Genomic DNA, 225,334 nt, shown 5'->3' on the forward strand with positions numbered 1-225,334 from the left:
CGTGCGACACCCCGCCGAGCGCCAGCACGCCGATCACGAGCCACCCGGAGGCGCCCGCCGCGAGGGCGAAGAGCACGCACGCGCCGGTCAGGTAGATCCCCGCCCACCGTTGCGCCCGCGCCGCCCCGGCGATGGTGTTCGAGCCCCGGCTGAAGCGCACCTGGAGCAGGATGCACGCGGCGGTGTTGATGAAGTTGATCACCGCGACCATGACCACGGGCGCGCCGATGTGGTCGATCCAGAGCGGCACGGCCACCTGGAGCATGCCGTGCTGCACGAACAGCACCGCGTTCAGGAGGGTGAGCACCGCGTAGGGCCGGTCGCGCAGCACCGCCCATTTCGGTCCGGTGCGCTCGGCGGTCCGGAGGGCGGGCGCGGCCTTGGGCACGCGGAGGATGAGCACCGCGCCGAGCAGGTAGCCGGCCGCTGCGCCGTACACCATGATCAGGTAGGCCGGGCGGGTGTCGACGGCGAGCGCGGCGGTGGCGGCCAGGCCGCCGACCGCCCAGCCGACGTTGGTGACCACCCGCAGGTACGCGCGGGCCGAGACCCGCTCCTCAGCCGGTACGGCGGAGCCCACCAGGGTGCTGCGCGAGGTGATCTCGGCCGCCTCGGCGAACCCGACGAGCGAGGCGACCACGACGAACCCGGTGAAGCCGGTCACGAAGGCGTAGCCGAGCAGGAGCACCCCGGTGAGCACGGAGGTCGCGAAGGCCATCGTCCGCGCCCCGACCACGTCGCAGAGCCGCCCGGCCGGGAGCCCGGCGCTCAGTCCCACGACGGCGGCGATCGACAGCCCGAGCCCCACCTCGGCGGCGGACAGGCCCACGGAGCGGCTGAAGTAGATGACGCTGACCGTCATGAACAGGCCGCGGCCGAGCGAGCGGGGGAGCAGCGCGAAGGTGAGTGCCCGGATCGGGCCGGGTTGGGGGAGCACGGCCACCGATGCTATCGGTCGTGCCTTTTCTCACTTTTGGGTGGTGCAGAGCTGGGGAGTCCGGGCCGGGGTGGTGACGGTGGTCGCGAAGACCACCCCGGCGGCGGCGACGCTGCTGCCGATCAGGATGAGGACGCCAAGGAGAAACATCGTGACCCTTGGTGAAAAGTTCCTCACATTTCGATATGACAGCACATATCCGGCCGGCGTGCCGGGCTTTCCGGAAAACCGGGCGGTCCAACACACGTCGGGCGTCGTGGAGGAGCCGGTCAGACGAGGGCGGTCCAGGCGTCGCGGACGATCTCCTCGATGCTGGAGTGCACCGGCTTCCACCCCAGCTCCCGCTGGATCTTGTCCGACGACGCGACCAGAATCGCCGGGTCGCCCTCCCGCCGCGGCCCGACCACCGCGGGGATCGGGTGGCCGGTCACCTCGCGGCAGACCTCGACGACCTGCTTGACCGAGAAGCCCGTCCCGTTGCCCAGGTTGTAGACCCGGTGCTCGCCGGGCGTGCAGGCCTGCAGCGCCAGCAGGTGCGCCTGGGCCAGGTCGGCGACGTGGATGTAGTCGCGCACGCAGGTGCCGTCCGGCGTCGGGTAGTCGGTGCCGAAGATCGACACGTCCTGCTTCTCGCCCGCGGCCACCTTCAGCACGTTGGGGATGAGGTGCGTCTCGATCGCGTGCCGCTCGCGGAAGGTCTGGTAGGCCCCGCCGACGTTGAAGTAGCGCAGGCTCACCGCGCCCAGCCCGTACAGCGCCGCGAAGGTGGTCAGCGCGGTGTCCACGGCCAGCTTGGAGGCGCCGTAGGGGTTGACCGGCCGGGTGGGCGCGCTCTCCAGGATCGGGCTCGACTCGGGGTTGCCGTAGACGGCGGCGGTGGAGGAGAAGACGATCCGGTCGACGCCCGCGCCGCGCATGGCGTCGAGCAGCTTGAGGGTGCCGCCGAGGTTGTTCGCCCAATACCGCTCAGGAAACTCCACCGACTCGCCGACCAGCGACTTGGCGGCGAAATGCAGGACCGCTTCGACACCGTCCAGCGGAGGCTCGCCGATGTCGCCCTCGACGAAGCGCGCGCCCGCCGGAACCGCGTCCGCGTGGCCGGTGGACAGGTCGTCGAGCACGGTCACGTCGTGGCCGGCTTCGAGGAGCTGAGCGGCCACGACGCTGCCGATGTACCCGGCGCCACCGGTGACCAGGAGTCGCATGTTCACCTCTGTTGGAATTAGTTGGAAATTGTAGGGCTGCCTTCAGCATACGCCGCCCGAGTACGCTGGCACCGCCGTGAACGTGCTGATCGCCAACATCGCTCTCGTCCTGCTCTTCATTCTGGTGGGCGGGTACTTCGCCGCGGCCGAGATGGCCATGGTCTCGCTCCGCGAGTCCCAGGTCCGCAAGCTCAGCGAACGCGGTCGCCGTGGCGCCCGCGTGGCTAGGCTCGCCCGCGACCCCAACCGCTTCCTGTCGGCCGTGCAGATCGGGGTGACCTTCGCGACCATGCTCTCGGCCGCCTTCGGCGCCGACCGCTTCGCGACCCAGCTCCAGCCGCTGCTCGTGCAGTGGAACGTCCCGGTCGCCCTGGCTCCGGCGCTCGCGCTGGTCCTGGTCACGCTGGCCATCTCCTACGTCTCGCTCGTGCTCGGCGAGCTGGCGCCCAAGCGGCTGGCCCGGCAGCGGGCCGAGGGCTTCGCGTTGTTCTCCGCGCCGCTGCTCGACCGGATCGCCACCCTGTCGCGCCCGGTGATCTGGGCGCTGTCGAAGTCCACCGACGGGGTGGTGCGGCTGCTGGGCGGCAACCCGGAGGCCGACCGGGAGAAGATGACCACCGAGGAACTGCGCGACATGGTCGTCGGGCACGCCGAGCTCACCGCCGACGAGCGGCACCTCATCGCCGAGGTCTTCGCCGCCGGCAAGCGGCAGTTGCGCGAGGTGATGCTGCCCCGCACCGAGGTCGAGTTCATGGAGGCCGACACTCCTCTGGCCGAGGCGGCGGTGCTGGCCGCCGCGATGCCGCACTCCCGCTTCCCCGTCTACCGCGAGTCATACGACGAGATCCTCGGCTTCGTGCACGTGCGCGACCTGCTCGACCCGGTGCTGACCGGGCGGATCGAGCCGATCCACGAGCTGGTGCCGATCCGGCCGGTCAAGCTGGTGCCCTCCTCCAAGCGGGTGCTGTCCACGCTGTCCGAGATGCGCGGCGAGGGGCATCACCTGGCCATCGTGGTCGACGAGTACGGCGGGACCGCCGGCATCGTCACGCTGGAGGATCTCGTCGAGGAACTGGTCGGCGACATCCGCGACGAGTACGACTCCGAGGACGACACGGTCCGGCTGCCCGGCGAGATCGAGATCGACGGGCTGACCAACCTCAACGACTTCGCCAGCGAGACCGGGATCCGGCTCCCGGACGGGCCGTACGAGACCCTCGGAGGCTTCGTCATGGCCGTCCTGGGACACGTGCCGGCCCTCGGCGAACAGGTGGAGATCCCGGGCTTCCGGATGACCGTCACCGACCTCGACGGGCGGCGCGTGGCCCGCGTCCACGTCAAGCGCCACACCGTGATCGAGTCGCCGCCGCCCCCGGAAAGCTGACACAATTGCGGGCTATGGCCAGACCTCGTGTTCTCTCCGGCATCCAGCCCACGGCAGACTCCTTCCACCTGGGCAACTACCTGGGTGCGGTGCGTCAGTGGGTCACGCTGCAGGAGACGCACGACGCGTTCTACTGCGTGGTCGACCTGCACGCCATCACCGTGCCCACCGACCCGGCCGACCTGCGCCGCCGTACCCGGGTGGCGGCCGCGCAGCTCTTCGCCGCCGGGCTCGACCCCGAGCGCTCCACCGTCTTCATCCAGTCGCACGTGCGCGAGCACGCCGAATTGGCCTGGGTGATGAACTGCCTCACCGGGATGGGCGAGGCCGGGCGCATGACGCAGTTCAAGGACAAGTCCGCCCGTTTCGGCGAGAGCGCGGCCAGCGTCGGGTTGTTCACCTACCCGATCCTGCAGGCCGCCGACATCCTGCTGTACCAGGCCGACAGCGTGCCCGTCGGCGCCGATCAGAAGCAGCACCTGGAGCTCACCCGCGACCTCGGGCAGCGCTTCAACCACCGCTTCGGCGACACCTTCACGCTGCCCGAGCCGTACATCCTGAAGGAGGTCGAGAAGATCACCGACCTCCAGGACCCGACCGCCAAGATGTCGAAGTCGTCCTCCTCCCCGGCGGGCATCCTCGACGTGCTGGAGCAGCCCGGCCCGCTGCGCAAGAAGGTCATGCGCGCGGTCACCGACACCGGCTCCGAGGTGCTCTTCGACGAGACCAACAAGCCGGGCATCTCCAACCTGCTGCGCATCCAGTCGGCGCTGACCGGCACGGCCATCCCCGACCTGGTCGCGCGGTACGAGGGCCAGGGCTACGGCACCTTCAAGAAGGACGTCGCCGAGGCCGTGGTCGAGGCCTTCTCGCCGATCCGCGAGCGCACCGAGAAGCTGCTGGCCGACGAGGCCGAGCTCGACCGGCTGCTCGCCGTCGGCGCCGGCCGGGCCCGTACGGTCGCCCGGCAGACGATGGAGCAGGTGCGCGACCGGGTCGGCTTCCTGCCCGCGCTTTGACGCGCGGGCCCCAATCATGACCCCCGGCTCCCGGCCCACCGGCGACCTGACGTCGGCCGCCCGCTCCGGCCTCCCGCCCACCGGTGGGGCGGGCGGGACGACGTCCGGGGGGAGCCTGCGCTTTCCCGCCGGCTCCCTGGTCATCCTCACCGGACTGCCGGGCGCCGGGAAGAGCACGCTGCTCCGGCGGCTGTACGGGCTGACCGGCCAGGAGGCCGGGCCGGTGGCGGCCGGCCCGACGCGCGTGATCGACTCCGGCCAGGCCCGGCTGCGCTGGGCCCGCACGCTGGCCTGGGCGCCCAAGCCGGTGCGCACCTTCGTGGTGCACTGCACCCATCTCAGCCGCATCGCGCGCAACCTCGCGGCCGGTCACTCGGTCGTCGCGCACAACCGCGGCACCTGGAGTCACATCCTGTACGGCTTCGCCTGGCTGGCCCGCCGGCACGGGCGCGAGTTCCACCTGATCATGCTGGACGTCGACGCGGCCACCGCCATGGAAGGCCAGCAGGTCCGGGGCCGGGTGGTGCCTCGCGCCACCTTCGACCGGCACGCCCAGCGCTGGCGGGTCCTGGTGCGGCGGGCGCGGGCCACCGGGGCGCTGGCCCCGGCGACCGGCGTCACCGTGCTCGACCGGGCGGGCGCCGACCGGGTGACCGAGTTGAGCTTCACCGGGCCGGGCGCCCCCGCTCAGCCGCCGACCGCGGCGTAGATCTTCTGGACCACCGCCGGGCTGCCGCCCTTGGGCGACCACTCGGTGGAGTTGACCAGGTAGACCAGCCGCAGCGCCAGGTCCTTGGTGGCGAACACCCCGCTGGCGTAGCCGGGCCGCTCGCCGACGTGTCCCCAGACGGTGATGCCGCCGGAGGTGGCCGACTGCAGCCCCATCCCCATGCAGGCTTTGGGTCCGGGGCAGCCCGGCCCGAAGGCGGGCACGTCGGGGATGGTGAACATGGCCGCCAGCTCCGCGCCCTTGACCACCTGGCCGCGGAACAGCGCCCGGATGAACCGGTCGAGGTCGGGCGCGTTGGAGATCATCTCGCCCGATCCCCAGGCCACCGACGGGTTCTGCCGGGTGACGTCGACCAGGCGCTCGCCGATCCGGACGTAGCCGCGGGTGTACGGCTCCGGCAGCCGGCTCGCCGTACCCGGCACCGACGTGGCCGCCAGCCGCAGCGGCTTGATGACGCGCTCGGTGATCACCTGCCCGTACGGCCGGCCGGTCGCCCGCTCGATGGCCTGCGCGGCCAGCATGTAGTCGGCGTTGTTGTACTGCTGCCGCGTCCCCGGCTCGAAGTCGAGCGGCGCGGCGAGCGCCGGCTTGAGCAGCTCGGCCGGGGTGTAGGTGTCGAAACGGTGTTTCAGGTACCAGCGCGGGTCGTCCACCCGCACACTGGCCCGCGACAGCCCGCTGGTGTGGGTCAGCAGGTGCCGCAGGGTGATCTGCTTGCCGTCCTTGGTCAGCACCGGGTCGTCGAGCCGGAGCGCGCCCTCGTGGACGAGCTGCAGGGCGGCAGCGGCGATGAAGGTCTTGGTGATGCTCCCGATCCGGAAGCGCGTGGACTTGGCGACCTTGGTGCGGGCGGTCACGTCCGCGTAGCCGGAGGTATGGGTCTGCCCGTTGACCCGGACGAGCGCGGCGGTCGCCGTCTCGTCGGGCAGGCCCTGGATGGCCTCCCTGATGGCGCCGGGGTCGGCGGGGGCGACGGCGAGTAAGAGCGCGAGCTTGATTTCGAGCAGCATGACCTGCTCTCCTTTTCCTTGGGAATCGTGTGCAGCGTTTCCGTTGGGGGCCGCCGGAGTTGCCGCTCGGGCGGCCCCGTCTCACATGCTCGGGAAGGCGATGAAGCGGGTGAGCACCTCCCGTCGCTCGTCGGCGTCTTCGGAGTCCTCGTGACGCGAGTAGCGCTCGATCAGCCGCAGGTACTCCTCGAAGAACTCCGCGAGTTCCGGCAGCGTCACCCGGATCCGCCCCCGCGAGTACGGCAGCGCGTCCCCCCACTCGCCCAGCTCGTCGCGGGCGGCCAGGAAGCGGCCGAGCGCCTCCTGGTCGCCGCTGCGCCAGAGCTCGTCGAGCTCGGTGAGCGCCGAGCGCATCGCGGGGTCCTGCTCGCTGTGCACCGGGAAGCGGAGGTTGCGGCGGGCCGTACGCCACCAGCGTTCCCGGCCGGGACGGCCGGTGAGCTCCTCGACGAAGCCGTGCTCGGCCAGGACGCGGAGGTTGTAGCTGGTGCCGCCGGTGGTCACGCCGAGTTTCCTGGCCAGCGTGGTCGCGGTGGCCTCGCCGTCGAGGGCGAGTTGCCGCAGGATGCGCTGGCGCAGCGGGTTGGCCAGCGCCTTGGCTGAGCCCAGGTCGGCGTACTCGGTCACCTTTGCACGATAAGTCATGCATCATTTATCGTGCAAGCCTCCGGTGAGCACTTGGAGGACGGGGCGGACCGCCGCCGCCGGGTCGTCGCCGAGCTCGGCCGGGAGCGCCCCGCTGAGCCACAGTTCGGCGAAGCCGTGCGCCATCGACCAGGCGGCCAGCGAGGTGGTCCGGCCCTGGACGCCGCCGGTGGGCAGCGTGCGGGCGCCCCGGGCCAGGATCTGCCCGGCCCGGTCGCGGGCCGCGGCGACCTCGGGCGCGGCGCGGTCGTACAGTTCGGGACGGAACATCACCTCGAAGTGCGCCCGGTGCGCCACCGCGAAACGCACGTAGGCGACCCCCACGTCCAGGAAATCCGCCCCGGCCTCGGCCAGCGTGTCGGCGAAGAGCTCGAAGCCCTCGGCGGCGATGGCGGTGAGCAGGCCGGCCTTGTCGCCGAAGTGATGGGCCGGAGCCGCGTGCGAGACCCCGGCGCGGCGGGCCAGTTCGCGCAGGCTCCAGGTGGCGGTGCCGCTCTCGCCGATCGCCTCGACGGCGGCCTCCAGGATCGCCCGGCGGAGGTTGCCGTGGTGATAGCTGCGGGTGCTGATCGTTCTCACTCCTCGCGCTCGAATCTTGTCGTTGACAAGTTTAGCCATGGCGTGGCATCTTGTCAGTGACAAGATAAGACTGGAGAGGATGGAACCGATGCCCACGATTCCCTGGATCAAGGTGAACGACGCCGAGGCCGGCGGCGAGATGACGGTCATGGCCTCCCGGTTCGAGGTGCGCTCGATCTGGCAGGTGCCGGGCTTCTTCGTGACCTCCATGCGGTTGTGGCGGCAGGCGCTGCGCTCGCCGGGGGCGATCGGCGTGTCATTGAAGGCGCAGCCCGGACGCCGGATCTTCTGGACGTTGTCGAGCTGGACCGACAAGCAGGCGATCCACCGCTACGCGGCCACCGAGCCGCACCGCTCGGGGATGCGGAGCAAGCGCGGGGTGATGAAGGAGTCGACCTTCGTCTTCTGGACCGCACCGGCCGACTCGGCCGAGGTGGCGTGGGCGGAGGCCGAGGCGCGCATCGCCGCGGAACGGGCCTCGGGACCGTCGGCCTGAGCCCCAGAACGGAGGGTTCGCGGGCGCAATCATGGTCATTTCCCGGTGATCACACGGGAACCCAGTGGTCGTGGGGGTCTACACGACGAATCTGGCCATCGCGCTGATCATGGCGCCGTTCTTCATCGTGCTCGGCGCCCTGCCCTTCGTGGCCGGGCAGTACCGCCGGTTCGGCCGGGTGGGCGGCTGGTCGGGCCTGGTGGCGGCGGCCATGGTGCTCTACGTCTGCGCGGTGGTGGCCTTCACGCTGTTCCCCCTGCCCGAAATCAGTGACCCGGTGGAGTTCTGCCGGGCCCGGCAGCAGCTCGCCCACCCGCAACTGCGGCCGCTCGCCTCGCTCGACGACATCGTGCGGGCCGCCACACCCGCGCTCCGCAAGCAGGCCTTCCAGCAGGTCTTCTTCAACTTCGTGCTGTTCGTGCCGCTGGGCTTCTTCCTGCGCTACCGCTACCGGCGCGGGTTCTGGCTCACCGTGCTCGCCGGGTTCGTGCTCTCGCTGACCGTCGAGCTCACCCAGCTCACCGGGGACTGGGGGCTCTACCCCTGCGCCTACCGGCTGTTCGACGTGGACGACCTGATCACCAACACCGGGGGCGCGGCGATCGGCTGGCTGCTGGCCGTACCGCTGGCGAAGGTGTTGCCGTCGGCGTGGCCGCGGCCGAGCGCGGACCTCGGCCCGCCCGGGGTGACCCGCCGGGTGCTGGGCGACCTGCTGGACTTCGCGGTGTGGTGGTTCACCGCGACGACGGCGTGGATCGTGCTGGCGATCTGGCAGCAGCTCACCGCGCACGCCTGGGCCGAGTTCTGGAGCGACGTGGTGCTGTACGCCATCGGCCTGCTGCTCCTGCTGGTGCTGCCGCTGGTCCGGCGCGACCGGTCGGGGCCGGGCCGGGCGGCGCTGCACCTGGCCGTGGTGGACGCGCGCACCGGACGGCCGGCGAGCCGCGGCGCGGTGCTCGGCCGCTTCCTGATCTTCCCGTTGCCCTTGGTGGTGCTGTCGGCCCTGGAGAGTCCGCTGTCGGTCCTGGGGCTGGCGGTGGCACACTTGGTCGTCGTCCTGGCCCGGCGCGACCGCAGGAGCATCGCCGGCCTCGCGACCGGTACGACCACGGCCACGAGGGCAGCAGTGCGAAGAGAAGAAGCCGGGAGAGAGCCATGCCACGCCTGATGGAGCGCCTGGACGCGGCCCGAGCGCGCGGGCGCGGGCTGGTCGATCACTGGCGGGTGCGGCTGAGCTGGGTGGACCACCTGATCAGGACCGTGCAGCGCTACCAGTTCCAGAGCGGCGACCGGCTGGCCGGCGCGGTGACCTACTTCGCGTTCCTGTCGTTCTTCCCGCTGATCGTGCTGGCCTACTCGATCTTCGGCTACGTGCTGGCCGACGACCAGGCGCTCGTCGACCAGCTCACCGACGAGATCAAGAAGCAGCTCCCCGGGGTGGCCGACCAGCTCGACCTGCAGACCATCGCCGCCTCCAAGGCCAGCGCCGGGATCATCGGCCTGCTCGGTCTGCTCTACGCCGGGCTCGGCGCGGTCGACGCCCTGCGGGGCGCGCTGCGCGAGATGTACATGACGACCACGCCGCCGCTCAACTTCTTCCTCGGCAAGCTGCGTGACCTGGCTTCGCTGATCATGGTCGGCGTCACGATCCTGGTCTCGGCCGCGGTCGCCGGGGCCGCCAGCCAGGCCACCGAGTTCGTGGCCGACCTGCTGGGACTGGCCGACCACTCGCCGGGCGAGGAGCGGGCGATCTGGTTCACCGGCGTGCTGGCCTCGGGGGCGGCCGACTGGCTGATGTTCATGATCGTGCTGGGCTGGATCGCGCGGCCCGTGCAGCCGCTGCGCGTCATCGCGCGGGGCGCGCTGCTCGGGGCGATCGGGTTCGGGCTGCTCAAGCAGCTCGCGTCGCTGCTGCTCGGGCACACCCTGACCAACCCGCTCTACGGGGCGTTCACGGTGATGGTCGGGTTGCTGCTGTGGATCAACTTCTCGGCGCGGCTGACCCTGTACGTCGCCGCGTGGACGGCCACGGCGGGCCTGCCGCCGCCGCCCTCGCCGGCGCCCATGCCCGAGTCAGGACCGCGTCCGTGAGCCCGTCGCCCATGCTCGGGTCAGGACCGCGCCCGTGACCGCTTGCGGCGCAGGCCGTACACCAGCCAGACCGTGCCGAACAGCAGCCCGCCGCCGATGACGGCCAGGCCGGCGGTCCGGCTGCCGCCGTCCTGCATGCCCGCCGCCGCGTCCAGCAGCGGCGCCGCGACGGCGCTGGCCGACGGCGAAGGAGCCGCCGCCGCAGGCGGTACGGCAGGCGTGTCCGGCAACGGCTCGACCAGCCGCCCCACCGGGACCACCTTGCCGCTGGCGGCGAACCCCCAGTCGAGCAGGTCGGCCACCTCGTTCCAGAAGTAGCCCTCGTGCCGCATGATGGCCACGATGATCGTCTTGCCGTTGCGGGTGGCGGCGCCGACGAAGGTGCCCTGGGCCTTGGACGTCCAGCCGTTCTTGACGCCGACCATGCCCTTGTAGTTCCACAGCAGCTTGTTGTGGTTGGAGATCTCGTACCACTTCTTCGGCGCCGGGAAGCGGGAGACCTTGGTGCTGATGTAGCGGGCGAAGGCCGGGTTGCGCAGCCCGGCGCGGGCGATGAGCGCCAGGTCGTAGGCCGAGCTGCTCTGGCCGGGCTTGTCCAGCCCGCTGGGCGTCTTGGCGACGGTGTCGTTGGCCTGCAGGCGGTGTGCCACGGCGTTCATGTCCTGGAGCGTCTTGGCCAGCCCGCCGTTGACCTCGGCCAGCGCCATCGCGGCGTCGTTGCCGGAGGACATCATCAGCGCGCGGAACAGGTCGTCGACCTTGTAGAGCGGCTTGCTGACCAGGCCGACCGCGGATCCCTCCTGGTTGACCGCGGTGGCGCTGGGCTTGACCCGCAGGGCGGGGTCCAGCTTCGGGATCAGCGTGAGGGCGGTGAGCGCCTTCAACGTGCTGGCCGGCAGATAGCGGCCGTGCGCGTCCTTGGCGGCGAGCACGTCGCCGGAGCCGGCCTCGGCGATGACGTAGGAGGTGGCCTTCGTCTTCGGCGGCGCCTTGACGCCCTCCGGCCGGACCAGGCCCCTGCTCCCCAGCAGGTCGCCGCCGACCGGCGGGTTCTGCGCGTACGCCGGTACGGCGCACACGACACTTGTGGCCGCGGCGAGGAAGGCCGCGGTCGCCCCGATTCTCGTCCTCATAGCAGGCTCAGCGTAGCCTTCGCGAGTTTGACCATGTGCCGACACTTCCCCGTACGTCCACCGCCGATACTTGACGGATGTGGATGTCACGAAAGATCGCCGGATTCCTGATCGCCCTGGCGGCATTCATGATCTTCGAGTGGATCAGCCTTGGGTTTAACCTGGCCGACGGCCACGCGACCGGCTTCTACGTCGTGCACGGGATCCTGATCGGGGTGAACCTGGTGCTGGCGGTGGTGCTCGCGGTCATCGGCCTTCGGGGCGTCCGGTCCCGCAAAGGACCCGCCGGGTGAGGGCGTGCAGCTCGTCGGCCTCCTCCCTGGAGTCGCCGATGGAGGTGAAGCCCAGCTTGCCGTACTCGGGGATGGCGCCCATCAGGTGCAGCACGTTGCCGGTGCGCCGGACCGGGTCGAAGCCGAGCCCGGCGGCGTGCACGGCCTTGATGACCTCGGCGGGGGTCTGGCCGCCGCGGCAGCCGGTGTAGCAGTTGTCCGTGGCGGTGTAGTACTTCGGCTGGTCGCCGGCCATGAGCAGGCCGGTGCCGGCGTCGTAGCGGGCGCCGGTGGTGAGCAGCGTCGCGCCGAACGGGTGGGTCGTGCCGCCGATGCGCAGGTTGATCTCGCACAGCAGGGCCGCGTAGCCGGCGTCGGTCTTCATCGCGAAGAAGTCCATGCCGAACAGGCCCACCACGCCGCGCTCGGCGAGCACCCGGGAGATCTTGCGCGCCGAGCCGGCGACCTGCGCGCGGTACTCGGGGCGGGCCGGGAAGGTGCAGCCCTGGTAGACGTGGCCGTCGAGCACCTGGTCGTGCGTGGCCACGACGGTGTAGTCGCCGCCGGGCGTGATGCGCGCCAGCGCGCTGGGGTAGTAGAGCGGGCGGTGCTCGATGAACTCCTCGACGACGCCGCCGCGCTCGGCGAACTTGCCCATGAAGGAGTCCCAGGTCTCGCCCTCGGCGGAGAAGTCGATGGCCGACCAGTCGTCGCGGGGCAGGATGGCGTTGCCGAGGCCGGAGTAGCCGTCGTTGAGCTTGACGATCACACGCTCGCCGGGCAGGGAGTCCACCGCGTCCTGGATCTCGGCGACCGTGCGCAGGTCGCTGAACCCGCGGGCCATGGGCACCCCGGCCTGGCGGCCGATCTCGCGCGAGCCGCTCTTGGAGCCGTAGTAGGCCAGCTCGGTGGGCGGGCCGTACAGCGGCAGGCCCAGGTAGTCGGCCAGCCGGTCCTCCAGCTCGCTCATCACGAAGGGCACGAGCCAGGCGTCCTGGTCGAGCAGGCCGCGCACGCGCTCGATGACCTCGCGCCGGCGTAACACGGTGCGGGTGAGCGGCTGGGAGTCCGGCTCGTCCATGCTGATCATCGTCAGCCGGCGGCGGGCGTCCTCGGGGTCGGGCAGGAAGGACAGGTAGTAGTCCACGATCGCCGGATCGACGGGCCCGGATGAGAGATAGACCACTTTGACCCTGGGTTGCCGGAGCGTCAGCACGAGGAACAGCAACCGTTCCTCGTAGCACCTCGCTCCCGTGATCCGGCGGAGTTCGTCCTGTGGCAGGGAGAGCGAGGGCACGACCACCAGGGTCCCCTCGCTCGGCTCGAAGATGCTCAGATGTGCATGCTTCTCCCCGAACGGGATATTAGTGATCATACTGCGAGTGAAACACGCATTCTTCTCAGATGCATGCATCGTGGCGGATTGATCGTCAGGACCGGAGGTGACAGGAATCGCGTGCGACCAGACGTTTGAGAATGGGCACTATGGGTCATGATCTAATGATCCCTTGTGACTATTTCCGGCGTCACATACAGTGACGACCTGCGGTTACGGTCAGCCCCGAGGTCAACTTTTGGTGTAGTTGTCCACGGGAAGCCTTGGCGGAGCGATAAAGTCGAAGGCATCGCCATCGGGGCTCCACAGTCAGCCTGCTGACGATCTTCATGCACCGAAACCTGTGGGTGCGGCATTCAATTCTTCGGGAAGTTGTCCAGACCGGGCGGCTGACGCGGTTAGGCGTATTCAGACAGCAGGGACGGTGACACATGCAGGGACGTGAGCTGCGGGGCGAACTCGACGCGTTCCTTGCGGAGACGGAGCAGGGGCTCAGGGCGTTCCGCCGGGACCTGCACAGGCATCCGGAGCTGGCGTTCGCGGAGTACCGCACGACCCGGCTCATCGCCGAGCGGCTCACCGCCGCCGGGCTCCACCCCTCCGTACTCCCGCGTGGCACCGGCCTGACCTGCGAGGTGGGCAGCGGCGACGGCCCCACCATCGCGCTGCGCGCCGACATCGACGCGCTGCCGCTGCAGGACGAGAAGGAAGTGGCCTACCGCTCCACCGTCCCCGGCGCCTGCCACGCCTGCGGGCACGACGTGCACACCGCCATCCTGCTCGGCACCACGCTCTTCCTGGCCCAGCAGGCCGACGCCGGCCTGCTGCCCGGCCGGGTGCGGCTGATCTTCCAGCCCGCCGAGGAACTGCCCGGCGGCGCGCTGGAGGTCATGGCCCACGGCGGCATCAGCGGCGTCGACCGCATCTTCGGCCTGCACTGCGACCCGCGCGTCGACGTCGGCCACGTCGGGCTCAAGACCGGGCCGATCACCTCCGCCTGCGACAAGCTGGCCATCCGGGTGAGCGGACCCGGCGGGCACACCGCCCGTCCCCACCTGACCGCCGACCTGGTCTTCGCGCTCGCCAAGATCCTCACCGAGCTGCCCGCCGCGCTGTCGCGCCGCATCGACCCGCGCTCCTCGCTCTCCCTGGTGTGGGGGCGCGTCGAGGCCGGCTCGGCGGCCAACGCCATCCCCGACGGCGGGCTGGCCGAGGGCACCGTGCGCTGCCTCGACGAGAACGCCTGGCACGCGGCGCCCGACCTGATCAAGGGGCTGCTGGAGTCGGTCGCCGGCGCCTACGGCGTCGAGGCGACGATGGAGTACAGCCGCGGCGTGCCGCCGGTCGTCAACGACGAGGTGAGCGTGCAGATGTTCGCCGAGGCGGCGGCCCGCGCGCTGGGCGACGGCTCGGTCGTGCCCACCCAGCAGTCGCTCGGCGGCGAGGACTTCGCCTGGTACCTCGAGTCGATCCCCGGCGCCTTCGCCCGGCTCGGCACCCGCTCGCCGGAGACGGACGTCACCTACGACATCCACCAGGGCACCTTCGACGTGGACGAGCGTTGCATCGGCGTCGGGGTCCGCCTCATGGCGCACACCGCGCTCACCGCCCTGTGGGAGGGCAAGCGGGTCAGCGAGGTCTCCGAGGAGCACCCGCTGGCCGAGCTGTTCTAGCCATTGGGAAAGGGCCCGGCCGCCGATGGCGACCGGGCCCTTTCGCGTGCCGTACCAGCCGGTGAGCTCTGCCGTACCGGCGGGCGGGCTTCGCCGGGCTAGCGGATGCGGCCGAAGACGACCGGCAGGCGGATCGAGGAGTGGCCGGGACTGACCTCGACCACGGTCCCCGGCGGGTAACGCAGGGTGAAGTCGCGGTCGGTGGACAGCAGCACGAGCCCGATCCGGTGCCCCTGCTTGAAGACGTAGTCGTTGGGCTGCAGGTCCCAGGTGAAGGAGTAGGTACGGCCCGGCCGGATCGGGTCGGTGCGCGCGGCGCTGTGCCGGTTGCGCACGTCGAGCCAGCCGCGGGTGACGACCTTGAACGGCGTCTCGGCCAGCGCGTGGTTGCGCAGGACCAGGCAGCCGGAGTCGCCCGGCACGCTCTCGCCGTAGCACCAGGTCTCGCCGGCGGGCACCGAGGCGCCGGTGGGCCGCGCGTCGGTGCCGTAGTCGACCAGCAGCGCCGTCAGGTACGGCGAGGCGCCGTCCCGCAGCGAGGCCCGGACGGTGACCGTCGGCGTGCCGGAGATGCGCACGTCGGCGGGCAGAGCCGAGGTGACCCAGGCCAGGCGGTTGGGATCGGGTCCCGGCGCGGCGGCGGCGAGCTGCTCGGCGGTGCGCTCCTTCTGGTCGGTGAACGACTCGCGGGCCAGCGCCGGCTTGGGCAGCAGGCCCAGCTTGCCGCCGGAGCCGGGCCACAGGTGCACCGGCACCGCGCCGGGCAGCGGCCAGGTGCGGTGCTGGCCCCAGACGCCGGGCGCGGTCTCGACGTCGGCGGCCGGCTCGCGCAGGATGCCGCTGTCGAGCCCGTACAGGAAGTGGTCGAACCAGCCGTGCAACTGCCGGAACCACTCGCGGGCGCGCAGGCTCCACGGGTCGCGGTGGCCGCTCATGTGCAGCCAGATCTTCTTGGGCGTGCGCACCCGGTCGAACCACTGCGCGAACTGCTTGGTCTTGACGTTCCAGTCGTTGAGCCCGTGCACGACGAAGACGCTCGCCCGCACCTTGTGCACGTCGTTGAGGTAGTTGCGGGCGTCCCAGAAGGCGCTGTAGTCACCGGTGATCCGGTCCTGGGCCGCGGTGAGCGCGTCCATGACCGGGCGGCAGATCTCCTTGCCCTGCCTGGTCAGCACCGCCTTGGCCAGCACGTCGGCGTCCTCGCCCTGGTAGCCGCCGGGCGCGACGACGCCGCCGTTGGCGCGGTAGTAGTCGTACCAGGAGGAGATCGCGGCGATCGGCACGATGGTCTTGAGGCCCTCGACGCCGGTGGTGGCCACCGCGTTGGGCAGCGTGCCGTTGTAGGAGGTGCCGATCATGCCGACGTTCCCGGTGGACCAGGTGGCGCTGACCGGGTTGCCGGCCTCGTCGAAGCCCTTGGCCCGGCCGTTGAGCCAGTCGATCGCGGCCTTCGGCCCGGCGGTCTCGTTGACGTCGCCGGTGGTCGGGCAGCCGGTGGCCCGGCCGCTGCCGAGGTTCTCGACCAGGGCGACGGCGTAGCCGCGCGGCAGGAAATAGTTGTCGTAGTAGCCGTCGAAGACCAGCGGCTCCGGCCGCGCCTGCGAGCTGCGCAGGGTGGGCACCGGGTTGCCGTTCTCGTCCACGTCCACGACGTGGTTGGGGACGGTGAAGTCGATGCCGGCGTAGTAGGGGCTGGCCTCCATGATGGTGGGCACCTTGAGCCCCTGCTCGGTCTCCTTGGGGCGCAGGATGTCGACGGCGACCCGGTCCGGCCGGCCGTCGTGGTCACTGTCGGTGCCGGCGACCTCGACGTAGACGGTCTGCTTGACGGCGTCGGCCCGCGAGAAGACGGGCTGCGTGGCGTTGTTCTGGACGACGATCGCGGGTGGTTCGGCGGCCGCCGCGGGTACCGCGGGGATCAGGGCGCTCACCAGGAGTACGGCGAGCACCTTCGGGCTGCTGCGTCGCATGGGGGGTGCTCCTCAGACGAAGAGAGTTGACTGCACTCTCCGTCAAGATCGGCCGTCAGGCAAGACCGGGAGCCGGAGCGAGGTCTGTCCGAGATCAACGGTGACGCGGGTGCCCGGCGGGTAGCGCAGCGTGTACTCCGGGTCGGTGGAGAGCAGGACGAGGGCGATGCGGTGGCCCTTGGCGAACACGTGGTCCTGCGGCTGGAGCGCCCAGCGGACCGTCCCGGAACGGGCGTCGGTCCAGCCCCGCGAGACGATCTTCCATGGCGTGTTCGCCGTCTCCCACCGGAACAGGTACTGGCAGACCTCGGGCTCGAAGCAGCGCTCCTTGCCGGTGGGCTCGAGCTCGCCGGTGGGGCGTCGGCCCGGGCCCAGGTCGACGAGCAGCGCGGTCAGCGTGGGGGAGGGCCCGGCCCGCTCGGCGCCGGTGGTGACCTCGGGGGTGCCGGCCAGGTGCACCGGCTCGGTCAGCGGCGGGGTGAGCCAGGCCAGCCGGTTGGGGTCGCGCCGGGTCAGCCGGGTGACGAGCTGCTCGGCGGTGCGGGCCTTCTGGTCGGTGAAGCGGGCCCGGCCGGGCCTTGCCGGTCCGGAGGTCAGCGTGTCCCCGGAAGGACGGAAGGTGAGCGTCCGCACGCCGGCGGGCGGCCAGGCGCCGTGCGTGTCCCAGCGACCGGGCGCGGTCTCGACGTCCACCGGCGGCTCGGCGGTGATCCCGTTGTCCAGCCCGTACAGGAAGTGGTCGAACCAGGCGTGCAACTGGCGCACCCACTCGGCGGTCCTGAACGACATCGGGTCGTGGTGGGCGCCCTGGTGCAGCCACAGCTTCCGCGGCGTACGGACCGCCTGCCACCACGACACGGCCTGATCGGGGCGGACGTTCCAGTCGTTGAGCCCCTGGACGGCGAAGACGCTCGCGGTGACCTTCGCGGCGTCCTTGAGGTAGTCGCGCTCGGCCCAGAAGTCGTTGTAGTCGCCGGTGCGGCGGTCCTGGTCGCGGGTCATCCGCTCGATCAGCCGGGTGCAGGCGGCCGGCGGGTTCTTGCGGGTGAGGGTGAAGGCGGCCATGACGTCGGCGTCCTCGCCCTGGTAGCCGCCCGGGGCGGTGACCGCGCCGTTGGCGCGGTAGTAGGCGTACCAGCTCGAGATGCCGGCGATCGGGACGATGGTCTTCAGGCCCTCGACGCCGGTGGCGGCGACGGCGTTGGGGATGGTGCCGTCCCAGGAGACGCCGATCATGCCGGCGTCGCCGCTGGCCCAGGTGGCGCGGGCGGGGGAGCCGTCCTCGCGGAAGGCGCGGGCACGGCCGTTCAGCCAGTCGATGACGGCCTTCGCGCCGGCGACCTCGGGGCGGCCGCCGGTGGTCGGGCAGCCGGTGCTGCCTGCCGTACCGAGGGGGCGGACGTGCAGGACGGCGTAGCCGCGGGGGACGAAGTAGTCGTCGAGGTAGGTGTCGGGCTCGGACGCGGTGAGCGGGGACTGCAGCGGGGCGCGCAGGCCCTTGAGCGGGCGGCCGGTGCGGTCGACGTCCACGACGTGGTTGCGGACGCGGTTGCCGCCGCCGAGGTAGGGGCTGGCGGTGATGATCGCGGCGGCCTCGAGGTCGCCGGCCGGGCGGACCAGGGTGACCTCGACCCGGTCAGGGCGGCCGTCGGCGTCGCTGTCGACGCCCGGGACCTCGACGTGCACGCGCTCGTGGCGGGCGGCGGCCAGGGTGGTGACGGGCTGGGTGGCGCCGTCCTCGACGCGCAGACCGGACGGGACCTGCCCGGCGGGCCGGCTCGGCGCCGGGGCGGGAGTGCCCGGCGGCACCCCGGTCCCCCCGGCCGGCGGGACGGCTCCGGTGGTGCCGGAGAGGGTGCGGGCGGCGGGCGCGGTGGCGGCGCAGGCGGTGGAGAAGGCCAGGACCCCGACCAGGGCTAACCGGGCGAAACATCGCAAAGCAAGCTCCCCGAGGCAGGCCGAAATATCCAGAAATGCTAGTAGAGATCTTTGCTTTGTGGACGTTTTGCCTGACCGCGCTGTTGTGCTGACCGGAAGCCGGTCACTCATCTGGGGTAACGGCTTATCGAAGGAGACAGCGTGCGTCCCATCACCGGCCTTCTGGCTGTCGCGGCCGTCCTGGCCATGTCCGCGTGCGGCGGCACATCCGACACCCCGGGCTCATCAGGTTCCAGCCCGACCGCCTCCGGGGCCGCGTCCGGCGGCGGGAAGGCGGGCTCCTCCCTCAAGGTCGGCCTGGCCTACGACATCGGCGGCCGCGGTGACCAGTCGTTCAACGACCAGGCGGCGGCGGGGCTGGACAAGGCCAAGCAGGACTTCGGCCTGGCCGAGACCAAGGAGCTGGAGGCGGCCGGTGGCGAGACGGACGCGCAGAAGGAGGAGCGGCTGCGGCTGCTCGCCTCCGGCGGGTACAACCCGATCATCGCGGTCGGCTTCGCCTACTCGGGGCCGCTGACCAAGGTGGCCAAGGAGTTCCCGGACACCAAGTTCGCCATCGTGGACGACGCCAACGCCGCCGCGACGAACATCTCCAACCTGGTCTTCGCCGACGAGCAGGGCTCCTTCCTGGTCGGCGCCGCGGCGGCGCTGAAGACCAAGAAGAACAACGTCGGCTTCGTCGGCGGCGTGCAGGTGCCGCTGATCAAGAAGTTCGAGACCGGCTACGCGCAGGGCGTCAAGCACGTCAAGGCCGACGCCCAGGTGCAGACCAAGTACCTGACCCAGCCGCCGGACTTCAGCGGCTTCGCCGACCCGGCCAAGGGCAAGACCGCGGCAGAGGGCATGTTCGACGGCGGCGCGGATATCGTCTACCAGGCGGCCGGCGGCTCGGGCGCGGGCGTCTTCGAGGCGGCCAAGGCGGCCAACGGCTGGGCCATCGGCGTCGACTCCGACCAGGCGCTCACCGCCTCGGAGGGGGTGCGCGACCGCATCCTGACCTCGATGATCAAGAAGGTGGACGTCGCGGTCTACGACTTCATCGACTCCACGATCAAGGGCACGGTGAAGTCCGGGCCGGTCATGTACGACCTGGCCAAGAACGGCGTCGACTACGCGACGACCGGCGGGCACGTGGACGACATCAAGGCTCAGCTCGACGATCTGAAGAAGCAGATCATCGACGGCAAGATCAAGGTCGCGACCGGATGATCTTCGCAGGAAATCACAGACCGGACTGAGGTGCATAACGGACCTATTGCGGACCTGTGCCTGGGTATGGAGTACTCCAGGTGAACGAATATCTTCCCAGTGTGAGAGTTGCCGTGCGTTCCGCGCGTGCGACGTGAAGTGCGCACGGAGGGGGAGTTCCCACTTGATCCGCAAACTGGCCGTCACCGGCGTGACCGGTGCTCTGCTTTTGGCCGCCGCCGCGTGCGGCGGCGGTTCCGGCACCACCACCGAGGCCTCGCAGGCCCCGGGTGCCGCCTCCTCTGCCCCGGCTCCCGACAAGAAGGGCGCCAAGGTCGGCCTGGCCTACGACATCGGCGGCCGCGGTGACCAGTCGTTCAACGACGCCGCCGCCGCCGGCCTCGACAAGGCCAAGGGCGAGTTCGGTCTCGAGACGAAGGAGCTCGAGGCGGCCGGTGGCGAGACGGACGCGCAGAAGGAGGAGCGGCTCCGCCTGCTCGCCTCCGGCGGGTTCAACCCGATCATCGCGGTCGGCTTCGCCTACTCCGGCCCGGTCAAGAAGGTCGCCGGCGAGTTCCCCGACGTCAAGTTCGCCATCGTGGACGACGCCGCCGAGGGCGCCAACATCTCCAACCTCCTCTTCGCCGAGGAGCAGGGCTCGTTCCTGGTCGGCGCCGCTGCCGCGCTCAAGTCGAAGACCGGCAACGTCGGCTTCGTCGGCGGCGTGGACGTTCCGCTGATCAAGAAGTTCCAGGCGGGCTTCGAGGCGGGCGCCAAGGCCGTCAAGGCCGACATCAAGATCCAGACCAAGTACCTCACCCAGCCGCCGGACTTCAGCGGCTTCGCCGACCCGGCCAAGGGCAAGACGGCGGCCGAGGGCATGTTCGACGGTGGCGCCGACATCGTCTACCAGGCCGCGGGCGGTTCCGGCGGCGGCGTGTTCGAGGCCGCCAAGGCCGCGGGCAAGTTCGCCATCGGCGTCGACTCCGACCAGGCCCTGACCGCCGACGCCGCGGTCAAGGACGTCATCATCACCTCGATGCTCAAGAAGGTCGACGTCGCGGTCTACGACTTCCTGAAGTCGTTCAACGGCGGCACGGTCAAGGCCGGCCCGACCGTCTACGACCTCAAGGCGGGCGGTGTCGACTACTCCGTCACCGGCGGCAAGATCGATGACATCAAGTCCAAGCTGGACGAGTACAAGCAGCAGATCATCGACGGGAAGATCACCGTTCCCAACGGTTCCTGATCCGTCCTGATCGCCAAGGGCCCGGTGTCCGACACACCGGGCCTTTTGGGTTACTGTCTGTAGTCAGAAAGCCGGGGCCATCCAGTGGGGGAGGCCGACATCAGCACCCAGCCAGCAGTCGAGCTCGTCGGGATCACCAAGAGGTTCCCCGGCGTGGTCGCCAACCGCGACATCCACCTCAGCGTGGAAAAAGGCGAGATCCACGCCATCGTCGGGGAGAACGGAGCGGGCAAGTCCACGCTCATGAAGATCCTTTACGGCATGCAACGGCCGGACGAGGGCACCATCAGCGTCAACGGCGAGAAGGTCGCCTTCCACTCGCCCGCCGACGCGATCAACGTCGGCATCGGCATGGTCCACCAGCACTTCATGCTGGCCGACAACCTGACCGTGCTGGAGAACGTGATCCTCGGCAGTGAGCCGCGCAAGGGCGGGGTCGGCATCGACTTCGCGGCGGCCCGCCGGAAGATCAAGGAGATCTCCGACGCCTACGGTCTGGGCATCGACCCCGACGTCCTGGTCGAGGAGATCGGCGTCGGCACCCGGCAGCGTGTGGAGATCCTCAAGGTCCTCTACCGCGGCGCCAAGATCCTCATTCTCGACGAGCCCACCGCGGTCCTCGTGCCGCACGAGGTGGACGAGCTGTTCGAGAACCTCAAGGAGCTGGTGCGCGAGGGCCTCACCATCATCTTCATCTCCCACCACCTCGACGAGGTGCTCAAGGTCGCCGACTCGATCACGGTCATCCGCCGGGGCACCACCGTCGCCAGCGTCAACCCGCGCGACGTCACGGCCCGCCAGCTCGCCGAGCTCATGGTCGGCAGCGAGCTGCCCAGCCCCGAGACGCGCGAGTCGACCGTCACCGACACGGTCGCCCTGTCGGCGCGCAACCTCACGGTACGCGCCGCCGACGGCCGCATCCTGGTCGACGACGTCACCTTCGAGGTGCGCAAGGGCGAGGTGCTCGGCATCGCCGGCGTCGAGGGCAACGGCCAGGCCGAACTGGTCGAGGCGATCATGGGCATGCGGGCCGCCACCGGCGCCATCACGCTGGACGGCACCGACGTCTCCGCCTGGTCCACGCTCAAGCGCCGCGAGGCGGGCATCGGCTTCATCCCCGAGGACCGCCACCGGCACGGCCTGCTCCTCGAATCGGCGCTCTGGGAGAACCGCATCCTCGGCCACCAGACCCAGAAGCCCAACGTCAAGGGCCCCTGGATCGACCGGGCCGGAGCGCGCCGCGACACCGAGCGCATCGTCGCGCAGTACGACGTCCGCACGCCCGGCATCGACGTCAAGGCGGCCGCTCTGTCCGGCGGCAACCAGCAGAAGCTGATCGTCGGCCGCGAGATGAGCGGCAAGCCGGTGTTCCTCATCGCCTCCCACCCCACCCGCGGCGTCGACGTCGGCGCGCAGGCGGCGATCTGGGACCACCTGCGCGAGGCGCGGGCGGCCGGCCTGGCCGTCCTGCTGATCTCCGCCGACCTCGACGAGCTGATCGGCCTGTCCGACACGCTCAAGGTGATCCTGCGAGGCCGCCTGGTGGCCGACGTGGACCCGGCGACCGTTACCCCCGAGGAGCTGGGCTCGGCCATGACTGGAGCGGGAGAGGCGGCATGAGCGAGAAGACCTCGCCCGTGGTCAAGGACACCTTCGTCAACCGGCTGCTCGGCCGCGTCACGCTGTCCGGCTGGCTGGCGCTGGCCGCGCCGCTGCTGGCCATCGTCTTCGCCGCGCTGGTCACCGGGATCGTCCTGGCCGTCACCGGCAACCCGCCGCTGGAGACGCTCGAGCTCATGGTCGAGTACGGCACGCAGCCGCGCACGATGGTGCTCACGCTGAACAGCGCGACCCTGTACTACATCTCGGCCCTGGCGGTGGCGCTGGGCTTCCGGATGAACCTCTTCAACATCGGCGTGGACGGCCAGTACCGGGTGGCCGCGATCATCGCCGCGGCGGTCGGCGGCGCGGGCCTGCCGCTCCCCGGCTGGCTGCAGGCCCTGGTGATCCTGGCCGCGGCCATGGCGACCGGCGCGCTCTGGGCGGCCATCGCCGGCCTGCTCAAGGCCTACCGCGGCGTCAGCGAGGTCGTCTCGACGATCATGCTGAACTACATCGCCACCTCGCTCGTCGCCTACCTCCTGGTCAACGTCTTCGGCGTGGCCGTGGCCGGCAGCAACAACATCGGCACCAAGCCGATCCCCGAGGAGTCCCGCATCCCCGGCCTGGCGCTGATCCCCGGCACCGAGTCGAAGGTCTTCGGCCTGATCATCCTGGCCGCGCTGCTCGGCATCGCCTTCCACGTCCTGCTCAACCGCACGCGCTTCGGCTTCGACCTGCGGACCACCGGCCTCAACCAGGAGGCCGCGGTCGCCGGCGGCGTCAACGTCAAGCGCATGGTGGTCATCGCGATGGTCATCTCCGGCGGCATCGCCGGCCTGGCGGGCATGCCGCAGCTGATGGGCTCCTCCTACTCCTACAGCCTCGACTTCCCGGCCGGCCTGGGCTTCACCGGCATCGCCATCGCGCTGCTGGGCCGCAACAACCCGGTCGGCATCGCCTTCGCGGCCATCCTGTGGGGCTTCCTGTACAACTCCGCGCAGATCCTCGACCTGCACGACGTGCCCACCGAGATCGTCGAGATCATGCAGGGCATCACCGTGCTGTCCGTGGTGATCGCCTACGAGCTGGTGCACCGCTACCGCATCGCGGCGGAGCAGCGGAAGGTCAGTAAAGAGCTGGCTGCGGCTCCCGCGCCGGAAGGGGCATCGAAGTGAGCGTCACCTCCCAGGCTCTCGCCGCGGTCAAGAAGCCGCGCAAGTTCCGGCTGACCTGGCCGATCGTGCTGGGCGGCGTGGTCGCGCTGATCCTGCTGCTGTCGATCACCCGCGTGGTCAGCGGGGCCAACGACATCACCTCCGGCGGCACCATGGCCGCCATGCTGGCGGCGGCGGTGCCGATCGGGCTCGCCGGTCTGGGCGGCCTGTGGTCCGAGCGTTCCGGCGTGGTCAACATCGGCCTCGAGGGCATGATGATCCTCGGCACCTGGTTCGGCGCGTGGGGCGCGGTCACGTGGGGCCCGTGGATGGGCATCCTGCTGGGCGCGATCGGCGGCGCGATCGGCGCGGTGCTGCACGCCGTCGCCACCGTGACCTTCGGCGTCGACCACGTGGTCTCCGGCGTGGCGATCAACATCCTCGGCTTCGGCGCGGCCAAGTACCTCGCCGCGGCGGTCTTCGCCGACCTGCCCGGCGGTGGCGACACCCAGTCGCCACGGTTGCCCAGCCCGGGCACCTTCAGCATCCCGGGGATCGGCGAACCGCTGCGCTCGCTGGAGCAGACGCACATCTTCTTCCTGTCCGACCTGGCCGGGGTGCTGCGCGGGCTGACCCAGAACGTGTCGTGGTTCACCCTGCTGGCCGTGCTGATGGTGCCGCTGACCTGGTGGGTGCTGTGGCGCACCGCCTTCGGCCTGCGGCTGCGCTCGTGCGGCGAGAGCCCTACGGCGGCCGAGTCGCTCGGCGTGAACGTCTACTACTACAAGTACGTCGCCGTGATCGTCTCGGGCGTCATGGCCGGTCTGGGCGGCGCGTTCCTGTCGCTGGTCGCCGCGGGCATCTACCGCGAGGGCCAGACGGGCGGGCGCGGCTACATCGGTCTGGCCACGCTGATCTTCGGCAACTACCGGCCCGGCGGGCTGGCCGGCGGCGCGCTGCTGTTCGGCTACACCGACTCGCTGCAGTTGCGGCAGGGCGGCACCTCGGTGCACGCGCTGCTGTTCACGCTGTCGCTGCTGGTCGTGGGCGCGGCGGTCTACCTGCTGGTCAAGCGGCACCGCAACGTGCCGGCGCTGATCACCGCGGTGGCGGGCGTGCTGGTGTTCTGGCTCTACCAGGTCACCGACAGCGTGCCGGAGCAGTTCACCACGGCGACGCCGTACATCGTCACGCTGCTGGTCCTGGCGCTGGCCTCCCAGCGGCTCCGGCCGCCGGCGGCCGACGGCCTGCCGTACCGGCGCGGGCAGGGGCACTGATGAGCGAGCGGAACGACCCCCGGATCGACTGGGAGGCCCTGCGCGAGGCCGCGCGGGCGGCGATGGCGCTCGCCTACGCCCCCTACTCCGAGTTCCCGGTGGGGGCGGCGGCGCTGGTCGACGACGGGCGCATCGTCAGCGGCTGCAACGTGGAGAACGCCTCCTACGGGCTCGGCCTGTGCGCGGAGTGCTCGATGGTCTCTGCGCTGCGCATGTCGGGCGGCGGCCGGCTGGTGGCCTTCACCTGCTGCGACGGGGCGGGCAACCTGCTCATGCCGTGCGGGCGCTGCCGCCAGTTGTTGTTCGAGTTCGGGGGGCCCGAGTTGATCGTGGAGACCCCCGCCGGGCCGAAGCGGATGGCGGAGGTCCTGCCGTACGCCTTCGGGCCCGACGATCTTTCCCGGGGGATTTGATGGACGTCATCGAGGTCATCCGCCGCAAGCGGGACCGCGGCGAGCTGTCGCCGGAGCAGATCTCGTGGGTGATCGACGCCTACACCCAGGGCGTGGTCGCCGACGAGCAGATGGCGGCGCTGGCCATGGCCATCCTGCTCAACGGCATGGACCGGCGGGAGATCGCCGACTGGACGCAGGCCATGATCGCCTCGGGCGAGCGGATGGACTGGTCGATGCTCGACCGGCCGACCGCGGACAAGCACTCGACCGGCGGCGTGGGCGACAAGATCACCCTGCCGCTGGCGCCCCTGGTGGCGGCCTGCGGCGCGTACGTGCCGCAGTTGTCGGGCCGCGGGCTCGGGCACACCGGCGGCACGCTCGACAAGCTGGAGTCGATCCCCGGCTGGCGGGCCTCGCTGTCCAACGAGGAGATGCTCGCCGTGCTGCGCTCGGCCGGCGCGGTCATCTGCGCGGCCGGCTCCGGCCTGGCCCCGGCCGACAAGAAGCTCTACGCGCTGCGTGACGTCACCGGCACCGTCGAGTCCATCCCGCTCATCGCCTCGTCGATCATGTCGAAGAAGATCGCCGAAGGCACGGGCGCGCTGGTCCTCGACGTCAAGGTGGGCAGCGGTGCGTTCATGAAGGACGTCGACAACGCCCGCGAGCTGGCCACCACCATGGTCTCGCTGGGCAAGGACGCGGGCGTGCGCACGGTCGCGCTGCTGACCGCGATGGACCGGCCGCTCGGCCTGGCGGTCGGCAACGCGCTGGAGGTCGAGGAGTCGGTGGAGGTGCTCGCCGGCGGCGGACCCGCCGACGTCGTCGAGCTCACCGTCCGGCTGGCCAGGGAGATGCTGGAGACCGCCGGGGTCTCCGGCAAGGACCCGGCCGAGGCGCTCAAGGACGGCTCGGCCATGGACGCCTGGCGCCGGATGATCAGCGCGCAGGGCGGCGACCCCGACGCGCTGCTGCCGCGGGCCGCCGAGACGCTGACCGTCGAGGCCCCGGCCTCCGGCGTGCTGACCCGGCTGGACGCCTACGCCGTGGGCCTGGCCGCCTGGCGGCTCGGCGCGGGCCGGGCGCGCAAGGAGGACCCGGTGTCCTTCGGCGCCGGCGTCATGCTCCACGCCAAGCCGGGCGACATCGTGCGGGCGGGCCAGCCGCTGCTGACCCTGCACGCCGACGAGACCGACCGCTTCGCCCGCGCTCTGGAGGCGCTGGAGGGCGGCTACGAGGTCGGTTCCCACTCGGTCGAGCAGCTCCCGCTGGTGATCGACCGCATCGCCTGACCGTCGCGGGCGGCGCCCGGGGCCCTTGCTGCCGGGTGCCGCCTTTGGCAGGGTTCGAGCATGGCCGAGCCGCTCACCCTGTCCGGGCGCCGCGTGCACGAGGTGCTGGAACGTCAGACGCGGGCGCTGGCCAGGCGGCTGGTGACGGCGTTCGCCGAGCAGATCCCCATCTACCGGCGGCTGCCGCGCGAGGAGCTCGACGGCGAGATCCTCGGCATCGTCGAGCACAACCTGCGGGTGATCGGCCGCATGTTCCGCGACCGCCGCCCGCCCACGCGCGCCGAGCTGGCCCCGCTGCGCACCTCCGCGGCCCGCCGGGCGCAGGAGGGCGTGCCGCTGGAGGCGCTGCTGGCCGCCTACCACCTGGGCGCCAGGACCATCTGGGAGCACCTGTTCGCCGAGGCCGAGCCGGACGACTTCGCGGACGTGCTGGCCGCCAACCGGCTGGTGCTGGTCTACGTCGAGGCGGTCACCGCCGCCGTCTGCACCGCCTACGTGCAGGAGCGCGAGGGCATGCTCAGCCAGGAGCAGCACGCGATGCACGCCACCGTCTCGGCGATGCTGGCCGGCGACCAGGAGGCGCTGGCCGGGGTACGGCTGGCGCCGCGTTACCTGGTGCTGGCGCTGGCCATCGGCCCGCACCCGGACGAGCGCTCCTCCGAGCCGGGCGCGGCGGTCGCGGGCCGGCGCAAGCTCCACCGCGTACGGCACGCCCTCCAGCGCCACGCCGCCGAGCAGGTGCTGTCGGTCCTCGACGGCACCGGCGGCCACGTGCTCGTCCCGCTCCCGGCGGCCCACGAGGGGGAGGAGGCCGGGCCGGTCCCCGGGGAGATCGTCGCGGCGGCGGCCAAGGCGGCCGGAGCGCCGGTGTGGGCGGCGGCCGAGGTGGTCGCGGCGGCGGAGGTCGCCGGGGCGGCGCACCTGACCGGCGAGGTGCTGGAGGTGGTCCGGCTCTTCCACCTGCCGCCCGGCGCGTACCGGCTGGCGGACGTGTTGCTGGAGTACCAGCTCACCCGGCCGAGCGAGGCGACCGAGGCGCTGGCGGGGCTGCTGGACCCGCTGCTCGACTACCCAGACCTGCTGCGCACGCTGAAGGTCTACCTGGACAGCGGGCTCGATCGGCGGCGCACGGCCGAGCTGCTGCACGTGCACCCGAACACCGTGGACTACCGGCTGCGCCGGGCGGTGGTGCTGACCGGGCTGGACCCGGTCGATCCGGGGCACCTGCAGCGGATCGGCGCGGCGCTGGCGGCCCGGCGCCTGGCCGGGCCGCCTGCCGTACCGAAGATCAATGGGCACCCGAGACGGCGGCTGTGACGGCGGTGGCGAAGCCGCGCATGCCGTTGGCGTTGGGGTGGAACGGGGTGGCCGGGTTGGCGGGGATGTAGGGCTCGATCCAGCGGGTGTTCGGGCCGGTGCACGGGTCGTGGCCGACGCTGGGGGCCTGGAGGTCGATGAAGCCGACGCCGGCCGCGGCGGCCTGCTCGGCGAGCATCTGGTTGAAGTAGATGAGGGTGGCGCGGATGTAGTTGGCGTCGCGGCGCAGGATCGGCACGGTCGGGTAGCAGCCGTTCTCGCGGGCGTAGGTGGCGTAGCCGACGACGAAGATCCTGGCCTGCGGGGCGCGGGCGCGGATGTCGGCGGCGAGCTGCACCAGCACCGGGCGGAGCGCGTCGGTCTTGACCCGCCACTCGTCCTGGCCGCCGGACTGGTAGTCGTCGTAGCAGTAGTCGCCGACCGGCGGCGGCAGCAGGTTGAGGCAGTCCTCGATGAAGCCGGTCAGCCCCACGTCGTTGGCGCCGATCTGCACGGTGACCAGGGTGGTGTCGGCGCTGACCGCGTCGAGCTGGGCGGGCACCGCGCCGAGGTCGGTGTTCTGCGGCTGGTACATGTCCTCGGTCTCGGCGCCGGAGCAGGTGACGTCGCGGAGGACGGCGGCGCCGATGGCCCGGGCGGTGAGGTGGGCGTAGTTGCGGTCGGAGCGGAAGCAGCCGAGCTGGGGCAGGATCTGGTTGGGGATGAGCGGGCCGGAGGCGGCCGAGTCGCCGAGCGCGACGTAGACCTCTCCGGCGGTGGCGGCTCTGGCGGGCAGGGCCAGGGTCGCCAGCACCAGCACGGCGGCGAGCAGCGTACGGAACACGCGGGTGCTCCTTTCGGGGGGTGGGGGGTGACTCCGTGCGGCTAGTGGCGGAAGGGGCCGGTGACCTCGTAGGTGATGCCGCCGGTGCCGGCGCGCTCGCCGCTGGTCCCGCGCTGGGAGGAGAAGTACAGGCGGGTGCCGTCGGGGGAGAAGGCGGGGCCGGTGATCTCGGACTGGCTCTGGCCGTCGAGGCGTAAGACGGGGGCGACGACGCCGTCCGGCGTGATGATGTTGATCTCCATGTTGCCGCCGTCCTCGGCGACGTACAGGTCGCCGGAGGCGACGCCGGTGATGTTGTCCACGCCGTCGAGGCTGCCGCCGCCGTCGTAGACGTGGGAGAGCGTCATGCGGGTGGCGTCGAAGGCCCAGACCTTGCGGTCGCCCTTGGCGGTGAAGTAGCAGACGCCGCCGGAGTAGTGGCAGCCCTCGCCGCCGTCGAAGTGGCGCGCGGCGCTCACCTGGTGGCGCGTCTGCGTCTGGAAGACGCCGGGGGTGGCGTCGGGGACCGGCCGCCACTCCACGCCGCCGGAGGCGGTCGAGCAGAGCACGTCCAGGCGGCCGCTGGACAGGTCGCCCCAGACGGCCGGGACGAAGCGGTAGAAGCAGCCGTCGCTCTCGTCCTCGGTGAGGTAGACGACGCGGCGGTCGGGGTCGCAGGCGGCCGCCTCATGCTTGAACTTGCCCATGGCCGGGCGCTGCTGCGGGCCGCGGTTGCCGTACGGGTCGGTCTCGTAGACCTTGCCGCGGAAGATCTCCTCGCACGACAGCCAGGTGTTCCAGGGGGTGCGCCCGCCGGCGCAGTTGAGGTTGGTGCCGGACAGGATGCGGTAGGCGCGCTCGATCGAGCCGTCGGCCCTGAACTTGATCGCCGAGGCGCCGCCGGCCAGCGGGATCTCGGAGTTGGAGACGTAGATCCAGCCGCTGCCGTCGGCGAAGCAGGCGCCGCCGTCGGGCGCGGGGTGCCAGAGGGTGCCGCCGACGAGCTGGCCGGAGCGGGCGACGACGCGGCTGGAGAAGCCGGCCGGCAGGGCGACGCCGTTGCCGTCCGGCGCGCCCAGCGGTCCGTAGGGGCTGGCTCCCGCCCTGGTCGAGGCGAGGGCGGCCTCCTGCCACACGGCTCCGGAGAAGGCCACCGCCCCCAGTCCGGCGAGGAAGGTACGGCGCTGCACAGGGACTCCCTTGGTCGAGGTCGGGTGCAGCCTCACGATGAGCCATGGGGGTCCGGCTGTGAACTGGACCGGACGGTAAAGCTATCGGTCAAGCTTTGTGAGTCATCACAAAGGGGACCGTGGGGCCTGGGAGCGGTCAGACCGACTCGGACTCGAAGATCTCGGCGAGCACGGAGCGGTAGGTGGGCAGCGCCTCGGCGTAGCGGGCGCGGCCGGCCGGGGTGGCGCAGACGGAGACGCCGCGGCGGTCCTGGGGGCAGACGTCGCGGCTGACGAGGTCGGCCCGTTCGAGCCGGGCCACGACGCGCGACAGGGCGCTCTGGCTGAGGTGCACCTCGTGGCAGAGTTCTTGCACGCGGTAGGACTTGTCGTTCGAGACGATCCGGTCGAGGACCTCGAACTCGCTGGGGCCCAGATCGTGCTTGGCGCCCAGCTCGCGTTCGAGCGCGCACATGGTCTTGGCGTGCTTGGCGAGCACGTCGCGCCAGGCCTCAACCTCGTTCATGACGCGGAGGTTACCACGAGACCAATTCCCATGCAACGGAATTTAATGCTGTTGCATTAGATGCGAGTGCATGTAATCTTCTGACTCATGTCCTCTTCCTCTTCCTCCTTCCGCTGGGGCGCCTTGACCGTCCTCTGCGCTGTGATCTTCCTGGACGCGCTCGACGTCTCGATGGTCGGTGTGGCCCTGCCTTCCATCCAGGCGGACCTTGGACTGTCGACCGCCTCGCTGCAGTGGGTGGTCAGTGGCTACGTGCTCGGCTACGGCGGTCTGCTGCTGCTCGGCGGCCGGACCGCCGACCTGCTCGGGCGACGCAGGGTGTTCCTGGTCGCGCTGGGCGTCTTCGCGGTGGCCTCGCTGCTGGGCGGCATCGTCGACGACGGTGCGCTGCTGATCGCGGCCCGGTTCGTGAAGGGCGTGAGCGCCGCGTTCACCGCCCCTGCCGCCTTGTCGATCATCACCACGACCTTCCCCGAAGGCCCGCTGCGCAACAGGGCGCTGAGCATCTTCACCGCCTCCGGCGCCAGCGGCTTCTCGCTGGGCCTGGTGCTCTCCGGCCTGCTGACCGAGCTGGGCTGGCGCTGGACCTTCCTGATGCCGGTCCCGGTGGCGCTGATCGCGCTGGTGGCGGCGATCAAGGTGCTGGAGCGCGGTCGCGAGGAGCGCGCCGAGGGCGGCTACGATCTGCTCGGCGCGGTCCTGATCACCGCTTCCATGCTGCTCCTGGTCTTCACCGTCGTGCAGGCGCCGGAGGCCGGCTGGAGCTCCTTCCGCACCCTCGGCTCGCTGGCGCTGGCCGTCGCCCTGCTCGGCCTCTTCGTGGTCGTCGAGCGGCGCGTCAAGCACCCCCTCGTCCGGCTCGGCCTGCTCCGGTCCGCGCCGATCGTCCGGGCCAACCTCGGACTGGTCATCCTGTTCGGCTCCTATGTGGGCTTCCAGTTCGTGATGATGCAGTACTTCCAGAACCTGCTGCACTGGTCGGCCCTCCAGACCGCCCTGGCCTTCCTGCCCGCCGGCCTGCTGGTCGCGATCACCTCCACCAAGATGGGCGACTTCGCCGACCGCTTCGGCACCGGCAAGCTGATCGTCATCGGCTCGGCCGCCCTGGCCGCCGGGTACGCGATCTTCCTCGGCATCTCGGCCACGCCCAGCATCGGCTTCATGGTCCTGCCCGGCATGATCCTGCTCGGCATCGCCTTCGCCCTGTCCTTCCCGGCCCTCAACATCCAGGCCACCAACGGCGTCCACGACGACGAGCAGGGCCTGGCCTCGGGCCTGCTCAACACCTCCGGCCAGGTGGGCGGCGCGGTCGTGCTGGCCATCGGCACCGCCGTCCTGACCTCCCAGTCCACCGGCGGCCTCACCATCGAGGCGCTGCGCGCGGCGATCGTCGTCTCGCTCGTGCTCGGCCTGGCCGGGCTGGCCATCTCGGCCTTCGGCATCAAGTCCCGCAAGGCCGTGCCGGCGGTCGAGGAGCCCAAGCTCTACGAGACCGTCTGAATCCCTCCGGCGCACGGGGGCGAGGGCCTTCCCTCCGGGGAAGGCCCTCTGCCATGCCGGTCCGTGATAGCGCGCCGCATGCGCGGGGGCGAGCTGGGAACCTAACAGTCATGCGCTCCTCACGCGTGGTCACAGCTTCCGCGGTCGCCCTGGTCCTGCTGGCCGGGTGCGGCGCGGGCACGACGACGGCCGGGTCCAGCTCGCCGGTGGGCGGGATGCCCGCGGGGTCGAGGTCGCCTGCCGTACCGGAAACGAGCGGCTCGCAGGCATCCCCGGCGGATCCCACGAAGCCGGTGGATCCCACGAAGCCCGCCGCTCCCAAGAGCCCGGCCGTGCCGGTGCCGACCGACACGCGCGAGCGGCAGGCCGAGGGCGAGGGGGAGGCGGCGCTGGTGACGCGGGTGCGCTTCGCCCGGCACGCCGGCTTCGACCGGGTGGTGATCGACCTGAAGGGCGACCTGCCCGGCTACGACGCGCGCTGGGAGAAGGGCCTGCACGAGGACGGCTCCGGCCGCAGGATCAACGTCAAGGGCGGCGCCTACCTGCACGTGCGGCTGCACCCCGCCAATGCGCACACCGACGACGGCCGGGCGACCTGGAAGGGCGGCCCGATCTTCCAGGCCGACCTGGGCAACGTGACCGACGTGGTGCGCACCGGCGACTTCGAGGGCTACGTGGGCGTCGGGCTGGTCCTGGCGCGCAAGGCCGGGTTCGAGATCCGCACGCAGACCAGCCCCAACCGCCTCGTGGTGGACGTGGCACACTGAGTCCTGTGGTGAGAAAGATCGAAGGGGCGACCCGGATCCCGGTGCCCGGCGGCAAGGTCATCGAAGAGCACATCGGCCGCGTGAACAGCGAGGACGAGTCCATCTCCATCGCGCACATGGTGGCGCCGGCCAACTGGGAGGAGCCCGCCCAGACGCCGTCGTTCACCGAGTACACCGTCGTCCTGCGGGGCACCGTCCTGGTGGAGCACGCCGGCGGCGTGACCGAGGTGTCGGCGGGGCAGTCCATCGTGACCTCGCCGGGGGAGAAGGTGCGCTACAGCACCGGCGCGGAAGGCGCGGAGTACGTGGCGGTCTGCCTGCCCGCCTTCGCTCCTGACACGGCCAACCGGGACTAGCGCCTAAGATGACGAGATGAGCCAGCGACCCACTCTCGAGGAGATCCGCCGCGCGCCCAAGGTGCTGCTCCACGACCACCTTGACGGCGGGCTGCGCGCGGAGACCATCGTCGACCTGGCCCGCGAGACGGGCTACGACCGGCTGCCGACCACCGACCCCGACCAGCTGCGCACCTGGTTCGAGGAGGCGGCCGACTCCGGCTCGCTGGTGCGCTACCTGGAGACCTTCGACCACACCGTCGGCGTCATGCAGACGCGGGAGTCGCTGGTCCGCGTCGCCGCCGAGTGCGCGGAGGACCTCGCCGCCGACGGCGTCGTCTACGCCGAGGTGCGGTACGCGCCCGAGCAGCACACCTCCGCCGGTCTCAGCCTCGACCAGGTCGTCGAGGCGGTCCTGGAGGGTTTCCGGCTCGGCTCCGAGGGCCGCGGCATCCGCGTCGGCACGCTGCTGACCGCGATGCGGCACCAGGCCCGCTCGATGGAGATCGCCGAGCTGGCGGTCCGCTACCGCGACGTCGGCGTGGTCGGCTTCGACATCGCCGGCGCCGAGGCCGGCTACCCGCCCACCCGCCACCTCGACGCCTTCGAGTACCTCCAGCGGGAGAACGCGCACTTCACCATCCACGCCGGCGAGGCCTTCGGCCTGCCGTCCATCTGGCAGGCGATCCAGTGGTGCGGCGCCGACCGGCTCGGCCACGGCGTGCGCATCATCGACGACATCACCGAGGACGGCGCCAAGCTCGGCCGCCTGGCCGCCTACGTGCGCGACAAGCGCATCCCGCTGGAGATGTGCCCGACCTCCAACCTGCAGACCGGGGCCGCCGACTCCATCGCCCAGCACCCGATCGGGCTGCTGCGCCGGCTCAACTTCCGCGTCACGGTCAACACCGACAACCGGCTGATGAGCTCCACCAGCGTCTCGGAGGAGTTCCACAAGCTGGTCGAGGCGTTCGACTACGGCTGGGACGACCTGCAGTGGTTCACCGTCAACGCCATGAAGTCGGCCTTCATCCCCTTCGACGAGCGGCTCTCGCTCATCAACGGCGTGATCAAGCCGGGCTTCGCGCAGCTCAAGTGGCGAGCATGAAACAGACGTTCCGCTCCACCACCGCGTTCGTCTTCGGGTGGGTGTGGCTGGCCTTCGTGGCGTTCAACGCCTACGACCTGACGGCCAACTACACCGGCAAGGGCACGCTGGTCGCGGCCGCGGTGCTGGGCGGGCTCACCGCGCTGGTCTACCTGACCGGCCTGCGGCCCGCCACCACGCTCACCGACGAGGCGCTGGTGGTGCGCAACCCGTTCCGCAGCGTCACGCTGCCCTGGTCCACCGTCGGCGACGTGCAGGTGGGCCACTCGATCTCGGTCGAGTACGGCGAGCCGGACGCCCAGGGCAAGCCGCGCGTGCTGCGCCTGTGGACCCCGATGGCCTCCGCCCGCGAGCGGGCCAAGGCCCAGCAGCGCGCCCTGCCCAAGCCCCAGCGCGGCAAGCTCCGCACCGAACCCGCCCGCACCAAGGCCGAGCAGGCCATGGCCGAGGCGATGGCCGGCAAGACGCACGCCGACTGGGTCGGCGAGCAGGTGACCCAGCGGGCCGAGGCCGCCCGGATGAGCCAGGCGGCCCCCGGCGAGGTCCGGATGGCGTGGGCCTACGACTCCTTCGCCGTGGTCCTGGCCGCGCTCGCGCTGGTGGTCGTGGCCGTCCTGGCCTGAGCACCCGCCGGTTGACCCTGACACCGTGTGAGGTCGTAGACCTGGAGGAGTCATGTTCAGCATCGGAGACTTCGCCAGGCTCGGCCTCGTGTCGGTGCGCATGTTGCGGCACTACGACGCGATCGGCCTGCTGCGCCCCGCCCGGGTCGACCCCGTCTCGGGGTACCGGTCCTACCAGGCCGCCCAGCTCGCGCGGCTCAACCGCATCGTCGCGCTGAAGGACCTCGGGTTCACGCTCGACCAGGTGAGCCGGATCCTCGACGACAAGGTCAGCGCCGAGGAACTGCACGGCATGGTACGGCTGCGCAGAGCCCAGCTCGAAGCGCAGATCAGCGCCGACCTGCAACGGCTGCAGGGCGTCGAGGCGCGGCTCCGGATGATCGAGGAAGAGGGAGCCATGCAGCCTCTGGAAGTGATCGTGAAGCGGGTCGAGCGGGTGCGGGTGGCGGAGCTGAGCGGCCAGGCGGCCGGCTACGAGCCGGCGGACATCACGCCGGTGATCCAGCCGCTGTTCGAGCAGCTCTGGGAGCGGGCGCAGGCGACCGGTCTGACGCCCGTGGGCGCGTGCCTGGCGTACTACCTGGACGCCGCCGACGGGGCGGTGTCGGTGCACGCGGCGATGCCCATCGCGGGTGACGGCGAAGGCGCCGGCGGGCTGGACGTGGTGGACCTGCCCGAGCTGAAGCAGGCGGCCACGTTGATCCACCGCGGTCCGATGGACGGGGTCGGCGCCTCCTTCCAGGCGCTGGCCACCTGGGTGGAGGACAACGGCTTCCGTGCGCTGGGGCTGGCCCGGGAGGTCTACCTCGACTGCCCGGACGAGGTGGCGGACTGGGTCACCGAGCTCCAGATGGAGATCGCTCCCGCCTGAGTCTCACCACCAGTGCCAGCGCACGTCCGCGCGGGTGCGGCGCTCGGCGAGCCAGGCCGCGTAGGCGAGCTGCCCGGCCTGCCGGAGCGCCCGCTCGTCGCCGTCGGGGGCGGGACGACGGGTTCGCACCTCGCCGGTGAGCCAGCCGTCGCCGTACCGGACCGGACCGACCCGGTCGCCCGAGCGCAACGGCTCCGGCAGTTCCCAGACCGGCTGCTCGGCCGGCTCGGGCAGGGCCACCGGGGTGGGGGAGTGCGTGATCACCCAGGTCGCCAGGGCCAGCTCGACGGTCGCCGGGTTCTGGGCCAGCCAGCCCGGCGCGAGCTCCGCCTCCTTGCGGCGGCGGAAGCGGCGGCGCTTGCCGTACTCCTCGATGTAGTCCTGGAAGCTCTCCGGCGTCAGTCCCATGGCCTCCAGCCAGGCGAGCATGGCGGCCCGGTCGTGCAGGCCGCGGGCCCGCCGGAAGTCGTCGGCGGCCTCCTGGAGCTCGGCGTCGGAGAGCGGCTCCGGGTCGGCCGCCACGGCGGCGCGCACCAGGCACAGCTCGACGATCTCGTCGTGCCGGCCGAGCGAGCGCACCAGCACCATCGCCTCCGGCAGCGACAGGTGGCCGCCGTCGACGCTGACGAGCTGGTTGGCCGCCCAGTGCGTGGAGTGGTCGATCAGCCAGGGCACGCCGTCGTCGGGCGGGCTGGTCAGCGCCACCGTGCCGCCGTCGGGGTGGTCGAGCAGCAGGTCGTAGTCGACGACGGGGGAGCCCGGGCGCAGGTCGGTGACCAGCTCGGCGTTGAGATCGGGATGCGCGGCGCTCCAGCCGGCGACCAGCTCGCGTGCCTGCCGTACCCCGGCCCGGCTGCGGTCGAGCCGCCGCAGCAGCGCGACCGCCGACTCCAGGGCGGCGCCGAAAGCGGTCATCGGGTCCCTCCGGTCAGCCAGCGGGCGACGGCGTCGCCGATCGGCAGGCCCGAGGCCTCCTCGACGCCGCCCCACTCGCCGTTCGGGTTGATCTCCAGGAAGACGTAGTCGCCCTCGGGGGTCAGGATGAGGTCGATCGCGCCGAAGGTGAGCCCCAGGCCGGCGACCAGGTCCACGCAGCGCCGCTCCAGCTCGCGGGGGAGCGCGTGCGGCCGGCAGAGCACCCGGCCGGTGTCGTAGTGCCGCCAGTCGTCCCTGGTGGTCCGGTGCGACTGGGAGTCGATCTCGGCGGCGAAGACGCGCTCGCCCACCACCGTCACGCGCAGCTCGACGTGCTTGGCGACGTACGGCTGCAGGATGACCGGCTCGTGCCGGATGGCGTGCCGCGCGGTGAGCATCCGCCGCGTCGTCACCGTGGTGAAGACCGTGTGCGTCTCGCCGCGCAGGGTGAAGGGCGGGTCGTCGATGAGCTTGGCGACCATGCGGCCCTCGCTGCGCTCGTACATCCGCCCGGCGGCGGCCGGATCGTTGGTCACCAGCGTGGGCGGGGCGGTGAAGCCCAGCTCGACCGCCCGGGCCAGATGGATGATCTTGTTGTGCGCGCGCCGCACCGCCGAGGGCGGACCCGGCAGCCACGGCACGGCCAGCGTCTCCCAGATGCCGTCCAGCAGCCGCCGGGCCTGCCCCGCCGCGTGCGCGCGGTGGGACGGCTCGGCGACCGCCGTCGCGGCCTCGGGCACGGTCGCGAGCCGGTTCCAGACAGCTCGCACCCGGCCCAGGTCGACCTCGTCCGCACCGGTGCGCAGGGTGAACCGTGGCCTGCCACCGGTGAAGTCGGCGGTCACCGTGCCCGAGGCCGGGTAGGTGGCGGGATCGAACGCCAGGCACTCGACCCCCTGCCGCTCGATCTTGGGAACGACCGTCCCGACAGTGGTGTCGGTCCTGGCGGCCAGGACGAGCAGCACGTCGCCTCCATGAGTAGGTGGCCGCGGGGCGTTCGCGCCGGTCCCCGCGGCCGGTCTAGCTAGCGGTCAGCCCGGATCAGTGGCCGTAGCCCATGATGTAGGCGCCGTTGGCGGCCACGACCTCCTTGGTCCACTGGGCGCGGCGCGCACCGCTGAGCAGCGCGAGGTCCTCCTCGCGGATCTCTGCCGCCTCGAGGTCGTCAAGGTTGAGTCGCATGACGTCCTCCTCTCTGCCGCGTGCTGCGGCGATCACGGCCCCGCGCGCCGCCCTTGTGCGGCGCGCGCGGGCCCTTCCCCGGTGCTCGGGAGGAGCGACCGGAAGTCTCAGTGCCAGCGGACGCGGGCCGTGGTGCGCCGGCCGGCCAGCCACTGGCGGAAGGCGGCCCGCCCGGCGGCGGGCAGGGCCTGCTCGGGGTCGGCCGGCAGCCGCGAGCGCACCAGCCCGGTCAGGTACCCCTCCCCGTACGGCAGCGGCCCCACGGCCAGCCCGGTGACGGCGGCGCGCAACGGCTCGGGCAGCTCTCCGGCCGGCCGGGCCGGCGCGGGCGCCTCGGGCAGCGCCTCGGGCGGCAGCGGCAGCGTGGAGGTGACCCACACCGCCTCGACCTCGTCGAAGTCGTGCCGGTGCACCGCCAGATGGACCGGGGCCAGCTCGGCCTCCTTGCGCCGCCGGAAGCGCAGCACCCGGGCGGTCTGCTCGGCCTCCTGCTGGAAGTCGTAGGTGCTCAGCCCGGTCGCGGCCAGCCAGGCGGTGAACTGCGCGGCGGTGAGCAGCCCGCGCGAGCGCCGGATGGCGTCGGCCGCCTCCTGCGCCTCGGCCTGCGTGATCTGCTCGCCGGCCGCCGCTTCGAGCAGCAGGCAGTGCTCGACGAGCGCGTCGGTGACGGTGGCCGCCCGTCCGGTGTAGGTGCGCAGCGCGCGCAACGCCTGGCGCAGGCTCAGGTCCTGGCCGTTCACGGTCAGGGCCAGGCAGGAGGCCCAGTGGCTGGAATAGGCCACCGCCCAGGGCAGGCCGTCCTCCGGCTCGACGGTGAGGGCCAGCGTGCCGCCGCCGGGATGGTCGAGAAGCAGGTCGTAGCCGACCAGAGGGCTGTCCGGGCGCTCGTCCACCACGAGCTGCGGCGCGTGCGCGGCGTTGCGGGCGGCCCAGGCGGCCACCGCGGCCCGCGCCTCCCCCAGGCCCTCGCGGCGCCGGGGCAGGCCGTGCAGCAGGGTCGCGGCCGAGGCCAGCGTCTCACCCAGGCTCATGCCGCCAGCCACTCGGCGACGGCCGCGGAGATCGGCAGGCCGGTCAGGTCCTCGATCCAGGCCCACTGGCCGTTCGGGTTGAGGTCGACGAACACGTGCTCCCCTTCAGGTGTGACGATCAGGTCGAGGGCGCCGAAGCTCAGCCCGAAGGATCGGACCAGCTCCACGCAGCGGGCCTCGACCTCGCCGGGCAGTTTCCCGGCGCGGTAGCGCTCGGCGGAGTCCTCGTAGTGCCGCCAGTCCTGCCGGGTCGAGGCGCCCGCCTGGGAGTCGATCTCGGCGGTGAAGACCCGCTCGCCGACCACCGTGACGCGCAGCTCGACGGCCTTGGGCACGTTCGGCTGCAGGATGGCCGGGGCGTGCCGCAGCCGGTGACGGCTGCGCAGGTGCCGCCGGTCGGCCGCGCTGGTGTAGGCGTGGTGCCGCTCGCCGTACAGGGTGAGGTCGGCCGGGTAGGTGGTCTTGGTGACCAGCTCGCCGCCGGTGCGCTCCCAGAACGGCGCCAGCTCGGCCGGGTCGTTGGTCATGACCGTCTCCGGCACGCTGAAGCCGAGCTCGGCCGCCCTGGCCAGGTGCACCAGCTTGTTCTGCGCCAGGCGGACGTCCTCCCGGCGGCCGGGCAGCCGCCGCGCCGGCAGGCTCGCCCACACCCCCTCCAGCAGCTCGGCCGCGGTGCTCGCGGCCCACTCCCGGTGCGCCGGGTCGGTGACCACGACCGGGATGCGCGGCTGTCCCGGCCGCCGGTCCCAGATCGCGCTCACCTGACCCAGGTCGTACGGCACGCCGCCGGTGGTGAGGACGATCCGGCGCTCCCCGCCGACGAGCGAGGCGGTGATCCTCGACTCGCCGGGGAAGGAGGCCGGATCCCACCACAGGCAGGGCCCGGTCAGCCGGGGCACGACCAGTCCCGCGGTCGTGTCACCCGGCTCGCTCAGGGTGAGGATCATCAAAGGGGGTTGGGGATACAGCCGTCGCGGAAGGTCAGGGTCGGCTGCGTGATGACCGGACGCCCGCCGGTCACGAACTCGAGCGCCTCCTCGGGGAGCTCGGCCGGGGCCAGGTCGTTGAAGGACAGCGCCATGAAGGGCTCCTTGGTTTCTCGGGAACGGATGGGTCCACTGTCGACCGAGCGGCTTGTGATCCCCTTGGAGATCACTGCAAGGCCGGTGCCTGGCCGTTGACCAGCGCCGCGTAGTGCCCGCCCAGGGCCACGAGCTGCCGGTGCGTGCCGCGCTCGACGATCCGGCCCTTGTCGATGACCACGATCAGGTCGGCGTCGCGCACGGTGCTGAGCCGGTGGGCGATGACGATGCGGGTCTGGGTGAGCCACGACAGGTTGCTCTCGATCTCCGCCTCGGTGACGGTGTCGAGGTGGCTGGTGGCCTCGTCCAGGAGCAGCACGCGCGGCTTGGCCAGCAGCGCGCGGGCCAGCGCCAGGCGTTGCCGCTGGCCGCCGGACAGGCCCGTGCCCTCCGACAACATCGTGTCGTAGCCCATCGGCATCGCCGCGATGTCCTCGTGCACGCAGGCCAGCCGGGCGGCCTCGGTGATCTCCTCCAGGCCGGCGTCGGGCCGGCCCAGGCAGATGTTCTCCCGCACCGAGCCGGTGAACAGGTCGGGGTCCTGGGTCACCACGCCGAAGTGGCGGCGCAGCGAGGCGCGCTCCAACTCGGGCATGGGGAAGCCGTCGTAGCTGACCGTGCCCTCGGTCGGCTCGTAGAGGCCCAGCAGGATGCGGGCCAGCGTGCTCTTGCCCGAGCCCGACCGGCCGACCAGCGCGATCTTCTGGCCGACGCCGATCTTGAGGGAGATGTCGCGCAACGTCCACGGCGCGCGCGGGTCGTAGCGGAAGGAGACCCGGTCGAGCTCCACCTGGCCGCCCAGGTGGGTGACCTCGATCTCGCCGTGCGGCTCGCGCTCGGACTCCATGATGTCGGCCAGCCGGTCCACGTGCACGACCGCCTCCTGCAGCGTCTGCAGGCTGGACAGCAACGTGCCGATCGGGCCCAGTGCCGCCACCGCCAGGCCGGTCAGGGCCAGCGTGGCGCCCAGGCCGGCTCCGCCGTACAGGACCTGCCAGCTTCCCGCCCACAACAGCGCGGCGGGGGCCAGGAAGCGGACGCTGTCCAGCATGGTGGTGACCACGTTCTCCGTCATGCTCACCCGCGAGTCGGCGTTGAGCTGCGCGGTGAACAGCCGCACCCAGCGCCTCGCGGCGGCGCGTTCGGTGCCGGAGACCTTGAGCGTCTCCATGCCGCCGATCGCCTCGATCAGCGAGCCCTGGGCCTCGATCTGCGCGCTCAGCTCGCGCTGACTCAGCTCCATCATCCGCCGTCTGGTGGCCAGCAGCAGGCCCGCCTGGAGCAGCGCGAAGCCGATCAGACAGGCGCCCAGCAGCGGCGCCTGCACGGTCACGATCAGCACGTAGCCGAGTGCCAGCGGCCCGTCCAGCAGCGCGGTGGTCACCTGGCCGGTCAGCATCTGTCTCAGCAGGCTGACGCTCGTGCTGCGCTGCACGAGGTCGCTGGCTCCCCGGAAGACGAAGAAGCGGTACGGCAACGCGAACAGATGGTCGACCACGCGCGCGGTCAGCAGCCCGTCGATCCGCACCCGCAGATTCAGCATCGCCAGCGAGCGCAGGTAACCCAGCACGAGATGGATGAGCGCGACGATGCCCAGCGCGGCCCCGAGCACCGCCAGCAGCCGGTCGGCGCGGACCGGCAACACCGTGTCCACCAGCACCTGCGCGAAGCCCTGCACGCCGAGCCCCGCCAGTTGCAGCAGCAGGGACACCAGCAGGATCTGCATGATCAGCGCCCGTTGCCCGGCCAGCGCCTCGCGCAGGAAGGCGGTCAGCCAGGGACGCCCGGCGCCCCGGCCCGGCTGGAACCCGTCATCGGGCGCGAAGGCCAGCACGACGCCGGTGAAGCCGACGTCGAACTCGGCATGGGTCAGGTGCCGCCGCCCGCGCGCCGGGTCGACCACCCGGACCCCGCGCGGGCCGAAACTCTCCACGACCACGAAGTGGTTGAACTCCCAGTGCACGATCGCCGGGAGCGGCACCTTGCGCAGTTGCTCGGGCTCGACGGAGAACGCCTTGGACTCCAGCCCGAACTCGCGGGCGGTGTGCACCAGGGCCAGCGCGGACAGCCCGTCGCGGCCCACGGCCGCCCGGTCGCTCACCTCGCGTACGGTGGTGCGCCGGCCGTGCCAGCTCAACACCATCGCCAGGCACGCCGCCCCGCACTCGGCCAGCCCGCTCTGCATCCGGATGGGGACTCGCCTGCTCATTCGCGAGATGCTGGCAGGCCGGTCTTGTCGGCGGCTTGTGGATCACTTGGGCGACAGCAGGCGGCTCAGCACGCTCTGGTGGCCGCGCTCCACCGTGACCACGCCCCGCGCGCCCTCCGGCAGTGGGACCGGGCACTCCAGCGCGCGCCCGGCGGCCACCGTGCAGGCGGCTTCCAGGCCCGGCAGCCGTACCACCGCCGTGGCGCCCGCCCGCTGGCCGCTCACCTGGATCTGACCGGCCTTGACCACGGCCGGCACCTGCACGTGGGCCGGCACCCGGACCAGGGCCAGCCCGCCGAGCACCAGCAGCAGCACGACCGCCGCCACCCAGAACGCGGCGAACTCCCTTCCGGCGGGCAACCACAAGCGTTCGCGCTCGTCGCGGCGCTCCAACACCCGTCGCAACGCCGCCGCCCGGAACATCCCCTCAGCCATGCCCGGCATCCTGACGCGCCCGCCTTGGAAACCGCTTGTCCCCCACTGCCCCCTGACCAGAATCCCGGCCCCCGTGCCCCGGCGCCCGGGATTGCAGGGAGAGGGGTGCCCGGTGCGCGGGAGTACGGGAGGAGGGAGTGCCCGGAACCCGGGGTCCCGGGGGAGGGAGTGCCCGGAGCCCGGGGTTTCGGGTGGCCTCCCGCCCCCAGCCCGGGCCCTCTTCCCCCCTTGGACGGCCAGCCCGAGAGGTGGGGGAGCCGGGCATGGCGGGACGGGGCTACGGTCAGAGCCCGAGAGCCCCAGCCAGATCCACCTTGAGCGCACCCAGATCCGCCTCAGCCTGAACCCGAGCCTCCCGAGGATCCCCAGCCACGACCACCTCCAGGTAACACTTGAGCTTCGGCTCGGTCCCCGAGGGCCGCACCACCACCCGAGCCCCGCCGGCCAGCCGATACCGCAACCCGTCGGTAGGCGGCAACCCAGCAGACCCAAGGCTGAGGTCGTCCACCGATTCCACAACCCGCCCCCCGAGCGCCCCAGGCGGCTCAGCCCGCAACCGCGCCATCGCCCCGGCGATCAGCGAGAGGTCCGCCACCCGGAACGACAACTGCGCCGTAGCATGCAGCCCGAACCGCCGAGCCTGATCGTCCAGCAGATCGAGCAACGTCCGCCCGTCCCGCTTGGCCGCCGCCGCGATGCTCGCCACGCTGAGCGCGGCCGAGATGCCGTCCTTGTCGTGCACCGGCAGCCCCGCATCCGAGCCGACGCTGTAACCCAGCGCCTCCTCGTAGGCGTAGACCAGCCCGTCCCCGGCCTTCATCAGCCACTTGAACCCGGTCAACGTCTCGGCGTGCCGTACGCCGTACTCCGCCGCGATCTTTCCCAGCAGCGTCGAGGAGACGATCGTGGAGGCCACCAGGCAGTCGCCGGAGGTGTTGCCCAGCACGTGCTCGGCCAGCAGCCCGCCGACCTCGTCGCCGGTGAGCATGCGGAAGCCGCCGTCGGCCAGGGGCACGCCCACCGCGCACCGGTCGGCGTCGGGGTCGTTGGCCAGCACCAGGTCGGCGCCGATCTTCCCGGCCAGGTCGAAGGCGAGGTCCATCGCCCCCGGCTCCTCCGGGTTGGGGAAGGCCACGGTAGGGAAGTCGGGGTCGGGCTCGCGCTGCGCCTCGACGATCTCGGGCGCGTCGAAGCCCGCGGTCATGAACGCCCGCTCCAGCACGCTGGCCCCGACGCCGTGCAGCGGCGTGTAGGCCACCTTGAGCAGCCGGGCGTCGCCCAGGGGCAGCGTGGTGACCGCCTGCAGGTAGGCGTCCACGATGGACTCGCCCAGCGTCTCGTAGGACTCGCCGCGCGGCAGCTCGTCCACCCGGCCCACCGCGTCGATGGCGGCCGAGATCTGCGAGTCGACCGGCGGCACGATCTGCGAGCCGTCGTTCCAGTAGACCTTGTAGCCGTTGTCGCGCGGCGGGTTGTGGCTCGCCGTCACCGTGACGCCGGCGTCGGCGCCCAGCTTGCGTACGGCGAAGGCCAGCACCGGCGTCGGCAGCGGCCTGGGCAGCACCGAGGCGCTCAGCCCGGCCCCGGTCAGCACCTCGGCGGTGTCGCGGGCGAAGACGTCGGAGTTGTGCCGCGCGTCGTAGCCGATCACCACGTGCTTGCCCGGCCCCAGCACCCGGGCCAGCCCGGCCGCCGCCCGCTGGACGGTCACCCGGTTCATCCGGTTGGGGCCCGCGCCGAGCTCGCCGCGCAGGCCTGCCGTACCGAACTCCAGCTTGGCGCCGAACCGCGCCTCCAGCGCGGCCGGGTCGTCGAGCAACGCCTCCAGCTCGGCCCTGGTCTCCGGGTCGGGATCCTGGGCCAGCCACTGCTCGGCCAGCTCGCGGCTGCTCGGGCTCACAGGCGATCGACCACCTTCGCCAGCAGGACGCCCATCCGGGCGGCGGTGGCGCGGCCCACCTCGAGGACCTCCTCGTGGTTGAGCGGCTCGCCGACCAGGCCCGCGCCGGGGTTGGTCACCAGGGACAGGCCCAGCACCTCCAGGCCGGCCTCGCGGGCGGCGACCGCCTCCAGCACGGTGGACATGCCGATCATGTCGCCGCCGAGGGTGCGCAGCATGCGGATCTCGGCGGGCGTCTCGTAGGTCGGGCCGCGGAAGGCGACGTAGACGCCCTCGGCGAGGGACGGGTCGATCTCGCGCACCAGCGCGCGCAGCCGCTTGGAGTAGACCTCGGTGAGGTCGAGGAAGGCGGTGCCGGTGATCGGGTTGGCGCCGGTCAGATTGATGTGGTCGCTGATCAGGACCGGGTCGCCGACGTTCTGGGTCTCGGGGCGCAGGCCGCCCGCGGCGTTGGTCAGCACCAGCGTGCTCACCCCGGCCGCGGCCGCGGTGCGCACGCCGTGGACGACGGGCTCGACGCCGCGGCCCTCGTACAGGTGGGTGCGGCCGAGGAAGACGAGCGCCAGGCGGTCGCCCGCGGTGCGGACGACGCGGATCTTGCCGCCGTGTCCCGCCACGGCGGGCGCCGAGAAGCCGGGCAGCTCGACGAAGGCGACCTCGGCGACGGTCTCGCCGAGCGCGTCGGCGGCGGGCACCCACCCGGAGCCCATGACAAGCGCGACGTCGAAGGAGTCGAGCCCGGTCGCCCGCTTCAGCGCGGCGGCGGCTTCCTGGGCAAGGTCATATGGGTTGCTCACCTTCAGTAGTTTATGAGCACCGCGTCGGGTTTCACGTGCAAGGGCGGGCCCGCAGGTCCTTCACGTAGTCGTCGGGCGCGCCCGCCTGCTCGGCGGCGTCGGCCAGGATGCCCAAGTAGCGGGCCGAAGGCAGGCCGCCCTCGTAGGCGTCGAGCACGTAGAACCAGGCCAGCACGTCGCCGTCGAGCGTGTGCACCCGGAGCCGGATCTTGTGATAGAGCCCCCGGCTCGCGCCTTCCCATTGGTCGAGCTCGGCCTCGTCCCACTCGGGCACGTCGTAGAGCACCACGAAGACCTGCTCGTACTCGTCTTCGACGATGGTCGCGAGCGCGCCCTCCCAGCCCAGATCGGCCCCGCCGAACGTGAGCCGCCACCCGGACACCCAGCCAGCTCCCCTGATCGGAGAGTGCGGAGCGCGGATGGCCATCTGCTTGGGATCCATGTTGGAGCCGTAAGCGGCGTAGACCGGCATAGCCACCTAGGGTACCGCTTCACCTCCTGGTTGGCGGATGCGGGACAATGGGACACGTGACGAGGATCGTGATCATCGGTGGCGGACCAGGCGGCTACGAGGCGGCGCTGGTGGCCGCGCAACTAGGCGCGCAAGTCACGATGGTGGAGCAGGACGGTCTGGGCGGCGCGTGCGTCCTGACCGACTGCGTGCCGTCCAAGACGCTGATCGCGACCTCGGTCCGCAAGCAGGCGCTGCTCGACGCGCCGTCGCTGGGCGTCCACTACTCCGGCGGGGCCGACGGCGACGTCGGCACGCCCGAGATCGACGTGCCGCTGGTCAACCAGCGGGTGAAGGAGCTGGCCCAGGCGCAGTCGAGCGACATCGCCGCGCGGGTCGCCGCCGAGGGCGTCGAGATCATCAAGGCCACCGGGCGGCTGGTCGACCCGCAGGTCGTGCGGGCGGGTGACCGTACCATCCGGGCGGACGTGGTGCTGGTCGCGACCGGCGCGACGCCGCGCATCCTCAAGGGCGCCGAGCCCGACGGCGAGCGCATCCTCACCTGGCGGCAGCTCTACGACCTCAAGGAGCTGCCCGAGCACCTCATCGTCGTCGGCTCCGGCGTCACCGGCGCCGAGTTCGCCGGCGCCTACCGGTCGCTGGGCTCGGAGGTCACGCTGGTCTCCAGCCGCGACCGGATGATGCCCAACGAGGACGCCGACGCCTCCGAGGTCCTCGAAGAGGTCTACCGCCGCCGTGGGATGAACGTCATGGGCCGCTCGCGCGCCACCTCCGTGCAGCGCACCACCGACGGCGTCGTGGTCACCCTGGAGGACGGCCGCACCGCCGAGGGCTCCCACGCCCTCATGACCGTCGGCATGGTGCCCAACACCGCCGGCATGGGCCTGGAGGAGGTCGGCGTCCAGCTCGACGCCGGCGGCTTCGTCAAGGTCGACAAGGTCTCCCGCACCTCCGCGCCCGGCGTCTACGCGGCCGGCGACTGCACCGGCGTGCTCATGCTCGCCTCCGTCGCCGCCATGCAGGGCCGCATCGCCGTCTGGCACGCGCTGGGCGAGGCCGTCCAGCCGCTCCGCCTGGCCACCGTCGCGGCCAACATCTTCACCGACCCCGAGATCGCCAGCGTCGGCGTGTCGCAGAAGCAGATCGAGGCCGGCGAGATCGAGGCGAACGTCGTCAAGCTCCCGCTCGCCACCAACGCCCGGGCCAAGATGCAGGGCTTCCACGACGGCTTCGTCAAGCTCTTCTGCCGCCCGCACACCGGGATCATCCTCGGCGGCGTCGTCGTCGCCCCGCGCGCCTCCGAGCTCATCCTCGCCGTCTCCGTCGCCGTGCAGCAGCGCCTCACCGTCGACCAGCTCGCCCACACCTTCGCCGTCTACCCGTCCCTGTCCGGCTCCATCACCGAAGCCGCCCGCCGCCTCATGCAGCCCATGGCCGCCATCGGCATCTAGGCCCAGGTCAGCCAGGTGTCCGTGGGAATCTCCAGGGTGAGCGGATCGGGCAGGACGGTCGTCTCGCCGAGAGCCCAGGACTCCGAGTGCAGGTAGGCCGCTGAGGCGGGATCGGGGATGGAGTACAGAGTGGTCGTGGCGACCTGTGGGTCGAGGTCGACCAGGAGGTAGTAGGGGATCTCGGCGCGGGCGTAGGCGCGCCACTTGTTCCTGCGCTGCCCGGCGGTCGGCGGGCGGTCCACGGAGGCGCTGCCTTCTGAAGTCACCTCGACGACCAGCTCCACCTGATCGGGCAGCAGCTCGCGGGCGTTTCCCTGGAGGGCTTCCTGCTCGAGCTCCCGGTCCAGCACCAGCAGGTCGGGGATGAAGCCGCTCTCCTCGGCCAGGAAGTTGAGCCCTTCCGTCTGGTACTCGCGCCAGCGGTAAGCAGAGCCGGTGGCCCCGCGCAGGTAGAACAGGCCGGCGAGGTGCCGGACGGCATGATTGTGCCGAGTGATGGGGGCAGGGGACACGACGATCTCTCCATCGATGATCTCGACTCGGCTGCCGTCGGGAACGCGGAGATAGTCATCGAGCGTGCCGTCCACCCACATGCGGTACGGGGAGTCGGGAACGAGGATGGGGCCGTGGATCTCGGCGATGGTCACCTTGCGCGACACCTCACTCACGATCAGCTCCCGTCATCGTAGAGATTCCGCTTACTCAGCGTAAGCCCAACGCGGGAAAAGCGGGGCAGACGCGGTGCGTTATCACTGCAGGAGCAGGGCCAGGAGGGGGACGGTGGCGAGGGAGAGCAGGCTGGTGACGAGGATGGCGTCGCGGGCCAGGCCGGCGGGGCGGCCGTAGGCGCTGGCGTAGACGAAGGTGTTCTGGGCCGAGGGCAGGGCGGCGAAGACGACCGCGGAGAAGAGCGCGGGCTGGTCCAGGCGCAGCAGGAAGTGGCCGACGAGGAAGGCGATGGCCGGGTGGGCCACGAGTTTGACCGCGACGACCAGGCTGAGCAGGCCGGGGCGGCTGAGTTCGGCACGGGGGACGTGCAGGGACATGCCCAGCGCGAAGACGGCCAGGGGTACGGCGGCGCCACCCAGTGACTCCAGGGTGCCGGTGACCACGGCGGGGAGGTCGAGGCCGGTCGCGGCGAAGGCCAGGCCGAGGCCGCTGGCGATCAGGTTCGGGGTGCGCAGCGGAGCCAGGGTGAACCGCTTCTCCGCGCCGAGCGCCATGAAGATCGGCGGGGACATGATCAGGATCTGGAAGAGGATGACGGAGATCGCGAAGGTCACGTCGTTGAGCAGGTAGAGCGCGATCGGGATGCCCAGGTTGCCGGCGTTGACGTAGCAGGAGGCCATCACCGCGACGATGCGCTCGTGCAGCTTGCCACGCAGCAGCGGCACCATGGCCCCGCCGATCACCACGGTGCTGATCGCGAAGGCGGCCAGCGGCCCGAACCTGATGGTGGCCAGGTCGGTCCGGCTCAGGATGAGGAAGAGCACCGCGGGCATCGCCAGGTTGAAGGTGAACCAGGTGAAGACGCCCTGCGCCTGCGGCGGCACCCGGCCGCTGCGGCTCGCCGCCCAGCCGAGGAAACCTAAGCACCAGATGGGGACGAAGGCCGCAAAGATTGCCGACACCCGACGAACCTATCAAGGCTCGCATATCGCCCCCCGTGGGCGGTCCCGGCGGCGGGGTGGCCAGGGGGCCTTCCGATACTTGGATCATGCTCTCCCGACGCCAGTTCCTGACGCTGGCCGCGATCGCCACCGCGACGGCGGCCTGCGGTCAGGGTCCGACCTCCAGCACCCCCTCGCCGGGTCCGGCCAACCCCCTGCGCATCCCGCCCCTGCTCCAGGCCGGCGCCGACGGCCGGTTCACCCTGACCATGAAGGCCGGCACCACCGAGTTCGTCGCCGGCAAACCCGCGCCGACCTGGGGGTTCAACGGCTCCTACCTGGGCCCGACGATCCGGGCCAGGCGCGGCGACCGGATCAGGATGCGGGTGGTCAACGAGCTCGACGAGCCGACCACCGTGCACTGGCACGGCATGCGGCTGCCCGCCAAGATGGACGGCGGGCCGCACCAGATGATCCCGGCGGGCGGCGAGTGGACCCCCGAGTGGACGATCGACCAGCCGGCGGCCACCTCCTGGTACCACCCGCACCCGCACGGCGAGACGGCCAGGCACGTCTACCGGGGGCTGGCCGGGATGTTCCTCCTCGACGACGACGATGACAAGGACGAGGCGGCCGGCGCGGGGTTGCCGGGCGAGTACGGGGTGGACGACATCCCGCTGGTCATCCAGGACCGGGTCATCGGCGACGACGGCACGCTGGTCGAGGACCCCGTGGCCACCTGGGGCCTGATGGGCGACCGCATCCTCGTCAACGGCACCCTCGACGCCGCCTTCCAGGTGACCCGTCCGGCGATCCGCTTCCGGCTGCTCAACGGCTCCAACGCGCGCAAGTACAACATCGGCTTCGCCGACGGCCGCGCCTTCCACGTCGTCGGCGGCGACGCGGGCCTGCTGCGCGCCCCGGTGCAGGTCACCCGGGTCTCGCTCACGCCGGGCGAGCGGATCGAGATCGTGGCCACGTTCAAGGCCGGGGAGCAGGCCCTGCTGCGCAGCTTCGCCGGCGACCTGGACCTCGACGACCGCGAGTTCGACCTGCTGCGCCTCGACGCCGCGCCCGGGCTCGAGCCCGCCGCCGCCCTGCCCGCCACGCTGAGCGACCGCCCGGCGATCGAGGTGCCCGCGGGCGCCAAGGTGCGCCGCTTCACGCTCAACGGCTCCGACGCCATCAACGGCCAGGAGATGGACATGACCCGCATCGACGAGGTCGTCCCGGCGGGCGCGGTGGAGATCTGGGAGATCGTCAACACCGTCTACGCGCACAACTTCCACATCCACGAGGTGGAGTTCGCCGTGCTCGACGTGGACGGGGCCAAGCCCGAGCCCTACCTGGCCGGGCCCAAGGACACCGTCTACGTGCCGCCCAAGGCCACGGTACGGCTGGCCGTACGGTTCGGGGAGTTCGTCGACCCGGCCACGCCGTACATGTACCACTGCCACATCCTGCGCCACGAGGACGAGGGCATGATGGGCCAGTTCGTGATCGTGACGCCCGGCACCGAGGCGCAGGTGAACCGCACCCTCCCGGCCACGCACCAGCACGCCTGAACAAGCGCCGGAGGGCGCGCCCCCGATGCGGGGAGCGCGCCCTCCTTGGTCGTGCCGGGTGGTGGTTACCAGTCGCCGCCGCCGAAATCGCCGCCGCCGAAGTCACCGCCGCCGAAGTCGCCCCAGCCACCGGCGTCGCCGCCGCCGCTGAAGTCGCCGCCACCGGCGTCGGAGTAGCCCTCCGAGTAGCCGGCGCCGTAACCGCCCATGCCCATGCCGAAGCCGCCGCCGAGCATGCTGCCCATCATGGTGCCGATGAACATGCCGGTCATGATGTCGCCGAAGCCGCCGTAGTAGCCGTAGGCGTACGGCTGGTAGGCGGGACCGGCGTTGTAGTACGGCACGCGCTGGCCGTGGATCATGACCTCACGCGGGTGCGGGTCGTAACCCTGCTCCACCGCCTGGGCGTCCATGGCGCAGGCCGGGACCTCGCGCACCGCGCCACCGGGCGGAGCCCAGCGCACGTCGCGCACGCTCGGGCCGTGCTGCGGGTTGAAGAAGCAGGGAGCGCGCCGCTCGGGGATCGGCAGGTTGTTGACCTTGGCCTTCACCACGGCCAGCGCGTACCGGCCGTCCTCGAGGGTCTGGGTGACCTCGCGGATCTGGTCGGCCTTGGTGATCGTGGCGAGCTGAGTCTTGGACCGCTCGTAGGCGTCGAGCGCGGTCTGCCACTCCCCGATGTGCTGACCGCTGGCGCCCTGCAGGCTGACGTCGGCGTCGAGATCGGTGATCTCCTCGCCGAACTTGGTGACGTCCTCCTCCACGGTGGTCTTGACCGCGGCGAGGTCGCGGGCCTCCTGCTCCAGGCGCTTCTTCTTGGCGTTCCTGGAGTAGAGGAAGTAGCCGCCGCCGCCCACGAGGGCGAGGCCGCCCAGCGCGAGCAGGACGCCGGTGCCGCCGCCGGAGCCGCTGACCGAGCCGGAGCTCAGCGCGGACCGGGTCTTGCCGGCCGCGGCGAGGTCGACCCGCTCGACGAACTCGGCCATGCCCTTGGTCACGTCGCCGCCGGCGTTGTTGGCCGACAGACCGATGATCCGGTTGAGCGTCTGCTGGCCGATCTGGCTGGAGTCGGCGTAGACCTGGGTGCCGATCATGACGGCGACCGTGGCCTGGGTACGGCCGGCCTGGTCGAGCGCGCCGCCGAGCTGGCGGAAGTAGGCCCCGAGGTCGGCCTCGGTCGCGGCGCCCTTGGGCATCGCGACGGCGTAGACCTTGGACTTGGCCCCCTTGAGCTCGTCACGGATGGCCGACTGCTGGTCGCTGGTGAGCGGCGAGCCCGACTCCACGAAGAGCGGGTCGCCGGACTTCCAGGTGTTGAGAACCGTCGCGGCATCAGGCGGAGCGGCCGCAGCCTGCGCCGCGGAGGTGAATGAAAGCACAACGAGTAGCCCGGCGAGCAGCGCAACGAGCGCGGCCCCTGCCCGGCGCAGCGAATGGGTCATCGGCAACAAGCCTCCTTCGCCCTTCTGGACGAACGGGCGGTCGAAGAAGTTCCTCTATCGACGAACCTACCCGCTATGCGTCCTTGATCTCGCAGATGGCCGCCCCGGCGGTGACGGTCTGCCCGACGGAGGCGCTGAGGCCGGTGACCGTACCCGACTTGTGGGCGGTCAACGGCTGCTCCATCTTCATCGCTTCGAGCACGACGACCGTGTCGCCTTCGGCCACGGTGTCGCCGTCGGCGGCCACGACCTTGACGATGGTGCCCTGCATCGGGCTGACCAGCGAGTCTCCGCCGGCGGCCGAGGCCTTGCCGGCTCCGGCGCCGCCGCGCCTGGGGGGCTTGTTCGCTCTCGGCGTAGCGGTGGTGCTGCCGAGACCGGCCGGAAGGACGACCTCCAGCCGCTTGCCGCCCACCTCGACGGTGATCGTCTCGCGCGGAGCGGCCTCGGCGCTCTCGACGGCTCCGCCGTACGGCTGGACGGTGTTGTCGAACTCGGTCTCGATCCAGCGGGTGTGCACCTGGAAGGGCTCGCCGGTGAAGGCCGGGTCGGAGACGACGGCGCGATGGAAGGGCAGGACCGTCGGCATGCCGTCGATCTCGAACTCGGCCAGCGCGCGGCGCGAGCGCTCCAGGGCCTCGCGGCGGGTGCGGCCGGTGACGACGAGCTTGGCGATCAGCGAGTCGAACGTCTGCGGGACGGTCATGCCGGCCTCGTAGCCGGAGTCGAGCCGGACGCCGGGCCCGCTGGGCGCGCGCATCGTGGTGAGCGTGCCGGGGGCGGGCAGGAAGTTGCGGCCGGCGTCCTCGGCGTTGATCCGGAACTCGATGGAGTGCCCGCGCAGCTCCGGGTCGCCGTAGCCCAGCTCCTCGCCCTCGGCGATGCGGAACATCTCGCGGACCAGGTCGATCCCGGCGACCTCCTCGGTCACCGGGTGCTCGACCTGGAGGCGGGTGTTGACCTCCAGGAAGGAGATGGTGCCGTCCTGGCCGACGAGGAACTCGCAGGTGCCCGCGCCGACGTAGCCGGCCTCCTTGAGGATCGCCTTGGAGCTGGAGTAGAGCAGGTCGAGCTGCGCCTGGCTGAGGAAGGGCGCGGGGGCCTCCTCGACGAGCTTCTGGTGGCGGCGCTGCAGCGAGCAGTCGCGGGTGGAGACGACCACGACGGTGCCGTGCCGGTCGGCCAGGCACTGGGTCTCGACGTGGCGGGGGCGGTCGAGGTAACGCTCGACGAAGCACTCGCCGCGGCCGAACGCGGTGACCGCCTCGCGCACCGCGCTGTCGAACAGGTCGGGGATCTCCTCCAGGGTGCGGGCGACCTTGAGGCCGCGGCCGCCGCCGCCGTAGGCGGCCTTGATCGCGATCGGCAGGCCGTGCTCCTCGGCGAAGGCGACCACCTCGGCGGCGCCGGAGACCGGGTCCTTGGTGCCGGCGACCAGGGGCGCGCCCACCTTCTGGGCGATGTGCCTGGCCTGGACCTTGTCGCCGAGCGCGGCGATGGCCGAGGGCGGCGGGCCGATCCAGGTCAGGCCGGCGTCGAGCACCGCCTGGGCGAAGTCCGCGTTCTCGGCGAGGAAGCCGTAGCCGGGGTGGACGGCGTCGGCGCCGGTCTGCGCGGCCACGCGCAGGAGCTTGGCGATGTCGAGGTAGGTCTCGGCGGGCGACTCGCCGCCCAGCGCGTAGGCCTCGTCGGCGACCCGCACGTGGAGGGCGTCGAGGTCCTGGTCGGCGTAGACGGCCACGCAGGCGATCCCCGCGTCCTGGCAGGCTCGCGCGATCCGGACGGCGATCTCGCCCCGGTTGGCGATCAGAACCTTCTGCACGTCTCTCCCTTTCCGCTGACCCCGAGAGTCCTGGCGCAGTTTATCGACCGAGGTAGGCGCCGCCGTTGACGTGGATCACCTGGCCGGTGAGGTGCCGGGCGCCCGGTGAGGCCAGGAAGAGCACGGTCTCGGCGACGTCGTCAGGGGTGCCCGCCCGGCCGTTGCGGGTGCTCTCGACGCGGCGCTTGACGCCCTCGTCGGTGAGACGGCCGCGGAAGAACTCGGTCTCCACGATCAGGCCGGGGGAGACCACGTTCGCGGTGACGCCTCGCGGGCCGAGATCGGAGGCCAGGTCCGCGGTCCAGGACTCCAGGGCGGCCTTGGCGGCGCCGTACGAGCCGGACCGGGTGCCGCGGGCGGCGATGGAGCCGATGGAGATCACCCGGCCGTGGTCGGCGAGCCGGGGGAGCAGGGCCTGGGTGACCAGGACGGCGGAGAGCACGTTGGCCGCGAAGTTGGCCTGCCAGCCCTGGGCCAGCCGGGCCAGTTCGGCGGCGGGGGCCGGGTCCGTGCTCTCGTCGGCCGGGCGGTCCAGGTTGGTGTTGCCGCCCGCGTTGTTGACCAGGACGTCGACCCGGGCGGGGAGCCGGTCGAGCGCGGCGGCGACGGCGGCCGGGTCGGAGGCGTCGAAGGCGGCGTGGCTCGCGCCCAGCTTGGCGGCGGCTTGGGCCAGGACGTGCTCGCGGCGTCCGGTGATGGTCACCCGGTCGCCGAGGGCGGTGAAGGCGGCCGCGATGGCGTACCCGATGCCGGTGCCGCCTCCGGTCACAACGATCTCGCGCAAGGATGCTCCATATAGGTCCGAATAATCCTCTGGACGACCATAGCCGCTCGGCATAACGCGGGGCGACGGCGGGGCTCGCTGCCTAAGGTGAGGGCGCTCCATCCGTCTATCCAGGAGGTACGGCATGAGCCAGAGCCTGCTCGGTGGCAATCCCGGTGAAATGCAGGCCATGTCCACGCAGTTCACCCAGCAGTCGGAGGCGGTGCGCGCGACGATGTCCGCGCTCGACCGCGAGGCGGCGAAGGTGGGCAGCGCCTGGACCGGCCCCGGCGCCGATCGGTTCGCGAGCGCCTGGCAGAACTACCGCGCCGCCTTCCAGCGGATGTCCGAGGAGCTCTCCGAGGCCGCCCGCGTGATCAACACCTACCGGGGGAACATCGAGTCCGCGACCCGTTAACGAGCTGTTCGAGCCCCGGCCATGCGTGGTCGGGGCTTTCTTCTGCCTGGATAACTGCGTCATGTCGGGATTTGTGACTATTGTGATGGCTGTTATCTCTGAGACTGACGGTAAAGGGGAGAACCATGGGCGACCCAAAGGTCGGTGGAGTCATCGCGGACATGGAGAAGATGTCCCAGACCTTCAAGACCCAGGCGGGCGCAGTCCTGGACGCCAAGAAGGCGCTCGACGGCGAGGCCGGCAAGATCCCGGCGTCGTGGTCCGGCCCGAACGCGGAGAAGTTCAAGTCCGCGTGGGAGGCGTACAAGTCCTCCTTCGACAAGGTGTCCCAGGCTCTTGAGGAGGCCCAGGACGGCATCCGCAAGAACAAGGAAGCCATCCAGGCCGCGACCGGCGCCTGATCTCTCACGAAACGGGGGTCTCCCGCACCGGGAGACCCCCTTTCGCGCGTAGGGACCGGGAGAAACTCGCCGTCACCGTGCAGGCCACCAGGCCGACGCACAGCACGAGGATGGCAGGCGCCGCGCCGGCGTGCTGGCTGAGCAGGCCGCCGAGCAGGGGCGCGAGCGGGGTGAGCCCGGAGAACATGACGTTGAGCGCGCCGTGCACCCGGCCCTGCATGTGGTCGGGCACCGAGCGCGCGATCTCGACCTCCAGCGCGATGTTGAGCGCCGGGACCACCAGCATCGCGACGAACAGCACCCCGGCCGTCCAGTAGGCGCCCAGCGGCAGCACGAGCAGCGGCAGCACGAGCGCGAACAGCCACGAGCCCGCGAGCATGAGCCGCCCGGTGGGCAGCAGGCGCATCAGCCGGGCCGACAGCGCCGCACCGGCCAGCCCGCCGAGGCCCAGCGCGGCCATCACCACCCCGACGTCCACCGGGTCGCCGACCAGCACGATGATCGGGATCGTCATCGCGTTGACCACCAGGTTGCAGCCGAGCACCAGCCCGCAGACCGCCCGGAGCAGGGGCTGGTCCCACATCCAGCGCACCGCCTCGGCGATGTCCGCCCGCATGCTCTGCGCGGGGGCGGGCGGCGTCTCGGGACGGCGGGGCACCCGCGCGAACGCCACGCAGACGAAGGAGACCAGGTAGGTCACCGCGTCCACCAGGAAGGGCACGGCCCGGCCGAGGGCGAACAGCGCGCCGCCCAGCGCCGGCCCGGCCAGGCCCGCGGCGTGCTGGCGGGTCTGCTCCTGGGCGTAGGCGGTCGGCAACTGCTCGCGCGGCACCAGCGCGCGCAGCGAGGCGCCGTGCGCGGGCCGGAACAGCGCGCTCGCGACCCCGTTGACGACGGCGACCGCCAGCAGGTGCGGCATGGTCAGCGCGCCGGTCAGCAGGGCGCCGCCCACGCCGGCCATGGTGACGATCCGGACCAGGTCGGCGCCGAGCAGGATGCGCCTGCGGTCCCAGCGGTCCACCAGGGCGCCGGCCGGCAGGCCGACGAGGATCTCGGTGCCCATGGCCACCGCGCCGACCAGGCCGGCCTGCGTGGGGGAGCCGGTCATGGCCAGCACCAGCAGCGGGAAGGCGAGCCCGGACAGCGTCGAGCCCAGCTCCGAGGCGGCGGAGCCGACCCAGAACACCTGGAAGCGGAGGTTCCTGCGTAACGGCTGCATGGTTCAACAAGATAAGTTGTACAAGAACTCTTGTACAACTCTCGTGGATAGGATTCCCCGCGTGGAGGAGACTCGGCGGCAACTCGGCCCGGACGACGTGGGCACGCTCAAGGCCATGGCCCACCCCACCCGGGTCCGGCTGCTCATGGCCATCGCCGAGATCGGCCCGGCCACCGTGGGCATGCTGGCCGAGCGCCTCGACGAGGCGGTCGGCGCGGTCAGCTACCACCTGCGGCAGCTCGGCGAGCACGGGCTGGTGGCCGAGGCCCCCGAACTGGCACGGGACCGGCGGGAACGATGGTGGCGCTTCGTGCCCACCGAGAGCCTGTCGATCACGCCCTCCGACTTCGCCGACGACCCGGTGGGCCAGATCGCCCAGCGGGCCGCGCTACGGGCCTGGCTGGAGGCCAGCACCGAACGGCTGCGGCTGGCGGTGGAGGCCATGCCCGGCCTGCCGCAGGAGTGGCAGGACGTGACGATGCCCAGCATGAACGGGCCGCTGCGGCTGACCGCCGAGGAACTGGCCCAGCTCTACGACGAGCTGGGCGCGCTCATGGAGCGCTGGAAGCGGCACGGCGAGACCGCCGCCGACCAAGAAGACCGGCGGCGGGTCCACCTCTACTTCCAGCCCCTGACCTAGCGCGTCAGCCGCCGGCCACCTGGACGAGCTCCCACATACCGCCCAGCACCAGCAGGCCGCGCCCGGCCGGGCCTGCGCCGGTGGCCAGGCTGCGCGGCAGCCGTACCCCCAGCAGGTCGCCCTGACTGGTGGTGGTCGGGCGCAGCAGCAGGCCGTTGCGCGCCTTCTTCATCGCCACGACCGGGCCCCGGTACATCGAGTCCAGGTCCTCGACGCTGCCCGCGCCGATCACCAGGTTGCCGGTGTCGCGCACCTCGCCGATGTAGTCGGTGAGCCACTCGGCCAGCTCGCTGTCGTTGCCCAGCAGCTCCAGGTCGTCCACGAGCAGCGCGTGCCGCCCGGTCAGCGCCTCCTTGACCTCCGAAGGCGAGGCCTCCCCGGTGAAGGAGGCCCCGGGCAGGTCACGCACCGGCGAGCGCCGCGGCGTGATGGTGACCAGCGAGAACCCCCGCTGGGCCAGCCACGTGCCCATGGTGATGAGCGCGGTGGAGCGCCCGCTCTTGGGCGGCCCGGCGACCACCAGCGCGGGCCCGTGCTCCTCGGCGCGGAAGAAGCGCACCCCGAGCGAGTCGCCGCCCACGCCGAACACCACGGCGTCCGCCGGCAGCGGCTCCTCGGCCATCGCCACGGCCTCGGCCAGCGTGACGCCGGTCGGCAGCGCGTCGACCCGGAAGGGCCGCAGGTGCCGCGGCAGCTCCCCGGCGCGCAGCCGGGCCTCGCGGCCGAGCTGGTGCAGCGCGGCCACCTGCGCGGTACCGGCCACGTCCTCGGCCAGCAGGCCGACCTGCACCTCCCGGATGGTGGCGGTGGCGCGGAAGGCGCGGCCGGGGGGCATGTGGTCCGGCACGTCCTTGGCCCGCAGCCCGATGTAGCTGTAGTCCATCGGGTCGGCCAGCTTGAGCATGAGCCGGTCGTCGAAGAGCGTGGAGATCCGCCCGACCAGGGTGCTGCGGTCGCCGGTCATCACCACCTTGACGCCCACGCCCGAGCCCTCCTGGAGAATCTGCAGCCACTGGTCGACCAGCTTGCCGCCGTCGTAGGACTCGAACGCCGCGTAGAAGCCCTCCCACCGGTCGAAGAGCACCAGCAGGTACGGCAGACGCTCGTGCTCGGCCACGGCCGCCCGCTGCTCGCTCAGGTCGGCGAAGCCCTGCCCGGCCAGCACCTGCTGGCGCCGCGCGATCTCGCCGAGCAGCCGGTCGGTGAGCCGGGTGAGCCGGTCGGGCGAGTCACGCCCGACGACCGCGCCGGTGTGCGGCAGGCCTACCAGCGGCAGCAGGGCGTTGTTGCCGCAGTCGACGGCGTACAGGTGGACGTCGCGCGGCGAGGCCTGGGTCGCGACCGAGGCGGCCAGCGCCCGCAGCACCGTCGAGCGCCCGGAGCGGGCCGAGCCGCAGACCAGCAGGTGGCCGGAGGCGGCCAGGTCGTAGACCTCGGTCGCGCGCATCTGGAGCGAGGGGATGTCGGCCAGACCCATCGGCAGCTTCGTCCAGGTGTCGGCCGGCTCGACCTCGCTCAGCGTGAGCGTGTCGGCCAGCGGCTCCAGCCACGGGCTGCGCTGCTCGGCCACGCCCATGGCGCTTGCCGTACGCCCGATGACCTCGACCAGCACCGACAGGTCGGTCTCCATCAGCGACTCGTCGTCGGCCTGGGCCCGGGAGCCGAGCGGGGCGCCCAGCCGCTGCCAGGTGATCGGGTTGATCTCGATGTACTCGGTCTTGGCCCGCCCCTGGCCGGGCCGGCGCCCTCCGATGCGAGCCGACTGTACGGCATGCAGCGAGGAGGCCCCCGAGCGCACGTAACAGCGGCCGGGCGTGGTCTTCGAGATCTGCGCCGCGGTCGGCGCGTTGATCACGTCGTTGGACTCCTCCGAGCTGGTCACCCGGAGCGCGATGCGCAGGTTGGTGTTGGCGGCGATGTCGGGGGTGACCACGCCGCCGGGCCGCTGGGTGGCCAGGATCAGGTGCACGCCGAGCGAGCGGCCCCGCCGGGCGATGTCGACCAGGCCGACGATGAAGTCGGGCAGTTCCTGCACCATCGCGGCGAACTCGTCGATGATCAGGATCAGCCGGGGCATCGGCTCCAGCCGCATGCCCTGGTCGCGGTAGTCGTTGTAGTCCTCGACGTCCTTGGCGTCGGCCTTGAGCAGCATGTGCTCGCGCCGCTTCAGCTCGGCGGCCAGCGACTCCAGCGCCCGCTCGGTGAGGTGGCCGTCCAGGTCGCTGACCATGCCGACGGTGTGCGGCAGCTTGGCGCAGTCCTTGAAGGCCGAGCCGCCCTTGTAGTCGATGAGCACGAAGTTCATCTCGTCCGGCCGGTTGTGCACGGCCAGCGAGGCGATGAACGACTGCAGCAGCTCCGACTTGCCGGCGCCGGTCGTGCCCGCGACGAGGCCGTGCGGGCCGTCCAGCCGCAGGTCGAGGGTGTAGGGGCCGTCGGCGCCGATGCCGATCGGCACCCGGGTGGTGCGCCCGCGCGACCAGTAGCGGGCGATCTGCTCGGGCACCGGGTCGGGCATGCCGAGCAGGTCGAGCAGCCGGGCCGAGCCGGGGATGGCCGAGTCGGCGTCCTCGCGGCTGACGTCGCGGATGGGCGCGAGCGCCCGGCCGAACCGGTCGCACCAGCCCGAGTTGACCTGGTCGGCGATGGCGTCCGGGCTCTGCATCGCCCCGCTGAGCCGGACGAAGGCCGGCCGGTCGAGGTCGCAGACCGCGACCGTCGTGCACTCCTCGGGCAGCAGGCGCTGGTCGTCGTCGATGCAGATGCTGTAGACGCCCACGGTCGGGCCGAACTGCAGGATCTGCGGCATGCCGGGCAGGCTGCGCAGCGCCCGTGCGCCGTCCAGGACGACCAGGATGTCGTACGGCTTCTCCGTGGCGTACCCGGCGAAGACCCGCTTGTCCTCGTTGAACGAGCCGAAGTCCAGGCTGGACTTCTTGGCGTTGCGCCGAGCCTGGATCTTGTTGACCAGCTCGCTCGCGCGCCGGGCCGCCGACTCGGGGTCGGCGCCGACCAGGGACAGGCACTCCTCGCCCTCGTGCGGGGCGGCGTGCGGCAGCCAGCGCACCCAGTTCCAGCTCGCCTCGCCCTCGTGGTCGGCGCTCAGCACCACGATGGCCAGGTCGCGCGGGCTGTGCAGCGCGGCGGCCTGGGCGACCAGCCAGCGGCCCAGCGCCCGGGAGGTCTGCCGGGCGCCGGTCAGGCCCAGCACGCCCACCTGCGGCATCGGCACGGCCACCGGGACGGCGTGCGAGAGCGGCACCTCGGGCAGGTCGCGCTCTGAGGCGTTGCTGCCGTGCTCGACGATCAGCTCGATCAGCGAGCGCTGGTCGGCCACGCCGATCCGCAGGTGCAGCGAGTCGGCGTCGTGGCTGCGCCGCTCCCACAGCCGGCGGCGCGGGCCGGTGGCGGTCAGCAGGGTCTCGGCCGGGTCGGGCAGCTCGGCCCGGCGGTCGGTCTGGTCGTCCAGCCGCAGGTGTTCCAGGGCCTGGGCGAAGGTGTCGCGCTTGGCGCGGTACTCCTTCAGCGACTCCTTGTAGCTGCGCTTGCCGTGCCGGCGGTCGCTGTACCACTGGCCCATCATGGTCAGCGGGGTCAGCAGCGCCATGAGCAGGAAGAGCGGCTGGCCGAAGGCGATGGCCATGACCACGCCGCCGACGCCGAACAGCACGCTGGTCAGCAGTTGCAGCCGCTGGTACTGCGGGCGTTGCGGCTCGATCGGCACCTCGATCGGCTTCATCCGCGGCGGCTGGCCGAGGCGCGGCGGCCGGTTGTAGGCCAGGCCGCCCTCGACCGGCGTCAGGTGCGCGTCCGGGTTCTCCGGCAGCCTCAGCGTCATCACGCTGGCGCCGGTGATGAGCACCTGCCCCGGCGTCCAGCGCTCGGGCCCGGTCAGTTGCCGGCCCTCCAGCAGCACGTAGGCGCCCGGCGCCGGCTCGACCAGCGCCTCGTTGACGGTCACGTGCACCGACAGGGCGTGCGGCGAGGTGGTGGGGTCGGGCACCTGCATGGAGCAGCCGGGCGAGTTGCCCAGCGTGTAGGTGCCGAAGCCGAGCCGGTGCACCGCGCCGGCCGCGGGGCCGCCGGACAGGCGGATCTCGACCGCGCCGGTCGGCTCGCCCCGGTGGGTGGCCGCGGCCGCCGCCGCGTCGAAGGCCACGATGTCGCCGTCGCGCAGCACCCGCCCGGCGGGCATCGCCGGGTCCACCATCCGCCCGTTGACCCACAGGCCGCCCAGGTGGCCGGCCCGCTGGTGCACGGCGCCGCTGGCCCAGTTGGGGTGGGCGACGACCTGGGCGCGGGGCTCGCCGAGCGACTCGCCGAGCACCTCGGCGAACCGGGCCGCGGTAACCGTGTCGTCGGCCTGCGCGATCACATCGCGCGGGCCGTGACGCGTGAGCGCGGTGAGGGAGATGCGCATCATGGGACCAAAGCTTATGCTTCGCCCTGGCCTGGCTGCAGAAAACCGACTACGCCGGAAATGGCGCTTCTTGTCAGTGTTAGCGGGTTGGTGTCCGCTCCGAGGAGGATGAGGGCCAGCGCCAGTTCCTCCGGCCGGGGCTCGGCCAGCAGCGTCACCGTGGTCGTGCTGCCCAGCGGGGCGTGCGCGCGCACCAGACCGCTCAGCTCCTCGGTGTTGGCCGCCGTCGCCCGGTAGGTGTAGTCGCGGCCGGCCAGCGAGATGCGCAGCGCCCGGTCCTTCTTGGCCAGCCCGCGGCCCGGCCGGACGCTCGCCTCGACGCCGCCCACGCTCAGCCGGGTCCGCTCGTCCAGCGGCACCCGGCCCTCGCGGGTCGTGTCGGGGTGGCTGAGCTCCGTCGCGGGCAGGCCCTCGCAGGTGAGCGTGGCCAGGCGGGGGCGCTTGTGCACCTTCACCGTGATCGTTCCGTACGGCTCCGCCGTACCGGACAGGACGATGACCGCGTCCGGCGGGACGCTGCGGTGCAGGACGATCACGACCGCGCGTCCGGACCGGCGGCGACGATCTCGTCCGGGATGAGGTTGACGATCCGGTCCCACAGCTCGCGGGCGTCGGCGAAGACCAGGCGCAGCTCGCTGTCCGGGGTCACCTGGCCGGGCAGGATCGGCTCGGCGGGTCGCTCGCGCACCCAGTAGCCCAGCGGGCCGCAGTCGAGCACCGCCATGCCGCGCAGGTCGGTCGTCCTGCCGTCGGCGCCGGGCCAGGCCACGGTGACGCGCCAGTTGCCGGTGAGCTGGAGCAGCAGGTGGGTCAGGATGGTCAGCTCGGGGTCGGCCAGGCCGCTGGCACGGGCGATGGCCGCCTGCACGGGCTCGGCGGCCTCGCTGGTGCTGTCGGTGTCGAGCCGGCCCAGCTCGGCGAAGCCGGCGTCCATCGCGGCCATGGTGGTCTGGATGACCGGCGCCTGCGGCGGCTTGGCGTCGCGCTCGCGCAGGCCGACCACGCGGGCCAGCGACCACACCAGCGTCGAGGGGTCGGTCGGCACGTACTCCGACTCGATCTCCCCGGGCCAGGTCTCGTACACGAAACAGGAGTCGTTGCCGATGATCGCGCCGTTGCCCGTGGTGCCCTCCGGGCCGGTGACCTCGATGTTGACCACCATGATCGGCTCGGCGAGCGCGCGTACCAAGGGCGCGAGCTCCGGCATGGCGCTGTCGTCCTCGGCCAGGAAACCGGCCTGGCGAAGCTCCAGATGAGCCTCGCGCAGCTCGGCGGGGATGTCGTCGCCCGAGTACAGGCAGCCGAGCACGCCGAGATGCGCCTGAGCCAGGCGGAAACGGTCACGGGCACTGTCATGCGAGGGCATCTGCGACATCCTTCGTCGAACGGTTCTGGCGGACCTCGGTCGGACGGGACCTCAGTCGAACGGATTGAGGGACTTGATGAAGTTCTTGGTCTTCTCCACCGCCTTGCCGGCGCCCTCCTTGATGTCGTCCCAGTGTTCCACCACCTTCGCGCCGACGTAGACCGCGCCGAAGACCACCGTGGCGCCGATGGTGATCGGGTTGGGCGCGATCATCGCGGCGGTGAGCGAGGCGTTGAAGCCCAGCTCGGCGACGTCGGCAACGTACCCCGCGCCCTTGCGCTTGAAGGCGTCGACCGGGTTGCCCTGGGAGATGACGTTCGCGCCGGAGTACAACGTCGAGGCCACGCCGCCCGCGACGCCCAGCAGGCGCAGGCCGCCCGCGCTCTTGGCGAGCACGCCCATCCGGGTCAGCTTCGACGGGTCGGTCTTGAGGATGACCGCCGCCGCCTGCAGCTTCTTGGGGTCGGCGGTGGCGGCCCAGACCTTGAACAGGTTGGCCTGGCCGGCCAGGGTCGCGGTCTGGCCGGAGTGGGTGCCGATCTCCAGCGCCTTGACCAGGTTGTTGTTGCCGAAGGTCAGGTTGATGAAGTTGTTGACCCGCGCGCCGAGCAGCGCCCGCCCGGCGTTGGTGGCCTGGCCCACGCGGTCCATCTCGGCGTACTCGGGCAGCAGCGAGACGTAGTCGCGGTAGAGCTGGCTCTTCATGAACAGCTTGCGGGTCAGCGTGCTCAGGTACGTGCCGGGCGCGGTCGCCGACCGGGTCTGGATGGTCCACCGGCCGCCGGTCAGCTTGTTGATCAGCGGCTGCCAGGCCTTATTGTTGGCCATCAGGCGCAGCAGCGCGGCGCTCTGCGCGGTGACGATCGGCGCCGCCGTGGCGACGTTCCGGACGTCGCCGAAGACCTTGAGCACCTTCGCCACGGTCTGCTGGTGCGGCTCCAGCGCCGGGATGACCTTGGCGATCGCCGCCGCCTCCAGGCGCTTGAGGTAGTCGTCGATGCCCTCGCCGTGCCGCCGGCTCAGGTCGGACTTGCCGTTCTCGGCGGCCCACGCGGCCACGGTGTTGACGTAGACCAGCGTCGTCGGGTCCAGCTTGTCGCCGTTGGCGGAGATCTCCAGCGGGGAGAAACCCGCCCAGGCCAGCCCGGCGAACGGGTCGCCGGTCTGCAGGCGCAGCAGTGCGGCGCGCTTGCGCAGGTCGGGATCCTGCTTCTTGGCCCAGCCCGGCAACTCGCGCAACGCCGACATCTGGGGGGTCACGCCCAGCGAGCTCGCCCGCTTGAAGGCCTCGTCGGCTGAGGTGCTCAGCCGGCCCATCATGCCCGCCAGTCGCTCCAGTTGGTCTGGTTTGAAGCCGCGGTCTCCCATGACGGGCCACTGTATATGTCACTGTATATGTCAGTAAAAGTCAGAATGAAGGGTGATTCATCTATGCCGCCTCCTGAAGTCGAGGAGATGCAGGGCCAGGCCAAGAAGCTGCGCGACTTCGCCGACCACGTCGAGAAGCTCGCCGACGAGGTGCGCGACTACGCGGGCAAGATGGAGTGGTCCGGCCCGCTGACCGACCGGGTGCGCGGCGAGATCGGCACCTGGCGCACCCGCTGCACGGAGACGGCGGGGAAGATTCGGGACGAGGCGGAGAAGCTGGACAAGGCGGCCACAGACCTGCTCAACCGGAAGTGACGATCCTGACGTCCACGGCGTCCTGCGACGGACGCCAGACGTTCCAGATCTCGACCAGGGTCAACCTGCCGCCCGGGATCTCGATCGTCTCACCCTTGCGCATGCGGGTCTCGCTGTGGGTGCCGCCGACACCGAGGAAGATCTCGTCGTCACTGAGCACGGCGTTGAGCGAGACCTCGCCGCCCGGGTAGGCGTGGTCGATGGGCGGCAGGCTGCCGCTGTCCGGCCGGACGAGCCGGACCAGACCGGACGCCGCGGGGGGCGGCACCTCGTTCCAGGCCCGCACGCCCAGGACGGCGCCCAGCACGACCAGCGCGAGCCCGGCGGCCACGATCCAGCGCCACCTCATTTCTCCTCCCCGCTGACCTCGACCCGGTTGAGCAGCGGAATGGAGTTGTGGGCGCGGTCACGGATCCAGGAGAGCGGGACCTCGACCTTCTGCTCGGGACCGGGCCCCCACGGATTGGATAGCAAGACCATCTCCTTGCCGCTCGGATCCTTGAAGACCTTCTCGATGACGTAGACGTGATCGGTGACGAGCTTGTTGCCGGGACCGGTGCGCTGATCGAAATTGATCTCGTTGGGCACGCTCATCGTCATGGGCACCTTCTTGTCGACCAGGTCCTTGAGCCGGTCGTAGGTGATGTCGCCGGGCTCCATGGCCGGGCGGTCCTTCCCGGTCATGTCCTCCCACGGACGCAGGATGTGGCCATCCCGCCAGCGGTTGGGGGAGAAGACCTCGCCGACGTCCGGGATGTACTCCGAGTCGCCCTCGATCCCGCGGTACCGGCCGTTCCCGCGGAACTGCGCGAAGGCCTTCTCATAGATGTTGACCAGCTCCGGCCCGTTCTGCCCGTTGGAGTAGACCTGGCCGTCCACCCGGGCCTTCACCGGCTTGCCGTCCCGGAAGAAGGTGACGGTGTAGGTGCCGTCGGGGTTGAGGACCATACGCTTGGACAGGAAGTTCGGGTCGCGCTTGAGCTCGCCGATGAGCCCGGCCAGGAACCAGCAGTCGCCGATGCTGCCCTGCGACACCTGCTCCCAGTCGATCGGGAGCTTGGGGTCGGGCGGCGGGTGCACCGGACTGTAGGTCCCGTTCTTGAGCGTTTCCGGGTTCGGGACGGTGAGTTTGTCCGACCAGTCGGTGACGATGGTGTCCAGTGTCTTCTGCACGTCCCCGAACGGGCTGGGAAACCCGCGCTTGGTCTGCGTGAGCCCGAGGATCTTCGCCATGAGTCCCTCGGCCGGGTTGGGCCCGCCGGGCGTCATCCGCTCGTAGTTCTCGTGCGACTCCAGCGTCGCCGCCTTGACGAAGCGGGCGAGGGGGTCGATGAGCTTGGGGTCCTTGATCTGCGTCCAGCCCCAGGCGTTCCCGGACACCATCCCGTTGATGCGGTCGAAGTTGTCCTGGTAGATCTGCGTGGCCGCGAAGGGGTTGCGGGCGGCGGCGTCCAGGAGCATGGCGATGGTGTAGTTCTGGGAGCCGTCCTTGAGCCCGCCGTTGACGATCTTGACGACGGCGTCCTTGCTCCAGGTGCCGTGCATCATCAGGTCGGCGAGCATGTTGTAGTCGGTGCCCCGGCCGGTGGGGTTGAACTTCTTCAGCCAGTCGTCGTCGATGACGCCGCGGTGGCTGGCGACGGCCAGGATGTTGGCGATGGCCTGGAAGCGGCCCTCGGTGTCCTCGTCGTCGTCGCCCCAGGAGTCGGGGCTCTTGGCGCGTCCGGCCAGCCAGCCGAGCTTGTCGGGGCCGAGCTCGCGGGCGAAGGCCTCCGCGAAGTCGGGGTCGAACTGGTACTTGCGGACCTGCTCCCACACCTCGGCCGGAAGCTCGCCGGGCTCCTTGTACTTGGCGGCCAGCTCCTTGGCCTTGGCCCGGGCCTCCTCGGGACTCTTGAAGTGCCCCGCCCACTCCGACTCGACCATCGCGCCGGTGAAGCCGTAGACGCCGTGCTCCTTGGAGATCTGCTCGGTCATCGACTGCCGCCGGCGTAACATCGGCAGCTCGCCGTGGATCCAGTCGGCGACCGAGCGCAGCGTGGTGATGTGCTTGGCGCTCAGCCCGGCCCGGCCGAAGTCGCGGTCCAGGTGCACGGTCTTCTCGTTGATCAGCGACTTCACGTCGTCGAGGTCGCCGATCATGCCCTTGAGCTGGACCGGGTCGATGCCCGCGAAGTCACCGCCGCCCGGAGGCTCGGGGGGAGCCATCAGTACCTCGACGAGCGGTTGTAGGAGTCCACCTGCCTGCGCCAGCGCTCGGCCTCCTCGGGCGAGCACTTGCGCGGCGTGGCGGCCAGCATCGCGGCCAGCTCGTCATCGAGCGCGCCGACGGCGGTGTTGTACGCCTTCACCTTGTCGTGCAGCTTGCCCTTCCAGTCGGTGGCCGTCTTGCTGGTCCAGACCTTGCCGCTGTCCATGGCGGTGGCGGGCTTGTTCAGCTTCTTCTCCATGGCGTTCTGGATGCCTTGCACCTTGTCCAGCAACGCCTTGAGGTACTCCCACTTGGGGTTGTCAACGTCGGCCATCGTCCTCACCTCGCAGCATGGTCAGCAGGGTGTCCGTCTCGTGCTGGGCGAGATCAGGGGGCAGCGGGACCAGGTCCTCGGTTTCGGGCGGTTCTCCGGCGGGGTGGCTGGCCGAGATCGAGATCCAGTCGATGCCCTCGAAGGGCGTGCGCTCGTCGAACCACACCGCGTCGGCCACGTCGTCGTCGCCTTCGATCGTGGCCTCGACACCGAGCAGCCCGAGCACCTCGCCGACCAGGGCCACCGACTCGCCGTCGCGCACTCCCAGATCGGCGGTGACCATCCAGGTCCCCTCGATCTTCCAGTACGGCTCAGCGGTCAGGTCCCCGTAGCCGCCGATCCGGTCCAGCACCGGGGTGGCGAGGCGTTCCACCTCGCTCCGGCCGGTCGCCGCGACGTTCAGCGTGATCGTCACCTGCCGTGCCATCAGTTGCCCACCCTCCCGGTCTCCCATTCGACGTTGAGATGCTTGCCGTCCGCGGTCAGCTTGGCGAGGCCGCCGTCCTTCTTGACCTGCACGTCCCATTCCTTGCCCACGTTGTTCTGGCCGCGACCGTGCTGCTTGCCGCGTTGCCAGACGTTGCCGAAGGCGTCGGTGATGCCGCTGCCCGCGTTGGCGCGGTTGGGGTCCCAGTTCTTCGGCGGGACGAAGGGGACCGGGCCGTCGGTCGGCAGGCCCAGCTTCTTGGCCCGCTCCGCCCACTTGGGGTATTTGGCGTAGATCTTGGCCGCGTCGGTGTGCAGGCGGTTGACGACGCCGAGAGCGTCCATGACCTTGCCGGGGTTCTTCAGGTCGACGTTCTTGAGGGTGTTCTTGAGGCTGTCGAAGCCCTCGGTGATCGCCTTGGCGTAGGCCTTGAGCTTGTTGACGTCGGTGACCGCGTCGTCCGGGACCTTGAAGAAGATCTTGAGTGCCGGGAAGGCCTTGACCAGCGTCATGAAGGTCTTGATCGGCTTGGCCGCGGCGTCCCCGAAGTACGGGACCACCGCCGCCATGGAGAGCATGGCGCCCTTCCAGTCGCCCTGGCCCAGGGACAACAACCCCGACACGCCGTCCGAGATCGGCGTGGGGTCGAAGATGCCGACCAGGTCGGCGACCAACTGGACCGACTGGTACCAGGTGAGGCCGCCTTCGGGGAGGAGATCTTCGGTGTAGGTGCCCTTGAAGAAGCGTTGGACGATCTCGATGAAGGCGTCCTCGACGCCCGCGAAGGGAAAGCGCTCGTCCTTGTGCTCCGCCACGACCTGGAAGAGCTTGAGCACCAGTTCGTCCGCCGGGTTCTTGGCTCCCGGGTTCATCCGTTCGAACGCGTCCGCCGCGTCCACCGTGGCGGCCTTGAGGAAGCGCCCCAGCGGGTCCCCGAGGTCGGGGTTCTTGGTGTTCATCCACCCGATGTGCTTGCCGTACGCCATGTTGTTGATCAGCTCGAAGTTGGTCTTGTAGACCTCGTGAGCGGCGAGCGGGTTGCGGGCGACGGCGTCGAGGATGCGGGCGGTGATGACGTTGCCGCCGCCGAGCTGCATGATCTTGACGCCCTGGTTGCCGATGCGGACCAGGGTCTGGGTGTTCCAGGTGCCGTGCATCATCAGGTCGGCCATCAGCGGCAGGCCCATCTTCTCGACGAACTTGTCGTCGACGACGCCGCGGTGGCTGGCGACGGCCAGGATGGTGGCGATGGCGGGGAAGCGGCCCTCGGCGTCCTTCTCCTCGTCGCCCCAGGCGCGCGGGTTCTTGGCGCGGGCGGCCAGCAGGGCGAGCTTCTCGGGGCCGAGCTCCTTGGCGAAGGCCTCGGCGAAGTCGGGGTCGAACTGGTACTTGCGGATCTGCTCCCAGGCGTCGGCCGGGAACTCGGCCGGGTGCTCGTACTTCCCGGCGAGTTCCTTGGCCTTGGCCTGGGCCTCCTCGGGGCTCTTGAAGTGCCCGGCCCACTCCGACTCGACCATTGACCCGGTGAAGCCGTGGACCCCGTGCTCCTTGGAGATCTGCTCGGTCATCGACTGGCGGCGGCGGAGCATGGGCAGCTCACCGTGGATCCAGTCGGCGACCGAGCGCAGCGTGGTGACGTGCTTGGTGTCCAGCCCGGCCCGGCCGAAGTCGCGGTCCAGGCCCAGGGTCTTCTCGTTGATCAGCGACTTGACGTCGTCGAGATCGCCGATCATGCCCTTCAACTGGACGGGATCGATCCCCGCGAAGTCGGTGCTGTCTCTGTCGGGAGGCACGGGGGATACCTTACGGCCATGGTCAAGATTTGGCTGATTCGCGTAGTTCGCGAGCTTCGCGACGCAGGTTCTCCGCCGTCGTACGGCAGGCGGAAGCCAGCCCGCCGAGGTTCGAGTTCTGGGTCCTGAGCGTGCCGTTGAAGCGGTCGGCCGCCGGGCCGGTCCAGATCTCCCGCCCGCCCGAGGGCGTGGTGGTGATCTCCTTCAGCACCCCTTCGACCTGCCCCGCCCAGCCCTCGAACTTCTTGGCCAGTTCCTCCTTCGCCTCGGCCTGCGCGATCAGCTTGGCCTTGTCGGTCACGATCAGCCTCCGCGCTTCTTGAGGGCGTCGACCACGGCTTCGGTGTAGAAGCCCTGGATGGCGTTCTTGAGCAGCACCCGGTCCTCCGGGCTGAGCGCGGGCGCGCCCGCGACCTTGAGCCGGTCCTCGTAGGCCTTGAGATGTTGCTCGGACAGCTCGATGACCAGGTCGCTGGCCTCGCCGTTCTCGTTGCCGCCGAACAGCCCGCCGATGAGCGGCAGCTTCTGGAAGAAGTTGTCCTCCTTGTCGAGCGTCTTGGCCAGGTTGCCGGCGACCGGCCACTTCATCCGCTCTTCCAGCAGGTTCTTCCACAGCGTGCTCTGCACCTCGCCGGGCACGAGCTTGCCCAGGCGGCCGATGGTCAGGTCGATCGGGAGGATGAGCATCTCGACGGTGAGCTTGCGCCGCTCCTCCTCCTTGAGGTCGATGTCGTGCACCGCGCCGACCATCAGGCTGCCGAGGCCGCCGAGCTGCGCCATGGCGAGGGTGAACTTCTTGCGGTCCTCGGGGTTGTTGAGGTCGCCGTTGCCCACGTCGAGGGTGCCCTGGAGGCGGCGCATGCCGTCCGCCAGCGTCTCGCGGCCCTCGGGCCGCTGGAAGATGCCGGCGATGAGGTTGGTGAGGTCCTTCTCGCTCAGGTCGTCCCAGCCCTTGCCGGGGCTGAGGTAGCCGAGCTCCTTGTCGTTGCGCCCGGCGGCGAGCCGGGCGATCTCCGGCAGCCAGTTCGCGGCGTGCTTGGCCACGATCGCGTTGATCTCGGCGTCCTTGAGCGCGGCCGGCTTGAGCCCGCGGGCGGCCAGCGCCTTGGCCAGGGTCTGGAAGGCCTCGCGGCCGGTCTTCGGGTCGCTCAGGTCGGCGTTGAGCCCGTCCATGAGCGCCTTCTTGAGCACCGGGTCCTTGGCGAAGGAGTCGGTGTAGGCCCCGGCGGCGTGGGCCAGCGCCTTGCGCCGTTCAGGTCCGGGCAGGCCGCCGGTCAGCGCCCGGGCGATGGCGGCGCTGACCAGGGCGTCGAGGCCCGGTGGGCGACCCTCTTCGAGTACGGCCGGCTGCAGCAGCAGGTCGGCGGTCTTCTGGTCGGTGGCCAGCAGCGCCTGGAAGGCCTCGGGGTTGCCGTCGAGCGCCTTGAAGAACCAGTACAGCCGCCAGTTGTCCTCAGGCCCGGTGTGCCCGGTGACCGCGGAGGCGAGGTACTTGCCCGCCTCGACGAGGAACTCCTTCGACTGCGGCGCGGCGGCCAGCATGGCCGTCATCACGTCCGGGCCCGGCGTGGTGAGCATGTGCTTGCGCAGGTCGGGGATGAGCCCGGCGGCGTCGGCCGCGGCGAAGCCGTCGACCAGCGGCCCGAGCTCCTTCTTGAACTCCTCCAGTTCCTCCGGCGTCAGGCCCTTGCCGAGCGGGTCCTTGTTGTACTCCATCCACTTGGCCATGATGTCGCCGTAGGCCTTGGGCCCGAGCTTGTTGAGGAAGCCCGCGGCGAAGGCCGGATCCTTCATCTGGTCGGCCTTGAGCAGCTTCAGCAGCTCGTCGAAGGTGCTCATCCTGGGGTCCTTCTCGTAGGCAGCCCAGGCGTCCTTCAGCTTCTGCGCCTCCGCCTCGCCGGCCCGCTTGGCCGCGTCGGCGCTGGAGTAGGGGAAGTCGGCGACCTTGAAGTCGTCGCGCACCCGCCGCGCGCCGGGCACCGACTGGATGGTCTGGATCCGCCATTTCAGGTCGCGCTCGGAGTCGCCGAGGAAGGTCGCGCACTGGCCGAGCAGTTCGGCCCCCTTGGCGCCGCTGGGGAAGGCGGCGCCCGCTTCGGCGATCCCGGCCGACAGCGCGCTCTTCAGGGGGCCGGTCGCTTCGGCCGCGGTCTTGAGGGAGGTGGCCAGCTTGGTCGCGGCGGCTGGGTTGAGCCCCACGAACTCAGTCATGTCGCGTCACTTTCATAACGTTTGAGACGTTATCGCCCTGGACCGTGCCAAAGATCATCCTTGCTGAAACGTTCACTGATTCGCCACTAACGTGGTTGAGGGTGTTTATGCGGTCAGTGTGACTTGGGTTGCTTGGGCTAGGTATTGTCGGAAATCGTCACCAGCGTCCCTAACACTGGAGTCCCTGTAGATGAAGGCCACCGAACAGTCCTTCCGCAGGCCCGAAGCGCAGCGCCTGGCTGATCAAGGTCCTTCCTCGCAGCCCGTCCAGAGCCGTCGGCTGCCTTCCGCGCCGCGGGAGCGCAAGCCCGCGCTCGCGGCGCTCGCCGTCCTCCTGATCGTGGGCGGCGCGCTGCTCACCGCGTACCTGGTGATCATCATGGGCGACCGTGTGCCGGTGCTCAAGACCGCCCGCGACGTGCCCGCCGGGCAGCGCTTCGTCGCCGAGGACTTCGTCGAGGTGTCCGTGCCCTCCGACATGGAGGTCGCCTACATCCCGGCCGACCAGCTCGACATCGCGATCCAGAAGTACGCCAAGGTCGGCCTCACCACCGGGACGCTGCTCACCGAGGCCATGACCGCCGACGCGCAGGAGGGCCTGGTCGCCGGCAAGGCGGTCGTCGGCCTGGCGCTCAAGGCCGGGCAGTACCCGGCGATGCTCAACCCGGGCCAGCGCGTGCAGGTGATCTTCGTGTCCGGCGAGGAAGGCAGCGCCGAGGCCGGGCGCGTGCTGGCCGACCGGGCGCTGGTGCAGTCCGCCGAGACCTCGGTCGACGGCGGCGGGGCCCGCGTGGACATCGTCATCGACAAGGCCGTCGCCGCCGACATCAGCGCCGCCGCCTCCGCCGGCCGCGTCGCCCTGGCGTACCTGCCGGGCGGCAAGCCCGGCGACGCCGCCACCCCGGTGACGCCGACGCCGCAGGCCAGCACCCCGGTCACGCCCAGCCCCAAGGAATCGCCGACCGGCAAGGCCTCGCCCAGCGCCAAGGCCACGCCGACGACCACCGAGGACGAGTGAGCCATGGCCCTCATCGCCCTCGCCGCGGACAAAGGCGCGCCCGGCGTGACCACCGCCGCCACCGCGCTGGCCGCCGTCTGGCCGCGCCAGGCCTTCCTGGCCGAGTGCGACCCGGCCGGCGGTGACCTCGCCTACCGGCTGCCCGGGGAGCACGGCCACGCGCTCAACCCCGCGCACGGCCTGCTCAGCCTGGGCGCCGCGGCGCGCAAGGGGCTCGGCCCGCAGCAGGTCCTCGAACACTCCCAGCGCCTCATCGGCGGCCTCGACGTGCTGCTCGGCCTCACCGCCGCCGAGCAGGCGGCCGGGCTGACCTGGCTCTGGGACCCGCTGGCCCAGGCCCTCCGCGGCCTGCCGGAGACCGACGTGGTGCTCGACTGCGGCCGGCTCGGCTCGTACGCGCCGATCACCGGGCTGCTGGCCGCCTGCGACATGGTCGTCCTGCTCGTCCGGCCGCAGCTCGACCAGGTCGCCCACCTGCGCGACCGCGTCTCGGCCCTCGGCGCCGCGCTCGCCGAGCGCACCCGCACCCCGCCGGCCATGGGCGTCGTCGTGGTCGCCGAGCCCAAGGAGTACGGCAGGGCCATCGGCGAGGTCCGCCGCGTGCTGGCCGGAGCCGGGCTGCCCGACCTCGTGCTCGGCGGGCTGGCCTACGACGTCAAGGGCGCCGAGCTGCTGCGCGGCGAGTGGGGCGGCCGGCTCGACCGCACCCTGCTCATCCGGTCCACCCGCGAGCTGGCGACCACGCTCACCGGACATCTCGCGAGGGCGGCGTTCGCATGATCGACCACGGACTGGTGAAGCGGTTCCGGCAGGAGGTCGGCGACCGGCTGGCGCAGCAGCGGCGACTGGACGCGGCCAACGGCCTGGCGCCGATGACCGGCGAGGACGAGCGCCAGTTCGCCCGCGCGCTCATCGCGCAGGTGCTGGAGGAGCACGCCCGCAGCGAGATCGGCATCGGCCGCACCCCGCCCAACGCCGAGGAGGAGGAGGCGCTCGCCGCCGGCATCCACGCCGCCCTCTTCGGCGTCGGCCGCCTCCAGCCGCTCCTGGACAACCAGGAGATCGAGAACATCGACATCAACGGCTGCGACCGCGTCTTCGTCAGCTACGCCGACGGCCGCGAGGAACTCGGCGAGCCGGTCGCCGAGTCCGACGAGGAACTGGTCGAGCTGATCCAGATCCTCGCCGCCTACTCCGGGCTCAGCTCCCGGCCCTTCGACACCGCGAACCCGCAGCTCGACCTGCGCCTGCCCGACGGTTCCCGCCTGTCGGCGGTCATGGACGTGGCGGTACGGCCCGCGCTGTCCATCCGGCGCGCCCGCCTGGGCAAGGTCTTCCTGCCCGACCTGATCGGCAACGGCACGATCAGCCCCGAGCTCGGCCGCTTCCTGGCCTCCGCGGTGGCCGCGCGCAAGAACATCATGATCGCCGGCTCCACCAACGCCGGTAAGACGACGCTCCTGCGCGCGCTGGCGAACGAGATCGCGCCCAACGAGCGCCTGATCACCGTCGAGCGAGCCCTTGAGCTGGGCCTCGACCAGTTCCCCGAGCTGCACCCCAACGTGGTGGCCTTCGAGTACCGGCTGCCGAACGCCGAGGGTCAGGGCGAGATCACCATGGCCGAGCTGGTGCGGCGCTCGCTGCGCATGAACCCCTCGCGCGTGATCGTGGGTGAGGTCCTGGGCGACGAGATCGTCACCATGCTGAACGCGATGACGCAGGGCAACGACGGCTCCCTGTCGACCATCCACGCCAACTCCTCCATGGAGGTCTTCAACCGCATCGCGACCTACGCGCTGCAGGCGTCCGAGCGGCTGCCGATCGAGGCGACGCACATGCTCATCGCGGGCGCCATCGACTTCGTCGTCTTCATCACCAAGCGCAACGACTACGACCGGGGCGGGCGGCTGCGGCGGTTCGTCTCGTCCGTTCGTGAGGTGACCGGCGTCGACGGGCGGGTGCTCTCGTCCGAGGTGTTCGCACCGGGGCCGGACGGCGCCGCCGTACCGCACGCGCCCATCCAGTGCATCGAGGAGCTCGCCTACTACGGCTACCAGCCCGGCTACAACGGGGGGTGGCGGTGAACACGCTGATGACGGCGGTGCTCGGCGGCGCGATGCTGTCCGGCGGGCTGTTCCTGCTCGGCCTCTTCATCCGCGGCACCGAGGTGCGCCCACGTGCGGCCACCCCGGCCGACCGCCGCCAGCAGCTCCGCGCCCTGTCGGCCCGGATCGGCCTGGCGGTCGTGGTCGGCGCAGTGGTCCTGGCGGTCACCCGCTGGCCGGTCGTCGCGGTCGGCGCCGGGCTGCTCGTGCTGGGCTGGAACAGCCTGGCCGGCGGCGCGGCCGAGGAGCGCGCGGCGATGAAGAACCTCGAAGCCCTGGCCGCCTGGACCGAGTCCCTGCGCGACACCATCGCCGGCGCCGCCGGTCTGGAGCAGGCCATCCCGGCCTCCATCCGCGCCGCCGCCCCGACCCTGCAGCCGCACATCCGCGCCCTGGTCGACCGCCTGCACACCCGCATGTCGCTCCCGGACGCGCTGCATCGCTTCGCCGACGACCTGAACGACCCCTCCGCCGACCTGGTCGTCGCCGCGCTCATCCTCAACGCCAAGCTGCGCGGCCCCGGCCTGCGCGAGGTGCTCAGCGCCCTGGCCACCTCGGCCCGCGAGGAGCTCGACGTGCGCCGCAAGGTCGAGGCCGAGCGGCGCTCCACCCGGCGCTCCATGCAGATCGTCGTCGGCGCGTCGGTCGGCTTCGCGGCGGCGCTGGTCATCTTCAACCCGTCCTACGTCGGCGAGTACCAGGGCTGGCTCGGCCAGCTCGTCCTGCTGGTCGTGGCGGCCCTGTTCGGCGCCGGGTTCGCCTGGATGCGGCGGCTGGCCAAGTACAACAAGCCCGAGCGGCTGCTGGCCCGGGTGACGCCGCAATGAACGTGCTGACCATCTCGCTGCTCGGCGGGGCCCTGATCGGGCTCGGCCTGTTCACCCTGAGCCGCGCCCTGTTCCCGGCCCGCCCCGGCCTCGCCGCGCGGCTGTCGGCCACGGACGGCCTGCGCCGCGAGTCCGAGATCTCGGTCAGCGTGATCAGCCGGGAGGAGGTCAGCCCGTTCCGCCGCCGCCTCGGCGAGTCCATGGGCCGCTTCTACGCCGCCCGCGGCTGGGAGATGCGATCCGCCCGCGCCGACCTGGCCCTGCTCGGCCGGTCCTGGGACGGCTTCCTGGCCACCAAGTGCCTGCTCGGCGCGGCCGGCCTGCTGTCGGCGCCGCTGGTGGCCGGCTGGGTCTCGCTGATGGGCTGGGGGCTCAGCCTCAGCGTCCCGCTCTGGTCGGCGCTGGTCATCGCGCTGATCTTCTTCATGCTCCCCGACGTGCAGCTCAAGCGGGACGCCGCGGCCAAGCGCCGCGACTTCCGGCACGCCGTCGGCGCCTTCCTCGACCTGGTGTCCATGAACCTCGCCGGCGGCCGTGGCGTGCCCGAGGCGCTCATGATGGCCTCCTCCGTCGGCGACGGCTGGGCCATGGTCCGCGTCCGCGAGGCCCTGTCCAACGCCCGCATCGTCGGCATCACCCCCTGGCAGGCCCTGGGCCAGCTCGGGGAGGAGGTCGACCTCGACGAACTGCGCGACCTGTCGTCCGCGCTCGGCCTGGTGGCCGAGGACGGCGCCAAGGTCCGCCAGTCGCTCGCCGCCCGTGCCGAGACCATGCGCAAGCGCGAACTGGCCGAGGTCGAGGGCCAGGCGGGCGAGCGCTCCCAGTCCATGCTCGTCGCCCAGCTCCTCCTCTGCGCCGGCTTCCTGATCTTCCTGAGCTATCCGGCCGCAATGAAAATGTTGGGATCATGAAAGGGGACATCCCAATGAATCCGCTTCAGTCACCGCTGGTCGTGTACCTGCGGGCGATGCTGGGAGTCCGCATCGAACGGGCTCGCAACGCACCCTCCCGCGGCGCCTCCGCCGTCGAGTGGGTCATCATCACGGCGGTCATCGCCGCCGTCGCCATGGGGCTCGCGCTGGTCATCCAGCAGGTCGTCACCGAGCGGCAGGAACAGATCAAGACCGGCTTCGGGTCGGGTGGCGGCAAGCCGGCCGGCGGCTGACGCCCGTGCCCGCGCGCCCCGCCTTCCCGGCCGGCCGCCCGCCTGTCCGGTGGGCGGCCGGTCGATGTGCGCGGTTTTCCGCGCGGGCCGGGCGGTTGCCGCGGGTACGGCGGGGCGATCGGGGTGCGTCGGCCATCGAGCTGGCGATCATCATGCCCGTGGTGCTGATCGTGCTCCTGCTCATCGTGCAGTTCGCGCTGATCTTCCACGGCCGCCAGGTCGCCGACGCCGCCGCCCGGGAAGGCGCCCGCGTGGCCCGCTCGGCGGGCGCGGGAGCCCGTGACTGGCAGAGTACGGCCAGCCGCCGGGCCAAGGACATCCTGCGCGCGATGGGCCCCAAGATGCTGGAGAGCGCGACCGTCACCCCGTGGCAGCGCGGCAGCGAACGAGGTGTGACCGTCCGCGGCAACGCCGTGGCGGCTGTTCCGCTCATGCCGGGCATGACCTTCACCATCACCTCGACCTTCGGCGGCCCCATCGAGTGCTTCCGCCCGGACAACGGTTCCGGAGGCTGCGGATGAGGCGGCCGGCCGGTGACGGCGAGCGGGGGTCGATGGCGGTGGAGACGGTGCTGCTGGCGCCGGTCCTGCTGCTGTTCATCCTCTTCCTCGTCGGCGCGGCGGTCATCGTCGAGTCGCAGGGCGAGGTCAACGGCGCCGCCCGCGACGCCGCCCGGGCCGCGTCGGTCCAGCGGGAGTTCGGCGCCGCGCAACGGGCCGCCACCGCGGCGGCGCGGGCCTCGTTGAGCGGATCGTGCGCGAGCCCCGTCGTCAGCCTGGCCGGCTCGAACTTCACCGAGGGCGGCGAGGTGCGCGCCCGCGTCACCTGCCGGCTCGACCTGGGCTCGGTGGCCGGGTTCGGCTTCCCCGCGACCAAGGAGATGAGCTCCACCGCCGTCGCCCCGCTGGAGCAGTTCCGGAGGATCGGATGAGACGGCTGCGGGAACGGCGCGGCGACCGGGGCAGCACGGCGGTGTTCGTCGTGGTCTTCTCGCTCGCGCTCTTCTTGCTGGCTGGGCTCCTGGTCGACGGCGGCGCGGCGATGAACGCCCGGCTCCGCGCCGGCGACATCGCCGAACAGGGCGCGCGGGCGGCGGCCGACACCATCGACGAGGACGAACTGCGCGCCAGCGGGCGGATCCGCATCCGCGACGCCGCGGCCGCCTGCGGGCGGGCCCGGCGGGTGGTCACCGCCCACGCGGAGGCCAAGGCCCGCATGACCGCCTGCAGCGTGCGAGGCGGCAACCGCGCCGAGGTCGGCGTCGAGATCAAGTGGAACGCGATCCTGCTGTCGATCATCGGCATCACCGAGGGAACCATGTCCGCCGAGGTCTCGGCCGGACCGGAAACAGGTAGATAAGGCATGTCACGACAACCTGTGCGAGTGCAGTCGAGGTCCGGCCTCGACATCCTGCTCGGCGTGCTCTCCGTGATCGCCCTGCTCGGGCTGGTGGGCGGCGTGCCGTACGCGCTGGTGCGGTTCTTCGGCAACCCGCTGCCCGAGCAGTTCTCGATCGAGGCGCTGACCAGGCAGGTCGGGTTCGGCACGGTGCTGGACATGCTGGCGATCCTGGTCTGGCTGGCCTGGGCGCAGCTCGTCGTGTGCGTGGTGGTCGAGCTGTGGTCGGCCATCCGGCGGGTGGGCGTGCCGGCGCAGGTGCCGTTCGCCCGCGGGCCGCAGGCGCTCGCGCACCGGCTGGTGACGGCGGCGCTGCTGCTGTTCACCGCGGCGGCGGTGGTGACGCCCATGGTCAACGCGGTGGCCCAGCCCGGCGGCGCCCAGATCGCCGCGGCGCAGCAGGCCGTGCCGCAGCCGGTGGTCCAGGAGGCCGAGCAGCTCGCGCCGGTGAAGAAGGCCAAGAAGGTCTACACCGTCCAGCCGCCGGAGGGACGCCACCACGAGAGCCTGTGGGAGATCGCCGAGAAGTGCCTGGGGGAGGGCCGCAGGTACAAGGAGATCTACGAGCTCAACAAGCACAAGGAGCAGCCGGACGGGACGAAGCTGCACATCGCCAGCCTGATCCGGCCCGGCTGGGTGCTGGAGATGCCGGACGACGCCCGCAACGTGCACATCGTCGCCGAGGACGACTCGCGGCCCGAGATCCTCGACCGGCACCCGGACAAGCCCGCCGAACTGGACGGCCGGACCGCGCACCAGCAGGTCCAGCAGGCCGACGACCGGGCGGGCGACCCGTCCCGCGCCGACGACGCCGCCCCCGGCCGGGCCGACCTTTCGCAGATGTACGGTGACCCCGAGCAGACCATGAACGTCCGGCCGGGGCAGGTCCAGCCCGCCGAGCAGACCCTCCAGGTACGGCCGGCCGAAGTGCTGGCCGGCGACCAGGACCAGGGCCTCGACCTGTCCGCGCTGCCCGACTACCTCGCCGCCGCCTCGCTGGCCGCCGCCGGGCTCCTGGCCGCGCTGGGCCGCCGCCGCCGCGAGCAGTTGTGGGGCCGTGCGTTCGGCCGCCGGCTGCCCGAGCCCTCCGGCCCCGGCGCGCTGGCCGAGAAGGCGCTGCTGCTGGGCGCCGACCACCACGGCACCCGGCTGCTCGACCTCGGCCTGCGGCACCTGGCCAAGGAGCTCGGCGCGGCCGGCCGTACCCCACCCACGGTCTACGGCGCGTTGCTGGCCCCCACCCACCTCGACCTGTGGATCCACCCGGCCGACCGCGAAGCGCCCGCGCCGTGGGTCGCCGTCGACGGCGGGCAGGTGTGGCGGCTCGACGCCACCCAGGGCCTGCGCCTGCCCGAACAGCCGCTGGCCGGCGTGCTGGCTCCCTATCCCGGCCTGGTCTCGCTCGGCGCGAATGAGGGCGGGCGCGTGCTGGTCGACCTCGAAGCCGCGCACGGCATCATCAACCTGCGCGGCCCGGCCGAGTACGTGACCGCGGCGCTGGCCGCCGTCGCCGTCGAGCTGGCCACCAACCGCTGGTCCGACCACATGAACCTGGTGCTGGTTGGCTTCGGCGTCGAGCTGTCGATGATCGCCCCCGAGCGCATCACCGCCTACGCCACCCTCGGCGAGGCCCTGCCCGCGCTGGAGGCCGCGACCGCCGAGGTGCGCGGCGCGCTGGCCGCGCTCGGCGCCGACTCCGTGCTCACCGGCCGGGCGCGCGGGGTGCAGAGCGAGTCGTGGATGCCCACGTACCTGATCTCCGCCGTGCCGCCCACACCCGAGCAGGCCCAGCGCCTGGCCGAACTGGCCCGCACCGGCTCCCGGCTGGCCTCCGGCTACCTCGTCGCGGGCGAGGCCACGCCCGGCGCGGTCTGGCAGTGGGAGATGCACGGCGACGGCCGCGCCACACTGCCCGCCCTCGGCTTCTCGGTCAAGGCGCAACTGCTGCCGCAGGACCAGTACCGGCAGGTCATCGACCTCTTCCGCAGCGCCACCGGACGCGAAGGGCTGCCGCTCGGCGACCCCTCACCGTCGGGGCCGGTCGCGCACCAGCTCCAGCCCGGCTTCCAGGCGCTCGCCGACGTGCGGATCCTCGGCCCGGCCGACGTCCAGGCCGGCGGACCGCTCGAACCCGACCGGATCGCGCAGTGCCAGGAACTCATCGCCTACGTCGCCACCCACCCCGGCGGCGTGCACCCGCGCGTCCTGGCCGGGGCGCTGTGGCCACGCGGCGTCGAGGAGACCGTGCGGGACGCGGTCATCGACCGGGCGATGGACTGGCTCGGCGACGACGTCAACGGGCGGCCCAACCTCTTCCTCGACATGCAGGGCCGGCTGCACCTGGGGCCGTTCGTGCGGGTCGACTGGGAGATCTTCAAGGAGCTCCTGCGGGTCGCGCGGCAGGACGCCGGGCAGGAGGCGGCGATCCTCTCCTACGCCCTTGACCTGGTGCGTGGCCCCCTCCTGGCCGACCGGCCGTCCGGGCGTTACCTGTGGCTGGCCGGCGACCCCATCGAGACCGAGGTCACCGCCCGGGTCTCCGACGCCGCGCAGCGGCTCTGGCACCTTCGCATGTCCGTCTCCGACGCCCAGGGCGCCATCTCGGCGGCCCTCGCGGGGCTTCGGGTGTCCGAGGGGGACGAGGCGCTCTGGCGGTGCCTGCTCCGCGCCGCCCACGCCACCGGCGACCCCGGCACCCTCCAGTTCTGGGTCGGCACCCTGCGGCAGCGGGCGGCCAACTCGCAGTACTGGGGGCGGCTGGTGCCGGAGACCGAGGCTTTGATCGAGGAACTGCTCCCTTCACCGGTGCCGGAACGGGCGGCGGGATGACCAAGAAACCTTCTACCCGTTCCTCGGGTTCGCCCCGTTCTCTGGCAGCCTCCGCCTCCTCGGGCTCCTCCGGCTCGTCGCTGGTGTGGCGGTTCGCGGCACTTGCCGTCTGTACGGCTGTCGCGGTGACGGCGTGCGGGCCCTCGCCGAAGAAGGCCAGCGGCTTCGGCCACTCGGGCTCCACCGACACCGCGGGCCGCCCGGGAACCTCCGCCTCTCCCGGCTCAGGCCCCGGCCCCGACTCCGCCTCCGGCTCGGGTGATCCAGAGTCTCCGAGCACCGCCACCGGCGACCCGGCCTCTCCCGCCCCTGGCAACCCAACGCCCGGCGACCCAACGCCCGGCGACCCATCGCCCGCCAACCCCGAGGCGAACCTCCCGCCCGACCCCTCCAAGGGCAAGCCCTTCGCCAAGGTCCGCCTCCCCGCCGACTTCCGCCTCACCTTCCCCACCCCCACCGGCGAGGCCCGCGCCGCCGTACAGACCTTCCGCGACTTTTGGACCTACTGGTGGTACGCGATCACCACCAACGGCCGCGACCAGCAGTACCAACGCCTCCTGTCCCGCGCCGACCTCCTGGACGGCGGCCTCGGCATCTTCCCCGAGATCGTCGCCGGCTGGCGGGCCGAGGGCGTCCGCCCCACCGGCCACCTCCGCGTCGACCACCTGCGCACCACCCTGATCGAACCCGCCAGGATCGGCTTCGCCGCCTGCGTCGACGCCACCAAGCTCGGCACCCGCTCCCTCTCCTCGGGCGAGGAGCGCTGGACGCTGGGCAAGCGCGACACCTCCCGCTACCAGATGCGAGTCCTCATGAAGCAGACGGCCGACGGCTGGCGGGTCGCCGCCTTCACGTCCGACTACACGGCTAAGGAGTGCCGATGAAGCGGCGCCTGCTCGCCCTCCTCCTGGCGATCGTCACCCTCATCCCCCTGGGCGCCACCTCCGCCCTCGCCGACCCGCCCGTCGGCGGCGGCAACGGCAGCGAGTACTACGTCGAGACCCAGGTCAACCTGTCCGGCAACGGCCACAACCCGGGCGGCAAGACGCACATCCCGCCGGACTTCGACCCGCCCAAGTGCTGGTGGGAGCCGAAGTTCACCTATGCCGAGATGGTGGAGTTCCTCACCGGCATCCAGGAGCGCTTCGGCGTCTTCGGCGGCGTCATCGAGGTCCTCGTCGACTACATCATCGAGAAGATCCTCGCCGAGTACAAGCAGTACCAAAGCTGGCCCGGCAAGATCTTCTGGCTCCTGACTCACGACAAGACCGCCGAGGGCGAGGCCTGCTACCAGGCCACCACCCCCAAGTGGCGCGTCATCCAGCAGGTCCCCGTCGCCGAGAACGACAAGGTCATCGACCCCTGGGACCTCGCCAAGATCGCCCGCGCCAACCTTGTCCTGCCCCGGCCCCGTATCAAGATCAACCCGCCTGGCGGCCGCTCCTACGTCGGCCTGGAGACCTGGATCGGCGTCCGCCCCATGCGCCCCCGCTCCGTCACCGCCTCCGTCCCCGGCTTCCCCCAGCTCAGCGCCACCATCCGGGCCCGGCCTTCCGCCATCCGCATCGAGACCAACGGCCCCGGCCAGGTCAAGTCCGGCACCACCTGCCCGCTCTACACCAAGGGCGCCTCGCTGGCTTCCGGCTGCTGGATCAAGTTCACCAAGTCCTCCCTGGGCGGCCGCTACACCATCACCGTCACCCAGCTCTGGGAAGTCACCAGCACGCCCAACTTCAACCTGCCCCAGGGCGAAGTCTCGGCCAGCTCCACCATCCAGATCGACGAAATCCAATCCACCGTCCGCAAGTAACCCACCGCAGGTTCCCCCGCGGGGGCCACCTCCTGTGGTCGCCCCCTCGGACCGCCCGCGTTCCGCCCTCCGGGTCACCTCCCTGGCCGCCCCCTCGGACAACCCGCCGTTCCGCCCTCCGGGCCACCTCCCAGGTGGCCCACTCGGGCCACGCGCCGGGCTGTCCGCTCGGGCCACGCGCCGGGCTGTCCGCTCGGGCCACGCGCCGGGCTGTCCGCTCGGGCGACCTGCCGGGCTGTCCGGCTTGGCTCGTAGGGGCGGCCCGCTCGACTTGCCCCGACGAGCCACCCACTCGGGCCGCCCCGCGCAGGTAACCCCGCTCAGGCGCCTCAGCTGGTCTGCGGGAAGCCAGGCCCCTCGCCCGCCGGACTTCCCATCTGAAGGGCCGCCTGTCCAAAGACCGCTCGCCCGCACAGCACGGCATCGGCCGGTCGGCCACCTCCGGCCTGCTCCCCGCCGTACGATCAAGCCCCGCCGCGGTCCGGCAAGGCGGTCTGAACCGGCGTAACCACCCCCATGCCGATCAACAGCCCCCGCCCCGGCGGCCCACCCACAGCCCCCCGAGGCAACCGCACATTGAACAGGTCCCCATCCGCCGGGCTCTGGACCGACAGCAACACCCCAGTCCGGGGCTTACGTGCCTCTGCCACGAACCCGCGATAAGCCGTGGTCAGATCCCCAGTAGCCCCGCCGATGATCAACCCATGCTCTCCATCCCGCCCGCTCCGCAACACCTCATCCAGCACCAGCCCCAACGGCGCATCCGGGTTGATGAGCTCAGCGTCATCCACGATCACCACATACCGCTCCCGGTCGGCGATCAGGTCCTGCAGCCCGGTCCCGTTGCCATCGAGTACGGCAAGCGCGCCCTCCAACTCCCGCAACGGGCTTCGCCGAGGCACGACAGCGATTACCGGCGTCCCTTGATCGATCAGCGACCGGGCAGCCGTCAGCAGCACCGACGACCGACCCGACCGTGGCGGCCCGGCCACTACCGCCCCCGGGCCCTGGGCGAGCAGGTCGATCCCCATCGGGGCCAGCGAGTCGCCCCCTACGCCCACCAACGCCCACAACGGTGACGGCGGCGCGAACCCCGGCACCAGCGCCATGGCCTGGCTGGCGGTGATGCGATTCGGCATGGAGTCCACCCGCAACGGCGGCTCCCCATCCCAAATCCACCCCGCGCTACCGACCCCGCCCTCTCTCAGGCCGCCCCCGCCACTAATAGCTCTCTGAGTCGGGATGATCTCGTTGCCGTTGCCGTTGCCGTTGCCGTTGCCTCCGCCACCGTCTCCGCTCCGGCTTGGGGCACCCTGGCTCGGAATGCTCCCGCTGCCCGCACTGACCCCGCTGCCCGCACCGGCCTCGCTCAGGACGTCCCCGCTCGCTCCAGCCTGGCTCGGAACGCCTCCGCCACCCGCACCGATCTCACTCAAGAGGTCCCTCCTCACGCCCGCCTGGCTCGGGACGCGCTCGCTTCGGATGGCCCGCTCGCCGGGAGCGCGCTCGTCGCTCTGGGCGGCTCGGGCGAGGCGTGCGAGCTTCTGGAAGGCCGCCACCTGGGCGGGCCCCGAGGGATCTGGGTCCAGCAGGGCGATCTGGCTTTCGATCAAGCCGTGGTCGCCCATCGACACAGCGCGCCCGGGTGGCATGGTCGACGGCAGCTCCTTGATCGGCAGACCTGCCAGGCCGTAGTCGGCCGAGTCGGCCAGGCGGAGGATGAGGCGGTCATCGAAGACCGTGGAGACCTGGCCGATCAGCGCCGATCGGTCCCCGGTGACCACCGCCCGGAGGCCTACCGCCGCCCCCTCGCGCAACAACTGCAGGAGGGCCTCGGTCAGTCGGCCGTAGTCGTAGCCCTCGAATGCCGCGGCATACCCCTCCCAGCGGTCGATCAACAGCACGAGCCACGGCAGTCGGTTGCCCGCTGCTCGGTACTCGGCCAGTGAGGAGTGTCCGGCCTCGGCGAGCAGTTGTTGGCGGCGGCCTACCTCGGCTCGTAGTCGGATGAGGAGGCGTTCGACTCGGTCGAGCTGGTCTCGGGTGACGACTGCCCCGCAGTGCGGCATGGCCACCAGCGGCAGCAGCGCTCCCGAGCCGCAGTCGATGGCGTGGACGTGTACGTCTGCGGGCGAGGCTGTGGCGGCGATGCGGCCGGCGATGGTGCGCAAGGCTGTCGACCGGCCTGTGCGTGCGCTGCCGGCGATCAGTAGGTGGCCGCCCTTGTCCAGGTCGAGGGTGAGGGGTCGTTGTTGCTGTGCCCACGGCAGGTCGGTGACGCCGAACTCCACTGGAGCAACCTCCGCCGCGGTGGCGCTTGGACGGTGAGCTTCCGGGATGGTGGGGTCAGCGTGTCGTTCTGGGGTGGCGATGACTACCTGCTCGGGTAGCGGGTCTAGCCAGGGGCTTGGCTGTTCGGGGACCTGGGCCAGTCGGGCTGCCTCGGCGATGGCGTCCACCAGTAGGGCCAGGTCGGTGGTGCCTGAACCGTCGTCGGGGTCCTGCGGTGCAGGTAGAGCGCGGCCCAGGGATCGCCATGTCAGGTCCGTTACGCGGACTGGTGCGCTCGATCGGGTTCCGCCGCCTCGGCCGCCGATTCGGGCCGTCTGTACGGCTGTCGCGGCTCCTACCCCGGCTCGGACGTAGCAGCGGCCGGGGGTGGAGCGGGAGATGTGGGCGGCGTCGGGGACGTCGATGACGTCGGCGGATTCGGCTGGCTCGGTGACCCGGAGGGCTATGCGGAGGGAGGTGTTGGCTTGGATGTCGGCGGTTACCACGCCTGCTGGGCGTTGGGTGGCGAGGATCAGGTGGATTCCCAGGGAGCGGCCTCGGCGGGCTATGTCGACCAGGCCGCTTACGAAGTCGGGTAGTTCGGCCACTAGGGCGGCGAACTCGTCGATGATCAGGACTAGGCGGGGGAGGGGGTCCAGCTCCTGCTCGGAGGGGCCCTTCTTGGTTGGCAGGACTTCTGGGGGAGCTTCGGCGTGGGGTTCCCGTGTTTGGGTTCCGGGGGCCTGGCTTCCGGGGGCCTGGGAGGCGTGTGGTTGGCGGGCGTTGGGGTGTGGGCCGCCTCCGTAGGGGTGGCTTTCTGTAGGGGCCGGGTCGGCTGCTGCCCAGCTTGGGAGGGCGCTGTTGTGTGGCCTCGTGGCGGGTGCCGCAGGGCCGTGGGGGGCGGTTGAGCCGGTCAGCCAGGGGCCGTCGAGTCGGGACTGTTCCACCGCTCGCAGTCGGGCGAGCCACCCCGCCGGGCCGGAGCCCAGGGTGCCGCGGCTTCCAGAGCCCAAGGGGCCGCTACTCCCAGAACCCGAGGGGTAGCCGCCCCCGGAACCCGAGATCCCACCGGCACCGGGAGTCGGGCTGCCGTCGGCGCCAGTGTCCAAGGTGGGGCGGAACCCGGAGCTCGCGGTTTCACGGGGCCCGAAGCTCCAGGTCCCGCCGGTCCCGGAGTTCGAAAGGTTCCCAGCGGTGGAGCGGGCGGGATCACCAGGGTTGGCGGGGGCGAAGCCGGGGTGGCCTGGGGTGGGCCGTGCGGGGCCGTCACCGCCAGACCAATGAGGGGCTGGGCGGGTGAGGGTGTGGAGGTGGTGTGAGTAGTCCTCGATGTCCTTGGCGCCCACCCGCAGCAGCAACCGTTCGCGGCGGCGGATCTCGGCGGCGAGGGAGTCGAGGGCGCGCTGGGTGAGGTGGCCGTCGAGGTCGGTGACCATGCCGACGGTGTGCGGCAGCCGTACGCAGTCGTTGAACGCGGCCCCGCCCTTGTAGTCGATGAGGACGAAGGTGAGCTGGTCGGGGCGGTTGGCGGTGGCGAGGGAGCAGATGAGCGTCTGCAGCAGCTCGGATTTGCCCGCGCCGGTGGTGCCGGCGATGAGGCCGTGGGGGCCGTCAACCGCGAGGTCCACAGCGAAGGGGCCGTCGGGACCGATGCCGATGGGGGCGGCGGTCGTCCCCCGGTCGGTCCAGCGGGTGGCGATGTCGGAGGCGGTGGGGGCGGGCAGGGAGAGCAGGTCGAGAAGCCGGGCCGAGCCGGGAAGCTGGCCGGCGAGGTCGGCACGGCTGACGTCACGGATGGGGGCCAGGGCACGGGCGAGCCGGTCGCACCAGGAGGGGGAGACCTGGTCGGCGAGCAGGGGCCCGAGGGCGTCGAGGCCGCCGCCGCGAAGGCGGACGAGTCCGGTGTCGTCGCAGGTGGCGACGGTGGCGCATTCCTCGGGGAGCAGGCGCTGGTCGTCGTCGACGGCGAGGGTGTAGACGCCGGCGCGCGGGCCCTGGCGGAGGACCTGCGGCATGCCGGGCAGGCCGCGGAGCACCTGGGCGCCGTCGAGGACGACGAGGACGTCGAAGGGGCGTTCGTCGTAGGTGGCGAAGGCCGGTTCGGTGGGGGTGGCGGGGCCGCCCAGGTCGTCCCAGCCGGTGGGGATCTTGCCGAGTTCGGGGATCGAGGTGTTGAGCCGCTCGTCGATCAGCGAGCTGAGCTCGGCGACCCGGCGGGCGGCGGTCTCGGGGTCGGCGCCGACGAGCGTGACGCTGTCGGCGGGCAGGACGCCCTGGCCGGAGCAGTGCGGCAGCCAGCGTACCCAGCTCCAGCGCGCCTCGCCGTCGGAGTGCGCGGACAGCACGACGATCGCCAGGTCGCGCGGGCTGTGCAGGGTGGCGGCCTGGCCGATCAGCCAGCTCACCAGCCCGGACGTGGTCTCGCGCGGGCCGGTGACGCCCGCGACGCCCAGGCGGCGCAGAGGCAGAGCCACGGGCACGGCATGGCACAGCGGCGGGTCGAGCGGCCCGCCGCGCTCCTCGGCCAGCTCCAGGTTGGCGGGCAGGTCCGCCAGCCCCACTCGCAGCCGCAGCGCGTCGGGGTCGTGGATCCGGCGCTCCCACAACCGGCGCCGCGGCCCGGTCGCGGTGAGCAGGAGCTCGGCGGCGTCGGGCGCGTCGGACCGCCGGGCCAGCTCGTCCTGGCGGCGCGCGTCGGCCACCTCGTGCTCGTACTCGGCCAGCCGTTCCTGGTAGTCCTTCATCGCCCGCCGGTGCTTCTTGCGGCCGTGCCGGCGGTCGCTCCACCACTGGCCGAACATGATCAACGGGCTCATCAGGGCGATGAGCAGGAAGTACCACTGGCCCAGGAAGTAGGCCAGACCCACGCCCAGCAGCGCGGGAAGCAACGCGGCCAGCAGTTGCAGCCGCAGCCCCTCGGTCCGGCGGGGCTCGGCCGGCCGCTCGAACCGCCGCTCCGGCTCGGGCCGGCGGAGCCTGGGCGGCCGGTTGTAGGCGACGCCGCCCTCGGGGCGCGGGGCCAGGTGGGCGTCGGGCGCCTCGATCGCGGTGAGCGCCAGGACGGTGGAGCCGCAGGTCAGCAGGGCGTGTTCGGGCCAGTCGACGGCCTCGGTGACCGGGTCGGACTCGAGCTGCAGGTCGGCGGGCTCGGGAACGGCCGCGGCGCTGCGGGACTCGGCCCGGCCGAGGAGCTGGGCGACGTCGTCGGCGTAGCGGCCCTTGAGCTTGCGGCGGGGGCCGCCGGTCAGCGGTTGCGCATGCCGTACCGGCTCGATGGTGATGGTTTCGGGGGTGATGCGGAGGAGGGCGGCTTCGGGCGGCAGGGACGGGTCGGGCACGGCGATGGCGCACAGATCGCTGGAGCCGATGACGTGCTGGCCCAGGCCCAGGCGGTGCACGAGGCCCGCGCCAGGGCCGCCCACGACGCGGATCTCGGCCACTCCGCCGGGCTCGTCGGTGATCGTGTGGCGGGCCAGGTGCTCGGACAGGGCCACGCGGTCGCCGTCGCGCAGGATCGCCCGGACGGGGGCCCGGGGGTCGAGCTCGCGTCCGTTGCGCCACAGGGTGGCGGGGTGGCCGGGCGCGCTCAAAAGGGGATCGGTGTCCCAGGAACTCGTCGGGGAGAGGCCGTAGGGGGCGCGGTTGAGGCGGACGACCTTGGCCAGCGGCACGTCCTGACCCCGCAGAGCGTCGGCGAGGCGGCCGACGGTGAGCTCGCCCTCGCCCTCCACGACCACATCACGATCGCCGCGCTCGTCGAGCACGGTGAGCATGATCCGCATGTGCCGACCCCCTAGGTTCGCGACCGGGCCACCGTAACGCCAGCGACAACGGTAAGCCCGCCGATTGACGGCAACGGCATGACGAAACCAAGGTGTGGATAACTCGGAGCCGCGTCCTCGCCTGTGGAAAACGCGACGAGTTTTTGCCGGACACCGGGAAATCGGCTGTGGACAACCTGTGGACGAGGGTAGACGGCCAATGGTCGATCAGGCTCGCCCGGCCGAGCCGGTCGCCGGGCGTATACGCCCACGTCGAGGGCTGTTCAACCCCCATTAACCACCTCCGCCGCACCCCGCCGATTTTGTCCTGATAAATCAGTGATAAATGCGTCCCAAGTTACTCAAGTGACTCCTATCACGCTATTCATGGAATAAGCAACTGACTCCACAAAACGGGTCTGGGCAAGGTCGAGTTGACAGGCTCCCACCTGCGAAAGGAGCATGGTTCCCCGTATTCCATCCCCGCCCCAACAATCCGGTGCACATAATGGCGGGGAATTAGACAATTCATCTGAGCTCGTAATGGGAGCCCCCCACCCATGAGGACCAGCGAGAAACCCGCCGTCACCCCGGCGGGCCCGAACGGCGCGCTCTCCGGGCCCGCCTCGCGCAAGCTGCCGGTGCCGCCGCGCGAGCGCAAACCGGCGCTCGCGGCGCTTGCCGTCCTCCTCATCCTGGGCGGAGCGCTGGCCAGCACGCTGCTGGTCATGCGCAGCGGCGAGCGCATCTCCGCGATCCGGGTGACCCAGCAGATCGGGACGGGTCAGCCCATGTCCGCCGAGGCGTTGCAGGAGGTGCAGATCGCCGATACCGGCATCGACTACGTACCGTGGTCGCGGCGGTTCGAGGTGGTGCGCAACTTCGCGGCGACCACGATCCTGCCCGGCACGCTGCTGACCGAGCAGATGACCATCACCGCGAGCCAGGAACTGGGCCCGGGCAAGGCCAAGGTGGGCCTGGCTCTCAAGGCGGGGCAATATCCCGCGGGTCTCGACAAGGGGGATCGGGTCCAAGTCGTCTACGTTCCTGGCCGGACGTCCCAGACGGCCGGCCGGGTGCTGGCGCAGAGCGCGCTCGTGCACAGCGTCAGTCCGCCGGGCCGTACCGGATCCTCCGGACTCATCACGATCATCGTCGACTCGTCGGTGTCGCCGGACATCGTGGCCCGCGCCTCCACCGGGGAGATCGCCGTCGCCGAGCTGCCGGGAGCGCGCTGACGTGGCGCTCATCGTGCTGGCCGCCGACAAGGGCGCGCCCGGCGTGACGACCGGCGCGACGGCCCTGGCCGCGGTGTGGCCGCGGCCGGTGCTGCTGGCCGAGTGCGACCCGTCCGGCGGCGACCTGGCCTACCGCCTCCCGGCGCAGGACGGCGGGGTGCTCAATCCGGGCAAAGGGCTGCTCACGCTCGGTGCCATCGCGCGCCGCGGGCTGGAACCGGTGCAGATCCACGAGCACACCCAGAAGATCGTCGGCGGGCTCGACGTGCTGGCCGGGCTCAGCCACGGCGAGCAGGCCGCCGGGCTGAGCTGGCTGTGGGGGCCGCTCGGCAAGAGCTTCGCCGCGCTCCCCAACGCGGACGTGCTCGCCGATTGCGGACGGCTCGGCACACATCCGCAGCTGGCGGACCTCATCGCCGAAGCCCGGCTGCTGGTGCTCTTCACCCGCGCGAGCCTCGACCACGTGGCTCACCTGCGCGAACGGCTCAGCCTGACGAAACCGGAGAAGACCGGCGTCGTGGTCATCGCCGACCCGCGGCAGTACCGCGCCTCGATCGACGAGGTCCGCCGCATCGCCGGGCCGAGCGTGCAGTTCGTGCACGGCCTGGCCTACGACCCCAAGGGCGCCGAGCTGCTGCGCGGCCAGTGGGGCGGCCGGCTCGACCGTTCCCTCCTCATCCGTACGGCTCGCGAGCTGGCCGGCCGCCTGCACGGCCGCCTCGCCGGCGCCGACGCCGAGCAGGGGAGGCGCGCGTGATCGACCACGGTCTGGTGAAGCGCTTCCGCCAGGAGGTCGGCGACCGCCTGGCCCACCAGCGGCGGCTCGACGCGGCCAACGGCCTGGCGCCGATGACCGGCGAGGACGAGCGCCAGTTCGCCCGCGCGCTGATCTCGCGGGTCCTGGAGGAGCACGCCAGGAGCGAGATCGGCCTGGGACGCACCCCGCCCACGGTCGAGGAGGAGGAGGCGCTCGCCGCCGGCATCCACGCCGCGCTCTTCGGCGTCGGCCGCCTGCAGCCCCTGCTCGACGACACCGAGGTCGAGAACGTCGACATCAACGGCTGCGACCGCGTCTTCGTCAGCTACGCCGACGGCCGGGAGCAGATCCACGACCCGGTCGCCGAGTCCGACGACGAGCTGATCGAGCTGATCCAGATCCTCGCCGCCTACTCGGGGCTGAGCTCCAGGCCGTTCGACACCGCCAACCCGCAGCTCGACCTGCGCCTGCCGGACGGCTCCCGGTTGTCGGCGGTCATGGACGTGACCGTGCGCCCGGCGGTCTCGATCCGCCGTGCGCGCCTGGGCAAGGTCTTCCTCTCCGACCTCGTCGGGAACGGCACCCTGAGCCCCGAGGTGGGACATTTCCTGCAATGCGCGGTCGCGGCCCGCAAGAACATCATGATCGCCGGCTCCACCAACGCCGGGAAGACGACCCTGCTGCGCGCCCTGGCGAACGAGATCCCCGTCACCGAGCGCCTGATCACCGTCGAACGTGCCCTGGAGCTGGGCCTCGACCAGTTCCCCGAACTCCACCCCAACGTCGTCGCCTTCGAGCAACGCCTGCCCAACGCCGAGGGCCAGGGCGAGATCACCATGGCCGAGCTGGTCCGCCGATCCCTGCGCATGAACCCCTCCCGCGTGATCGTCGGCGAGGTTCTGGGCGACGAGATCGTCACCATGCTCAACGCCATGACGCAGGGCAACGACGGCTCCCTGTCCACGATCCACGCCAACTCCTCCATGGAGGTCTTCAACCGCATCGCCACCTACGCCCTCCAGGCCGCCGAACGCCTCCCGATCGAGGCCACGCACATGCTCATCGCCGGGGCCATCGACTTCGTCGTCTTCATCGAGAAGCGCAACGACTACGAGCGCGGCGGCACGCTGCGCCGCTACGTCTCCAGCGTCCGCGAGGTGACCGGCTGCGACGGCCGCGTGCTGTCCAGCGAGGTCTTCGCCCTCGGGCCGGCCGGACTGCTGCCGCACGCCCCGGTGTCCTGCCTGGAGGAGCTCGCCGCCCACGGATACCAGCCGGGAGGGTGGTAATGCCGCTCATCGACCCCCTTGTCCTGCTGTCCGGCGCGGCCGCCGGTGGCGGCCTGTTCCTGCTGATCATGGCCCTGTACGGCATGCGCCCCCGCCCGTCGCGCCCGAAACGCGAGCTCGCCCGCACCCTCACCACCCGCACCGCCATCGCCGCCGTCGCGGCGGTAGCCGTACTCGTGACCACCGGCTGGGCGGTCGCCGCGGTCGGCACGGTGTTGCTGGTCTTCGCCTGGCGCGGCCTGTCCGGCGGCGCGGCCGAGGAACGCGCGGCGATGCAACGCCTGGAGGGCCTGGCCGCCTGGACCGAATCCCTGCGCGACACCATCGCCGGAGCCGCCGGCCTGGAGCAGGCCATCCCGGCCTCCATCCGCGCCGCCGCCCCCTCGCTCCGGCCGCACCTGCGGGCCATGGTCGACCGGATGCACACCCGGATGGCCCTGCCCGACGCGTTACGGCTGTTCGCCGACGAGCTCGCCGACCCCTCGGCCGACCTGGTGATCGCCGCCCTCATCCTCAACGCCAAGCTGCGCGGACCGGGCCTGCGCGACGTGCTGGGCGCGTTGGCGGTCTCCGCCCGCGAGGAGCTCGACATGCGCCGCCGGGTCGAGGCCGAGCGCCGCGCGACCCGCAAGAGCGTGCAGATCGTCGTGATCACCGCGCTGGTCTTCGCCGGGGTTCTGGTCGTCTGGAACCCGGGATACGTCGCCGAGTACAGCTCCTGGCTCGGCCAGGCCGTCCTCACCGTCGTCGCCGGCCTCTTCGGGGCGGGCTTCGCCTGGATGCGCCGCCTGGCCCGCTTCGACAAACCGACCCGGCTGCTGGTGGGAGGCGACCAGAGTGGTTGAGACGGTCGCCGCCGGCGGAGCCCTCGGACTGGGCCTCTTCCTGCTGATCCGCGCGTTGTTCCCGGCCCGTCCGGGTCTGGTGGCGCGGCTGCTGGCGCTGGACGCGGTGCGCCAGGACGAGGGCCCGCGGCTGCAACTCGTCCTGCCGGACGAGGAGGTCGGCGCGTTCCGGCGCGGGCTCGGCGTGCGCCTGGCCCGCCTGTACGGGGCCCGCGGCTGGGAGGCCCGGTCGGTCAAGGCGGACCTGGCCCTGGTCGGGCGCTCCTTCGAGGGCTTCCTGGCGACCAAGGTGTTGCTCGCCGTCTCCGGCCTGCTCGCCTTCCCGGTGCTGCTGGCCTGGCTGGTGCTGATGGAGTGGGGGGTCTCGCTCGCCATCCCGTTCTGGATGGCCGTGGCGGTCGCCGCGCTGTTCTTCTTCCTGCCCGACCTGCAGATCCGGCGGGACGCCGCCACCCGCCGCCGTGACTTCCGGCACGTCGTGGGCGCCTTCCTCGACCTCGTCTCCATGAACCTCGCCGGCGGGCGCGGCGTGCCCGAGGCGCTGCTGATGGCGGTGTCGGTCAGCGGCGAGCAGCCCAACTGGGCGATGTACCGCATCAAGGAAGCACTGGCCGGCGCCCGCATCGTCGGCATCACCCCGTGGCAGGCGCTCGGCCAGCTCGGCGAGGAGATCAACGTCGACGAGCTGCGCGACCTGTCCGCCGCGCTGGGGCTCGTCGCCGACGACGGCGCGAAGGTGCGGACCTCGCTAGCCGCCCGGGCCGCCACCCTGCGCCGCCGCGAGCTCGCCGAGGTCGAAGGGCGGGCGGGGGAGCGCTCGCAGTCCATGCTCGTCGCCCAGCTCCTGCTGTGCGCGGGCTTCGTGATCTTTCTCAGTTTCCCGGCCGCGATGAAGATGTTGGGGTCCTAGCCATGAACCATCCTTGGGTCATCTACCTGCGCGCATATCTGGGCGTCCGGATCCACCGCGCCCGCACCGCCCCGACCCGGGGCGCCTCCGCCGTCGAGTGGGTGATCATCACCGCGATCATCGCGGGGGTGGCGCTCGGGCTGGCGACGCTGATCAAGACGCTGGTCGAGCAGAAGCAGAGCGACATCCAGAACAGCTTCGGCGGCGAAGGCGGGGGCGGCGACGAGTGAAGCACCCACGGCCCGGCCACCCCGTCCGCGAACCCAGGCCGAAGCGGCGTAGCGAGCGGGGGGCGACGGTGATCGAGCTGGCGTTGCTGATGCCGGTGATCCTCGCCGTCTCCCTGCTCGTCGTGCAGGTCGCCCTGTGGTTCCACGGGCGGCAGGTCGCCGAGGCCGCGGCCCGGGAGGGGGCGAGGGTGGCCCGCTCGGCCCCCTACGACTCCGGCTCGTGGGCGGCCGACGCCGAGTCCAAGGCCGAGGAGATCGCCCGCGCGGTCGGCCCCAAGCTGCTGTCCGATCTGCAGGTCGAGGCCACCACCCGGGGCGAGGACGAGCGCTGGGTCGCGGTCACCGCCTCGGCCGTCCAGGTCATCCCGCTGCTGCCCGAGCTGGCCTTCACCATCACCGCCCGCTCCGGCGGCCCCGTCGAGTGCTTCCGCCCGGACGACGGGACCGGCCGATGCGGCTGACCCCTGCCCGTACGGCGAAGCACTCCCGCACCCCGGCAGAGCGGGGCTCCATGGCGGTGGAGACCGTCATGCTCGCCCCGGTCTTCCTGCTGTTCCTGATGTTCCTAGCCGGAGCCGGCCGCCTGGTGGAGGCCCAGGGCGAGGTGAACGGCGCGGCCAGGGACGCCGCCCGTGCGGCCTCCGTCCAGCGGACGAAGGCGGAGGCCGAGGCCGCCGCCGACGCCACCACCCAGCACGCGCTGGGCGGCACGTGCGACGGCCCCGAGTCGTCCCTGGCCGGGACGGAGTGGGCGGAAGGCGGGCAGGTCACCGCGACCGTGACCTGCCGCCTCGACCTCGGGTTCGTGGGGTTCGACCTGGTCAAGGACCTGACCGGCGACGCGGTGGTGCCCCTGGAGACCTTCCGGAGGGTCGAGTGACCAGCCGAAGGGACGATCGCGGCTCGATGTCGGTGTTCACCGTGCTCTTCTCCGTCGTGGTCTTCCTGCTCGCCGGGCTCCTGGTGGACGGCGGCTCGGCCATCAACGCGCGGCTGCGGGCGGCCGACGTCGCCGAGCAGGCGGCCAGGGCCGGAGCGGACCGCATCGACGTCGAGCACCTGCGCGAGACCGGCCAGGCGCGGCTGCTCGGCAGCGAGGAGGTGTGCGCGCGGGCGTGGGAGGTGCTCGACGCGCACCGCTCCACCGGGCTGGAGGCCGGGACGTGCGAGGTGACCGGGGGCGGGGCGGCGGTGACCGTGCGGGTGCGGGCGGAGTGGAAGGCGTTCTTCCTGGGCGCGGTCGGCTTTCCCGGGTCCTGGATGGAGGGCGAGGCGACGGCGGGGCCGGACGCGCGGTGACGAGGTAGACCGAAACGCGCCGGTCGGTGGCGGGTGCGGGGGGTGAACGAACACGCTGGACGAAGAAGGAGGGCCGATGCCGTCGGGTAAGCGCCCACACAGCTCTGGGCAGTCAGGTCCGGGCACCCCCAAGGGGGGCCGTCCCGGGGCCTCCCCTTTTCCCCGACCGGAACAACGGCAGGGGCAGGGACAGGGGCTTCCCCGGCCGGAACCGAGGCCGGGGAAGAGGCGGAGGCCGGTGCCGGTGCCGGTGCGGATCCCGCCGAGGCGGACCGTGGGCGACGTGCTCGCCGGTCTGGGCGCGCTCGTGGTGCTGGTGCTGCTCATCGCCGGCGTGCCGTACGCGCTGCTGACCCTGGCCGGCCCGCCGCTCTCGCCCGAGCTGCTGACCCTCGACCTGTTCACCAGCGAGATCGGCCCGAGCACGATCCTCGCGGTGCTGGTCCTGCTGGTGTGGCTGGCCTGGTTCCAGCTCCTGGTCTGCGTGGTCGTGGAGCTGTACGCCGGAGTGCGCCGGGTGGGCATGCCCAGGCGGGTGCCGCTGTCCGGCGGCACGCAGGTGCTGGCCAACCGGCTGGTCTCGGCGGTGCTCGTGCTGTTCACGGCGAGCGCGGTCGCCGTCCCCGCGGCCAGTGCCGCGACGCGGGTGGAGGCCCCGAGGCTCGCGCCGGTCACCTACGCGGCGCCCGTGGCCGAGGGCACGGTCGAGACCGTCACGACGACCAAGAAGGTGTACGTCGTGCAGCCCCCGCACGGGCGGCATCACGAGAGCCTGTGGGAGATCGCGGAGAAGTGCCTGGGCGACGGGCGGCGGTATCCGGAGATCTACCGGCTCAACCAGCACAAGGCCCAGCCGGACGGGACCCGCCTGCAGATGGCGGACCTGATCCGGCCCGGCTGGGTGCTCGACATGCCGGACGACGCCCGCAACGTGCACACCGTGCCCCGCGACCAGAAGCGGGTGGACACCCTCGAACGCTTCCCAGGCCGCGCAACCCCCACCGAAGCCCGTGCCGAAGCCCCCAAGGAGGCCCGCACCGGCACCGCAGCCATCGGAGCCCCCGCCGAATCCCCCGCCAAGCCGGAAACCCGCCAGCCGGCCGCACCCCCGGCCCAAACCCCCAAACCAGCCGCGAAACCCGCAGCACCGGAGACCACGACACCGAAAGCCACGGCACCGGAAACCCCGGCCACCACCCCCGCCCTGGACCTGGTCGACTACCTGGCCGGCGCCTCCCTGGCCGCCGCGGGCCTGCTCCTGGCCCTCGGCCGCCGCAGAAGGGAACAGCTCTGGCGAAGGGCCTTCGGCCACCGCCTGTCCCGCCCCCGAGGCGACGCCGCCAAGGCCGAGGTCGCCCTCCGGCTCGGCGCGGACGCCCCCGGCACCAGGATGCTCGACATCGGCCTGCGCCTCCTGGGCGCCGAGCTGGCCGCCCAGAACCGCACCCCGCCGACCGTCTACGCCGCCCACCTGTCCTCCAGGACCCTCGACCTGTGGGTCCACCCGCCCCAGGCCGACGCCCCGCCCCCCTGGACGGCGGGCGACGGCGGCCAGGTCTGGCGGCTGCCCGCCCACGAGGGCCGCCTGCTGGAGGAACAACCGGGCGGCGCGCCGTACCCCGGGCTGGTCTCGCTGGGCGCCGACAGCTCGGGCCGGATCCTGATCGACCTGGAGGCGGCCCAGGGCCTGATCGCGGTGACCGGCCCGCAGACCACCGCCGCGCTGGCCGCGCTAGCCGTGGAGCTGGCGACGAACCGCTGGTCGGACCGCATGCGCATCACCCTGGTCGGCTTCGGCGAGGAGCTCACCGCCATCGCCCCCGAGCGGATCAAGGCCGTGGGCGGCCTCGCCGAGGTGCTGCCCGAGCTGGAGGCGACCGCGGCCCCCCGCGCCGAGGTGTTGCGCGGCCGGGTGACCGGCAGCCCCCGCGACGCCCACTACCTGCTGTGCGCCGTCGCGCCGACCCAGGAGGAGGCCAGCCGCCTGGCCCTGCTGGCCCGCAAGGACAGCGCCGGGTACGTGGTCGCCGGGGAGGTGCCGCACGCGACCTGGACGATCCAGATCACCGACGACGGCCGCGCCCGCGTGCCGGAGCTGGGCCTGGAGACGACCGCGCAACTGCTGCCGCGCCGCCACTACCAGGCGCTGGTGGAGCTCTTCACCACCGCCGAGCACCTGGACGGCGAGGCGGTCCCCGAGGCCGAGCCGCTGGACATCCGGCAGCCGCCCGCGGTCGAGATCCGGATGCTCGGCCCGATCGAGATCGTCGGCGTCGACCCGCTGGAGGAGGGCCGCATGGTCCTGGCCACGGAGCTGATGGTCTACCTGGCCACGCATCCCGGCGGCGTGCACCCGGTGGTGCTCGGCGGGGTGCTCTGGCCGCGCGGCGTGCAGACGATGGTGCGGGACGCGACGATCGCCCGGGTGGCCGAGTGGCTGGGCCCGGAGCACCTGTTCACCGACGAGGCCGGGCGGCTGCGGCTGGGCCCGGGGGTGCGCACCGACTGGGAGCTCTTCCGCGAACTGGTCCGCCGCTCGCACTCCGACGAGACGGCCCGCGCGGTCCTGCTGGAGCGGGCGCTGGGCCTGGTCCGCGGGCCGCTGCTGAGCGGCCGGCCGCGCGGGCGGTACGCATGGCTGGCCGCCGACGAGCTGGAGTACGACGTCAGCGCGGGGGTGGCCGACGCCGCGCACCGGTTGTGCGAGGTACGGCTGGCCCACGGCGAGCCGGACGCGGCGGTGGCGGCGGTGCGGGCGGGCCTGCTGCTGGCCGCCGACGACGAGGGCCTGTGGCGCGACCTGCTGCGCGCGACGCACGCGACCGGCGACCTCGTCCGGCTGCGGGCCGTCGTCGAGGGCCTGACCAGGCGTTCGGCCTCGCATCCGTACGGCGGCGGCATGGCGCCCGAGACCGAGGCGCTGATCGACGAGCTGTTGCCCTCGTGGCGCATCCACGTGGTGAGGGAGAGCACGGCATGAGGCGCTGGCTGCTGGTGCTCCTGCTGGCCGCCGGCTGCGGCCAGGCGGACAAGCCGTACACGCCCCGCCAGGCCGCGGCCCCGCCGGCCGCCTCCGAAGAGGCCGGCGCGACGCCGACTCCGACCGTGGAGACCGTGCGCCTCGGCCCGGAGCTGTCGGTGGGCATCGACTGGCCGGCCGGCGCGGACCTGGCGCTGCTCAAGGGCTTCACCGACCTCTACCTCGACTCGTGGCGAGCCGTACAGACCGGGGACGACGGCTACCTCGACCGGGTCGAGGGCGCGGCGGCGGCCGAGGCGCACGCGTGGGTGCGCGGCTTCCGCGGCGCGAAGGTTCGGGGTCAGGCCCGGCTGTACGCCCTGAACGTGCGCGCGGTCGTCGGCGACGGCGCCGAGGTGGGGGCGTGCGTGGACGAGAGCGGCCTGCGCCTGCTGTCCAGGACCGGCCGCGAGCTCGCCCGCCAGCCGGCCTGGACCCGCGGCCCGTACCTGCAGGCCGTCGTGTTGCGGCGCGACGACGACGGCGGCTGGCGGGTCAAGGACTTCCGACATGATCTGAAGGGATGCGCGTGATGCTTCGCCTGCTCGCAGCGGTCCTGCTCGTGCTCGATCCCGGCGGCCCGCGCGGTGAGGGCTTCCAGGACGACCGTACGGCAGGCGTCAAGCTGGAGAACTCCGACATCGTCATCACCGGCAACGGCGCGAGGGGCGGCACCGGCGACGGCTACCGCATCAAGCGCCCGTGCTGGTACGAACCCGGCCCCGACGGCGCGCAGATGGCCCAGACCCAGGAGTTGCTGCGCGCCCGCTGGTTCAGCCAGAACCCGCGCGGCACCGAGGCCCAGTTCCAGGAGTTCCTCAAGCAGTTCAAGGACAAGGTCGGCCAGGAGGGCCGGTGGTGGAAACCGGCCTACAACAACGCCGATCCGGGCGGTTACGCCTGCTGGGGCGGCCTGGAGCCGTTCGTCTGGGTGCCGCCGGGCACCACGCCTCCGGCGGGCATCACGCTGGAGGAACTGGTGCAGATCGCCCGGGCCGCGCTGACCGTGCCCGAGCCGCAGATCAAGCTGAACCCCGACGCCAAGAGCTACGTCAACCTGCCCACCTGGGTGTGGATCGACGGCATCGGCACCACCCGGCGCTCGGTCACCGCGAGCCTGCCGGGCGTCATGTCGGCGACGGTGACCGCCCAGCTCAAGGACATCGAGATCAAGTCCGGCACGACCGCCGACCGGGCCGAGGTCAAGGAGGACTGCGGCTCGTCCGGCCGGCCGTACGTGCGGGGCGGGCAGTTCACCTGCGGGGTGCGTTACCTGCGGGCCTCGATCGACCAGCCGCGCGGGGTGTACGTGCTCACCGTGAACACGGTCTGGCCGGTCGAGGTGGACAACGACGTGGTGCCCTTCGCCTACGACCCGATCGAGGCGGGCGGCACCCGGGACGTGCCGGTCGGCGAAGTCCAGAGCAACGTCAGAGGATGAGCACCGTCAGGGGATGAGCACCGTCAGGGGATGAGCTCGACGTCCGGGTGCTCGGCGCTGGGCGCGTCGAACAGCGGCGTCTGCCGTCCCTTGAGGTGCAGGTCGAAGAAGGCGGCCGCGTAGGCGCGCTGCGCGGCCAGCGAGCGCTCCGGGTCGATGGTGCCGAGCAGCCCGCGCAGCCGTGCCTCGGGCACGCCGGGCACCTGCGGCCCGAGGGTCTGCAGGTCGGTGAAGGAGTAGTGCTCGGCGCCGGTGAAGCGCAGCTCGCGCTTCCAGCCGGTCGAGCGCTCCCAGAAGGTGCGCCAGCTCGCGTCGCTCTCGCGGGTGTGCGGCTGCGCGGCCATCTGGAGGAAGGGCTTGGCGACGCCGCTCTGCGCGACCGGGCCGCGGTGGCCGCCGTCGAGGTTGACGCCGGCGTCCACGCGCGGGTCGTCGTGCGTGGCCTCGGCGGCGGTCGAACCGCCCATCGAGTGTCCGATCATCCCGGTCCTGGACAGGTCGAGCGCGCCGGGCAGGCCGCCGGGCAGCCGTCGCCGCGCGGCGTCGGGGTTGTGCCCGCGGGCCAGCCGGTCGAGCTGGTCGAGCACGAAGCGGCTGTCGGCGACGCGGGTGCGCAGCGCCTTCAGCATGTCCGCGGTGTCCGGCTGGGCCGGCAGCTTGGCCCGTTCGAGCCGCCCGCCGGGGAACTCGACCTGCGCGGCCTCGTAGGTGTGGTCGATGCTGACCACGATGTAGCCGCGGCTGGCCAGGTCCTCCACGATCGCGGTGCCGACCGAGCGCGGGGCGCCGAAGCCGGGGGAGAACAGCACGACCGGCAGCTTGCCGCCCTTGACCGGCGCGCCGTACCGGGCGTGCGTCTTGGTGCCGGTCCAGTCCACCTCGCCGGGTTTCGTGCCGAACATCGCGGGGGCGACGGTCTGGCCGAAGTCCTCGCCCGCGCGCCGCGTCATGTGCGGCGCGTACGGCAGGCGCCGCGACCCGGCCGCCGGGTACCACACGCTGACCATCAGCTCGCGGTACGGCCGGCCCGCCACCCACGGTTCGGGCCGCGACCGGTCCACCAGGTGGAGCGCGACCGTGCCCACCTCGCGCGGACCGGTCGGGACGGGCAGGGTGAGGGCGCCGATCAGTCCGGCGGCGGTGACGAGGGCGGCGAGCATGCGTGGTTCCTCCTGGTCGGCGGGATTCCTCCCCAGCCTCGCAGCGATCTTGCTCCACGCCTTCGCCCCTCGGGACGAACCCGCCGTCAGACCACGGTCTGACGGCGGGCCCGGGCATCAGCGCCAGGCTTACGGCCGGCGCGCCTCGTGGGCGAGAAGCCACTGCTTGACGTGGGTGCCGTAGTAGTAGCCGCCGAAGCCGCCGGTGCTGGGCAGCACCCGGTGGCAGGGCACGAAGGGCGCGATCAGGTTCTGGGAGCACGCGCTGCCCGCCGCCCGGGCTCCGGTGCGCGCCAGCCCGGCGCGTTCGGCCAGCTCGGCGTAGGAGACCGTGGTGCCGGCCTTGACCTCGCGCAGCGCCTGGTGCAGCCGCCGGCGCGTGTCGGAACCCGGCTGGTCGACCGGGACGGTGTCGAGGGCGTCGAGGTCGCCGGCGAAGTAGGCGCGGACCGCGGCCGAGATCTCGCCCAGCGAGTCGACCACCTCCAGTCCCTCCTCCTGCAGGGCCGGCGTCAGCCGTACGAACATCTCCTTGGGGTCGGCGGTGAAGCCGGCCGCCACGAGCACGCCGTCGCGGGTCAGGAGGGAGAGCGGGCCGACGGGGGTGGGCTCGATGCTTGCCGTGATCATGATGCGCTCCAGAGGTAGAGAGCGGCGTAGGCGCGCCAGGGGCGCCAGCGCTCGGTGTGGTCGTCGGGGATGTCCAGGGCGGCCATGCGCTTGCGCAGGACCAGGTCGCCTTCGGGCCAGGCGTCGGGGTCGCGCAGCGCGCGCAGCGCGATGTAGCCGGCCGTCCACGGGCCGATGCCCGGGACCTCCAGCAGGCGGGCGACCGCTTCGGCGGGTTCCTGGCCGCCGTCGAGGTCGATCTCGCCGGAGCCGGTGCGCTCGGCGAGGGCGTGCAGGGTGGCGATGCGCCGGGTGGTGAGGCCGAGCCCGTCGAGGTCGGCCGCGGCCAGCTCGGCGGGGGTGGGGAAGAGCCGGGCGCCTTCCTCAGGGGGACCGACGGGACTGCCCGCGCGGGCGACGATGCGGCCGAGCAGGGTGCGCGCCCCGGCGACCGACACCTGCTGCCCCACCACGGCCCGCACGGCCAGCTCGAACCCGTCGAAGGCGCCCGGCACGCGCAGCCCGGGCCGGGCGGCGACGAGCGGGGCCAGGGAGGTCTGGCCGAGCGTCTCGGCGATGGCCGCCGGGTCGCTGTCCAGGTCGAGCAGCCGCCGGCAGCGGCCCACCAGCCGGGCGAGCTGCCGGGTGTCGTCGATCGACACCTCCAGGGCGATGTGCCCCGGTTGCGGGGTGAGCGTCAGCGTCCCGCCGGGGACCACCCGGCTGTAGGAGGCCGGGCCGGCCTGCTCCAGCCCGGGGATGGCCCGCGCGGCGAGGAAGGCGAAGACGCCCGCCACGTCGTACGGCTCGCGCCGGTGCAACCTGAGCCGGAGGCTCGCCGTCTCGGCGGGCGCCGCGGCGGCCCCCCGGGCGGTGGCCCGCAGCTCGCTCGGGGTGAACCCGTAGGTCTCCCGCATGGTCGCGTTGAACTGCCGCACGCTGCCGAACCCCGCCGCGAAGGCGACGTCGGTGACCGGCAGCCCGGTCTCGGTGAGCAACTGCTTGGCCAGCAGCAGCCGCTTGGTCCTGGCCACCGCCAGCGGACCGACGCCCAGCTCGGCCACGAACAGCCGGTGCAGGTGCCGCTCGGTGATGTGCAGCCGCCGGGCGAGCCCGGCCACGCCGGTGTCGTCCGCCGCGCCGTCGTCGATCAGGCGCAGCGCCCGGCCGACGAAGTCGCCCCGCACGTCCCAGCCGGGATCGCCGGGCGACAGCTCGGGCCGGCACCGCTTGCACGGCCGGAACCCGGCCGCCTCGGCCGAGGCCGCGTGCCGGTAGAAGCGCACGTTGCGCGCCGCCGGGGTGCGGGCCGGGCAGACCGGGCGGCAGTAGATCCTGGTCGTCTTCACCGCCGTGTAGAACCGCCCGTCGAACCGGGCGTCCCGCGCGGAGACTGCCCGGTAGCAGGCGTCGAAGTCGAGGTCCTGAGCGGTCATGCCACCGACTCTACGTCCGCCCGCCGACCGCCGACTGGCGGGAATCGGACCTGACCGTGATCCGCCCAGGCCCAGCTAGTGAGCGCGAATCGCGGGAATCAGACCTCACGCCTGAGCGGTGAGTTGACCAGCGGCAGCCAGCTCAGCGCCCAGATCACCCCGCCGGTCCACATGGCCGCCCGCACCCCCCACAGCTCGCCGATCAGCCCGGCCAGCAGCCCGCCGAGCCCGACCGCGCTCATCAGGATCAGCCGCATCGTCGCGTTCACCCGGCCGAGCATCGGGTCCGGCGTCACCAACTGGCGGAAGCTCACCAGCAGCACGTTGTTCAGGCCGGTCCGGTAGGTCAGCACGAACCAGGCCACGCCCGACACCCAGAGCCAGGGCCCGGCGTCGAGCAGTGGCGCGGCCAGCGCGGCGGGCGTGGTGGTCAGGCTGATCAGCCAGACCGCGCGCCCGCGGCCGAGCCAGGAGCCCACCAGGTGCGCCGTCGCCGACCCGGCCAGCACGCCCGCCCCGCCCACCGCCATGAACAGGCCGAACACCCACGCGGGCAGCCCGAGCCGGTCGATCATCAGGACCGGCAGCAGCACGCTCAGCAGCGGGTAGCCGAGGTTGCTCAGCGCGCCCTGGATCGCGATCGGCCGCAGGTGGGCGTCACGCACGACGAACCGCACCCCTTCGGCGATCTGCCGGCCCAGCCGCTCGCCGGGCGCGCGGGGCTCGGGCGCCGGCTCGGCCTGGCGCACCCGGCCCAGGAACAACGCCGAGGCCAGGTAGGAGAGCACGTCGAGCAGGACGGCCAGCGGCGCGCCGACCAGCCCGACCAGCACGCCGGCGAAGCTGCGCCCGGCGATGTCCATGCCCGCGCTCGTGCTGACCAGCAACGAGTTGGCCGAGGTCAGCCGATCGCGGCCGACCAGGCCGGGCAGCACGCTGTGCGAGGCCACGTCGAAGAAGAGCGTGCCGACGCCGGTCAGCATCGCCACCAGGTAGAGCTGGCCCATGGTCAGCCAGCCGAACCACCAGGCCAGCGGCAGGCTGGCCAGCAGGGCCGCCCGCGCCAGGTCGGCGAGCATCATCACCGGCCGCCGCCGCACCCGGTCGATCCACACCCCGGCGGGCAGCCCGACGACCAGCACGGTGATCGTCGCCAGCGACGCCAGCAATCCGACCTCACCGGGCCCCGCGCCGAGCGAGGTCACCGCGAGCAGGGGAAGCGCGACATAAGTGATCTGGGACCCGAACTGGCTCACCGCCGCCGACGCGTAGAGCTGACGGAAGTCCGGATGGCGAAGAATCGGGGTCGTGGTGGTCATGGCCCCGACGATCCAGCACCATGGAGGACAGACCAATCGATTGAGCGAGGCGTTAATCCGATGGCACGGGAGCTGATCTTCACCGCCGAGGACGTGGCGAACACCCGGTTCGCCCTGTCCCCGCTCTGGGAGGTGATCGCCAGCGTCCGGGTGGTCAAGAATCCCGCCGGGCACCCGCTGCTGCGGCCCTGGGCCGACCAGGTCGCCCGGCGGCTGCGCGACGTGGACTGGCGGCTGCTGCACGACCTCATCCCGGTGCCGACCAGGGCGATCCCGGCCTTCGTCTGCCCGCCGCCCAGCACGCCCGTGCCCGACCTCGACGTCGAACTGGTCACCCTGCGCGCCCAGGCCGCGCACGTGCGGGAGGAGCTCGACGACCCGCACACCAAGCCGCTGCGCGCCCTGTACGACGACCCCGAGGCCGGCCTCGACCGCCTCGCCGGCGAGATCAGCGCCTACTGGGCGGCTGCCATCGACCCGTACTGGCCCAGGATCCGCAGCCTGCTCGAAGGCGACGTGCTCTATCGCGCCCGGCAGTTGGCCGAGCACGGCCTGCGCCACACGCTCGCCGAACTCGACCCCGGCGTGCGCTGGGCGGGCGAGACGCTGATCCTGCCCAGCCGCTACGCCTCCGGGGTGCGCCCACTGCGCGGCCTCGGCCTGCTGCTGGTGCCCTCCGTCTTCACCTGGCCGTGCATCTTCTCCGGTACGGCGCCGCCCTGGCAGCCGACGGTCCGCTACCCGCCGCGCGGCCTGGCCACGCTGTGGGAACGCCGCGAGAGCGAGCCCCCGGAGGCGCTCGCCGCGGTGCTGGGCCGGACCAGGGCCCGCCTGCTGGCCGAGCTCGACCAGCCCGCCTCGACGCGGGACCTGGCGCTGCGCACCGGCCTGACGGAGCCGGGCGCCAACCGCCACCTCACCGCGTTGCGCCGCGCCGGACTCTGCTCGGCCCACCGCACCGGGCGATACGTCCTCTACGCCCGTACGGCTGTCGCCGAGGCGCTACTTCGATGAGATGCCGACCCCCAGGTCGAACTCCCGGTAGACGCGCGCCCAGAACCCGTCCCGCAACCACACCCTGGCCTCCGGGTACGGCCGCAGCGAGTGACCGAGCTCCTTCTCCGCCTCGATCAGCAACTCGGTGTCGATGACCGTCGGCAGTATCGGCCCGGGCAGCAGGTCCCGGATGTTGTCGCGGCCACGGGTGAGGATCCACTTCTGGGCCACGTGCTCGCCGACCTCCTCGACCCGGGGCCGGGAGGGGCCCAGCTTGGCCACCTGACCGGGCTTGAGCGAGGGCTTGACCTGCGTACGGCCGGCGAAGACCTGGGCGGGCGAAGGCGTGGTGACCGGCGGAGCGACCGTCACCGGCTGCGGAGCACGACTGAAATAGGCACGCAGGAAATCAGCGGAGATCACTTCAACGGTGTCGGACTCCCACACGAGGCGCTCGGCCTGGTTGGTGCCGTACGGCGGTTCGACGCCCCACAGGTGGATACGGACGCCATACGCCTGAGCCGCCTCCACCGCGGGCACCATGTCCTCATCGCCCGCCAGCAGGATCGTGTCGGTCACCGCGTGATGCCTGGCCAGGGCCTCCAGATCGCTCCTGATCTGGGCGTCCACCCCTTTCTGCTGGCCACGCGCGTTCAGGTTGCCAAGCCGTACCTTCACCCAGGGAAGCTGGGCGATGACCCGCTGATCGACGGTGGGCACCCGGTCACGAGCCGCGTCATACCAATAGATCCGCAAGAGTTCGCCGGAAATACGTTCCAGTGCATGTTTCTGAAGAGCTTGGATCAGCTCATCGGCGGCCACCCGATATTCCTTGCGTTCCTTGGCCCCAAGGAGCACTTCACCAGCGGCGGCATACAGATAACCGACATCCACGAGCACGGCGTACTTCGCTGCGACAGGATGCGGCGTGAGGTCTGGGATGGCCATGTCGTCCTCCAGGCCGCGGACTTAGTTGATCGGCTGACTATATACGCCTATTTTCTAGATACTCCCAAGTCCCGGGGAAGTTGACACCCGTTTCTTCGGATCCTTCTATGGTAGGCCGCTGTTCCGCCAGGCCGACTTCCCCGGCGTGAGCGCCTTACGCATGGATCTTGCCGGGTTTCGCCATGATTCGGTTTTGCGCGGGGCCGGGGCGGGCGTCTGATCGTTTCGCGTGGTCAGGACGGCGACCAGCGCCGCGATCTCTTCGGGGGTCGCCTCGCCGCGCACGATGCTGAGCTTCACAGCGGGATGTTCCCATGCTTCTTCGGCGGAAGGGAGGCCCGCTTGTTGCGCAGCGCGCGCAGCGCCCGGACGACCTGGGGGCGCGTGTCGGACGGGCGGATCACCGCGTCGACGTAGCCGCGCTCGGCGGCGATGTAGGGGTTGGCCAGGGTGTCCTCGTACTCGGTGACGAGGCGGGCGCGCTCGGCGTCGGGGTTCTCGGCGGCGGCCAGCTCGCGGCGGTAGAGGATGTTGACCGCCCCCTGTGCGCCCATCACCGCGATCTGCGCGGTCGGCCAGGCCAGGTTGACGTCGGCGCCCAGGTGCTTGGAGCCCATGACGTCGTAGGCGCCGCCGTACGCCTTGCGGGTGATGACGGTGATCAGCGGGACCGTGGCCTCGGCATAGGCGTAGAGGAGCTTGGCGCCGCGGCGGATGATTCCGTTCCATTCCTGATCGGTTCCTGGCAGGAATCCCGGAACATCCACAAAAGTGAGGATTGGAATATTGAAGGCATCACATGTTCGGATGAATCGCGCGGCCTTCTCGGATGCGTTGATATCCAGACATCCTGCGAAATGCATGGGCTGGTTGGCGACTACCCCCACGGGGTGTCCGTCGATTCGTCCGTATCCGACCACGATGTTCGGCGCGAACAACGCGTGGACCTCCAGGAACTCCCCGTCGTCCAGCACGTGCTCGATGACCTGGTGCATGTCGTACGGCTGGTTGGCCGAGTCGGGGATGATCGTGTCGAGCCCGGCGTCCGGTTCCAGGTCCTCGGCCGGCTCGTAGGCCGGCGCCTCGTCGAGGTTGTTGGAGGGCAGGTAGGACAGCAGCGCCTTGACGTATTCCAGCGCGTCCTTCTCGTCCGACGCCTGGTAGTGCGCGACGCCCGACTTGGTGTTGTGCGCGTGCGCGCCGCCCAACTCCTCGAAGCTCACCTCCTCGCCGGTGACCGTCTTGATGACGTCCGGGCCGGTGATGAACATGTGCGAGGTCTGGTCCACCATGACCACGAAATCGGTCAGCGCGGGGGAGTACACGTGCCCGCCCGCCGCCGCGCCCATGATCAGCGAGATCTGCGGGATCACGCCGCTGGCGTGCACGTTCCGCTTGAAGATCTCCGCGTACAGGCCCAGCGCGACCACGCCCTCCTGGATGCGCGCCCCGCCGCCCTCGTTGATCCCGATGATCGGGCAGCCCGTCTTGAGCGCCATGTCCTGGACCTTGACGATCTTCTCGCCGTACACCTCGCCCAGCGACCCGCCGAACACGGTGACGTCCTGCGAGAACACGCACACCTGCCGGCCGTCGATCGTCCCGTACCCCGTGATCACCCCGTCGGAGTACGGCCGGCGGGCCTCCAGCCCGAACATGGTCGAACGATGCCGGGCGAACTCGTCGAACTCCACGAACGAGCCCTCGTCCAGCAGGGCCAGCACCCGCTCCCGGGCGGTCATCTTGCCCTTGGCGTGTTGCTTCTCCACCGCCGCGGCCGATCCGGCGTGCGCGGCTTCGTCCAGCCGGCGTTCGAGGTCGGCGATCTTTCCCGCGGTCGTGTGGATGTCGATCTGGGGGAGCTGCGGCACGGGCTCGGCACTCATGCCCACAGGCTAATGGCCCCTCCCACCCGACCACATCCCAGGGCTTCCCCTGTCTTCCCGCCCCGCCACATCCCAGGGCTCTGCCTACCCGCCCCGCCACATCCGAGGGCTCCCCCGTGTCTTCCCCGTCCCCACCGCCTCTTAGGGGATCCCCCGCTTCTTAGGGGATCCCGCCGCTTCCCCCCGACCTCCTCGCCGAGTTATCCACAGCCCCCTAACACCCGCCTCCCGCCCTCCACCGGCGAGCCATAAGGTGGCGGCATGACCGAAGCCGCCGTCCGCACCCACGCCCTGCTCAAACGTTTCGGCCCCCAGATGGCGGTGGCCGGCGTGGACCTGGTCGTGCCCGCAGGCAGCTTCGCCGGCCTGGTCGGCCCCAACGGCGCCGGCAAGACCACCACCCTCAGCATGATCACCGGCCTCCTCCGCCCCGACGGCGGCGCCGCAGAGGTCGCCGGCTACAACGTCTGGGCCGACCCCGTCCAGGTCAAGGCCCGCATCGGCGTCCTCCCCGAGGGCCTGCGCCTGTTCGAGCGCCTGTCCGGCCGCGAACTCCTCATCTACAACGGCCGCCTCCGAGGCCTGCCCCGAGCCGAGGTCCAGCGCCGCGCCGAGGAGCTCCTCCACGTGATGGGCCTGTCCGACGCCGCCGACAAGCTGGTCGTCGACTACTCCACCGGCATGCGCAAGAAGATCGGCCTGGCCGCCGCCCTCCTCCACAACCCCGCCGTCCTCTTCCTGGACGAGCCCTTCGAGGGCGTTGACCCGGTCAGCGCCAACACCCTCACCGAGGTCCTGCGCCGCTACACCGCCTCCGGCTCGACCGTCGTCTTCTCCAGCCACGTCATGGACCTCGTCGAGCGGCTGTGCGACTGGGTCTCGGTCATGAGCGGCGGCCACATCGTCGCCCAGGGCACCCTCGACGACGTCCGCGCCGGCCGTACCCTCAACCAGGCCTTCCTCGACCTGGTCGGCGGCCCCTCCGGCACCGACGGCGACGGCCTCTCCTGGCTCGGAGCCCCCCAATGACCCCCACCCCCACGGACCCCACCCCCACGGACCCGACTCCCGCGAGGTCAACCCCGGCGGACCCGACTCCGGCGGACCCGACGCCAGTGGACCCGACCCCAGTGGACCCGACCTCGCCGAAGCCGACTCCCGCGAGGCCAACCCCGGTGGTGCCCCTCCCGGCCAAGCCCTTGCCCCGGGAGCCCATCCGCCCCTTCACCCTGTTCGCCGCCCTCAAGCTCCGCCTGATCGGCGGCAACCTCCGCGGCGCGGTGGACCGCAAACTGGGCTTCGTCTTCACCCTCCTCGCCGCCCTCTTCGTGGCGACCGTCAGCTTCCTCTCCCTCCTCGCCCTCCGCCTGGCACCCCCAGACGTGGCCGCCGACCTCGGCACAGTCCTGTTCACCGCCTTCCTCATCGGCTGGGCGGTCGTCCCCCTGCTCGCCTTCGGCCTGGACGACACCCTCGACCCGGCCCGTCTGTCCCTCTTCCCCCTGACCACCCGCCAGCTCGCGATCGGCCTGTTCGCCTCCTCAGCCACCGGCGCCTGGCCCCTGACCACGCTGATCGCCCTCTTCGGCGCCCTGGCCGGCCTGGCCCGCAGCCTCCCAGCGGCCCTCACCGGCCTGGTAGCCGTCCCGCTGATGTTCGCCCTGTGCCTGGTGACCTCCCGCCTGGTCACCACGGCCCTGTCCGGCCTGCTTCGCTCCCGCCGAGGCCGCGACCTCCTGGCCGTCGCCGCGATCGCCCTGGTCCTGCTCTTCCAGCTCCCCAACATCATCGTCAACCGCGGCCTGGACGACCCCGCCGCCCTGCTCCGCGGCGCCGCCGGTTTCCTCCGCTGGACCCCGCCCGGCATGACCGCCGAGGCCATCTCCACCGGCAACCCCCTGTGGCTGCTCCCGGTCGCCCTCACCGTCGCCGTCGTCGGCTACCTGTGGATCAAGGTCCTGGGCCGCGCCCTGGTCACCCCCGACTCCTCCACCCAGGCCGCCGCCTCCGTACGCGCCTCCAGCGGCCTGCTCGACCGACTCCTGCCCGACGGGCCCCTGGCCGCCGTGGTCTACAAGGAGGTCCGCTACCTCCGCCGCGACCCGCGCTTCCGCGTGAGCTGGCTGGTCGCCGTCGTGGTCACCGGCGCCCTGGCCTTCTCCATGAGCGGCGACGGCGCCGGCCCCGCCCTGGTCATCGGCCTGAGCATCCTCGGTGCCATCATGATCGGCGCCCAGCTCAGCAACCTCTTCGGCATCGACGGACGCTCCCTGTGGATGAACGCCGTCGTCTTCGCGCAGGAGCGTGACTTCCGCACCGACATCCGCGGCCGTCACCTAGCCGCCGCCCTCATCGCCCTGCCGTTGCTCGCCGCCCTGGCCCTGGCCATCGGCCTGTTCACCGGCAATCCGGCCGCCGTCCTCCCCGCCCTCCTCACCGCGTGGGGCGTCCTCGGCCTTGCCCTGGGCGCCGGTGCCATCACCAGCACCCTCATCCCCTACACCGTCCCCGAACGCATGAACGCCTTCACCGGCGCCGCCCCCGGCCAGGGCGGTCAGGCCTTCCTCGGCTCCATGGGCTCCATGATGGCCGTCGTCCTCCTAGCCCTGCCTCTGGCCCTCCCCGTCGTCCTGGGCTTCCACTGGCTCGCCGCCCTCATGCTCCCGTACGGCCTCGCCGCCACCCTCCTGGGCCAGCACCTGGCCGCCAAACTCGCCCGCCTCCGCCTCCCCGAAATCCTCGCGGCCGTCAGCCGCCCGACCTGACCCCCTGACGAGGCACCGGCGAGGGGGGAGAGCTTGGGTTGCCCATAGAGGGGACCTCGAAGGGCATGCGAAGCCGAAGGCCATGCTTTCACCAGGAGAAACAGTGGTCTAGTCCAATACTCGAGACCGGTATCCATCCGCTGAGAGCGCCTGGATACCCTCTGAGCATGACTTCCCAGGCGGTTGAGCGCCACAGCGCCGTCATCGAGATGCCCGAGGAGCTCCGCGCCGATGTGCGGCTCCTGGGAGAACTGCTGGGCCAGGTGATCGCCGAGCAGGGCGGCCCTGACCTGCTGGCGGATGTCGAGAAGCTGCGTAAAGCAGTGATCGGCGCACGCCGCCGTGAGGTGCCGTTCGACGAGGTGGCCGCGATGGTCGGCGGGTGGGACATCGACCGGGCGGTGCAGATCGCCAGGGCGTTCACCTGCTACTTCCACCTGGCCAACCTCGCCGAGGAGCACTACCGGATCCGGATCCTGCGCGAGCGCGACAACGACGGCGGCCAGCGGGAGTCGCTGGCGTCGGCGGTGGAGGAGCTGGGCGTGGAGCGGGTCGCGCAGTTGGTCGAGGGGCTGGAGCTGCATCCGGTCCTGACCGCGCACCCGACGGAGGCCCGCCGCCGGGCGGTGGTGACGGCGATCCAGCGGGTGAGCACGCAGCTCACGGAGTACAACACGCCGGGCCGCGGCGAGTCGGAGCGGGCGGAGAGCCGGCGCCGGCTGCTGGAGGAGATCGACCTGCTGTGGCGCACCGCCCAGCTCCGCAACACCAAGCTCGACCCGCTCGACGAGGTGCGGACCGCGATGGCCGCCTTCGACGAGACGTTGTTCCGCGTGGTCCCGCAGGTCTACCGCAGTCTCGACGCGGCGCTGGGGGAGGGGAGCGGCACGCGGGAGCCGCTGGCCAGGCCGTTCATCCGGTACGGGAGCTGGATCGGCGGCGACCGGGACGGCAACCCGAACGTCACCGCCAAGGTGACCCGCGAGGCGGTGCTGATCCAGGCCGAGCACGTGCTGACCGCGCTGGAGACGGCGACCGGCCGCATCGCTCGCACGATCACCGCGGCGGCGCAGTTCACGCCGCCGTCGGCGGCGCTGCGCGGGGCGATCAAGGCGGCGACGGACTCGCAGCCCGACCTGGTCTCCGAGCTCGCCACCCGCTCGCCGTCGGAGCCGCACCGCCAGTGGCTGCTGTTCGTGGCCGCGCGGATCGGCGCGACCCGCCGCCGCGACCTCGACCTCGCCTACCGCTCGCCCGCCGACCTGCTCGCCGACCTGCGGCTGGCGCAGGAGTCCCTGCGCGCCGCCGGCGCCGTACGGCAGGCGTACGGCGAGCTCCAGCACCTGATCTGGCAGGTCGAGACGTTCGGCTTCCATCTGGCCGAACTGGAGGTACGCCAGCACTCCCAGGTTCACGCCACGGTGCTGGAGGAGGTCAGGGCCGGCGGCGAGCTGTCGGAGCGCGCCGAGGAGGTCCTGGCGACGATCCGGGTGATCGGCTGGATCCAGGAGCGCTTCGGCGTGGACGCCTGCTCCCGCTACGTGGTCTCCTTCACCCGCAACGCCGGCGACATCGCCGCGGTGTACGAGCTGGCCGAGTTCGCGCTGGGCGCGAAGGCGCCGGTGCTGGACGTGGTGCCGCTGTTCGAGTCGGGTGCGGACCTCGACCACTCGGCCGACGTGCTGGCCGGGATGCTCGACCTGCCGCAGGTGCAGCGCCGGCTCAAGGACAACGACCGCCGCGTGGAGGTCATGCTCGGCTACTCCGACTCGGCCAAGGAGCTGGGCCCGGCGGCGGCGACCATGAAGCTGTACGAGGCGCAGGAGCGGCTGACCGCGTGGGCGGCGGCCAACGACATCAAGCTCCGCCTGTTCCACGGCCGCGGCGGCGCGCTGGGCCGTGGCGGCGGTCCGGCCAACCGCGCGGTGCTGGCGCAGCCGCCCGGGTCGGTGGCGGGCCGGTTCAAGGTGACCGAGCAGGGCGAGGTGATCTTCGCCCGGTACGGTCATCAGGCCATCGCCCGCCGGCACATGGAGCAGGTGGCCAACGCGGTGCTGCTGGCCTCCTCCCCGGTGGTCGGCGAGCGCACCTCGGCCGCGGCCGACCGGTTCCGCGCGCTGGCGTCGGAGGTGGCGACGGCGTCCGAGCGGGCCTACCGGGCGCTGACCGAGGCGCCGGGCTTCCCGGAGTGGTTCGCGCTGGTCAGCCCGCTGGAGGAGATCGGCTCGTTGCGGCTGGGCTCGCGTCCGGCCCGGCGGGGGCTCGGCGCGCCGCGCTCGCTGGACGACCTGCGGGCCATCCCGTGGGTGTTCGCCTGGGCGCAGACCCGCGTCAACCTGCCCGGCTGGTACGGCCTGGGCAGCGGCCTGGAGGCGGTGACCGACCTGGAGCAGCTCCGGGCGGCCTACCGCGAGTGGCCGCTGTTCGCCGCACTGCTGGACAACGCGGAGATGTCGCTGGCCAAGACCGACCGCTCGATCGCCAAGCGGTACCTGGCGCTCGGCGGCCGGCCGGACTTCGCCGAGCAGGTGCTGGAGGAGTACGACCGCACCCGCCGGCTCGTGCTGGCCGTGACCGGGCACGAGCGGCTGCTGCAGAACCGGCGGGTGTTGTCGCGTGCCGTACAGCTTCGTGACCCGTATGTGGACGCGCTCTCGCACCTGCAGCTTCGCGCGCTGACCGCGTTGCGGTCGGAGGAGAAGCCGTCGGAGGAGGAGCGCGACCGGCTGTCGACGCTCCTGCTGCTCTCGGTCAACGGCGTCGCAGCCGGTCTCCAGAACACCGGCTGACCACCCGGAACACCGGCTGATCATCTCGACGACAGCGAAAGGGGCCAAGGATGACCTTGGCCCCTTTTCGTGCTGCGAAAGCCGCTCAGTGCGCGAGCTCGACCCCTTCGCGGCCCTGCTTCGGCAGCAGGAACCCGACCGCCAGGGTCAGCGCGATCAGCCCGGCCGCCGCCGCGAAGGTGATCTCCGCGCTCCCGGTCTGGAAGAAGACCGTCCCCAGGATCGCCAGCCCGAGCGCGTTGCCGACCTGCTGGATCGCGGTCAGCGTGCCGGAGGCCGAGCCCATCTCCTCGGGGTCCACCGCGGCCAGCACGATCGAGTAGTACGGACCCATGATCAGGCCGCTGCCCAGCCCGACGAAGACCAGGGAGGGCGCGAGCTGCCAGGGCGTGATCGCCGGGTCGGCGATCAGGACCAGGGACAACACCGCGGTCCCCATGATGACCGCGCCGGTGAGCAGCACCTTGCGGCCGTACTTCACGCTCGCCTGGGCGATGGTCATACCGATGATCATGCCGATCGAGCTGGGCACGCCGGTCAGCGCGGCCTTGAGCGGCGAGTAGCCCAGGGCGAGCTGGGTGTAGAGGCCGATCACCACGAACACCCCGCCGAAGGCGGCGAAGTAGGTCGCGCCGACGGCCATGCCGCCGAGGAAGGCGGGCTTGCGGAACAGGCTGGGGGCGATGAGCTGGTCGCTCTTGCGCCGGCGCTCGTAGGCGACGAACACCGCGAAGGTCACGGCCGACAGGCCCATCAGCACGAAGCTCCAGACCGGCCAGCCGTGCTCGCCGCCCTGGACCAGCGGGAAGACGAGCAGCACGGTGGCGAGCGAGGCGAGCAGCGCGCCGGGCAGGTCGAGCCGGACGCCGCCGGTGGGCTTGGTGTTCGGCAGGAAGCGCAGCGCGGCGACGGCGGTGGCGATGCCGATCGGCAGGTTGATCAGGAAGATCATGCGCCAGCCCGGCCCGTCCACGAGCGCGCCGGCCAGGATCGGGCCGCCCACCGCGGACAGACCCATGATCGGGCCGAACAGGCCGAAGGCCGCCTGCAGCTCCTTGGGCTGGAACATCTCCTTCATCAGGCCCATGCCCTGCGGGATCATCGCGGCCCCGAACAGGCCCTGGACCACGCGGGCGGCGATGATCGTCTCGGGCGAGACGGCGATCGCGCAGAGCAGCGAGCCGATGGTGAAGCCGATCACGCCGATGAGGAACATGCGCTTGCGTCCGACGATGTCGCCCAGCCGGCCGCCGGTCAGCAGCCCGGCGGTCATCGCCAGGGTGTAGGCCGCGCCGAGCCACTGGATCAGCGAGGTGCCGCCGCCGAGCTCGGCCCGCATCACGGGGCCGGCGATGTTGGTGACGGTCGCGTCGAGCAGCTCCATCACCGAGCCGGTGATGATCACCAGGAGGGCGATCCAGCGCCAGCGGTTGGGGGTCGGCGTCGGGGCTTCCACCACCACGGGGCGGGTGTCGAGAGCGGTCACTGGGGGCCTCCTGAATCGGAACGGCTTGTTCTGTTCCAGAATAACAGAACGGAATGCTTCATTCCATAGTTGGGTCGAAAAAGTGGGGTGCGGCCGGCAACCGGGCTGGCCGCACCCCGGAGTGGTACGGCAGGCGGGCCGCCTCCGTACCCGCAGAACCGGAGGGGTCAGGCGGTGAAGAAGGCGCGCACGTCCTCGACGAAGAGATCCGGCGCCTCCAGAGCGGCGAAGTGCCCGCCCCGGTCGAACTCGCTCCACCGGACGATGTTGTTGACCTCCTCGGCATACCGCCGGATCGCCACGTCCTCGGCGAAGTTGGCCACCGCGGTCGGCACCGGCGAGGGTGTCGGCCAGGAGCCGGAGTGCATGCTCTCGTAGTAGAGCTGCGACGACGAGCTGCCGGTGTTGGTGAACCAGTACAGCGCCGCGTGGGTCAGCACCACGTCCCGGTCGATGGACCCGGCCGGGTGCGCCCAGTCGTGGAACTTCTCCGCGACCCAGGCGAGCTGCCCCACGGGCGAGTCGGCCAGCGCGAAGCCGAGCGTGTGCGGCTTGGTGGCCTGGATCTGGAAGTAGCCGTTCCCGCCCGAGGTGTAGTCGTTGAGCCGCTGCAGCCGCACCCGCTCCGCCTCGGTGAACTGCTCGGGGTCGACCTCGTCCATCGGGATGAACCCGACGCTCGCCGCGTTGACGTGCACCCCGACCACCCGGTCCGGCGCGACGCGCCCGAGGTCGGGGGCGATGAAGGCGCCGAAGTCGCCGCCCTGCGCGCCGAAGCGCTCGTAGCCGAGCCGCGTCATGAGCTCGGCGTAGGCCGTGGCGATCCGGCGGGAGTCCCAGCCGGCCGCGGCCGGGCCGCTGAAGCCGAAGTTCGGGTGCGAGGGGATGACCAGGTGGAAGTCGCGCGAGAGCGGCTCGATCACGTCGAGGAACTCCACGACCGAACCCGGCCAGCCGTGCGAGAGGATCAGCGGGAGCGCGTCCGCCTTGGCGGAGCGCACGTGCAGGAAGTGGATCTTCTGGCCGTCGATCTCGGTGACGAACTGCGGGTGCTCGTTGATCCGCTTCTCCCAGACCCGCCAGTCGTAGCCGGTGGTCCAGTGCTCCACCAGCTCCTGGAGGTGGTCCAGGGGCATGCCCCGGCTCCATCCGGCGCCGGGAACCTGGTTCGGCAGGCGCGCCTCGCGAAGGCGGCGCTGGAGGTCGTCGAGGTCGCTCTGCGGGATGTCGATCCGGAAGGTTTCCATGGGTCAACAGTAGGAAGGATCGCGGAAGACTTCGTTCCGCGATCCCTGATCACCCCGGAAAAGTTTCGCGGCGATCTCGCCCTGGTCACCCCGGAAGAGTTTCCCGGTATCCAGCCCGGATCCCCGGCTGCGCGGGCGCCTCGAACACCTCCTCCTTCGCCGCCGCCCAGGCCGGTGGCTCACTGCCTCCCGCGAGTGCCCAGGCCGCCTGGCGGGCCGCTCCGTCGGCCACGTACTCGCCCGGCTCCGGCACCACGACCGGCCGCCCGAAGACGGCGGGGGCCAGCTCCCGCACCGCCCGCGAACGCGCCCCGCCGCCGACCAGCAGCACCCGGCGCGGCTCCGCGACGCCGAGCGCGTCGACGGCGTCGGCCAGGTGGCACAGCAGCCCCTCGACCGCCGCCCTGGCCAGGTGCTCCGGGGTGGCCGTGCGCAGGGTCAGCCCGTGCAGGGTCCCGGTGGCCTCGGGCAGGTTGGGCGTGCGCTCACCCTCCAGGTACGGCACCAGCACCAGCCCCCCGGCCCCGGGCTCGGCCCGCAACGCCAGGTCGTCGAGCGCGTCCAGGCTCACGCCGAGCATCCGCGCCGCCGCCTCCAGCACCCGGGCCGCGTTGAGCGTGCACACCAGCGGCAACCAGCGCCCGGTCGCGTCGGCGAACCCGGCCACCGCGCCGCTGGGATCCCGGGCCGGCCGGTCCGCCACGGCGAACGCGGTGCCGGAGGTGCCGATCGACACCACCACGTCGCCCGGCCCCGCGCCCACGCCCAGCGCGGCGGCCATGTTGTCGCCGGTCCCGGCCGCCAGCCTCGCGATGGGCCCGTCGAGCCGCCGCACCTCGGGCACCAGGGCGGTCCGGCCCAGCGCCAGCTCCAGCAGGTCGAGCCGGTACTCCCCGGTGATCGGCGACCAGTAGCCGGTGCCGGAGGCGTCCCCCCGGTCGGTGACCAGCCGCTCCATCGGCAACCGGGCGCCTCCGTCCAGCGAGCCGGCCAACTGCCAGGTCAGCCAGTCGTGCGGCAGGCAGACCGCGGCGGTCCGTGCCGCGTTGTCCGGCTCGTGCGTGGCCAGCCAGCGCAGTTTGGCCACGGTGAAGGCGGCCACCGGCACGCTGCCCACCGCCTCCGCCCAGGCCTCGGGGCCGCCGAGTTCGGTCACCAGGTCCGCGGCGGCACCGGCCGAGCGGGTGTCGTTCCAGAGCAGCGCGTCGCGGACGACCTCGCCGCCGGCGTCGAGGCAGACCATGCCGTGCTGCTGCCCGGCCACGCTGACCATCGCCACGTCGCCGAGCCCGCCCGCCTGCCGTACCGCCTGCTGGAGGGCGGCCCACCAGTGCCGGGGGTGCACCTCGGTGCCCTCCGGGTGGGCGGCGCGGCCCTGCCGTACCAGCCGCCCGGTGGCGGCGTCCCGGACGACGACCTTGCAGCTCTGGGTGGAGGAGTCGATCCCGGCGACCAGGGTCATCCCCGCACTCCGAGCAGGTGCTCCAGGGCAAGCTGGTTGAGGCGGGTGAAGTGGAAGCCGCGCGCGGCCACGGCGTCCAGGTCGAAGGCGTCGCCGGCCAGGTCGGCCAGGCTCTCGCCGGGCGCGAGGGTGGGCTGGGCGAGCTCGTCCACGCGCGAGGCGCGCAGGGCCTCCTGCACCGCGGGGTCGGCGCGGTAGGCGCGGGCCTTCTCGCGCAGGATCAGGTAGGTGCGCATGTTGGCCGCGGCCGAGTCCCAGACGTCCTGGGCGTCCTCGGTGCGCGTCGGCTTGTAGTCGAAGTGCCGCGGGCCGGTGTAGCCGCCGTGCTCCAGCAGGTCGACCAGGAAGAAGGCGCTCTTCAGGTCGCCGTGGCCGAAGATGAAGTCCTGGTCGTAGCGCGGGCCGGTCTGGCCGTTGAGGTCGATGTGGAACAGCTTGCCGTGCCACAGCGCCTGGGCGATGCCGTGCACGAAGTTGAGCCCGGCCATCTGCTCGTGGCCGACCTCGGGGTTGAGGCCGACCATCTCGGGGCGCTCCAGGCCGCCGATGAAGGCCAGCGCGTGCCCGATCGTCGGCAGCAGGATGTCGCCGCGCGGCTCGTTCGGCTTGGGCTCCAGCGCGAAGCGCATCTCGTAGCCCTGCTCGACGACGTAGGCGCAGAGCAGGTCGAGCGCCTCCTTGTAGCGGTCGAGCGCGGCGCGCACGTCCTTGGCCGCGTCCGACTCCGAGCCCTCGCGCCCGCCCCAGCAGACGTAGGTGGTCGCGCCCAGCGAGGCGGCCAGGTCGAGGTTGCGCATCACCTTGCGCAGCGCGTACCGCCGGACCTCGCGGTCGTTGCTGGTGAACGCGCCGTCCTTGAAGACCGGGTGGGTGAACAGGTTGGTGGTCGCCATGGGCACCTTGAGCCCGGTCGCGGCCAGCGCCTTGCGGAAGGACTCGATCGCGCGCTCGCGGTCGGGCTCGACAGCGAGCAGGTCGTCGTCGTGGAAGGTCACGCCGTAGGCGCCCAGCTCGGCCAGCCGGTGCACGCTCTCCACCGGGTCGAGCGGCGCCCGGGTGGCGTCGCCGAACGGGTCGCGGGCCTGCCAGCCGACGGTCCACAGGCCGAAGGTGAAGCGGTCTTCCGGGGTCGGCCTAAGATTAGTCCACATAATGAACTAAATAACTATGAGAGCTGTGGCAACGTCAAGACCCGTGCGACACGACGGCATGCGCGCCCGCAACCTCGCCCTCGTCCTGGGCGAGGTCCAGCGCGGCGGCCCGCTCAGCCGCGCCGCGCTCAGCGAGCTCACCGGGCTGACCAAGACCACCGTCTCCAAGCTGGTCGGCGACCTCCTGGAGGCGGGCATCGTCGAGGAGGCCGGCCCCGCCCGCGACGGCGAGCGCGGGCGTCCCGGCGTGCCGGTCCGGCTCAGCGGCGCCCGGGTGGGCGCGCTCGGGCTGGAGGTCAACGTCGACTACCTCGCCGTCTGCGTCCTCGACCTCACCGGCACGGTACGGCGAAGCCGCAAGGTCCCCGCCACGAACCGCGGCACCACCCCCGCCAAGACCCTCGCCGCCCTGGCCGAGCTGGCCGCCGAGGAGGCCGCCGCCTCCGGGCTGACGATCGCCGGCACCGGCCTGGCCGTACCAGGACCGGTGCGCGAGGGCGTCCTGCAGCACGCCCCGCACCTGGGCTGGCACGACGTCCGCGTGGATCTCGGCCGCCCGGTGGAGGTGGACAACGAGGCCAACCTCGCCGCGTTGGGGGAGTTGTGGTTCGGCTCCCGCGAGCGCGACTTCCTGTACGTGTCGGGGGAGATCGGCATCGGCGCCGGCATCGTGGTCGGCGGCGAGCTCTTCCGCGGCTGTCACGGCTTCGCCGGCGAGCTCGGCCACGTGGCCGTGGACCCCGCCGGGCCGCCCTGCCGCTGCGGCGCCCGCGGCTGCCTGGAGGTCTACGCCGGCCAGGACGCCCTCGTCGGGCCCGCCGCGGGAGAGGACGCGGTGGCCGAGTTGGTGAGCCGCCTGGAGTCCGGCGTGCGGCTCGGCGCGATCACCCGGGCGGGCGAGGCCCTCGGCCTGGTCCTGGGCTCGGCGGTGCACCTGCTCGACCCGGGCCGGATCGTGCTCGGCGGCATCTTCGCCCCGCTGTTCCCCTGGCTCGCGCCCCCGGCCGCCGAGGCCATGGCCGGACGGCTGGGCGGCCTGCGTGCCACGCCGCCCCCGCTGATCCGCTCGCGCCTGGGCGCCGACGCGGCGGTCCTGGGCGCGGCCGGTCAGGTGATCAGGAGGGTGCTCTCCGACCCCTACGCCTTCACCCGCTCGGCGCCCGCGTAGAGGTTGCAGCGCTCCTCACGCAGGAACCCGACGAGCGTGAGCCCGAACTCCCTGGCCAGCTCCACCGCCAGCGAGGAGGGCGCGGACACCGCGCAGACCACGGGCACGCCCGCGGCCAGCGCCTTCTGCATGATCTCGTAGCTGGTCCGCCCGCTGACCATGAGCAGGTGCCCGGCCAGCGGCAGCCGCCCGCCGAGCGCCGCCCAGCCCACCAGCTTGTCCACCGCGTTGTGCCGTCCCACGTCCTCGCGCACCGCGACCAGGTCGCCGTCCGGGGTGAACAGCCCGGCCGCGTGCAGGCCGCCGGTCTTGCCGAAGACGCCCTGCGCCTGGCGCAGCCGGCCGGGCAGCGAGTACAGCGTCTCGGCGGTGACCGTGACCCCGTCCGCGGGCAGCGCCGAGCAGCGGTCGCGCAGGGCGTCGAGGCTGGCCGAGCCGCACACCCCGCAGGCGCTGGAGGTCAGGAAGTGCCGGTCGAGCGTGGGCAGGTCGGGCAGCGGGCCGCTCACCCGGACGGTCACCGTGTTGTAGCGCGCCTCGGGGGCCACGTCCTCGTCGGTGCAGTAGCCGATGGTGTCGATCCCGTCCCTCGGGACCAGGCCCTCGCCGTGCAGGAAGCCGGCGGCCAGCTCGAAGTCGTGGCCCGGCGTGCGCATGGTGATCGCGACGGTCCGGCGGTCGGCGCCGGAGGCGAGCCGGATCTCCAGCGGCTCCTCGGTGGCCAGGTCGTCCCGCCGGTCCCGCACCTCCTTGCCGGTCAGGGTCCGCACCCGCACCGGCGTGCTGGGCCCCGGCCGGACCACCTCCCCGGCCCGCTCCGGAATCCCGCGGCCCGCGCTCACGGCAGCCTGCGGAGGGTGACGACGGCGTTGTAGTCCGGGATCTTGGCGTCCGGCGAGCGCCGGGCCTCGTCCAGCAGGACGTTCCCCTCGGGCCAGTGCACCTGGAGGTTCCCCGGCATGATCGGCGCCCGCAGCACCTTGCCGGCGAAGACCCCGGACGGCGAGGTGAGCTCGACCGGCGCCCCGTCGGGCAGCCCGAGCCGGTCGGCGTCGTGCGCGCTGATCAGCACCGCCTCCCGGGTGGCGCCGTTGAAGCCGTCGCGCCGCTCGTGGACCATGCTGTTGAACTGCTTGCCCCGCCGCGTCGCCACCGCGAAGCCGCCGTCGGGGCGCTCCAGCCGGGGCAGCCGGACCGGGGACAGGCGGGCCAGCCCGTCGGGCGTCTGGAACCGCCCGTCGGCGAACAGGTGGCGCCCGCCGTACTGCACGTTGTCACCGAAGCGAGCCAGCCCCGCGATGCCCGCGTAGAAGGGGACCGCCTTCTCGATGTCGGAGCGGATCGCCGGGGTGCCGGTGTAGCGGACGTCGGCCGCCGGGTTCACCAGCGCCGCGAGCTCGCCGAAGATCTTCCACTCCGGCCACGCCTCGCCGATCCGCCGGCCCTGGACCTCGGGGGAGAAGATGATGCGCCGCTCGGTCGAGGTCTCGGTGACGCCCCCGGCCATCTCGTACCGCGTCTGCGCGGGCAGCAGCAGCACGTCGCCGTCGGCCGGGACGAGCATCTGCGAGGAGAGCACGATGTCGATGTGCACCCGCAGCTTCAGCCGCGACAGCGCCTCCCGGCAGTAGGCGGGGTCGGGCAGCACCTCCAGGAAGTTGCCGCCGCTGGAGATCAGCACGTCCAGCTCGCCGGCGTGCGCGGCGTCGATCATCTCGGTCGCGGTCCGCCCGGGCTCGTCCGGCACCTCGAAACCCCACAGCTCGCTGAAGCGGGCCGCGTTCTCCGGGGTGATCGGCAGGCCGCCGGGCAGGCCGGTGGCGTAGGCGCCCATCTCCGCGCCGCCCTGCACGCCGCTGTGCCCGCGGATGGGCATCAGCCCGCACCTGTCGCGGCCCACGAAACCGCGCGCCATCGCCAAGTTGACGATCGCGCGCACGTTGTCCTCGCCGAAGGTGTGCTGCGTGATGCCCATCGACCAGACCAGCACGCCGGTCCTCGCCTCGCCGAGCAGCTTGGCCAGGCGGTACATCTGCTCGCGCGTCGAGCCGGACAGCGCCTCCAGCTCGGCCCACTCCATGGCCTCGACGCTCCGCCGTACCTCCTCGAAACCGGAGGTCCGGGCGTCGAGGAAGGCCTGGTCGAGCCAGTCGTTCTCGATGAGGTGCTTGAGCACGCCGTTGAGGAAGCCCAGGTCGCCGCCGACGTTGACGCCGAAGAACTCGTCGGTGATCTTCGTGCCGAACAGCGCGGACTCGGCGTTGGAGGGCACCCAGTACTTCTCCATGCCGGGCTCGCGGTAGCTGTTGACCATCACGATCCGGGTGCCGGCCTTCTTGGCGTGGTAGAGGTACTTCATCGCGACCGGCTGGTTGTTCGACGGGTTCGAGCCGATGAAGACGATCACATCGGAGCCGATCCAGTCGGTGTAGGAGCAGGTCGTGGCCGCCGCGCCGATCGTCTGCTTGAGCGCGACGGTCGAGGGGGAGTGGCAGATGCGCGCGGCGTTGTCGATGCTGTTGGTGCCCATCGCCCGCACCGCCTTCTGCGCGGCGAAGTAGTTCTCGTTCGGCATCCCGCGGCTGGTCAGATACGCCCCGAACCGCGACCCGCCGGCCGCGCGCATCGCCTCGGCCGCCAGCCGCAACGCCTGGTCCCACCCGATCCGGGTGAACCCCGCCTCGCCCTTCCTGCGCAGCATCGGGTACGGCAGGCGTCCCAGCTCCCGCAGCTCGGCGGACTTCTTCCCGGCCAGCGCGGACACCTCGCCCAGCAGCCGGTGATCCAGCGCGGGCATGGTGTTGAGCGGCAGCAGCCGGAGCCGGATGTTGCACAGGTGGATCTCGTCCATCGTCCAGTCCCGCATGCCCTGCGTGCCGAGCGCGCAGCCGTCGCAGGTGCCCTGGTTGAGGATGCGCCAGGCGAACCGGCGCTCGCCCTTGACCGCCTTGAAGGCCTTCCAGAGCTCCAGGTAGTTGTTCGGCTTGCGCAGGCCGAGACCGAACGGCCGCCAGGAGGCCCAGTTGCGGGGGTCGAGACGCTTGCTCATCCGGCCATCTTCTCTCGTCTGCTCGGACGGGCACAGCCGCCCTTCCGTACAGTGGTCCCAGACCAACCTTCACCACCGCGATGGGACGACGTGTCCGACTCTCGATACACCGACCTCGATCGGCCGCCGCTGTCCCAGCAGGCGCTGAGCCGCGCGCTGGTGCGCCCCGGCAGCCTGTGGACCGCCCTGTCCGTCGTGGACCGCACCGGCTCGACCAACGCCGACCTGGCCCAGACCGCCCGAGCCGGCGCGCCGGAGGGCGCCGTGCTGGTGGCCGAGACGCAGTACGCCGGCCGGGGACGGCTCGGCCGCCCGTGGAACGCGCCGCCGCGCTCGGGGCTGACCTTCTCGGTGCTGCTGCGGCCCCGGGTGCCGGTGCAGCGCCAGGGCTGGCTCCCGCTGCTGTTCGGCGTCGCCGCGGCCTCGGCCGTCCGCCGGCTGGCAGAGCTGGACGTGCGCCTGAAGTGGCCCAACGACCTGCTGGTCGGCGAGCGCAAGCTGGCCGGCATCCTGGCCGAGCGCAGCGACGGCGCGGTGGTCGTCGGCATGGGCCTCAACGTGTCGCTGCGCGCGGACGAGATCCCCGTGCCGGGCGCCACCTCGCTGGCCATCGAGACGGCCGGGCGCACCGCCGCCGACCACGAGCGCACCGGCGGGCTCGACCGCGACCCGCTGCTGCGCGACATCCTGCGCGAGATCGAGACGCACTACCGCGACTGGTGCGAGGCGGACGGCGACGCCGACCGCTGCGGGCTGCGCGCCGCCTACCAGGCGATCAGCGCCACCATCGGCGAGGAGATCCGGGTCGAGCTGCCCGGCGAGCGGCTGCTGAAGGGCACCGCGACCGGCGTCGACCGCAACGGGCACTTGGTCGTGGACGAGCAACACACCCTGAGCGCGGGAGACGTGGTCCACGTGCGTGCCGCGCACTAGCCTTTGGCCATGACACTCCCCGACCACCATCTCACGCAGGGCGAGCGGCGGCTGCGCTCGTTCCACCCGCACTGGAAGCGGCTGCTCGGGCCGTTCACCGCCCTCGTCGTGCTGGCCCTGGCCAGCGGTGCCGGCCTCTACTTCGTCCCGGGCGACTGGGAGTACGCCACCTACGCCCGGCTCGCCATCGGCGCGCTCGCGCTGATCCTCATCACCATCTGGTCGTTCGTCCCGTACCTGCAGTGGAAGAACACCGGGTACGTGCTGACCACGCACCGCTTCAGCATCAGCACCGGGGTGCTCAACAAGTCGACGGACGAGATCCCGATGACCAAGGTCAACACGGTCAGCTCCGACCAGACCATCGTCGAGCGCATGCTGGGCTGCGGCACCCTGACCGTCGAGTCGGCCTCGGAGAAGGGGCAGATGATCCTCAAGGACATCCCGCAGATCCAGGAAGTGCGCGCCGAGCTGTTCCGCCTGGTCGAGGACGCCTCGGACGGTGACGTCGACGAGCATGTCTAGGCCGACCGCCGAGCAGATCGAGCGGCTGTTCGCCGGCCAGCGGGCCCGGCACACCCGCGCCGAGGTGGCCGCGGCGGCCGGGGTGTCCGGCGAGCTGGCGGCGCGGTTGTGGCGGGCGCTGGGTTTCGCGACGCTGCCCGACGACACGGTCGCCTTCACCGACGCCGACGTGGACGCGCTGGGCGTCGTCCGCACGCTGCTCGACGGCGGGCTGCTGGACGCGGAGAGCGCGATCCGGATGGCCAGGGCACTCGGCCAGACCACCGCCCGCCTGGCCCAGTGGCAGGCCGAGATCGTGATCGGCGCGATGTTGCCCGGCGACGGCCCGCCCTCCGACGAGGAGCTCACCCGGGTCATGGAGGCCGCCGGCCGGCTCCTGCCCGATCTGGAGCAGTTGCTCGTGCACGTCTGGCGGGCCCAGCTCGGCGCCGCGGGCAGCCGGTTGCTGGCCCTCGCCGACCTGACCGACGAGGCCGCCCCGACCCGCGCCACCCTCGCCGTGGGCTTCGCCGATCTGGTCTCCTTCACCAGCCGCGCCCGCGAACTGGACGAGCGCGAGCTGGCCGAGCTGGTCGAGGGCTTCGAGTCGCGCGCCGCCGACGTCATCGCCGGGCACGGCGCCCGGCTGGTCAAGACGCTCGGCGACGAGGTGCTGTTCACCGCGCCGACCGCTCAGGTCGCCGCCGCGGTCGCCCTCGACCTGGTGAGGCCGGAGCTCCGCATCGGCCTGGCCTACGGGCCGGTGGTGCCCATGATGGGCGACGTGTTCGGCACCACGGTCAACCTCGCCTCCCGGCTGACCGGGCTGGCCCGGCCCGGGACCGTCCTGATCGACCAGGCCCTGGCCCGGCACGTCGCGCCCGAGCGGACCCGCCGGCTGCGCAGGCGCACGGTCGCGGGGCTCGGCCCGGTGCAGCCCTACCTGCTGCGCTCTTGACGGTGATCAGGCCGCCTGCTCACGATGTGGGGCATGCCGTACGAAGTCCAAGGTGTCATCGCACGTGGCAAGGGCGAGGCCGTCTCCCTGGAGACCGTGCTCGTCCCCGACCCCGGTCCGGGTGAGGCGGTCGTCCAGGTCAAGGCCTGCGGCGTGTGCCACACGGACCTGCACTACCGGGAAGGCGGCATCAACGACGACTTCCCCTTCCTGCTCGGCCACGAGGCCGCGGGCGTCGTCGAGGCGGTCGGACCCGGCGTGTCCGGCCTGGAGCCGGGCGACTACGTGATCCTCAACTGGCGCGCGGTCTGCGGCCAGTGCCGGGCGTGCGTGCGCGGCCGGCCGTGGTACTGCTTCGCCACGCACAACGCGGCCCAGAAGATGACCCTCGCCGACGGCACCGTGCTCTCGCCCGCGCTGGGCATCGGCGCCTTCGCCGAGAAGACGCTGGTGGCGGCGGGGCAGTGCACCAAGGTCGCGCCCCAGGCGCCGGCCGAGGTGGCCGGTCTGCTCGGCTGCGGCGTCATGGCGGGGCTGGGCGCCGCGCTCAACACCGGGGCGGTGACGCGCGGCGACACGGTCGCGGTGATCGGCTGCGGCGGCGTGGGCGACGCGGCGGTTCTCGGCGCCTCGCTGGCCGGCGCGTCGCGGATCATCGCCGTCGACGTGGACGACCGCAAGCTGGCCTGGGCGCGCGACTTCGGCGCGACCGACGTGGTGAACTCCGCCGAGCGCGACGCGGTGGAGGCGATCCGCGAGCTGACCGGAGGGTTCGGCGCGGACGTGGTGATCGAGGCGGTCGGCCGGGTCGAGACCTACAAGCAGGCCTTCTACGCCCGTGACCTGGCCGGGACGGTCGTACTCGTCGGCGTGCCGACGCCGGAGATGACGCTGGAGCTGCCGCTGCTGGACGTGTTCGGACGCGGCGGGTCGCTCAAGTCCTCGTGGTACGGCGACTGCCTGCCCTCCCGGGACTTCCCGATGCTGATCGACCTGTTCCTGCAGCGGCGGCTGCCGCTGGACCGGTTCGTCTCCGAGACGATCGCCCTGGATCAGGTGGAGGAGGCCTTCGCCAAGATGCATCGCGGCGAGGTGCTCCGCTCGGTGGTGGTCTTCTAGCGCGCCGTACCCAGCAATCGACGGAGAGTAACCAAACCGCGGGGTGGAATGTCCTGTCCTGAGAGGTTCATGCCTGTGTCGCACGACACATAGGCAAGCCTTACCAAAGTGAGCTATCTTAGGTGTGCCTTACCTATCACTTCGAGAGGCTCTCCCCCGTGGCGTACGTCTGCATCTGTCGTGCTGTGACCGAGAACGAGGTCCACGACTGCATCACGGCCGGTGCGCGCTCTGCCAAGCAGATCCGCGACACCACCGGCGCCGGTGCCGACTGTGCCTCTTGCGTGCGCAAGATCTGTGCGATCCTGAAGCGGTCCGACGACCTGATTCCGACCGCATAGTACGAGGGGCCCGTTCAATGCAGGGCGACAAGCAGATCATCGAGTTGCTCAACGAGCAGCTCACCGCGGAGCTCACCGCGATCAACCAGTACTTCCTCCACGCCAAGATGCAGGAGAACTGGGGCTACACCAAGCTCGCGGCACACACCCGCGCCGAATCCATCGACGAGATGCGGCACGCCGAGACGCTGACCGACCGCATCCTCTTCCTGGAGGGTCTGCCCAACTACCAGCGACTCGGCACGCTGCACATCGGGCAGACGGTCGAGGAGCAGCTCCGCGCCGACCTCGAGGTCGAGATGAGCGTGGTGCAGCGGCTGCGCCCGGCGATCCAGCTCATGCGCGAGAAGGGCGACAGCACCTCCGCCCGCATCTTCGAGGACATCCTCGCCGACGAGGAGCACCACATCGACTACCTCGAGACCGAGCTCTCCCTCATCCAGAGCCTCGGCGAGCAGCTCTACCTGGCGCGCTACGCCGAGCCCCCGTCGGCCGACTAGACGCCCTGAATTCCTGCGACACGCCCGCCGAATGACTATCCGGTGGGCGTGTCGCTTTTGCGATACGGAAAGAATCCCCGATCCTGACGGAGTTCGCGGTTATTTAACCCCGACTAACCGACATTTATCTGCGTTTGCCCAGGTCAATGGATAGGTCAACGACAAGTCAAACCGCGCGCTGTGGCCGGGAAACGATCGCTTAAGGTCCTACGATCGCTTCATGACCAGCGTACTTCTCGCCGAGGATGACGCCTCGATCTCGGAGCCGCTCGCACGCGCCCTGCGCCGCGAGGGATACCAGGTCGAGGTCACCCCCGACGGCCCACAGGCCCTGGAGCGGGCCCTTTCGGGCGGGATAGACCTCATCGTCCTCGACCTCGGCCTGCCCGAGATGGATGGACTTGAGGTCGCTCGCCGGATCCGCGCCGAAGGGCACGGCACCCCGGTGCTGATCCTCACCGCCCGCGTCGACGAGGTCGACACCGTCGTCGGCCTCGATGCCGGCGCCGACGACTACGTGACCAAACCATTCCGTCTGGCCGAACTCCTCGCCCGCGTCCGGGCGCTGCTGCGGCGCGGCACCTCCGAGACCCCCGTGGTCCAGGGCGTGCGCATCGACGCCGACTCGCGCCGCGCCTGGATGGGCGACAAGGAGCTCCACCTGACCACCAAGGAGTTCGACCTGCTGCGCGTCCTCGTGCGCGACGCGGGCAAGGTGGTCACCCGCGAGCAGATCATGCGGGAGGTGTGGGACACCAACTGGTGGGGATCCACCAAGACCCTCGACATGCACATCTCGTGGCTTCGCCGCAAGCTGGGCGACGACGCCGCCAAGCCCCGTTACATCACCACCGTCCGGGGAGTCGGCTTCAGGTTCGAGCGCGAGTAGGCGATGCGGCGTCGCCTGCTCTCCTCCACTCTGGTCGTCGCGGTCATCGCGGTGCTCCTGCTGGGGGTCCCCCTGGGCGTGGTGGTAAGCCGCCTGATCGTCGACGAGGCGGCCGCTGAACTCCAGGGCGAGGCCAATCGCCTTGTTCAGGAGGTGGGATACGCGCAGATCCAGGAAACCCCCATCGATCCACAGCAGATCGAGCAGAACTACCCTGACCGTTACATCCAGATCTACACCACCGGCAATCCGCCGAAGGCCATCATCGTCGGTAGTGAGGTGGCGGCCGACCACGCCATGTGGGAGGACGCCAGATCCGACGACGGGGTCTACGTCCGCGTCACCCGCGACCGCGGCGAGGTCGAGCAGGACGTGCACGCGCGCCTGCTCCTCATCGTGGCCCTGGCGGCCGCGGCCCTGGCCGTCGCGGTGGGGCTGGCCATCGTCCAGTCCCGCCGGCTGACCCTGCCCCTGCGCGACCTGGCCAAGATCGCCGAGCGGCTGGGTTCGGGCGACGCCCGGCCCAGCAAACACCGCTACGGCATCCCCGAGCTCGACCGGGTCGCCGAGGTGCTCGACCGCAGCGCCTCTCGCATCTCCGACCTGCTGACCAGGGAACGCGAGTTCGCCACGGACGCCTCGCACCAGCTCCGCACCCCGCTCACCGGCCTCACCATGCGGCTGGAGGAGATCGTCGCCGCCTCCAACGAGCCGGCGACCGTACGCGAGGAGGGCGAGGCCGCGATCGTGCAGGCCGAACGGCTCACCGCGGTCATCGACGAACTGCTGGCCGCCGCCCGCCGCCAGCGGCACGCGCAGGCCGAGCCCATGTCGGTGGACGAGATCCTCATCCAGCAGGTCACCGAGTGGGAACCCGCCTTCCGCCGCGCCGGCCGTCAGCTTCTGCTGGAGGGCGACCGCGGGCTGCGCGCCCTGGCCACCGAGGGCGGATTCGGCCAGGTCATCGCCACGCTGCTGGAGAACTCCCTCCGCCACGGCGGGGGCGCGACCGTGGTCACCACCAGCAAGAGCGACACCTACGTGGTGATCGAGGTGGCCGACCAGGGGCCCGGCATCGCCGACGAGCTGGCTCCGAAGGTCTTCGAACGCAATGTCAGCGGGCGGGGCGGCACCGGTCTGGGGCTGACCCTGGCCCGCGCGCTGGCCGCCGCCGACGGCGGCCGGCTGGAGCTGGTACGGCGGCGCCCGGCCGCGTTCGCGTTGTTCCTCCGCCCGGCCGTCGACAACGCCCGTAACCGGGTGGTCAGCGGTCCTGCTTGATCGCCGGCAGCTCCGTCGGGATGGGCTCGGTGGCCTCCAGGAAGACCCACCGCTTGTAACTCCAGTAGCGGAACAGGGTCCCGAGCCCCACCCCGATGAGGTTGGCCACGTTCGTGCTGATCGGGTCGCTCAGCTTCAGCGTGTACTCGGTGAAGCCGAGCACCAGCAGGCTGATCAGCAGCCCGATGCCGTTGAGCAGGAAGAACAGGAAGTACTCGCGGCCCAGGCCGGACTGCTCGCGGTGCCGGAAGGTCCAGTACCGGTTGCCGAGGTAGGCGAAGGTGGTCGCGACGACGGCGGCGCCCACCTTCGACGACAGCACGCCGATGCCCATGACCACGTTGAGCAGGTTGAACAGGCCCAGGTCGAGCACGAAGGCGATGGCCCCGATGGTGCCGAACTTGGCGAGCTCGTGGACCAGGTCGGTGAACCGGTGGTAGGCGCGTTTCAGGAACTGCACGGTCCTCGCACGGTCCTTCCTGGTCAAGAGGGCACGACCACCTCAGCGTACCGGCCATGCCGGAGGGTCGGGGTCGAGGCCGGTGTAAAGAGTGCTCCCCGCAATATCTCCCCAAGAACGGAAATAACCCGACTTGTCCGCTCCAGGGGCGGAAAGCCCCAGGGTGGGCGCGGGAAAATGCCGGGTGAGCGGGTCAAGTATGCTCACTGCACGTGAGCAACCCCGTTGTCGGCATCGTCGGCGCAGGCCAACTGGCCCGGATGACGCAGCCCCCCGCCATCGCCCTGGGCGTCGAACTGCGCGTTCTCGCCAACTCCCACGACGAGAGCGCGGCCCGCGTGATCGTCGACACGCGACTCGGAGACTACCGAGACCTCGCCACGCTGCAGGAGTTCGCCAAGGGCTGCGACGCGGTCACCTTCGACCACGAGCACGTGCCGACCGAGCACATCGCCGCGCTGGCCGCCGAGGGCGTCGAGATCCATCCCGGCGCCGAGGCCCTGGTCCACGCGCAGGACAAGGCGGTCATGCGGGAGCGGCTCACCGCCATCGGGGCGCCCTGTCCGGCGTGGACCCGGATCTCCGGCATCGAGGACGTGACCCGGTTCGCCGACGAGCACGGCTGGCCGGTCGTGCTCAAGGCGGTGCGGGGCGGTTACGACGGCCGCGGGGTGTGGGTCGTGCGCACGCGCAAGGCCGCCGAGGAGGTGCTCGGCCACGGCGTCGAGCTGATGGCCGAGGCGTTCGTGCCCTTCCAGCGCGAGCTCGCGGTGCTGGTCGCCAGGTCCCCGCACGGCCAGGGGGTGAGCTACCCGGTCGTGGAGACCGTCCAGGAGGACGGCATCTGCGTCGAGGTGATCGCGCCCGCGCCTGGCCTCGACCCCGAGGACGCCGCCCAGGCCCAGCGCATCGCGCTCAAGATCGCCAACGAGCTCGGCGTGACCGGGCTGCTGGCCGTCGAGATGTTCGAGACCGAGCAGGGCCTGCTGGTCAACGAGCTGGCCATGCGCCCGCACAACTCCGGCCACTGGACCATCGAGGGCGCCCGCACCTCGCAGTTCGAGCAGCACCTGCGGGCCGTGCTCGACCTGCCGCTGGGCTCGCCCCGGCCGACCGCGCGCTGGGTGGTGATGGCCAACCTGCTCGGCGGCGACGATCCGGACATCTTCGCCCGCTACGAGCACGTCATGGCCCACGACCCCGCGGTCAAGGTGCACTTCTACGGCAAGGAAGTCCGGCCGGGCCGCAAGATCGGGCACGTCACCGCGCTCGGCGACGACCTCGACACCGTGCGCGCCAAGGCCCGGCACGCGGCCGTCTACCTCACCACCGGGGAGTACACATGAGCGTCGGCATCGTCATGGGCAGCGACTCCGACTGGCCGGTGATGCGGCTGGCCGCCGAGGCGCTCGCCGAGTTCGGCGTGCCGTTCGAGGCCGACGTCGTCTCCGCGCACCGCATGCCCACCGAGATGATCGAGTACGGCAGGCAGGCCGCCGGCCGCGGCGTGCGGGTCATCATCGCCGGGGCGGGCGGCGCGGCGCACCTGCCAGGCATGCTGGCCAGCGTGACCCCGCTGCCGGTCATCGGGGTGCCGGTGCCGCTGAAGTACCTCGACGGCATGGACTCGCTGATGTCGATCGTGCAGATGCCGGCGGGGGTGCCGGTGGCGACCGTCGCCATCGGGGGCGCCCGAAACGCGGGGTTGCTGGCCGTACGGATCCTGGCGGCGGCCGACCCGGAGCTGCGCGAGAAGATGGTGCGCTTCCAGGACGAGCTGCGCGAGCAGGCCTACGCCAAGGGCGAGAGGTTGCGCGCGGAGGCCGCCGAGCTGGGCTAGCGGCCCCCGCGCCGGGTCAGGCGGCCCGGACGAGCGAGCCCTTGACCGTCACCGGATTGCGGATCAGGTTGAGGATCGGGCAGACCCGCTCGACCTCGGCCTGCAACCGGGCCAGGTCCTCGTCGGAGGCAGGGGAGGCGAGCCGTACCTCGTAGCGGAAGTCGTAGGGGTTCTTCGGGATCGACGGGTCGTCGCCGCCCTGCGCCCGCGGGTCGTACTCCGCCTCGACCTCGACGGCGAGCGAGTCGAGCGGGATCTCCAGCTCGGCCGCCTTGATCAGGAAGATGTGCGTCACGCAGCTCCCGAGCACCCCGGCCTGCAGCTCGGGGGAGCCGGGGCCGAGGTCGTAGCCGGCGAAGTCGGTGGCGCTGTCGCTGAGGATCTGGAAGTCGCGGATCCGGATCCGCCGCACGCCGCTCCGGCCTTCGGCGGTGACCTGCGCGTGGAGCCGGACGGGCGTGCCCGGGCCGGGAGCCGCGCGGCGGGCCAGCAGGGCTTCGCGCTTGTGGGCGAGGTACTCGCGCAGGCTGCTCATCGCAACGTCACCAGGCCGTTCGGGGTGTGCAGCGCCGCTTCGAGCGCGGGCTCGCCGGCGGCCACGTCGAGCTTCGCGCCGAGGGCGTGGAGCGCTGCCTCGATCTTCGCCGGTTCGGGGTGGGTGCCGCTCAGCGCGACCAGTTCGAGCTGGGGCAGGCCCTCGGACGGGTGCGTGGTCGCGCCCCAGTCGATCACGAACGGCGCCAGCCGTACCGCCTCGGGGTTGTCGATCCGGGTCAGCCGCCACTCCAGCAGGGTGCCGTCCGGCTTGCGGCGGGACAGCGGGCTGACCTCGCCGGGGTCGTACCCGGCCGCGCGGGCGCGGGCGACCAGGTCGTCGATCTCGGTGGTGCGCACCGCCCAGCCGGCCAGCCGGGGCTCGGCCAGCGTCTCCAGGCCGAAGGCGCGCGGGCGCTCGTCCTGCTCGGGGTCCGGGCCGATGATCTCCAGGTAGGCGCCGGAACCGAGGCCGACCAGGTAGTTGGCGGTGCCGCCGGGATGCGCGCCGCCCTTGACCGGCGCGACGCCGGTGAGCCGCGTGAAGGCGGCGACCCCGGCCTCCAGGTCGGGAACGGCGTAGACGAGGTGGTCGAGCACGGTCATGAGGGTTCTCCCAGGGAAAGCATGAGCCGGTTGGCCCAGTTGAAGAAGGCCGCCGCGTGGACGAGGTCGGCGATGGCCAGGTCGTCGAGCCCGGCCTCGCGCAGCGGCGCCGGGTCGAAGCTGGGCGGGGTGGCGGTGAGGGCCGCCGCCGCGTCGATGATCGCCCGCCACCGTGGCTCCTGCGGGCCCTCGACGCCCTCGTCGAGCAGGCGCTGGACGTCGTCGTGCCGCTTGGAGTGGTGGGTGGCGAAGCGGGAGTGCACCGAGGCGCAGAACACGCAGCCGTTGACCCGCGAGACCGCGGTCGCGGCCAGCTCGCGCTCGGCCCGCGGCAGGCCGCCGTCGGCGTTGTAGAAGACGTCGAGGTCGGTCTGTGTGCGCGCGTGCAGGATGCCCGGATCCCGGGCCAGCAACCGGAAGTACGGCGAAGCCGCCCGCGCCCGGTCGACGAGCGCTTCGAGGTGGGCCGCGGTCAGCTCCTCCTCGGCCAGCGGTTCGAGCCACGGGCTCCAGCCGAGCGAGTCCTGGGTGAAGGCGGTCATCGGAGTCCTCTCAGCGCGCTGATCACCCGGATCTGGAAGGCCAGGAAGGCCACGAGCTGGGCGACGGTGACGATCTCGTCGGTGCTCCAGCCCGCCTTGGCCAGCGCCTCCAGCGCCTCGGGCGAGGCCTCGCGCGGGCGCAGGACGAGCAGGTGGGCGTGGGTGAAGGCGGCGTTCATCCGCTCCCCGAAGGGACCGGCGGCCTGGTAGACCGGGCCGAGCACGTTCTCGGCGGCCAGTTCGGGCTCGCGGTAGGCGCCGTACGGTCCGGTGGTGCGGGCCGCCTCCGCCTCGGCCCTGATCGACTCGGCCAGGCCGGGGTCGAGCCGCTCGGCGTAGAAGCGGGCGACGGCCGGCTGCTCGTGCAGCGTGGCGACGAACGCGGCCAGCGCCAGCAGGTCGGGCCGGGCCTGCCCGAACAGCGCCTCGTAGCTGCGCTGGGCGTACTCGCGGGTCCGCGGCCGGCGGCGGCGCAGCTCGTCCAGGGCCGAGCCGGGCGCGATGCCGGCGAGGTGGTCGATGACGTCGATGCTCATGTCCTGCTCAAGGTGGTCGAAGGGGTCCAGCCGAGCGCGGGGGCGACCTCGGTCGCCAGCAGCTCGATGGAGCGAAGGATCAGGGGGTGGGGCGGGTCGATGGAGTGCACCTGGAAGACCAGGTCGGTGACGTGCTCCAGGACCGGGTCGGCGCTCAGCGAGGCGACGACCTCCTCCGGCGTGCCCACGTGCGCGTCCCAGGCGGCGACGAGCTGGTCCACCCCGCCACCGTCCGGCACCGGCCAGCCGGCCACCGCCCGGCTCAGGCCCAGCTCGGCGTGGCGCAGCGCCTCCTCCCGGCTGTCGGCGACGAAGGCGGTGCGGGAGGCCACGATGCGCGGCGGCACGCCCGCCGGGAGGTTGGCGTGGTAGGCGTCCACGATCGGCTGCTGCACCTCGGCCAGGCTCACGCCGGGCGCGCGCGGCTGGGTGCGCGACAACATCAGCCCGTTGCCCGCCCGCCCGGCGCGCTCGCCGCCCGAGACCGAGAAGGTCGCCTCCCACACCGACTCCAGCAGCCGCGGCGCCGCCGGATAGAGCCGGTTGCCGCCGCCCAGGTCGCCGCCCGACCAGGCGTCGACCAGCACCGCGAGGTGCTCGGCGTACACCTCGGCACGGCGCGCGTTGTCGACGCCGAAGGCGGCGAAGCTCGTCGGCGTGCCTCCGCCGCCGACCCCCACCTCCAGCCGGCCGCCGGACAGCAGGTCCAGCACCGCGGTGTCCTCGGCCACCCGCACCGGCTGCTCCAGCGGCAGCGTGATGATGCCGGTGCCCAGCCGGATCCGGCTGGTGCGCGCGGCCACGTGGCTCAGGAAGACCAGCGGCGCGGGCAGGCCGCCCTCGCCGCCGTCGAAGTGGTGCTGGGCGACCCAGGCGCTGTCGAAGCCGAGCCGCTCGGCGTGCTCGATCTGCTCGGCGGCCAGTCGGTAGCGCTCGCCGGCCGGCGCGTCGTCCAGCAGGCGGGTGAAGAAGCCGAGGCGCCTGGTCATGCGGCCCTCACCGGGACCGCGGCCAGCAGCTCACGGGTGTAGTCGTCCTGCGGGTCCTGGAAGACCCGCGAGGTGGTTCCGAATTCCACGATGCGTCCCTTGTTCATGACGGAAACGGTGTGCGAGATCTGCCGCACGACGGCCAGGTCGTGCGTGATGAACAGGTAGGTCAGGCCGAGGTCGCGCTGCAGCTCGGCGAGCAGGTCGAGGATCTGCGCCTGCACGCTGACGTCGAGAGCGGAGACCGCCTCGTCCAGCACGAGCACCTGCGGCCCGACGGCCAGCGCGCGGGCGATGGCCACCCGCTGGCGCTGCCCGCCGGACAGCTCGCGGGGCCGCCTGGTGAGCACGTCGGCGGGCAGCGCGACCCGCTCGACCAGCTCCTTCACCCTGGTACGGCGAGCCGCCCGGTCGCCGAGCCGGAAGTTGCGCAGCGGCTCCTCGACGATGTCGGCGATCCTCTGCCGGGGGTCGAGCGAGCTGTAGGGGTTCTGGTGGACGAGCTGCACGTGCCGCCGGAAGTCCGGCCCGGCCCCCGGGAGCTCGACCGTGCCGCCGGTGGGCTTCTCGAAGCGCACGATCATGCGCGCGGTCGTGGTCTTGCCCGAGCCGGACTCGCCGACCAGCGCGTGGGTGGTGCCGCGGCGGACCTCGAAGGACACCCCGTCCACCGCCCGGACCCGGCCGAACTCCTTCACCAGGTCCGTGACGACGATCGCGGCTGGGCCCGCCGCGGGCTCCTCGCGGAAGTCGCGGCCGGACAGCGCGGGGGCGTCGGCCAGCAGCCGGGCCGTGTAGGCGGCACGCGGCTCGGCCAGCACCGCCGGGGTCGGGCCCTGCTCCTCGATGCGGCCGTCCTTCATCACCACCAGCCGGTCGGAGCGGCCGGCTGCCACCCCCAGGTCGTGGGTGACCAGCAGGACCGCCGTCCCGTACTCCTGGCGCAGGTCGTCGATGAGATCCAGGATGCGGCGCTGGACGGTGACGTCAAGGGCGCTGGTGGGCTCGTCGGCGATGATCAGACGCGGCTTGAGCGCGATGGCGGCGGCGATCAGGACCCGCTGGCGCATGCCGCCGGAGAGCTGGTGCGGGTACTGCTTCGCGCGCAGCTCCGGGTCGGACAGGCCGACCCGCTCCAGCAGGTCGAGCACCTCGCCCTTGCGCTTGTGCAGGTGGAACACCTCGCCGAGCTGGGCGCCGATGGTCTTGACCGGGTTGAGGGAGGTGATCGGATCCTGGGGGATGAGGCCGATCTGGGTGCCGCGGACGGACCGCCAGGCCTTCTCCCCGTACCCGGCGATGTCGGCGCCGTCGAGCAGGATCCGGCCGCCGGAGGCGGGGTGCAGGCCGATGAGCGCGTTGGCGGTGGTGGTCTTGCCCGAGCCGGACTCGCCGACGACCGCCAGCACCTCGCCGGGGTCGAGGTCGAAGGAGATGCCGTGCACGACCTCGCGCCTGCCGTACTGGATCTTGAGGTCACGGACCTGGAGCAGGCTCATCGGATCTCCTTCGCCAGCCGGCCGGCGGCCAGCACGACCGCGACCACGACCAGGCCGGGCAGGGTGGTCAGCCACCACGAGGTGGCCAGGTAGTTGCGGCCCTCGGAGATCAGCAGCCCCCACTCCGGCGTGGGCGGCTCCGCGCCGTACCCGAGGAAGCCGAGCGTCGAGATGGCCAGGATGGCCACCCCGAACTGCAGCGCGGCCAGCGCGATCACCGGGCCGAAGGAGTTGGGCAGGATGTGCCGCCAGAGCACCGAGGCGAAGCCGCCGCCGCTGCCGAAGGCGGCCTCGACGTAGTCGGACCGGCGGGTCTTGACCACCTCGGCGCGGGTCACGCGGGCGAAGGCGGCGATCGAGCCGACCCCGACCGCGATGGCCACGTTCACCGTGCCTGGGCCGAGCAGGATGATCACGACCAGCGCCAGCAGCAGCCCGGGTACGGCGAGCAGGACGTCCGCGAAGCGCATCACCGCCGCGTCCAGCACCCCGCCGGCCGACCCGGCCAGCAGGCCGAGCAACGTGCCGGCGACCAGCCCGACGCCCACGGCGACGGCCGCGCCGGACAGCGAGTGCACCGACCCGTGCACCACGCGGGCGAACAGGTCGCGCCCCACCGCGTCGGTGCCGAACCAGTGCGCCACGCTCGGCGGCTGCAGCTTGTCCGCGGGCACGCCGTTGAGCGGGTCCTGCCCGGCGAACAGACCGGGCAGCAGGGCCCAGAGCAGGACGAGGGCGACGACCGCCCAGGAGAGGACCTTCATGCCAGCCTCGGATCGAGCACGGGATAGAGCAGATCGACGACCAGGTTGACCAGGACGAAGACGCAGGTGGCCAGCACCACGATGGCCAGCAGGACCGGGGTGTCCTGCGCGTTGACCGACTGCTCGGTGAGCCGGCCGATGCCGTTGCGGCCGAAGACCGTCTCGGTGACCACCGACCCGGCGATCAGCTCGCCGAAGGTCAGGCCCGCGATGGTCAGCGTGGGCAGCAGGGCGTTGCGCGCCACGTGCCGGTGGAGTATCCACCGCCGCGAGGCGCCCTTCGCCGCGACGACCTGGATGAACGGCTGCCGCAACGTCTGGTCGATGCTGCGGCCGAGCACCTGCGCGATCGGCGCGGCGATCGGGATCGCCAGCGTCACCACCGGCAACAGGAGCTGCTGCGCCGGGGTGCCGCCGATCACCGGGACCAGCTTGAGCTGGAAGGAGAAGACCTGGATGAGCACGATGCCCAGCCAGAACACCGGCACCGAGACGAACAGCGGCGGCAGCGCCCGCAGGAACCCGCGCGCGCTGAACGCGATCACCACGGCCAGCACGAGGGCGAGCAGGAAGGCCGGCCCGGCCAGCTTCGCGGTCTCCGGCAGGCCCTCGGCCAGGCGCTCGATCACCGGGGTGCCGGTCTCGACCGAGTAGCCGAAGTCGCCGCGCAGGAAGCCGAGGAGCGTGTGCAGGTAGCCGCCCGCGTCGTAGAACCGCCGGATCTCGGCGATCTGCTCGGGGGACAGGCCCAGCTCGGGGTTCTGGAACTTGATCAGGATGGAGTCGCCGGGCAGGGCTTGGAGCAGCAGGTAGGCCACGGTGAAGGCGGCCCACAGGACCAGGGCCGCCTGTCCCGTCCTGCCCGCGAGGTAGCGGGCTCTCACGACTTCCAGACCGAGTAGAACGTGGGCCTGGCCACGGCCTCGAAGTCGACCCCGTGCACGTTCGGGGCTCCGCCGTACACCTGGGGCTCCTCGAACAGCGGGATCGCGTAGGCCTGCTCGATCACGTAGCGCTGGATCTCGCCGACCTTCGCCGCGCGCTTGGCGGGATCGGCCAGGGCCGACTGCTCCTCCAGCAGGCGCTCCAGCCGGGCGTCGTTCGACAGGATGACGTCACGGTTCTTGGTGTGGAAGTGGCTCTTGATCACGTCGGGGTCGGCGCGGCCGACCATCGAGTGGTTGACCGCGGTCTTCTCCGCGTCCTTGATGTCCACGGCCAGCGTGCCGGCGTCCGCGGGGCGGATCTCCAGCTTCACGCCGAGCTTGGTCCACTGCTGGGCGATCAGTTCGAGGGTCTGCTTCGACAGCGGCTGCGGGCCGGCCACGAACACGCCCAGCTCCAGCCGGCGGCCGTCCTTGACCCGGACCCCGTCCGGGCCCGGCGTCCAGCCGGCCTCGTCCAGCAGCCTCTTCGCGCCGTCGAGGTCGTAGGCCAGCTCCTTCGACAGGTCGACGTAGCCGGTCGCCAGCTTGCTCAGCACGCTGGTGGCCTGCGGGTAGCTCTTGGTGAACAGGGTGGCGACGACCTCCTTGGCGTCCGTGCCCCGCTGGAGCGCCTGGCGGACCTTGAGGTCCTTCAGGATGCTGTTGGCCGGACGCAGGTACAGGCCGTTGTTGACGCCCCTGGTCGGCTCGGCGTAGATCCGGAAACCGGCCTTCTCGACCGTCTGCTCGTCGTACGCCTGGACGTAGCGCACGAAGTCGGCCTGACCCGACGTCAGCGCGCCCACCCGGACGCTGTCCTCCGGGGTGACGATGATCTGGATCTTGTCCAGGTAGGCGCGGCCCTGGTGCTTGCTGCTCGGCGGGGCCCAGTCGTAGTCCTTGCGGGCGGCCAGGTCGATCTGCTTGTCCACGATCTGGCCGGCCACCGTGAACGGGCCGGAGCCGATGACGTTCTTGAGCTGGCACTGCTCCTCGTACGGCAGGCTGATCGTCTTCTTCGAGACCAGGCCCGCGCCGATGACCGACGTGCCCTGGAGGAAGCCCGGGGAGGGCTTGGAGAAGTGGAACCGGACCGTCCTGGGGTCGATGACCTCGCTGCGGTCGTAGTTGTTCACGAACTCGGCCGGGGGGAGCTTCAGCGTCTCGCTGCCCTTGCCGTAGACGTCGAAGTTCGCCGCCACGGCGGCGGCGTCCAGGGGGGAGCCGTCGGAGAAGGTCACGCCGTCGCGCAGGTGGAAGGTGTACTCCGTGGCGTCGGCGTTCACCTCCCACTTCGTGGCGATCCAGGGCTCGATCTCCAAGGTGTCGGGGTTCTGCCAGGTCAGCTTGTCGGTGAGCTGGTTGAGCAGGCCGCCGTTGGGATAGAAACCGGCGGCCGGGAGGTACAGGCAGGTGGGGGGCTGGTGTTCCAGGTAGGTCAGGGTGCCGCCGTACACCGGGCTGCCTGTTGGTCTCGGGGTGCCGGGCTGGGCTTGGGTGGCCGTGCCGCAGGCGCTGAGCAGGCCCATGGCGACGAGGACAACTAGGGATCGCGAAACAGACATGGGGGAACAGCTCCTCACAGGCTCGACTCAATCCCACCATATCCTACTTGTATAGTCGGGAATGCCTCGGCCTCCGTCCCGGGCGCGCTTCACGCGTTCGAGCTTGGGCTCCTCTGATGGGGGCCCAGCTCCCCATAAGCCCTCGCCGGGGGCCCGAGCGTGAGGCGGGTCGGTCAGAAGGGGATGGTGAGGGGCAGGGCACCCCGGTGATCACAGCCCCAGGACGGACGGTCACGTCGGCGCGGTGAGTGAACAACCCGCCCAGGTCGGCGGTAGGTAAGATTCGCGGCGCGGTGGGAGAGAAGCGGGGTGTGGCTGCCCGAGGGAAAAGAGGAGGCGTCACTCCTTTCCACTCTCAACGTATAGCGCACCAGGGGGCTTGCCACAAGCCCCCGGTCATGGCGCAGAATCGTCCGCCGAGGCCAGAAGCTGCGAAAACGGGGGACGAGCAAGTGCGAGTGGTGTTGTCGACGTACGGGTCACGCGGTGACGTGGAGCCGCTGGTCGGGCTGGCGGTGAAGCTACGGGAGGCCGGTGCGGAGGTGCGGGTGTGCGCGCCGCCGGACGAGGACTTCACGGCGCGGCTGGACTGGGTAGGGGTGCCGCTGGTGCCGGTCGGCCCGTCGGCCAAGGCGCTGACGACGGCGAAGCAGCCGCCGGCGCCCGCCGATCTGCCACGGCGCGCGGCGGAGGTGATCGCGAGCCAGTTCGAGGCGGTCACGGAGGCCACCGAAGGGGCGGACGTGCTGATGGCGACCGGGATGATGCCGGCGGCGGCCGGTGCGCGGTCGGTGGCCGAGCGGTTGGGGGTGCCGTCGGTGTCGGTGACGTTCCAGCAGGTCACGCTGCCCTCGCCGGCCCATGCGCCGCTGGCGTACCTGGGACGGCCGTTCCCGCCGGAGGTGACCGGCAACGCCGAGCTGTGGGAGCTGGACGCGCAGAGCATCGACGCGTTGTTCGGGGACGCGCTCAACAGCAGCCGGGTGGCCGCCGGGATGGCGCCGGTCCGGCACGTGCGCGACTACGTGATCGGGAAGCGGCCGTGGCTGGCGACGGATCCGGTGCTGGACCCCTGGCGGGGGACGCTCCAGGTCGTGCAGACGGGCGCGTGGATCTCGGCGGACGAACGGCCGCTCCCGCCCGAGGTGACGGAGTTCCTGGCGGCGGGCGCCCCACCGGTGTACGTCGGGTTCGGGAGCATGCCGATGCGGAAGGCGGCGGACGCGGCCGAGGTGGCGATCGAGGCGGTGCGCGCCCAGGGACGGCGGGTGCTGATCGGGCGCGGGTGGGCCGATCTGGCGCTGGTCGACGACCAGGACGACTGCCTCGCCGTACACGAAGCCAACCATCAGGAGCTGTTCCGGCGGGTGGCGGCGGTCGTGCACCACGGCGGGGCGGGGACGACGACCACGGCCGCGCGGGCGGGCGCGCCGCAGGTGGTCGTGCCGCAGGGCGCCGACCAGCCGTACTGGGCCGGGCGGGTGGCCGAGCTCGGGATCGGGGCGGCGCACGACGGGCCGGTCCCGACGGTCGAGTCGCTGTCGGCCGGGCTGAGGGTGGCGCTGAGCGACGAGGTCCGTGACCGCGCGGCGGCCGTCGCCGGTCGCATCCGCGCCGACGGGGCCGAGGTGGCGGCGAAGCTGCTGCTGGACCCCGCCACCTGGGAGATGCCGTCCGCGTGAGCCGCCACCAGAACAATGCCGAAAGAGCTACGCAGATCGGAGCCGATGTAGTGACCCCGCTGTCCACCAGCGCGTTCGACCTTCCCGAGCACCTGGCGGCCAAGGCCGACCCGGCCTTGATCGCCCGGGACGAGGCGCACTTCGCCGCCATCGCGGCGAGCCTGGAGCAGTCGATCGCCGAGCTGTCCGCGCGGCTGGACGCCGAACGCCTGGCGCCGGGCCGCAAGGGCCGCGAGGCGCTCGAACGGGACCTGGAGATCCACCGGCTGAGCGCGCGCCTTCGGGCGCTGCGGCGGTTCGGGCTGGACCTGTGCCTGGGGCACATGGTCGCCGAGGACGACCCCGAGCCGGTGTACATCGGCCGCCTCGGCCTCACCGACAAGGACGGCCAGCGGCTGCTGCTCGACTGGCGCTCGCCCGCGGCGGAGCCGTTCTTCGGCGCCACCCACGGCAACCCGATGGGCCTGGCCAACCGCCGCCGCTACCGCTGGACGCGGGGCCGGGTGAGCGACTACTGGGACGAGGTGTTCACCGCCGACGGGTTCGAGGGGCACGCCGCCGCGCTCGACGACCAGTCCGCCTTCATCGCCAGCCTGGGCGCCAACCGCTCGCCGCGGATGCGGGACGTGCTCGGCACCATCCAGGCCGACCAGGACGCCATCATCCGGGCCGGTTCGCGCGGCGCGCTGGTGGTGGACGGCGGCCCGGGCACCGGCAAGACGGTCGTCGCCCTGCACCGGTCCGCCTACCTCGTCTACTCCGACCCGCGCCTCGGGCACCACCGTGGCGGCGTGCTGTTCGTCGGCCCGCACCAGCCGTACCTGGCCTACGTCGCCGACGTCCTGCCCAGCCTGGGCGAGGAGGGCGTGCAGCTCTGCACGCTGCGCGACCTGGTCCCGGAAGGTGCGGAGGCGAAGATCGAGAGCGACCCGGAGGTGGCCCGGCTGAAGGCCAGCGCGGACCTGGTCAAGGCCATCGAGCCGGCGGTCAAGTTCTACGAGAACGCGCCGGACAAGGGCATGTCGATCACCACCCACTGGGAGGACATCTGGCTCAGCCCCGAGGACTGGGCCGAGGCGTTCGACGCGCCCGACCCGGGCACCCCGCACAACGACGCGCGCGACCAGATCTGGGCCGCCCTGATCACCATCCTGGCCGACAAGCACGACGGCGACGTCGCCCCCCAACTGCTGCGCAAGTCGCTGCTGCAGAACCGGGAGCTGCTCACCACTTTCAACCGCGCCTGGCCGCTGATCGAGGCGAACGACCTGGTCGGCGACCTGTGGTCGGTTCCGGCCTACCTGCGGATGTGCGCCCCGTGGCTCAGCGTCGAGGAGATCCGGCGGCTGCAGCGCGAGGACCCCAACGCCTGGACGGTCTCCGACCTGCCGCTGCTCGACGCCGCCCGGCAGCGGCTCGGCGACCCCGAGACCTCCCGGCGCAAGCGCAGGCAGGAGGCCGCGCTGGCGGTCCAGCGCGAGCGCATGGCCCAGGTCGTCGAGCACCTCATCGAGGCCGACGACGACGGCGAGGGCCTGGTGACCCAGCTCGGCCGGGCCGACCTCCAGCGCAACCTCATCGACGAGTCCGAGCTGCCCACCGTCGACCCGGACGTGCTGGCCGGGCCGTTCGCGCACATCGTGGTGGACGAGGCGCAGGAGCTCACCGACGCCGAATGGCAGATGTTGCTGCTGCGCTGCCCGTCACGCAGCTTCACCATCGTGGGCGACCGCGCCCAGGCCCGGCACGGGTTCACCGAGACGTGGCAGGAACGGCTGGAGCGGATCGGGCTCGACCGGGTCACCCTGGCCTCGCTCAGCATCAACTACCGCACGCCCGAGGAGATCATGGCGGAGGCCGAGCCGGTCATCCGGGCCGCGCTGCCCGACGCCAACGTGCCGACCTCCATCCGCAGCAGCGGCGTCCCCGTCGTCCGTGGCTCCGTCTCGGAGCTCGCCGCCGTCCTGGACGGCTGGCTCGCCGACCACGCCGAGGGTACGGCATGCGTCATCGGAGCCCCGGGCTTCGCGGAGAGCGCCCGGGTGCGGTCACTGACGCCGGAACTGGCCAAGGGGCTTGAGTTCGACCTCGTCGTGCTGGTCGACCCGGAGCGCTTCGGCGACGGCATCGAGGGCGCGGTGGACCGCTACGTCGCCATGACGCGCGCCACCCAGCGGCTGGTCATCCTCACCAGCGCCTGAGGGGTGTGTGGCCGGCCGTCACGGCGGCCGGCCACGCACACCTCCTGGCCGTCTCCCTGGACAGGGCCCGGCCACGTGCGGCGACTGGGTCTGACCCATGCTTGCCGTACCGGGACTTGGAAGAGGTCAGCCCGGCACGGGCGGGTCAGGGGCGGCCGAGGGCGCGGTAGTGCCAGCCGGCGGCGCGCCAGACGGTCGGGTCGAGGGCGTTGCGCCCGTCGACGATCTTGCGGGTGGCGACGACGGACCCCAGCTCGCCGGGGTCGAGCGCGAGGAACTCGGCCCACTCGGTGAGCAGTAGCACGACGTTCGCGCCACGGACGGCCTCGACGGCGGAGGTGGCGTAGCTGAGCTCGGGGTGCGCCTTGCGCGCGTTGTCGAGCGCGATCGGGTCGTAGACGGACACGAGCCCGCCGAGCTGCCCGATGGTGACGGCGACGTCGAGCGCGGGGGAGTCGCGGATGTCGTCGGAGTTGGGCTTGAAGGCGGCGCCGAGGACGCCGACGGTGCAGCCGTGGAAGGAGCCGCCGGCCAGCTCACGGGCGAGATCGACCATGCGCGCGCGGCGGCGCAGGTTGATCGCGTCCACCTCCCGCAGGAAGGTGAGGGCCTGGTCGGCGCCGAGCTCGCCGGCGCGGGCCATGAAGGCGCGGATGTCCTTGGGCAGGCAGCCGCCGCCGAAGCCGAGACCGGCGTTGAGGTAGCGTCCGCCGATGCGGTCGTCGTAGGACAGGGCCTCGGCGAGCTGCTTGACGTCGGCGTGCGCGGCCTCGCAGACCTCGGCCATGGCGTTGATGAAGGAGATCTTGGTGGCGAGGAAGGCGTTGGCGGCGGTCTTGACCAGCTCGGCGGTGGCGAAGTCGGTGACGACGATCGGGATCTCGCCGAGCGGCGCGTAGACCTCGCGCAGCTTCTCCTCGGCCTGCGCCGAGCGCACGCCGATGACGATGCGGTCGGGCTTGAGGGTGTCCTGGACGGCGAAGCCCTCACGCAGGAACTCGGGGTTCCAGGCGAGCTCGGCGCCCGCACCGGCCGGGGCGAGGCGCTGCAGGCGCTCGGCGAGCCGGTCGGCGGTGCCGACGGGGACGGTGGACTTGCCGACGACCAGGCAGTCGCGCGTCAGATGCGGCGCGAGCGCCTCGATGGCGCTGTCGAGCTGGGAGACGTCGGCGGCGTACTCGCCCTTCTTCTGCGGCGTGCCGAGGCACAGGAAGTGGACGTCGCCGAAGGCGGCCACCTCTTCGTAGGAGGTGGTGAACCGCAGGCGGCCGGAAGCCAGGCCGCGCCGGAGCAGCTCCTCCAGGCCCTCTTCGTGGATGGGCAGTTCGCCGTTCTGCAGCCGGCGGATCTTGTCGGCGTCGATGTCGAGGCCGAGAACCTCGAAGCCGAGATCAGCCATGCACGCCGCGTGGGTGATCCCTAGATAACCGGTTCCGATCACCGTCAGGCGATTTGGCACGTGGAGGCTCCCTTCATCGGGACGCATGTTACCGGCCCCCCGCTACTACCTCTGTGCCACCTCCTTACTCCGGCAAACCGTACCGGCTAGTAACAAGATGCTCGGACGTCCTAGTATTTGTGCCATGTCTTTCTACGCGCCCACCGAAGAGCACGAGATGCTGCGCGAGACCGTCCGGGCGATCGCGGACGAGAAGATCGCGCCCCGCGCCGCCGAGACCGACGAGACGGCCGAGTTCCCCTGGGACGTCTACAAGGCCCTCGTCGCGGCGGACCTGCACGCGGTGCACGTGCCCGAGGAGTACGGCGGGGCGGGCGCGGACGCGCTGGCAGCGGTGATCGTCATCGAGGAGGTCGCCCGCGCCTGCGCCACCTCCTCGCTGATCCCGGCGGTCAACAAGCTCGGCACGGTTCCGCTGCTGCTGTCGGCCTCCGATGAGCTCAAGCAGCGCTACCTGCCGCCGGTCGCGCGCGGCGAGGCGATGTTCTCCTACGCGCTCTCCGAGGCCGAAGCCGGCTCCGACGCCGCCGCCATGAAGACCCGCGCGGTGCTCGACGGCGACCACTACGTGCTCAACGGCACCAAGATGTGGATCACCAACGCGGGCGTCTCCGAGTACTACACCGTCATGGCGGTCACCGCCCCCGGCGAAGGCGCCCGCGGCATCTCCGCCTTTGTCGTGGAGAAGGACGACGAAGGCGTCTCCTTCGGGCCGAAGGAGAAGAAGCTCGGCATCAAGGGCTCCCCGACGCGCCAGGTCATCCTGGAGGACGTCCGCATCCCCGCCTCCCGCATGATCGGCGAGCCCGGCACCGGCTTCAAGACCGCGCTGGCCACCCTCGACCACACCCGGGTCACCATCGCCGCCCAGGCCCTCGGCATCGCCCAGGGCGCCCTGGACTACGCGATCGGGTACGTCAAGGAGCGCAAGCAGTTCGGCAAGCCGATCGCCGACTTCCAGGGGCTGCAGTTCATGATCGCCGACATGGCGATGAAGCTGGAGGCCGCCCGGCAGCTCACCTACCACGCCGCGGTCAAGTCCGAGCTCGCCATGCACGGGCAGCCGCAGAAGGACCTCACCTTCCTGTCCAGCGCGGCCAAGTGCGCGGCTTCCGACGCGGCCATGGAGATCACGGTGGATGCGGTGCAGTTGCTGGGTGGGTATGGGTATACGCGGGAGTTCCCGGTCGAGCGGATGATGCGGGATGCGAAGATCACGCAGATCTATGAGGGGACGAACCAGATCCAGCGGATGGTCATGGCTCGGCAGCTCCTCAAGTAGCTGACTGCTCGGGCCTTCGCCGGGGCGCGCTTCGCGCGTGCGGGGGGCTCGTCTTAGCGGGGGGCCGAGCCCCCCCGCACCCCCAGCCGGGGCTGCCGCCCCGGACCCCGGCCTGTGGTGCGGCTGCCCCGTGGCTGGGACCATGGCACGTCATGGACATCGACGGCTTCTGGGACCTGGTCGAGCGGTCCGACAGGGAGAGCGGCTCCAGGGCCGAGCGTCTGGCGTGGCTGGATGCTCACCTGCGTACCCTGCCGGTGGAGGAGATCCTCGACTACCAGGTGTGGATGAACCTAGCTGAACGGCGTATCCACGTGTGGGACATGTACGGGATGTACTGGCACCTGTACGGGTTCGGGTCAGGCGACGGATTCCTCTACTTCGTGCGGTGGCTCATCAGCCTGGGCCGTGACGCCTTCGAGTTCGCAGCCGAGTCGCCTGACCGCATCGCGGAGTTGCCACAGGTCCTCCACTCCCTCACCGACGAGGACTGTCGGACCCAAGAGTTCGAGCGCTTCGGATACGTCGCTCAAAAGGCCTATGACGTGGTCTCCGCTTCCGGCATCGATTCCATGCCGGACGCGCTCACCGTTCGTGCGGCTGAACTCGGCGTGGTCAGTGACTGGAACAGCTTCGGTGACGGTGAGCATTGGGACTTCGAGGACGAGGCCGAGGTCGAACGACACCTGCCCGGCCTGATCGAGTACCGGGCTCGCCTGGAAGGCACGACTCCGTCATGAGATGGCTTTCTTCCGCCTAGGTCATCTAGGCGCGACCGGCCGCACCTTCCAAGGCTTCGGCGTCTCCCGCGCCCAGGAGGCGTGCCGTCTGGGCCCACAGCTCGTCGAGCAAAGCAGGGTCGTCGTTCAGCTTGGCGAACAGGATCATGCCTTCCATCTGCGCCACCATGGCCCGGGCCGTGCCGCGGCCGGCGCTGGCCGCCGGGATGTCCCCGGCAGCGGCGGCCTCTTCCAGCACCGACAGGATGAGCCCGATCTCGTCCTCGAAGACCTCCCGAAGGCGGGCCTGGACCGCGGCTTCCTGGCCGCTCAGCTCCAGCGCCAGGTTGGCGAGCAGGCAGCCGCTGACCGCTCCGGCGGTCTCGCGCAGGGCCTCCTGAGTGGTCCGGGTGGCACGGAAGAGCTGTTCGAGGCGGTCGAGGGGGCTGCCGGGCTGCGACAAGGTCGCCACCCACTCCATCCGCTGCCCGGCCCAGTGGCTGTCGATCACCGCGAGGGTGAGCGCCTGCTTGGACTCGAAGAAGTGGTAGAAGCTGCCTTTCCGCACGTCGGCCAGGGCGCAGATCTCCGCGACCCCGACGCTGGCGTACCCGCGTCGCCGCATCAGCTGGCAGGCGGCGTCGAGGAGTCGCTCGTGCGCGGTGCTGGATCGTCCCATGCGGCGAGTATACGGCCGGTCAACTACGACTTGCAGATTAGTTGACCGGTCGTCTAGTGTCGCCTCCATCGAGATCCGAGAAAGGGACCGTCCATGTCAGAACCCATCACCGTCGCCATCGCCTTCCACAGCGGCCACGGCCACACGGCCCGCCAAGCACGGGCGGTCGCGGCCGGCGTGTCCTCCGTGCCAGGGGCCCAGGCCGATCTGCGCGATGTGACCGTCCTGGACGACGAGCTGTGGGCCGCCCTCGGCCGGGCGGACGCGATCGTCTTCGGCTCACCGACCTACATGGGCAGCCAGTCGAGCGCGTTCCAGACGTTCGCCGAGGCCAGCAGCTCCGTTTGGGCCACGCTCGGCTGGCGCGACAAGGTCGCGGCCGGCTTCACCAACTCCGCGGGCCTGAACGGCGACAAGCTCAACACATTGACGTCGATCGCCCTGTTCGCCGCCCAGCACGGCATGCACTGGGTGAACCTGGGCCTGCCGCCCGGCTGGCTCTACACCTCGACCGGAAGCGTCGACGACCTGAACAGGCTGGGCGGCTTCCTCGGCGCCATGGCGCAGTCCCCGTCCGACCTCGGCCCCGAGGAGGCGCCCCTGACGTCGGATCTGATGACCGCCGAGAATCTCGGCCGCAGAGTGGCCCTGACCGCCACGCAACTGGCGCACGGGCGCCGGGCGTTCACCGGCGTCGCAGCCGGCTGAGGGGACACGCGATGATCACGCGAGGACGGGTCGAGGCGCTGTTCGGCCTGGAACACCCCATCGTGCAAGGTCCCTTCGGGGGAGGGCTGTCCACCGTACGGCTGGCCGCCGCGGTGTCGGAGGCCGGCGGCCTCGGCTCCTTCGGCGCGCACATCCTCGAACCCGAGCAGATCACCAAGCTTGTCGCGGAGCTGAAGGCGGCCACGGACCGGCCCTTCGCGGTCAACCTGTGGGTGCCCCAGGCGGGGGAGACCGAACCCGCCGAGCTCGCCGCCCACATCGACCGGCTCCGCCCCTACTACGAGGAGCTCGGTGTCCCCGCGCCCGGACCGGGCCTGCCCCCGTCGCCGTCGTTCGCCGAGCAGGTGGAGGCCCTCGTCGAGGCGGCTCCCCCCGTGATCAGCTTCGTCATGGGCATCCCCTCCCCGGAGGTGCTCGCCGAGGCCGGGCGGCGCGGTATCCGCACCATCGGCACCGCGACGACGGTGGACGAGGCCGTGGCGGTGGAGGCGGCCGGCATGGACGCCGTCGTGGCGTCCGGCAGCGACGCGGGCGGCCACCGGGGGGCGTTCCTCCGGCCCGTCGACGAGTCGCTGGTGGGAACCTTCTCGCTGGTGCCCCAGGTGGCCGACGCGGTGACGATACCCGTCATCGCGGCGGGCGGCATCGCCGACGGCCGGGGCGTGGCCGCCGCCCTCGTCCTCGGCGCGGACGGAGTGCAGATCGGCACCGGCTTCCTCGCGACGGACGAGTCGGGCGCCAGTGCGGTCCACAAGCGGGCGCTCCATGGGCCCGACGCCCGGACGACCGTGCTCACCAGGCTCTTCTCCGGAAGGCTCGCTCGCGGCATCCCCAACCGTTTCGTACGCGAGCTGCGCCCGTACGAGGACGCGGTGCCCCCGTATCCCATCCAGAACGCGCTCATGCTGCCGATCCGCCGGGCGGCCGCCGAGCGGGGCCTGCCCGACCTCGTCAACCTGTGGTCCGGCCAGGCGGCGCCGCTGACCACGCCCCGGAGCGCCCGCGACTACCTGGAAGCCCTGGTCGCCGACGCCGCGCGGACTCTGGGCCACACCTGAGGCGGTGGATCAAGGGCGGCGGTAGCAGAGGGCGACAGCACCCGTGGCCGGAATGGTGGTGGCGTGGGAGAGCCGCCACGTCGAGGCAAGGCCGTCGGGCAGCAGCCGTACCCCACCACCCAGGGTCGCCGGGACCACGGTCATCCAGAGCTCGTCGATCAGGTCGGCCTTGAGCAGTGCCTTGATGATGCTGGCGCTGTTGATGACGAGGATGTCCCGCCCCGGCGCGGCCTTGAGCGAGCGCACCTCGGCTTCGAGGTCGCGGGAGACCCGGGCGTTGGTCCACTCCGTCTTGTCCAGGTCGCTCTGCTCCAGGGTCGTGGAGATGACCACCTTCTCGACCGTGGCCAGCCAGTTCCCCAGGTCCCGGGTCCTTGGCGAGCTGGCCGGGTCGCTGGTCAGGCCGGGCCACACCGACGTGAAGCCCTCCCAGTTGACCCGGCCGACGACCGCCGTGCTCACGCCGCGCCAGATCCCCTCGTACATGATCTCGCTCTGCTCGCTGGTGATGTGCTCCATGGCCCAGCTCATGTCGTCCTCGGGGCCGGTGCTGGTGTAGCCGTCCATCGAGACGACGGCGTCCGCGATGACCTTGCGCTGCTGGCCGGTGTTCTCAGGCATGGTGCCCCCTTGTCGCTGGCGACGAGCGAAGAAACAGTTTCCGCCGGACGCTGCGTATGCAGCAAGCGTCCGGCTTATGGAGGCTCGATTCGGACAGCACCGTGGAGCTGCTCTGGGGCGTGCGACAGCCGCCGAACCGAGGGCCCAAGCCCGCGTTCACCCTCGCGCACATCGCCAAGGCCGCGATGGACCTCGCCGACGCCGAGGGGCTCGCCGCCCTGTCCATGCAACGGGTCGCCGCCGAGCTCGGCTTTGCCCGACGCCACCGTCGGCGAGCGCGTCATGGGCCCGAAGGAGATCGGCTGGACGGAGGCCGCGGTCGCCGCCCTCGCCGGGAGCGGCCTGAGCGGAGGCGAGCAGATGGACGCGGTCCTCCTGCTCAGCGGCCACGTCCGCAACACCCGCTCCGTCGCGGCGGCCGGCACCCAGCCATGGACGCCGGAGCGGCAGCCCAGCCCTGTCCTCAGGCTGCTGCCCGACCACGCCGCCGACCGTGTTCCGGCGTTGCGCGCCGCCCTCGCCTCGTCCGGCGACGCCACCCTGGACAGCAGCCGCGAGTTCGGCCTGCAGCGGCTCCTCGACGGCGTGGAAGCCCTCATCGCCCAGCGCGCCCGCCGGCCGCGCGTCGAAGCGTACGGCGCAGCCGATCAGTGACAGGGCAGCACATAGCATGTGGCGATGCTCCCCCAGCCTGCCGACGGCCCCCGCGCCGTCTACCCCGGAACCTTCGACCCCTTCACCGAAGGCCATCGGGACATCGTGGAGCGAGCGCGGCGATTGTTCGCCCACGTGACGGTGCTGGTCGCCGTCAACGACGCCAAGCGCCCCACCAAGGCCGGCGCGGAACGCGCGCGGGACATCCAGGCGGGCCTCCCGGCGGAGTGGGAAAACGTGTCGGTCGCCGCCTGGAGCGGGTTGACCGTGGACTACTGCCGCGCCCACGCCGCCGACGTGATCATCCGAGGCGTACGAAACGCCTTCGAAGGGGAGCGCGAAGCCCAGCTGGCCACGATGAACGAGGCACTGGGCATCACGACCCTGTTCCTCCCGGCCCGACCTGAACTCGCGGCCATCTCCTCGACGGCGGTCCGGGCGACTGCGACCGATCGCCGGTAAGGGGCTTCGCTCGGGATAGTGGTCCCCCGGAGGAGGGAGGGGGTTCCCTCCTTGGAGGGAACCGGTGGCAGGGCGGGCTGCCTAGCGTGGCGGTCATGAGAGCTTCTGCGAGGCGTCTGATCCTGGCGGCCGGGTGGGTGGGGGCGGCCGGGCTGGCGGTGGTGGCGCCGGGGAACGTGGTCATGCGGCTGGTGTTCGGGAAGACGGACGATCCGGCGCTCGGGTGGCAGCTCGTGCTGGGTGGGGTCGGGCTGGTGCTGGGTGGGGTGCTGGCGGGGTGGAGTGCACGAAGGCAGGCGGGGCGAGGTGCACAACCGGACGTACGGCCCAGCCGGTGGATCAGAGTGGTGACGTGGGGGGCGGCGGCGGTGCCGGTGGCCGGGTTCTCGGTGCCGCATCTGCTGTGGGGGCTGGGGGTGCCGTTCGGGGTGGCGGGCGGGGCCGGGATCGGGGAGCTGGGGGGTTCGCCGGTGTTCTGGGGGGTGTTGGTGGCCGGGCCCGTGGCGGGCGCGGGGTTGACGCTGGGGCTGGTCAGTCGGTGGGGGCGGGTGATCGGGGGGTGGAGAGTGCCTAGGTGGGTCGCGGTCGTTCGGGCGACCGTGGTGGGGCTGCTGGTGGCGCAGTACGGGGCGATGATGACCGGCTGCCTGGCGTTCGGCGTCAGCCGTACCTGCGCGCCTGGGGGAGGGGAGGAGGTCCTGGACGGGAACTGGGGGTTCGCGGGGACGTACCCGGTCTTCCTGCTGTGGGGGGTGCTCCTGCTGGCCGCGGTGGTGGGGTACGTGCACACGACGGCTCGGGAGGGTTAGGGGCGGAGGACGGCGGCGCCGGCGAGTACGGCGGCGCCCAGGGCGAGGGCGGTGGCGGTGCCCTCGACAGGGCCGGCGAGGGCAACGAGGCCGCCGAGTCCGGCCACGCCGAGGGCGGCGCCGACCTGGCGGAAGGCGTTGAACAGGCCGCCGGCGACGCCGCCGGTGCCGGGGGGAGCGGCGGCGACGGTCATGGCGGTGAGGGGGACGAGGGTGAGCGGGGTGCCCAGGCCGGCGATCAGGAGGCCGGTCATGAGGAGGGGGAGGGGCGCGCCGGTGAGGATGGCCAGGGCGGTGAGGGCGGTTCCGGTGGCGCCGAGGGTCAGGCCGAGCCGGGTGGGGAGTTCGGGCCCTCGGGCGGCGACCAGGCGGCCGACCAGCGGGCCGATGGTGGCGGGGCCGATGGTGTACGGGAGGAGGGCCAGGCCGGTCTGGCCGGGGGTCAGGTGCCGGGCCTGGAGGAAGTACAGGCCGAGGGTGAACAGGACGGAGGCCATGACGAACTGCTGGGCGGTGCCGAGCAGGGTCACGCGGCGGAGGCGGCGGATCTGGAGGAGGCGCGGGGGGAAGGCGGGGGCGGGGCTGCGGCGCTCGGTGAGGAGGAGGATCGGGAGGGCGAGGAGGGTGAGCAGGCCGAGGAGTGCGCTGCGCTCCAGCACGGCCGCGGTGAGCAGGCCCAGCGTGACGACGGCGGCGGTCTGACTGCGCCAGTCCAGTGGTGTGGTGGGCAAGGAGGGGGCGGCGGGTCGCTCGGCGGGCCCAAGAGGGGGGACGCTCGAAGCGGCGGCGGGAAAGGTGGAAGAGGGGGTGGCGGCGTTTCGGAAAGTCGCGGTGAGGGCCAGGCCGAGGAGGGCCAGGGGGAGGTTGACCAGGAAGATGGTCCGCCAGCCGCCCAGGTCCACCAGCAGACCCCCGACGAGCGGCCCGGCGGCGAAGCCGAGGCCGGTGAGGACGGCCCAGGTGCCGACGGCGCGAGCGCGGGCGGCGGGGGCGGGGTAGAGGGCGCCGAGCAGGGACAGGGTGCTGGCGGGGATGGCCGCCGCGGCGGCTCCCTGGAAGGCACGGAAGAGCACGAGCAACGGCAGACTGGGCGCGAGCGCGCAAAGCAAAGAGGCGGCGGCGAAGGCGATGAGGCCCAGGCGGAAGACCCGCCCGGCGCCGAAGCGGTCGGCCAGCGCGCCGCTGGAGAGCAGGAGCGCGCCGAAGGCGATCACGTAGGCGCTGACCGTCCACTGCTGCCCGGTGAGGGTCCCGCCGAGGGAGGCGGAGATGTCGGGCAGGGCGACGTTCAGGATGCTGCTGTCGAGCAGGACCATGAAGAAGCCGGTGGAGAGGCCCAGGAGCCGCAGACCGGCCGACGGAGTAGTACGGGTGTCGAGCATGGCCCCAGCATCGAAGCGGCCACCCCCACCGCTCCACCGGAAGAACCGCACCCTTCGTGCGGTTAATCCGAATCGTGGAGATGCGACAGCTCCGAACCTTCCTGGCCGTCGTCGAGCACCGTACGGTCACCGACGCCGCGACCGCGCTGGACCTGGCGCCGTCGTCGGTGTCGCAGCAGATCAGGGTGCTCGAAGCCGACCTGGGCGTGGCGCTGTTCGTGCGGCGGCACGGCGGCATGGACCTGACCGAGGCGGGCGAGCGGCTGAGCTCACGCGCGCCACGCCTGCTGGACGAGGTGGAACGGGCCCGCCGGGAGGTGGCCGGGCTGCCCAGGACGCTGCGCTTCGGCGCGATGGAGACGATGATCGCCACCCGCCTGCCGAGCCTGCTGCGCCGGCTGGGCGAGACGCGGCCCGACCTCGACGTGCGGGTGGACCGCGCCGACAACCACACCGACCTGATGGAGCGCGTGCGCGGCGGCGAGCTGGACGCGGGGCTGACGCTCGACTCGCGGGTGGCGGCGCTGCCGCCCGAGCTGGCGTACGTGGACCTCGAACCGGTGGTCCCGACGCTGGCGGTACGAGGGGATCACCCGCTCGCGGGACGCGGGCCGGTGACGCGCGCGGAGCTGCGCGGGCACCGGATGATCCTGGGCCCGAAGGCGTGCTCCTTCCACGTGCTGACCGAGCGGTATCTCGCCCCGCACGACGACCTGGCCCGGGTGTCGAGCGTTTTCGTGGCGCGGAGCTGGGCAGCGCAGGGCATCGGAGCGGTGCTGCTGCCGGACTTCACGCTGGCGGCCGAGCTCGATGCGGGCACGCTGGTGCGGGTGCCGCTCGCCGAGGAACTGCAGGAGTGCTGGATGAGGCTGGTGTGGCGGGCCGACCGCGAAACGGAGCCCGACCTGCGTGACCTGCTCTATTCGGCCAGCATTCCTGAAATCATTAGATAATGGGATCCGCGACACTGGTGCCGCAGACGCGCACGATGGAGCTGTCCGCCGACGACGCGTGGACCACGCTGCGCCAGTACGGCTTCCGCCACCTGGCCCACGACTCCTTCGTCCGTTTCCGCTACGGCGACGGCATGAGCCACTCGCGAGCGCTCGCGTTCCAGCTCTGCCTGTCGATCATCCCCGGCACGATCGCCCTGGTCGGCCTCAGCTCGGTCACCCACCAGGAGCACCTCGGTCAGGTGCTGGAGCTCGCGCTGGCCCGCCTGGCGCCCGGCGAGGGCGGCGCGGCGGTCATGGACGTGCTCGGCGGCGGCGCCAGGCGGCGGGACGTCGTCGCGCTGGTGCTCGGCCTCGTCACCGCCCTCGTCTCGCTGACCAGCACCATGGCCCAGGTCGAGCGCGGCGCGAACCGGATCTACGGCATGGAACGCGACCGTCCTTTCCACCGCAAGTACGGCAGAGCGGTCGTGCTCGCCTCGACGGCGGGCGCGCTCATGGTCGCGGGCTTCACCGCGATGGTCGGCGGCGGCGCGATCGGCGGGGCGCTGGCCGAGGTGTACGGGTGGGGGCCGGGGCTGCGGTTCGGGTTCGACGTGGTGCGCTGGCCGGTGGGCTTCCTGCTGGCGCTCGCCTCGGCCTCGGTGCTGTTCCGCGCCGCGCCCCGGCGGCGGCAGCCCGGGCACACCTGGCTGGCCTTCGGCGCGCTGGTCACTCTGGCGTTGTGGACGGTGTTCACCTTCGGGCTCTCCCTCTACACCGGCAGCAGCGGCACCTTCGGCAGCACCTACGGGCCGCTGACGGCGATCATGGCGCTGCTGCTCTGGGCGTTCCTGAGCTCGATCGCGCTCTTCCTCGGTCTGGCCTTCGCGGCGCAGCTCGAAGCCTGCCGGGCCGGGTGCGTGGATCCGGCGGAACCCGACACCGGGCCCAGCGCGCAGGAGGAGCGGGAACCGCTGGTCGGCGCGGTCGGTTCGGCCGCCATCGCCGCGGCCCGCGGCCTGATCCGTGCGGCCCGCCGTACCCGCTCCAAGGCCACGACGCCCGCCGACCCGCCCGAGCGGTAACCCCTACAGCGCGCCCAGCAGGTCGACCACCAGGCGGAGCGGCTCCGGGCCGGTGGGCCGCAGGACGACCGTGTCCGCCCCGGCCTCCCACAACGCGCGGAGCCGCGCGACGGCCTCGTCGGGCGTGCCGGAGAGTGAGGCGACCTCCGACGCGGGCACCTGGAGGAACCCGGCCATCTCCGCCGCCAGAGGCTCGGGCAGCTCGCCCGAGCACAGGTAGGTGAGCACCACCAGCTCGTGCGGCCCGGTGGGCGCGATGGCCTCCAGGGCCGCCCGCACCCGCTCCGGCCCGTACCCCTCGGGCACGATGGTGCCCTGGGCCAGCCGCCCCGACAACGCCAGCGACTTGGGCCCGATCGCGCCGGTCATGAGCGGCGGCGGCACCTGGGGCGGATGCACGAGCCGCACCCCGTCCAGCCGGACCTCCCGGCCGTCCAGGCTCACCTGCTCGCCGCGCAGCAGCGCGGACACCGAGACCAGGGTCTCCTCCAGCAGCGACAGCGGCGATCGAGGCGCCACGCCGGCCTGCCGCATCCACTCCCGCACGCCGTGCCCGATGCCGGCGACGAAGCGCCCGGGGTGCAGGCGGGCGAGGTTGCCCAGCTCCATCGCCAGCAGCGCCGGGTTCCGCAGCGGCGCGGGCGTGATGCCGACCGCGACCCGCAACCGGGAGGTGACCGCGAGCGCGGTGGCGGCCGAGGTGAGCCCGCCGGTCCAGCCGAGGTCCTCCACGACCCAGAGGTCCTCGATCCCGGCCATGGTGTCCAGGGCCCGGGCGAAGGGCACGAGCTCCTCGGGCGGCAGCCCGCGGTCGAACATCACACCGAGCCTCATCGGCCCCTCCAGTAGTAGCGGAACAGGCGGCCGACCTCAGCGTAGCCAGCGCGCCGGAACGCCGCGGCGGTCGGTGTGTTCGCCACGTCGGTGGCGGCGACGATGCGCTCCAGTCCGGCCTCGGCCAGGGTGCGCGTGCCGTACGCGAGCAGGTCGTCGACGAAGCCGTGCCCGCGGTGCTCGGGGACGACGCCGATGTAGGCGATGGAGTGGTCGTCCGGCACCACCAGGCCGACCGGCTCGCCGCCGAGCAGGCCGACGGCGAACCAGCTCGGCTTGGCGCGGCGGTGGACGAGGTCGGCGTACATGACCCGGGCCTCGTGTTCCGCGCCGCTGGTGGCCAGCTCGACGCGGGTGTCGTGGTCGAGCGAGCCGCGCGAGATGCGCACCAGCAGGTCGAGCACGGCCTGCTCGCCCAGGTCGAGCGCGGGGACGTAGGTCAGCCGCCCGGGATCGGCGGGCAGGTCGGCCCCGGCCTGCCACTCCAGCCGGTGCCGCTCGACCTCCAGCTCGAAGCCGGCGCCGAGCACCGCGGCGTGCTCGGTGGAGCGGTCCAGGACCGGAGTGAGGCCGGGCTTGAGCGCGATGTCGTGGATCATCTTCGGCACGCCCAGCGAGCCGACCGCCTCACGCAGCAGCGCCGAGCCCGCACGCGGGTCGGGGCCGGGCTCGAAGTGCCAGGTCACGACCGGGTCCGCGCCGCGGTACGGTGCCCAGAAGGCCACCCGCACGGGGCCACGGGCGAAACACCACTCGGGTCGCGTCCTGCCCTCCTCGCCCGCGGCGACCAGTTGGGATCGGGCAGGCTCGGGGAACTGCTCGAACAAGGTGGCGAGCCTCCGGAGCCGGGATTCTCGCCACGATCATAGACAAGCCGGTCAGGCCGCGGCCAGCAGTGCGTCGGGCAGCGAATCGGTCGTCTCGAAGTGCCCGTCGAGGTTGGTGATCGTCAGCAACCGGGCGATCATGCCGGGGCCGAGGACCAGGACCAGCCGGCCGCGCGCCTGCCGTACCCGCTTGAGGGTGGAGACGAGCAGCCCCAGCCCCGTCGAGTCGCAGAACGGGACCTCGGTCAGGTCGAGGACGAGATGGGGTGGAGTTCCGGACGCGCAGGCGGAATCGATCGCCGCGCGCAGCCGGGGGACTCCAGAGGAATCCAGGTCGCCGATGACTTCCAGCACGATGCAGGGGCTCTCCCACCTGGACTTGACCACCATGATGAGCGAACTGCCCTGCATTGGGAAGAGTATGCCTAATTTTTGCAGATGTTCTGGGTTGCCGTCCTGGTCACCGGTGCGGCCGTCGGGGCGGCGGAGGCCGAGGCGGACGGGCTGGGCGTGACCACGGCGTTCGCCTTCACCTTGCGCACCTTGGGCTGGTCGCTGCCGAGCACGACCTCGATGCCGGGCTTGTCGGTGAGCTTCAGCTCGGCTCCGGGCAGCGCCGCGGCGACCGTGCGGGCGGAGTCCTCGCGGCCGGGGCCGTAGCGGATGACCGTGCGGGTGAAGTCCTTCTTCGGGGTGTTGCCGGCGGTCTCCGGGATGACGAAGCCCGAGGCCAGCAACGCGTCGCGGGTGCGGGCGCCGAGCCCCTGGATGTCGGTGCCGTTGAGCACCCGCATGGTGATGCGCGCGGGCGGCACGGTCAGCGGCGACGGGCTGGCCGTGGGCGTGGCGGGCGCGGAGGCCGAGGGGGAGGGGCTCGGCCGGCCGAGGTCCTCGTCGGCGGCGATCCGGCGGAACAGGTCCTTGGCTCCTGCCTGGTCCCACTTGACCGCCGACTCCCCGGTGGGCGTGCGGTAGTCGGGGTCGGCGATCGGGATGGAGGCGAAGCGCACGTCGTCGAGCGAGGTGTCGCGCAACTGCGTCACCAGCGAGTTGAGATCCTTCTGCGGGTCGATCTTCACGCTCGCCTGGACGCTCTTGATGAACTTGCCGAGCGCCGCCGGGTCGGTCAGCGTCGCGGGGCTGAGCACCTTGTCCAGCAGCGCGGACATGACCTGCTGCTGGCGGTCGATGCGGTCGAAGTCGGAGCGGACGGTGGCGCGCGTGCGGGCGTAGAAGAGCGCCTGGATCCCGTCGAGCTGGTGCGTGCCGGCCGCCAGGTTGAAATTGATCTTCTTGTCGTTGATCGGCACCGGCGTGCAGACGGTGACCCCGCCCTTGAGCGAGTCGACCACGTCGATGAAGCCCAGCACGTTGACCTCGACGTACAGGTTGATCGGCAGCCCGGTGGCCTGCTGGACCGTCTTGAGCGTCAGCGACGGCCCGCCGAGCTGGTAGGCCGAGTTGATCTTGTGGTGGCCCTTGCCGGGAATCGTCGTCCAGGAGTCGCGCGGCAGGCTGACCACGGCGATCCGGCGGTGGTCGGCCGACAGGTGGATCAGCATCATGGTGTCGGTGCGCTGGCCCACCTCGCGGCCGAGGCGCAGGTCGCGCTGCTCGCGCCGGGACAGGTTGTCGCGCTTGTCCACGCCGACCAGCAGGATGTTGAGCGCCCCGTCGGACTGGATGCCGGAGGCGCCCGCCTCGACCGCCTCGAAGCCGCCGAGGCCGTAGGTCGAGGTCGCCCAGACCGCGCCGGTGCCGGCCAGCACCACGCACGACAGCGCGCCGGACAGGATCAGGTTGCGGCGCCGCCGCCGTGGGCTCTTGCGAGCCGACCGCGGCAGGGTGACGCCTCCGTAGGCGTCGCCGCCCACACTGATCCCGGCGTCCTCCACGTTGCCTCCACCGTAAAGACCGGCAACCGTCAAGATTGCCCAACCACCCTGCTCGTACAGTAGCGTGAGGGCCGCCATGAAGCAGTTCCCCGACTCGCCGTCCACGCAGACCGGCCTCTGGCCGCCCGTCTCCGTGATCATGCCCGTGCTCAACGAGGAGCGCCACCTCGACGAGGCCGTCCAGATGGTCCTGTCCCAGGACTATCCGGGCCCGATCGAGGTCGTGCTGGCCGTTGGCCCCTCCCACGACCGCACGCAGGAGGTCGCCGACGCGATCGCCGCCCGTGATCCCCGCGTCGTCGTCGTGCCCAACCCCACCGGACGCACCCCCAACGCGCTCAACGCCGCCATCGGCGCCTCCCGCAACGAGATCGTGGCCCGGGTCGACGGCCACGCGATGCTCCCGGCCGACTACCTCCGGGTCGCCGTCGAGACGCTGCGCGAGACCGGCGCCGACAACGTCGGCGGCATCATGGCCGCCGAGGGCGTCACCCCCTTCGAGCAGGCCGTCGCCCGGGCGATGACCTCCAAGATCGGCGTGGGCGCCGCGGCCTTCCACGTGGGCGGTACGGCAGGCCCCGCCGACACCGTCTACCTGGGCGTCTTCCGCCGCACCGCGCTGCGCCGCGTGGGCGGGTACGACGAGCACTTCCAGCGCGCCCAGGACTGGGAGATGAACCACCGCATCCGCGAGAGCGGCGGCCTGGTCTGGTTCCAGCCCCGGATGCGCGTCTCCTACCGCCCGCGCCCGACCATCAAGGCGCTGGCCAAGCAGTACTTCCACTACGGCCGCTGGCGGCGCGTGGTGGCGCGCACCCACGAGGGCACCATCAACCTGCGTTACCTCGCCCCGCCCACCGCGGTCGTGGCGATGCTCGCCGGCCTGCTGGTCTCGCCGTGGTTCCCGCTCGGCCTGATCATCCCCGGCGGTTACCTGCTGGCCATCGGCGCGGGCACCGTGCTGACCGGCAGCGGCCTGCCGTTCGGCGTCAAGGCCCGGCTCATGGCGGTCTACGCCACGATGCACCTGTCGTGGGGCTGGGGCTTCCTGACCAGCCCGCGCAAGCTCGCCCGCCCGCCGCGCGGCCTCTAATCCTGCTGCAGGGCCCGGTCCACCGCGTTGCCGAACCTCGTCATCGCGTCCGGGTACTCGGGCCCCAGCAGGTAGGTCCTGAGCTTGCGCCGCGCCTCGGCCAGCTCGTCCGGCCCCTCGACGAAGGCGGCCAGGTCTGCCAGGTCCTGGCCGATCAGCGTGCCCGCCTCCGTGCTGGGGTAGCGGTCGAAGAAGGTGCGTTCGGGCAGCCCGGCCACGTTGGTCACCGCGTACGGCTTGCCGCTGGCCAGGAAGTCGGGCACCACGCTGGAGATGTCGGCGACCATCAGGTCGGCGAGGTTGAAGCAGTCGTACAGGTGCGGCTCGGTCCCGCTCACCACCAGGTGGTTGAACTGCGTCGCCGTCCCCGGCGAGGACGGGTGCCGGGCCTTGGCCGCGGCCAGGTTCGCCCCCTCCAGCAGCGTCACGACCTTGCGGTGCGCCCGCGCCGCCGCCCGGTCGCGGTAGCCGGTCAGCGGGTGCGCCTTGTAGATCACCCGCACGCCCAGCTCCATCAGCGCCCGCACCAGGCGCGGCCCCATGGACGGCAGCGAGGTGTGGAACAGGTCGTCGGTCCAGCCCTCCCACGTGGGCGCGTACAGCACCGTCTTGTACGGCAGGCCCGGCCCCTCGGTCAGGATGCCGTCGAGCTGCGGCCGCCCCACCTCGTGGACGTCCTCGTCGCGCACCCCCACCTCGGCCTTGCGGTAGCGGTCGCGCCCGGCAGGCCCGGCCACCCACACCTCGTCGTAGACCTTGGAGAAGGGGTTGAACGAGGCCTCCTTGTCGCTGTCGCCGTGCCCGATGAAGGCGCTGCGCAGCCCCTGGATGCGCAGCATGTGGATGTTCTTGCCGACGTTGGCGACGTACAGGCACAACCGGGCGCTGCCCAGCGCGCGAAAGCCCATCAGGTCGGCGCTGGCCGGGATGCAGACCATCGGCAGCGAGGTCGGGCCCAGCCGCTCGGCCATGCCGCGCTCGCGCAGCACCACGATGCAGCGCCGGCCGAGCCGCTCCAGCGTCGGCAGCCACATCCGGGCCTGGTAGGCCGCCTCGGCCGCGCCGGAGAAGTACAGGACCACCTCGGGCGCGAACTCGCGGACCCTGCGGTCGGCGATCTCCAGCACGCGTTCGCGATCGGTGAGCGGGGCGGCTCGCCGTACCCATGGGACGAGGGCGAGCGCGGCGGCGAGGCCGATCGCCAGCGCCAGGCCCGCGCCCAGCGCGCCCGCGGCGGCGCCGAAGGCGGCGCCCAGCACCGGCAGCGCGTCAAGGTAGAGCCAGCGCACCCCGCGATGGTTGATCAGGAAGTTCGGCGGCGCGGACGGGATGCGCAGCTCGGAGACGTCCAGGTTGCGGGTCGACACCGGCATCGTGGCCAGCGTCTGCCGCAGCCGCATCGCCAGCCCGGTCTGGACGGCCCGCACGCCGTGCATGGCGAACAGCCCGGCGGCCAGGCCGGCGAGCCACGGCGAGTCGGCCCCGGCCGTCCGCGCGACCAGCAGCACCGCCGCCATCTCCCGTACGGCGAAGCGCAGCGTGACCCCGAGGTGCACCTTCGACAGCAGGTCCACGAAGGACTTGGCGACCCGGGGAGCGAGGAGCTCTGCGGCGTAGGACCCGGCGGCCACCAGCGCGAACAGGACCGGGACCGGCCACAGCGCGGTGAGCAGCAGCAGAGGGTAGGCGCCCAGCAGGGCGATGATCGCGCAGAGTCTCCTCATGCGTTCAGAGAGTAACTGCCCCTTCCAGGCGGACATCGACAACCTGGCCGGTGAGGTCGGAAACGAGCACGTCGATGGAGGTCTGGGCGACCGCGCGGGGAGACAGCAGGGTGTGGGCGGGTTCGTCGCCGAACGCCCGCTCCCGCATGGGGGTGCTGGTCCGTTCCGGATTGACGCAGTTGACGCGGATGCCGTCGGCGGCCCACTCGTCGGCCAGCGCCTGGGTCAGGTTGACCACGGCGGCCTTGGAGGAGGAGTAGAGGCTGTAGCCGGCCCGGCCGCGGGTGTAGGAGCTGGAGGTGTAGAGCAGCAGCCGGCCGCGCGACTCGCGCAGGTACGGGTGGGCGGCTCTGGCCACGTTCACCGGCCCCAGGTAGTTGACCCCGACGGTCTCGGCGATGGCCTCGTCGCTCGCCTCGGCGAGCTTGCCCGTGTGCAGCACGCCCGCGGTGTTGACCACGAAGTCGGCCCGCCCGACCTTGGCCAGGGCCTTGGCGACCGAGTCGTAGTCCTCGACCCGGACCTCGTTCTGGGTGCGGGAGAAGGAGTGCACCTCGGCGCCGTAGCTCCGGGCCAGCTCGACGACGTCGGCCCCGATGCCGTAGCTGCCGCCGAAGACCACCACGGTCCTGCCGGCCAGCGCCTCGCGGTAGGCGAAGCTCGTGGGCAGCGGCGCGGTGGCCGCGGTGAGCTGGAAGAGCTTGTCGGCGATGTGCACGTCCACCGGGTGGGTGACCTTGATGTTGTGCTCGCTGCCGGGAACGATGTAGATCGGCACGTCCGGCAGGTAGCGCAGGACCACGCCGCAGTCGTCGGTGGCCGGCTGCCGCTCGAAGTCGGGGTCGGCGAAGGCGCGCTCGTAGGCCTCGCGGATGACCGAGAGCCGGAAGCACTGCGGGGTCTGCCCCCGCCGCAGCCGCGCCCGGTCGGGGATGTCACGGATGATCTCGCCGCGCGGCCCCGGCGCGGCCACCACGACCGTGTCGGAGCTGGGGATGGCCACGTCGACCGCCTCGTACACCTTCAGCGCCTGCACGCACTCGGTGATGATCGACGGCTTGAGCAGCGGCCGGACCGCGTCGTGCAGCAGCACGTTGCACTCGGCCGGCCCGAGCGCCTTGAGTGCCCGCCATGTGGTCTCTGTCCGGGAATCGCCGCCTTCGAGAATCTGGCTGACCTTCCCGAAGCCGGCGCGGGCCACGATCTCCTCCGCCTCGGGCGTGAAGCCGGGCGTCATCAGCACGATGATCTCGTCGATCTCGGGCGAGGCGTTGAACAGCGCCAGCGTGTGCTCCAGGATCGTCTTCCCGGCGATCTTGAGGAGCTGCTTGGGGGTGTTCAGGCCGAGCCGCTGGCCCACGCCGCCGGCGAGGACCACGGCGACCGAACGCAGACGAGATTCAACGGTCATACGGCGAGGGTAACGGTCGATTCGGCCACTACGTCGCTACGCTGTGTCCACGCACTCCCTCGCGACCGGGAGGAGACCTGCGCTTTGCAGAGTGACACGCCGCCGAGCCCGCGGCGAGACCAGATGTCGTCCAGCCCGAGGCGACCGTCCATGACCCCACAGAAGCCCACCGCGACCGCGGTGGTGCTGGCCGGCGTGCCGGCCACCCGCCTCGCCTGCGCCGACGGCACCCTGCTCGACCGGCTCAACGACCAGCTCGTCACCCTGCCCGTGCACGACGTGCAGACCGTGGCGGCCGGCGGCGGACCGGCCGGCGACCTGCGCGCGGTGGCCGCCCTCGTCCGGCTCCAGCAGGGGCCGGTCGTCGTGCTGCCCGGCGATCTCGTCGCGCATACCGAAGCCCTCGCGCTGCTGCTGGAGCATCCGGCGAGCGACACCGCGGCCCTGGTCTCGACCGAGCGCCCGCCCGGCCCGCTGCGCCCGCCCGTGCGGCTGCAGGCCCGCAAGGTCGCCGCCGCGGGCAGCTCCTTCCACACGGTGCCCGAGGCCAACGCCACCTTCCTGGGCGTGCTCCAGGTGAGCGAGCGCGACCTCGCGACGCTGGCCGACATCGCCGACGAGCTCGCCGACCTGGTCCAGGCGGGCCGGCTCGGCCCGGTGAGCCCGATCGAGACCGTCGACCTGCTGCTGGTCGGGCTGGTCCGCTCGGGCGTCGGCGTCCGCGCGGCCGACGCCGGCCCGCTCCACTGCGACCGGGTGACCGGCCAGTCCTCCGCCGACACGGCCATCGCCGCGCTGGCGGACGTCGACGAGGCCCGCGTACGGCTGGACACCGCGGTCAAGTCCGACGACGGCTTCTTCGCCACCTACTTCGTGTCGAGCTGGACCAGGCCCCTGGTCCGGCTGGCCGCCCGGCTCAAGCTCACCCCCAACGCGGTCACCGGCATCTCGATCGGTCTGGCCGTGACCGCGGCGGCGTGGTTCACCTACGGCGCGAGGGCGGCCCAGGTCGCCGGCGCCGTCCTCGTCTATCTCTCGTTCGTGCTCGACTGCGTGGACGGGCAGCTCGCTCGCTACACCAGGACCTTCACCCCGCTGGGCTCCTGGTCCGACGCCATGGCCGACCGGTTCAAGGAGTACGTGGTCTACGTCGGCCTGGCGGTCGGCTACTCGGCCGGGCAGGGCAACCCGGACGGCATCTGGCAGCTCGCGGTGGCCGCCATGGTGCTCCAGGTGGTCCGGCACACGCTCGACTTCTCCTTCTCCGGCGCGGTGGCCGACGCGGCCAAGGTCGGCGCCTCCTGGGCCCGGCCGCCGCGCTCGCTCATGGAGCCGGCCGACCAGGGGCCCCTGGGCCTGCGCGCCCGGCTGGAGCGCGACACGCTCACCCGCTGGCTGAAGAAGATGATCGTGCTGCCGATCGGGGAGCGCATGGCGCTCATCGCGGTCACCGCCGCCCTGTTCAACGCCCGCGTGACCTTCCTCGCGCTGCTGGCCTGGGGCGGCGTCGCGCTGCTCTACCAGCTCGCCGGCCGCATCGAAAGGGCGACGGCATGATCTCGGTGCAGCTCACCCCCATCCCGCGCAGCCGCGTGGTGGCCTACCGCGACGACGGCCCGCTCTCGCGCGGCATGGGCCTGCTGGTCGCCGGCCAGCTCCCGCCCCTGCCGCCGCTCGTCGTCGCCGCCTTCGTCATCGGCGTGCTGATGGCGATCGGCGTGGCCGGCTCCGACGACTGGGCGATCCTGGCCTTCGCCGTCACGCTGCTGCTGGCCGGGCCGGGCAGCTCGGCCCCGCACGACGGCCGCTACGACTGGCTGGTGCCGCCGATCCTGCGGGCGATCGAGTACTGCTGCATCGCGGCCGTCGGCTTCGCCCACGCCGTGCACCCGCTGTGGATCTTCGCGCTGCTCGGCGCGATGGCCTTCCACCACTACGACCTGGTCTACCGGCTGCGCCAGCGGGTCTACCCGCCACCGTGGCTGTCCACTTTCGGACTCGGCTGGGACGGCCGGATGATCGCCGTCTCGCTGGGCGTGGTGGCGGGCTGGCCCACCGTGGGGTTCGGCCTGCTGGCCGCCTACCTGTGGGCCTTCTTCGGCTGGGAGAGCCTGACTTGCTGGCTGGCCGCGCCCCGTGCGGGCGGCGAGGTGACCGAGGCGGGAACCCTGGACTGACACCGGATTACCCGATCAGGGCCATCTGGCAACTAACCTTTGGGTGCCACACAAGTCATGCTCGACCGAGGAGTGCACGTTGCTGGGAATGGTGCTGGCCGCTGGAGCCGGACGTCGCCTGCGGCCCTACACCGACACGCTGCCCAAGGCGCTGGTGCCGGTCGACGGGGAAACGACGATCATGGACATCTCGATCCGCAACCTGGCCGCGGTCGGGCTGCGCGACATCGTGATCATCGTCGGCTACCAGGCCCAGGCCGTGCACGAGCGCAAGGCCGCCTTCGAGGAGCGCTACGGCGTCACCCTGGAGCTGGTCCACAACGACAAGGCCGAGGAGTGGAACAACGCCTACTCCCTGTGGTGCGCGCGTGAGCACTTCGCCAAGGGCGCGCTGCTGCTCAACGGCGACACCGTGCACCCGGTCTCGGTCGAGAAGACCCTACTGGCCGCGCCCGAGGACAGCGACATCCTGCTCGCGGTCGACAACGTGAAGAAGCTGGCCGACGAGGAGATGAAGGTCACCCTCGGCCCCGGCGGCGAGCTGCGCCGCATCACCAAGCTGATGGACCCGGCCGAGGCGTACGGCGAGTACATCGGCGCCACCCTCATCCGCCCCGGCGCCGCCGAGCGCCTGGCCGACGCCCTCCAGGCCACCTTCGAGCGTGACCCCCAGCTCTACTACGAGGACGGCTACCAGGAGATGGTGGCCCGCGGCGAGAACATCCGCGTAGCCCCCATCGGCGAGGTCTCCTGGGTCGAGGTCGACAACCACGACGACCTCGCCAAGGCCCGCGAGATCGCCGTCGGCTACTGATCGAGGAGCCCAGATGCCGCTTCTGGCGAGGATGTTGCCCGCCCCGCTGACCATGGAGGTCAGGCGGGGCGCGGTCGCGCAACTCGGCGCGTTGCTCGCCGACAGCAGGGTGGCCACCTCCGGCCGGGTCGCCGTCGCGGTCGGCCCGGGCCAGGGCGACCACATCGAGCACCTCATCGCCCCCACGCTCGCCGAGGCGGAGGTCTTCCGCGTCGCCGACGGCTCGGTCGAGGCCGCCGTCTCGCTCGGCGCCGACCTGCGCAAGGGCGCCTACGAGGTGGTCGTCGGCGTGGGCGGCGGCAAGACCATCGACGTCACCAAGTACGCCGCGTCGCTGGCCGGCATCCCCATGGTGGCCGTGGCGACCAACCTGTCCCACGACGGCATCTGCTCGCCCACGGCCTCGCTGACCTACGAGGGCGGCAAGGGCTCCTTCGGCGTCCCGATGCCGCTGGCCATCCTGGTCGACCTCGACCTGGTGCGCACCGCGCCGCAGGCGCTGGTCCGCTCGGGCGTGGGCGACGTGGTGAGCAACCTGTCGGCGATCGACGACTGGCAGCTCGGCAACCTCGAGCGCGGCGAGCCGATCGACGGGCTGGCCTGCTCGATGGCCCGCACCGCGGCCGAGGCGCTGATCGGGCGTAAAGACTCCATCGAGTCCGACGCCTTCCTGACCGTGCTGGCCGAGTCGCTGATCCTGTCCAGCCTCTCGATGGTGATCGCCGGCTCCTCGCGCCCGTCCAGCGGCGGCGACCACGAGATCCTGCACGCGGTCGACCAGCTCTTCCCCGGCACCTCCAACCACGGCGAGCTGGCCGGCATCGGCGCCGCCTTCTGCTTCTTCCTGCGCGGCGACGCCGCCCGGCTGGAGCAGGTCGTGGGCTGCCTGCGCCAGCACCAGTTGCCGCTCACCCCGGGCGACATCGGGCTCACCGTCGAGCAGTTCACCGAGGCCGTGCTGTTCGCGCCCTCCACCCGGCCGGGCCGCTACACCATCCTGGAGCACCTCCGCCTGTCGGAGCCCGAGGTGCGGGAGCGGGTGGAGAGCTATGTCGAGTCCCTCGGTCACTGAGCTGCGCGCGGTCGCGCAGCCGCCCACCCACATCCAGCGCCGCAACGGCGAGCACTGGGCGGGCGTGCTGTACATGCGCCGCCTGTCGATCTACGTCACCTGGCTGCTGACCAAGACCTCGATCACCCCCAACCAGGTCACCTGGGTGATGACCGTGGTCGGCGTGCTCGGCGGCGTGGTGCTGGCCTTCGACGGTCTGCTCGCGGCGGTGGTGTCGTTCCTGCTCATCCAGCTCTACCTGCTGCTCGACTGCTCCGACGGCGAGCTGGCCCGCTGGACCGGGCAGACCTCGCTGGCCGGGGTCTACCTCGACCGGGTGGGCGCCTACTTCTGCGAGGCCGCGCTGCTGGCCGGGCTCGGCTGGCGCGCCTCGGAGACGCTGCCCGACTGGTACACGGTGATGGGCTTCGCCGCCGCGCTCGGCGCGATCCTCATCAAGTCCGAGACCGACCTGGTCGACGTGGCCCGGGCGCGCGCCGGGCTGCCCGCCGCCAGCGAGGCCTCCGCCGGTCAGTTGCGGTCGGGGCTGCTGGCCCTGGCCCGCCGGATCGTCGGCGCGACGAAGTTCCACCGCATCGTGCAGCCGGTGGAACTGTCAATCCTCGCCCTGATCACAGCCGTGATCGATATGGTGGTCGGCGACCTTACCGCGACGCGGGTGCTCACCGTGGCCTGCGTGGTAGCCGCCGCTCTCCAGGTGGTTCTCCACCTGGTGAGCATCATGGCGTCGAGGAGGCTGTCATGAACGAGGAACCGTCCGCGCCCGGCGTCCGTCGTAATGATCGGACCCCCGCGCTTCGGTGGGGGTTCACTTGCGGTTCCGATACTCTTGTGCCATCCCAAACTAGGACATAGACAGACTCGGTGATCATGACAGAATGCCACGCCCGTGCTCTCAACGCGTCGAGGCGATGACGCGTTGAAGATCTCGTGCGTCATCCTCACCATGGGCAACCGGGTCGCGGAGCTGAACCGGGCGGTCGAGTCCGCGTTCAACCAGACCGACGGCGACGTCGAAGTGGTGATCGTGGGCAACGGCGCCGACGTGCCCGAGGTGTCGGCCACGCCGCCCGCCGGCTCGTCCGCGGTGCTCAAGACGGTCCGCCTGGAGCAGAACGTCGGCATCCCGGCCGGCCGCAACCGTGGTGTGGAGGAGTGCTCGGGCGACGTCGTGCTGTTCCTCGACGACGACGGCTGGTACGCCAACCAGAAGGTGGCCGCGCACGTGCGCGAGCGCTTCGCCACCGAGCCCGACCTGGCCGTGCTCTCCTTCCGCGTGATGGACCCCGACGGCACCGGCTCCCAGCGGCGGCACGTGCCCCGGCTGCGCGCCGGCGACCCCGAGCGCTCCTCGCCCGTCACCACCTTCCTCGGCGGCGCCTCCGCCGTGCGGCGCAGCGCCTTCCTCCAGGTCGGTGGCCTGCCCGAACGCTTCTTCTACGCGCACGAGGAGACCGACCTCGCCTGGCGGCTGCTCGGCGAGGGTTACCGGATCGAGTACGACGCCGAGACGGTGATGTACCACCCGTGGGTGCCGCCCACGCGGCACGAGAACTTCTACCGGATGAACGCCCGCAACCGGGTCTGGCTGGCGCGGCGCAACCTGCCCTGGCCGCTCGCGGCGCTCTACCTGATCGACTGGGTCGTGCTCACCCTGCTGCGCGAACGCTCCGGCAGCGCGCTCAAGGCGTGGTTCGGCGGCTTCGTGGAGGGCCTGCGCACCCCGGCGGGCGAACGCCGCCCGATGGCCTGGCGCACGGCCTGGCGCATGGTCAAGCTGGGCCGCCCGCCCATCGTCTGAGCCGCCCGGCCGGTCAGGCCGGCTCGCCGCTCCAGCGGCCGGCCGCCTCGAACGACATCGCCACCCGGGCCGAGTAGCTGGTCAGCAGGGCCCGCTTGGGCAGGCCCAGCTCGCTCAGCTCCTTGGCCACCGGGTGGTTCCCCAGCCGGATCAGCGCCCCGCCGGGCCTGATCCGGCTCCCTCCGGCGCGCATCGTCGCCGGGATCCGCCGCGTGATGCCGTCCAGGTGCGTGTAGGCCGTCAGCGGCGTCACCGGCGTCCGGGCGGGCACGGGCAGGCCGGGCTTGATCAGCAGGTCGAGGACCAGCCGCCCGTCCTTGCGCACGATGCACCGCTTGTACGGCGAGCTCATCCGCAGCTCGACCTCCGCCAGTTCCTTCGGGAAGCCCCAGATGCCCCGCCCGGCCGCCAGCGTGAAGCGCTGGTCCACCGGCAGCCAGTGCACGAACGCCCCCGGCTGCCCGCCGCCGGGCGCCCGGACCAGGAAGGTCATCCCGAACTCGTGGTAGGCGCCCAGGTCGCTGTCGCCGTAGTCGACGAAGACCAGCGTGCACACGGCCTTGCCCGGCAGGACCTCGGCCACCTCCACCCCGGTGTAGGCCAGCACGGCCCGCGCCGCGTCGGCCCGCACCGCGTAGCTGGCGGTGCAGACCGCCGCCTGCCTCACCTGGACGGGCAGGGTGACCGTTCGGCCGTCGATCAGGTGCGATGCCATGCTTCCAGTACATCAACCGGATTGCCGTGTGACCATTCCCGCGTGGCCGGCGTCTTCTCCTGACATGACTGTCCCCGAGACGCGGAGGCCACCATCGAGGAGCTGTACCGCGAGCACTGGCTGCTCGTCTGCGGCTTCCTGCTGCGCCGTACCCGAGACCCCCACCTGGCCGAGGACCTCGCCCAGGAGACCTTCGTCCGGGCGACCCGGGCCTTCCTCGGCTGGCGCGGCGAGAACCCGGCGGCCTGGCTGCTGGCCATCGCTCGCACGACCCTGCTCGACCACGTCCGCCGGCGGCGGGTCGAGCTGCCCCTGCCCGACCCCGACGAGCTGGGCGTCCCGGGCTTCGACGCGACCGGCCTGGACGTCCGCCAGGCGCTCGACCGGTTGCCCGAGCAGACCAGAAGGCTGCTGGAGCTCGTCTACTTCGAAGGTTTCTCCCTGGTCGAGGTGGCCGCGATGACCGGCCGCACGACCGCCGCGATCAAGACCGCCGTGTGGCGGGCCCGCTCGGCCTTCGCCGAGGTCTATGGAGGTGCACGATGATCGAGATGCCGGAGTTCGACGTCAAGAGCACGCGGCGGGCCGTACGCCGGGGGGTGGCCAGGACCGCGCTGCGCGCGGTGGCGATCGTGGTGGCCCTGGCCCTGGTCGCGGTGATCGGGCCGGTGCTGCTGCAGAAGCGGAGCGATCGGGCGGATCGGATGAGCACGGTGCTGGGGGTGGCCTTCGAGCTCTACGCCCCGGCCTACCGGCTCTCCTTCACCTCCTGCTGCGAGATGACGCCGTGGTCGATGGGCATGACCATGAGCGGCGGGCCGCTGCGCGCGCACGGCGGGTTCGTCACGCAGGGCGGCCAGGAGTACACGATCACGCAGACCTTCTTCGGGCGCGTGTCCGGCCACCTGCCGCTGGGCGCGTCGGCGATGACCACGCTGAGCTACGCCCTGATGAACGTCAGGACCGGCAACCAGCCCAAGGAGGACCAGCGCAAGGTCCTGGCCAGGCTGCCCGCCGAGTTGCGGGCGCTGTCGGTGGTCGAGTTCGAGCGGCCCCTCGACGCGGCCGCGCTGAAGGCCTTCGAGGCGCGGCACGGTGTGACGGCCGAGCGGGTGGTCTACGAGGAGCGGCCCAGGTCGATCCCGATCACCTGGGGCTACGACATGGACTTCAGCCTCCCGGACTCGCAGCCCGGCGACGAGCTGAAAAACTTCCGCGCCTGGGTGGACCTGCTGCGCGAGCACGACGACGCCAACCTGCGCGACTTCGACCTCACCCTGGAGCGGCTGCGCCGGGCGGCGAAGGACGGCCTGGCCTACGCCTTCGTGGACACCCTCACCACCGTCGGCGAGCTGCGCAAGGTCATCGAGGACCCGCTGGTCCGCACCGTGCGGGTGGCCGACCTCGCCTACGACCTGGAGAAGCCGTAACCGACCGCCGGGGCGGGCGCGGCTGCGGTCGCGCCCGCCCAGCGCTCCAGGAGCGAGACGAAGGCCGGGGCCTGGTCGGGCCAGTGGTGACGCGCCCGCGCCGCCTGATGCCCGCGCGCGCCCATGGCCGCCCGCAGCTCCGGGTCCTCCTTGAGATCCAGTACGGCATGCAGCACGGACTCGGTGTCGAAGGAGACCGTCAGGCCGCACGCGGCGCGCTCGACGAGCTCCTGCGGGGTGCTGACGACCGGCACGCCCCGGCCCATGTAGTCGAGGATCTTGGCCGGCAGGCCCGGCTCCCGGCTGAGCGAGATCCCGGCCAGCGCGCCCTCGGTCATCCGCAGCGCGTGCCGGAGCGGCACGTACCCGAACCAGTCGAGCAGCCCCACCCGCTGCGCGTCGCGGAGCATGGGCCGCACGCGCGGGTCGGCCGAGCCGATGAGGTCGAGCCGGATGCCGTGCGGCGCGAGGCGTTCGGCGAGCGCGACCAGCTCGGCGACGCCACGCTCGGCCGAGAGCCGGCCGAGGTGCACCACCCTGGTGTCGCCCGGGAGCGGGGGAGCGGACGACACCAGGGTGGCCTCGGGGACCGTCGAGGGGTCGATCACGTGGTGCCGCCGCCGGGTCCTGGCGGCGGCGGCGCGGCGCAACGGGCCGCCGGGCTCCTCGCGCGCGTCCCACACGATCGGCGGGCGGCGCAGGGGCAGGACCCGCAGGACGTCGATGTCGTGCGCGAGGACGAGGTCGGCGTCCCGGCAGCCGCGGCGCAGCGCCATCCTGGCCCGGTTGAGGCCGCCGCCCCGCCGTACGTCTATGGCGGTGACGTGCGCGTCCGGCGTGACGTTGTAATAGGAGAAAGGCGCGACATACGTCACTTCGTGCCCCGCGTCGAGCAGGGCCCGGATCTGCTTGTGCATGATCCGGGCGTCCTCGGGGTGGTGGACGATGGTGGCGACGCATACCCGCATACGCCCATGCTGCGCGTCCAGGGCTTCACCGGCGTGAATCGGGAGGGAACTACCGCTTAACTTCCTGCGGGACCGACGGTCGGCGGTAGAGCCAGGTCAGCCGCGGCTCGACGAGCCACTTGAAGAGCGTGCGGGTGATCGGCAGGCACAGCACGATGGCCAGGGCGAAGGCGCTGGTGGAGATGGCCAGCGCGCCGAGCGGCCCGTGCAGCCAGGGCAGGTCGAGCAGCCCGGTCTCCTTGGCGATCAGCACCGGGATGCCGTGGAGCAGGTAGGCGTAGAGCGTTCGGGTGCCGAGGTCGGTGTACCAGGTCTCGCCGCGCGGCACGAGCGCCAGGAAGGCGAAGCACATGGCCAGCGAGGCGCCGAGGATGAGCAGGTGCTCGGCCAGGCCCATCCACCAGGACAGGTCCATGTCCTTGTAGCTGTGCTTGAAGTAGAAGGGCTTGAGGCTCAGCTTCTTCATCGACACCAGCATGGCCACGCCGGCCGCGCCGAGCAGGATCACGCCCGCCACGATCTTGACCCAGAGCCGGTTGAGCCACTCGAAGTGCTGCGGCTGCAGGGTCAGGCCGATCACGAAGAAGGGCAGCAGGCCGAAGAAACGGTCCATGCTGAACTCGCCGGAGATCTGCGAGAAGCCGGCGAACAGGTAGACGGCGATCGAGACCGGGATGGGGAACTTCATCCGCTTCCACACCGGCGTGGACAGCCGCCAGAACAGCAGCGCCACCAGGTACCAGTTGAGCCAGGCCGGGTCGATGATCGTCAGGCTCCACTTCTGCCCGAGGGCGGTGCGGAGCGCGGCGTAGCCCACCTCGACGATCACGTAGGGGATCAGGAAGGTGTCGACCAGCTTGTTGGTCTTGGCGTTGGAGTTCCAGAAGTTCCTGGACAGGTAGCCGCTGATGACCACGAACAGCGGCATGTGGAAGGTGTAGATGAAGATGTAGAGCGAGCGCGAGGAGTCGGCGTTGAGCGTCGGCACCAGCGAGTGGCCGACGACCACCAGCGCGATCAGCAGGAACTTGACGTTGTCGAGATACGGCTCACGCGTCTTCTTCGGCGGCGCGGGCTTGTCGTCCTGCGGAGGCTCCTGCTGGGCCTCGGCGGGCGGCTGCGGCCACCACACACCCTTCGGGTCGGTGTCCGCACCCGAAGGAGTCCTGGGGACCGGCAAGGAGTATCTCGTGTCGCTCACAACAGGGGGACGCTCTTCTCGGGGGACCGCTGGGCGTGATCTACCCTAGCGGTCCCCTCTTGCAGCTCGCTGTCAGAAGAGCGCTTTACACAGAAAACTCGCAGGTCAGGTGCAAATGTTCTTTTGATCCGCGGTCACGGTGTTCTGCTCCACGACCTTGGACACCGTCGTCGGGACGCGCACGCCCTGGTAGTCGGCGCCGATGACGACCTGGACGATCGGACCGGGCTCGACCTTGCCCTCGAACTCCGGCGCGCTCACCCCGGCGCTCGGGGTGTACGGCTTGAGGTTGACCGGCTTGACCTTGGTCGCCGCGGCGGGCTTGGTGCCGCTCAGCTTGGCCGCCGCGAGCTCCGCGAAGGGCTTGTCGGCGGCGGACTTGGCCGAGTAGAGGACCTTCGTCTGCGGCGCGGCGGCCGGGGTGTTGCCCACGCCGACGACCTTGAAGCCCCACTTGGTCAGCTCGTCGGCCACCTTCTGCGCCTCGCCCACCCGGTCGGTGCCGTTGAGCACCTGGATCTGGACCTGCTGCGGCTTGAGCTGCGGGCCGGTCGGCTTGGCCGTGGCCTGCTGCACCACCTCGACGTCCTGGGCGATCTGCTGCCACAGCAGGTCGGCCTCGCGCTTGACCCACTGGACGCGGTTCTTGTCCGCCGGGTAGGCCTCGACCGGGACCATGATGAACTTCACGCCGCTGGCGGTCAGCTTGCCGGCGCTGGCGGCGATGTCGAGCAGCTTCTGCGGGTCCTTGGCGAGGTCCTCGTCCATCAGCACCGACTCCTTGGCCGCGTCGATCAGCTTGGTGAGCTTGCCGACGTCGGTCATCAGGTTGGTCGAGGTGGCCGCCTGGACCATCTTGCTGAGGAACTTCTGCTGGCGCTTGATGCGCTGCAGGTCGCTCTGGTCGGCGCCGATCTTCCGCAGCCGCATGTAGGCCAGGGCCTGCTCGCCGTTGAGCTTGTGGGTGCCGGCGGTGATGTTGAACTTGGACAGCGGCTCGTTGATCGCGGTGGTGAAGCACATCTCCACGCCGCCGAGGGCGTCGACGATGTTCTTGAAGCCGGAGAAGTCCACCTCGACGAAGTGGTCGATGCGGATGCCCGTCAGCGATTCGACCGTCTTGATCGTGCAGGCGATGCCGCCGCTGTTGTAGGCGGAGTTGATCATGTACGTGTGGGCGGGGATGGTCGCGCCGGTCTTCTCGTTCTGGCACTCGGGGATGAGGACCATCGAGTCGCGGGGCAGGCTGACGATCTGCGCGGTGTCGCGGTTGGGCGAGATGTGCATCAGCAACATCGTGTCCGTGCGCTTGCCGCCCGCGTCGACCTCGCGGGCCTGCTTCTGGCCGTAGCGGGCGTTGCCCTTGCCCGCGCGGGTGTCGGAGCCGACGATGAGCACGTTGAGCGCGCCGGTGAGGTTCTGCGGGCGCGGGCCCTTGATCTTGCTGGCCACGTCCTCCGTGCGGAGGCCGCTGAAGGTGCTGCGCAGCATGCCGTAGCCGGTCAGCAGAGCGCCGACCAGCGCTACGGTCAGGCCGATGCTCACCCAGGCCATGACCCGCATGCGGTTGGGGCCGCCGTTGCCGCCCTTGGCCGCGCGGCGCCCGCCGGGGGGCGGTCCCTGCGGCGGAGGGCCGGACGCGCGATGGGACATGCGTTCCCGCGGCTGAGTCGGCGCGACGCGGCGGTCCTGGACGGAGACGCCCCGATGCTCACTCATTCGCCCCCCACGGCCTTTCCGACGCGGTCACACGCGGCCTCCTCCATCGCGCCGAGAGTAGGTCACACTCGGCGTGCCTGTGGGCAAGATCGAGGTAAATCAATCGTGACCGGGGCGTGATACACCCGCCGAAGAGCATACTCAGAGCCGGACATACCGTGGAATAACAACGTGAAAGACTTTACGTATCGCGAGGAGTACTCAGAACCGCCGCCAGGCAAGCCAGCGGTACGGCAGGCAGCACGTAGCGGTAGTCGAACTCCGCCACCGCCGGCGGCATGAGCAGTAGCGCCCAGGCCCCCGCCCAGGGCAGCGCCCACGCCGGAGGCCCTGACCAGGACCTTTCCCGGCCCGCCCGCCGAGCCTGCCAGATCCGGGCCACGGCGACGCCCGGCGGGACGAGGAGCACGAGCAAGAGAACGGCCCCCGGCAACCGCGCGAAATCTTGATAAGTCCGCATCCATCCGGCCCACGGCTCCACCACCCGCGTCGCGATCTCGCCCTGCTGGTACTCCCGGGCGAACTCGGTGCCCACCCGGGCCGGATAGCGGCCGGGCGGCGGCGGGGTCTGCGCCGGGAACTGGTAGTAGGCGTAGATCTCGGCGTCCGGGTAGACCGGCCGCCCCCAGGTGAAGGTCCGGCCCAGCTCGCCCAGTAGGGAGGCGGCGTAGTCGAGCGGCTGCGTGCGGATCGCCAGCAGGGCGAAGCGCATGGCCTTGTCGTCGGTCTCCTTGACGAAGGTCTCGTCCGGCAGCCGCACCAGCGGCGACTCGCGCGACCAGACGTACTCCTGCGACGGCGGCCGCTGCCCGGCCGGGCGCGGGTCGCACAGCACGGCCAGATCGGGCGGCGGGCGCATCCGGGCGCAGTCGGCGAAGGACATGGTGCGGGCGTAGAGGAAGACGCCGTTCGCACCGACCAGGCCGACGCGCTGGTAGGTGGCATAGAACCAGCCGCCGTAGGCCACGATCGGGATCAGCGCGGCGACCAGCAGGGCGACCGCCTTGCGCGGGCGGCGCCGTACCAGCAGCCACAGGCAGACCAGCCCGACCAGCGGCAGCCCGACCGTGCGCGTCAGCGCGGCGGCGGCCAGCAGAAGGCCGATGGCGAGCGCGGGCGGCTCCTCGCGCAGGGCCAGCACGACCGCGGCCACCACCAGCGCCATGAAGAGCGTGTCGGAGACGAGCAGATGCTCCAGCTCGATCTGGTAGGCGTCCAGCAGCACCGGCGCGGCGGCCAGCGCGGCGGCCCAGCGCGGGGCGCGGCGCACCGCCGCCCAGTAGACCAGCGCGCCGACGGCCAGGCCGAGCAGGTGCTGAGTGGCGGCGACCACGCCGAAGCTGTGCAGGGGCTCCAGCAGCTTCATGAACATCGAGTAGCCCGCCGGGCGCACCAGGTCGGGGCGCGGGCGCATCACCGTGACGATGTAGCTGTAGGAGTCGGGGAACCACAGCGCGGGCCGGTAGCCCAGCATGGTCACCACGCGCAGGAGCGCGCCGAGCGCGAACAGGCCCGCGAACCAGCCGTGCCGCCGCAGCAGCCCCATGCGCACCCCCCGATCGTTTTCCCGGCGTACGCTACCCCGCGGCCACACCTGTTCGGGCAGGAGGCGGGCGGGTTGTCACCCCCATTGGATACGCTCCCGAGCACCGATGGCACTCACCGATCCTTCACGCCGGCCGTCGGCGGGCCGGGTGCTCGCCGTCCTGTCCGTGGTGCCCGCGCTCCTGGTGGCCGGGTGGCTGCTGGCCGGGCTGCCGCTGTTGCTGCTGGGCTGGTTCCGGCCCCTGGTCGCCGTGCCGCTGGGGATCGCCGTGGCCGGGGCGCTGTGCGTGGCCGCGCTGCGCCGGCTGCCCGAGACCGCCGACGCCACCGGCTGGCAGACCGGCGGCGTGCTCGCGGTGGCGCTGGGGTCCGGGGTGTTCAACGCGTTGCTGCACAGCGAGCAGCTCATCGTGCGCCGCGACCCGGCCACCTACGCGCAGTACGCCATCTGGATCGCCGAGCACGGCTCGCTGCCGGTCGACCGGCAGGAGGCCGCCTTCGGCGGGGCCGATCCCGCGCTCGACTTCGGCAGCGTCGGCTTCTACGACCGGCCCGAAGGGGTGGTGCCGCAGTTCATGCCGGGGCCGCCCATGGTGTTCGCGGCCGGGGAGTGGCTGGGCGGGCTCCTGGTCTCCCCGGCGGTGCTCGGGGCGCTGGCGGTGCTGGTCGTCGCCGGGGTGGCCGCGCGGATGGGCGGCGGGCGCTGGGCGGTGCCCACGGCGCTGGCCTTCGCGGTCAGCCTGCCCGTCCTCTACACCTCGCGCACCACGCTCAGCGAGATCACCTCGCTGATCCTGCTCTTCGGCGGGGTGGCCCTGCTGCACGACGCGCACACCGCGGGCGGGCGCGGCTCGCCGGGGCGGGTGGCGCTGGCCGGGCTGGTGGCCGGGCTGGCGGTCCTCGTGCGGGTGGACGGGCTGCGGGACGTGCTGCCCGTGCTGGCCTACGCCGGGTTCCTCATCGCCCTCGGGCGCACGCGCGGCGGGGCTCCGGCCGGGGCCGGTGCGCGTGGGGGAGCGGTCCGCGGCGGGCCCGGGCGGCTGGGGCTGGCGTTGCTGGGCGGGCTGGCCGTCGGGGCCGGGCTGGGGTTCGTGGCGGCCGCGGTGCTGGCCAGGCCGTACCTCTCCTACCTGTCCCGCTCGGTCGTGCCCCTGCTGGCCGTCTGCGCGGCGGTGCTGCTGCTGACCGTGCTCGGGGCGGCGCTGGCGCCGAGGCTCGCCCGGTGGCGGCGCCCGGCGTTCCTGCCGGCGGCCGGGGCGGCGGCCGTGGTGGCGGTGATGCTCGGCTTCGCCGTCCGCCCCTGGGTGCAGCAGGTAACACGGCAGCCGGTCACGGAGGAGGACTGGCTCACCTACCGCTTCATCGAGGTCACCCAGCGCGACAACGGCCTGCCGATCGACGGCAGCCACCTCTACTTCGAGAACTCCCTCTACTGGGTGATCTGGTACATCGGCTTCCCCGCCGTCGTGCTCGCCACCCTCGCCGCCGCCGTGCTGGTGCGGCGGATGCTGCGGGACGGCGCCTCGGCCGAGTGGCTGCTGCCGCTCGCGCTCATCGGCTGGACCACCGTCACCACGCTGCTGCGTCCCGAGATCACGCCCGACCACCCGTGGGCCTCGCGCCGGCTGGTCCCGGTCGTGCTCCCCGGGCTCCTGCTGCTCGCCTTCTGGGGGCTGGCGTGGGTGCGCGACAAGGCCCGCCGCCTCGGGTACGGCAGGCGCGCCCAGGGCTGGATCGCCGGCGTGGGCGTCGTGCTGCTGCTGGTCCCGGGAGCGATCACCTCGATCGGCACCGCGTTCACCCCCGTCGAGCGGGGCGAGCGGGCGGCGGTCGAGGCGATGTGCGCCGCGATCCCGCCCCGGGCGTCCGTGCTCCTCGTCGAGCGGGTCACCGGCGACCGCTTCACCCAGGTCGTGCGCGGCGTGTGCGGGGCGCCCTCGGCGCAGGTCCGCCGGGCCGAGTCCACGGACACCCCGCCTGAGGCCGACGTGCGGCGGCTGATCGCGAAGATCCGGGCCGCCGGGCGGGTGCCGGTCCTCCTGGCCGCCCAGCCCGGCCAGCTCACCGCGTACGGCCCGCCGCGTCAGGTGCTGGCGCTGCGGACCCGGCAGGACGAACGTTCCCTGGTGAAGCCGCCCGACGGGGTGTGGAGCCTCAGCGCCACGGTCTGGATGGCCCTCCCCGCCTGACCAGGGGATAGCTCCGGCCTCGGCGGCCTCACCACCGGGGGTAGCTCCGGATGGACGGCCGGCCGGCGGTGACGACGACGGGTGTGACCAGGTGCTTGCCCAGCACCTCCGAGACCGTCGAGGCGTCGAGCCGCCCCAGCGCCTCCAGGTGGCCGGACAGCCACTCGGGCGGCAGCCCGGCCGCCGCGAGGGAGGCCAGCTCGTCGGCGAGTCCCGCGGCGCTCTCGAAACGCGACCACGCCCCGTCGAGACAGGCCGTGACCGCCCGCTCGCACTCCTCCGCGCCCACGCCGTGCGACGCGGTCTCGCGCAGGATGCCGAGCGCCAGCTTCGTGGCCTTCTCATCGCCCACCGCGCCTTGGACGAGCAGCACCGCGCCGCCCGGCCCGGGGTCGAGGGAGGCGGTGAAGCCGTAGGTTCGGCCGAGCTCCTCCCTGAGCACCCGGTTGAGCCGGGTGAACAGGCCCTCGCCGAGCACCCGGCACGCGACGGTGAGCGCGGCCCACGCCACGTGGTCCTCCCGGCCCGGCACCCGGTAACCGATGGCGACGTGGGCCTGCAAAGCGCCCTCCCAGGGCAGGGCCAGCGGCGCCGCCTCCACTGCCACCGGACCCGCCGGCCCGGGCGGCAGCGCGGGACCGCACAGCTTGAGGAGCCGCTCGGCCCGCTGCCCGGAGAAGTCGCCGACCTCGCCGACCACCACCAGCGTCCCCGCCTGCCACGACCCCCTGAGCCGCGCGAGCAGGCGGGAGCGCGCGGCGTGACGCGGCGAGAGCGTGGAGTCCTCCGGATCGGGCGGCGCGAGCAGCCGCACCGCCTCCTCCAGCCGCGCGGCGGGCACCTCGAAGGCCACCTCGCCGGGCGAGACCCGCAGCTCGGCGCCGAGCGCCTCCCACGCGGGCGCGTCACCGGCCGGTCCGGCCGCCGCCCCGACCAGCCGGACGGCCGCCAGCCCACCGGCGGGCCGGTCACACACCACCGTCGACCCGGTACGGCGCAGCGCGGGCAGCGCCCACGTGTCGGACCCCATCAGCTCTCCTTCGGCAGGTAGGTCAGGACGCCCGCCGGTGCGCCCAGCCGCCACACGGCGGCGAGCGCGGCCGGCTCGGTCACGGCGGCGATTCTGCGGGCGGCGGTGAGCGCCCGTCCGGCCTCGCCCGTCTGGACGGCCTCCAAGGTGAGCTCGGCCGCCAGCCCGCCGACCGTCTCGACCCGTTCGAGCGCCGCCCGCGTGGCCATGGCCTTGGCGCGGGCCAGCTCACCCGCCCGGAAGCCGCCCGCGGCCAGCTCGGCGATCTCGTCGGTCACCGCCCGCTCCATCGCGGCGAGATCGGAGCCGGGCGCGGCGTGGACCTTGACGATCGCCAGCGAGGACGCGACGGCGAAGCGGTGGACGTCCACCTCGACGGACTGCGCGCCCTCCTCGGCCAGCCGCCGGTGCAGGCGCGACCCCTCGCCGGCGGCCAGCACGCGCAGGGCCAGGTCCGCCGCCTCGATCTCGGCCCCGCCCTCGGGCGGCAGCCGGAAGGCCTGGTAGACGGCCGGGAGCGGCTGCGGCTCCGGGACGGTGAGTCTGGGCGGCGCCTCACCGGTCACGTACCGTCCCGGCAGCTCGGGCGCGATCAGCTCGGTCCGGCCGGGCGGGACGGGGGTGAAGGCCAGGGCGGCCAGCTCGATCGCGGTCGCGGTCGGGACGTCGCCCACCACGGCCAGGACGGCGTTGCCCGGCACGTACCAGTTGCGATGGAAGGCGACGCAGTCGCGCAGGGTGATCGCGTCGAGGTCCTCCTCGATGCCCGCCGGGGTGTGGCCGAAGGGGTGGCAGAGCGGGAGCAGATGGGGGAGGTGCGTGCCGTACGGGAAGGCGAACACCCGCTGCAGCACCTCGGCCCGCACCACCTCGCGTTGCGCGCCCAGGCGGCGCGGCGACTCGCGCATCCGCGCGGCCTCCAGCCGCAGGACCCGTTCGAGATGTTGCGGCCTGACCAGGGTGTGGTAGGCCGTGTGCTCGAACCAGGTGTCGGCGTCGTAGACCGCGCCGAGCCCCTCCAGCTCCGTCATGTGGCCGGGCGCGAACATCAGGTGCTCGGTGAGGTGCGCGAGCCCGGTGCGTCCCCGCGGCTCGTGCCGCGAGCCCGCCCGGTACCGCAGGTCGACGGCCACCAGCCCGGTGCCCGGCCGTTCCACGACGAGGACGCGCAGGCCGTTGGCCAGCACGAGTTCACGCGGCACCGCGGACCTCCCTGACGACCCGCAGGATCTCCTCGATGACCAGGTCGGGCCGCTCCTGCGGGATCAGGTGCCCGGCGCGCGCGGCGACCACGTGCCGGCCGCGCGGAACGCTCGCCGCGAGCCGCCGGTGGCTGTCGGCCAGGTTGTCCCACAGCTCGGCGAACTGCTTGGGCCGCTCGCCCGCGGTGAGCACGGTGACCGGGATGTCCGGCAACGGCGTGGTGCGGCGCAGCTCGAACAGGGCCGTGAGGCTGCGCTGCTGGGCCGCGCCCTCCGCCCGTACGGCTCGCGCCGCCGACCTGGTCGCCGCCTCGCGCAACGTCTGGGCCCGCAGGTCGGGCGGCATCGACGCGGCCACGTCACGGACGGCGGGCGAGGGCCTGGCCAGGGCCAGCCGTACCAGGTCGGAGGCGGCCTCAAGGGCGTCGGACACCGGCTGGAGCACCTTCAGCAGCCGGAACGCCGGCCCGCCCGGCAGAGGCACGTCCTGCTGCGGGGCGGAGGGGTCGACCAGCACCAGCCCGGCCACCCGGTCCGGCCGCGTCCTGGCGTACAGCTCGGCCACCGCACCGCCCAGGCTGTGGCCCACGAGGACGACGGGCGTCCGCCCGATCAGGTCGTCGAGGTCGCACGCCATCCGCGCGTGGTCGCGCCGCCCCGGGGCGGGGTCGCTGCGCCCGAGCCCGGCCCGGTCGTAGGCGAGCACCGTGGTCACCGCCGCCAGCGCGGGCGCCACCAGCGCCCACTGCGTGCGGGTGCCGCCCAGCCCGGCCTCCAGGAGCACGCGGGGCTCACCCGTACCCGTGCTCTCGACGTGCAGCGTCCTGCCGTCCCGTACGGCGAACCCGCTCATGCCCGTACCCCCGTCACCAGATCATCGCCGATCGTCCGGCCGGCCGAGGCGATCACCGCGGCGGCCACGACACCGGGCACGCCGATCGCGATCACCGCCCCCGCCACGCCCAGCGCCTCCTCCACCAGGCCGAGCAGGACCGCCCCCGCCAGCCCGCCGCCCGCGAGCGCGAACGCGGTCACCGCCGCCGCGGGCGCACGATGCGCGGGCGCCACCACCGACTGGCTGATGAGCTGCGCGCACGGCACGATGAGCGACTGCGCGGCCGAGGCCAGCCCGAACGCGGCGAGCGTGAGGGGCAGCGACGGCGCGAGCACCCCCGCCGCGTAGAGGAGCGCCGTGCCGGTGACCGCCCCGCCGCAGATCACCGCCACGCCGCCGGGACGCGCGGAGAAGACGCGGTCCAGCGGCCGGCCCACGGCGAGCAGCGTCACCAGCATGACGCCCGCCGCGCAGGAGGCGTAGAGCCCGCGTGCGTCCGCGCCGAGGTGCCAGCGATCGGCCAGATGCACGGCCACCAGCGCCGACACCGGCACCTGAAGCGCACCGAAGGCGGCGAACCCGGCCAGGATCCGGCGCAGCGTGGGCGTCCTGGCCATGGCCTTGCCCGCCGCGAGCAGGCCCGTCTTCGAGGGCGCGCTCGGCTCCGGGTCGTGGCGGCCGATGCCGGGATCGCGCAGCCGGATCGCGAACAGGCAGGTGAGCGCCGAGATGCCGCCCAGCGCGGCGAAGGTGGCCCGCCAGTCGAGGCCGAGCCGGCCGGTGAGCGCCGAGACGACCAGCGGCGCGGCCAGGTAGGCCAGCGCGCCCGCCGCGCCGTACAGGGTGAGCACGCGGGCGCGCACCTCGGGCGGGTAGGTGTCCACCAGCAGAGGCGTGTGCAGGGCGACCGTGCTGCCGTTGGCCAGCCCGAACACCAGCACGACCAGGGCGAGGCTCCACATCCCCGTGGTGAGCGCGACGGCCGCGGTCGCGGCGCTCCACACCAGCGCGGTGCCGAGCGACAGCAGCGCGCGCCGCGGCTTGGACGTCACCAGGGCGGCCAGGGCGAGCGGCGCGACGGCGAGGGCGAGGAACTGCACCGACATCGCGCTCGCGAGGTCGCCCACGCTCAGGCCGAGCTCGGTCCTGAGGTCGGGGCCGAGCACGGTCAGCCCGGTGTCGGCGAAGGAGTTGCCGACCACCAGCGCCCCGAGCGCGGTGACGGGATACATGCTCGGTCCGTGCCGGTGCGGCACGTTGCGGAGCGGTTGGTCCATGACCACACCCTGCGGAGTGCGGGCCCGGCCTGGACTGTGCGATCGGCTAACGTTGAGGCAGTTTCGTTGTCCTGGGGGGCGCGGGTGGGTGCTGGCTCGTCTCTGGCGGGACTTCTCGACGCGTTCACGCTGGTGGTGGCCCCGCGCGGGCTGGATGTCGCGATCACCGGCGCCGTGCTGCACGATCTGGCGGGCGCGCCGGTCACCCGCGCCGGTTCCGTGGTGCTGCTCGTGGGCGTGGACCCCGCGCGTCCCGAGTCGGCGTCGGTGCTGTCCGGGCTGACGGGGGCCGCGGCGGCGGTGGTGCGTTCCGAGCCGTGCGCGGCCCTGGTCAGCGCAGCGGAGGAGACGGGTGTCGCGCTGCTCCTGTCCCCGTCGCCGTGGGCGAAGGTGTTCGCCCTGGTCGAGGCGGCCTCGGCGGACCGCGCTCCGGGTCCGGCGGCCGAGGCCCTCGCCCGCGTGCCGCCAGGCGACCTCGACTGCCTGGCCGACGACGCGGCGGCGCTGCTCGGCCGGCCCGTGCTCGTCCTCGACGCGGAGTGGCGGCTGCTGGCCCACTCGGCGGTGCTCGACCAGTGGACCGACGAGCTCCACCGCGAACTGCTCCTGACCAGGGCCGTCCCGGAACGCGACGCGCCACCCGGCACCAGGCGGCTGCTGCTCGCCGGGCACCGGGCGCTGCGCTTCCGCAACGAGGAGGACGGCCGCCCGGTCTGGCGGATCGGCGCGGGCATCCGCTGGGCGGGACGGCCGGTGGGCATGCTGTGGGTGCACGAGGGCCGCACCGAACTCCCGACGGAGTACCTCCTGCTCGCCGAGGAGATCGCGAGCATCAGCGGCTTCCACGTGTCGAGACACCTCGCGGCCAGGAGGAACGACCGCGAGCGGCGCGGACGGCTCGCCGGTCAGGCCCTCGACGGCGTCGGCTCTGCGGCGGCCTGCCGCGCGCTCGGGCTCGGGCTCTCCTCCGGCTGCGTGGTCGCCGCCGTGCGCGCGGCTCGCCCCGGGCTGCTCGACGCCGTCTCGACGGCCCTGGCGGCCCGCGGGCAGCCGGCCGCCTGCGTGCTCAGGGACGAGATCGTCTACGCGATCCTCCCGGGGGGCACCGCCGACGCGATCGCCGGCGAGCTCGCCGGCGACCTCGGGGTCAGGGTCGCCCTCGGCTGTACGGCACGCACCGCCCACGGCCTCACCCGCTCCGCCCGGCTGGCCTCGCTCGTCCTGACCGTCATGGAGGACGCCGGCCCGCGCGACGCCGCCTCGCTCCGGGCACGGGTGGCCGTCGAGGAGGTGCTCGACCTGCTGGACGGCACGCCCGACCTCCTCCTGCACGAGCTCGGCACCGCCCAGGAGGAGACCGTGCTGGCCTGGATCGAGGCGATGGGCGACGCGGCGCGGACCGCGGCCCGCACAGGACTGCACCCGAACGGGGTCCGCTACCGGGTGCGCCGCCTGGCCGAGGAGGGGCTCGACCTGGCCGACCCCGACACCCGGCTGCTGGCCTGGCTAAGGCTGCGCCTCCCCGGTCCTGGGCAGCGCCCGCGCGCTCAGGTAGACGAAGGCGGACCCGCCGTCGCCGGCCTCTCCGGCGAAGACGAGTGAGGTGCCGTCGGGGGCCACGAGCGTGGCGGCGTCGACGGGCAGAGCCGTCGTGGTCTCGCTCTCGCTCTCGTCCTCGTCGGTGAGCGTCACCAGGAAGCCGCCCGACGGCTCGCGCCTGACCTCGACCGACACCGCCCTGGCCGCGTAGCGCCCCTCGAAGCGCGCCGGGTCGCACGGCGCGGCCTCGGCGGGAACGGGCGGCGAGGCGGGCGGCGTGACGCCGAGCAACGACGGCGCCAGGTCGTCGAACAACGCCCGGCCCGCGCCGCCGTTCGTGACCAGTGCCACCGCCACCCCGGTCCCCGGCACCGCACGCAGGAACGCCGCCTGCCCGTTCGTGGAGCCGTCGTGCCCGATCACCGGACCGCCGGGCCAGTCGCGCCCCTCCCAGCCCAGCGACCACCAGTCGCCCCGCCGCGCCATCCCCCGCGGCAGGCGCACCTGGGGGCTCACCGCCCACGCGGCGTCCAGGTGCGCTCCGGCGAAACGGACGAGGTCGCGCGCGCTCATCGCCAGCGACGAGCCCGCGGGGGCGTTCGAGCGCGGCATCGCCCAGACCGGCACCACCTGCCCGCCCTCGTGGCCGACGGCCGGCCGCCCGAGGATCGCCTGGCCGGCCGAGGTGGCCACGGTCAGCCCGAGCGGCCCGGCGAGCCGTTCCTCCACGGCGCGTTCCCAGCTCAGCCCGGTGACGACCTCGACGATCCGGCCGAGGACGCAGTAGCCGGTGTTGCAGTAGGAGAAGCGCTCGCCCGCCGGGAAGACCTGGGGCGCGAGCTCGTCGAGCGCGGCGACGTACCGTTCGAGCGCGTCGTCGCCGGGACCGAAGTCGTCGTAGAGGTCGCCCTCCAGCCCCGAGGTGTGGGTGAGCAGGTGCCGCGGGGTGAGACCGGCGCGGAAGCCGGGCAGCACCTCGCGCACCTCGGCGTCCAGGTCGAGGCCGAGCTCCATGACCAGCGCGGCGGTCCACAGCTTGGTGATCGAGCCGATCTGGAAGAGCGCGTCGATGGTGACGGGCCAGCCGGTGGCGAGGTTGAGCACGCCGGTCGCGGCGTCACGCACCTCCCCGCCGGCCAGCACCGCGACGGCGGCCCCCGGCACCCCGTGCCGGGCGGCGAGCTCGGCCAGCCGCTCGTCGAGCCTCATCGCGTCTCCTTCGTGCCCGCGAGCACCCGGCCCGCGTCGATCACGGCGGCGAGGACGGCGGCCACGTCCGCCTCCGGGTTCAGCACGGTCAGCTTGAGGCAGACCCGGCCGTCCAGCTCGGTGCGGCCGACCACGGCCCGGCCCTCGGCCAGCAGGCGGCGGCGCAGTCCGGCGTTCACCAGGTCGCCGTCCGGCGCCCGGTAGCGGAAGACCACGGTCGACAGCACGGGCCGCACGACCAGTTCGAGCTCGGGCGACGCCTCGACCAGGTCGGCGGCCCGGTTCGCGAGGGTGTGGCAGCGCTCGACGAGCGCGCCCAGGCCGCTCCTGCCCAGCGAGCGCAGCACGACGAGGATCTTCGCGCAGTCGGGCCGCCGGGTCGTCCGCAGCGAGACGCCGAGCAGCCCGTCGTAGCCCTCGGCCACGTCGTCGCCGGGATTGAGGTAGGCCGCGCTCATCTCCAGGGACCGCAGCGCCCCCGCCTCCTTCACGAGGAACACCCCGGCCGCCGCCGGCACCCAGCCGAACTTGTGCAGGTCGATCGCCACGGAGTCGGCCCGGCCCAGGCCGTCGAGCAGGGGAGCGAGCCGCGAGGAGAACAACGCGCCACCGCCGTGGGCGGCGTCCACGTGCAGCCACGCGCCGTGCGAGGCGCACAGCGCGGCGATCTCGTGCAGCGGGTCGATCGCGCCGGTGTCGGTGGTGCCCGCCGTGGCCACGACCGCCACCGGGATTTCGCCCATGGCCGCCGCGTCGGACAGCGCCGCGGCGAGGGCGCCCGCGTGCATCCGGTGGGAGGCGTCGGTGGGGACGGGGATCACGGCGTCCTCGCCGAGGCCCAGCAGGGCGGCGGCTCGCCGTACGGAGAAGTGGGCGGCGCGGGAGCAGAAGACCAGCCTGCGACGCGACGCGGCGGGGCGGCGGTCGCGGGCCAGGAGCAGGCCCATGAGGTTCGACTCGCTGCCGCCCGTGGTGACCGTGCCCGAGGCGCGCTCGCCGTACCCGACGAGGGTGGCGAGGGCGGCGACGAGCGCCTTCTCCATGGTCACCGCGCTGGGCGCCTGGTCCCACGAGTCGAGCGACGGGTTGAGCATCGAGACCGCGAGATCGGTCGCGACCGCCTCGGGCAGCGGCGGGCAGTGCAGGTGGGCGGCGCAGCGCGGGTCGGCGGGGTCGGGGCCGCCGTAGGCCAGCAGCCAGGCGAGGGCGGTGGCCGCCTCCTCGGCTCCCGTGCCACGTTCGGGCAGCACGTCGCCGAGGACCCGGCGGACCCTCGCCTCCAGCTCGGGGGGCGACCCGGCGGGCACCGGGCCACCCCGCGCGGCCGAGCCCTCGGCCATCGCCTCGGTGACGCGGTCGATCAGCACGTTCAACGTCATGCGGCCCACGATGCCGCCGCCCGGCGGCCCGTGAACTGGCCTGTGGCACAAACGCGGGCCGCGTCGGTTGTCCGGGACGGCCAGGTCAGCCGGAGGGGCGGTGCGCCAGGCGGAGGCGGAGCCACGTGGCCAGCCTGACGTCAGGGTCGTGCAGGTCGAGGCCGCTCTCGGCGAGCTTGCGCACCCGGTACCTGAGCGTGTTCGGGTGCACGTCCAGCCGGTCGGCCGCCGCCCGGTAGTCGCCGCCCGCCTCCAGCCAGGCCAGCATCCACGGCTCGGCGGGCAGCCGGTGCACGAGCAGGTCGGTACGGTCACCCAGCAGGTGACGCAGCTCGCCGATCGCGGCCTCGGTCCGGACGTCGTCCACGCTCGCCACCGCGGGCCCGTCCGGCCGCCCGAGCAGCACGTCGAGCACCAGCGCCGCCTGGCGCGCCGAGCGCGGCAGCTCCTCGGCCGACCACACCTGGCCGCCCACTCCCGCGACCAGCCGCCGCCGCCCGCGCGGCCGCCCGACGGCGTCGGCGGCGAACTCCCTGGCCCTCGGCCCGAGCACCAGGCAGACCGTGTCGCCGCGCAGCGCGCAGGCGGCGGGCCGGCGGTAGCCCTCCAGGTGCGCGGCCAGGCTCTCCAGCAGCACCCCGCCCGGCACGTCCGCCCTCGATCCCACCGCGACCACCGTGAGCCCCTCGGCCGGGTCGAGCCCGAGCTCCCGGCAGGCGCCGGCGGCGCCCTCGCCGCCCTCGACGGCCAGCCCGGCGAGCTCGCCCTGCCTCCGCCGTACGGCACGCGCCTGCCCGAGGTGCGTGGCCGCGAGCCGCGCGAACCGCTCCACCAGCTCCAGCCGGTCGTCCGGCAGGGGCGCCTCGCCGTCGATCACCCAGAGCATCCCGTACGGCACGCCACCCGCCAGCACCCCCGCCCCGATCCGCCCGGAGGCCCCGCGGCCCAGCCGCCGCGCCCGCCCGTCACGCAGCAGCTCCCGCCGCACCTCGGGCAGCGCCTCCGCCTCGGGGACGATCCGGTTGAGCACGGTCTCCCGCATCAGGTCACCGGCGGTGCGCAGGTCGTGCGCGGAGTAGGCCAGCAGCCGCCATTGCGTGTCGACGAGCAGGACCGGCCGGTTGAGCGCGGCGCCCATGGCCCCGGCCAGCGCGGGCAGGTCGCCCGGCGGCACGCCGCCCAGGTCGCCCGCGACACCGCCGGCGTCGCGCCCGCCGGTGAGGTCGTCGGCCATGGTGAACAGGTGCGTCCAGGCCAGCGCCCACCGCATCCGCAGGAGCGCGACGCCCGCCTCCCGCGCCGCCGCGACGAGCGGTCCCACGGCCTCGTCCCGGCACGGCCCCACGACCGCAGCCGCGGCCCCGCGCAGCCCGCGCACCCCTTCGGCCGTCGCCGGGCCGGCGGGGTCGAGCCCGACCATCAGCACCAGCGAGCCGGGCGGCGGCGGATCGCCGAACACCGTCGTGCCACTCACCTCGACCGAGGAAGGACCCGACAGAACCTCGAGCAGACCCTCGCCCACCTGCGTGATCAGCAGGTCGAGCGGCACCCGCGCCCGCGCCTCAGCACCGTCCATGTCCCGCAGCCTAGGCGCGGATTCTTGCCGGGTAGTGCACCCGGCCTCCGGCTGGGCAGGGTAGCCTCAACGCCCGTGAGCAGCACTGGATCCCCCATGGCAGAAGCCCCCTACGTCACGATCGTCCTGCCGTGTTACAACGAGCAGGACCACGTCATCGACGAGGTCGACCGCATCTGCAAAGCCATGGACTCCAGCGGTTACACCTACGAGCTGGTCGCCGTGGACGACTGCTCGACCGACCAGACGCTCCAGCGCCTCCAGGACGCCGCCCCGGGCTACCCGCACCTGCGCATCCGCGCCTTCCACCGCAACGGCGGCTCGGGCACCGTGCGCCGGATCGGCACGCAGGAGGCCCGCGGCGAGATCGTCGTGTGGACCGACGCGGACATGACCTACCCGAACGAGCGCATCCCCGAGCTGGTCCAGCTCCTGGAGAAGGACCACACGATCGACCAGGTCGTGGGCGCGCGCACGTCGGAGGAGGGCTCGCACAAGATGTTGCGGGTCCCGGCGAAGTGGGTGATCAGGAAGATCGCCGAGCGCCTGGCCGGTCAGAAGATCCCCGACCTGAACTCCGGGCTGCGCGCCTTCCGCAAGAGCGTGGCCCGGCCTTACCTGCGGCTGCTGCCGCCCGGTTTCTCCTGCGTCACGACGATCACGCTGTCGTTCCTGATGAACCAGCACGACGTGCACTACCTGCCGATCGACTACGCCAAGCGGGCGGGCACGTCGAAGTTCAGCTTCGTCTCCGACGCCTACCGCTACATCCTGCAGGTGCTGCGGATGATCATGTACTTCAACCCGCTCAAGGTGCTCATGCCGGTGGCGTTGTGGCTGATCGTCATCGGGCTGGTCAAGGGCGTGTTCGACGTGGCGCGGTACGGGTTCTACCTGACCAGCAACACCATCGTGATCTTCCTGTCCGGGATGCTGATCGGGTCGGTGGCCCTGCTGGCCGACCTGATCGTGCGCTCGCGAGGGGAGTAGCGTGCGCATCGCGATCGTCGGGCCGACCTACCCCTACAAGGGCGGGGGCGCGCAGCACACCACCGAGCTGGCCAGGCGGCTGAGCGAGGCGGGCCACGACGTGGTGATCGAGTCGTGGCGGGCGCAGTACCCCTCCTTCCTGTACCCGGGGCAGCAGACGATCAGCGAGCCCGAGGGCCTGCCGTACCCGCGGACGCGGCGCGTGCTCGACTGGCGCAACCCGCTGGGCTGGGTGGCGGCCGGGCGGCGGCTGCGGGGGGCCGATCTGGTGGTGTTCGCGGTGCTGAGCCCGGTGCAGGTGCCGGCCTACCTGGGCATCCTGGCGGGGCTGCGCGGCGGGGCCCGGACGGTCGCGTTGTGCCACAACGTCCTGCCGCACGAGCGCAAGCCGTACGACCGGCCGCTGATGAAGGCCCTGCTGGGCCGGGTGGACGCGGTCCTGACGCACTCGGCCGAGCAGGCCGGCCTGGCCCGCGAGCTGACCGCGAAGCCGGTCGGCACCGCCGGGCTGCCGCCGCACCTGCCGGCGACCTCGGCCGACCGGTCGGCCGAGGTGCACCGGCGGCTGCTGTTCTTCGGCATCGTCCGCCCGTACAAGGGTCTCGACGTGCTGCTGCGGGCGTTGCCCGAGGGGATCGCGCTGACCGTGGCGGGTGAGTTCTGGGGTGGCCTGGAGCAGACGAAGGCCCTGATCGCCGAGCTCGGGCTGGGCGAGCGGGTGGACCTGCGGCCGGGGTACGTGGCGGCCGGCGAGGTGCCGGCCCTGTTCGCCGCCGCGGACGCGGTGGTCCTGCCCTACCGGAGCGCGACGGCCAGCCAGAACGTGTGGCTGGCGCACGAGCACGGCCTGCCGGTGATCGCCACCCGGGTGGGCGCGCTGGCCGACCACGTGACCGACGGCGTGGACGGGCTGCTGGTCCGGCCGGGCGACGTGGCCGGGCTGCGCGCGGCGATCGAGCGTTTCTACGAGCCGGGCGAGCCGGAGCGGTTGCGCTCGGGCGTCAAGGCGGTGGACCCGGAGCCGTTCTGGGCCTCGTACACCGCCGCGCTGCTGGAGCTCTGACGGCCCAGCAGGAAGAACAGCCCCGCCATGAGCAGCTCGGACAGGGTGAAGACCAGCCGCGAGACGATCCCGACGGCCAGGGCGACCGGCGCGCCGATCAGCGGGCCGAGCACCACGACCAAGGCGCCCTCGCGCACGCCGACGCCGGAGGGGATGAAGAAGACCAGCAGCCCGCTGGCCCAGGCGAAGGCGAAGGCGCCGGTCGAGACGGGGTAGCCGGAGCCGCCGAGCAGCCAGATGTGCAGGCCCCAGCAGGCCCAGCCAAGAGCGGTCCAGGCCACCGCGACCAGCAGCGCGCGGCCGGGCAGGACGCTCTCCAGCGGCTCGCGCCGCGCCAGCCGCAGGGCCAGGTTGAGGCCCCAGGTGAGCACCCGGGGATGCAGGCAGACGATGATCAGCGGGATGAGCAGCAGGAGGTACCACGCCCCGGCGAAGGCCTGCTGGGCGGTGGCCGCGGCCAGGCCGAGCGCGACGCCCAGGTTGACCAGCAGCCCGAGCGAGATGGTGGCGAAGGTGCGCGTGGGCGGGCTGCCCTGGCTGCGGCCCAGCTCCATCATCGCCGCGTAGGCCCAGACGGTGCCGGGGATGTACTTGCCGAGCTGGCCGACGAACATGATCCGCCCGGCCATCCGCAGCGGCAGCGGCGAGCCGAGACCGGCCAGGATGCGCCGCCAGGCCAGCACCATGCACAGTTGCCCGGCCAGCACCGCGGCGAGCGCGGCCAGCACCGAGGCGGGCGACATGGCCGACAGCGCCTTGCTGGTCTCGTCCCAGGTGCGGGCGACGCCGTACGCCAGGAAGCCGAGGGCGACCAGCGCGAGCAGGACCCGGAGCAGGGTGGAGGAACGCAGGCGGGCCAGCATCAGGCCAGCGTAGCCGGGCCGGCCGGGCGGAACCAGACGGCCGGGCGCCCGTGGGCCGGTACTGTGGGGCAGCGTGGCGAGGCAAAAGCAGCTCGAGTACTCCGAGTTCCAGGCGGCGATGCTGGACGAGGCCAAGCGGCGGCGCAAGGCGGCGAAGATCATCGCGGTCCTGGAGCACTTCCGCGGCTCGCTCGCCGGGCTGACCGTCGGCGACGTCGGCTGCTCGGCCGGGTTCATCGCCGACGAGCTGGCCGCGGTCTCCAAGCACACCCTCGGCGTCGACATCGACGTGCCGGGCCTGCGCAAGGCCGCCGACCGCTTCGGCGAGCGGGTGGCCTTCGTCTGCGGCGACGGCACCGCGCTGCCCTTCCCGGACGGCTCCGTGGACGTGCTGGTCTTCAACCACATCTACGAGCACGTGGTCGACCCGGACGCGGTGGTCGCCGAGATGCACCGGGTGCTGGCCGACGACGGCGTGCTCTACCTCGGGCTGGGCAACAAGCTCGGGATCATGGAGCCGCACTACAAGCTGCCGTTCCTGTCCTACCTGCCCGAGCGGGCGGCCGACCGGTACGTGCGGGCCTTCGGCAAGGCCGACCACTACTACGAGCGCTTCCGCACGCGGCGGGGGCTGCGCCGGATGCTGCGCGCCTTCCACGTGTGGGACTACACCTTCCCGGTGCTGGCCACGCCCGAGCGCTTCGCCGGCGGCGAGCTGTTCCCCGGCGTGCTCGGCAAGATCGCCCGGGCGGTGCTCGGCCTCACCCCGCGGGCGGTGCTGGGCCTGCTGCTGCCGCTGGTGCCGACCTACATCTGGGTGGCCACCAAGCGGCCGGCGCTCCCGGCGGGGGCGCGGCTGCCGCAGCCACCCGAGCGGGTCCGGCCGCTGTGACCACCCCCGATCTCCCGCCCACCGACCAGGCACCGGACGTGCCGCCCGTGACTCCAGGCGGAGGGAAGAACCGGCGGGCGCTGCTGCGGCGGGTCGTGCGGATCGTCTTCCTGCTCGTCGCCCTCGGCTTCGGCGCCTGGTTCGTCGCCCGGCAGTGGGACGAGGTGCGCGCCGGCTTCGCCCGCATCTCCCTGCCGATGACCGCCGCCTCGCTGGCCGCCGTCGTGGCCGCCCTGCTGGGCGCCATGTTCACCTGGCGCTCGCTGCTGGCCGACCTCGGCTCCCCCCTGCCCGTACGGCCGGCCGCCAAGGTCTTCTTCGTCGGCCAGCTCGGCAAGTACATCCCCGGCTCGCTCTGGCCGGTGCTGGCCCAGATGGAGATGGGCAAGGACCTCGGCGTCCCGCGCTCGCGCAGCGCCGCCGCCTTCTTCCTGATGATGCCGGTGCAACTGGCCAGCGGCCTGCTGGTCACCCTGGCGACGCTCGGCTGGGACCGCTACGGCTGGATCCTGCTGGCCGTGCCGGTGCTGCTGGTGCTGCTCGAACCCAAGGTGATCAACCGGCTGATCGGCCTGGTGCTGCGCAGGCTCAAGCGCGAGCCGCTGGAGCGCCCGCTGACCCGCCGCGGCATGCTCACCGCGCTGGCCTGGGCGTTGTCCGGCTGGATCGCCTACGGCGTGCACCTGTACTTCGTCGTCGGCTCCGACCTGCTGTTCTGCGTGGGCGCCTTCGCGCTGTCGTGGTGCCTGGGCATCCTGACCTTCGTCGTCCCGGCGGGGGCCGGGGTCCGTGAGGTCGCGATGGTCGCCGTGCTCGCGCCGATCCTCGACCAGGGGAGCGCCATCGCGGTCGCGCTGGTCTCCCGGATGGTCATCGTCGCCGGTGACGTGATCTGTGCCGGAGTGGCCGGTATAACGGCAAAGCGCACAGGTGTGTGACGCCCGCCACAGGGGGAGTGTCCCCGGCATAAGGTAAAGAGGATGCACGGTCTTGAGGGGAGAGATCTGCGTGATGCCTCGGGTGCTCATCGACGCCGCCGCGGTCCCCGCCGATCGCGGTGCGCTGATCCGCTATGTCGACGGGCTGATCGGAGCGCTCGACCGCGCCGGGGCCGACCTGGTGGTCGTCTGCCAGCGGGCGGACGCCGACCGCTACGCCAGGCTGGCGCCCTCGGCGCGGATCATTCCCGGCCCGCCGTCGATCACCAACCGGTCCACCCGGCTCGCCTGGGAGCAGGCCAGCCTGCCGGTGCTGGCGCTCCAGGCCGGCGCGCAGGTGATCCACGCCCCGTACTACTCCATGCCGCTGCGCTCCGGGCTGCCGACCGTGGTGACCGTGCACGACGTCACCTGGTTCACCGATCCCGGCCGGCACGACCCCGACCGGGCCTCCTTCATCCGCTCGGCCACCCGCACCGCCGCCCGGCACGCGACCCGGGTGATCGTGCCCTCCAAGGCCACCAGGGACGAGCTGATCCGGGTGCTGGCGGCCGACCCGACCCGGATCGACGTCGCCTATCACGGCGTCGACCAGGCGGTCTTCCACCCGCCGACGGCGGAGCAGACCCGGCGGGCGGCCAACCGGTGCGGGCTGCACGGCCGGCCGTACGTGGCCTTCCTGGGGGCGCTCGACCCGCGCAAGAACGTGCCCAACCTGATCCGCGGCTTCGCGATGGCGGTCGAGGGCATGGCCGAGCCGCCCGCGCTGGTGATCGGCGGCGGCATGCACACCGAGGACGTCGACGCCGCCTGCCGCGAGACCGAGGCGGTCGTCAAGGTGGTCCGGCCCGGCTACCTGTCCAACGGGGAGATCAGCGGCTTCCTCGGCGGCGCGCAGGTGGTCGCCTTCCCGTCGGTGGGCGAGGGTTTCGGGCTGCCGGTGCTGGAGGCCATGGCCTGCGGCGCCCCGGTGCTGACCACCCATCGCACCTCGCTGCCCGAGGTCGGTGGTGACGCGGTCGCCTACACCGAGCCCGACGCCGCCAGCATCGCGGTCGCGTTGCGCCAGTTGCTCGACGCACCCGAGCGCCGCGAGCAGCTCAGCGCCGCCGGGCTGGCCCGAGCCCGCGAATTCACCTGGGACGCATCGGCCGAAGCGCATCTCAGCGCTTATCTACGCGCCGTCGAATAGACTCGCCTGGGTGGAGAGTTCATTGCCGGATCTTGAGGCGATCCTACTGGTCGGTGGCCAGGGCACGAGGTTGCGCCCGCTGACCCTCGGCACCCCCAAGCCGCTGTTGCCCACGGCCGGCGTGCCCTTCCTCGCGCACCAGCTCGCCCGCGCCCGCTCCTTCGGGGTGCGCCGGATCGTCTTCGCGACGTCCTACAAGGCCTCCATGTTCGAGCCCGCCTTCGGCGACGGCTCCGACTTCGGCCTGGAGCTCGTCTACATGACCGAGGAGACGCCGCTGGGCACCGGCGGGGCCATCCGCAACGCCGCCCAGGCGCTCGCCGCCGGCCCGGACGCGCCGGTGCTCGTGCTCAACGGCGACATCCTGTCCGGTCACGACATCGGCGCCCAGATCCGGGAGCACGTCGCCCGGCGGGCGGCCGTGACGCTGCACCTGACCGAGGTGGAGGACCCCAGCCGGTTCGGCTGCGTGCCCACCGACGACTCGGGGCGGGTCACCGCCTTCCTGGAGAAGACCCCCAACCCGGTGACCAACCGGATCAACGCCGGCTGCTACGTCTTCACCCGCTCGGTGATCGACACGATCCCGGAGGGCGAGGTCGTCTCGGTCGAGCGGGAGACCTTCCCCGGCCTCATCGAGGCGGGCGAACTGGTCCTGGGCTACGCCGACCGCACCTACTGGCTCGACGTCGGCACGCCGGCCGCCTTCGTGCAGGGCTCGCGCGACCTCGTGCTGGGCCGGCTGGCCTCGGCGGTGCCGGCCGGTGACTTCCTGGCGCTCGACGGGGCGGTCATCTCGCCGGAGGCCAAGGTCGGCGGGGGCACCACCGTGGGCAAGGGATCCGTGGTCGCGCCGGGCGCCTCGGTGACCGGCAGCGTGCTCTTCGACGGCAGCACGATCGGGCGCGACGCGGTCGTGGTCGACTCGGTGGTCGGCGTGGGGGCCGAGATCGGCGCGGGCGCGGTGGTCCGCGACGCGGTGATCGGCGACCGGGCGGTGGTCGGGCCGGGCAACGAGCTGCAGGCCGGGGCCCGGGTCTGGCCCGAGATCGAGCTCGGCGAGTGCGCGATCCGGCACTCCAGCGACGTCTGATCCCCTCTGCAGGCACTCACTCCTTCTGCAGGAGATACGCGCGTGCCGGGTCGGCGGTGACGGTGACGTTCGTGCCCTCGGCCAGCACGTGCCGCGGGTCGGGGCCCGGCACGGTCACGGCCAGCGTGCCTGCGCCGGTCTCCACCTCGTAGTCCACGCTGGGCCCGTGGAAGGTGGTGCGCAACACCGCCCCCGTGCCGTCCTCGGCCGCCGGGGCCAGCGCCAGCGTCTCGGGCCGCATCATGAGGTAGGCCGGGGCGCCCGCCCGCACGGCGGGGTGGGCCTCGACGGCCATCGTCCGGCCGAGCGCGGTCACCACCGCCTTCCCCTCGCCGGCCCGTTCCGGCACGACCTCCACGAAGTTGGCCCGGCCGATGAAGTCGGCGACGAAGACGCTGGCCGGCCGGAAGTAGATGTCGGAGGGGGCGGCCACCTGTTCGATCCGGCCCCGGTTCATGACCACCACGCGGTCGGCCATGGTCATCGCCTCCTCCTGGTCGTGCGTGACGTAGAGGCTGGTGATGCCGAGCAGGCGCTGGATACGCCGGATCTCCGCGCGCATCGCCTCGCGCAGCTTGGCGTCCAGGTTGGACAGCGGCTCGTCGAAGAGCAGCACCTTGGGCTGCACGACCAGGGCGCGGGCGAGCGCCACCCGCTGCTGCTGGCCGCCGGACAGCTCGTGCGGGCTGCGCCGGTCGAGGCCGACCAGGTTCATGCCGGTGAGCGCGACGGCGACGGCCGACTCGATCTCGTCGCGGGGGCGGCGCTGGACGTGCAGGCCGTACGCGATGTTCTCGGCGACGGTGAGGTGCGGGAAGAGGGCGTAGTTCTGGAAGACCATGGCCATGGAGCGGCGTTGCGGCGGCAGCGCGTCGATGGCCCTGCCGTCGAGCAGGACCGAGCCGCTGGTGGCCGACTCCAGCCCGGCGACGATGCGCAGAGTGGTCGTCTTGCCGCAGCCGGAGGGGCCGAGCAGGGTGATGAACTCGCCCGGCGCGACGTCGAGGCAGACCGAATCGACGGCCAGGACCGGGCCGGCGCCGCGCACGCGGAAGCTCTTGGTGAGGTGCTGGAGCGTGAGGTGCCCGTCGGTCATGGTTGCCTTTCTGCGACGCGGTGAAGGGTGGGAGCCCGGCCCACCAGCAGGCGGATGACCCCGAACCCGGCCAGCACGAGCGCGGTCAGCACGGTGCAGTAGGCGAAGGCGACCCCGAACCGGCCGGTGCCGGCGGCCGACAGGATCTGCGAGGTGATGATCTGCGTCCCCGGCGTGACCAGGAAGACGATGGTGGACACGGAGGTCATGCACCGGGCGAAGCTGTAGCTGATCCCGGTGAGCAGGGCCGGGCGGATCAGCGGCAGGGTGACCGTCCGGAAGGTACGGCCCGGCCCCGCGCCCAGCCCGTGGGCGGCCTCCTCCAGGCTCGGATGGAGCTGGGCGAGCGCGCCGGAGGCAGTGCGCAGCCCGGCCGGCACCGACCGCACCACGTAGGCCAGCACGATGGCGAGCGCGCCCCCGGCGATCGCGCTGCCGCCGACCAGGCCCGGGACCACGAACACGCCGCCGAGGTACAGGTCGCCCCGGTAGGCCAGCAGGAAGCCGATGCCCAGCACGGTCCCCGGCACGGCCACGCCGAGGGTGCCGGCGAAGTCCAGCCAGCCGCCCGCGCGCGGCAGGTGCCGCACGACGAGCCAGGCGATCACCAGCCCGGCCACCCCGGCGACCGGCGCGGCCAGCGCGGCCAGCAGCGTGGTGTCGCCCAGCGCCTCGCGGCCCACGCCCAGCACGACCTCGCGCAGATGGCCGAGGGTGAGGCTGTTGTCCACGCCGAAGACCCGGGTGAGCCCGCCGGCGACGACGGTGCCGTAGACGGCCGCGATGACCAGGGCGATGAGCACGGCCAGCCCGTAGATCGGCCAGCGCACCCAGTGGGTGATCAGGTGCACGCTCCCGGTCGGCTTGCCGGTGATGGTGGCCCGGACCCTGCGCCCCAGCCAGTAACGCTGGGCGACGAAGACGGCGACCGACGGCACCAGCAGGATCAGGCTGTAGACGGCGGCGCCGGTCAGGTCGTACTCGCCGGTCACCGCCAGGTAGGCGCGGCTGGCCAGCACGGTGTGGTCGCCGCCGAGCACCAGCGGGTTGGCCAGGTCGGCGATGGCCTCCACGAACAGCAGCAGGAAGGGCGCGGCCAGCCCAGGCGCCAGCAGCGGCACCAGAACCGTGCGGAAGATGCGCCACCGCGAGGCGCCCAGCGTCATCGCCGCCTCCTCCATCGCCGGGTCCAGCCCCCGCAACATCGCCAGCAGCCCGAGGTAGGCGACCGGGAACAGGGACAGCGACAACACGAAGACCAGCCCGTCGAGGCCGTAGATGTCCCACTCCAGCCCGAACAGGCCGTGGCTGATCAGCCCGCGCCGCCCGAAGAGCACCACGGTCGCGGTGGCCACCGCGAAGGGCGGGCTGACCACCGGGACCAGCGCCAGCACGTGCAGGACGCGTTTGCCCGGCACGTCCAGCCGGGCCTGCACGAAGGCGAATAGGAAGCCGATCGCGGTCCCGGCCAGCCCGACCAGCAGGCCGAGCTCCAGGGTGTGCCACAGGATGCGCAGGTCCACGGCCGAGGTGAAGAAGCGGGCGTACCGGGGCCACGCCTCGGGGGAGAGGGCGGAGGCCAGCACGGAGCCGATGGGCACCACGCTGCCGGCCAGGACGAGCGCGGCGCAGGCCCCGATCGCGAGCCGTACCGAGCCGGGCCGGCGCATCGCGCCCCGCCGGGCCCTCACCTGGGCGCCTGGGCGACGGTGGCGTCGAACTCGCGGGTCAGCGCCGGCTTGGCGGTGCCCGCGCCGGCGATGTCGTAGTCGACGAGCCGGACCGTCTTCAGGTCCACGGTGTGGCCGGAGATCTTCGCCCGCGGGTTGGTCGGCACCTGGTAGGACCTGACCGACGGGCCGATCTCCTGGGCGGCGGGGGTGAGCGCCCAGTCGACGTAGGCCCGCGCGCTGACCGGGTTGTGAGCGCCCTTGACCAGGGCGACGCCGCCGACCTCGTAGCCGGTGCCCTCGGCGGGGAAGGTGGACTCCAGGTGCGGGAACCCCTGCTCGCGGGTGGCCACGCAGTCGTGGGAGAAGACCACCCCGACACCCACCTCGCCGCGCGCCACCTGCTGTGCCGGGGCCGCGCCCGACTTGCTGTACTGCAGGACGTTGGGGTGCAGTTTCCGCATGTAGCGCAGCGCCGCCCGGGTGTCGCCGCCGTTGAGCACGACCTGCGTCCACAGGGCGGTGAAGGCCGTCCCCGAGGTCAGCGGGTGGGCGATGCCGATGTTCCGCGACAGGGCCGGGTCGAGCAGCGCCTGCCATGACGTGGGGCTGGCCACGCCCTTCTCGGCCAGCACCTCGGTGTTGGCGCAGAAGCCGAGCACCCCCACGTACACCCCGGTCCAGGCGCCGGACGGGTCCTTGTAGCGGGCCGGGATGGCCGCGGCTCCCGGCGAGACGTACGGCTCCAGCAGCCCCTGCCCGGCCGCCGCCGCGTACCCGTCGGCCGGGCCGCCGTGCCAGACGTCGAACTCCGGGTCGGCCCGGCCCGCCTGGATGCGGGTCAGCGCGTCGCCGCTGGACAAGCGGACGAACTCCGCCTTCACCCCGGTGGCCGCGGTGAAGGCCGCCGTGTGCGCCGCGCACCACTCCTCGGTCGCGCCGCACGCCACCGTGACCTCGCCCGTGTCGGCGGCAGCCGTACCGGCCGGGGCCTGGCGCGTGCACGCGGCGGCGGCCAGCGCGAGCGCGCCCGCCAGCAGCAGCCTGCCTGGTGTGTGCATGGTCAACCTCCTTGACGGGGAGCCAACGCCCCGACCGTAGGCCGGGCAAGGGGCCGGTGCGGTGACGGCCGGGTGAGGCTTGGTGACGGGCTCGTCACCCACCACCGGAGTGCGGCTACCGTGACAGGGTGGAGGAACGTGCCTGGGTCCCGGAAGGCCCGCTCGACGTGGGCCAGGTGCTGGGGCCGCATCAGCACGGCGGCGGCGACCCGACGTGGCGCCGGACGCCGGACGGCACGATCTGGCGCGCCTGCCGCACCCCCGACGGCCCCGGCACGTTGCGCATCGGCGTGCGCGAGGGCGCGGTGCTGGGCCAGGCGTGGGGGCCGGGCGCGCAGTGGCTGCTGGAGACGATGCCCGCGCTGCTGGCCGCCGGCGACGACGTCTCCGGGTTCGTGGCGCACCACCGCGTGCTGGGCGAGGCCGCCCGGCGCCATCCGGGCCGGATCCGCATCGGCCGCAGCGGCCGGGTGATGGAGGCGCTCGTCCCGGCGATCCTGGAGCAGAAGGTGGTCGGCCAGGAGGCGTGGCGCGCCTGGCGCTGGCTGCTCCACCGGTACGGCACGCCCGCCCCCGGCCCCGCCCCCGAGGGCCTGCGGGTGGTCCCGGAACCCGAGGTGTGGCGGCAGATCCCGGCCTGGGACTGGCACCGCGCCGGCGCCGAGGCGGTGCGCGCCCGCACCATCGCCACCGCCGCCTGGCACGCCGACAAGCTGGAGGCCGCCGCCACCAGCGCCGAGGCCGACCGGCTGCTGCGCGCGCTGCCCGGCATCGGCGTCTGGACCTCGGCCGAGGTGCGCCAGCGCGCCTTCGGCGACCCCGACGCGGTGAGCGTGGGCGACTTCCACCTGGCCAAGATCGTGGGCTACGCGCTGACCGGGGAGAAGACCGACGACGAGGGGATGCTGCGGCTGCTGGAGCCGTACGCGGGGCACCGGCACCGGGCGACGATGCTCGTCGGCCTGACCGGGCTGCGCCCGCCGGCGCGCGGGCCGAGGCTGGCGGCGCGCGACTATCGTTCCTTCTGACGGACCTGGGTGCGCTCGCCGAACCTAGAGGGACGTAAGGTGCCGCGTATGACTGTGGTCAGCGATTCCGCCCTCCGCCGAGCCCTCGCCCGCGCCCGCGACGGGAAGGCCCTCGACCTCACCGAGGCCACCGTGTTGCTGCACGCGCGCGGCGAACACCTCGACGCCCTGCTGGAGCACGCCGGACGGGTCCGGGACGCGGGGCTGGGCGCCGCCGGACGCCCCGGCGTCATCACCTACAGCCGCAAGGTGTTCATCCCGCTCACCCGGCTGTGCCGCGACCGCTGCGGGTACTGCACCTTCGCCACCGCGCCGCACAAGCTGGACAGCCCCTTCCTCAGCCCGGACGAGGTGCTGGAGATCGCCCGCGCCGGAGCGGCGATGGGCTGCAAGGAGGCGCTGTTCACGCTGGGCGACCGGCCCGAGGAGCGCTGGAAGCCGGCCCGGGAGTGGCTCGACGCGCACGGCTACGACGACACGCTCTCCTACGTGCGCGCGATGGCGATCCGGGTGCTGGAGGAGACCGGCCTGCTGCCGCACCTCAACCCCGGCGTCATGTCCTGGCGCGACCTGCAGCGGCTCAAGCCGGTCTCGCCGTCCATGGGCATGATGCTGGAGACCACGTCGGAGCGGCTGTTCACGGAGAAGGGCGCGGCGCACTACGGCTCGCCGGACAAGGACCCGGCGGTACGGCTGCGCGTGCTGGAGGACGCCGGGCGGATCAACGTGCCGTTCACCACGGGCATCCTCATCGGCATCGGCGAGACGATCGAGGACCGCGCCGAGTCGATCTTCGCGATCCGGAGGGTGGCCCGCGAGTACGGCGGCATCCAGGAAGTGATCGTGCAGAACTTCCGCGCCAAGCCGGACACCGCGATGCGCGGCATGCCCGACGCCGACCTGCACGAGCTCGCCGCGACCATCGCGGTCACCCGGCTCGTGCTCGGCCCGCGGGTGCGGGTGCAGGCGCCCCCGAACCTGGTCGACGCCGAGTACGGGCTGATGATCCGCGCCGGCATCGACGACTGGGGCGGCGTCTCGCCGCTCACCCCCGACCACGTCAACCCCGAGCGGCCCTGGCCGAACATCGACGATCTCGCCGAGCGGACCGCGGCCTCGGGCTTCACGCTGAAGGAACGGCTGACGATCTACCCCGAGTACGTGCTGGCCGGGGAGCCGTGGCTCGACCCGCGGGTCTCCGCGCACGTCGCCGCCCTGGCCGACCCGGACACCGGCCTGGCCCGCGAGGGCGCGATGCCGGCCGGGCTGCCCTGGCAGGAACCCGACGGCGGGTTCGTCGCGGCCGGCCGTACCGACCTGCACGTGGCGGTCGACACCGAGGGCCGCACCGGCGACCGGCGCGATGACTTCGACTCCGTCTACGGCGACTGGGACGCGCTCAAGGAACGCCTGGACCCGGGCGCGTCCGCGGGCGGCGGCCCCGAGCGGTCGCTGATCAGGCAGGCGCTGCGCAGGGCCGAGGCCGACCCCGCCGGGCTGTCGGACGAGGAGGCCGTCGCGTTGCTCAGCGCGGACGGCGAGGAACTGGAGGCCCTGGCCGCGCTCGCCGACGAGCTGCGCAGGCAGGCCGCGGGCGACGACATCACCTACGTGGTCAACCGGAACATCAACTTCACCAACGTCTGCTACACCGGCTGCCGCTTCTGCGCCTTCGCCCAGCGCCGCACCGACGCCGACGCCTACACCCTCAGCCTCGACCAGGTCGCGCAGCGCGCCCAGGAGGCCTGGGACGCCGGGGCCACCGAGGTGTGCATGCAGGGCGGCATCCACCCGGACCTGCCCGGCACGGCCTACTTCGACATCGCCCGCGCGGTGAAGGCCCGCACGCCGCGCATGCACGTCCACGCCTTCTCCCCGATGGAGGTCATCAACGGCGCCAGCCGGACGAACCTGTCCATCGAGGACTGGCTGCACGCCGCCCGCGAGGCCGGCGTCGACTCGCTGCCGGGCACCGCGGCCGAGATCCTCGACGACGACGTGCGCTGGGTGCTGACCAAGGGCAAGCTGCCCACCCGCGAGTGGATCGACGTGATCACCACCGCGCACAAGGTCGGCCTGCCGACCACCTCGACGATGATGTACGGCCACGTCGACACGCACCTGCACTGGGTCAAGCACATCAAGCTGATCCGCCGCCTCCAGGAGGAGACCGGCGGCTTCTCCGAGTTCGTGCTGCTGCCGTTCGTGCACCACAGCGCGCCGATCTACCTGGCCGGGGTCGCCCGCCCCGGCCCCACGGCTCGGGAGAACCGCGCGGTGCACGCGCTGGCCCGCATCCTGCTGCACGGCGCGATCTCCAACATCCAGTGCTCGTGGGTCAAGCTCAAGGACGACGGCTGCCTCGACGTGCTGCGCGGCGGCGTCAACGACCTGGGCGGCACCCTGATGGAGGAGACCATCAGCCGGATGGCCGGCTCGGAGAACGGCTCCTACAAGACCATCAGCGAGCTGCGCGCGATGGCCGCCGTCTCCGGCCGTCCCGTCCGCCAGCGGACCACCGAGTACGGCGAGCCGGACGCCGAGCGCCTGGCCGCCTCGGCAGCCAGCGACGGGGTATGCAAGTCGGTTCTCCGGGTGGTGCCGCTGTAACAAGTTCTCCTATGCTCCGTTGACCGCCGGTCATGCGCTCGGTGGACCGGCGGGCGGCAGGAGGTACGGGTTTCGTGCGGCAGGGTCAGCACCGGTCTTTGCTGATGACCCGGCGGCGCAGGGCGCTGTGGCGGGGTCTCGCGGCGGCGCTCGGCGCCCTCGCGCTGATCGCCGTGGGCGTCGTGGCGATCCGCGCCGGCGGCGGTGGCGGATGCGCCGCGCGAGAGCCGGTTCTGGTCAGCGTGGCCGCGGCGGGCGACATCGCTCCCGCGGCCATGGAGGCGGCCGGGCGCTTCAACGAGACCAAGGCCGCCGTGGACGGCTGGTGCGTGCTGGTCCAGGTCAGCGAGCAGGCCCCGGCGACCGTGCTGCGCACCCTGCTCGGCGAGCGGGCCGGGGTGCTGAGCGAGCGGCCCGACGCCTGGATCTCCGACTCCTCGGCGTGGGTACGGCTGGCGCGCGAGAACGGCCGGCTGACCGGGCCCGAGACCGTGGTGGCGACCTCGCCCCTGGTGTTCGCCACCCGCTCCTCGCTCGCCCAGCGCTTCGCGGTCAGCCGTACCGAGATGAACTGGCAGCTCGTCTTCCCGGCCGCCGCGCGCGGGCGGCTGCGGCCGACCGACAACGAGCCGGACATCGTGCGCGTGCCCGACCCGTCGCTGGCCGGAGCGGGGATCGCCACCGTGGCCGCCGCCCGCGACGTGGTCGGCTCGGGACCGGACGCGGACAAGGCGCTGACCGCCTTCGTGCGCTGGGCCCAGGCCGGCTCGGCGCCCGACTACCGCACGCTGCTGGCCGCCGCCGAGGACCGCTCCTTCTGGCAGCGGCCGGTGGTGATCGTGCCCGAGCAGTCGGTGCTCGCGCACACCGCGCTCGGCGCCGACCCGATCGTCGCCCTGCACCCGCGCGAGGGCACGATCAACCTGGACTACCCCTACCAGGTCACCGCGACCGATCCCCGGCTGGCCGAGGGCGCGGCGCTGTTCGGGCGGTGGCTGCGCGGCGCGGGCGGGCAGGAGGTCATCCGCCGGGCCGGCTTCCGCGCCGCCGACGGCAGCGGCGCGGGCGGCGCACCCGGCGCGCCCACGCCCCGGCTGCGGCCCACCGTCTCGCCCGGCGACATCGACGAGGCGCTCCAGGCGTGGAGCCGGCTCGCGCCGCCGACCAACATCCTGGTGCTGGCCGAGACCTCCAAGCACATGGCCGAGCCGCTGGCCGGCCGGACCCGCCTGGAGGTGGCCATGGACGCCGCCCGGCTCGGGCTGCAGCTCTTCCCGGACTCGACGCGGATGGGGTTGTGGGAGTTCGCCGAGACCCACCGCAAGCGGGTCTCCCTCGGGCCGGTGGCCGAACCGGAGGCCGGCGAGCTGGTCCGCCGGGGGCGGCTCACCACGCTCACCGGCGAGCTGCGCGCCCACCCCAAGCAGGGCAGCGCGCTGCACCAGGCCATCGACGCGGGCTTTCGCGAGATGACCTCGCGGTACGCCGAGACGATGAACAACACGCTCCTGGTGATCACGTCGGGCCGGGACGACGGCGGGCTGTCCAGGGCCGCGCTGCTGGAGCGGCTGCGCCGGGAGTGGGACCCCGAGCGGCCCGTGCAGATCGTGATCATCGCCTTCGGGAGCGGGGCGGACCGGGTCGGGCTGGGCGAGATCGCGGCGGCCACCAACGGCTCCCTGCACGTGGCCAAGGAGCCGGGGGAGATCATCGACGTCTTCCTGGCCGCCCTGGCCCGCCGCCTCTGCCACCCCGTCTGCGGAGCCACCCAGCCCCGCTGAGGGGGATCAGCGGACCGTCCGCTGAGGGGGTCAGCGGATCTCGATGAAGCCGGCGGGGTCCGGCGGGAGTCGCTCGGGCTGCGGGGTGGCCGGGTAGCCGTAGGCCACCACCCCGGCCGGGGTCCACCCGCGCGGCAGGTCGAGGGCGACCTCCTCCGGGAACACCCAGGCGGCGGCCACTCCCTCCACGGCGAGCTGGACCAGCAGGTTCTCCACGCTCGCGCCCAGCGCCAGCAGGTTCGGCCGGTCGGGCTCGGCGCCCGCCAGGCACGGCACCAGCAGCCCGGGCGCGCTCGCGGGCACCTCCGGGGCCGCCGCGCGCAACCGCTCGCCGGCCTCGGCCGACTCGACCAGCACGAAGCGCCACGGCACGCCGTTCCCGGGGTTCCCAGCGGTCTCGGCGGTCGTCCCCCCGTTCCCGGCCTTGACAGCGGGGGCGGTGAGGGCGGCGGAGACGGCCTGCCGGACGATCCCTGGGCTGACCGGCCGGTCGGCGAAGGCCGTGGCGGTGCGCCGGGCGTGCACGACGTCGCGCGAGCCGTACCGGAAGAGGTCCTCGTCGGCGGGCCGGACCAGCGGCCGGACGCCGGGCCCGTCCTCGGCGGTGACCAGGTGCGCCAGCCCGCGCACCAGCGCGACCGGCACCCCGGTGAGCTTGCCCTTGACCAGCTCGGCCGCGGCGGCGATCTCGTCGGCCAGCGCGGTGACGGTCGCCACCAGCGGGTTGCCGTGCGTGTCCACCCCGCCACGGAAGTCCTCAAGGACCTGCACGCCGGCCGCTCCGATGGCGACGTCGGTGAGCCCGTGCCGCCACGGCCGCCCGAAGGTGTCGGTGATGACCACCCCGGCGGCCTTGCCCAGCGACTTGCGGATCCGCCGGGCCGACTCGTCCGCGTCCTCCGGCAGCAGCAGCACGGTGCCGGGCTCGGTGTTCGAGGCGTCCACGCCGGCCGCGGCCATGACGAAGCCGTGGCGCGTCTGCGCGATGACGGTGTCGCCGCGCCGGGCGACCACGCGCTCGGTCTCCTCGGCGATGGCCGCCGCCCGGTCGGGGGCGTGCCGGATCCGGCCCTCGGCCTTGCTGACGATCTTCGAGGTGATCACCACGATGTCCCCGTCGCGCACGTCCGCCCCGGCCAGCAGGGCCGCGAGGTCGTCACCGGGGCGGACCTCGCCCAGCCCGGTGACCGGCACGATCGTGATCACAGCGCCGCGGCCAGGTCGAGCGTGGCCTGGGCGAGCGCGCGGGTGGCGTCGGGGTCGGACATCAGCAGCGGCCGGGCCTCGACCCGCACCCCGTCGAGCGCCACGCCGGCGTCCTGCTCGGCGACCAGCCAGCCGTCGATCAGCGGCCTGCCGTACAGCTCCAGCACGGCCTGCGCGCTGGTCTCGACGCCGATCGCGCTCAGGCAGGCGTCGGCCATGCCGCGCACCGGCGCCCCGCCGATGATGGGGGAGACGCCGACGACCTTCTTCGCCTCGACCGCGGCCCGGATGCCGGGCACCTGGAGGATGGTGCCGATGCTCACCACCGGGTTGGACGGCGGCAGGATCACGACGTCGGCCTCGGCGACGGCCTCCAGGACGCCGGGCGCGGGCTTGGCGGAGTCGGCCCCGACCAGGCCGATCGACTCGGCGGGCACCGAGGCGCGCAGCCGTACCCACCACTCCTGGAAGTGCACGGCCCGGCGGCCCCGCTCGTCGGTGAGCAGGACGTGGGTCTCGCAGCGATCGTCGCTCATCGGGATCAGCCGCACGCCGGGCTGCCAGCGGGCGCAGAGCGCCTCGGTGATCTGCGAGAGCGGGTAACCGGCCTCCAGCATCTGCGAACGCACGATGTGGGTGGCGAAGTCGCGGTCGCCGAGCCCGAACCACTGCGGCTCGACGCCGTACGCGGCCAGTTCCTCCTTGACGACGTGCGTCTCCTTCTCGCGGCCCCAGCCCTGCTCCTCGTTGATGCCGCCGCCGAGGGTGTACATGACGGTGTCGAGGTCGGGGCAGACCCGCAGGCCGAACAGGGTGATGTCGTCGCCGGTGTTACCGATCACGGTGATCTCGGCGTCGGGCGCGGCGGCCTTGAGACCGCGCAGGAAACGGGCGCCGCCGATGCCGCCGGCGAGGGAGACGATACGCATGCCGACCAGTCTGTCACCCCTGTCCGGGAGGTAAGGCTTCAGCTCCCGGAGCCCGGAAATCGGGGCAGTTTTAGCGATTTGTGACAGTTGTGGTTGTTGGGTCTACCGCCTACGAGGGGACTTATGTGGCACACTCCCATCGGACCAAAGGGTCTGTATGGGGGTAGATGTGAGCGAGTCCGTGAACAGAGAGACCGTCAACCGGCTGCGAGAACCCGCGGCCTGGCTGGTCGTGGCCTGGACGGCCGTCAACATCCTCGCCGCGCTGGTCCAGACGCTGTTCGGCAGCGGCGGCGGGCTGGTCGGACGCGGGTCCGCCCACCTCACCGGGCTGTCCGGACCGGTCGCCACCGCCCTGGTCTTCGGCGCGATCCTCCTGGTCGCGGCGGCTCAGGTGCGGTCCAAGCTCCTGCTGACCGTCCTCGCCTGCGAGCTCGCCGTCGCGGCGGGGCTCAGCGCGCTCGGACTGATCTTCCGGGTCATCTCCTGGGACTCGAGCGGGGTGATCTGGGCGTTTCTCTCCGGGGGGATCGAGATCGCGCTCATCCTGCTCGCGCTGATGTACGTGCGGCCGATGGTCCTCGGTGAGGGGTCCGCCGTCAAGGGGGGCACCGGTTTCGGGGCCTCTTACTCGCCGCCGTCCGGGTTCGCCGAGCAGGGCTTCGGGCAGCAGCCCCCCGCCTACGCCCAGTCGACGTACGGCCGGCAGCCCGACTCCTTGTACGGCCAGGCCGGCTACAACCAGCAGCCTGACTCCGTGTACGGCCAGCCCGGGCAGGCCCAGCAGCCCGACTCCCAGTACGGCCAGCCTGGGCCCAGCCAGCAGCCCGACCAGGCCGCCCAGCCCCAGCACGCCCACGCTCAGCCCGGCCAGCCCCAGCCCCAGCACGCTCAGGGCCAGCCCCAGCACGCTCAGGGCCAGCCCGGCCACCCCCAGGGCCAGCCCCAGCAGGCCGCCCAGCTCCAGCCCGCCCCCCAGGCGCTGCCCCAGGCCCAGCCGGTGCCCCAGCCGGTCTCGCAGGCGATCGGCCAGCCCGCCCCCCAGCAGCCGGCCCAGCCCCACGCCCAGCAGCCCCTCGCCCAGCAGCCTGTCTCCCCGCAGCAGCCCTCGTCGGTCCCCCCGATCCAGCCCCTGCACCAGGCCTACCAGCCCCCGACGCCCCAGCCCCTGCCCCCCGCGCAGCCGGAGCAGGTCGAGCCGTCCCGCCCGGCCCTGCCCCCGGCCGAGCCGCTCCAGCAGCCGGCCGCCTACCCGAGCCAGAGCTACCAGTCCGCCGATTCCGGCTACCACTCCCTGGATTCGGGCTTCCCGTCGCAGGATTCCGGCTACCCCTCCGCCGACTCGGCCTACCCCTCGTCCGACTCGGGTTATCAGCCGTCCGAAACCCTCCCCGAGACGGGCTACACCCCGGCCCCCTACGTCCCGGCGGACGCCCAGCCCGGCGGCGGCGGCACCTACCCCTCCCTGGACCGCCCGTCCTACGCCCCCTCCCACGCCCAGCAGCCCTCCGGCTACCAGACCGTGGACAGCAACCCCAACGTGTACGCCTCGGCCAACCCCGCCCCCTACGGCCCCGCCGAGACCCAGCCGGAGCTGAACTACCCGCAGCTCTCGGACCCGCAGCCGTACTACAACCAGGCCCCCGCGTTCGACCCGCAGAACCAGCAGCACCAGCCGAGCCCGCAGAACCAGCAGGGCGGCACGCCGTTCACCGGCTACTCGGGCCAGGAGTACGCCCAGCAGCCCGCCTTCCAGGTCCCCGAACCCCCGGTGGACCCGCGCTCGCAGCAGCTCATGGACGCCTACCAGCAGGCCAGCTCCTACCAGCAGAACTCCGGCGCGCACCAGCCGATGAACATCCCCGACTACGGGCACGCCCCCGCGGCCACGCCGTACGACGACCCGTTCGGCCACCCGCAGACCCCGCTCCAGCCCGCCGCGCAGGGCTACCCCCAGCAGCAGCAACAGCCGCAGCACCAGCAGCAGTGGAGCGAGCAGCCGGTCGACTCGACGGTCAGGCTCGACCCGTCGATGTACCGCGGTGACGCGCTCGGCGTCCCGGCCGGTCAGGGCGACGACCCGATCGATCCCACCGCCATCTACACCCCCGACCCGCGCAGGTAAGAGTCGGGCAAAGAGCAGCTAGAGAGAAGGTGAGCCGCGGGCGGTAGTCAATACCGCCCTGGTACGGTTCCGACGCTTACCGCGTTGACTATGTCAGGCCAATGCCATGGATTCCGACATGGGCCGCATGTCAACCGCACATCGCGAGCACACCGGGGCGAGCTGGTCTTTCCCCGGATACCGGCATGCCGCTTGACGATCCCTGCTGGACACGCGTGTAATTACAGCCATGTTGTTACGCCCCCTCCTGGGGTAAGAGGGGGGCGTGAATGGGGGGCTCCATTGCGGGCAGGCGGCAGGGAGGTGTGCAGTGGCCGAACTGGTCATCGCACCTGAGGAATTGGACGGCGAGGAACTCGGGTGGCAGGAGCGGGCTTTGTGCGCGCAGACTGACCCCGAGGCCTTCTTCCCGGAGAAGGGTGGTTCCACCCGAGAGGCGAAGAAGGTCTGCCGGGCCTGCGAGGTCCGGGCCGAGTGTCTGGAGTACGCGCTCGAGCACGACGAGCGCTTCGGCATCTGGGGCGGGTTGTCGGAGCGGGAAAGGCGCAGGTTGAAGCGCCAGGCCGGATGAAAAAGGGGGACCACTACGGTGGTCCCCCTTTTCGTGCGGTACGTGGTGTCCGTCAGCGCCTGTCGTCCCAGCCGGGATCGACCGTCTCGGGTGGCAGGCCCAGCAGGGTGGCGACCTGCTCCACGACCACGTCGTGGATCAGGGCGCCCAGCATGTCGCGATCGCGGGCGCGGGCCTCCAGAGGCCGCCGGTAGAGCACCACGGAGGCCGGCTCGCGCCCGCGCGCCGCGTCGGCTCGCCCGAAGGGCACCGACTCCGGGCGTGTCGGCCCGTCGCCCAGTTCGGCGAGGGGCGGCACCTCCTCCACGGCGAACTCGACGGAGGCCAGTTGCTTGCCCCACTGGGGGCGCAGCCGCTCGACCGCGTCGAGCACCAGATCGTCGAAGCGTTCGCTGCGTGAGCGGGCCATCGGCACCCAGGCGGGGGCGAGGGGGCCGCGAAGGCCCCGCCCGTGCCGGTCGCGGCGGCGGGGACCGCGCCGCTCGGTCAAGGCAAGAGTCCTGTCACGGAACCAGTCTACGAAAAGGCTGTGATAGGTGTCCGAATTGTGGCGACACGCTCGGTAAGAGCGCTCAGGTAGTGGCGCACGGGTCTCTTACCGGATACGGTCCCTCCGTGAGCCCCGTCCGCCGCTGTTCCCGCACTGCTTGCAGTCAGCCTGCCGTCTTCACGCTCACGTACGTGTACGCCGATTCGACCGCTGTGCTCGGCCCCCTGGCGACGTACGCGGAGCCACACTGCTATGACCTGTGCGCCGAACACGCCGAGCGGCTCACCGCCCCTCGCGGGTGGGAGGTCGTCCGGCTGCCGACCGATGGCGCGGCGCCGAGTTCCGACGACCTCGAAGCGCTGGCCAACGCCGTCCGTGAGGCCGCACGTCCGGCCCCAGGCGGGGTCGAGCCGGTCGGCCAGGGGGTGGAGGTCGGCCGCCGCGGGCACCTGCGTGTCCTCAGGTCCGCGCAGCAACACCGGGACCGCTAGGCTGCATAGCTGGGGTAGGCATCGTCCGGCTGCGCCGGAATCGCCCCATTGGGCCGTAGACGACTATCCAGGGGCGGAGCTGACGAGTGGGCGACCTCGCCGGGATCTTCAAGGCGTACGACGTTCGCGGCGTGGTGCCGGAGCAGTTCGACGAGCAGGACGCGGCGGCCGTCGGAGCCGCCTTCGTCGAGGTCACCGGGGCGCAGTCGCTGGTCGTGGCGCGTGACATGCGGGTCTCCTCGCCGGCGCTCTCGCGGGCCTTCATCCGCGGCGCGCTCTCCCGCGGCGCCGACGTGATCGACGCCGGGCTCGGCTCGACCGACCTGCTCTACTACGCCAGCGGCAGCCTCGGCCTGCCCGGCGTGATGTTCACCGCGAGCCACAACCCGGCCCGCTACAACGGCATGAAGATGTGCCACGCCGGCGCGGTGCCGGTCGGCACGGACACCGGGCTCACCGAGATCCGCGACCGCGCCGCCGCGATCCGCGACCGTGGCGGCGACCTCGGCCCGGCGACCGGCTCCGTCGTGGAGAAGGACCTGCTGCACGGCTACGCCGCGCACCTCAAGACGCTGGTCGACCTGTCCGGCAGCCGGCCGCTCAAGGTCGTCGTCGACGCGGGCAACGCCATGGGCGGCCACACCGTGCCCGCCGTGTTCGCCGGGCTCCCGCTGGAGCTCGTACCGCTCTACTTCGAGCTCGACGGCACCTTCCCCAACCACGAGGCCAACCCGCTGGAGCCGGCCAACCTGCGCGACCTGCAGCAGGCCGTCCGCGACCACGGCGCCGACCTCGGGCTCGCCTTCGACGGCGACGCCGACCGCTGCTGGGTGGTGGACGAGCGGGGCGAGTCGGTCTCGCCGAGCGCCATCACCGCGCTGGTCGCCACCCGCGAGCTGGCCAAGCACCCGGGCAGCGTGATCATCCACAACCTGATCACCTCGCTGGCCGTACCGGAGATCGTGGCCGAGCACGGCGGCGTGCCCGAGCGCACCCGGGTCGGGCACTCCTTCATCAAGGCCGAGATGGCCCGCACCGGCGCGGTCTTCGGCGGCGAGCACTCCGCCCACTACTACTTCCGCGACTTCTGGTACGCCGACTCCGGCATGCTGGCCGCGCTGCACGTGCTGGCCGCCCTCGGTGAGCAGGACGGTCCCCTGTCCGAGCTGGTCGCGGCCTACTCGCGCTACCACGCCTCCGGGGAGATCAACAGCACCGTGGCGGACGCGCGGGCCGCCATGGAGTCCGTACGGCAGGCGTTCGCCGGCCGCGGCGAGGTCGACGAGCTCGACGGCCTGACCGTGACCGGAGCCGGCTGGTGGTTCAACCTGCGCCCGTCCAACACCGAGCCGCTGCTGCGGCTCAACGCCGAGGCGGGCGACGAGGCCACCATGACGGCGATTCGTGACGAGGTACTTCGGAGGATCCAACTGTGAAGATCGACGACTGGCTGCTGGAGATCCTGGCCTGCCCGGCGTGCAAGGCGCCGCTGCGGGCCGAGACCGAGCGCGACGAGCTGGCCTGCACCTCGTGCGGGCTGATCTACCCGGTGCGCGACGACATCCCCGTGCTGCTGGTGGACGAGGCGCGCAAGCCGTGACCTGGCAGGATCACCTGCTGGACGACCAGGCGCACCTCGTCGAGACGGATCCCGGGGGCATGCTCCCGGCGGTGGCCGCCTCCGCGGCGCACGTGCGCACCGCCCACCGCATCGCGCTGGAGAGCGGGGTGGCCCGGCTCACCGGGCGCCCGCGCGCCATCGTGGTGGTCGGGATGGGCGCGCCGGGCCTGGTCGGCGACATTCTCACGACGATCTGCGGTCCGGGCGCGCCCGTGCCGATCGTCACCGTCAGCTCCTATCGGCTGCCCGGCTGGGTCGGCGCGGCCGACCTGGTCCTGGCCATCTCCGGCTCCGGTTTCGGCCGGGAGACCGTCGCGGTCGCCACCGAGGCGGTGCGGCGCGGCTGCCACCTGCTGGCGGTCGGCCGGGCCGGCTCGCCGCTGGAGGCGATCGCCAAGCAGGCCTCCGCGCCGTTCGTGGCGGTGCCGACGCACGGTCCCTCGCGCAGCAACCTGTGGCTGCTGGCCGTCCCGGCGCTGGTGGCGCTGTCCGGTCTCGGGCTGATCCGGGCCGACGACGAGGTCTACGAGCAGATGGCGGTCCGGCTGGAGGACGTGGCGCACCGCTGCCGTCCGGCCAGCGAGTCGTTCGTCAACCCGGGCAAGACCCTGGCCATGGAACTGGCCGGCAGCGTGCCGCTGATCTGGGGTTCGTCGGCCGTCGCGGCGGTCGCCGCGCACCGCATGGCCACGCAGCTCGGCAAGAACGCCAAGTACCCGGCGCTGCACGGCCAGCTCTTCGACCAGGTGGCCACCTTCGACGGTCCGCTGGCCCAGCGCGACATCTTCGCCGACGAGGCGGGTTTGAGCGTGCGTCTGGTGGTATTGAGAGACGTCGAGGAGGAGCCCGAACTGGCCCGCCGCCGGGTGCTTTCGATCCAGCTCGCCCAGGATCGCGGGGTGCCGGTGTCGGAGGTGGTCGCGGAAGGGGAGCATCCGCTCCACCGGCTGGCCACCTTGATCGAGCTGGTCGACTATGCCAGCGTCTACCTGGCGCTCGGCTATGGTCTCGATCCGACCCCGGTGTCGGCCGTCGCGGAGCTCAAGTCCAGAATTTCACAATAGGATCCCCTGGACCTGATTCAGACCGAGTGAGTGGGAGACAACCGGTGAGCGCGAGCGGCGGTACCAAAGCCATCATCGCGGCCCTGGCGGCCAACCTGGCCATCGCCGTGGCCAAGTTCGTGGCCGCGGTGGTGACGAATTCCTCCTCGATGCTCGCGGAGGGCATCCACTCGGTGGCCGACTCCGGCAACCAGGTGCTGCTGCTGGTCGGCGGTAAGCGCGCCAAGCGCGCCGGCACCGCGGAGCACCCGTTCGGTTACGGGCGGGAGCGCTACTTCTACTCCTTCATCGTGGCGGTCGTGCTCTTCACCATCGGCGCGGCGTTCTCCCTCTACGAGGGCATCTCCAAGCTGATGCACCCGCACAAGATCGACTCCGCCCAGTGGGCGATCGGCGTGCTGGTCTTCGCGATCATCGCGGAGTCCTTCTCCTTCCGCACCGCGATCAAAGAGTCGAACGCGGTCCGCGGGAAGCAGTCGTGGGTCGCCTTCGTGCGGCGGTCGAAGTCGCCCGAGCTTCCGGTGATCCTGCTGGAGGACCTCGGCGCGCTGTTCGGCCTGATCTTCGCCCTCTTCGGCGTGAGCATGACGGTGATCACCGGCAATCCGATCTGGGACGCCATCGGCACCCTGATGATCGGTGTGCTGCTCGCGATCATCGCGGTCATCCTCGCGGTGGAGACGAAGTCGCTGCTCATCGGCGAGGGCGCCGACGCCGGCACCGAGACCCAGATCCGCCAGGCGCTGGAGGGCGCCCCCGAGGTCAACCGCATCATCCACATGAAGACGCTGCACCTCGGCCCGGAGGAGCTGCTCGTCGCCGCCAAGATCGCCGTCGAGCACGACGACACGGCGGCCGACGTGGCCCGCGGCATCGACGAGGCCGAGCAGCGCATCCGCGCGGCGGTCCCGATCGCGCGGGTCATCTACCTGGAGCCCGACCTCGACCGGAGCAGCCGTCCGGTCTCCTGATCAGGCGAGGGGCGGGGCGGTGGGTCTTCCCGCCGCCCCGTTGCCATGCCGGGGGTCAGCAGCGGGGCAGGCCGCTCTCCGAGAAGGCGCAGGTGCCGTCGGGGTTGGCCAGGACGACCTTCTTGATCGAGGGGAACTGCTTCAGCGTGCGTTCCAGGGAGTACTTGATCGCGTAGTCGGCCAGGTGGCCGGGGCCGTAGGGCGTACGGCAGAAGCGGACGCGGGCCGTACCGGACTTGACGGTTAGCTTGAAGTCGGGGCCGCCGCAGTCGGAGAGGCCGGCCAGCTTCAGGTGGCTGAACAGGCCCTTCTTCCGCTCGGCCTTGGTCGGGCCGGCGATGAACTGCTCCACCGCGAACCGGGCGACTCCCGAGGTGGGAGCGTTCCTGACCACGGCCGCCACCTTGGGCGGATAGTCGACCTCGACGGGAAAGTACACCTTCACCGGGTGGCCGGGGCCCTGCGGCAGCGCCAGGGTCATGGCCAGGATGAGTTCCTTCATGTCCGGTTGGACGCCTGATCCCTTTGCGGCGTTTGCAACCATCGCAGGGCTTTTTCCTTTTCGAAGTCCAGGGCCCGGCGCGGGGCCTGCAGCCTTCCGATGCTCAACCCCAGCTCCCGTACGGCCTGCGCCACCGCGGGGTCGCTGAGCACCCGCAGCCCGAAGGCCAGCTCGGCGGGGGAGATGTCGAACCGTTTCTCCAGCTCCATGCCCTGCGCCACCGCGGCCAGCTCCTCGTCGCCGAACCGGCGGTGCGCGCCCTGCCCGCGCACGGGCGGCAAGAGCCCCAGCGCCTCGCGGTAGCGGAGCATCCGGGGGGACATCCCCAGGCGTCGAGCGGCTTCGGTGATACGCATACGAGTAATTCTGACATTCTTGTGGCAGATTCCGCCCCTCCAGGATGCGATACCCCGCCGAGCCCGCCTAGACTCGACGGCGACGACTTTCCTAGAGGGGAATCAGATGGACTTCAAGGTCGCGGACCTGTCGCTGGCCGACTTCGGCCGCAAGGAGATCAGGCTGGCCGAGCACGAGATGCCCGGCCTCATGGCGGTGCGCAAGGAGTACGCCGACTCCCAGCCCCTCCGCGGCGCGAAGATCATGGGCTCGCTGCACATGACCATCCAGACCGCCGTGCTGATCGAGACGCTGGTCGCCCTCGGCGCCGAGGTGCGCTGGGTCTCCTGCAACATCTTCTCCACCCAGGACCACGCCGCCGCCGCGGTCGCCGTCGGCCCCAACGGCACGGTCGACGACCCGCAGGGCGTGCCGGTCTTCGCCTGGAAGGGCGAGACGCTGGAGGAGTACTGGTGGTGCACCGAGCAGGCGCTCACCTGGCCGGGCGGCGAGGGCCCGAACATGATCCTCGACGACGGCGGCGACGCCACGCTCCTGGTCCACAAGGGCGTCGAGTACGAGAAGGCCGGCGCCGTGCCGTCCGCCTCCGAGGAGGACCCGGAGGAGTGGCACGTCATCATCGACCTGCTCAAGCGCACCGTCGGTCCCGACAAGAAGTGGACCAAGATCGCTGAGCAGATCAAGGGCGTGACCGAGGAGACCACCACCGGTGTCCACCGCCTGTACGAGATGTTCAAGGCCGGCACCCTGCTCTTCCCGGCGATCAACGTCAACGACTCGGTGACCAAGTCGAAGTTCGACAACAAGTACGGCTGCCGCCACTCGGTCATCGACGGCCTCAACCGCGCCACCGACGTGCTGATCGGCGGCAAGGTCGCCGTCATCTGCGGCTACGGCGACGTCGGCAAGGGCTGCGCGGACGCGCTGCGCGGCCAGGGCGCCCGCGTCATCGTCACCGAGATCGACCCGATCTGCGCCCTCCAGGCGGCGATGGACGGCTTCCAGGTCACCACCCTGGAGGAGGTCGTCGGCTACGCGGACATCTTCGTGACCACGACCGGCAACTTCAACATCATCACGGCCGAGCACATGGCCCGGATGAAGCACAACGCGATCGTCTCCAACATCGGCCACTTCGACAACGAGATCGACATGGCCGGTCTGGCGCGCGTGCCGGGCATCAAGAAGTCCGAGGTCAAGCCGCAGGTCCACACCTGGGAGTTCCCCGACGGCCACCAGATCATCGTGCTGGCCGAAGGCCGCCTGATGAACCTCGGCTGCGCCACCGGCCACCCGAGCTTCGTGATGTCGAACTCCTTCACCAACCAGGTGATCGCGCAGATCGAGCTGTTCACGAAGACCGAGGAGTACCCGATCGGCGTCTACGTGCTGCCCAAGCACCTCGACGAGAAGGTCGCCCGGCTCCACCTCGACGCGCTCGGCGTCAAGCTCACCGAGCTGACCAAGGAGCAGGCCGACTACATCGGCGTGCCGGTCGAGGGCCCGTACAAGTCCGACCACTACCGCTACTGATCCGTCGGGCGCTTGAGGGGCGGGTCGTCGCGGCGGCCCGCCCCGCACGCCCGCTGACCGTCTCCCTGGACAGGGCCCGGCCACGTACGGCGGCCGGGCCCTCCCGTGCTTGCCGTACGAGATGGTGAGAAGGATGCTCGGCGAATCGAAGATCAGTTGGGCGGGCCGGTCGATGCCGGTGCTGACGGCGATCGGCACGCGGTTCGCCGGGGAGCGGCCCCTGGAGGGGCTGCGGATCGCGGCGTGCCTGCACGTCACGGCCGAGACGGCGGTGCTGATGGGCGCGCTGCGGGCGGGCGGCGCGGAGATCGCGCTGGCGGCCTCCAACCCGCTCTCGACGCAGGACGACGTGGCCGAGGCGCTGCGCGAGTACGGCATAGCGGTCCACGCCAAGGCCGGGGTGGACCGGGCGGCCTACTACCGGCACATCCACGAGGCCCTGGACATCGGCCCCGACCTGGTGCTGGACGACGGCTGCGACCTGGTGAACATCCTGCACACCGAGCGCACCGACCTGCTGGATCGGGTGTCGGGCGGGTGCGAGGAGACCACCACGGGGATCATCCGGCTACGCCAGATGGCGGCCGAGGGGGCGCTGCGCTTCCCGATGGTGGCGGTGAACGACACCCGCACGAAGCGCATGTTCGACAACCGGTACGGCACGGGCCAGTCGACCTTCGACGGCATCATGCGCGCCACGAACACGATGCTCGCCGGGCGCGTGGTGGTGGTGGCCGGCTTCGGCTACTGCGGCCGGGGCGTGGCCGAGCGGGCCAAGGGCCTGGGGGCGCGGGTCGTGGTGACGGAGATCGACCCGGTGAAGGCCCTCGACGCGATGCTGCAGGGCTACGACGTGCTGCCGATGGAACGCGCGGCCCGGGCGGGCGAGGTGTTCATCACCGTGACCGGCAACCGCGACGTGATCCGCGAGGAACACCTGGCGGTGATGAAGGACGGCGCGATCCTGGCCAACGCCGGGCACTTCGACGTGGAGATCGACGTCCGGGCGCTGGACGAGCTGGCGGTGGAGATCAACCGCGGCGTGCGCCCGAACACCGACGAGTACGTGCTGGCCGACGGCCGCCGCCTGCTGCTGCTGGCCGAGGGCCGGCTGGTGAACCTGACCGCGGCGGAGGGCCACCCGGCGGCGGTGATGGACATGTCCTTCTCGGCCCAGGCACTGGCCGTGGCGTGGCTGGCCACGGAGCGGACCCGGCTCGCGCCAGGCGTCTACGACGTGCCGGAGGAGCTCGACGCGGAGGTGGCGCGGCTCAAGCTGGCGGCGGCGGGGCGGGAGATCGACCGGCTCACCACCGAGCAGGAGGACTACCTGCATTCCTGGAGAGTTGGTTCGTAACAGAAGAAGACTCTTGGTTGAGGCTTCACTTAGCTTCATAATCCTCCTCATTCCGCTAGAAAACGGAATGATCTGGAGGCACTTATGTCCCTGCGTGGCTTATCCGCCCGCATCCTCCTGGCGGCCGGCGTGGTGATGGCGTTCGTCGCCACCCCGGCCGGCGCGGCTCCCGACGACATCGTCAAGTCCGACAACATCTCCCTCCAAGCGCACCTCGACCTCCCGGCCGGCGCCGCGATCAACAGCGACATCGCCTTCCAGGGCGACTACGCCTACGTGGGCAACTTCACCGGCTTCGCGATCTACGACATCAAGCACCCCAAGAAGCCCAAGCTGGTGAGCTCGGTCCGCTGCCCCGGCGGGCAGATGGACGTCACGATCCTGGGCGACATCCTGGTGACCTCGGTCGACGACTCGCTGAGCAACGACTCCTGCAACGCCGTGCCGCAGAGCGCGCGCAACAAGGACTCGTGGGAGGGCCTGCGGATCTTCGACGTCAGCGACAAGGCCAACCCGAAGTACATCAAGTCGGTCGAGACGCAGTGCGGGTCGCACACCCACACGATGGTCCCCGACAAGGTGGGCGAGGCGTTCTACGTCTACGTCTCCTCCTACTTCCCGTCGGCCAGCTTCCCCGACTGCCAGCCGCCGCACGACAAGATCTCCGTTGTGAAGGTGCCGATCGCGAACCCGACCGCCGCCGCGGTGGTGGGCACGCCGTCGATCTTCCCCTACGGCACCTACCCCGGCGCCAACAGCACCAGCGGCTGCCACGACATCACCGCCTACGCCGAGCTCGACCTGGCCGCCGGCGCGTGCATGGGGGACGGGGTGCTCCTGGACATCTCCGACCGCGCCCAGCCTAAGGTGATCGAACAGGTCACCGACGCGAACTTCGCCTTCTGGCACTCGGCCACCTTCAACAACGCCGGGACCAAGGTCGTCTTCACCGACGAGCTGGGCGGCGGCACCTCGGCCCGCTGCACCGCGGCCGAAGGCCCGAACCGCGGGGCGGACGCGATCTTCGACATCGTGGACCGGAAGCTCGTGTTCAAGAGCTACTACAAGATCTCCCGGCTGCAGACGACGACCGAGAACTGCGTGGCCCACAACGGCTCGCTGATCCCGGTCAAGGGTCGGGACATCATGATCCAGGCGTGGTACCAGGGCGGGCTGTCGGTGTGGGACTTCACCGACTCGGCCAACCCGCAGGAGATCGCCTTCTTCGACCGGGCGCCGCTCGACGACACCCGCCTCATCCTGGGCGGCTACTGGTCGGCGTACTACTACAACGGCTACATCTACGGCAGTGAGATCGCGCGCGGCTTCGACGTCTTCAAGGTCAACGACCCGCGGGTCAACCAGGCCAACAGCGTCAAGCTCGACATCCTGAACGTCCAGACCCAGGGCTCGTACCGCGAACCCGGCAACGGCGTCCCGGGCGGTCACTAGCCCGGCCCGCCTGCGCCCCCGGCCTTAACCCGGGGGCGCAGGTCCCGCCGGGGTGTCAGAGCTCCGCGAGGATGCGGCGCATCCGGCCGATCTCGGCCGCCTGCCCGGCGCCCACGTCGTTGGCCAGCTCCTGGATCGCCCGCTGCGACCCGTCGATCAGCACCTTCGTCGACATCTCGACCGCGCCCTGGTGATGCTTGATCATCAGGTCCAGGAACAGCCGGTCGAAGGCCTCGCCCGAGGCGGCCTTGAGCGCGGCCATCTCCTCCGGGCTCGCCATCCCGGCCATGCCCTCGTGCGCGGCCCCGTGATGCGCCTCCGGGACCTTCTGCCCCTCGTTCTGGAGCCAGGAGACCAGGTAGGCGATCTCCGGCTCCTGCGAGTCCTTGATCCGCGAGGCGATGGCCTTCACCTTCGCCGCGCGGGCCCGGGTGGGCGCCAGCACGGCCATGTCGATCGCCTGCCGGTGGTGCACGACCATGTCCTGGACGTACTTCACGTCGGCCGCGTTGACCGGCGCGGACGGCACGCTGGTCGCGGCCTCCTCCGGGCTGATCGTCTTCGCCTCCTCGCCCGGCCGCCCCGGCACGATGACCGGCCCGCCGGAATCGGCCTGCGGCGGGGGCGCGGGGGAGCCGCTGCACCCGGTGAGGGTGACCAACGCGGCGGTGACGGCGATGAGCGCAGCGCGCACTCGGGACCTCCTCGACGTTGCCTCACTCTATGGGCATATCCAATGCTTAAAGAAGACATCTACTGACATAGTGGGGACGCTTTCCCGTCCCTCAGCAGGAGGTTTCCGTGGCGTCCAGACTCGGCCGCTTCGCGCTGGCACTGGCGGCATGCCTCGCGGCGGTGTCCGCGGCGCCCGCCCAGGCGAGCGCCCCCCAGGCGGCCGCCAAGTCCAGCCCCAACGTCAAGCTCGTCGCCAACGTGCCCAAGAAGGGCGCGTTCGCCGACCTCACCGCCTACGGCACCGACCTCGCCTTCCAGGGCCGGTACGCCTACGTCGGCAACTACAACGGCTTCACCGTCTTCGACGTGGCCGATCCCACCAAGCCCAAGCGGGTCAGCCAGGTCCTGTGCCCCGGCGCCCAGAACGACATCTCAGTCAAGGGCGACCTGCTCTTCCTCTCCATCGACGAGCCGCTCAGCGGCAGCTCCTGCAAGAGCGACTACGGCGACCCGAGCAGCAGCCGCTCGTGGGAGGGCATCCGGATCTTCGACATCAGCGACAAGGCCCGGCCGCGCTACGTCAAGGCCGTCGAGACCGCCTGCGGCTCGCACACGCACACCCTCGTGCCCGACAAGCAGGGCAAGTCGCTCTACCTGTACGTCTCCTCATACGGCCCGGCCGCCGCCTTCCCCGAGTGCAAGCCGCCGCACGACAAGATCTCCGTCGTCAAGGTCCCGATCAAGAACCCGAAGGCGGCCAAGGTCGTCTCCACGCCCGTGCTCTTCCCCGACGGCGGCAACGAGGACCAGCCCGGCCTGCTCCTGCCGACCTCCGGCTGCCACGACATCACCGTCTACCCGGCCAAGGACCTCGCCGCCGGCGCGTGCATGGGCGACGGCGTGCTGATGGACATCTCCAACCGCGAGCAGCCCAAGGTCATCGCCACCGCCACCGACGAGAACTTCGCCTTCTGGCACTCGGCGACCTTCAACAACGCCGGGAACAAGGTCGTCTTCACCGACGAGCTCGGCGGCGGCGGCGCGGCCACCTGCACCGCGTCCATCGGCCCCACCCGCGGCGCGGACGCGATCTTCGACATCGTCGGCAAGGAGCTCGTGTTCAAGAGCTACTACAAGATCTCGCGGCACCAGCAGGCGAGCGAGAACTGCGTCGCGCACAACGGCTCGCTGATCCCGGTCAAGGGGCGCGACATCATGGTCCAGGGGTGGTACCAGGGCGGGGTGTCCATCTGGGACTTCACCGACTCGGCCAAGCCGTTCGAGATCGGTTACTTCGACCGCGGAGCCTTCAAGCCGCGGGACATCGCGGGGTCGTGGTCGGCGTACTACTACAACGGCTACATCTTCAGCAGTGAGATCCAGCGCGGGCTCGACGTCCTCAAGCTCACCGACCGCCGGACCGACCCGGCCGGGCGGGTGCGCTTCAAGATCCTCAACGCCCAGACCCAGTACCGCTACTAGACCGGGGGCGCGAACCCCTCCGGTGTCGTCCGCGGATCCTCCCCCGTGGGCGGCACCGGAGTCCGGTACACCGGCTGCTGGGCCATCGGCGGGTGGGGGACGACCTGCTGGGGCTGCTGCTGGTACGGCAGGCCGCCCGGCGCGGGATGCGGGGGAACGGACCCGGCCCGCTGAGCCAGCCGTATCTGCTCACGACGCCGCCGCTCGGCCAGAACCGCACTGAGGAAGGCGTGCGGCGGCACCCCGGGCGGCGGAGGCGGCGAGATCGAGGCCGCCACCTGGGTGGCGATCCGGATCCCCATCTCGTACTGCGTCTGCGGATTGAGCTCCGACCAGCGCAGCAGGTACTGCCGGGCCGCCGCGGCCACGTCGTCCGGCAACTGCGACAACTCCAGCGTCGCCGCCCACTGCGCCAGCGGAGGCGGCATCTGGATCAGCGCCGAGGTGTCCCGCGGCCCGCGCTCGGAGATCACGATCGTCCCGGCGAAGACGTCGCCCAGCCGCTTGCCCTGCTGCGACACCAGCGACGAGATCAGCGCGGGCGCGCCGTACAGCAGCCAGAACTCCAGGAATCCGGCCAGCCCGCGGAAGAGCGCCTGCCGGAACCGCTCAGGCCCGCCGTCGTCACTCACCACCCGGAGCCCGAGGGCCAGCTTGCCGAGGCTGCGTCCCCGGGTGAGGCTCTCCACGGCCACCGGGTAGCCCACGGTGACCAGGACCACCAGCAGGATGTTCGCCGCCGCGAAGATCGCCGGATCGCTGATCTCGGCGAAGAAGGCGAGCAGGAGAAAAGCCCCGATCAGGACCGTCCACTGGACGACCAGGTCGATGATGAGCGCGAGCGCCCGCGTGGGCAACTGCGCGACCCGCACCTCGACGACTACGGCATCGCCAGTGACAACCTCGGACATACCAGGAGCCTATTCGGTCCCGCCCGCTCACCAGGAAACAGCCGAGACCCGGAGAGGCAGCCGGTTCGGTCACAAGGTGGGGCTGCTCGGGCAGAATGTCCGGGTGGACATCGATGCCTTCGCCGCGGCGCACCGGCCCGCCTGGGACCGCCTGGAGACGCTGGTCGCCCGGCGCAACCGGCTGACCGGCCCCGAGGTCGACGAACTGGTCGACCTCTACCAGCGGGTGTCCACCCAGCTCTCCGTCCTGCGCTCGGGCTCGGCCGACCCGATGCTGGTCGGCCGGCTGTCGGCGCTGGTCGCGCGGGCCCGTTCGGCGGTGACCGGCGCGCACGCGCCCGCCTGGCGGGAGTTCGCCCGCTTCTTCACCGTGTCCTTCCCGGTCGTGGCCTACCGGGCGCGGTGGTGGTGGCTGGGGACGACGCTGGCCTTCGTCGTCGTCTCCTGGGTCATGGCGGCCTGGGTGGCGGCCAACCCGGACGTCCAGGCGGCCATCGCCTCACCCGAGGAGATCACGCAGCTCGTCGAGCACGACTTCGCCGACTACTACTCCGAGAACCCGGCGGCCTCCTTCGCCAGCCGGGTGTGGATCAACAACGCCTGGGCCTCGATGATCATGATCATGTCGGCCATCCTGGGCGGCCTACCGATCCCGTACTTCCTCTACCAGAACGCCGCGAACGTGGCCGTCTCCGCCGGTCTCATGGCCTCGCGCGACAAGCTGGACATCTTCTTCGGCTTGATCACCCCGCACGGCCTGCTGGAACTGACCGGGTTCTTCCTGGCCGCCGCCGTGGGCCTGCGGCTGGGCTGGACCGCCATCGACCCCGGTCCGCGCCGCCGACTCGACGTCCTGGCCGAGCAGGGGCGGGCCGTGATGGCCGTCGCGCTGGGCCTGATCGTCGTGCTCTTCGTCTCCGGCCTCATCGAGGCGCTGGTCACCCCGTCCGGCCTGCCCACCGCCGCGCGGATCGCCATCGGGGTGGTCGCGGAAGTGCTGTTCCTGGTCTACGTGGTGGTCCTGGGCCGCCGGGCTCTCCGCGCCCAGGAGACCGGCGACGTCGAACGAGCCCCCGACCTGGCCCCCACCGCCTGAGACTCCCGGCCCAGGAGCGCTCGGTGGCTAGAGGCGGCCCTGGGCCTTCAGCGCGAGGTAGGCGTCGGCCAGGGCCGGGGCGATCTCGTCGGGAACGGCGTCGACCACTTCCACGCCGTTTCGCCGCAGCCTCGCGATGATGCGGCGGCGCTCGGCCAGCGCCCGTTCGGCGGCTGCGGCGTCGTAGACCTCCTCCGCCGATCCCCGGCGCGAGGCCATGGCGGTGACCCGCGGGTCGGAAACCCCCGCGACCAGCACGAGGTGCCGGGCGGAGAGCTGGGGGAGCACCGGCATGAGCCCCTCCTCCATGGACGCGGAGTTGAGGTCGGTGAGCAGCACCACCAGGCACCGCCGCCGCGCCCGCGACAACACCGCGGCCACCATGCCCTGGGCGTCGGCCTCGATGAGCTCGGCCTCGATCGGCGCCATGACGTTCACCAGCGCGGGCAGCAGCTCGGTGCGCGAGGCACCGGCCACCCAGGCCCGGATGGCTCGGTCGTAGGCGAGGAAGTCCACCCGGTCACCCGCCCGCGCGGCCAGGGCGGCCAGCAGGAGGGCGGCGTCCATGGACCAGTCGAGCCTGGGCCACCCGGGAGCGGGGAGCGGCGCCGGGTCGGAGCCCCGCCTGGCCGGCAGCCCGAACTTCCGCGGACCCCCAGAGTTGGGCGAGCCCCCGTGGCTCGGAGAGGTCCCGGAGCCGTGGGAAGCCCCGGGTCCCAGCGACGCCCCCGACAGCAGCCCCTGCCGCGGCATCTCCTCAGCCAGAGGCACCGGTGCGGTGCCGACGCGGCCGGCGGAGGTGCGGCCGGTGTCGAGCACGATGAGCACGCGCCGATCCCGCTCGGGCCGCCAGGTGCGCACCACCACGTCGTGCCGCCGCGCGGTGGCCCGCCAGTCGATGGACCGGACGTCGTCGCCCACCACGTACTCCCGCAGCGAGTCGAACTCGGTGCCCTGACCGCGCACCAGCGCCGGGTGCTGCCCGTCGAGCTCGCGCAGCCGGGCCAGCCGGGAGGGCAGATGCTTGCGCGACAGGAACGGCGGGAGCACGCGGATGGTCCACGGCACCTGGTGGTTGCCCTGCCGGGCCGCCAGCCCGAGCGGCCCCAGAGAGCGTACGGTCACCGCGGCGGATCGCCGGTCGCCCCGGCGGGTCGGGGTGAGCGC

Annotated in this window: 208 protein-coding genes (2 of these 208 only partly in view); 110 read left to right on the forward strand and 98 right to left on the reverse strand. The window is 72.0% G+C overall.

What is annotated here, in order from left to right:
* Together AB0I67_RS02255 and galE are read right to left on the reverse strand one after the other, a co-directional pair.
* Positions 1–937, reverse strand: partial view of an MFS transporter gene (locus tag AB0I67_RS02255; protein ID WP_357916224.1) — the 5' portion only. 284 nt of this gene lie to the left of the window's left edge; 937 of the gene's 1,221 nt are visible here — the first part of the coding sequence; it begins with the start codon at positions 935–937; its stop codon lies off the left edge, out of view.
* Between the two features lie 269 nt (positions 938–1,206).
* Complete coding sequence (gene galE / locus AB0I67_RS02260; protein ID WP_357916226.1) at positions 1,207–2,142, reverse strand: UDP-glucose 4-epimerase GalE; 936 nt, start codon at positions 2,140–2,142, stop codon at positions 1,207–1,209.
* Positions 2,143–2,218: 76 nt separating this feature from the next.
* Here galE and AB0I67_RS02265 point away from each other — a divergent pair, with 76 nt between their 5' ends.
* The 3 genes from AB0I67_RS02265 to AB0I67_RS02275 are packed head-to-tail and all read left to right on the forward strand — an operon-like array spanning position 2,219 to position 5,254.
* Positions 2,219–3,526 carry a hemolysin family protein gene (locus AB0I67_RS02265; RefSeq protein WP_357916228.1) on the forward strand — a complete coding sequence of 436 codons (1,308 nt, stop codon included), beginning with the start codon at positions 2,219–2,221 and terminating at the stop codon, positions 3,524–3,526.
* A 14-nt stretch (positions 3,527–3,540) separates the two neighbouring features.
* Positions 3,541–4,545, forward strand: coding sequence for a tryptophan--tRNA ligase (trpS, locus tag AB0I67_RS02270; RefSeq protein ID WP_357916231.1), 1,005 nt, complete (start codon positions 3,541–3,543; stop codon positions 4,543–4,545).
* A gap of 16 nt (positions 4,546–4,561) precedes the next feature.
* Positions 4,562–5,254, forward strand: a complete 693-nt coding sequence (locus tag AB0I67_RS02275) for an AAA family ATPase (RefSeq protein ID WP_357916233.1) — start codon at positions 4,562–4,564, stop codon at positions 5,252–5,254.
* Here the strand turns inward: AB0I67_RS02275 and AB0I67_RS02280 are convergent.
* The 3 genes from AB0I67_RS02280 to AB0I67_RS02290 form a co-directional block, all read right to left on the reverse strand.
* Positions 5,233–6,285, reverse strand: coding sequence for a serine hydrolase domain-containing protein (locus AB0I67_RS02280; protein WP_357916236.1), 1,053 nt, complete (start codon positions 6,283–6,285; stop codon positions 5,233–5,235). The two genes, AB0I67_RS02275 and AB0I67_RS02280, sit on opposite strands and share 22 nt — an antisense overlap.
* Before the next feature lie 81 nt (positions 6,286–6,366).
* The gene (locus AB0I67_RS02285; protein ID WP_357916239.1) at positions 6,367–6,930 is read right to left on the reverse strand and encodes a helix-turn-helix domain-containing protein; all 564 of its coding nucleotides are present in this window, start codon (positions 6,928–6,930) and stop codon (positions 6,367–6,369) included.
* A gap of 3 nt (positions 6,931–6,933) precedes the next feature.
* The gene (locus AB0I67_RS02290) at positions 6,934–7,509 is read right to left on the reverse strand and encodes a TetR/AcrR family transcriptional regulator (protein ID WP_357916242.1); all 576 of its coding nucleotides are present in this window, start codon (positions 7,507–7,509) and stop codon (positions 6,934–6,936) included.
* 88 nt (positions 7,510–7,597) lie between these two features.
* Between AB0I67_RS02290 and AB0I67_RS02295 the strand changes: the two genes are divergently transcribed.
* The 3 genes from AB0I67_RS02295 (at position 7,598) to AB0I67_RS02305 (ending at position 10,096) form a co-directional block, all read left to right on the forward strand.
* Positions 7,598–8,005 (forward strand): DUF3291 domain-containing protein, encoded by a 408-nt coding sequence (locus AB0I67_RS02295; protein ID WP_357916245.1) that lies wholly within the window; start codon positions 7,598–7,600, stop codon positions 8,003–8,005.
* A gap of 70 nt (positions 8,006–8,075) precedes the next feature.
* Complete coding sequence (locus tag AB0I67_RS02300; protein WP_357916248.1) at positions 8,076–9,173, forward strand: VanZ family protein; 1,098 nt, start codon at positions 8,076–8,078, stop codon at positions 9,171–9,173.
* On the forward strand, positions 9,161–10,096 hold the full coding sequence (locus tag AB0I67_RS02305; protein ID WP_357916251.1) for a YihY/virulence factor BrkB family protein: 936 nt from the start codon (positions 9,161–9,163) through the stop codon (positions 10,094–10,096). Before AB0I67_RS02300 ends, AB0I67_RS02305 begins: the two co-directional genes overlap by 13 nt.
* A gap of 20 nt (positions 10,097–10,116) precedes the next feature.
* Here the strand turns inward: AB0I67_RS02305 and AB0I67_RS02310 are convergent, their stop codons facing one another.
* Positions 10,117–11,229 (reverse strand): D-alanyl-D-alanine carboxypeptidase, encoded by a 1,113-nt coding sequence (locus AB0I67_RS02310; RefSeq protein ID WP_357916254.1) that lies wholly within the window; start codon positions 11,227–11,229, stop codon positions 10,117–10,119.
* An 83-nt stretch (positions 11,230–11,312) separates the two neighbouring features.
* Between AB0I67_RS02310 and AB0I67_RS02315 the strand changes: the two genes are divergently transcribed.
* Entirely contained in the window at positions 11,313–11,522 is a 210-nt protein-coding gene (locus AB0I67_RS02315; RefSeq protein WP_357916257.1) for a hypothetical protein, read from the forward strand.
* On the opposite strand, the gene AB0I67_RS02320 is transcribed toward AB0I67_RS02315, so the two are convergent.
* Positions 11,476–12,876: a peptide ligase PGM1-related protein gene (locus AB0I67_RS02320; RefSeq protein ID WP_357916260.1), complete on the reverse strand. Its 1,401-nt coding sequence runs from the start codon at positions 12,874–12,876 to the stop codon at positions 11,476–11,478. The two genes, AB0I67_RS02315 and AB0I67_RS02320, sit on opposite strands and share 47 nt — an antisense overlap.
* A gap of 392 nt (positions 12,877–13,268) precedes the next feature.
* Between AB0I67_RS02320 and AB0I67_RS02325 the strand changes: the two genes are divergently transcribed.
* The gene (locus AB0I67_RS02325; RefSeq protein ID WP_357916263.1) at positions 13,269–14,510 is read left to right on the forward strand and encodes an amidohydrolase; all 1,242 of its coding nucleotides are present in this window, start codon (positions 13,269–13,271) and stop codon (positions 14,508–14,510) included.
* A gap of 98 nt (positions 14,511–14,608) precedes the next feature.
* Here the strand turns inward: AB0I67_RS02325 and AB0I67_RS02330 are convergent, their stop codons facing one another.
* Positions 14,609–16,480 (reverse strand): Xaa-Pro dipeptidyl-peptidase, encoded by a 1,872-nt coding sequence (locus tag AB0I67_RS02330; protein WP_357916266.1) that lies wholly within the window; start codon positions 16,478–16,480, stop codon positions 14,609–14,611.
* 42 nt (positions 16,481–16,522) lie between these two features.
* Positions 16,523–18,418 (reverse strand): Xaa-Pro dipeptidyl-peptidase, encoded by a 1,896-nt coding sequence (locus tag AB0I67_RS02335; protein ID WP_357916268.1) that lies wholly within the window; start codon positions 18,416–18,418, stop codon positions 16,523–16,525.
* A 141-nt stretch (positions 18,419–18,559) separates the two neighbouring features.
* Between AB0I67_RS02335 and AB0I67_RS02340 the strand changes: the two genes are divergently transcribed.
* The 8 genes from AB0I67_RS02340 to AB0I67_RS02375 all read left to right on the forward strand — a co-directional run bounded on the left by AB0I67_RS02340 (position 18,560) and on the right by AB0I67_RS02375 (position 27,889).
* The gene (locus tag AB0I67_RS02340) at positions 18,560–19,627 is read left to right on the forward strand and encodes a BMP family ABC transporter substrate-binding protein (protein ID WP_357916271.1); all 1,068 of its coding nucleotides are present in this window, start codon (positions 18,560–18,562) and stop codon (positions 19,625–19,627) included.
* A 163-nt stretch (positions 19,628–19,790) separates the two neighbouring features.
* Positions 19,791–20,855 (forward strand): BMP family ABC transporter substrate-binding protein, encoded by a 1,065-nt coding sequence (locus AB0I67_RS02345; RefSeq protein ID WP_357916274.1) that lies wholly within the window; start codon positions 19,791–19,793, stop codon positions 20,853–20,855.
* Positions 20,856–20,939: 84 nt separating this feature from the next.
* Positions 20,940–22,475, forward strand: coding sequence for an ABC transporter ATP-binding protein (locus AB0I67_RS02350; RefSeq protein WP_357916277.1), 1,536 nt, complete (start codon positions 20,940–20,942; stop codon positions 22,473–22,475).
* The gene (locus AB0I67_RS02355) at positions 22,472–23,632 is read left to right on the forward strand and encodes an ABC transporter permease (protein ID WP_357916280.1); all 1,161 of its coding nucleotides are present in this window, start codon (positions 22,472–22,474) and stop codon (positions 23,630–23,632) included. Before AB0I67_RS02350 ends, AB0I67_RS02355 begins: the two co-directional genes overlap by 4 nt.
* Entirely contained in the window at positions 23,629–24,888 is a 1,260-nt protein-coding gene (locus AB0I67_RS02360; protein WP_357916283.1) for an ABC transporter permease, read from the forward strand. The genes AB0I67_RS02355 and AB0I67_RS02360 overlap by 4 nt, the downstream gene beginning before the upstream one ends.
* Positions 24,888–25,301, forward strand: a complete 414-nt coding sequence (locus AB0I67_RS02365) for a cytidine deaminase (protein WP_357916286.1) — start codon at positions 24,888–24,890, stop codon at positions 25,299–25,301. The genes AB0I67_RS02360 and AB0I67_RS02365 overlap by 1 nt, the downstream gene beginning before the upstream one ends.
* Positions 25,301–26,572, forward strand: a complete 1,272-nt coding sequence (locus AB0I67_RS02370) for a thymidine phosphorylase (protein WP_357916289.1) — start codon at positions 25,301–25,303, stop codon at positions 26,570–26,572. The genes AB0I67_RS02365 and AB0I67_RS02370 overlap by 1 nt, the downstream gene beginning before the upstream one ends.
* 60 nt (positions 26,573–26,632) lie before the next feature.
* The gene (locus AB0I67_RS02375; protein ID WP_357916292.1) at positions 26,633–27,889 is read left to right on the forward strand and encodes a helix-turn-helix domain-containing protein; all 1,257 of its coding nucleotides are present in this window, start codon (positions 26,633–26,635) and stop codon (positions 27,887–27,889) included.
* Here the strand turns inward: AB0I67_RS02375 and AB0I67_RS02380 are convergent.
* The 3 genes from AB0I67_RS02380 to AB0I67_RS02390 all read right to left on the reverse strand — a co-directional run bounded on the left by AB0I67_RS02380 (position 27,861) and on the right by AB0I67_RS02390 (position 30,386).
* Positions 27,861–28,712: an SGNH/GDSL hydrolase family protein gene (locus tag AB0I67_RS02380; protein WP_357916295.1), complete on the reverse strand. Its 852-nt coding sequence runs from the start codon at positions 28,710–28,712 to the stop codon at positions 27,861–27,863. The genes AB0I67_RS02375 and AB0I67_RS02380 overlap by 29 nt on opposite strands.
* 41 nt (positions 28,713–28,753) lie before the next feature.
* A complete protein-coding gene (locus tag AB0I67_RS02385) occupies positions 28,754–29,881 on the reverse strand; it encodes an alkaline phosphatase PhoX (protein ID WP_357916298.1) in 1,128 nt (375 codons plus the stop codon).
* A gap of 136 nt (positions 29,882–30,017) precedes the next feature.
* Positions 30,018–30,386, reverse strand: coding sequence for a MarR family transcriptional regulator (locus AB0I67_RS02390; protein WP_357916300.1), 369 nt, complete (start codon positions 30,384–30,386; stop codon positions 30,018–30,020).
* Positions 30,387–30,473: 87 nt separating this feature from the next.
* Here AB0I67_RS02390 and AB0I67_RS02395 point away from each other — a divergent pair, with 87 nt between their 5' ends.
* From AB0I67_RS02395 to AB0I67_RS02420, 6 genes are all read left to right on the forward strand, one after another.
* Positions 30,474–31,886: an MFS transporter gene (locus tag AB0I67_RS02395; RefSeq protein ID WP_357916303.1), complete on the forward strand. Its 1,413-nt coding sequence runs from the start codon at positions 30,474–30,476 to the stop codon at positions 31,884–31,886.
* 110 nt (positions 31,887–31,996) lie between these two features.
* On the forward strand, positions 31,997–32,653 hold the full coding sequence (locus tag AB0I67_RS02400; RefSeq protein WP_357916306.1) for a hypothetical protein: 657 nt from the start codon (positions 31,997–31,999) through the stop codon (positions 32,651–32,653).
* Positions 32,654–32,658: 5 nt separating this feature from the next.
* Entirely contained in the window at positions 32,659–33,009 is a 351-nt protein-coding gene (locus AB0I67_RS02405) for a cupin (protein WP_357916309.1), read from the forward strand.
* Positions 33,010–33,025: 16 nt separating this feature from the next.
* Positions 33,026–34,096 (forward strand): adenosine deaminase, encoded by a 1,071-nt coding sequence (locus AB0I67_RS02410; protein ID WP_357916312.1) that lies wholly within the window; start codon positions 33,026–33,028, stop codon positions 34,094–34,096.
* Entirely contained in the window at positions 34,093–34,719 is a 627-nt protein-coding gene (locus AB0I67_RS02415) for a PH domain-containing protein (RefSeq protein ID WP_357916315.1), read from the forward strand. Before AB0I67_RS02410 ends, AB0I67_RS02415 begins: the two co-directional genes overlap by 4 nt.
* A 52-nt stretch (positions 34,720–34,771) precedes the next feature.
* Positions 34,772–35,590 carry a MerR family transcriptional regulator gene (locus tag AB0I67_RS02420; protein ID WP_357916318.1) on the forward strand — a complete coding sequence of 273 codons (819 nt, stop codon included), beginning with the start codon at positions 34,772–34,774 and terminating at the stop codon, positions 35,588–35,590.
* 3 nt (positions 35,591–35,593) lie between these two features.
* On the opposite strand, the gene AB0I67_RS02425 is transcribed toward AB0I67_RS02420, so the two are convergent.
* The 11 genes from AB0I67_RS02425 to AB0I67_RS02475 form a co-directional block, all read right to left on the reverse strand.
* Positions 35,594–36,505, reverse strand: a complete 912-nt coding sequence (locus AB0I67_RS02425; protein WP_357916321.1) for a TIGR04500 family putative peptide maturation system protein — start codon at positions 36,503–36,505, stop codon at positions 35,594–35,596.
* Positions 36,502–37,470 carry an MvdC/MvdD family ATP grasp protein gene (locus AB0I67_RS02430; RefSeq protein WP_357916323.1) on the reverse strand — a complete coding sequence of 323 codons (969 nt, stop codon included), beginning with the start codon at positions 37,468–37,470 and terminating at the stop codon, positions 36,502–36,504. Before AB0I67_RS02430 ends, AB0I67_RS02425 begins: the two co-directional genes overlap by 4 nt.
* A gap of 76 nt (positions 37,471–37,546) precedes the next feature.
* Positions 37,547–37,687, reverse strand: a complete 141-nt coding sequence (locus AB0I67_RS02435; RefSeq protein WP_357916326.1) for a hypothetical protein — start codon at positions 37,685–37,687, stop codon at positions 37,547–37,549.
* A gap of 107 nt (positions 37,688–37,794) precedes the next feature.
* The gene (locus AB0I67_RS02440) at positions 37,795–38,718 is read right to left on the reverse strand and encodes a hypothetical protein (protein WP_357916329.1); all 924 of its coding nucleotides are present in this window, start codon (positions 38,716–38,718) and stop codon (positions 37,795–37,797) included.
* A complete protein-coding gene (locus AB0I67_RS02445; protein WP_357916332.1) occupies positions 38,715–39,665 on the reverse strand; it encodes an MvdC/MvdD family ATP grasp protein in 951 nt (316 codons plus the stop codon). The genes AB0I67_RS02440 and AB0I67_RS02445 overlap by 4 nt, the downstream gene beginning before the upstream one ends.
* A complete protein-coding gene (locus AB0I67_RS02450; protein ID WP_357916335.1) occupies positions 39,665–39,799 on the reverse strand; it encodes a hypothetical protein in 135 nt (44 codons plus the stop codon). The genes AB0I67_RS02445 and AB0I67_RS02450 overlap by 1 nt, the downstream gene beginning before the upstream one ends.
* Positions 39,800–39,870: 71 nt before the next feature.
* Positions 39,871–42,009, reverse strand: coding sequence for a peptidase domain-containing ABC transporter (locus AB0I67_RS02455; protein WP_357916338.1), 2,139 nt, complete (start codon positions 42,007–42,009; stop codon positions 39,871–39,873).
* A 42-nt stretch (positions 42,010–42,051) separates the two neighbouring features.
* The gene (locus AB0I67_RS02460) at positions 42,052–42,444 is read right to left on the reverse strand and encodes a hypothetical protein (protein WP_357916341.1); all 393 of its coding nucleotides are present in this window, start codon (positions 42,442–42,444) and stop codon (positions 42,052–42,054) included.
* 283 nt (positions 42,445–42,727) lie between these two features.
* Positions 42,728–44,344: a phospho-sugar mutase gene (locus tag AB0I67_RS02465; RefSeq protein WP_357916344.1), complete on the reverse strand. Its 1,617-nt coding sequence runs from the start codon at positions 44,342–44,344 to the stop codon at positions 42,728–42,730.
* Positions 44,341–45,141 (reverse strand): purine-nucleoside phosphorylase, encoded by an 801-nt coding sequence (locus AB0I67_RS02470; protein ID WP_357916347.1) that lies wholly within the window; start codon positions 45,139–45,141, stop codon positions 44,341–44,343. Before AB0I67_RS02470 ends, AB0I67_RS02465 begins: the two co-directional genes overlap by 4 nt.
* A gap of 31 nt (positions 45,142–45,172) precedes the next feature.
* On the reverse strand, positions 45,173–45,613 hold the full coding sequence (locus tag AB0I67_RS02475) for a gamma-glutamylcyclotransferase (RefSeq protein WP_357916350.1): 441 nt from the start codon (positions 45,611–45,613) through the stop codon (positions 45,173–45,175).
* Positions 45,614–45,669: 56 nt separating this feature from the next.
* Between AB0I67_RS02475 and AB0I67_RS02480 the strand changes: the two genes are divergently transcribed.
* Positions 45,670–47,064, forward strand: coding sequence for an NAD(P)H-quinone dehydrogenase (locus AB0I67_RS02480; RefSeq protein ID WP_357916353.1), 1,395 nt, complete (start codon positions 45,670–45,672; stop codon positions 47,062–47,064).
* Here AB0I67_RS02480 and AB0I67_RS02485 read toward each other — a convergent pair.
* Entirely contained in the window at positions 47,061–47,732 is a 672-nt protein-coding gene (locus AB0I67_RS02485) for a Uma2 family endonuclease (RefSeq protein ID WP_357916356.1), read from the reverse strand. The two genes, AB0I67_RS02480 and AB0I67_RS02485, sit on opposite strands and share 4 nt — an antisense overlap.
* Positions 47,733–47,813: 81 nt before the next feature.
* On the reverse strand, positions 47,814–48,695 hold the full coding sequence (locus AB0I67_RS02490; protein WP_357916359.1) for an AEC family transporter: 882 nt from the start codon (positions 48,693–48,695) through the stop codon (positions 47,814–47,816).
* Positions 48,696–48,781: 86 nt separating this feature from the next.
* Here AB0I67_RS02490 and AB0I67_RS02495 point away from each other — a divergent pair, with 86 nt between their 5' ends.
* On the forward strand, positions 48,782–50,239 hold the full coding sequence (locus tag AB0I67_RS02495) for a multicopper oxidase domain-containing protein (protein WP_357916362.1): 1,458 nt from the start codon (positions 48,782–48,784) through the stop codon (positions 50,237–50,239).
* Positions 50,240–50,304: 65 nt separating this feature from the next.
* Here AB0I67_RS02495 and AB0I67_RS02500 read toward each other — a convergent pair whose 3' ends face one another.
* The 3 genes from AB0I67_RS02500 to AB0I67_RS02510 form a co-directional block, all read right to left on the reverse strand.
* Positions 50,305–51,681 (reverse strand): hypothetical protein, encoded by a 1,377-nt coding sequence (locus tag AB0I67_RS02500; RefSeq protein WP_357916365.1) that lies wholly within the window; start codon positions 51,679–51,681, stop codon positions 50,305–50,307.
* 73 nt (positions 51,682–51,754) lie between these two features.
* Positions 51,755–53,503, reverse strand: coding sequence for a biotin carboxylase N-terminal domain-containing protein (locus AB0I67_RS02505; protein ID WP_357916368.1), 1,749 nt, complete (start codon positions 53,501–53,503; stop codon positions 51,755–51,757).
* A gap of 40 nt (positions 53,504–53,543) precedes the next feature.
* Positions 53,544–54,287: an SDR family oxidoreductase gene (locus AB0I67_RS02510; protein ID WP_357916371.1), complete on the reverse strand. Its 744-nt coding sequence runs from the start codon at positions 54,285–54,287 to the stop codon at positions 53,544–53,546.
* Between the two features lie 124 nt (positions 54,288–54,411).
* On the opposite strand from AB0I67_RS02510, the gene AB0I67_RS02515 reads away from it, so the two are divergent.
* Both AB0I67_RS02515 and AB0I67_RS02520 read left to right on the forward strand, forming a co-directional pair.
* The gene (locus AB0I67_RS02515; protein ID WP_357916374.1) at positions 54,412–54,684 is read left to right on the forward strand and encodes a WXG100 family type VII secretion target; all 273 of its coding nucleotides are present in this window, start codon (positions 54,412–54,414) and stop codon (positions 54,682–54,684) included.
* A 125-nt stretch (positions 54,685–54,809) separates the two neighbouring features.
* Positions 54,810–55,085, forward strand: coding sequence for a WXG100 family type VII secretion target (locus tag AB0I67_RS02520; RefSeq protein ID WP_357916377.1), 276 nt, complete (start codon positions 54,810–54,812; stop codon positions 55,083–55,085).
* 4 nt (positions 55,086–55,089) lie between these two features.
* Here AB0I67_RS02520 and AB0I67_RS02525 read toward each other — a convergent pair whose 3' ends face one another.
* Positions 55,090–56,304 (reverse strand): MFS transporter, encoded by a 1,215-nt coding sequence (locus tag AB0I67_RS02525; RefSeq protein ID WP_357916380.1) that lies wholly within the window; start codon positions 56,302–56,304, stop codon positions 55,090–55,092.
* Positions 56,305–56,365: 61 nt separating this feature from the next.
* Between AB0I67_RS02525 and AB0I67_RS02530 the strand changes: the two genes are divergently transcribed.
* Complete coding sequence (locus tag AB0I67_RS02530) at positions 56,366–56,944, forward strand: winged helix-turn-helix domain-containing protein (RefSeq protein ID WP_357916383.1); 579 nt, start codon at positions 56,366–56,368, stop codon at positions 56,942–56,944.
* A 4-nt stretch (positions 56,945–56,948) separates the two neighbouring features.
* Here the strand turns inward: AB0I67_RS02530 and AB0I67_RS02535 are convergent, their stop codons facing one another.
* The 4 genes from AB0I67_RS02535 to AB0I67_RS02550 are packed head-to-tail and all read right to left on the reverse strand — an operon-like array spanning position 56,949 to position 64,098.
* Positions 56,949–61,367, reverse strand: a complete 4,419-nt coding sequence (locus AB0I67_RS02535; RefSeq protein ID WP_357916386.1) for an FtsK/SpoIIIE domain-containing protein — start codon at positions 61,365–61,367, stop codon at positions 56,949–56,951.
* 11 nt (positions 61,368–61,378) lie between these two features.
* Positions 61,379–61,900, reverse strand: a complete 522-nt coding sequence (locus AB0I67_RS02540) for a hypothetical protein (protein WP_357916389.1) — start codon at positions 61,898–61,900, stop codon at positions 61,379–61,381.
* Positions 61,897–62,730 carry a hypothetical protein gene (locus tag AB0I67_RS02545; protein ID WP_357916392.1) on the reverse strand — a complete coding sequence of 278 codons (834 nt, stop codon included), beginning with the start codon at positions 62,728–62,730 and terminating at the stop codon, positions 61,897–61,899. Before AB0I67_RS02545 ends, AB0I67_RS02540 begins: the two co-directional genes overlap by 4 nt.
* A gap of 51 nt (positions 62,731–62,781) precedes the next feature.
* Positions 62,782–64,098 carry a hypothetical protein gene (locus AB0I67_RS02550; RefSeq protein WP_357916394.1) on the reverse strand — a complete coding sequence of 439 codons (1,317 nt, stop codon included), beginning with the start codon at positions 64,096–64,098 and terminating at the stop codon, positions 62,782–62,784.
* A 63-nt stretch (positions 64,099–64,161) separates the two neighbouring features.
* Between AB0I67_RS02550 and AB0I67_RS02555 the strand changes: the two genes are divergently transcribed.
* Complete coding sequence (locus AB0I67_RS02555; protein WP_357916397.1) at positions 64,162–64,413, forward strand: hypothetical protein; 252 nt, start codon at positions 64,162–64,164, stop codon at positions 64,411–64,413.
* Here the strand turns inward: AB0I67_RS02555 and AB0I67_RS02560 are convergent.
* From AB0I67_RS02560 to AB0I67_RS02590, 7 genes are read right to left on the reverse strand one after another with little or no spacing between them, the layout of a single operon-like run.
* A complete protein-coding gene (locus AB0I67_RS02560; RefSeq protein ID WP_357916400.1) occupies positions 64,400–64,762 on the reverse strand; it encodes a hypothetical protein in 363 nt (120 codons plus the stop codon). The genes AB0I67_RS02555 and AB0I67_RS02560 overlap by 14 nt on opposite strands.
* Positions 64,759–66,621, reverse strand: a complete 1,863-nt coding sequence (locus tag AB0I67_RS02565; protein ID WP_357916403.1) for a C2 family cysteine protease — start codon at positions 66,619–66,621, stop codon at positions 64,759–64,761. The genes AB0I67_RS02560 and AB0I67_RS02565 overlap by 4 nt, the downstream gene beginning before the upstream one ends.
* Complete coding sequence (locus AB0I67_RS02570) at positions 66,621–66,938, reverse strand: hypothetical protein (RefSeq protein ID WP_357916406.1); 318 nt, start codon at positions 66,936–66,938, stop codon at positions 66,621–66,623. The genes AB0I67_RS02565 and AB0I67_RS02570 overlap by 1 nt, the downstream gene beginning before the upstream one ends.
* Positions 66,925–67,365, reverse strand: a complete 441-nt coding sequence (locus AB0I67_RS02575) for a hypothetical protein (protein WP_357916409.1) — start codon at positions 67,363–67,365, stop codon at positions 66,925–66,927. The genes AB0I67_RS02570 and AB0I67_RS02575 overlap by 14 nt, the downstream gene beginning before the upstream one ends.
* The gene (locus AB0I67_RS02580; protein ID WP_357916412.1) at positions 67,365–69,158 is read right to left on the reverse strand and encodes a polymorphic toxin type 17 domain-containing protein; all 1,794 of its coding nucleotides are present in this window, start codon (positions 69,156–69,158) and stop codon (positions 67,365–67,367) included. The genes AB0I67_RS02575 and AB0I67_RS02580 overlap by 1 nt, the downstream gene beginning before the upstream one ends.
* Positions 69,159–69,180: 22 nt before the next feature.
* Positions 69,181–69,459 carry a hypothetical protein gene (locus AB0I67_RS02585; protein WP_357916415.1) on the reverse strand — a complete coding sequence of 93 codons (279 nt, stop codon included), beginning with the start codon at positions 69,457–69,459 and terminating at the stop codon, positions 69,181–69,183.
* Between the two features lie 2 nt (positions 69,460–69,461).
* Positions 69,462–71,369, reverse strand: coding sequence for a hypothetical protein (locus AB0I67_RS02590; RefSeq protein ID WP_357916418.1), 1,908 nt, complete (start codon positions 71,367–71,369; stop codon positions 69,462–69,464).
* 190 nt (positions 71,370–71,559) lie between these two features.
* Between AB0I67_RS02590 and AB0I67_RS02595 the strand changes: the two genes are divergently transcribed.
* The 12 genes from AB0I67_RS02595 (at position 71,560) to AB0I67_RS02650 (ending at position 82,521) form a co-directional block, all read left to right on the forward strand.
* On the forward strand, positions 71,560–72,387 hold the full coding sequence (locus AB0I67_RS02595; RefSeq protein WP_357916421.1) for an SAF domain-containing protein: 828 nt from the start codon (positions 71,560–71,562) through the stop codon (positions 72,385–72,387).
* Positions 72,388–72,390: 3 nt separating this feature from the next.
* Positions 72,391–73,167, forward strand: coding sequence for a hypothetical protein (locus AB0I67_RS02600; protein WP_357916424.1), 777 nt, complete (start codon positions 72,391–72,393; stop codon positions 73,165–73,167).
* Positions 73,164–74,471 (forward strand): ATPase, T2SS/T4P/T4SS family, encoded by a 1,308-nt coding sequence (locus AB0I67_RS02605; protein ID WP_357916427.1) that lies wholly within the window; start codon positions 73,164–73,166, stop codon positions 74,469–74,471. Before AB0I67_RS02600 ends, AB0I67_RS02605 begins: the two co-directional genes overlap by 4 nt.
* Positions 74,468–75,319: a type II secretion system F family protein gene (locus AB0I67_RS02610; RefSeq protein ID WP_357916429.1), complete on the forward strand. Its 852-nt coding sequence runs from the start codon at positions 74,468–74,470 to the stop codon at positions 75,317–75,319. Before AB0I67_RS02605 ends, AB0I67_RS02610 begins: the two co-directional genes overlap by 4 nt.
* Positions 75,316–76,230 (forward strand): type II secretion system F family protein, encoded by a 915-nt coding sequence (locus tag AB0I67_RS02615; RefSeq protein ID WP_357916432.1) that lies wholly within the window; start codon positions 75,316–75,318, stop codon positions 76,228–76,230. The genes AB0I67_RS02610 and AB0I67_RS02615 overlap by 4 nt, the downstream gene beginning before the upstream one ends.
* A gap of 14 nt (positions 76,231–76,244) precedes the next feature.
* A complete protein-coding gene (locus tag AB0I67_RS02620; protein WP_357916435.1) occupies positions 76,245–76,484 on the forward strand; it encodes a hypothetical protein in 240 nt (79 codons plus the stop codon).
* 95 nt (positions 76,485–76,579) lie between these two features.
* The gene (locus AB0I67_RS02625) at positions 76,580–77,005 is read left to right on the forward strand and encodes a TadE/TadG family type IV pilus assembly protein (RefSeq protein WP_357918364.1); all 426 of its coding nucleotides are present in this window, start codon (positions 76,580–76,582) and stop codon (positions 77,003–77,005) included.
* Entirely contained in the window at positions 77,002–77,415 is a 414-nt protein-coding gene (locus AB0I67_RS02630; RefSeq protein ID WP_357916438.1) for a TadE/TadG family type IV pilus assembly protein, read from the forward strand. The genes AB0I67_RS02625 and AB0I67_RS02630 overlap by 4 nt, the downstream gene beginning before the upstream one ends.
* Positions 77,412–77,843: a pilus assembly protein TadG-related protein gene (locus AB0I67_RS02635; protein ID WP_357916441.1), complete on the forward strand. Its 432-nt coding sequence runs from the start codon at positions 77,412–77,414 to the stop codon at positions 77,841–77,843. The genes AB0I67_RS02630 and AB0I67_RS02635 overlap by 4 nt, the downstream gene beginning before the upstream one ends.
* A gap of 24 nt (positions 77,844–77,867) precedes the next feature.
* Positions 77,868–80,711, forward strand: a complete 2,844-nt coding sequence (locus AB0I67_RS02640; RefSeq protein ID WP_357916443.1) for a hypothetical protein — start codon at positions 77,868–77,870, stop codon at positions 80,709–80,711.
* Positions 80,712–80,794: 83 nt separating this feature from the next.
* Positions 80,795–81,595: a hypothetical protein gene (locus tag AB0I67_RS02645; RefSeq protein WP_357916446.1), complete on the forward strand. Its 801-nt coding sequence runs from the start codon at positions 80,795–80,797 to the stop codon at positions 81,593–81,595.
* Positions 81,592–82,521: a hypothetical protein gene (locus AB0I67_RS02650; protein WP_357916449.1), complete on the forward strand. Its 930-nt coding sequence runs from the start codon at positions 81,592–81,594 to the stop codon at positions 82,519–82,521. Before AB0I67_RS02645 ends, AB0I67_RS02650 begins: the two co-directional genes overlap by 4 nt.
* 464 nt (positions 82,522–82,985) lie before the next feature.
* Here AB0I67_RS02650 and AB0I67_RS02655 read toward each other — a convergent pair whose 3' ends face one another.
* A complete protein-coding gene (locus AB0I67_RS02655; protein WP_357916452.1) occupies positions 82,986–88,574 on the reverse strand; it encodes an FtsK/SpoIIIE domain-containing protein in 5,589 nt (1,862 codons plus the stop codon).
* A gap of 539 nt (positions 88,575–89,113) precedes the next feature.
* Here AB0I67_RS02655 and AB0I67_RS02660 point away from each other — a divergent pair.
* The 12 genes from AB0I67_RS02660 (at position 89,114) to AB0I67_RS02715 (ending at position 99,581) form a co-directional block, all read left to right on the forward strand.
* Positions 89,114–89,791 (forward strand): hypothetical protein, encoded by a 678-nt coding sequence (locus AB0I67_RS02660; protein WP_357916455.1) that lies wholly within the window; start codon positions 89,114–89,116, stop codon positions 89,789–89,791.
* Between the two features lies 1 nt (position 89,792).
* Positions 89,793–90,548, forward strand: a complete 756-nt coding sequence (locus AB0I67_RS02665) for a hypothetical protein (protein WP_357916458.1) — start codon at positions 89,793–89,795, stop codon at positions 90,546–90,548.
* Positions 90,545–91,837, forward strand: a complete 1,293-nt coding sequence (locus AB0I67_RS02670; protein ID WP_357916461.1) for an ATPase, T2SS/T4P/T4SS family — start codon at positions 90,545–90,547, stop codon at positions 91,835–91,837. Before AB0I67_RS02665 ends, AB0I67_RS02670 begins: the two co-directional genes overlap by 4 nt.
* On the forward strand, positions 91,837–92,682 hold the full coding sequence (locus AB0I67_RS02675; RefSeq protein ID WP_357916464.1) for a type II secretion system F family protein: 846 nt from the start codon (positions 91,837–91,839) through the stop codon (positions 92,680–92,682). The genes AB0I67_RS02670 and AB0I67_RS02675 overlap by 1 nt, the downstream gene beginning before the upstream one ends.
* Positions 92,675–93,592 carry a type II secretion system protein gene (locus tag AB0I67_RS02680; RefSeq protein WP_357916467.1) on the forward strand — a complete coding sequence of 306 codons (918 nt, stop codon included), beginning with the start codon at positions 92,675–92,677 and terminating at the stop codon, positions 93,590–93,592. The genes AB0I67_RS02675 and AB0I67_RS02680 overlap by 8 nt, the downstream gene beginning before the upstream one ends.
* 2 nt (positions 93,593–93,594) lie before the next feature.
* Complete coding sequence (locus AB0I67_RS02685; RefSeq protein WP_357916470.1) at positions 93,595–93,822, forward strand: hypothetical protein; 228 nt, start codon at positions 93,595–93,597, stop codon at positions 93,820–93,822.
* Positions 93,819–94,283 carry a TadE family protein gene (locus AB0I67_RS02690; protein WP_357916473.1) on the forward strand — a complete coding sequence of 155 codons (465 nt, stop codon included), beginning with the start codon at positions 93,819–93,821 and terminating at the stop codon, positions 94,281–94,283. Before AB0I67_RS02685 ends, AB0I67_RS02690 begins: the two co-directional genes overlap by 4 nt.
* Positions 94,274–94,702: a TadE family protein gene (locus AB0I67_RS02695; RefSeq protein WP_357916476.1), complete on the forward strand. Its 429-nt coding sequence runs from the start codon at positions 94,274–94,276 to the stop codon at positions 94,700–94,702. Before AB0I67_RS02690 ends, AB0I67_RS02695 begins: the two co-directional genes overlap by 10 nt.
* Positions 94,699–95,121, forward strand: coding sequence for a pilus assembly protein TadG-related protein (locus AB0I67_RS02700; protein ID WP_357916479.1), 423 nt, complete (start codon positions 94,699–94,701; stop codon positions 95,119–95,121). Before AB0I67_RS02695 ends, AB0I67_RS02700 begins: the two co-directional genes overlap by 4 nt.
* Positions 95,122–95,359: 238 nt before the next feature.
* A complete protein-coding gene (locus AB0I67_RS02705; protein WP_357916482.1) occupies positions 95,360–98,101 on the forward strand; it encodes a hypothetical protein in 2,742 nt (913 codons plus the stop codon).
* Positions 98,098–98,673 (forward strand): hypothetical protein, encoded by a 576-nt coding sequence (locus AB0I67_RS02710; protein ID WP_357916485.1) that lies wholly within the window; start codon positions 98,098–98,100, stop codon positions 98,671–98,673. The genes AB0I67_RS02705 and AB0I67_RS02710 overlap by 4 nt, the downstream gene beginning before the upstream one ends.
* Complete coding sequence (locus tag AB0I67_RS02715) at positions 98,664–99,581, forward strand: hypothetical protein (RefSeq protein WP_357916487.1); 918 nt, start codon at positions 98,664–98,666, stop codon at positions 99,579–99,581. The genes AB0I67_RS02710 and AB0I67_RS02715 overlap by 10 nt, the downstream gene beginning before the upstream one ends.
* A gap of 23 nt (positions 99,582–99,604) precedes the next feature.
* Here AB0I67_RS02715 and AB0I67_RS02720 read toward each other — a convergent pair whose 3' ends face one another.
* The 4 genes from AB0I67_RS02720 to AB0I67_RS02735 all read right to left on the reverse strand — a co-directional run bounded on the left by AB0I67_RS02720 (position 99,605) and on the right by AB0I67_RS02735 (position 104,105).
* Positions 99,605–100,741 carry a lipase gene (locus AB0I67_RS02720; RefSeq protein WP_357916490.1) on the reverse strand — a complete coding sequence of 379 codons (1,137 nt, stop codon included), beginning with the start codon at positions 100,739–100,741 and terminating at the stop codon, positions 99,605–99,607.
* Positions 100,742–100,870: 129 nt separating this feature from the next.
* Entirely contained in the window at positions 100,871–101,371 is a 501-nt protein-coding gene (locus AB0I67_RS02725; RefSeq protein WP_357916492.1) for a methylated-DNA--[protein]-cysteine S-methyltransferase, read from the reverse strand.
* A complete protein-coding gene (locus AB0I67_RS02730; protein ID WP_357916495.1) occupies positions 101,368–102,786 on the reverse strand; it encodes a DNA-3-methyladenine glycosylase 2 family protein in 1,419 nt (472 codons plus the stop codon). The genes AB0I67_RS02725 and AB0I67_RS02730 overlap by 4 nt, the downstream gene beginning before the upstream one ends.
* A 98-nt stretch (positions 102,787–102,884) precedes the next feature.
* Positions 102,885–104,105: an MFS transporter gene (locus AB0I67_RS02735; RefSeq protein WP_357916498.1), complete on the reverse strand. Its 1,221-nt coding sequence runs from the start codon at positions 104,103–104,105 to the stop codon at positions 102,885–102,887.
* Between the two features lie 60 nt (positions 104,106–104,165).
* On the opposite strand from AB0I67_RS02735, the gene AB0I67_RS02740 reads away from it, so the two are divergent.
* A complete protein-coding gene (locus AB0I67_RS02740; RefSeq protein ID WP_357916501.1) occupies positions 104,166–105,119 on the forward strand; it encodes a DUF5937 family protein in 954 nt (317 codons plus the stop codon).
* Here the strand turns inward: AB0I67_RS02740 and AB0I67_RS02745 are convergent.
* From AB0I67_RS02745 to AB0I67_RS02755, 3 genes are all read right to left on the reverse strand, one after another.
* Complete coding sequence (locus AB0I67_RS02745) at positions 105,108–106,049, reverse strand: NYN domain-containing protein (RefSeq protein ID WP_357916504.1); 942 nt, start codon at positions 106,047–106,049, stop codon at positions 105,108–105,110. The genes AB0I67_RS02740 and AB0I67_RS02745 overlap by 12 nt on opposite strands.
* 105 nt (positions 106,050–106,154) lie before the next feature.
* A complete protein-coding gene (locus AB0I67_RS02750) occupies positions 106,155–106,349 on the reverse strand; it encodes an acyl-CoA carboxylase subunit epsilon (protein WP_357916506.1) in 195 nt (64 codons plus the stop codon).
* Positions 106,346–107,935, reverse strand: a complete 1,590-nt coding sequence (locus AB0I67_RS02755; protein ID WP_357916509.1) for an acyl-CoA carboxylase subunit beta — start codon at positions 107,933–107,935, stop codon at positions 106,346–106,348. Before AB0I67_RS02755 ends, AB0I67_RS02750 begins: the two co-directional genes overlap by 4 nt.
* A gap of 261 nt (positions 107,936–108,196) precedes the next feature.
* On the opposite strand from AB0I67_RS02755, the gene AB0I67_RS02760 reads away from it, so the two are divergent.
* The 3 genes from AB0I67_RS02760 (at position 108,197) to AB0I67_RS02770 (ending at position 113,489) form a co-directional block, all read left to right on the forward strand.
* Positions 108,197–108,964, forward strand: a complete 768-nt coding sequence (locus AB0I67_RS02760) for an ABC transporter ATP-binding protein (RefSeq protein ID WP_357916512.1) — start codon at positions 108,197–108,199, stop codon at positions 108,962–108,964.
* A gap of 146 nt (positions 108,965–109,110) precedes the next feature.
* Complete coding sequence (locus AB0I67_RS02765) at positions 109,111–110,700, forward strand: hypothetical protein (protein WP_357916515.1); 1,590 nt, start codon at positions 109,111–109,113, stop codon at positions 110,698–110,700.
* A gap of 167 nt (positions 110,701–110,867) precedes the next feature.
* Complete coding sequence (locus AB0I67_RS02770; RefSeq protein ID WP_357916518.1) at positions 110,868–113,489, forward strand: phosphoenolpyruvate carboxylase; 2,622 nt, start codon at positions 110,868–110,870, stop codon at positions 113,487–113,489.
* 85 nt (positions 113,490–113,574) lie between these two features.
* Here AB0I67_RS02770 and AB0I67_RS02775 read toward each other — a convergent pair whose 3' ends face one another.
* The 4 genes from AB0I67_RS02775 to xylA form a co-directional block, all read right to left on the reverse strand.
* The gene (locus AB0I67_RS02775) at positions 113,575–114,975 is read right to left on the reverse strand and encodes an MFS transporter (protein ID WP_357916521.1); all 1,401 of its coding nucleotides are present in this window, start codon (positions 114,973–114,975) and stop codon (positions 113,575–113,577) included.
* A gap of 167 nt (positions 114,976–115,142) precedes the next feature.
* Positions 115,143–116,222: an epoxide hydrolase family protein gene (locus AB0I67_RS02780; protein ID WP_357916524.1), complete on the reverse strand. Its 1,080-nt coding sequence runs from the start codon at positions 116,220–116,222 to the stop codon at positions 115,143–115,145.
* An 85-nt stretch (positions 116,223–116,307) separates the two neighbouring features.
* Positions 116,308–117,684, reverse strand: a complete 1,377-nt coding sequence (gene xylB / locus AB0I67_RS02785; protein WP_357916526.1) for a xylulokinase — start codon at positions 117,682–117,684, stop codon at positions 116,308–116,310.
* Positions 117,681–118,835 (reverse strand): xylose isomerase, encoded by a 1,155-nt coding sequence (gene xylA, locus AB0I67_RS02790; RefSeq protein WP_357916528.1) that lies wholly within the window; start codon positions 118,833–118,835, stop codon positions 117,681–117,683. Before xylA ends, xylB begins: the two co-directional genes overlap by 4 nt.
* Before the next feature lie 43 nt (positions 118,836–118,878).
* Here xylA and AB0I67_RS02795 point away from each other — a divergent pair, with 43 nt between their 5' ends.
* Positions 118,879–120,003, forward strand: a complete 1,125-nt coding sequence (locus AB0I67_RS02795) for an ROK family transcriptional regulator (RefSeq protein ID WP_357916531.1) — start codon at positions 118,879–118,881, stop codon at positions 120,001–120,003.
* On the opposite strand, the gene fdhD is transcribed toward AB0I67_RS02795, so the two are convergent.
* Positions 119,973–120,845: a formate dehydrogenase accessory sulfurtransferase FdhD gene (fdhD, locus tag AB0I67_RS02800; protein ID WP_357916534.1), complete on the reverse strand. Its 873-nt coding sequence runs from the start codon at positions 120,843–120,845 to the stop codon at positions 119,973–119,975. The genes AB0I67_RS02795 and fdhD overlap by 31 nt on opposite strands.
* A complete protein-coding gene (locus AB0I67_RS02805; RefSeq protein WP_357916537.1) occupies positions 120,842–123,052 on the reverse strand; it encodes an FdhF/YdeP family oxidoreductase in 2,211 nt (736 codons plus the stop codon). The genes fdhD and AB0I67_RS02805 overlap by 4 nt, the downstream gene beginning before the upstream one ends.
* Before the next feature lie 90 nt (positions 123,053–123,142).
* On the opposite strand from AB0I67_RS02805, the gene AB0I67_RS02810 reads away from it, so the two are divergent.
* The 8 genes from AB0I67_RS02810 (at position 123,143) to AB0I67_RS02845 (ending at position 129,577) form a co-directional block, all read left to right on the forward strand.
* Complete coding sequence (locus AB0I67_RS02810; RefSeq protein ID WP_357916540.1) at positions 123,143–123,985, forward strand: biotin--[acetyl-CoA-carboxylase] ligase; 843 nt, start codon at positions 123,143–123,145, stop codon at positions 123,983–123,985.
* A 9-nt stretch (positions 123,986–123,994) separates the two neighbouring features.
* The gene (locus AB0I67_RS02815) at positions 123,995–124,510 is read left to right on the forward strand and encodes a PH domain-containing protein (protein WP_357916543.1); all 516 of its coding nucleotides are present in this window, start codon (positions 123,995–123,997) and stop codon (positions 124,508–124,510) included.
* Positions 124,503–125,447 (forward strand): adenylate cyclase regulatory domain-containing protein, encoded by a 945-nt coding sequence (locus AB0I67_RS02820; protein WP_357916546.1) that lies wholly within the window; start codon positions 124,503–124,505, stop codon positions 125,445–125,447. The genes AB0I67_RS02815 and AB0I67_RS02820 overlap by 8 nt, the downstream gene beginning before the upstream one ends.
* A 33-nt stretch (positions 125,448–125,480) precedes the next feature.
* Complete coding sequence (locus tag AB0I67_RS02825) at positions 125,481–126,566, forward strand: S-(hydroxymethyl)mycothiol dehydrogenase (protein WP_357916549.1); 1,086 nt, start codon at positions 125,481–125,483, stop codon at positions 126,564–126,566.
* 158 nt (positions 126,567–126,724) lie between these two features.
* Positions 126,725–126,907 carry a (2Fe-2S)-binding protein gene (locus tag AB0I67_RS02830; protein WP_357916552.1) on the forward strand — a complete coding sequence of 61 codons (183 nt, stop codon included), beginning with the start codon at positions 126,725–126,727 and terminating at the stop codon, positions 126,905–126,907.
* 17 nt (positions 126,908–126,924) lie between these two features.
* Positions 126,925–127,407, forward strand: coding sequence for a bacterioferritin (bfr, locus tag AB0I67_RS02835; RefSeq protein ID WP_357916555.1), 483 nt, complete (start codon positions 126,925–126,927; stop codon positions 127,405–127,407).
* A gap of 220 nt (positions 127,408–127,627) precedes the next feature.
* A complete protein-coding gene (locus AB0I67_RS02840; RefSeq protein WP_084963617.1) occupies positions 127,628–128,296 on the forward strand; it encodes a response regulator transcription factor in 669 nt (222 codons plus the stop codon).
* A gap of 3 nt (positions 128,297–128,299) precedes the next feature.
* Positions 128,300–129,577, forward strand: coding sequence for an ATP-binding protein (locus tag AB0I67_RS02845; RefSeq protein WP_357916558.1), 1,278 nt, complete (start codon positions 128,300–128,302; stop codon positions 129,575–129,577).
* Here AB0I67_RS02845 and AB0I67_RS02850 read toward each other — a convergent pair.
* The gene (locus AB0I67_RS02850) at positions 129,561–130,037 is read right to left on the reverse strand and encodes a GtrA family protein (RefSeq protein ID WP_357916561.1); all 477 of its coding nucleotides are present in this window, start codon (positions 130,035–130,037) and stop codon (positions 129,561–129,563) included. The genes AB0I67_RS02845 and AB0I67_RS02850 overlap by 17 nt on opposite strands.
* A gap of 212 nt (positions 130,038–130,249) precedes the next feature.
* Here AB0I67_RS02850 and AB0I67_RS02855 point away from each other — a divergent pair, with 212 nt between their 5' ends.
* Together AB0I67_RS02855 and purE are read left to right on the forward strand one after the other, a co-directional pair.
* Entirely contained in the window at positions 130,250–131,383 is a 1,134-nt protein-coding gene (locus AB0I67_RS02855; protein WP_357916564.1) for a 5-(carboxyamino)imidazole ribonucleotide synthase, read from the forward strand.
* Positions 131,380–131,877 carry a 5-(carboxyamino)imidazole ribonucleotide mutase gene (gene purE / locus AB0I67_RS02860; RefSeq protein ID WP_357916567.1) on the forward strand — a complete coding sequence of 166 codons (498 nt, stop codon included), beginning with the start codon at positions 131,380–131,382 and terminating at the stop codon, positions 131,875–131,877. Before AB0I67_RS02855 ends, purE begins: the two co-directional genes overlap by 4 nt.
* Positions 131,878–131,893: 16 nt before the next feature.
* Here the strand turns inward: purE and AB0I67_RS02865 are convergent, their stop codons facing one another.
* From AB0I67_RS02865 to AB0I67_RS02905, 9 genes are read right to left on the reverse strand one after another with little or no spacing between them, the layout of a single operon-like run.
* Complete coding sequence (locus AB0I67_RS02865) at positions 131,894–132,412, reverse strand: OsmC family protein (RefSeq protein ID WP_357916570.1); 519 nt, start codon at positions 132,410–132,412, stop codon at positions 131,894–131,896.
* Positions 132,409–133,017 (reverse strand): VOC family protein, encoded by a 609-nt coding sequence (locus AB0I67_RS02870; RefSeq protein ID WP_357916573.1) that lies wholly within the window; start codon positions 133,015–133,017, stop codon positions 132,409–132,411. Before AB0I67_RS02870 ends, AB0I67_RS02865 begins: the two co-directional genes overlap by 4 nt.
* A complete protein-coding gene (locus AB0I67_RS02875) occupies positions 133,014–133,559 on the reverse strand; it encodes an alkylhydroperoxidase domain protein (RefSeq protein WP_357916576.1) in 546 nt (181 codons plus the stop codon). The genes AB0I67_RS02870 and AB0I67_RS02875 overlap by 4 nt, the downstream gene beginning before the upstream one ends.
* The gene (locus AB0I67_RS02880) at positions 133,556–134,095 is read right to left on the reverse strand and encodes a CMD domain protein (protein WP_357916579.1); all 540 of its coding nucleotides are present in this window, start codon (positions 134,093–134,095) and stop codon (positions 133,556–133,558) included. Before AB0I67_RS02880 ends, AB0I67_RS02875 begins: the two co-directional genes overlap by 4 nt.
* Complete coding sequence (locus tag AB0I67_RS02885; RefSeq protein WP_357916582.1) at positions 134,092–135,084, reverse strand: putative FMN-dependent luciferase-like monooxygenase; 993 nt, start codon at positions 135,082–135,084, stop codon at positions 134,092–134,094. The genes AB0I67_RS02880 and AB0I67_RS02885 overlap by 4 nt, the downstream gene beginning before the upstream one ends.
* Positions 135,081–136,583, reverse strand: a complete 1,503-nt coding sequence (locus AB0I67_RS02890) for an ABC transporter ATP-binding protein (RefSeq protein ID WP_357916584.1) — start codon at positions 136,581–136,583, stop codon at positions 135,081–135,083. The genes AB0I67_RS02885 and AB0I67_RS02890 overlap by 4 nt, the downstream gene beginning before the upstream one ends.
* The gene (locus AB0I67_RS02895; RefSeq protein ID WP_357916587.1) at positions 136,580–137,347 is read right to left on the reverse strand and encodes an ABC transporter permease; all 768 of its coding nucleotides are present in this window, start codon (positions 137,345–137,347) and stop codon (positions 136,580–136,582) included. The genes AB0I67_RS02890 and AB0I67_RS02895 overlap by 4 nt, the downstream gene beginning before the upstream one ends.
* The gene (locus tag AB0I67_RS02900) at positions 137,344–138,231 is read right to left on the reverse strand and encodes an ABC transporter permease (RefSeq protein WP_357916590.1); all 888 of its coding nucleotides are present in this window, start codon (positions 138,229–138,231) and stop codon (positions 137,344–137,346) included. Before AB0I67_RS02900 ends, AB0I67_RS02895 begins: the two co-directional genes overlap by 4 nt.
* Positions 138,228–139,838 carry a TIGR04028 family ABC transporter substrate-binding protein gene (locus tag AB0I67_RS02905; protein WP_357916592.1) on the reverse strand — a complete coding sequence of 537 codons (1,611 nt, stop codon included), beginning with the start codon at positions 139,836–139,838 and terminating at the stop codon, positions 138,228–138,230. Before AB0I67_RS02905 ends, AB0I67_RS02900 begins: the two co-directional genes overlap by 4 nt.
* A gap of 452 nt (positions 139,839–140,290) precedes the next feature.
* On the opposite strand from AB0I67_RS02905, the gene AB0I67_RS02910 reads away from it, so the two are divergent.
* Together AB0I67_RS02910 and helR are read left to right on the forward strand one after the other, a co-directional pair.
* Positions 140,291–141,520, forward strand: coding sequence for a glycosyltransferase (locus AB0I67_RS02910; RefSeq protein WP_357916594.1), 1,230 nt, complete (start codon positions 140,291–140,293; stop codon positions 141,518–141,520).
* Between the two features lie 50 nt (positions 141,521–141,570).
* Positions 141,571–143,721, forward strand: coding sequence for an RNA polymerase recycling motor ATPase HelR (gene helR / locus AB0I67_RS02915; protein ID WP_357916597.1), 2,151 nt, complete (start codon positions 141,571–141,573; stop codon positions 143,719–143,721).
* A 145-nt stretch (positions 143,722–143,866) separates the two neighbouring features.
* Here helR and AB0I67_RS02920 read toward each other — a convergent pair whose 3' ends face one another.
* Positions 143,867–145,207, reverse strand: a complete 1,341-nt coding sequence (locus tag AB0I67_RS02920) for a UDP-glucose/GDP-mannose dehydrogenase family protein (protein WP_357916600.1) — start codon at positions 145,205–145,207, stop codon at positions 143,867–143,869.
* A 97-nt stretch (positions 145,208–145,304) separates the two neighbouring features.
* On the opposite strand from AB0I67_RS02920, the gene AB0I67_RS02925 reads away from it, so the two are divergent.
* Both AB0I67_RS02925 and AB0I67_RS02930 read left to right on the forward strand, forming a co-directional pair.
* On the forward strand, positions 145,305–146,462 hold the full coding sequence (locus tag AB0I67_RS02925; protein WP_357916602.1) for an acyl-CoA dehydrogenase family protein: 1,158 nt from the start codon (positions 145,305–145,307) through the stop codon (positions 146,460–146,462).
* Positions 146,463–146,614: 152 nt separating this feature from the next.
* Positions 146,615–147,202, forward strand: coding sequence for a DUF4240 domain-containing protein (locus tag AB0I67_RS02930; protein ID WP_357916605.1), 588 nt, complete (start codon positions 146,615–146,617; stop codon positions 147,200–147,202).
* 25 nt (positions 147,203–147,227) lie between these two features.
* Here AB0I67_RS02930 and AB0I67_RS02935 read toward each other — a convergent pair whose 3' ends face one another.
* Positions 147,228–147,860 (reverse strand): TetR family transcriptional regulator, encoded by a 633-nt coding sequence (locus AB0I67_RS02935; protein ID WP_357916608.1) that lies wholly within the window; start codon positions 147,858–147,860, stop codon positions 147,228–147,230.
* Between the two features lie 93 nt (positions 147,861–147,953).
* Between AB0I67_RS02935 and AB0I67_RS02940 the strand changes: the two genes are divergently transcribed.
* Together AB0I67_RS02940 and AB0I67_RS02945 are read left to right on the forward strand one after the other, a co-directional pair.
* A complete protein-coding gene (locus AB0I67_RS02940) occupies positions 147,954–148,568 on the forward strand; it encodes a flavodoxin family protein (RefSeq protein WP_357916611.1) in 615 nt (204 codons plus the stop codon).
* 11 nt (positions 148,569–148,579) lie between these two features.
* Entirely contained in the window at positions 148,580–149,647 is a 1,068-nt protein-coding gene (locus AB0I67_RS02945) for a nitronate monooxygenase (protein WP_357916613.1), read from the forward strand.
* A 9-nt stretch (positions 149,648–149,656) separates the two neighbouring features.
* On the opposite strand, the gene AB0I67_RS02950 is transcribed toward AB0I67_RS02945, so the two are convergent.
* Positions 149,657–150,268 carry a dihydrofolate reductase family protein gene (locus AB0I67_RS02950; RefSeq protein ID WP_357916616.1) on the reverse strand — a complete coding sequence of 204 codons (612 nt, stop codon included), beginning with the start codon at positions 150,266–150,268 and terminating at the stop codon, positions 149,657–149,659.
* Between the two features lie 252 nt (positions 150,269–150,520).
* Here AB0I67_RS02950 and AB0I67_RS02955 point away from each other — a divergent pair, with 252 nt between their 5' ends.
* The 3 genes from AB0I67_RS02955 (at position 150,521) to AB0I67_RS02965 (ending at position 152,193) form a co-directional block, all read left to right on the forward strand.
* The gene (locus AB0I67_RS02955; protein ID WP_357916619.1) at positions 150,521–150,922 is read left to right on the forward strand and encodes a TetR/AcrR family transcriptional regulator C-terminal domain-containing protein; all 402 of its coding nucleotides are present in this window, start codon (positions 150,521–150,523) and stop codon (positions 150,920–150,922) included.
* Positions 150,923–150,946: 24 nt separating this feature from the next.
* Complete coding sequence (coaD, locus tag AB0I67_RS02960) at positions 150,947–151,384, forward strand: pantetheine-phosphate adenylyltransferase (protein ID WP_357916622.1); 438 nt, start codon at positions 150,947–150,949, stop codon at positions 151,382–151,384.
* A 95-nt stretch (positions 151,385–151,479) separates the two neighbouring features.
* Entirely contained in the window at positions 151,480–152,193 is a 714-nt protein-coding gene (locus AB0I67_RS02965; RefSeq protein ID WP_357916625.1) for a hypothetical protein, read from the forward strand.
* Here the strand turns inward: AB0I67_RS02965 and AB0I67_RS02970 are convergent.
* On the reverse strand, positions 152,190–153,575 hold the full coding sequence (locus tag AB0I67_RS02970; protein WP_357916628.1) for an MFS transporter: 1,386 nt from the start codon (positions 153,573–153,575) through the stop codon (positions 152,190–152,192). The genes AB0I67_RS02965 and AB0I67_RS02970 overlap by 4 nt on opposite strands.
* A gap of 80 nt (positions 153,576–153,655) precedes the next feature.
* Here AB0I67_RS02970 and AB0I67_RS02975 point away from each other — a divergent pair, with 80 nt between their 5' ends.
* Complete coding sequence (locus AB0I67_RS02975; protein ID WP_357916631.1) at positions 153,656–154,528, forward strand: LysR family transcriptional regulator; 873 nt, start codon at positions 153,656–153,658, stop codon at positions 154,526–154,528.
* Entirely contained in the window at positions 154,528–155,595 is a 1,068-nt protein-coding gene (locus tag AB0I67_RS02980) for a YihY/virulence factor BrkB family protein (protein WP_357916632.1), read from the forward strand. Before AB0I67_RS02975 ends, AB0I67_RS02980 begins: the two co-directional genes overlap by 1 nt.
* A 3-nt stretch (positions 155,596–155,598) precedes the next feature.
* Here AB0I67_RS02980 and AB0I67_RS02985 read toward each other — a convergent pair whose 3' ends face one another.
* Genes AB0I67_RS02985 through AB0I67_RS03000 form a run of 4 tightly spaced genes read right to left on the reverse strand, consistent with a single transcriptional unit; the run spans position 155,599 to position 159,151 of the window.
* Complete coding sequence (locus AB0I67_RS02985; RefSeq protein WP_357916635.1) at positions 155,599–156,429, reverse strand: LLM class flavin-dependent oxidoreductase; 831 nt, start codon at positions 156,427–156,429, stop codon at positions 155,599–155,601.
* Positions 156,426–157,256, reverse strand: a complete 831-nt coding sequence (locus tag AB0I67_RS02990) for a GNAT family N-acetyltransferase (RefSeq protein ID WP_357916637.1) — start codon at positions 157,254–157,256, stop codon at positions 156,426–156,428. The genes AB0I67_RS02985 and AB0I67_RS02990 overlap by 4 nt, the downstream gene beginning before the upstream one ends.
* A 51-nt stretch (positions 157,257–157,307) precedes the next feature.
* The gene (locus AB0I67_RS02995) at positions 157,308–157,667 is read right to left on the reverse strand and encodes an STAS domain-containing protein (RefSeq protein WP_357916640.1); all 360 of its coding nucleotides are present in this window, start codon (positions 157,665–157,667) and stop codon (positions 157,308–157,310) included.
* A 14-nt stretch (positions 157,668–157,681) separates the two neighbouring features.
* Entirely contained in the window at positions 157,682–159,151 is a 1,470-nt protein-coding gene (locus AB0I67_RS03000; protein WP_357916642.1) for an LCP family protein, read from the reverse strand.
* A 76-nt stretch (positions 159,152–159,227) separates the two neighbouring features.
* Here AB0I67_RS03000 and AB0I67_RS03005 point away from each other — a divergent pair, with 76 nt between their 5' ends.
* Complete coding sequence (locus tag AB0I67_RS03005) at positions 159,228–160,244, forward strand: glycosyltransferase family 2 protein (RefSeq protein ID WP_357916645.1); 1,017 nt, start codon at positions 159,228–159,230, stop codon at positions 160,242–160,244.
* On the opposite strand, the gene AB0I67_RS03010 is transcribed toward AB0I67_RS03005, so the two are convergent.
* Both AB0I67_RS03010 and AB0I67_RS03015 read right to left on the reverse strand, forming a co-directional pair.
* Positions 160,241–161,968, reverse strand: a complete 1,728-nt coding sequence (locus AB0I67_RS03010; protein WP_357916648.1) for a CDP-glycerol glycerophosphotransferase family protein — start codon at positions 161,966–161,968, stop codon at positions 160,241–160,243. The two genes, AB0I67_RS03005 and AB0I67_RS03010, sit on opposite strands and share 4 nt — an antisense overlap.
* 4 nt (positions 161,969–161,972) lie before the next feature.
* On the reverse strand, positions 161,973–163,379 hold the full coding sequence (locus AB0I67_RS03015) for a bifunctional cytidylyltransferase/SDR family oxidoreductase (RefSeq protein ID WP_357916651.1): 1,407 nt from the start codon (positions 163,377–163,379) through the stop codon (positions 161,973–161,975).
* A gap of 150 nt (positions 163,380–163,529) precedes the next feature.
* Here AB0I67_RS03015 and AB0I67_RS03020 point away from each other — a divergent pair, with 150 nt between their 5' ends.
* The 6 genes from AB0I67_RS03020 (at position 163,530) to AB0I67_RS03045 (ending at position 169,243) form a co-directional block, all read left to right on the forward strand.
* Complete coding sequence (locus AB0I67_RS03020) at positions 163,530–164,936, forward strand: CDP-alcohol phosphatidyltransferase family protein (RefSeq protein WP_357916654.1); 1,407 nt, start codon at positions 163,530–163,532, stop codon at positions 164,934–164,936.
* Positions 164,933–165,556 (forward strand): DUF5941 domain-containing protein, encoded by a 624-nt coding sequence (locus AB0I67_RS03025; RefSeq protein ID WP_357916657.1) that lies wholly within the window; start codon positions 164,933–164,935, stop codon positions 165,554–165,556. Before AB0I67_RS03020 ends, AB0I67_RS03025 begins: the two co-directional genes overlap by 4 nt.
* 79 nt (positions 165,557–165,635) lie before the next feature.
* A complete protein-coding gene (locus AB0I67_RS03030; protein ID WP_357916660.1) occupies positions 165,636–166,370 on the forward strand; it encodes a phosphocholine cytidylyltransferase family protein in 735 nt (244 codons plus the stop codon).
* A 31-nt stretch (positions 166,371–166,401) separates the two neighbouring features.
* Entirely contained in the window at positions 166,402–167,442 is a 1,041-nt protein-coding gene (locus tag AB0I67_RS03035; protein WP_357918367.1) for an iron-containing alcohol dehydrogenase family protein, read from the forward strand.
* Positions 167,420–168,187 (forward strand): CDP-alcohol phosphatidyltransferase family protein, encoded by a 768-nt coding sequence (locus AB0I67_RS03040; RefSeq protein WP_357916663.1) that lies wholly within the window; start codon positions 167,420–167,422, stop codon positions 168,185–168,187. The genes AB0I67_RS03035 and AB0I67_RS03040 overlap by 23 nt, the downstream gene beginning before the upstream one ends.
* 174 nt (positions 168,188–168,361) lie before the next feature.
* A complete protein-coding gene (locus AB0I67_RS03045) occupies positions 168,362–169,243 on the forward strand; it encodes a glycosyltransferase (protein ID WP_357916666.1) in 882 nt (293 codons plus the stop codon).
* Positions 169,244–169,256: 13 nt separating this feature from the next.
* On the opposite strand, the gene AB0I67_RS03050 is transcribed toward AB0I67_RS03045, so the two are convergent.
* The gene (locus AB0I67_RS03050; protein ID WP_357916668.1) at positions 169,257–169,958 is read right to left on the reverse strand and encodes an acetoacetate decarboxylase family protein; all 702 of its coding nucleotides are present in this window, start codon (positions 169,956–169,958) and stop codon (positions 169,257–169,259) included.
* 102 nt (positions 169,959–170,060) lie between these two features.
* Between AB0I67_RS03050 and AB0I67_RS03055 the strand changes: the two genes are divergently transcribed.
* Complete coding sequence (locus AB0I67_RS03055; RefSeq protein ID WP_357918370.1) at positions 170,061–170,504, forward strand: RNA polymerase sigma factor; 444 nt, start codon at positions 170,061–170,063, stop codon at positions 170,502–170,504.
* The gene (locus AB0I67_RS03060; RefSeq protein WP_357916670.1) at positions 170,501–171,388 is read left to right on the forward strand and encodes a hypothetical protein; all 888 of its coding nucleotides are present in this window, start codon (positions 170,501–170,503) and stop codon (positions 171,386–171,388) included. Before AB0I67_RS03055 ends, AB0I67_RS03060 begins: the two co-directional genes overlap by 4 nt.
* On the opposite strand, the gene AB0I67_RS03065 is transcribed toward AB0I67_RS03060, so the two are convergent.
* From AB0I67_RS03065 to AB0I67_RS03080, 4 genes are all read right to left on the reverse strand, one after another.
* Positions 171,367–172,356 (reverse strand): glycosyltransferase, encoded by a 990-nt coding sequence (locus AB0I67_RS03065; RefSeq protein WP_357916673.1) that lies wholly within the window; start codon positions 172,354–172,356, stop codon positions 171,367–171,369. The genes AB0I67_RS03060 and AB0I67_RS03065 overlap by 22 nt on opposite strands.
* A gap of 49 nt (positions 172,357–172,405) precedes the next feature.
* The gene (locus AB0I67_RS03070; protein WP_357916676.1) at positions 172,406–173,557 is read right to left on the reverse strand and encodes an acyltransferase family protein; all 1,152 of its coding nucleotides are present in this window, start codon (positions 173,555–173,557) and stop codon (positions 172,406–172,408) included.
* A gap of 105 nt (positions 173,558–173,662) precedes the next feature.
* Positions 173,663–175,276 carry an LCP family protein gene (locus tag AB0I67_RS03075; RefSeq protein ID WP_357916679.1) on the reverse strand — a complete coding sequence of 538 codons (1,614 nt, stop codon included), beginning with the start codon at positions 175,274–175,276 and terminating at the stop codon, positions 173,663–173,665.
* A 181-nt stretch (positions 175,277–175,457) separates the two neighbouring features.
* The gene (locus AB0I67_RS03080) at positions 175,458–176,822 is read right to left on the reverse strand and encodes a hypothetical protein (protein WP_357918373.1); all 1,365 of its coding nucleotides are present in this window, start codon (positions 176,820–176,822) and stop codon (positions 175,458–175,460) included.
* Between the two features lie 106 nt (positions 176,823–176,928).
* Between AB0I67_RS03080 and AB0I67_RS03085 the strand changes: the two genes are divergently transcribed.
* Positions 176,929–179,010, forward strand: a complete 2,082-nt coding sequence (locus AB0I67_RS03085) for a hypothetical protein (protein WP_357916682.1) — start codon at positions 176,929–176,931, stop codon at positions 179,008–179,010.
* Between the two features lie 28 nt (positions 179,011–179,038).
* Here the strand turns inward: AB0I67_RS03085 and AB0I67_RS03090 are convergent, their stop codons facing one another.
* From AB0I67_RS03090 to AB0I67_RS03105, 4 genes are read right to left on the reverse strand one after another with little or no spacing between them, the layout of a single operon-like run.
* Positions 179,039–180,040, reverse strand: coding sequence for an insulinase family protein (locus AB0I67_RS03090; protein WP_357916684.1), 1,002 nt, complete (start codon positions 180,038–180,040; stop codon positions 179,039–179,041).
* A complete protein-coding gene (locus AB0I67_RS03095; RefSeq protein ID WP_357916686.1) occupies positions 180,040–181,242 on the reverse strand; it encodes a pitrilysin family protein in 1,203 nt (400 codons plus the stop codon). The genes AB0I67_RS03090 and AB0I67_RS03095 overlap by 1 nt, the downstream gene beginning before the upstream one ends.
* Positions 181,232–182,095, reverse strand: a complete 864-nt coding sequence (locus AB0I67_RS03100) for an alpha/beta hydrolase (protein WP_357916688.1) — start codon at positions 182,093–182,095, stop codon at positions 181,232–181,234. Before AB0I67_RS03100 ends, AB0I67_RS03095 begins: the two co-directional genes overlap by 11 nt.
* Entirely contained in the window at positions 182,092–183,354 is a 1,263-nt protein-coding gene (locus tag AB0I67_RS03105; protein WP_357916690.1) for an MFS transporter, read from the reverse strand. The genes AB0I67_RS03100 and AB0I67_RS03105 overlap by 4 nt, the downstream gene beginning before the upstream one ends.
* Positions 183,355–183,438: 84 nt before the next feature.
* Here AB0I67_RS03105 and AB0I67_RS03110 point away from each other — a divergent pair, with 84 nt between their 5' ends.
* Positions 183,439–184,956 (forward strand): helix-turn-helix domain-containing protein, encoded by a 1,518-nt coding sequence (locus tag AB0I67_RS03110; protein ID WP_357916691.1) that lies wholly within the window; start codon positions 183,439–183,441, stop codon positions 184,954–184,956.
* On the opposite strand, the gene AB0I67_RS03115 is transcribed toward AB0I67_RS03110, so the two are convergent.
* The 3 genes from AB0I67_RS03115 to AB0I67_RS03125 all read right to left on the reverse strand — a co-directional run bounded on the left by AB0I67_RS03115 (position 184,861) and on the right by AB0I67_RS03125 (position 189,057).
* Positions 184,861–186,102, reverse strand: coding sequence for a serine hydrolase domain-containing protein (locus AB0I67_RS03115; RefSeq protein WP_357916693.1), 1,242 nt, complete (start codon positions 186,100–186,102; stop codon positions 184,861–184,863). The two genes, AB0I67_RS03110 and AB0I67_RS03115, sit on opposite strands and share 96 nt — an antisense overlap.
* Positions 186,099–187,481 carry an aspartate aminotransferase family protein gene (locus tag AB0I67_RS03120; protein WP_357916695.1) on the reverse strand — a complete coding sequence of 461 codons (1,383 nt, stop codon included), beginning with the start codon at positions 187,479–187,481 and terminating at the stop codon, positions 186,099–186,101. The genes AB0I67_RS03115 and AB0I67_RS03120 overlap by 4 nt, the downstream gene beginning before the upstream one ends.
* An 85-nt stretch (positions 187,482–187,566) precedes the next feature.
* Complete coding sequence (locus tag AB0I67_RS03125; protein ID WP_357916697.1) at positions 187,567–189,057, reverse strand: helix-turn-helix domain-containing protein; 1,491 nt, start codon at positions 189,055–189,057, stop codon at positions 187,567–187,569.
* Positions 189,058–189,153: 96 nt separating this feature from the next.
* On the opposite strand from AB0I67_RS03125, the gene AB0I67_RS03130 reads away from it, so the two are divergent.
* Complete coding sequence (locus AB0I67_RS03130; RefSeq protein WP_357916699.1) at positions 189,154–190,047, forward strand: glycosyltransferase family 2 protein; 894 nt, start codon at positions 189,154–189,156, stop codon at positions 190,045–190,047.
* A gap of 1 nt (position 190,048) precedes the next feature.
* On the forward strand, positions 190,049–191,110 hold the full coding sequence (locus AB0I67_RS03135) for a glycosyltransferase family 4 protein (protein ID WP_357916702.1): 1,062 nt from the start codon (positions 190,049–190,051) through the stop codon (positions 191,108–191,110).
* On the opposite strand, the gene AB0I67_RS03140 is transcribed toward AB0I67_RS03135, so the two are convergent.
* Positions 191,011–191,973: a lysylphosphatidylglycerol synthase domain-containing protein gene (locus tag AB0I67_RS03140; RefSeq protein ID WP_357916705.1), complete on the reverse strand. Its 963-nt coding sequence runs from the start codon at positions 191,971–191,973 to the stop codon at positions 191,011–191,013. The genes AB0I67_RS03135 and AB0I67_RS03140 overlap by 100 nt on opposite strands.
* 73 nt (positions 191,974–192,046) lie before the next feature.
* On the opposite strand from AB0I67_RS03140, the gene AB0I67_RS03145 reads away from it, so the two are divergent.
* The 4 genes from AB0I67_RS03145 to AB0I67_RS03160 are packed head-to-tail and all read left to right on the forward strand — an operon-like array spanning position 192,047 to position 196,088.
* Entirely contained in the window at positions 192,047–192,865 is an 819-nt protein-coding gene (locus AB0I67_RS03145) for a class I SAM-dependent methyltransferase (protein ID WP_357916708.1), read from the forward strand.
* A gap of 47 nt (positions 192,866–192,912) precedes the next feature.
* Positions 192,913–193,803 carry a lysylphosphatidylglycerol synthase domain-containing protein gene (locus AB0I67_RS03150; RefSeq protein ID WP_357916711.1) on the forward strand — a complete coding sequence of 297 codons (891 nt, stop codon included), beginning with the start codon at positions 192,913–192,915 and terminating at the stop codon, positions 193,801–193,803.
* Positions 193,804–193,855: 52 nt separating this feature from the next.
* Positions 193,856–194,995, forward strand: coding sequence for a glycosyltransferase family 1 protein (locus tag AB0I67_RS03155; protein WP_357916714.1), 1,140 nt, complete (start codon positions 193,856–193,858; stop codon positions 194,993–194,995).
* Between the two features lie 10 nt (positions 194,996–195,005).
* Complete coding sequence (locus AB0I67_RS03160) at positions 195,006–196,088, forward strand: NDP-sugar synthase (RefSeq protein ID WP_357916717.1); 1,083 nt, start codon at positions 195,006–195,008, stop codon at positions 196,086–196,088.
* Between the two features lie 16 nt (positions 196,089–196,104).
* Here the strand turns inward: AB0I67_RS03160 and AB0I67_RS03165 are convergent, their stop codons facing one another.
* From AB0I67_RS03165 to AB0I67_RS03175, 3 genes are read right to left on the reverse strand one after another with little or no spacing between them, the layout of a single operon-like run.
* On the reverse strand, positions 196,105–197,184 hold the full coding sequence (locus tag AB0I67_RS03165) for an ABC transporter ATP-binding protein (RefSeq protein WP_357916720.1): 1,080 nt from the start codon (positions 197,182–197,184) through the stop codon (positions 196,105–196,107).
* Positions 197,181–198,875 carry an iron ABC transporter permease gene (locus tag AB0I67_RS03170; protein ID WP_357916723.1) on the reverse strand — a complete coding sequence of 565 codons (1,695 nt, stop codon included), beginning with the start codon at positions 198,873–198,875 and terminating at the stop codon, positions 197,181–197,183. The genes AB0I67_RS03165 and AB0I67_RS03170 overlap by 4 nt, the downstream gene beginning before the upstream one ends.
* A complete protein-coding gene (locus AB0I67_RS03175; protein ID WP_357916727.1) occupies positions 198,872–199,915 on the reverse strand; it encodes an ABC transporter substrate-binding protein in 1,044 nt (347 codons plus the stop codon). The genes AB0I67_RS03170 and AB0I67_RS03175 overlap by 4 nt, the downstream gene beginning before the upstream one ends.
* Positions 199,916–200,043: 128 nt before the next feature.
* On the opposite strand from AB0I67_RS03175, the gene AB0I67_RS03180 reads away from it, so the two are divergent.
* The 3 genes from AB0I67_RS03180 to AB0I67_RS03190 are packed head-to-tail and all read left to right on the forward strand — an operon-like array spanning position 200,044 to position 205,334.
* Entirely contained in the window at positions 200,044–200,943 is a 900-nt protein-coding gene (locus AB0I67_RS03180; RefSeq protein ID WP_357916730.1) for a DNA-3-methyladenine glycosylase 2 family protein, read from the forward strand.
* A 48-nt stretch (positions 200,944–200,991) separates the two neighbouring features.
* Entirely contained in the window at positions 200,992–203,553 is a 2,562-nt protein-coding gene (locus tag AB0I67_RS03185) for a bifunctional FO biosynthesis protein CofGH (RefSeq protein WP_357916733.1), read from the forward strand.
* Between the two features lie 32 nt (positions 203,554–203,585).
* Positions 203,586–205,334: a substrate-binding and VWA domain-containing protein gene (locus AB0I67_RS03190; protein ID WP_357916736.1), complete on the forward strand. Its 1,749-nt coding sequence runs from the start codon at positions 203,586–203,588 to the stop codon at positions 205,332–205,334.
* A 30-nt stretch (positions 205,335–205,364) separates the two neighbouring features.
* Here the strand turns inward: AB0I67_RS03190 and AB0I67_RS03195 are convergent, their stop codons facing one another.
* Both AB0I67_RS03195 and cofD read right to left on the reverse strand, forming a co-directional pair.
* The gene (locus AB0I67_RS03195) at positions 205,365–206,540 is read right to left on the reverse strand and encodes a coenzyme F420-0:L-glutamate ligase (RefSeq protein ID WP_357916738.1); all 1,176 of its coding nucleotides are present in this window, start codon (positions 206,538–206,540) and stop codon (positions 205,365–205,367) included.
* The gene (cofD, locus tag AB0I67_RS03200) at positions 206,537–207,469 is read right to left on the reverse strand and encodes a 2-phospho-L-lactate transferase (protein ID WP_357916741.1); all 933 of its coding nucleotides are present in this window, start codon (positions 207,467–207,469) and stop codon (positions 206,537–206,539) included. The genes AB0I67_RS03195 and cofD overlap by 4 nt, the downstream gene beginning before the upstream one ends.
* Positions 207,470–207,650: 181 nt before the next feature.
* Here cofD and AB0I67_RS03205 point away from each other — a divergent pair, with 181 nt between their 5' ends.
* Together AB0I67_RS03205 and AB0I67_RS03210 are read left to right on the forward strand one after the other, a co-directional pair.
* Entirely contained in the window at positions 207,651–209,594 is a 1,944-nt protein-coding gene (locus tag AB0I67_RS03205; protein ID WP_357916744.1) for a hypothetical protein, read from the forward strand.
* Between the two features lie 310 nt (positions 209,595–209,904).
* A complete protein-coding gene (locus AB0I67_RS03210) occupies positions 209,905–210,165 on the forward strand; it encodes a WhiB family transcriptional regulator (RefSeq protein WP_357916746.1) in 261 nt (86 codons plus the stop codon).
* A 52-nt stretch (positions 210,166–210,217) separates the two neighbouring features.
* Here AB0I67_RS03210 and AB0I67_RS03215 read toward each other — a convergent pair whose 3' ends face one another.
* Positions 210,218–210,655 (reverse strand): metallopeptidase family protein, encoded by a 438-nt coding sequence (locus tag AB0I67_RS03215; protein ID WP_357916749.1) that lies wholly within the window; start codon positions 210,653–210,655, stop codon positions 210,218–210,220.
* A 125-nt stretch (positions 210,656–210,780) separates the two neighbouring features.
* On the opposite strand from AB0I67_RS03215, the gene AB0I67_RS03220 reads away from it, so the two are divergent.
* The 5 genes from AB0I67_RS03220 (at position 210,781) to AB0I67_RS03240 (ending at position 214,802) form a co-directional block, all read left to right on the forward strand.
* Positions 210,781–211,146 (forward strand): DUF3499 domain-containing protein, encoded by a 366-nt coding sequence (locus AB0I67_RS03220; RefSeq protein ID WP_357916752.1) that lies wholly within the window; start codon positions 210,781–210,783, stop codon positions 211,144–211,146.
* 86 nt (positions 211,147–211,232) lie between these two features.
* Entirely contained in the window at positions 211,233–212,582 is a 1,350-nt protein-coding gene (locus tag AB0I67_RS03225; protein ID WP_357916755.1) for a phosphomannomutase/phosphoglucomutase, read from the forward strand.
* A complete protein-coding gene (locus AB0I67_RS03230) occupies positions 212,579–212,746 on the forward strand; it encodes a Trm112 family protein (protein ID WP_357916758.1) in 168 nt (55 codons plus the stop codon). The genes AB0I67_RS03225 and AB0I67_RS03230 overlap by 4 nt, the downstream gene beginning before the upstream one ends.
* A complete protein-coding gene (locus AB0I67_RS03235; RefSeq protein ID WP_357916761.1) occupies positions 212,743–213,831 on the forward strand; it encodes an SIS domain-containing protein in 1,089 nt (362 codons plus the stop codon). Before AB0I67_RS03230 ends, AB0I67_RS03235 begins: the two co-directional genes overlap by 4 nt.
* A gap of 44 nt (positions 213,832–213,875) precedes the next feature.
* Positions 213,876–214,802, forward strand: coding sequence for a cation diffusion facilitator family transporter (locus AB0I67_RS03240; RefSeq protein WP_357916764.1), 927 nt, complete (start codon positions 213,876–213,878; stop codon positions 214,800–214,802).
* 55 nt (positions 214,803–214,857) lie between these two features.
* On the opposite strand, the gene AB0I67_RS03245 is transcribed toward AB0I67_RS03240, so the two are convergent.
* Positions 214,858–215,304: a GerMN domain-containing protein gene (locus AB0I67_RS03245; RefSeq protein WP_357916767.1), complete on the reverse strand. Its 447-nt coding sequence runs from the start codon at positions 215,302–215,304 to the stop codon at positions 214,858–214,860.
* A complete protein-coding gene (locus AB0I67_RS03250) occupies positions 215,301–215,660 on the reverse strand; it encodes a MerR family DNA-binding transcriptional regulator (protein ID WP_357916770.1) in 360 nt (119 codons plus the stop codon). The genes AB0I67_RS03245 and AB0I67_RS03250 overlap by 4 nt, the downstream gene beginning before the upstream one ends.
* Before the next feature lie 106 nt (positions 215,661–215,766).
* Here AB0I67_RS03250 and ahcY point away from each other — a divergent pair, with 106 nt between their 5' ends.
* The 3 genes from ahcY (at position 215,767) to AB0I67_RS03265 (ending at position 220,003) form a co-directional block, all read left to right on the forward strand.
* Complete coding sequence (ahcY, locus tag AB0I67_RS03255; RefSeq protein WP_357916773.1) at positions 215,767–217,194, forward strand: adenosylhomocysteinase; 1,428 nt, start codon at positions 215,767–215,769, stop codon at positions 217,192–217,194.
* A gap of 133 nt (positions 217,195–217,327) precedes the next feature.
* Entirely contained in the window at positions 217,328–218,551 is a 1,224-nt protein-coding gene (locus AB0I67_RS03260) for an adenosylhomocysteinase (protein ID WP_357916776.1), read from the forward strand.
* 84 nt (positions 218,552–218,635) lie between these two features.
* Positions 218,636–220,003 carry a hypothetical protein gene (locus tag AB0I67_RS03265; protein ID WP_357916779.1) on the forward strand — a complete coding sequence of 456 codons (1,368 nt, stop codon included), beginning with the start codon at positions 218,636–218,638 and terminating at the stop codon, positions 220,001–220,003.
* Between the two features lie 55 nt (positions 220,004–220,058).
* Here the strand turns inward: AB0I67_RS03265 and AB0I67_RS03270 are convergent, their stop codons facing one another.
* Positions 220,059–220,697, reverse strand: a complete 639-nt coding sequence (locus AB0I67_RS03270; protein ID WP_357916782.1) for a DUF305 domain-containing protein — start codon at positions 220,695–220,697, stop codon at positions 220,059–220,061.
* Between the two features lie 107 nt (positions 220,698–220,804).
* On the opposite strand from AB0I67_RS03270, the gene AB0I67_RS03275 reads away from it, so the two are divergent.
* Entirely contained in the window at positions 220,805–222,160 is a 1,356-nt protein-coding gene (locus tag AB0I67_RS03275; RefSeq protein WP_357916785.1) for a hypothetical protein, read from the forward strand.
* On the opposite strand, the gene AB0I67_RS03280 is transcribed toward AB0I67_RS03275, so the two are convergent.
* Positions 222,157–223,071: an RDD family protein gene (locus tag AB0I67_RS03280; RefSeq protein WP_357916788.1), complete on the reverse strand. Its 915-nt coding sequence runs from the start codon at positions 223,069–223,071 to the stop codon at positions 222,157–222,159. The two genes, AB0I67_RS03275 and AB0I67_RS03280, sit on opposite strands and share 4 nt — an antisense overlap.
* A 103-nt stretch (positions 223,072–223,174) precedes the next feature.
* Between AB0I67_RS03280 and AB0I67_RS03285 the strand changes: the two genes are divergently transcribed.
* On the forward strand, positions 223,175–224,167 hold the full coding sequence (locus tag AB0I67_RS03285; RefSeq protein WP_357916791.1) for a stage II sporulation protein M: 993 nt from the start codon (positions 223,175–223,177) through the stop codon (positions 224,165–224,167).
* A gap of 27 nt (positions 224,168–224,194) precedes the next feature.
* Here the strand turns inward: AB0I67_RS03285 and AB0I67_RS03290 are convergent, their stop codons facing one another.
* Positions 224,195–225,334, reverse strand: the 3' portion of a protein-coding gene (locus tag AB0I67_RS03290; protein ID WP_357916794.1) for a DUF58 domain-containing protein. 345 nt of this gene lie beyond the right edge of the window; the window shows 1,140 of its 1,485 coding nt (coding positions 346–1,485); its start codon lies beyond the right edge, outside the window — the gene reads right to left on this strand; it ends in the stop codon at positions 224,195–224,197.

Origin of the sequence: Nonomuraea sp. NPDC050310, assembly GCF_040655795.1 — a bacterium.
Classification (GTDB): domain Bacteria; phylum Actinomycetota; class Actinomycetes; order Streptosporangiales; family Streptosporangiaceae; genus Nonomuraea.

Excerpts from the sequence above, each read along its gene's own strand:
- AB0I67_RS02365 (WP_357916286.1), top strand. The coding sequence starts at position 24,888 with ATGAGCGAGCGGAACGACCCCCGGATCGACTGGGAGGCCCTGCGCGAG.
- AB0I67_RS02930 (WP_357916605.1), top strand. The coding sequence starts at position 146,615 with ATGGACATCGACGGCTTCTGGGACCTGGTCGAGCGGTCCGACAGGGAG.
- AB0I67_RS02755 (WP_357916509.1), bottom strand. The coding sequence starts at position 107,935 with ATGAGTGCCGAGCCCGTGCCGCAGCTCCCCCAGATCGACATCCACACG.
- AB0I67_RS02760 (WP_357916512.1), top strand. The coding sequence starts at position 108,197 with ATGACCGAAGCCGCCGTCCGCACCCACGCCCTGCTCAAACGTTTCGGC.
- AB0I67_RS02545 (WP_357916392.1), bottom strand. The coding sequence starts at position 62,730 with ATGCCCTCGCATGACAGTGCCCGTGACCGTTTCCGCCTGGCTCAGGCG.
- AB0I67_RS02675 (WP_357916464.1), top strand. The coding sequence starts at position 91,837 with ATGCCGCTCATCGACCCCCTTGTCCTGCTGTCCGGCGCGGCCGCCGGT.
- AB0I67_RS02975 (WP_357916631.1), top strand. The coding sequence starts at position 153,656 with ATGCGACAGCTCCGAACCTTCCTGGCCGTCGTCGAGCACCGTACGGTC.
- AB0I67_RS02920 (WP_357916600.1), bottom strand. The coding sequence starts at position 145,207 with ATGCGTCCCGATGAAGGGAGCCTCCACGTGCCAAATCGCCTGACGGTG.
- AB0I67_RS02745 (WP_357916504.1), bottom strand. The coding sequence starts at position 106,049 with ATGGCCATCCCAGACCTCACGCCGCATCCTGTCGCAGCGAAGTACGCC.
- AB0I67_RS02275 (WP_357916233.1), top strand. The coding sequence starts at position 4,562 with ATGACCCCCGGCTCCCGGCCCACCGGCGACCTGACGTCGGCCGCCCGC.
- AB0I67_RS02935 (WP_357916608.1), bottom strand. The coding sequence starts at position 147,860 with ATGGGACGATCCAGCACCGCGCACGAGCGACTCCTCGACGCCGCCTGC.
- AB0I67_RS02495 (WP_357916362.1), top strand. The coding sequence starts at position 48,782 with ATGCTCTCCCGACGCCAGTTCCTGACGCTGGCCGCGATCGCCACCGCG.
- AB0I67_RS02330 (WP_357916266.1), bottom strand. The coding sequence starts at position 16,480 with ATGCGACGCAGCAGCCCGAAGGTGCTCGCCGTACTCCTGGTGAGCGCC.
- AB0I67_RS02875 (WP_357916576.1), bottom strand. The coding sequence starts at position 133,559 with ATGACCGCCTTCACCCAGGACTCGCTCGGCTGGAGCCCGTGGCTCGAA.
- AB0I67_RS03080 (WP_357918373.1), bottom strand. The coding sequence starts at position 176,822 with ATGGGGCTGCTGCGGCGGCACGGCTGGTTCGCGGGCCTGTTCGCGCTC.
- AB0I67_RS02460 (WP_357916341.1), bottom strand. The coding sequence starts at position 42,444 with ATGGCTGAGGGGATGTTCCGGGCGGCGGCGTTGCGACGGGTGTTGGAG.
- coaD (WP_357916622.1), top strand. The coding sequence starts at position 150,947 with ATGCTCCCCCAGCCTGCCGACGGCCCCCGCGCCGTCTACCCCGGAACC.
- AB0I67_RS02455 (WP_357916338.1), bottom strand. The coding sequence starts at position 42,009 with ATGAGCAGGCGAGTCCCCATCCGGATGCAGAGCGGGCTGGCCGAGTGC.
- AB0I67_RS02395 (WP_357916303.1), top strand. The coding sequence starts at position 30,474 with ATGTCCTCTTCCTCTTCCTCCTTCCGCTGGGGCGCCTTGACCGTCCTC.
- AB0I67_RS02695 (WP_357916476.1), top strand. The coding sequence starts at position 94,274 with ATGCGGCTGACCCCTGCCCGTACGGCGAAGCACTCCCGCACCCCGGCA.
- AB0I67_RS03005 (WP_357916645.1), top strand. The coding sequence starts at position 159,228 with ATGAAGCAGTTCCCCGACTCGCCGTCCACGCAGACCGGCCTCTGGCCG.
- AB0I67_RS02420 (WP_357916318.1), top strand. The coding sequence starts at position 34,772 with ATGTTCAGCATCGGAGACTTCGCCAGGCTCGGCCTCGTGTCGGTGCGC.
- AB0I67_RS02280 (WP_357916236.1), bottom strand. The coding sequence starts at position 6,285 with ATGCTGCTCGAAATCAAGCTCGCGCTCTTACTCGCCGTCGCCCCCGCC.
- AB0I67_RS02415 (WP_357916315.1), top strand. The coding sequence starts at position 34,093 with ATGAAACAGACGTTCCGCTCCACCACCGCGTTCGTCTTCGGGTGGGTG.
- AB0I67_RS03100 (WP_357916688.1), bottom strand. The coding sequence starts at position 182,095 with ATGAGCGGGTTCGCCGTACGGGACGGCAGGACGCTGCACGTCGAGAGC.
- AB0I67_RS02500 (WP_357916365.1), bottom strand. The coding sequence starts at position 51,681 with ATGACCCATTCGCTGCGCCGGGCAGGGGCCGCGCTCGTTGCGCTGCTC.
- AB0I67_RS03040 (WP_357916663.1), top strand. The coding sequence starts at position 167,420 with ATGTCGAGTCCCTCGGTCACTGAGCTGCGCGCGGTCGCGCAGCCGCCC.
- AB0I67_RS02980 (WP_357916632.1), top strand. The coding sequence starts at position 154,528 with ATGGGATCCGCGACACTGGTGCCGCAGACGCGCACGATGGAGCTGTCC.
- AB0I67_RS02725 (WP_357916492.1), bottom strand. The coding sequence starts at position 101,371 with ATGATCACGGCAAGCATCGAGCCCACCCCCGTCGGCCCGCTCTCCCTC.
- AB0I67_RS02600 (WP_357916424.1), top strand. The coding sequence starts at position 72,391 with ATGGCCCTCATCGCCCTCGCCGCGGACAAAGGCGCGCCCGGCGTGACC.
- AB0I67_RS03065 (WP_357916673.1), bottom strand. The coding sequence starts at position 172,356 with ATGCGGGTATGCGTCGCCACCATCGTCCACCACCCCGAGGACGCCCGG.
- AB0I67_RS02355 (WP_357916280.1), top strand. The coding sequence starts at position 22,472 with ATGAGCGAGAAGACCTCGCCCGTGGTCAAGGACACCTTCGTCAACCGG.
- AB0I67_RS03120 (WP_357916695.1), bottom strand. The coding sequence starts at position 187,481 with ATGACGTTGAACGTGCTGATCGACCGCGTCACCGAGGCGATGGCCGAG.
- AB0I67_RS02685 (WP_357916470.1), top strand. The coding sequence starts at position 93,595 with ATGAACCATCCTTGGGTCATCTACCTGCGCGCATATCTGGGCGTCCGG.
- galE (WP_357916226.1), bottom strand. The coding sequence starts at position 2,142 with ATGCGACTCCTGGTCACCGGTGGCGCCGGGTACATCGGCAGCGTCGTG.
- AB0I67_RS02440 (WP_357916329.1), bottom strand. The coding sequence starts at position 38,718 with ATGAGCCTGGGTGAGACGCTGGCCTCGGCCGCGACCCTGCTGCACGGC.
- AB0I67_RS02515 (WP_357916374.1), top strand. The coding sequence starts at position 54,412 with ATGAGCCAGAGCCTGCTCGGTGGCAATCCCGGTGAAATGCAGGCCATG.
- bfr (WP_357916555.1), top strand. The coding sequence starts at position 126,925 with ATGCAGGGCGACAAGCAGATCATCGAGTTGCTCAACGAGCAGCTCACC.
- AB0I67_RS02560 (WP_357916400.1), bottom strand. The coding sequence starts at position 64,762 with ATGAGGTGGCGCTGGATCGTGGCCGCCGGGCTCGCGCTGGTCGTGCTG.
- AB0I67_RS02635 (WP_357916441.1), top strand. The coding sequence starts at position 77,412 with ATGAGACGGCTGCGGGAACGGCGCGGCGACCGGGGCAGCACGGCGGTG.
- AB0I67_RS02525 (WP_357916380.1), bottom strand. The coding sequence starts at position 56,304 with ATGCAGCCGTTACGCAGGAACCTCCGCTTCCAGGTGTTCTGGGTCGGC.
- AB0I67_RS03010 (WP_357916648.1), bottom strand. The coding sequence starts at position 161,968 with ATGAGGAGACTCTGCGCGATCATCGCCCTGCTGGGCGCCTACCCTCTG.
- AB0I67_RS02575 (WP_357916409.1), bottom strand. The coding sequence starts at position 67,365 with ATGGCACGGCAGGTGACGATCACGCTGAACGTCGCGGCGACCGGCCGG.
- AB0I67_RS02535 (WP_357916386.1), bottom strand. The coding sequence starts at position 61,367 with ATGATGCGCATCTCCCTCACCGCGCTCACGCGTCACGGCCCGCGCGAT.
- AB0I67_RS03185 (WP_357916733.1), top strand. The coding sequence starts at position 200,992 with ATGACTGTGGTCAGCGATTCCGCCCTCCGCCGAGCCCTCGCCCGCGCC.
- AB0I67_RS03115 (WP_357916693.1), bottom strand. The coding sequence starts at position 186,102 with ATGAGGCTCGACGAGCGGCTGGCCGAGCTCGCCGCCCGGCACGGGGTG.
- AB0I67_RS02305 (WP_357916251.1), top strand. The coding sequence starts at position 9,161 with ATGCCACGCCTGATGGAGCGCCTGGACGCGGCCCGAGCGCGCGGGCGC.
- AB0I67_RS03190 (WP_357916736.1), top strand. The coding sequence starts at position 203,586 with ATGCGCTCGGTGGACCGGCGGGCGGCAGGAGGTACGGGTTTCGTGCGG.
- AB0I67_RS03015 (WP_357916651.1), bottom strand. The coding sequence starts at position 163,379 with ATGACCGTTGAATCTCGTCTGCGTTCGGTCGCCGTGGTCCTCGCCGGC.
- AB0I67_RS02940 (WP_357916611.1), top strand. The coding sequence starts at position 147,954 with ATGTCAGAACCCATCACCGTCGCCATCGCCTTCCACAGCGGCCACGGC.
- AB0I67_RS02925 (WP_357916602.1), top strand. The coding sequence starts at position 145,305 with ATGTCTTTCTACGCGCCCACCGAAGAGCACGAGATGCTGCGCGAGACC.
- AB0I67_RS02445 (WP_357916332.1), bottom strand. The coding sequence starts at position 39,665 with ATGATCCTCACCCTGAGCGAGCCGGGTGACACGACCGCGGGACTGGTC.
- AB0I67_RS02570 (WP_357916406.1), bottom strand. The coding sequence starts at position 66,938 with ATGGCCGACGTTGACAACCCCAAGTGGGAGTACCTCAAGGCGTTGCTG.
- cofD (WP_357916741.1), bottom strand. The coding sequence starts at position 207,469 with ATGCGTATCGTCTCCCTCGCCGGCGGCATCGGCGGCGCCCGTTTCCTG.
- AB0I67_RS02740 (WP_357916501.1), top strand. The coding sequence starts at position 104,166 with ATGGCACGGGAGCTGATCTTCACCGCCGAGGACGTGGCGAACACCCGG.
- AB0I67_RS02615 (WP_357916432.1), top strand. The coding sequence starts at position 75,316 with ATGAACGTGCTGACCATCTCGCTGCTCGGCGGGGCCCTGATCGGGCTC.
- AB0I67_RS02885 (WP_357916582.1), bottom strand. The coding sequence starts at position 135,084 with ATGACCAGGCGCCTCGGCTTCTTCACCCGCCTGCTGGACGACGCGCCG.
- AB0I67_RS03130 (WP_357916699.1), top strand. The coding sequence starts at position 189,154 with ATGGCAGAAGCCCCCTACGTCACGATCGTCCTGCCGTGTTACAACGAG.
- AB0I67_RS02325 (WP_357916263.1), top strand. The coding sequence starts at position 13,269 with ATGCAGGGACGTGAGCTGCGGGGCGAACTCGACGCGTTCCTTGCGGAG.
- AB0I67_RS02620 (WP_357916435.1), top strand. The coding sequence starts at position 76,245 with ATGAATCCGCTTCAGTCACCGCTGGTCGTGTACCTGCGGGCGATGCTG.
- AB0I67_RS03050 (WP_357916668.1), bottom strand. The coding sequence starts at position 169,958 with ATGGCATCGCACCTGATCGACGGCCGAACGGTCACCCTGCCCGTCCAG.
- AB0I67_RS02945 (WP_357916613.1), top strand. The coding sequence starts at position 148,580 with ATGATCACGCGAGGACGGGTCGAGGCGCTGTTCGGCCTGGAACACCCC.
- AB0I67_RS03085 (WP_357916682.1), top strand. The coding sequence starts at position 176,929 with ATGGCACTCACCGATCCTTCACGCCGGCCGTCGGCGGGCCGGGTGCTC.
- xylB (WP_357916526.1), bottom strand. The coding sequence starts at position 117,684 with ATGACCCTGGTCGCCGGGATCGACTCCTCCACCCAGAGCTGCAAGGTC.
- AB0I67_RS02840 (WP_084963617.1), top strand. The coding sequence starts at position 127,628 with ATGACCAGCGTACTTCTCGCCGAGGATGACGCCTCGATCTCGGAGCCG.
- AB0I67_RS02410 (WP_357916312.1), top strand. The coding sequence starts at position 33,026 with ATGAGCCAGCGACCCACTCTCGAGGAGATCCGCCGCGCGCCCAAGGTG.
- AB0I67_RS02285 (WP_357916239.1), bottom strand. The coding sequence starts at position 6,930 with ATGACTTATCGTGCAAAGGTGACCGAGTACGCCGACCTGGGCTCAGCC.
- AB0I67_RS03140 (WP_357916705.1), bottom strand. The coding sequence starts at position 191,973 with ATGCTGGCCCGCCTGCGTTCCTCCACCCTGCTCCGGGTCCTGCTCGCG.
- AB0I67_RS02735 (WP_357916498.1), bottom strand. The coding sequence starts at position 104,105 with ATGACCACCACGACCCCGATTCTTCGCCATCCGGACTTCCGTCAGCTC.
- AB0I67_RS02320 (WP_357916260.1), bottom strand. The coding sequence starts at position 12,876 with ATGATCACTAATATCCCGTTCGGGGAGAAGCATGCACATCTGAGCATC.
- AB0I67_RS02655 (WP_357916452.1), bottom strand. The coding sequence starts at position 88,574 with ATGCGGATCATGCTCACCGTGCTCGACGAGCGCGGCGATCGTGATGTG.
- AB0I67_RS02315 (WP_357916257.1), top strand. The coding sequence starts at position 11,313 with ATGTCACGAAAGATCGCCGGATTCCTGATCGCCCTGGCGGCATTCATG.
- AB0I67_RS03090 (WP_357916684.1), bottom strand. The coding sequence starts at position 180,040 with ATGGGGTCCGACACGTGGGCGCTGCCCGCGCTGCGCCGTACCGGGTCG.
- AB0I67_RS02435 (WP_357916326.1), bottom strand. The coding sequence starts at position 37,687 with ATGCGACTCAACCTTGACGACCTCGAGGCGGCAGAGATCCGCGAGGAG.
- AB0I67_RS02965 (WP_357916625.1), top strand. The coding sequence starts at position 151,480 with ATGAGAGCTTCTGCGAGGCGTCTGATCCTGGCGGCCGGGTGGGTGGGG.
- AB0I67_RS03280 (WP_357916788.1), bottom strand. The coding sequence starts at position 223,071 with ATGTCCGAGGTTGTCACTGGCGATGCCGTAGTCGTCGAGGTGCGGGTC.
- AB0I67_RS02595 (WP_357916421.1), top strand. The coding sequence starts at position 71,560 with ATGAAGGCCACCGAACAGTCCTTCCGCAGGCCCGAAGCGCAGCGCCTG.
- AB0I67_RS03025 (WP_357916657.1), top strand. The coding sequence starts at position 164,933 with ATGATCTCGGTGCAGCTCACCCCCATCCCGCGCAGCCGCGTGGTGGCC.
- AB0I67_RS02715 (WP_357916487.1), top strand. The coding sequence starts at position 98,664 with ATGCGCGTGATGCTTCGCCTGCTCGCAGCGGTCCTGCTCGTGCTCGAT.
- AB0I67_RS02845 (WP_357916558.1), top strand. The coding sequence starts at position 128,300 with ATGCGGCGTCGCCTGCTCTCCTCCACTCTGGTCGTCGCGGTCATCGCG.
- AB0I67_RS02710 (WP_357916485.1), top strand. The coding sequence starts at position 98,098 with ATGAGGCGCTGGCTGCTGGTGCTCCTGCTGGCCGCCGGCTGCGGCCAG.
- AB0I67_RS02390 (WP_357916300.1), bottom strand. The coding sequence starts at position 30,386 with ATGAACGAGGTTGAGGCCTGGCGCGACGTGCTCGCCAAGCACGCCAAG.
- AB0I67_RS02880 (WP_357916579.1), bottom strand. The coding sequence starts at position 134,095 with ATGAGCATCGACGTCATCGACCACCTCGCCGGCATCGCGCCCGGCTCG.
- AB0I67_RS03060 (WP_357916670.1), top strand. The coding sequence starts at position 170,501 with ATGATCGAGATGCCGGAGTTCGACGTCAAGAGCACGCGGCGGGCCGTA.
- AB0I67_RS02520 (WP_357916377.1), top strand. The coding sequence starts at position 54,810 with ATGGGCGACCCAAAGGTCGGTGGAGTCATCGCGGACATGGAGAAGATG.
- AB0I67_RS02770 (WP_357916518.1), top strand. The coding sequence starts at position 110,868 with ATGACTTCCCAGGCGGTTGAGCGCCACAGCGCCGTCATCGAGATGCCC.
- trpS (WP_357916231.1), top strand. The coding sequence starts at position 3,541 with ATGGCCAGACCTCGTGTTCTCTCCGGCATCCAGCCCACGGCAGACTCC.
- AB0I67_RS02995 (WP_357916640.1), bottom strand. The coding sequence starts at position 157,667 with ATGCAGGGCAGTTCGCTCATCATGGTGGTCAAGTCCAGGTGGGAGAGC.
- AB0I67_RS02950 (WP_357916616.1), bottom strand. The coding sequence starts at position 150,268 with ATGCCTGAGAACACCGGCCAGCAGCGCAAGGTCATCGCGGACGCCGTC.
- ahcY (WP_357916773.1), top strand. The coding sequence starts at position 215,767 with ATGGACTTCAAGGTCGCGGACCTGTCGCTGGCCGACTTCGGCCGCAAG.
- AB0I67_RS02720 (WP_357916490.1), bottom strand. The coding sequence starts at position 100,741 with ATGCTCGCCGCCCTCGTCACCGCCGCCGGACTGATCGGCGCCCTCACC.
- AB0I67_RS02870 (WP_357916573.1), bottom strand. The coding sequence starts at position 133,017 with ATGACCGTGCTCGACCACCTCGTCTACGCCGTTCCCGACCTGGAGGCC.
- AB0I67_RS02660 (WP_357916455.1), top strand. The coding sequence starts at position 89,114 with ATGAGGACCAGCGAGAAACCCGCCGTCACCCCGGCGGGCCCGAACGGC.
- AB0I67_RS03125 (WP_357916697.1), bottom strand. The coding sequence starts at position 189,057 with ATGGACGGTGCTGAGGCGCGGGCGCGGGTGCCGCTCGACCTGCTGATC.
- AB0I67_RS03105 (WP_357916690.1), bottom strand. The coding sequence starts at position 183,354 with ATGGACCAACCGCTCCGCAACGTGCCGCACCGGCACGGACCGAGCATG.
- AB0I67_RS02425 (WP_357916321.1), bottom strand. The coding sequence starts at position 36,505 with ATGACCGCTTTCGGCGCCGCCCTGGAGTCGGCGGTCGCGCTGCTGCGG.
- AB0I67_RS02375 (WP_357916292.1), top strand. The coding sequence starts at position 26,633 with ATGGCCGAGCCGCTCACCCTGTCCGGGCGCCGCGTGCACGAGGTGCTG.
- AB0I67_RS02970 (WP_357916628.1), bottom strand. The coding sequence starts at position 153,575 with ATGCTCGACACCCGTACTACTCCGTCGGCCGGTCTGCGGCTCCTGGGC.
- AB0I67_RS03075 (WP_357916679.1), bottom strand. The coding sequence starts at position 175,276 with ATGAGTGAGCATCGGGGCGTCTCCGTCCAGGACCGCCGCGTCGCGCCG.
- AB0I67_RS03165 (WP_357916720.1), bottom strand. The coding sequence starts at position 197,184 with ATGACCGACGGGCACCTCACGCTCCAGCACCTCACCAAGAGCTTCCGC.
- AB0I67_RS02730 (WP_357916495.1), bottom strand. The coding sequence starts at position 102,786 with ATGACCGCTCAGGACCTCGACTTCGACGCCTGCTACCGGGCAGTCTCC.
- AB0I67_RS03175 (WP_357916727.1), bottom strand. The coding sequence starts at position 199,915 with ATGCACACACCAGGCAGGCTGCTGCTGGCGGGCGCGCTCGCGCTGGCC.
- AB0I67_RS02400 (WP_357916306.1), top strand. The coding sequence starts at position 31,997 with ATGCGCTCCTCACGCGTGGTCACAGCTTCCGCGGTCGCCCTGGTCCTG.
- AB0I67_RS02780 (WP_357916524.1), bottom strand. The coding sequence starts at position 116,222 with ATGGAAACCTTCCGGATCGACATCCCGCAGAGCGACCTCGACGACCTC.
- AB0I67_RS02565 (WP_357916403.1), bottom strand. The coding sequence starts at position 66,621 with ATGGCTCCCCCCGAGCCTCCGGGCGGCGGTGACTTCGCGGGCATCGAC.
- AB0I67_RS02450 (WP_357916335.1), bottom strand. The coding sequence starts at position 39,799 with ATGGCGCTGTCCTTCAACGACCTGGCCCCGGCCGAGCTCCCCGAGGAG.
- AB0I67_RS02805 (WP_357916537.1), bottom strand. The coding sequence starts at position 123,052 with ATGAGCAAGCGTCTCGACCCCCGCAACTGGGCCTCCTGGCGGCCGTTC.
- AB0I67_RS03265 (WP_357916779.1), top strand. The coding sequence starts at position 218,636 with ATGTCCCTGCGTGGCTTATCCGCCCGCATCCTCCTGGCGGCCGGCGTG.
- AB0I67_RS02890 (WP_357916584.1), bottom strand. The coding sequence starts at position 136,583 with ATGAGCCTGCTCCAGGTCCGTGACCTCAAGATCCAGTACGGCAGGCGC.
- AB0I67_RS03020 (WP_357916654.1), top strand. The coding sequence starts at position 163,530 with ATGACCCCACAGAAGCCCACCGCGACCGCGGTGGTGCTGGCCGGCGTG.
- AB0I67_RS02630 (WP_357916438.1), top strand. The coding sequence starts at position 77,002 with ATGAGGCGGCCGGCCGGTGACGGCGAGCGGGGGTCGATGGCGGTGGAG.
- AB0I67_RS02555 (WP_357916397.1), top strand. The coding sequence starts at position 64,162 with ATGCCGCCTCCTGAAGTCGAGGAGATGCAGGGCCAGGCCAAGAAGCTG.
- AB0I67_RS02605 (WP_357916427.1), top strand. The coding sequence starts at position 73,164 with ATGATCGACCACGGACTGGTGAAGCGGTTCCGGCAGGAGGTCGGCGAC.
- AB0I67_RS02550 (WP_357916394.1), bottom strand. The coding sequence starts at position 64,098 with ATGGGAGACCGCGGCTTCAAACCAGACCAACTGGAGCGACTGGCGGGC.
- AB0I67_RS02310 (WP_357916254.1), bottom strand. The coding sequence starts at position 11,229 with ATGAGGACGAGAATCGGGGCGACCGCGGCCTTCCTCGCCGCGGCCACA.
- AB0I67_RS02475 (WP_357916350.1), bottom strand. The coding sequence starts at position 45,613 with ATGCCGGTCTACGCCGCTTACGGCTCCAACATGGATCCCAAGCAGATG.
- xylA (WP_357916528.1), bottom strand. The coding sequence starts at position 118,835 with ATGTGGACTAATCTTAGGCCGACCCCGGAAGACCGCTTCACCTTCGGC.
- AB0I67_RS03245 (WP_357916767.1), bottom strand. The coding sequence starts at position 215,304 with ATGAAGGAACTCATCCTGGCCATGACCCTGGCGCTGCCGCAGGGCCCC.
- AB0I67_RS02650 (WP_357916449.1), top strand. The coding sequence starts at position 81,592 with ATGAAGCGGCGCCTGCTCGCCCTCCTCCTGGCGATCGTCACCCTCATC.
- AB0I67_RS03250 (WP_357916770.1), bottom strand. The coding sequence starts at position 215,660 with ATGCGTATCACCGAAGCCGCTCGACGCCTGGGGATGTCCCCCCGGATG.
- AB0I67_RS02815 (WP_357916543.1), top strand. The coding sequence starts at position 123,995 with ATGACACTCCCCGACCACCATCTCACGCAGGGCGAGCGGCGGCTGCGC.
- AB0I67_RS02370 (WP_357916289.1), top strand. The coding sequence starts at position 25,301 with ATGGACGTCATCGAGGTCATCCGCCGCAAGCGGGACCGCGGCGAGCTG.
- AB0I67_RS03260 (WP_357916776.1), top strand. The coding sequence starts at position 217,328 with ATGCTCGGCGAATCGAAGATCAGTTGGGCGGGCCGGTCGATGCCGGTG.
- AB0I67_RS02985 (WP_357916635.1), bottom strand. The coding sequence starts at position 156,429 with ATGAGGCTCGGTGTGATGTTCGACCGCGGGCTGCCGCCCGAGGAGCTC.
- AB0I67_RS02865 (WP_357916570.1), bottom strand. The coding sequence starts at position 132,412 with ATGAGCAGCCTGCGCGAGTACCTCGCCCACAAGCGCGAAGCCCTGCTG.
- AB0I67_RS02590 (WP_357916418.1), bottom strand. The coding sequence starts at position 71,369 with ATGACTGAGTTCGTGGGGCTCAACCCAGCCGCCGCGACCAAGCTGGCC.
- AB0I67_RS02895 (WP_357916587.1), bottom strand. The coding sequence starts at position 137,347 with ATGAAGGTCCTCTCCTGGGCGGTCGTCGCCCTCGTCCTGCTCTGGGCC.
- AB0I67_RS03035 (WP_357918367.1), top strand. The coding sequence starts at position 166,402 with ATGTTGCCCGCCCCGCTGACCATGGAGGTCAGGCGGGGCGCGGTCGCG.
- AB0I67_RS02905 (WP_357916592.1), bottom strand. The coding sequence starts at position 139,838 with ATGTCTGTTTCGCGATCCCTAGTTGTCCTCGTCGCCATGGGCCTGCTC.
- purE (WP_357916567.1), top strand. The coding sequence starts at position 131,380 with ATGAGCGTCGGCATCGTCATGGGCAGCGACTCCGACTGGCCGGTGATG.
- AB0I67_RS02825 (WP_357916549.1), top strand. The coding sequence starts at position 125,481 with ATGCCGTACGAAGTCCAAGGTGTCATCGCACGTGGCAAGGGCGAGGCC.
- AB0I67_RS02295 (WP_357916245.1), top strand. The coding sequence starts at position 7,598 with ATGCCCACGATTCCCTGGATCAAGGTGAACGACGCCGAGGCCGGCGGC.
- AB0I67_RS02820 (WP_357916546.1), top strand. The coding sequence starts at position 124,503 with ATGTCTAGGCCGACCGCCGAGCAGATCGAGCGGCTGTTCGCCGGCCAG.